191 protein-coding genes, 5 pseudogenes and 2 CRISPR repeat arrays (1 of these 198 only partly in view) are annotated in these 203,907 nt (G+C 73.0%); of the genes and pseudogenes, 99 read left to right on the top strand and 97 right to left on the bottom strand.

Translation table 11 applies throughout. From position 1 onward, the window contains the following. The 6 genes from BJP25_RS15975 to BJP25_RS15995 form a co-directional block, all read right to left on the bottom strand. Positions 1 to 864, bottom strand: the beginning of a protein-coding gene (locus BJP25_RS15975) for a CHAT domain-containing protein (protein ID WP_143219104.1). 1,419 nt of this gene lie to the left of the window's left edge; the window shows 864 of its 2,283 coding nt (coding positions 1–864); its start codon is at positions 862 to 864; the stop codon falls past the left edge of the window. A gap of 155 nt (positions 865 to 1,019) precedes the next feature. Further along, entirely contained in the window at positions 1,020 to 1,742 is a 723-nt protein-coding gene (locus BJP25_RS15980; RefSeq protein ID WP_075975703.1) for a WbqC family protein, read from the bottom strand. A 14-nt stretch (positions 1,743 to 1,756) separates the two neighbouring features. After that, positions 1,757 to 1,894, bottom strand: a complete 138-nt coding sequence (locus tag BJP25_RS36445) for a hypothetical protein (protein ID WP_332888638.1) — start codon at positions 1,892 to 1,894, stop codon at positions 1,757 to 1,759. A gap of 120 nt (positions 1,895 to 2,014) precedes the next feature. Further along, a complete protein-coding gene (locus tag BJP25_RS36450) occupies positions 2,015 to 2,419 on the bottom strand; it encodes a YdcF family protein (protein WP_332888639.1) in 405 nt (134 codons plus the stop codon). Then, positions 2,416 to 3,135, bottom strand: a complete 720-nt coding sequence (locus BJP25_RS15990; RefSeq protein WP_075975704.1) for a hypothetical protein — start codon at positions 3,133 to 3,135, stop codon at positions 2,416 to 2,418. The genes BJP25_RS36450 and BJP25_RS15990 overlap by 4 nt, the downstream gene beginning before the upstream one ends. A 234-nt stretch (positions 3,136 to 3,369) precedes the next feature. Further along, on the bottom strand, positions 3,370 to 4,218 hold the full coding sequence (locus BJP25_RS15995; protein WP_075975705.1) for a hypothetical protein: 849 nt from the start codon (positions 4,216 to 4,218) through the stop codon (positions 3,370 to 3,372). Between the two features lie 142 nt (positions 4,219 to 4,360). Between BJP25_RS15995 and BJP25_RS33445 the strand changes: the two are divergent. Next, positions 4,361 to 5,088 (top strand): annotated as a pseudogene (locus tag BJP25_RS33445) (transposase). Between the two features lie 383 nt (positions 5,089 to 5,471). Here the strand turns inward: BJP25_RS33445 and BJP25_RS36555 are convergent. Both BJP25_RS36555 and BJP25_RS16015 read right to left on the bottom strand, forming a co-directional pair. Further along, complete coding sequence (locus BJP25_RS36555) at positions 5,472 to 5,831, bottom strand: WhiB family transcriptional regulator (RefSeq protein WP_075975707.1); 360 nt, start codon at positions 5,829 to 5,831, stop codon at positions 5,472 to 5,474. Positions 5,832 to 5,849: 18 nt separating this feature from the next. Then, entirely contained in the window at positions 5,850 to 6,200 is a 351-nt protein-coding gene (locus BJP25_RS16015) for a helix-turn-helix domain-containing protein (RefSeq protein ID WP_075975708.1), read from the bottom strand. A 442-nt stretch (positions 6,201 to 6,642) separates the two neighbouring features. Between BJP25_RS16015 and BJP25_RS16020 the strand changes: the two genes are divergently transcribed. From BJP25_RS16020 to BJP25_RS16035, 4 genes are all read left to right on the top strand, one after another. Beyond that, the gene (locus tag BJP25_RS16020) at positions 6,643 to 6,942 is read left to right on the top strand and encodes a hypothetical protein (RefSeq protein ID WP_143219105.1); all 300 of its coding nucleotides are present in this window, start codon (positions 6,643 to 6,645) and stop codon (positions 6,940 to 6,942) included. A 107-nt stretch (positions 6,943 to 7,049) separates the two neighbouring features. Continuing rightward, positions 7,050 to 7,952, top strand: coding sequence for a helix-turn-helix domain-containing protein (locus tag BJP25_RS16025; RefSeq protein WP_158075658.1), 903 nt, complete (start codon positions 7,050 to 7,052; stop codon positions 7,950 to 7,952). After that, the gene (locus tag BJP25_RS16030) at positions 7,949 to 8,713 is read left to right on the top strand and encodes an ATP-binding protein (RefSeq protein WP_084794099.1); all 765 of its coding nucleotides are present in this window, start codon (positions 7,949 to 7,951) and stop codon (positions 8,711 to 8,713) included. The genes BJP25_RS16025 and BJP25_RS16030 overlap by 4 nt, the downstream gene beginning before the upstream one ends. Next, a complete protein-coding gene (locus tag BJP25_RS16035; protein ID WP_075975711.1) occupies positions 8,710 to 10,017 on the top strand; it encodes a replicative DNA helicase in 1,308 nt (435 codons plus the stop codon). The genes BJP25_RS16030 and BJP25_RS16035 overlap by 4 nt, the downstream gene beginning before the upstream one ends. A 231-nt stretch (positions 10,018 to 10,248) precedes the next feature. On the opposite strand, the pseudogene BJP25_RS36560 reads toward BJP25_RS16035, so the two are convergent. Then, positions 10,249 to 10,551: pseudogene (locus tag BJP25_RS36560) on the bottom strand (transposase); the annotation flags it as partial. A 40-nt stretch (positions 10,552 to 10,591) separates the two neighbouring features. After that, positions 10,592 to 11,989: direct repeats of the CRISPR family, unit length 37 nt; unit sequence GTTGCGATCCTCGCTGGCCCGTGAGGGCCAGCGCTGC. A 643-nt stretch (positions 11,990 to 12,632) separates the two neighbouring features. Between BJP25_RS36560 and cas3 the strand changes: the two are divergent. The 7 genes and pseudogenes from cas3 (at position 12,633) to cas2 (ending at position 20,076) form a co-directional block, all read left to right on the top strand. Continuing rightward, positions 12,633 to 14,819: a CRISPR-associated helicase Cas3' gene (gene cas3 / locus BJP25_RS16045; RefSeq protein WP_198943516.1), complete on the top strand. Its 2,187-nt coding sequence runs from the start codon at positions 12,633 to 12,635 to the stop codon at positions 14,817 to 14,819. Further along, positions 14,813 to 15,478: a type I-C CRISPR-associated protein Cas5c gene (cas5c, locus tag BJP25_RS16050; protein ID WP_233158096.1), complete on the top strand. Its 666-nt coding sequence runs from the start codon at positions 14,813 to 14,815 to the stop codon at positions 15,476 to 15,478. Before cas3 ends, cas5c begins: the two co-directional genes overlap by 7 nt. Then, the gene (gene cas8c / locus BJP25_RS16055) at positions 15,478 to 17,265 is read left to right on the top strand and encodes a type I-C CRISPR-associated protein Cas8c/Csd1 (protein ID WP_075975713.1); all 1,788 of its coding nucleotides are present in this window, start codon (positions 15,478 to 15,480) and stop codon (positions 17,263 to 17,265) included. Before cas5c ends, cas8c begins: the two co-directional genes overlap by 1 nt. Further along, positions 17,262 to 18,146, top strand: coding sequence for a type I-C CRISPR-associated protein Cas7/Csd2 (gene cas7c, locus BJP25_RS16060; protein ID WP_075975714.1), 885 nt, complete (start codon positions 17,262 to 17,264; stop codon positions 18,144 to 18,146). Before cas8c ends, cas7c begins: the two co-directional genes overlap by 4 nt. Positions 18,147 to 18,154: 8 nt before the next feature. Then, positions 18,155 to 18,778: a CRISPR-associated protein Cas4 gene (gene cas4 / locus BJP25_RS16065; protein ID WP_233158097.1), complete on the top strand. Its 624-nt coding sequence runs from the start codon at positions 18,155 to 18,157 to the stop codon at positions 18,776 to 18,778. Next, a pseudogene (gene cas1 / locus BJP25_RS16070) lies at positions 18,771 to 19,786 on the top strand (CRISPR-associated endonuclease Cas1). The gene cas4 and the pseudogene cas1 overlap by 8 nt, the downstream one beginning before the upstream one ends. After that, positions 19,786 to 20,076 (top strand): CRISPR-associated endonuclease Cas2, encoded by a 291-nt coding sequence (cas2, locus tag BJP25_RS16075; protein WP_084794057.1) that lies wholly within the window; start codon positions 19,786 to 19,788, stop codon positions 20,074 to 20,076. Before cas1 ends, cas2 begins: the two are co-directional and overlap by 1 nt. 129 nt (positions 20,077 to 20,205) lie before the next feature. After that, positions 20,206 to 20,821: a CRISPR direct-repeat array (repeat unit 37 nt; unit sequence GTTGCGATCCTCGCTGGCCCCGGAGGGCCAGCGCTGC). 369 nt (positions 20,822 to 21,190) lie between these two features. Here the strand turns inward: cas2 and BJP25_RS16080 are convergent. The 8 genes from BJP25_RS16080 to BJP25_RS34210 all read right to left on the bottom strand — a co-directional run bounded on the left by BJP25_RS16080 (position 21,191) and on the right by BJP25_RS34210 (position 27,797). Further along, complete coding sequence (locus BJP25_RS16080) at positions 21,191 to 22,372, bottom strand: MFS transporter (RefSeq protein WP_075975715.1); 1,182 nt, start codon at positions 22,370 to 22,372, stop codon at positions 21,191 to 21,193. Further along, the gene (locus tag BJP25_RS36235; RefSeq protein WP_075975716.1) at positions 22,369 to 23,091 is read right to left on the bottom strand and encodes a hypothetical protein; all 723 of its coding nucleotides are present in this window, start codon (positions 23,089 to 23,091) and stop codon (positions 22,369 to 22,371) included. The genes BJP25_RS16080 and BJP25_RS36235 overlap by 4 nt, the downstream gene beginning before the upstream one ends. Before the next feature lie 35 nt (positions 23,092 to 23,126). Further along, positions 23,127 to 23,855: a hypothetical protein gene (locus BJP25_RS16090; protein WP_075975717.1), complete on the bottom strand. Its 729-nt coding sequence runs from the start codon at positions 23,853 to 23,855 to the stop codon at positions 23,127 to 23,129. A gap of 31 nt (positions 23,856 to 23,886) precedes the next feature. Beyond that, positions 23,887 to 25,035 carry a hypothetical protein gene (locus BJP25_RS16095; RefSeq protein WP_075975718.1) on the bottom strand — a complete coding sequence of 383 codons (1,149 nt, stop codon included), beginning with the start codon at positions 25,033 to 25,035 and terminating at the stop codon, positions 23,887 to 23,889. A gap of 31 nt (positions 25,036 to 25,066) precedes the next feature. Then, entirely contained in the window at positions 25,067 to 25,744 is a 678-nt protein-coding gene (locus BJP25_RS16100; protein ID WP_075975719.1) for a L,D-transpeptidase, read from the bottom strand. Beyond that, positions 25,741 to 26,613: a hypothetical protein gene (locus BJP25_RS16105; protein ID WP_075975720.1), complete on the bottom strand. Its 873-nt coding sequence runs from the start codon at positions 26,611 to 26,613 to the stop codon at positions 25,741 to 25,743. Before BJP25_RS16105 ends, BJP25_RS16100 begins: the two co-directional genes overlap by 4 nt. Positions 26,614 to 26,759: 146 nt before the next feature. Continuing rightward, a complete protein-coding gene (locus BJP25_RS16110) occupies positions 26,760 to 27,095 on the bottom strand; it encodes a DUF6355 family natural product biosynthesis protein (RefSeq protein ID WP_075975721.1) in 336 nt (111 codons plus the stop codon). Positions 27,096 to 27,311: 216 nt separating this feature from the next. Next, on the bottom strand, positions 27,312 to 27,797 hold the full coding sequence (locus BJP25_RS34210; protein ID WP_158075659.1) for a hypothetical protein: 486 nt from the start codon (positions 27,795 to 27,797) through the stop codon (positions 27,312 to 27,314). A gap of 597 nt (positions 27,798 to 28,394) precedes the next feature. Between BJP25_RS34210 and BJP25_RS34215 the strand changes: the two genes are divergently transcribed. Beyond that, the gene (locus BJP25_RS34215) at positions 28,395 to 29,606 is read left to right on the top strand and encodes a cytochrome P450 (protein WP_075975723.1); all 1,212 of its coding nucleotides are present in this window, start codon (positions 28,395 to 28,397) and stop codon (positions 29,604 to 29,606) included. On the opposite strand, the gene BJP25_RS16125 is transcribed toward BJP25_RS34215, so the two are convergent. Next, positions 29,563 to 31,887, bottom strand: a complete 2,325-nt coding sequence (locus tag BJP25_RS16125; protein WP_075975724.1) for an ATP-binding protein — start codon at positions 31,885 to 31,887, stop codon at positions 29,563 to 29,565. The genes BJP25_RS34215 and BJP25_RS16125 overlap by 44 nt on opposite strands. A gap of 775 nt (positions 31,888 to 32,662) precedes the next feature. Between BJP25_RS16125 and BJP25_RS16130 the strand changes: the two genes are divergently transcribed. Genes BJP25_RS16130 through BJP25_RS16170 form a run of 9 tightly spaced genes read left to right on the top strand, consistent with a single transcriptional unit; the run spans position 32,663 to position 42,901 of the window. Next, the gene (locus BJP25_RS16130) at positions 32,663 to 33,802 is read left to right on the top strand and encodes a hypothetical protein (protein WP_233158098.1); all 1,140 of its coding nucleotides are present in this window, start codon (positions 32,663 to 32,665) and stop codon (positions 33,800 to 33,802) included. Beyond that, the gene (locus tag BJP25_RS16135) at positions 33,799 to 34,095 is read left to right on the top strand and encodes a hypothetical protein (protein WP_084794060.1); all 297 of its coding nucleotides are present in this window, start codon (positions 33,799 to 33,801) and stop codon (positions 34,093 to 34,095) included. Before BJP25_RS16130 ends, BJP25_RS16135 begins: the two co-directional genes overlap by 4 nt. After that, positions 34,092 to 34,892: a hypothetical protein gene (locus tag BJP25_RS16140; protein WP_075975725.1), complete on the top strand. Its 801-nt coding sequence runs from the start codon at positions 34,092 to 34,094 to the stop codon at positions 34,890 to 34,892. The genes BJP25_RS16135 and BJP25_RS16140 overlap by 4 nt, the downstream gene beginning before the upstream one ends. Continuing rightward, the gene (locus tag BJP25_RS16145; protein WP_075975726.1) at positions 34,892 to 36,304 is read left to right on the top strand and encodes a hypothetical protein; all 1,413 of its coding nucleotides are present in this window, start codon (positions 34,892 to 34,894) and stop codon (positions 36,302 to 36,304) included. The genes BJP25_RS16140 and BJP25_RS16145 overlap by 1 nt, the downstream gene beginning before the upstream one ends. Next, positions 36,301 to 37,797, top strand: coding sequence for an SCO6880 family protein (locus BJP25_RS16150; RefSeq protein ID WP_075975727.1), 1,497 nt, complete (start codon positions 36,301 to 36,303; stop codon positions 37,795 to 37,797). Before BJP25_RS16145 ends, BJP25_RS16150 begins: the two co-directional genes overlap by 4 nt. After that, positions 37,794 to 39,311 carry an ATP-binding protein gene (locus BJP25_RS16155; protein WP_233158099.1) on the top strand — a complete coding sequence of 506 codons (1,518 nt, stop codon included), beginning with the start codon at positions 37,794 to 37,796 and terminating at the stop codon, positions 39,309 to 39,311. Before BJP25_RS16150 ends, BJP25_RS16155 begins: the two co-directional genes overlap by 4 nt. Beyond that, positions 39,308 to 40,465 carry a C40 family peptidase gene (locus tag BJP25_RS16160; RefSeq protein WP_075975728.1) on the top strand — a complete coding sequence of 386 codons (1,158 nt, stop codon included), beginning with the start codon at positions 39,308 to 39,310 and terminating at the stop codon, positions 40,463 to 40,465. The genes BJP25_RS16155 and BJP25_RS16160 overlap by 4 nt, the downstream gene beginning before the upstream one ends. After that, positions 40,462 to 42,318, top strand: a complete 1,857-nt coding sequence (locus BJP25_RS16165; protein WP_075975729.1) for a type IV secretory system conjugative DNA transfer family protein — start codon at positions 40,462 to 40,464, stop codon at positions 42,316 to 42,318. The genes BJP25_RS16160 and BJP25_RS16165 overlap by 4 nt, the downstream gene beginning before the upstream one ends. After that, on the top strand, positions 42,311 to 42,901 hold the full coding sequence (locus BJP25_RS16170) for a hypothetical protein (protein ID WP_075975730.1): 591 nt from the start codon (positions 42,311 to 42,313) through the stop codon (positions 42,899 to 42,901). Before BJP25_RS16165 ends, BJP25_RS16170 begins: the two co-directional genes overlap by 8 nt. A 22-nt stretch (positions 42,902 to 42,923) precedes the next feature. On the opposite strand, the gene BJP25_RS36240 is transcribed toward BJP25_RS16170, so the two are convergent. Both BJP25_RS36240 and BJP25_RS16180 read right to left on the bottom strand, forming a co-directional pair. Next, positions 42,924 to 45,209 (bottom strand): tetratricopeptide repeat protein, encoded by a 2,286-nt coding sequence (locus BJP25_RS36240; RefSeq protein WP_198943517.1) that lies wholly within the window; start codon positions 45,207 to 45,209, stop codon positions 42,924 to 42,926. After that, the gene (locus BJP25_RS16180; RefSeq protein WP_143219107.1) at positions 45,206 to 45,520 is read right to left on the bottom strand and encodes a hypothetical protein; all 315 of its coding nucleotides are present in this window, start codon (positions 45,518 to 45,520) and stop codon (positions 45,206 to 45,208) included. Before BJP25_RS16180 ends, BJP25_RS36240 begins: the two co-directional genes overlap by 4 nt. 298 nt (positions 45,521 to 45,818) lie before the next feature. Here BJP25_RS16180 and BJP25_RS16185 point away from each other — a divergent pair, with 298 nt between their 5' ends. Together BJP25_RS16185 and BJP25_RS16190 are read left to right on the top strand one after the other, a co-directional pair. Then, positions 45,819 to 46,511: a DddA-like double-stranded DNA deaminase toxin gene (locus BJP25_RS16185; RefSeq protein WP_158075660.1), complete on the top strand. Its 693-nt coding sequence runs from the start codon at positions 45,819 to 45,821 to the stop codon at positions 46,509 to 46,511. Further along, complete coding sequence (locus BJP25_RS16190; RefSeq protein ID WP_075975733.1) at positions 46,508 to 46,972, top strand: Imm1 family immunity protein; 465 nt, start codon at positions 46,508 to 46,510, stop codon at positions 46,970 to 46,972. The genes BJP25_RS16185 and BJP25_RS16190 overlap by 4 nt, the downstream gene beginning before the upstream one ends. Positions 46,973 to 47,088: 116 nt before the next feature. Here BJP25_RS16190 and BJP25_RS33460 read toward each other — a convergent pair whose 3' ends face one another. Then, positions 47,089 to 48,177 carry a hypothetical protein gene (locus BJP25_RS33460; RefSeq protein WP_143219108.1) on the bottom strand — a complete coding sequence of 363 codons (1,089 nt, stop codon included), beginning with the start codon at positions 48,175 to 48,177 and terminating at the stop codon, positions 47,089 to 47,091. 39 nt (positions 48,178 to 48,216) lie between these two features. Between BJP25_RS33460 and BJP25_RS16200 the strand changes: the two genes are divergently transcribed. Further along, entirely contained in the window at positions 48,217 to 49,893 is a 1,677-nt protein-coding gene (locus tag BJP25_RS16200) for a hypothetical protein (RefSeq protein WP_143219109.1), read from the top strand. Between the two features lie 134 nt (positions 49,894 to 50,027). Here BJP25_RS16200 and BJP25_RS33465 read toward each other — a convergent pair whose 3' ends face one another. The 4 genes from BJP25_RS33465 to BJP25_RS16215 all read right to left on the bottom strand — a co-directional run bounded on the left by BJP25_RS33465 (position 50,028) and on the right by BJP25_RS16215 (position 56,407). Beyond that, positions 50,028 to 50,579: a hypothetical protein gene (locus BJP25_RS33465; protein ID WP_143219110.1), complete on the bottom strand. Its 552-nt coding sequence runs from the start codon at positions 50,577 to 50,579 to the stop codon at positions 50,028 to 50,030. A 669-nt stretch (positions 50,580 to 51,248) separates the two neighbouring features. Next, positions 51,249 to 52,811, bottom strand: a complete 1,563-nt coding sequence (locus BJP25_RS16205) for a hypothetical protein (protein WP_158075661.1) — start codon at positions 52,809 to 52,811, stop codon at positions 51,249 to 51,251. 577 nt (positions 52,812 to 53,388) lie between these two features. Further along, on the bottom strand, positions 53,389 to 54,357 hold the full coding sequence (locus BJP25_RS36245) for a pentapeptide repeat-containing protein (protein WP_075975736.1): 969 nt from the start codon (positions 54,355 to 54,357) through the stop codon (positions 53,389 to 53,391). A gap of 631 nt (positions 54,358 to 54,988) precedes the next feature. Beyond that, on the bottom strand, positions 54,989 to 56,407 hold the full coding sequence (locus BJP25_RS16215; protein ID WP_143219111.1) for a pentapeptide repeat-containing protein: 1,419 nt from the start codon (positions 56,405 to 56,407) through the stop codon (positions 54,989 to 54,991). Positions 56,408 to 57,037: 630 nt separating this feature from the next. Here BJP25_RS16215 and BJP25_RS33470 point away from each other — a divergent pair. The 3 genes from BJP25_RS33470 (at position 57,038) to BJP25_RS16225 (ending at position 59,584) form a co-directional block, all read left to right on the top strand. After that, complete coding sequence (locus BJP25_RS33470) at positions 57,038 to 57,280, top strand: hypothetical protein (protein WP_143219112.1); 243 nt, start codon at positions 57,038 to 57,040, stop codon at positions 57,278 to 57,280. After that, the gene (locus tag BJP25_RS16220) at positions 57,277 to 58,158 is read left to right on the top strand and encodes a hypothetical protein (RefSeq protein ID WP_075975738.1); all 882 of its coding nucleotides are present in this window, start codon (positions 57,277 to 57,279) and stop codon (positions 58,156 to 58,158) included. The genes BJP25_RS33470 and BJP25_RS16220 overlap by 4 nt, the downstream gene beginning before the upstream one ends. Positions 58,159 to 58,627: 469 nt before the next feature. Continuing rightward, positions 58,628 to 59,584, top strand: coding sequence for a hypothetical protein (locus tag BJP25_RS16225; protein ID WP_075975739.1), 957 nt, complete (start codon positions 58,628 to 58,630; stop codon positions 59,582 to 59,584). A 456-nt stretch (positions 59,585 to 60,040) separates the two neighbouring features. Here the strand turns inward: BJP25_RS16225 and BJP25_RS16230 are convergent, their stop codons facing one another. The 8 genes and pseudogenes from BJP25_RS16230 to BJP25_RS16260 form a co-directional block, all read right to left on the bottom strand. Beyond that, a complete protein-coding gene (locus BJP25_RS16230) occupies positions 60,041 to 60,571 on the bottom strand; it encodes a helix-turn-helix domain-containing protein (RefSeq protein WP_075975740.1) in 531 nt (176 codons plus the stop codon). Then, entirely contained in the window at positions 60,568 to 61,131 is a 564-nt protein-coding gene (locus BJP25_RS16235) for a hypothetical protein (protein WP_075975741.1), read from the bottom strand. The genes BJP25_RS16230 and BJP25_RS16235 overlap by 4 nt, the downstream gene beginning before the upstream one ends. A gap of 193 nt (positions 61,132 to 61,324) precedes the next feature. Beyond that, positions 61,325 to 61,657, bottom strand: a complete 333-nt coding sequence (locus BJP25_RS35610) for a hypothetical protein (RefSeq protein ID WP_233158122.1) — start codon at positions 61,655 to 61,657, stop codon at positions 61,325 to 61,327. A 742-nt stretch (positions 61,658 to 62,399) separates the two neighbouring features. Then, positions 62,400 to 62,549: pseudogene (locus BJP25_RS36455) on the bottom strand (helix-turn-helix domain-containing protein); the annotation flags it as partial. Between the two features lie 195 nt (positions 62,550 to 62,744). After that, a complete protein-coding gene (locus BJP25_RS16245; RefSeq protein WP_075975742.1) occupies positions 62,745 to 63,191 on the bottom strand; it encodes a hypothetical protein in 447 nt (148 codons plus the stop codon). A 284-nt stretch (positions 63,192 to 63,475) separates the two neighbouring features. Then, complete coding sequence (locus BJP25_RS35040) at positions 63,476 to 63,829, bottom strand: DNA methyltransferase (protein WP_198943518.1); 354 nt, start codon at positions 63,827 to 63,829, stop codon at positions 63,476 to 63,478. A gap of 89 nt (positions 63,830 to 63,918) precedes the next feature. Then, the gene (locus BJP25_RS35045) at positions 63,919 to 64,299 is read right to left on the bottom strand and encodes a site-specific DNA-methyltransferase (RefSeq protein ID WP_198943519.1); all 381 of its coding nucleotides are present in this window, start codon (positions 64,297 to 64,299) and stop codon (positions 63,919 to 63,921) included. Between the two features lie 225 nt (positions 64,300 to 64,524). Beyond that, complete coding sequence (locus BJP25_RS16260) at positions 64,525 to 65,826, bottom strand: pentapeptide repeat-containing protein (RefSeq protein ID WP_158075662.1); 1,302 nt, start codon at positions 65,824 to 65,826, stop codon at positions 64,525 to 64,527. Between the two features lie 201 nt (positions 65,827 to 66,027). Between BJP25_RS16260 and BJP25_RS16265 the strand changes: the two genes are divergently transcribed. Further along, entirely contained in the window at positions 66,028 to 66,402 is a 375-nt protein-coding gene (locus BJP25_RS16265; protein WP_084794063.1) for an STAS domain-containing protein, read from the top strand. Positions 66,403 to 66,878: 476 nt separating this feature from the next. Here BJP25_RS16265 and BJP25_RS16270 read toward each other — a convergent pair whose 3' ends face one another. After that, positions 66,879 to 68,216, bottom strand: coding sequence for a pentapeptide repeat-containing protein (locus BJP25_RS16270; RefSeq protein ID WP_143219114.1), 1,338 nt, complete (start codon positions 68,214 to 68,216; stop codon positions 66,879 to 66,881). Positions 68,217 to 68,469: 253 nt separating this feature from the next. On the opposite strand from BJP25_RS16270, the gene BJP25_RS16275 reads away from it, so the two are divergent. From BJP25_RS16275 to BJP25_RS16285, 3 genes and pseudogenes are all read left to right on the top strand, one after another. Then, entirely contained in the window at positions 68,470 to 69,177 is a 708-nt protein-coding gene (locus tag BJP25_RS16275) for a DNA methyltransferase (protein ID WP_143219115.1), read from the top strand. A 284-nt stretch (positions 69,178 to 69,461) separates the two neighbouring features. Beyond that, a pseudogene (locus BJP25_RS36565) lies at positions 69,462 to 69,853 on the top strand (RapZ C-terminal domain-containing protein). Between the two features lie 556 nt (positions 69,854 to 70,409). Next, entirely contained in the window at positions 70,410 to 70,772 is a 363-nt protein-coding gene (locus tag BJP25_RS16285; protein ID WP_075975749.1) for a hypothetical protein, read from the top strand. An 807-nt stretch (positions 70,773 to 71,579) separates the two neighbouring features. Here BJP25_RS16285 and BJP25_RS16290 read toward each other — a convergent pair. Together BJP25_RS16290 and BJP25_RS16295 are read right to left on the bottom strand one after the other, a co-directional pair. Continuing rightward, a complete protein-coding gene (locus BJP25_RS16290) occupies positions 71,580 to 71,975 on the bottom strand; it encodes a contact-dependent growth inhibition system immunity protein (RefSeq protein WP_075975750.1) in 396 nt (131 codons plus the stop codon). 97 nt (positions 71,976 to 72,072) lie between these two features. Continuing rightward, complete coding sequence (locus tag BJP25_RS16295) at positions 72,073 to 72,603, bottom strand: hypothetical protein (RefSeq protein ID WP_143219116.1); 531 nt, start codon at positions 72,601 to 72,603, stop codon at positions 72,073 to 72,075. Between the two features lie 356 nt (positions 72,604 to 72,959). On the opposite strand from BJP25_RS16295, the gene BJP25_RS16300 reads away from it, so the two are divergent. The 5 genes from BJP25_RS16300 (at position 72,960) to BJP25_RS16320 (ending at position 75,844) form a co-directional block, all read left to right on the top strand. After that, complete coding sequence (locus BJP25_RS16300; RefSeq protein ID WP_075975752.1) at positions 72,960 to 73,208, top strand: hypothetical protein; 249 nt, start codon at positions 72,960 to 72,962, stop codon at positions 73,206 to 73,208. Then, the gene (locus BJP25_RS16305; RefSeq protein WP_075975753.1) at positions 73,205 to 73,870 is read left to right on the top strand and encodes a GAP family protein; all 666 of its coding nucleotides are present in this window, start codon (positions 73,205 to 73,207) and stop codon (positions 73,868 to 73,870) included. The genes BJP25_RS16300 and BJP25_RS16305 overlap by 4 nt, the downstream gene beginning before the upstream one ends. A 92-nt stretch (positions 73,871 to 73,962) precedes the next feature. Beyond that, a complete protein-coding gene (locus BJP25_RS16310; RefSeq protein ID WP_084794064.1) occupies positions 73,963 to 74,520 on the top strand; it encodes a YdeI/OmpD-associated family protein in 558 nt (185 codons plus the stop codon). A 159-nt stretch (positions 74,521 to 74,679) separates the two neighbouring features. Next, the gene (locus BJP25_RS16315) at positions 74,680 to 75,303 is read left to right on the top strand and encodes a hypothetical protein (RefSeq protein ID WP_075975755.1); all 624 of its coding nucleotides are present in this window, start codon (positions 74,680 to 74,682) and stop codon (positions 75,301 to 75,303) included. A 34-nt stretch (positions 75,304 to 75,337) separates the two neighbouring features. Next, positions 75,338 to 75,844: a hypothetical protein gene (locus BJP25_RS16320; RefSeq protein WP_143219118.1), complete on the top strand. Its 507-nt coding sequence runs from the start codon at positions 75,338 to 75,340 to the stop codon at positions 75,842 to 75,844. 27 nt (positions 75,845 to 75,871) lie between these two features. Here the strand turns inward: BJP25_RS16320 and BJP25_RS16325 are convergent, their stop codons facing one another. Next, on the bottom strand, positions 75,872 to 76,474 hold the full coding sequence (locus BJP25_RS16325; protein ID WP_084794065.1) for a TetR/AcrR family transcriptional regulator: 603 nt from the start codon (positions 76,472 to 76,474) through the stop codon (positions 75,872 to 75,874). A gap of 124 nt (positions 76,475 to 76,598) precedes the next feature. Between BJP25_RS16325 and BJP25_RS36250 the strand changes: the two genes are divergently transcribed. Continuing rightward, on the top strand, positions 76,599 to 77,852 hold the full coding sequence (locus BJP25_RS36250) for a glycosyltransferase (RefSeq protein WP_158075664.1): 1,254 nt from the start codon (positions 76,599 to 76,601) through the stop codon (positions 77,850 to 77,852). Positions 77,853 to 77,890: 38 nt separating this feature from the next. Here BJP25_RS36250 and BJP25_RS16335 read toward each other — a convergent pair whose 3' ends face one another. Next, complete coding sequence (locus BJP25_RS16335; RefSeq protein ID WP_075975758.1) at positions 77,891 to 78,922, bottom strand: helix-turn-helix domain-containing protein; 1,032 nt, start codon at positions 78,920 to 78,922, stop codon at positions 77,891 to 77,893. 379 nt (positions 78,923 to 79,301) lie between these two features. Between BJP25_RS16335 and BJP25_RS16340 the strand changes: the two genes are divergently transcribed. Both BJP25_RS16340 and BJP25_RS16345 read left to right on the top strand, forming a co-directional pair. Next, the gene (locus BJP25_RS16340; protein ID WP_075975759.1) at positions 79,302 to 80,561 is read left to right on the top strand and encodes an acyl-CoA dehydrogenase family protein; all 1,260 of its coding nucleotides are present in this window, start codon (positions 79,302 to 79,304) and stop codon (positions 80,559 to 80,561) included. Between the two features lie 185 nt (positions 80,562 to 80,746). Then, positions 80,747 to 81,598 (top strand): hypothetical protein, encoded by an 852-nt coding sequence (locus BJP25_RS16345; RefSeq protein ID WP_075975760.1) that lies wholly within the window; start codon positions 80,747 to 80,749, stop codon positions 81,596 to 81,598. Between the two features lie 80 nt (positions 81,599 to 81,678). Here the strand turns inward: BJP25_RS16345 and BJP25_RS16350 are convergent, their stop codons facing one another. Continuing rightward, positions 81,679 to 82,155, bottom strand: a complete 477-nt coding sequence (locus tag BJP25_RS16350; protein ID WP_075975761.1) for an ArsI/CadI family heavy metal resistance metalloenzyme — start codon at positions 82,153 to 82,155, stop codon at positions 81,679 to 81,681. 84 nt (positions 82,156 to 82,239) lie between these two features. Here BJP25_RS16350 and BJP25_RS16355 point away from each other — a divergent pair, with 84 nt between their 5' ends. Genes BJP25_RS16355 through BJP25_RS16370 form a run of 4 tightly spaced genes read left to right on the top strand, consistent with a single transcriptional unit; the run spans position 82,240 to position 84,576 of the window. Then, entirely contained in the window at positions 82,240 to 82,605 is a 366-nt protein-coding gene (locus BJP25_RS16355) for an ArsR/SmtB family transcription factor (protein ID WP_075975762.1), read from the top strand. Further along, positions 82,602 to 83,672: an ACR3 family arsenite efflux transporter gene (arsB, locus tag BJP25_RS16360; RefSeq protein WP_075975763.1), complete on the top strand. Its 1,071-nt coding sequence runs from the start codon at positions 82,602 to 82,604 to the stop codon at positions 83,670 to 83,672. The genes BJP25_RS16355 and arsB overlap by 4 nt, the downstream gene beginning before the upstream one ends. Further along, complete coding sequence (locus tag BJP25_RS16365) at positions 83,669 to 84,085, top strand: arsenate reductase ArsC (protein WP_075975764.1); 417 nt, start codon at positions 83,669 to 83,671, stop codon at positions 84,083 to 84,085. Before arsB ends, BJP25_RS16365 begins: the two co-directional genes overlap by 4 nt. Then, the gene (locus BJP25_RS16370; RefSeq protein ID WP_233158100.1) at positions 84,082 to 84,576 is read left to right on the top strand and encodes a GNAT family N-acetyltransferase; all 495 of its coding nucleotides are present in this window, start codon (positions 84,082 to 84,084) and stop codon (positions 84,574 to 84,576) included. Before BJP25_RS16365 ends, BJP25_RS16370 begins: the two co-directional genes overlap by 4 nt. Positions 84,577 to 84,826: 250 nt before the next feature. Here the strand turns inward: BJP25_RS16370 and BJP25_RS16375 are convergent, their stop codons facing one another. Together BJP25_RS16375 and BJP25_RS16380 are read right to left on the bottom strand one after the other, a co-directional pair. Continuing rightward, positions 84,827 to 85,888, bottom strand: coding sequence for an aldo/keto reductase (locus BJP25_RS16375; protein WP_075975765.1), 1,062 nt, complete (start codon positions 85,886 to 85,888; stop codon positions 84,827 to 84,829). Between the two features lie 108 nt (positions 85,889 to 85,996). Next, positions 85,997 to 86,875, bottom strand: coding sequence for a Rossmann-fold NAD(P)-binding domain-containing protein (locus tag BJP25_RS16380; protein WP_408607153.1), 879 nt, complete (start codon positions 86,873 to 86,875; stop codon positions 85,997 to 85,999). 22 nt (positions 86,876 to 86,897) lie between these two features. Between BJP25_RS16380 and BJP25_RS16385 the strand changes: the two genes are divergently transcribed. After that, on the top strand, positions 86,898 to 87,227 hold the full coding sequence (locus tag BJP25_RS16385) for a TetR-like C-terminal domain-containing protein (RefSeq protein WP_075975766.1): 330 nt from the start codon (positions 86,898 to 86,900) through the stop codon (positions 87,225 to 87,227). A 94-nt stretch (positions 87,228 to 87,321) separates the two neighbouring features. Here the strand turns inward: BJP25_RS16385 and BJP25_RS16390 are convergent, their stop codons facing one another. Next, positions 87,322 to 87,912 (bottom strand): TetR/AcrR family transcriptional regulator, encoded by a 591-nt coding sequence (locus tag BJP25_RS16390; RefSeq protein ID WP_075975767.1) that lies wholly within the window; start codon positions 87,910 to 87,912, stop codon positions 87,322 to 87,324. Between the two features lie 119 nt (positions 87,913 to 88,031). On the opposite strand from BJP25_RS16390, the gene BJP25_RS16395 reads away from it, so the two are divergent. Continuing rightward, on the top strand, positions 88,032 to 88,946 hold the full coding sequence (locus tag BJP25_RS16395) for an alpha/beta fold hydrolase (protein WP_075975768.1): 915 nt from the start codon (positions 88,032 to 88,034) through the stop codon (positions 88,944 to 88,946). A gap of 35 nt (positions 88,947 to 88,981) precedes the next feature. On the opposite strand, the gene BJP25_RS16400 is transcribed toward BJP25_RS16395, so the two are convergent. After that, entirely contained in the window at positions 88,982 to 89,755 is a 774-nt protein-coding gene (locus tag BJP25_RS16400) for an SDR family NAD(P)-dependent oxidoreductase (protein ID WP_075975900.1), read from the bottom strand. A gap of 54 nt (positions 89,756 to 89,809) precedes the next feature. Here BJP25_RS16400 and BJP25_RS16405 point away from each other — a divergent pair, with 54 nt between their 5' ends. Then, positions 89,810 to 90,274 carry a MerR family transcriptional regulator gene (locus tag BJP25_RS16405; RefSeq protein ID WP_084794067.1) on the top strand — a complete coding sequence of 155 codons (465 nt, stop codon included), beginning with the start codon at positions 89,810 to 89,812 and terminating at the stop codon, positions 90,272 to 90,274. On the opposite strand, the gene BJP25_RS16410 is transcribed toward BJP25_RS16405, so the two are convergent. Beyond that, entirely contained in the window at positions 90,188 to 90,754 is a 567-nt protein-coding gene (locus BJP25_RS16410) for a TetR family transcriptional regulator (RefSeq protein WP_075975769.1), read from the bottom strand. The two genes, BJP25_RS16405 and BJP25_RS16410, sit on opposite strands and share 87 nt — an antisense overlap. 170 nt (positions 90,755 to 90,924) lie before the next feature. Here BJP25_RS16410 and BJP25_RS16415 point away from each other — a divergent pair, with 170 nt between their 5' ends. From BJP25_RS16415 to BJP25_RS16430, 4 genes are all read left to right on the top strand, one after another. Continuing rightward, positions 90,925 to 91,887, top strand: a complete 963-nt coding sequence (locus BJP25_RS16415; protein WP_075975770.1) for an aldo/keto reductase — start codon at positions 90,925 to 90,927, stop codon at positions 91,885 to 91,887. A gap of 93 nt (positions 91,888 to 91,980) precedes the next feature. Further along, positions 91,981 to 92,799 (top strand): alpha/beta fold hydrolase, encoded by an 819-nt coding sequence (locus BJP25_RS16420; protein ID WP_075975771.1) that lies wholly within the window; start codon positions 91,981 to 91,983, stop codon positions 92,797 to 92,799. A 34-nt stretch (positions 92,800 to 92,833) separates the two neighbouring features. Next, entirely contained in the window at positions 92,834 to 93,676 is an 843-nt protein-coding gene (locus BJP25_RS16425; RefSeq protein ID WP_198943521.1) for a helix-turn-helix domain-containing protein, read from the top strand. A 55-nt stretch (positions 93,677 to 93,731) separates the two neighbouring features. Next, entirely contained in the window at positions 93,732 to 94,676 is a 945-nt protein-coding gene (locus BJP25_RS16430) for an alcohol dehydrogenase catalytic domain-containing protein (protein ID WP_075975773.1), read from the top strand. 65 nt (positions 94,677 to 94,741) lie between these two features. On the opposite strand, the gene BJP25_RS16435 is transcribed toward BJP25_RS16430, so the two are convergent. Further along, positions 94,742 to 95,089: a hypothetical protein gene (locus BJP25_RS16435; RefSeq protein ID WP_084794068.1), complete on the bottom strand. Its 348-nt coding sequence runs from the start codon at positions 95,087 to 95,089 to the stop codon at positions 94,742 to 94,744. 253 nt (positions 95,090 to 95,342) lie between these two features. Here BJP25_RS16435 and BJP25_RS16440 point away from each other — a divergent pair, with 253 nt between their 5' ends. After that, the gene (locus BJP25_RS16440) at positions 95,343 to 96,551 is read left to right on the top strand and encodes an FAD-dependent monooxygenase (RefSeq protein ID WP_084794069.1); all 1,209 of its coding nucleotides are present in this window, start codon (positions 95,343 to 95,345) and stop codon (positions 96,549 to 96,551) included. A gap of 7 nt (positions 96,552 to 96,558) precedes the next feature. On the opposite strand, the gene BJP25_RS16445 is transcribed toward BJP25_RS16440, so the two are convergent. Together BJP25_RS16445 and BJP25_RS16450 are read right to left on the bottom strand one after the other, a co-directional pair. After that, positions 96,559 to 97,776 carry a cytochrome P450 gene (locus BJP25_RS16445; protein ID WP_233158102.1) on the bottom strand — a complete coding sequence of 406 codons (1,218 nt, stop codon included), beginning with the start codon at positions 97,774 to 97,776 and terminating at the stop codon, positions 96,559 to 96,561. A gap of 118 nt (positions 97,777 to 97,894) precedes the next feature. Beyond that, positions 97,895 to 99,358, bottom strand: coding sequence for an Rv3212 family protein (locus BJP25_RS16450; RefSeq protein ID WP_084794070.1), 1,464 nt, complete (start codon positions 99,356 to 99,358; stop codon positions 97,895 to 97,897). A gap of 216 nt (positions 99,359 to 99,574) precedes the next feature. Here BJP25_RS16450 and BJP25_RS16455 point away from each other — a divergent pair, with 216 nt between their 5' ends. Continuing rightward, complete coding sequence (locus BJP25_RS16455) at positions 99,575 to 100,192, top strand: TetR/AcrR family transcriptional regulator (protein WP_075975774.1); 618 nt, start codon at positions 99,575 to 99,577, stop codon at positions 100,190 to 100,192. Positions 100,193 to 100,574: 382 nt separating this feature from the next. On the opposite strand, the gene BJP25_RS16460 is transcribed toward BJP25_RS16455, so the two are convergent. After that, entirely contained in the window at positions 100,575 to 101,012 is a 438-nt protein-coding gene (locus BJP25_RS16460) for a MarR family winged helix-turn-helix transcriptional regulator (RefSeq protein WP_198943522.1), read from the bottom strand. A 73-nt stretch (positions 101,013 to 101,085) separates the two neighbouring features. Here BJP25_RS16460 and BJP25_RS16465 point away from each other — a divergent pair, with 73 nt between their 5' ends. From BJP25_RS16465 to BJP25_RS16475, 3 genes are all read left to right on the top strand, one after another. Continuing rightward, positions 101,086 to 102,540 carry an MFS transporter gene (locus BJP25_RS16465; RefSeq protein WP_269844552.1) on the top strand — a complete coding sequence of 485 codons (1,455 nt, stop codon included), beginning with the start codon at positions 101,086 to 101,088 and terminating at the stop codon, positions 102,538 to 102,540. A 181-nt stretch (positions 102,541 to 102,721) separates the two neighbouring features. Further along, the gene (locus BJP25_RS16470; RefSeq protein ID WP_075975776.1) at positions 102,722 to 104,278 is read left to right on the top strand and encodes a S8 family serine peptidase; all 1,557 of its coding nucleotides are present in this window, start codon (positions 102,722 to 102,724) and stop codon (positions 104,276 to 104,278) included. Positions 104,279 to 104,664: 386 nt separating this feature from the next. Continuing rightward, on the top strand, positions 104,665 to 105,096 hold the full coding sequence (locus tag BJP25_RS16475; protein WP_075975777.1) for an ATP-binding protein: 432 nt from the start codon (positions 104,665 to 104,667) through the stop codon (positions 105,094 to 105,096). A gap of 51 nt (positions 105,097 to 105,147) precedes the next feature. Here BJP25_RS16475 and BJP25_RS16480 read toward each other — a convergent pair whose 3' ends face one another. The 3 genes from BJP25_RS16480 to BJP25_RS16490 all read right to left on the bottom strand — a co-directional run bounded on the left by BJP25_RS16480 (position 105,148) and on the right by BJP25_RS16490 (position 108,934). Further along, positions 105,148 to 106,827, bottom strand: a complete 1,680-nt coding sequence (locus BJP25_RS16480; RefSeq protein WP_233158103.1) for a sensor histidine kinase — start codon at positions 106,825 to 106,827, stop codon at positions 105,148 to 105,150. A gap of 454 nt (positions 106,828 to 107,281) precedes the next feature. Next, entirely contained in the window at positions 107,282 to 108,115 is an 834-nt protein-coding gene (locus tag BJP25_RS16485; protein ID WP_143219121.1) for an alpha/beta hydrolase family protein, read from the bottom strand. A 408-nt stretch (positions 108,116 to 108,523) separates the two neighbouring features. Continuing rightward, positions 108,524 to 108,934, bottom strand: coding sequence for a hypothetical protein (locus BJP25_RS16490; protein ID WP_075975779.1), 411 nt, complete (start codon positions 108,932 to 108,934; stop codon positions 108,524 to 108,526). 129 nt (positions 108,935 to 109,063) lie between these two features. Between BJP25_RS16490 and BJP25_RS16495 the strand changes: the two genes are divergently transcribed. Together BJP25_RS16495 and BJP25_RS16500 are read left to right on the top strand one after the other, a co-directional pair. After that, positions 109,064 to 110,629 (top strand): class I adenylate-forming enzyme family protein, encoded by a 1,566-nt coding sequence (locus tag BJP25_RS16495; RefSeq protein ID WP_075975780.1) that lies wholly within the window; start codon positions 109,064 to 109,066, stop codon positions 110,627 to 110,629. Between the two features lie 58 nt (positions 110,630 to 110,687). Then, the gene (locus BJP25_RS16500; protein WP_075975781.1) at positions 110,688 to 111,680 is read left to right on the top strand and encodes a 5'-nucleotidase; all 993 of its coding nucleotides are present in this window, start codon (positions 110,688 to 110,690) and stop codon (positions 111,678 to 111,680) included. On the opposite strand, the gene BJP25_RS16505 is transcribed toward BJP25_RS16500, so the two are convergent. The 16 genes from BJP25_RS16505 to BJP25_RS16580 all read right to left on the bottom strand — a co-directional run bounded on the left by BJP25_RS16505 (position 111,645) and on the right by BJP25_RS16580 (position 126,402). Then, positions 111,645 to 112,145, bottom strand: coding sequence for an MOSC domain-containing protein (locus BJP25_RS16505; RefSeq protein ID WP_233158104.1), 501 nt, complete (start codon positions 112,143 to 112,145; stop codon positions 111,645 to 111,647). The genes BJP25_RS16500 and BJP25_RS16505 overlap by 36 nt on opposite strands. A gap of 14 nt (positions 112,146 to 112,159) precedes the next feature. Beyond that, a complete protein-coding gene (locus BJP25_RS16510) occupies positions 112,160 to 112,576 on the bottom strand; it encodes a cold-shock protein (RefSeq protein WP_075975782.1) in 417 nt (138 codons plus the stop codon). A gap of 59 nt (positions 112,577 to 112,635) precedes the next feature. Further along, entirely contained in the window at positions 112,636 to 113,160 is a 525-nt protein-coding gene (locus tag BJP25_RS16515) for a hypothetical protein (RefSeq protein WP_075975783.1), read from the bottom strand. A 3-nt stretch (positions 113,161 to 113,163) separates the two neighbouring features. Continuing rightward, entirely contained in the window at positions 113,164 to 114,327 is a 1,164-nt protein-coding gene (locus BJP25_RS16520; protein ID WP_233158105.1) for a hypothetical protein, read from the bottom strand. A gap of 12 nt (positions 114,328 to 114,339) precedes the next feature. Next, positions 114,340 to 114,765, bottom strand: coding sequence for a FixH family protein (locus BJP25_RS16525; RefSeq protein WP_158075665.1), 426 nt, complete (start codon positions 114,763 to 114,765; stop codon positions 114,340 to 114,342). Next, complete coding sequence (locus BJP25_RS16530; protein ID WP_233158106.1) at positions 114,762 to 116,129, bottom strand: hypothetical protein; 1,368 nt, start codon at positions 116,127 to 116,129, stop codon at positions 114,762 to 114,764. The genes BJP25_RS16525 and BJP25_RS16530 overlap by 4 nt, the downstream gene beginning before the upstream one ends. Positions 116,130 to 116,222: 93 nt before the next feature. Then, positions 116,223 to 116,879 carry a response regulator gene (locus tag BJP25_RS16535; RefSeq protein ID WP_075975785.1) on the bottom strand — a complete coding sequence of 219 codons (657 nt, stop codon included), beginning with the start codon at positions 116,877 to 116,879 and terminating at the stop codon, positions 116,223 to 116,225. Beyond that, entirely contained in the window at positions 116,876 to 118,039 is a 1,164-nt protein-coding gene (locus BJP25_RS16540; RefSeq protein ID WP_075975786.1) for a sensor histidine kinase, read from the bottom strand. Before BJP25_RS16540 ends, BJP25_RS16535 begins: the two co-directional genes overlap by 4 nt. A gap of 44 nt (positions 118,040 to 118,083) precedes the next feature. Beyond that, positions 118,084 to 119,652 (bottom strand): amidohydrolase, encoded by a 1,569-nt coding sequence (locus BJP25_RS16545; protein ID WP_075975787.1) that lies wholly within the window; start codon positions 119,650 to 119,652, stop codon positions 118,084 to 118,086. Positions 119,653 to 120,065: 413 nt separating this feature from the next. After that, positions 120,066 to 120,437, bottom strand: coding sequence for a histone-like nucleoid-structuring protein Lsr2 (locus tag BJP25_RS16550; RefSeq protein ID WP_075975788.1), 372 nt, complete (start codon positions 120,435 to 120,437; stop codon positions 120,066 to 120,068). Between the two features lie 161 nt (positions 120,438 to 120,598). Next, entirely contained in the window at positions 120,599 to 121,099 is a 501-nt protein-coding gene (locus tag BJP25_RS16555; RefSeq protein WP_075975789.1) for a LeuD/DmdB family oxidoreductase small subunit, read from the bottom strand. Then, on the bottom strand, positions 121,096 to 122,388 hold the full coding sequence (locus tag BJP25_RS16560) for a 3-isopropylmalate dehydratase large subunit (RefSeq protein ID WP_075975790.1): 1,293 nt from the start codon (positions 122,386 to 122,388) through the stop codon (positions 121,096 to 121,098). Before BJP25_RS16560 ends, BJP25_RS16555 begins: the two co-directional genes overlap by 4 nt. Beyond that, positions 122,385 to 123,719: a LeuA family protein gene (locus BJP25_RS16565; protein ID WP_075975791.1), complete on the bottom strand. Its 1,335-nt coding sequence runs from the start codon at positions 123,717 to 123,719 to the stop codon at positions 122,385 to 122,387. Before BJP25_RS16565 ends, BJP25_RS16560 begins: the two co-directional genes overlap by 4 nt. 43 nt (positions 123,720 to 123,762) lie before the next feature. After that, on the bottom strand, positions 123,763 to 124,581 hold the full coding sequence (locus BJP25_RS16570) for an ABC transporter permease (protein ID WP_233158107.1): 819 nt from the start codon (positions 124,579 to 124,581) through the stop codon (positions 123,763 to 123,765). Beyond that, positions 124,578 to 125,345 carry an ABC transporter permease gene (locus BJP25_RS16575; RefSeq protein WP_075975792.1) on the bottom strand — a complete coding sequence of 256 codons (768 nt, stop codon included), beginning with the start codon at positions 125,343 to 125,345 and terminating at the stop codon, positions 124,578 to 124,580. Before BJP25_RS16575 ends, BJP25_RS16570 begins: the two co-directional genes overlap by 4 nt. A gap of 4 nt (positions 125,346 to 125,349) precedes the next feature. Next, the gene (locus tag BJP25_RS16580; protein ID WP_233158108.1) at positions 125,350 to 126,402 is read right to left on the bottom strand and encodes an ABC transporter substrate-binding protein; all 1,053 of its coding nucleotides are present in this window, start codon (positions 126,400 to 126,402) and stop codon (positions 125,350 to 125,352) included. Positions 126,403 to 127,051: 649 nt separating this feature from the next. Between BJP25_RS16580 and BJP25_RS16585 the strand changes: the two genes are divergently transcribed. The 4 genes from BJP25_RS16585 to BJP25_RS16600 all read left to right on the top strand — a co-directional run bounded on the left by BJP25_RS16585 (position 127,052) and on the right by BJP25_RS16600 (position 133,342). Then, a complete protein-coding gene (locus BJP25_RS16585; RefSeq protein WP_084794074.1) occupies positions 127,052 to 129,889 on the top strand; it encodes a sensor histidine kinase in 2,838 nt (945 codons plus the stop codon). Positions 129,890 to 129,930: 41 nt separating this feature from the next. Next, positions 129,931 to 130,374: a roadblock/LC7 domain-containing protein gene (locus tag BJP25_RS16590; RefSeq protein ID WP_075975912.1), complete on the top strand. Its 444-nt coding sequence runs from the start codon at positions 129,931 to 129,933 to the stop codon at positions 130,372 to 130,374. Positions 130,375 to 130,506: 132 nt separating this feature from the next. Further along, positions 130,507 to 131,511, top strand: coding sequence for a TauD/TfdA family dioxygenase (locus BJP25_RS16595; protein ID WP_075975794.1), 1,005 nt, complete (start codon positions 130,507 to 130,509; stop codon positions 131,509 to 131,511). A gap of 4 nt (positions 131,512 to 131,515) precedes the next feature. After that, the gene (locus BJP25_RS16600) at positions 131,516 to 133,342 is read left to right on the top strand and encodes an FAD/NAD(P)-binding protein (protein ID WP_075975795.1); all 1,827 of its coding nucleotides are present in this window, start codon (positions 131,516 to 131,518) and stop codon (positions 133,340 to 133,342) included. Here the strand turns inward: BJP25_RS16600 and BJP25_RS16605 are convergent, their stop codons facing one another. Beyond that, the gene (locus BJP25_RS16605) at positions 133,343 to 133,930 is read right to left on the bottom strand and encodes a cysteine hydrolase family protein (RefSeq protein WP_075975796.1); all 588 of its coding nucleotides are present in this window, start codon (positions 133,928 to 133,930) and stop codon (positions 133,343 to 133,345) included. A 103-nt stretch (positions 133,931 to 134,033) separates the two neighbouring features. Between BJP25_RS16605 and BJP25_RS16610 the strand changes: the two genes are divergently transcribed. Then, positions 134,034 to 135,284 (top strand): FAD-binding protein, encoded by a 1,251-nt coding sequence (locus BJP25_RS16610; protein ID WP_158075666.1) that lies wholly within the window; start codon positions 134,034 to 134,036, stop codon positions 135,282 to 135,284. A gap of 23 nt (positions 135,285 to 135,307) precedes the next feature. On the opposite strand, the gene BJP25_RS16615 is transcribed toward BJP25_RS16610, so the two are convergent. Further along, positions 135,308 to 137,545 (bottom strand): terpene synthase family protein, encoded by a 2,238-nt coding sequence (locus BJP25_RS16615; protein ID WP_075975798.1) that lies wholly within the window; start codon positions 137,543 to 137,545, stop codon positions 135,308 to 135,310. A 281-nt stretch (positions 137,546 to 137,826) separates the two neighbouring features. Here BJP25_RS16615 and BJP25_RS16620 point away from each other — a divergent pair, with 281 nt between their 5' ends. Beyond that, a complete protein-coding gene (locus tag BJP25_RS16620) occupies positions 137,827 to 139,005 on the top strand; it encodes an MFS transporter (RefSeq protein WP_075975799.1) in 1,179 nt (392 codons plus the stop codon). A gap of 58 nt (positions 139,006 to 139,063) precedes the next feature. Continuing rightward, entirely contained in the window at positions 139,064 to 139,972 is a 909-nt protein-coding gene (locus BJP25_RS16625) for a class I SAM-dependent methyltransferase (RefSeq protein ID WP_075975800.1), read from the top strand. A gap of 107 nt (positions 139,973 to 140,079) precedes the next feature. Here the strand turns inward: BJP25_RS16625 and BJP25_RS16630 are convergent, their stop codons facing one another. From BJP25_RS16630 to BJP25_RS16640, 3 genes are all read right to left on the bottom strand, one after another. Then, positions 140,080 to 140,676 carry a hypothetical protein gene (locus BJP25_RS16630; RefSeq protein WP_075975801.1) on the bottom strand — a complete coding sequence of 199 codons (597 nt, stop codon included), beginning with the start codon at positions 140,674 to 140,676 and terminating at the stop codon, positions 140,080 to 140,082. 126 nt (positions 140,677 to 140,802) lie between these two features. Then, positions 140,803 to 141,480: a YoaK family protein gene (locus tag BJP25_RS16635; protein WP_075975802.1), complete on the bottom strand. Its 678-nt coding sequence runs from the start codon at positions 141,478 to 141,480 to the stop codon at positions 140,803 to 140,805. Between the two features lie 25 nt (positions 141,481 to 141,505). Next, positions 141,506 to 142,498 (bottom strand): zinc-binding alcohol dehydrogenase family protein, encoded by a 993-nt coding sequence (locus BJP25_RS16640; protein ID WP_075975803.1) that lies wholly within the window; start codon positions 142,496 to 142,498, stop codon positions 141,506 to 141,508. 65 nt (positions 142,499 to 142,563) lie between these two features. Here BJP25_RS16640 and BJP25_RS16645 point away from each other — a divergent pair, with 65 nt between their 5' ends. The 3 genes from BJP25_RS16645 to zwf all read left to right on the top strand — a co-directional run bounded on the left by BJP25_RS16645 (position 142,564) and on the right by zwf (position 145,812). Beyond that, positions 142,564 to 142,929 (top strand): winged helix-turn-helix transcriptional regulator, encoded by a 366-nt coding sequence (locus tag BJP25_RS16645; RefSeq protein ID WP_233158109.1) that lies wholly within the window; start codon positions 142,564 to 142,566, stop codon positions 142,927 to 142,929. Positions 142,930 to 143,084: 155 nt separating this feature from the next. Beyond that, complete coding sequence (locus BJP25_RS16650) at positions 143,085 to 144,290, top strand: L,D-transpeptidase (RefSeq protein ID WP_075975804.1); 1,206 nt, start codon at positions 143,085 to 143,087, stop codon at positions 144,288 to 144,290. Between the two features lie 115 nt (positions 144,291 to 144,405). Then, positions 144,406 to 145,812 (top strand): glucose-6-phosphate dehydrogenase, encoded by a 1,407-nt coding sequence (gene zwf / locus BJP25_RS16655; RefSeq protein ID WP_075975805.1) that lies wholly within the window; start codon positions 144,406 to 144,408, stop codon positions 145,810 to 145,812. Between the two features lie 59 nt (positions 145,813 to 145,871). Here zwf and BJP25_RS16660 read toward each other — a convergent pair whose 3' ends face one another. Then, positions 145,872 to 146,258: an ATP-binding protein gene (locus tag BJP25_RS16660; RefSeq protein ID WP_158075667.1), complete on the bottom strand. Its 387-nt coding sequence runs from the start codon at positions 146,256 to 146,258 to the stop codon at positions 145,872 to 145,874. 392 nt (positions 146,259 to 146,650) lie between these two features. Here BJP25_RS16660 and BJP25_RS16665 point away from each other — a divergent pair, with 392 nt between their 5' ends. Further along, positions 146,651 to 147,088, top strand: coding sequence for a DUF6292 family protein (locus BJP25_RS16665; protein WP_075975806.1), 438 nt, complete (start codon positions 146,651 to 146,653; stop codon positions 147,086 to 147,088). 71 nt (positions 147,089 to 147,159) lie between these two features. After that, on the top strand, positions 147,160 to 148,149 hold the full coding sequence (locus BJP25_RS16670) for a Ppx/GppA phosphatase family protein (RefSeq protein WP_075975915.1): 990 nt from the start codon (positions 147,160 to 147,162) through the stop codon (positions 148,147 to 148,149). A 42-nt stretch (positions 148,150 to 148,191) separates the two neighbouring features. On the opposite strand, the gene BJP25_RS16675 is transcribed toward BJP25_RS16670, so the two are convergent. Further along, positions 148,192 to 148,533 (bottom strand): STAS domain-containing protein, encoded by a 342-nt coding sequence (locus BJP25_RS16675; protein ID WP_158075668.1) that lies wholly within the window; start codon positions 148,531 to 148,533, stop codon positions 148,192 to 148,194. 446 nt (positions 148,534 to 148,979) lie between these two features. On the opposite strand from BJP25_RS16675, the gene hisG reads away from it, so the two are divergent. Together hisG and BJP25_RS16685 are read left to right on the top strand one after the other, a co-directional pair. Beyond that, positions 148,980 to 149,837 carry an ATP phosphoribosyltransferase gene (gene hisG, locus BJP25_RS16680; protein ID WP_075975808.1) on the top strand — a complete coding sequence of 286 codons (858 nt, stop codon included), beginning with the start codon at positions 148,980 to 148,982 and terminating at the stop codon, positions 149,835 to 149,837. 1 nt (position 149,838) lies between these two features. Further along, entirely contained in the window at positions 149,839 to 150,501 is a 663-nt protein-coding gene (locus tag BJP25_RS16685; protein WP_075975809.1) for an alpha/beta hydrolase family protein, read from the top strand. Positions 150,502 to 150,543: 42 nt separating this feature from the next. On the opposite strand, the gene BJP25_RS16690 is transcribed toward BJP25_RS16685, so the two are convergent. Together BJP25_RS16690 and BJP25_RS16695 are read right to left on the bottom strand one after the other, a co-directional pair. After that, entirely contained in the window at positions 150,544 to 152,469 is a 1,926-nt protein-coding gene (locus BJP25_RS16690) for an ATP-binding SpoIIE family protein phosphatase (RefSeq protein ID WP_084794080.1), read from the bottom strand. Continuing rightward, the gene (locus BJP25_RS16695) at positions 152,466 to 152,804 is read right to left on the bottom strand and encodes an STAS domain-containing protein (protein ID WP_233158110.1); all 339 of its coding nucleotides are present in this window, start codon (positions 152,802 to 152,804) and stop codon (positions 152,466 to 152,468) included. The genes BJP25_RS16690 and BJP25_RS16695 overlap by 4 nt, the downstream gene beginning before the upstream one ends. 215 nt (positions 152,805 to 153,019) lie before the next feature. Here BJP25_RS16695 and BJP25_RS16700 point away from each other — a divergent pair, with 215 nt between their 5' ends. After that, a complete protein-coding gene (locus tag BJP25_RS16700) occupies positions 153,020 to 153,622 on the top strand; it encodes a DUF7711 family protein (RefSeq protein ID WP_143219123.1) in 603 nt (200 codons plus the stop codon). Between the two features lie 213 nt (positions 153,623 to 153,835). Here the strand turns inward: BJP25_RS16700 and malQ are convergent, their stop codons facing one another. Both malQ and BJP25_RS16710 read right to left on the bottom strand, forming a co-directional pair. Continuing rightward, complete coding sequence (gene malQ, locus BJP25_RS16705; protein ID WP_075975812.1) at positions 153,836 to 155,737, bottom strand: 4-alpha-glucanotransferase; 1,902 nt, start codon at positions 155,735 to 155,737, stop codon at positions 153,836 to 153,838. Between the two features lie 14 nt (positions 155,738 to 155,751). Further along, positions 155,752 to 157,122 (bottom strand): DUF2867 domain-containing protein, encoded by a 1,371-nt coding sequence (locus BJP25_RS16710; protein ID WP_075975813.1) that lies wholly within the window; start codon positions 157,120 to 157,122, stop codon positions 155,752 to 155,754. 234 nt (positions 157,123 to 157,356) lie between these two features. Between BJP25_RS16710 and BJP25_RS33475 the strand changes: the two genes are divergently transcribed. Then, positions 157,357 to 157,773 (top strand): STAS domain-containing protein, encoded by a 417-nt coding sequence (locus BJP25_RS33475; protein ID WP_143219125.1) that lies wholly within the window; start codon positions 157,357 to 157,359, stop codon positions 157,771 to 157,773. Here BJP25_RS33475 and BJP25_RS16720 read toward each other — a convergent pair. From BJP25_RS16720 to BJP25_RS16745, 6 genes are all read right to left on the bottom strand, one after another. Then, a complete protein-coding gene (locus tag BJP25_RS16720; RefSeq protein WP_233158111.1) occupies positions 157,749 to 159,014 on the bottom strand; it encodes a sodium:proton exchanger in 1,266 nt (421 codons plus the stop codon). The genes BJP25_RS33475 and BJP25_RS16720 overlap by 25 nt on opposite strands. Positions 159,015 to 159,028: 14 nt before the next feature. Continuing rightward, complete coding sequence (locus tag BJP25_RS16725; RefSeq protein ID WP_075975815.1) at positions 159,029 to 159,616, bottom strand: hypothetical protein; 588 nt, start codon at positions 159,614 to 159,616, stop codon at positions 159,029 to 159,031. Between the two features lie 115 nt (positions 159,617 to 159,731). Next, a complete protein-coding gene (locus tag BJP25_RS16730; protein ID WP_084794082.1) occupies positions 159,732 to 161,291 on the bottom strand; it encodes a CYTH and CHAD domain-containing protein in 1,560 nt (519 codons plus the stop codon). A 227-nt stretch (positions 161,292 to 161,518) separates the two neighbouring features. After that, on the bottom strand, positions 161,519 to 162,679 hold the full coding sequence (locus BJP25_RS16735; RefSeq protein WP_084794083.1) for a carboxylate-amine ligase: 1,161 nt from the start codon (positions 162,677 to 162,679) through the stop codon (positions 161,519 to 161,521). A gap of 177 nt (positions 162,680 to 162,856) precedes the next feature. Continuing rightward, positions 162,857 to 163,048, bottom strand: a complete 192-nt coding sequence (locus BJP25_RS16740; RefSeq protein WP_075975816.1) for a hypothetical protein — start codon at positions 163,046 to 163,048, stop codon at positions 162,857 to 162,859. A 383-nt stretch (positions 163,049 to 163,431) separates the two neighbouring features. Continuing rightward, positions 163,432 to 164,826, bottom strand: a complete 1,395-nt coding sequence (locus tag BJP25_RS16745) for an MFS transporter (protein ID WP_075975817.1) — start codon at positions 164,824 to 164,826, stop codon at positions 163,432 to 163,434. Positions 164,827 to 165,050: 224 nt separating this feature from the next. Here BJP25_RS16745 and BJP25_RS16750 point away from each other — a divergent pair, with 224 nt between their 5' ends. Next, positions 165,051 to 165,923 carry a helix-turn-helix transcriptional regulator gene (locus BJP25_RS16750; protein WP_075975818.1) on the top strand — a complete coding sequence of 291 codons (873 nt, stop codon included), beginning with the start codon at positions 165,051 to 165,053 and terminating at the stop codon, positions 165,921 to 165,923. Positions 165,924 to 165,988: 65 nt separating this feature from the next. Here the strand turns inward: BJP25_RS16750 and BJP25_RS16755 are convergent, their stop codons facing one another. Further along, entirely contained in the window at positions 165,989 to 166,438 is a 450-nt protein-coding gene (locus BJP25_RS16755; protein WP_143219126.1) for an allene oxide cyclase barrel-like domain-containing protein, read from the bottom strand. 142 nt (positions 166,439 to 166,580) lie between these two features. Here BJP25_RS16755 and BJP25_RS16760 point away from each other — a divergent pair, with 142 nt between their 5' ends. Genes BJP25_RS16760 through BJP25_RS16800 form a run of 9 tightly spaced genes read left to right on the top strand, consistent with a single transcriptional unit; the run spans position 166,581 to position 176,112 of the window. Then, entirely contained in the window at positions 166,581 to 167,966 is a 1,386-nt protein-coding gene (locus BJP25_RS16760) for an aldehyde dehydrogenase family protein (RefSeq protein ID WP_084794084.1), read from the top strand. Beyond that, positions 167,963 to 169,273, top strand: coding sequence for a phenylacetate--CoA ligase family protein (locus BJP25_RS16765; protein ID WP_075975820.1), 1,311 nt, complete (start codon positions 167,963 to 167,965; stop codon positions 169,271 to 169,273). Before BJP25_RS16760 ends, BJP25_RS16765 begins: the two co-directional genes overlap by 4 nt. Continuing rightward, positions 169,270 to 170,991: a prenyltransferase/squalene oxidase repeat-containing protein gene (locus BJP25_RS16770; RefSeq protein ID WP_075975821.1), complete on the top strand. Its 1,722-nt coding sequence runs from the start codon at positions 169,270 to 169,272 to the stop codon at positions 170,989 to 170,991. The genes BJP25_RS16765 and BJP25_RS16770 overlap by 4 nt, the downstream gene beginning before the upstream one ends. A 22-nt stretch (positions 170,992 to 171,013) precedes the next feature. Beyond that, on the top strand, positions 171,014 to 171,427 hold the full coding sequence (locus BJP25_RS16775) for a hypothetical protein (RefSeq protein ID WP_143219128.1): 414 nt from the start codon (positions 171,014 to 171,016) through the stop codon (positions 171,425 to 171,427). Positions 171,428 to 171,430: 3 nt separating this feature from the next. Continuing rightward, positions 171,431 to 171,709 (top strand): acyl carrier protein, encoded by a 279-nt coding sequence (locus BJP25_RS16780; RefSeq protein WP_075975823.1) that lies wholly within the window; start codon positions 171,431 to 171,433, stop codon positions 171,707 to 171,709. Continuing rightward, on the top strand, positions 171,706 to 172,722 hold the full coding sequence (locus BJP25_RS16785) for a class I adenylate-forming enzyme family protein (protein WP_084794085.1): 1,017 nt from the start codon (positions 171,706 to 171,708) through the stop codon (positions 172,720 to 172,722). The genes BJP25_RS16780 and BJP25_RS16785 overlap by 4 nt, the downstream gene beginning before the upstream one ends. Further along, on the top strand, positions 172,719 to 173,465 hold the full coding sequence (locus BJP25_RS16790) for an SDR family NAD(P)-dependent oxidoreductase (protein WP_075975824.1): 747 nt from the start codon (positions 172,719 to 172,721) through the stop codon (positions 173,463 to 173,465). Before BJP25_RS16785 ends, BJP25_RS16790 begins: the two co-directional genes overlap by 4 nt. A 25-nt stretch (positions 173,466 to 173,490) precedes the next feature. Continuing rightward, positions 173,491 to 174,537, top strand: a complete 1,047-nt coding sequence (locus BJP25_RS16795; RefSeq protein WP_075975825.1) for a phenylacetate--CoA ligase family protein — start codon at positions 173,491 to 173,493, stop codon at positions 174,535 to 174,537. 3 nt (positions 174,538 to 174,540) lie between these two features. Continuing rightward, a complete protein-coding gene (locus BJP25_RS16800) occupies positions 174,541 to 176,112 on the top strand; it encodes an HAL/PAL/TAL family ammonia-lyase (protein ID WP_075975826.1) in 1,572 nt (523 codons plus the stop codon). Between the two features lie 73 nt (positions 176,113 to 176,185). On the opposite strand, the gene BJP25_RS16805 is transcribed toward BJP25_RS16800, so the two are convergent. Beyond that, a complete protein-coding gene (locus BJP25_RS16805) occupies positions 176,186 to 177,778 on the bottom strand; it encodes an FAD-dependent monooxygenase (protein WP_075975827.1) in 1,593 nt (530 codons plus the stop codon). A 68-nt stretch (positions 177,779 to 177,846) separates the two neighbouring features. After that, positions 177,847 to 178,932 (bottom strand): 3-deoxy-7-phosphoheptulonate synthase, encoded by a 1,086-nt coding sequence (locus tag BJP25_RS16810; protein ID WP_075975922.1) that lies wholly within the window; start codon positions 178,930 to 178,932, stop codon positions 177,847 to 177,849. Positions 178,933 to 179,294: 362 nt separating this feature from the next. Here BJP25_RS16810 and BJP25_RS16815 point away from each other — a divergent pair, with 362 nt between their 5' ends. Beyond that, entirely contained in the window at positions 179,295 to 179,963 is a 669-nt protein-coding gene (locus tag BJP25_RS16815; protein ID WP_075975828.1) for a ScbR family autoregulator-binding transcription factor, read from the top strand. Here BJP25_RS16815 and BJP25_RS16820 read toward each other — a convergent pair. Continuing rightward, positions 179,944 to 180,897 (bottom strand): ScbA/BarX family gamma-butyrolactone biosynthesis protein, encoded by a 954-nt coding sequence (locus BJP25_RS16820; RefSeq protein WP_158075669.1) that lies wholly within the window; start codon positions 180,895 to 180,897, stop codon positions 179,944 to 179,946. The genes BJP25_RS16815 and BJP25_RS16820 overlap by 20 nt on opposite strands. A 136-nt stretch (positions 180,898 to 181,033) precedes the next feature. Then, entirely contained in the window at positions 181,034 to 181,486 is a 453-nt protein-coding gene (locus tag BJP25_RS33480; RefSeq protein WP_143219129.1) for a hypothetical protein, read from the bottom strand. A gap of 20 nt (positions 181,487 to 181,506) precedes the next feature. On the opposite strand from BJP25_RS33480, the gene BJP25_RS16825 reads away from it, so the two are divergent. From BJP25_RS16825 to BJP25_RS16835, 3 genes are all read left to right on the top strand, one after another. Further along, positions 181,507 to 182,658, top strand: a complete 1,152-nt coding sequence (locus BJP25_RS16825; protein WP_158075670.1) for a helix-turn-helix transcriptional regulator — start codon at positions 181,507 to 181,509, stop codon at positions 182,656 to 182,658. Between the two features lie 277 nt (positions 182,659 to 182,935). Continuing rightward, on the top strand, positions 182,936 to 183,664 hold the full coding sequence (locus tag BJP25_RS34220; RefSeq protein ID WP_158075671.1) for a hypothetical protein: 729 nt from the start codon (positions 182,936 to 182,938) through the stop codon (positions 183,662 to 183,664). A gap of 406 nt (positions 183,665 to 184,070) precedes the next feature. Next, positions 184,071 to 185,240: a Fic family protein gene (locus BJP25_RS16835; protein WP_143219131.1), complete on the top strand. Its 1,170-nt coding sequence runs from the start codon at positions 184,071 to 184,073 to the stop codon at positions 185,238 to 185,240. Positions 185,241 to 185,251: 11 nt separating this feature from the next. Here BJP25_RS16835 and BJP25_RS16840 read toward each other — a convergent pair whose 3' ends face one another. Together BJP25_RS16840 and BJP25_RS16845 are read right to left on the bottom strand one after the other, a co-directional pair. Continuing rightward, on the bottom strand, positions 185,252 to 186,301 hold the full coding sequence (locus BJP25_RS16840; RefSeq protein ID WP_143219132.1) for a tetratricopeptide repeat protein: 1,050 nt from the start codon (positions 186,299 to 186,301) through the stop codon (positions 185,252 to 185,254). A 258-nt stretch (positions 186,302 to 186,559) separates the two neighbouring features. Beyond that, on the bottom strand, positions 186,560 to 187,123 hold the full coding sequence (locus BJP25_RS16845; RefSeq protein ID WP_075975833.1) for a CGNR zinc finger domain-containing protein: 564 nt from the start codon (positions 187,121 to 187,123) through the stop codon (positions 186,560 to 186,562). A 144-nt stretch (positions 187,124 to 187,267) separates the two neighbouring features. On the opposite strand from BJP25_RS16845, the gene BJP25_RS16850 reads away from it, so the two are divergent. Beyond that, positions 187,268 to 188,389, top strand: a complete 1,122-nt coding sequence (locus BJP25_RS16850) for an epoxide hydrolase family protein (RefSeq protein WP_075975834.1) — start codon at positions 187,268 to 187,270, stop codon at positions 188,387 to 188,389. An 89-nt stretch (positions 188,390 to 188,478) separates the two neighbouring features. Here the strand turns inward: BJP25_RS16850 and BJP25_RS16855 are convergent, their stop codons facing one another. After that, positions 188,479 to 189,546, bottom strand: a complete 1,068-nt coding sequence (locus BJP25_RS16855; RefSeq protein WP_233158121.1) for an alkene reductase — start codon at positions 189,544 to 189,546, stop codon at positions 188,479 to 188,481. A 106-nt stretch (positions 189,547 to 189,652) separates the two neighbouring features. Here BJP25_RS16855 and BJP25_RS16860 point away from each other — a divergent pair, with 106 nt between their 5' ends. Then, entirely contained in the window at positions 189,653 to 190,096 is a 444-nt protein-coding gene (locus BJP25_RS16860; RefSeq protein ID WP_075975836.1) for a MerR family transcriptional regulator, read from the top strand. Positions 190,097 to 190,490: 394 nt separating this feature from the next. On the opposite strand, the gene BJP25_RS16870 is transcribed toward BJP25_RS16860, so the two are convergent. Continuing rightward, positions 190,491 to 191,900: an aminotransferase-like domain-containing protein gene (locus BJP25_RS16870; protein ID WP_084794088.1), complete on the bottom strand. Its 1,410-nt coding sequence runs from the start codon at positions 191,898 to 191,900 to the stop codon at positions 190,491 to 190,493. On the opposite strand from BJP25_RS16870, the gene BJP25_RS16875 reads away from it, so the two are divergent. Next, complete coding sequence (locus BJP25_RS16875) at positions 191,899 to 192,801, top strand: DMT family transporter (RefSeq protein WP_075975838.1); 903 nt, start codon at positions 191,899 to 191,901, stop codon at positions 192,799 to 192,801. The two genes, BJP25_RS16870 and BJP25_RS16875, sit on opposite strands and share 2 nt — an antisense overlap. Before the next feature lie 42 nt (positions 192,802 to 192,843). Here BJP25_RS16875 and BJP25_RS16880 read toward each other — a convergent pair whose 3' ends face one another. Further along, positions 192,844 to 194,049 (bottom strand): PucR family transcriptional regulator, encoded by a 1,206-nt coding sequence (locus BJP25_RS16880; RefSeq protein ID WP_075975925.1) that lies wholly within the window; start codon positions 194,047 to 194,049, stop codon positions 192,844 to 192,846. Positions 194,050 to 194,161: 112 nt separating this feature from the next. On the opposite strand from BJP25_RS16880, the gene BJP25_RS16885 reads away from it, so the two are divergent. The 5 genes from BJP25_RS16885 (at position 194,162) to BJP25_RS16905 (ending at position 198,628) form a co-directional block, all read left to right on the top strand. Beyond that, positions 194,162 to 195,688 (top strand): flavin-containing monooxygenase, encoded by a 1,527-nt coding sequence (locus tag BJP25_RS16885; RefSeq protein WP_075975839.1) that lies wholly within the window; start codon positions 194,162 to 194,164, stop codon positions 195,686 to 195,688. Positions 195,689 to 196,280: 592 nt separating this feature from the next. Continuing rightward, complete coding sequence (locus BJP25_RS16890; RefSeq protein ID WP_075975840.1) at positions 196,281 to 196,880, top strand: DUF6801 domain-containing protein; 600 nt, start codon at positions 196,281 to 196,283, stop codon at positions 196,878 to 196,880. 127 nt (positions 196,881 to 197,007) lie between these two features. Then, on the top strand, positions 197,008 to 197,454 hold the full coding sequence (locus BJP25_RS16895; protein WP_075975841.1) for a hypothetical protein: 447 nt from the start codon (positions 197,008 to 197,010) through the stop codon (positions 197,452 to 197,454). Next, positions 197,451 to 198,443: a TIGR03557 family F420-dependent LLM class oxidoreductase gene (locus BJP25_RS16900; RefSeq protein ID WP_075975842.1), complete on the top strand. Its 993-nt coding sequence runs from the start codon at positions 197,451 to 197,453 to the stop codon at positions 198,441 to 198,443. Before BJP25_RS16895 ends, BJP25_RS16900 begins: the two co-directional genes overlap by 4 nt. After that, entirely contained in the window at positions 198,440 to 198,628 is a 189-nt protein-coding gene (locus BJP25_RS16905; RefSeq protein WP_075975843.1) for a hypothetical protein, read from the top strand. Before BJP25_RS16900 ends, BJP25_RS16905 begins: the two co-directional genes overlap by 4 nt. 88 nt (positions 198,629 to 198,716) lie before the next feature. Here BJP25_RS16905 and BJP25_RS16910 read toward each other — a convergent pair whose 3' ends face one another. Genes BJP25_RS16910 through BJP25_RS16920 form a run of 3 tightly spaced genes read right to left on the bottom strand, consistent with a single transcriptional unit; the run spans position 198,717 to position 199,988 of the window. Further along, positions 198,717 to 198,977, bottom strand: coding sequence for a DUF4235 domain-containing protein (locus BJP25_RS16910; protein WP_143219133.1), 261 nt, complete (start codon positions 198,975 to 198,977; stop codon positions 198,717 to 198,719). A 10-nt stretch (positions 198,978 to 198,987) separates the two neighbouring features. Further along, complete coding sequence (locus tag BJP25_RS16915; RefSeq protein ID WP_075975844.1) at positions 198,988 to 199,563, bottom strand: DUF3618 domain-containing protein; 576 nt, start codon at positions 199,561 to 199,563, stop codon at positions 198,988 to 198,990. Continuing rightward, positions 199,560 to 199,988, bottom strand: a complete 429-nt coding sequence (locus BJP25_RS16920) for a phage holin family protein (RefSeq protein ID WP_075975845.1) — start codon at positions 199,986 to 199,988, stop codon at positions 199,560 to 199,562. Before BJP25_RS16920 ends, BJP25_RS16915 begins: the two co-directional genes overlap by 4 nt. Before the next feature lie 67 nt (positions 199,989 to 200,055). Between BJP25_RS16920 and BJP25_RS35645 the strand changes: the two genes are divergently transcribed. The 3 genes from BJP25_RS35645 to BJP25_RS16935 all read left to right on the top strand — a co-directional run bounded on the left by BJP25_RS35645 (position 200,056) and on the right by BJP25_RS16935 (position 203,813). Further along, positions 200,056 to 200,367, top strand: a complete 312-nt coding sequence (locus tag BJP25_RS35645; protein ID WP_233158112.1) for a DUF6480 family protein — start codon at positions 200,056 to 200,058, stop codon at positions 200,365 to 200,367. A 375-nt stretch (positions 200,368 to 200,742) separates the two neighbouring features. After that, positions 200,743 to 201,477, top strand: coding sequence for an HAD family hydrolase (locus BJP25_RS16930; protein ID WP_075975928.1), 735 nt, complete (start codon positions 200,743 to 200,745; stop codon positions 201,475 to 201,477). Then, positions 201,474 to 203,813: a glycoside hydrolase family 65 protein gene (locus BJP25_RS16935; protein ID WP_075975846.1), complete on the top strand. Its 2,340-nt coding sequence runs from the start codon at positions 201,474 to 201,476 to the stop codon at positions 203,811 to 203,813. Before BJP25_RS16930 ends, BJP25_RS16935 begins: the two co-directional genes overlap by 4 nt. Positions 203,814 to 203,907: the final 94 nt, after the last annotated feature.

Raw genomic sequence — 203,907 nt, forward strand, 5'->3', positions numbered from 1 at the left:
CCTGTCAGGCAACCGCAAGGCCCCCGTGCCACCGACCTCAGGGTCGCGGTCGACCCGGAGGCCGACTTCCACGTCGAACTCGGCGCCCTCGGCCACCGTCGCCGGAGCGCTCAGCAGCGGCCACGCTGTCCGCTCTTGGACGTCAGGACCATCGCCCAACCGTGAGGGCGGCTTCTCAGCGGGGTCCTCCTCGGTGGCCGGATCGGTCACCGGGGAAGGTTTCGGATTGTTGAGCGGGTAGTGCCAATCGAGCGGTCCGGCCGAACGCGGCGGGAATGCCCTCCCGAGGCGCCCCGCGCTCCCAAATCTCCCAGCCTGCCTGTCATCCAGCTGTGCGTAGACGAGAAGCTCCGCCAGCAAGTCCGCAACGACAGCGCCAGCGCGCCCACCAGTCAACAGCGGCGCCAACTCAGCGCACAACACCCCTTGCGGCGCCCTGCGCACCATCGTGAAGACGTTCATCCGATCGACAAGTCTCGTTGGCGGAACCGATGTGGCCATCCGGTCGAGCAGACACGCACGAACCACTGTGGCCACCGGGATCGACGAAGGGTGCAAGCCACCGACCAAGGCCACCACATTGGGCACGGTCCACGACCGGACCACAGATTTCACCAGATCGTCGGCCTCGCGCGGCCAGAGCGTCCCCAGCAACCGCCAGTCGACGATGTAGCGCCAACGATGACCATTCGCGACCAATTCTTCGCGGAGCTTGCGCCCTTCGCGTTCGTCTTGCTCCGAACGCGAGGGCGGCGCTTCGCGCCTAGCGCCGATCCTCGCTGCGGCGGCACGCGCCTCAGCACGGGATCGCGGGTCACGCAGCAGCGCGATCAGGCTTTCCACAGGTGTCGCTTCGGCCGACATGTCCACCCCTCTCGCACGGTGAATCGCTCACCGTCAGTCGGATGTAACACCAACGGGCGAGTAAGACGACGACATCTCATCATGATTGCGCACGCCAAAGAGCTTTATGGGCCGACAGTAACGGCCGAACACGCGAAATTGAATGGGCGTAGATCCTACTGGGGACAGGTGATCGTCGCCTTCGGTTGATTCCAGAGGAGGTCGTTGAGTTCTTGGCAGGTGAGGGCTGCGAGCCACCAGAGGCTGGTGGCGCGGCGTCGTGTGCGGAGGATTCCGATGTCGGGTGGGTGGGTGTAGCGGATGGTGAGTCCGGCGTCGGTGAAGGGTTGTGGGTTGAGGTAGGTGGCTCCGCCGGTGCCGCAGAGGTAGTGGGTGGCGTTGACGTGGGTGGTCAGGTCCGCCAGTCGTTCGGATCGGTGTGAGCGGGTGGGGATGGTGGTGGCGTGGATGATCTCGCCGGTCCAGCCTGTATGGCGCAGGAGCAGGTTGGTGGACAGGGTGGTGAGTTCGGTCAGGTTGGTGGTGTGTGCTGCGGCTGCCGCTGTGGCCTCGATGAGGGGTTGCAGCTGTGTCCAGCGGGGTGAGGTGCGGTAGTAGTGGTGGAGCAGGCTGGCGATGCGGTGGGCGGTGAGGGCGGGGTCGGCGAGACGGACCTGGTCGAGGGTGGTGTCGCGGCCGCGGGGGCGGTGCACCGGCGCGGTCAGCCATTGCCCGTGAGTGGAGTCGGTGCTCTCCAGCCAGGCGCGGTGTTGGTAGTCGCGGGCGGTGAATTGGACGGAGTCGAGGACGATCCAGATGTCGGCGGCGTGGAGTTTGGCGAGGGTGGACAGGCGGGGGAAGAGGTTGGGTTGGTGGATGGCGCAGACGCGGGTGGTCATGGGGGTGGGGGTGGTCAGGTGATCAGGCGGCTGTCGAACCCGGCGTCGACGAGGCGCGTGTAGGCGGCTTCGACGTCGTGCGGGAGGGGTTGGCGGGCGGCGAAACCGAGTTTGGGGTACTCGATAACGCGTTGCAGGTCGCCGACGAGCATGTCGATGACAAGTTTGTCGTCGCCGATGGTGTGGGCGTAGTCGGTGAGGTCGAGTGGTTCGGAGGCGCAGACGACGGTGAGGTCGGGCCAGGTCTTCTGGCAGGTGGCCAGGGCGCGGCGTTACATGTAGGGCTTGCAGATGATCAGGGCTGAGCGTGGGGTGTGGCCGTGCTCGGCCAGCAGTGCGCGGGTGAGGGTGATGTTCTGTCCCGTGTTGGTGGCCTGTGGCTCGACGAGGATGGCGTGTTCGGGGACGCCCGCGGTGATGGCGTGGTCGCGGTAGTGCACGGCCTCCCCGCGGGGGAACACGGTGCGGGTGGTGGGGCTGTTGCCGCCGCTGAAGACGATCAGCGGTGCCAGGCCGGCGTGGTAGAGGGCGGCGGTGTGGGTGGCCACCCCGAGGTCGTGGCTGCCGAGTCCGATGGCCACGTCGCAGGGGCGCAGTGGGTGGCCGACCTGGTGGTACTGCCAGATCAGGGCCGCGTCCGCCCAGTGCTGCTCGGTGATCGTCGCGTGCGCGGTCACAGGGTGCCTCTCCCGTGGTCGTCGTTGTCGAAGGCGGTGCGGATGCCGAGGATGCCGGCGTGCTGGTGGGTCAGGTCGAACTCCAGCGCCAGCGTGGCGGTGTGGTCGAGCAGGCGCAGGCCTTCCTCAGCGGTGGCCCGGTCGGACAGCAGCAGGTGGCCGTGGGCGGTGTCGAGCCTGACCCGTTGCAGGGGTGAGTTGCCGACCCGTTCGGCCAGGGCGATGTCGATGTGGCGCTGGGCGCGGGTCAGATCCCCCAGGTCGCGGTGGGCGAGGGCGAGTTTCTGGTGGGCCACCGACCAGTCGGCGGGTTCGTTGAGGTCCTGGAACAGGGTCGTGGCCCGGTCGAGGTAGTCCAGGGCGTCGGCGGCGGCACCGGCTTTGCTCAGCGCGGTCCCGACCCAGAGCAGCGCGCGGGCCCGGTCGCGGGCGCTGAGCCGCACATCGGCCGCCAGCCGCCGGTAGCGCAGCGCGGCGCCGGGCAGGTCCCCGTCCATCTCGTCGACGACGACGCGGGCGAGCTGGACCTGGGCGACCCGGCGGGTGTTGCCCAGGTCGGTGAACAGGGCGTGGGCCTCGGAGTAGGCCTGTCGGGCCGAGCCGGGGCCGTGCAGGCGCCCGCGGTCGCGCTGGACGTCACCGAGCAGCACCAGCGACCGTGCCCGCAGGTGCAGGCCGTTGGCGTCGAGCCGGGCCGGGCGGCGCGCCGCAGCCACCGGTCCACCAGGGTGGTGGCGAAGGTGAAGCTCTGCTGGGCGAAGGCCGCGGCGGCCCGTTCCAGGTCGTCGGACCAATCGTCATGCACCACCGCGCCGCGTGCGGTGACCTCGTCGTGGGTGGGGTCGGTGCCGTGGAGCAGTCGTCGAAAGCGCACCCAGCCCTCGCCGTCAGCCTAGATCGAGCCAGCGGCCGCCAACCAGGCCGGCCGGTTGACCTCGGGATCCCGATCATCACGAGCCCATGAGCGAACGGCGCCGCTCGTCGAACAACCGCCACGCCTCGGCCAGCATCAAGACCGCGATGTTGACCATGATCGCCAACCGCTCCTCATCAGCACTGACCTTGAGATGGTGCAGGTCTGCCGTCGGACCTGGCGTCACCTCGTACTTGAGAAAGCCGATCACCGCCCACCTGCGGGAATGCGCCAAGCCGCTGCAGATCATCCAGGCCCACTTCGCGCGATCCCCGGTCAATTCGCGGGCGGCGTCACCGGCACCCTTGAGGATGTCCGCCCACTTCACAGGCCGCGCGCACACTTGGCTGACCTGGTTCTGCGACAGATGCCGGTCCTGGGCCAGTTTCTGCAGAGACTGCTTGCGCTTGTCGCGCTGGTCGGCGGCGTTCTGGCGGACCTCGGCCGAACGGGTTGGATCGGTTGCCATCTCAGCCATCAGCAGCAGCGCGCTGTCTGAGTCCTCGGCGTCAGCCCATTCCCACCTGAGCAGACGAAAGACACGCTCGTCGCGGCTGGCCGGAGCCAGCAGCCACACCGCCACGGCAGCGTTCTCCAGCACGGCTCGCACCAGAGTGAACCCGCCGCGGGCAGGAAGCGTTTGCTGCTCCTGCACGACCAGGCGCAAGGTCTCAAGGTGGTCAACCGCGCTGAGTAGCACCTCGACGACCGCATGCGACAGGTTATAAGGATCGGTCGCCTTGTCGTCTCCGGCCAGCGAACTGCCGGGTTCCGGCGGGGGCTGCTGCGCATGAATGCGCTTCTGCCATGCCTCGACCAGGGCGAACGACTTGGACAGCCTCGCCAACGCCACGTCGCGGGCGTCCTGAGCAGCATCATGAGCCATCGAGAGCCACCTCCCAGGGGAACGTTACGGCGCGGCGCTCCCGCAGGCACGCGGTTTCCGCCACGGCGAGCGGCACTCCACCGAGCCGCTTAGAGGGTGTCTCACGTGGCCGCGTTCGAGGTTGATGGCATGATCTTGGGCCGTGGTTGATCGTTTGTCGTCGCGGTTGGTGCCAGACGAGTTGTGGGCGTTGGTGCAGCCATTGATCCCGGGGTTCGTGCCGCGTCCGCAGGGTGGTGGGACGGCGCCGGTGGATGACCGGGCGGTGTTCACTGCGATCGTGTACGTGCTGACCAGTGGCTGTGCCTGGCGGGATCTGCCGCCGAGTTTCGGGGTGAGCGTGCCGACCGCGCATCGCCGGTTCGCCACCTGGACCAAGGCGGGCCTGTGGCGCAAGCTTCATCACGCGGTGCTGGACGAGCTCGGTTCGCAAGGTCTGATCGACTGGTCCCGGGCGATCCTGGACGGCGCGGCCGTCCGGGCGAAAAAGGGGGACCCATGACCGGTCCGAACCCCGATAACAGCCACGCCCTCAAGCCGTTGGTCATGGCTGTCCCGCCGATCCGATCCTGACGTGGGCCACGTCGCTTTCGCCCGGTCAAGCTGCACGCCGACAAGGCCTACGACATCGACCACCTTCGCGCCTGGCTCCGCAGCCGCAAGATCGTCCCGCGCATCGCCCGCAAAGGCATCGAATCCAGCGAGAAACTCGGCCGCCACCGCTGGGTCATCGAACGAACGATCTCCTGGCTGTTCGGCTACCGCCGCCTAACCATCCGCTACGAACGCCACGCCAAGCACTTTTGCGGCTTCCTCATTCTCGCCGCAGCACTGACCTGCTTCAAGAAACTCTCGAAACCAGCCACGTGAGACATGCTCTAAGTTGACCAGACGCTTAGCGATAGTCCGGTAGCGCCCATGTAATCCGTTACCGGCGAACCAGCGGACGCCGACCTCAGCGCGGCAACCGGCTCATTGCCTGACCTGACCTGACCTGACCGCGACCGCTGCGCTGCTACGCGGACGCTAAAAGCTCGACAGCGGCCTTGTGGCGCGCCTGGTGTGCACATTGGAGACCAAGGGGCCATTGCGGTAACTACCGTGCTCTTGCCGGAGTGCAGGCCTCAGGACCGACGCGTTCTCCACCTCGCACCTGCCTACCCCTTGGTCGTGCTCATTCCCGACCGTGCACACGAGGCCTCTGGCACCACTTCACCGCCGTCCAAGAGCTGGCGCGTGATGCACGCGATTGCTTACGCGGCTGTGCGGCGGCGTTGTCGCCTGCGCCGGTTGTAGGTGTTGTGGGCTTCGCGGCACAGGTCGCATCGGCAGCCGTGTTTGGCGTAGCGCCGGTGTGTACCGTGACCTGGTTTGATGGCCGGGGCTGGGCGACCGAGTTCGTGGGCGAGTTGTTCGCGTTGGTCGGTGTCGAGGCCGCCCCAGATGCCCCACACCTCGCCGTTGTCCAGGGCTTCGGTGAGGCATAGCCGCGCGACGGGGCACGTAGCGCAGAGTGCCAGGCACTCGGGGACGTGGTCGCCTGGGTCGATGAAGTCGAGGTCTGGGCGGTCGGCGCAGGCGGCTCGCTTCCGCCACTGCGGTAGGCGCAACATGGTTGGCTGGTCCCTGCGCTACACCTGAACCCCGCTGCCGTCGGCCGGTGGGCATGAGCCCCGCGGGTCTCGCTGGTGGTCGTCGGCCCCGTGTGCCGGGGCACGGGGTGCCAGCACCGTGAGGCCGCTGGCGATCTGAGGCATCTGGGGGGTGTCCAGGGTCATGTCGAGCAGGAGTTCCTCCGGGCGGCGTTCGAGGACGTGGGCGAAGCGCAGGAGCATTTCGGGGCTGATGCCGCGATGGCCGTTCTCGATGGCGGACACGGTTCCCTTGTGGCAGCCGACTTTGCGGGCGAAGGCGGTGACGGACAGGCCCTTGCAGACGCGCAGGCGGCGTAGCAGGGCGCGGTTGAGGGTGGGGGTGGTCATGTGTCGAAAGTAGCCAAACGAGCGGCGACGTGCAGCAACGTTTGCCGACGTTTGCCCAGTTCACCGCACCCCTATGGCCGTCAGGACCCGGGGGCGTCGTCGGTGTCCGGTCGTCTGCGTGGCGGAGTGGACAGTCCAGGGTGCGAGCGGTATACAAGCTGTGGGGGTCTACTTCTGTAGACAAGGGATTGCTGTATGCCACTCGTCGAGGCCATCGGCGGTGTTTCGCCTTCGCACGTGGGGATGTGCGCCTTGCGGCGTGTGCCCGCGGGCTGATCGCCTGGGCCGCGTCTCACACCATGTTCGCGTGAGTGGACACGCGTGTCCGAACCACGGTGCTCCCGCACCTGTCGTCGTGTGCGGGGGCTGTTCGGCGCGCCTTCAAAGACGTCGTCGATGCCGGGTGCCGCTGCTTCTCGGTGCCCGCCCAAAAGGGGGAGTCATGAGGGGTGTTGTGCGTTCCGTTTCGGGGCCGGTGTTCGTGCCGGTGGACTTCACCGATCGGGAGATGAGCTACTGGGCCGCGGAGAACGCAGCGATCTCGGCTCGTCTGGAAGAGATTATCACTGCTTGTGCCGGGGGGAGGGGGACACCGGCGCTGGTAGAGGAGTGGGTTGAGCTGACAGCCCGGTTGAAGGCGGTCGGGTACCGGGTGGAGGGTCTGGCGGCGCGGCGGCAGCGCGCGTTCCTGTGCCGGTGGCGGGATGGTGTGGGCGAGGACCGTGGTGGTGAGCTGTCGTGAGTGCCCAGCGCAGGGCGCGCTTGGCCGGTCGGTGGGCGTTGTCGGTGCCGACCATGATGACGGCGGCGCCGCGACCGCGGGTGGACGAGCGGGCCCATCATGCGCTGGTGGCGCTGGCCACCTACGCCGACAACGACGGTCGCAACATCCTCGTCAGCGTCGAGACCCTCGCACGGAACTTGCGGATCTCCGCCAGGGAGTGCCGGTCGGTGCTCGACCGACTCGAAGCCGCTGGGCTGATCATCCCCGAGGCCGGGCGTCGGGGGATGCCGGGCTGGCGCCTGTCGATGCGGGACTTCGGCGGTGAATCCGACCCGCTGGAGGAGCGTGCCCGCCGCGATCGAGCGGCGCACGCGGCACGCAACCGGGCCTACCGCGAGCGTCAGCGCGAGGCGATCGCCCGCGCACGCGTGATGGCCGAGGACGCCATCCCGCGTGACGGGGCGCAGCAGCGTCCCGGGACGGCGGATCGAGGCGCACGCGATGGTCTGGCAGGGCATCACGTGACGGCACTTCCTCCCGTCCGAGACGGTGGAGCGACCATCATTTCCGCTGGTAGCGGTGCTGCACCTTCATCTACCTCCATGACTTACCTCCAGAACACCTACTCGGCGCGAGCCGGTGGCGGGTCTTTCGGGCAGTCGGACGCGCTGTTCGAGATGCCCGAACAGGCCGATGCGGCGACTGACAAGTCCAAGATCCTCTACACCGAGGAGTTCGAGATGTTCTGGGCGGTGTACCCGCGCAGGGTCGGCAAAGCCCGTGCGGCTGCCGCGTGGCACAAGGCCCGCACTGCGGGGGTGGCGGCGGAGGTGATCCGCGCGGGCGCGGTCCGCTACGCGCAACTGGTCGCGGCCGAGGCCCGCGAGCCGCGGTTCGTCAAGCAGGCCGAGGGCTGGTTGCACGGCCGCCGGTGGGAGGACGAGGTCCAACCACTGGTCGGAGCGGCGACGCGCGGCCCGTATCGGGATCCGGACCCGGCCGAGTACGCGAGTGTGTGGACCCGATGAGCGAGCAGCCGACAACCTGTCAGCTGCCCGTGGTGCGGGTGGAGGACCTCGTCCTGCCGGGTCCGGACGACTTCGCCGCCGCCGGTGTGCCGCGGCGGCACGCGGAGTTCGCCGCGCAGGACTACCAGCGGCGCACCGCCGCCCGCGCCCGGGAGAACCGGAGGGCCGCGGTCCGGGCGTGCCGGGTGATCCCGCACCGGCACCGGGGCGCCCTGCCCGAGCATCCCGAGGTGCGACGGTGGGTCGTCGACGTCGTCGGTGCCAGCTTCACACCGGGTGCGGAGCGGGGCGGTGACCTGGAGTATCACCGGTGGGCCGGGCCGTCCCTGCTGATCGGGGGCCGGGTCGGCGTCGGTAAGACCCACCTGGCCTACGGTGCGCTGCGCGCGCTGGCGGCGTCGGGTCTGCGGATGCCCGACTTCGCCGCCGTCAGTGCCCCGGATCTGCACGCGGCCCTGCGGCCGCGGCCGGGCATGGACGGCGAGGGCGAGTTCCAGCGGTACGCCCGCGCGCGGGTGCTGCTGCTCGATGACCTGGGGGTGCGCAGGACCGGCACCGACTGGACCGAGGAGGTCGACTACCGACTGGTCAACACCCGATACGACGGGTTCCTGCCGACGATCTTCACCACGAACATGACCCTGGACCAGCTCCAGGCCACCATGTCCGACCGGGTCGTCTCGCGGCTGGTCGAGATGTGCCGGGTCGTGATCATCGACGGCGAGGACCGGCGCTGGGCCGGGCTGGGTGGCCGGTCGTGAGCGGCCCGGATGAGGTGGACCTGCTCAACCCGGTCGCGGAGGAACGCTACCTGGGGTCGTTGCTGCTCACCGCCTCCCACACCGGGCTGCGAGACGACGCGCTCAGCGCGCTGGACCCGGGCGACTTCGCCGACCGGGGCATCGGCGCGCTGTGGTCACTGGCCCGCCGACTCGCTGAGGAGCGTCGCAGGATCAGCGCACGGGCCCTCCGGGAAGCCGCCGCGACGGGGAAGCATGGGTTCGTGCCGGGGGTGCTCGACCGCAAGATCGCGCAACTGGAGGCCGTGCTCGAAGCCCCCCGCACGGTCGAGGGGGACGTGGCGACCGTGCGGGAGTGCGCCCGCAGGCGCCGCTTGGTGGCGGTGTGCGACGCCATCCGCCAGCGCGCCATCGTCGGCGAGCCAGGCGACGCGCTGCGGTACGCCTACGACGCCCTCGCGGCGCTGGAACAGGGCGAGACGACCCGCCCGATGCGCTTCGACGAGATGCTCGACGGGTTGTGGGAGGCGATCGACAGCCCCGAGGCCCGCCCCGTCCACCCCACACCGTGGGCGGAGCTGAACCGGCGGCTCAACGGTGGGCTGCGCGGTGGCCGCTACTACGTGGTGGGCGCGAGGCCGGGTGAGGGCAAGTCGATCCTGCTGCACAACATCGCCCTCCACCACGCCCAGCAGGGCGGCTCGGTGTTGGTGTTCAGCGCTGAGATGGGCGCCATCGAGGTCGCCGGGCGCATGGCCGCGTCGGGCACCGGGGTGGAGCTCAACGACATCGTGGCAGGCGACCTGGCATCCCACCCCCGCGCTGTCCTGGCGCAGTGGGGTGAGCAGCACTGCCCGATCCCGCTCGTCGTGGACGACCGTGAGCGGGTCACGATGGGCTACATCCGGTCTCAATGCCGCCGCCACAAGGCGGTGCGCGGACTCGACCTGGTGGCCATCGACTACCTGCAGCTCGTGGGCTCGACCGACACCCGCGTACCCCGGCACGAACAGGTCGCGCGGATCTCCCGGGAGTGCAAGCTGCTGAGCCGGGAACTCGACGTCGCCGTGGTGGTGGCCAGCCAGCTCAACCGGGAGGTAACCCGACGCGGTAGCGGGCGACCCACCATGGCTGACCTGCGCGAGTCCGGCGGCATCGAAGCCGACGCCGACGCCGTCCTGCTCCTCGCCCGCGGCACCATTGACGACGGCCACACCACCCTGCCCACCGACGAGCTCCATGTCTACCTCGACAAGAACCGCCAAGGCCCCACCGGCGAGCTCACCCTGCGCTGGGAGGCCTACTACGCCCGCCTCGGCGACTGATCCACCCCCACACGTAAGCCTCAGCTGGTCCACGCCCATGGTGCAACGCCGCTGTTGTCCACGGATCCATCCATCACGTGACAGCCACACGCAACTGTCCATTGCAGGAGCCGGCTTAGACCTGTTCTCACGTGGTGAACTTCTTGAAGCAGGTGAGTGCTGCGGCGAGGGTGAGGAAGCCGAAGTAGTTGCGCCGTGGTGTTCCCACCGGGTGCCGACACGGCGTTGGTGACCGGTGAGCCAGGACAGGGTTCGCTCGACGACCCACCGGTGGCGGCCAAGTCTGGTGGAGGTGTCGATGTTCTTGCGGCTGATGCGGACCATGATGCCCCGGTTGATCAACCATCCGCGGATTTCGTGTACGTCATAGGCTTTGTCGGCGTGGAGATTGTCGGGTCGGAACCTGCGTGCTCGTCCCGACGTGCGCACGGACGGGATGGCGTGGACGAGGACGGGCAGGGCGAGGTGGTCGTTGACGTTTGGCCACGGACATTTCGACGACCAGGGGCAGCCACGCCTGCCCGGGAGAGCCAGCGCGGCTCAGGCGGATCTTGCGGTGCAGCTGCTCGCTGAAGTTGCGATCCTCGCTGGCCCGTGAGGGCCAGCGCTGCCCGAGCGGACTCCCCCCAGGGGGCAAATCGTGTGTTGTTGCGATCCTCGCTGGCCCGTGAGGGCCAGCGCTGCGGGGGCTGCTCCACACCCCGCACGCCCAGGTTGACGTTGCGATCCTCGCTGGCCCGTGAGGGCCAGCGCTGCGACTGCGCCCGGATCCACGCCGCGTTCTGGAAGGGGTTGCGATCCTCGCTGGCCCGTGAGGGCCAGCGCTGCGGGGATGACCGGGTGGGCGTCCTACGCCCAAGAGGTTGCGATCCTCGCTGGCCCGTGAGGGCCAGCGCTGCCCGTTGGCGGCCTGGACGATCCGGACCGTGTTGGTGTTGCGATCCTCGCTGGCCCGTGAGGGCCAGCGCTGCTGGTGGACCGCCTTGTGTTGACGGTTCTGTCGCTGTTGCGATCCTCGCTGGCCCGTGAGGGCCAGCGCTGCACGGGGTAGCCCCGATCTGGTGGACCGCCAACCGGGTTGCGATCCTCGCTGGCCCGTGAGGGCCAGCGCTGCCGCGGTGCCGTCGTAGGCCTCCACCCAGTCGACGTCGTTGCGATCCTCGCTGGCCCGTGAGGGCCAGCGCTGCTCGGCCGCCTGGATGCTGGTCTCGGTGACCACCTCGGGGTTGCGATCCTCGCTGGCCCGTGAGGGCCAGCGCTGCTTGTGGTGGCCCTGCTGTGGATCGCCCTGACCTATTGCGATCCTCGCTGGCCCGTGAGGGCCAGCGCTGCTACAGCGGCCGGGCGATGGCGTCCAGCACCTGCGTTGCGATCCTCGCTGGCCCGTGAGGGCCAGCGCTGCCGAGACCACCTACCAAGCCCGACGACGCGCGCTCGTTGCGATCCTCGCTGGCCCGTGAGGGCCAGCGCTGCCTGTCCTGACAAACCGTGGACCGTCACTCTCCGGTTGCGATCCTCGCTGGCCCGTGAGGGCCAGCGCTGCACCGGCGTCAGCGACTCCACCGCCGACTGGGACCCGTTGCGATCCTCGCTGGCCCGTGAGGGCCAGCGCTGCCGCCATGGGGTTGTCTCCCTGCTCGGGGGGCTCCGTTGCGATCCTCGCTGGCCCGTGAGGGCCAGCGCTGCAGGTGACCCGGTGGGCCGCGACCCGGCGCAGGGCGTTGCGATCCTCGCTGGCCCGTGAGGGCCAGCGCTGCCGGGGGCGAGGCGGTGGCGACGCAGCATGTCCGCGTTGCGATCCTCGCTGGCCCGTGAGGGCCAGCGCTGCGTGGTGGCGGCGAGCAGCCACGCCTGCTTGACGTGGTTGCGATCCTCGCTGGCCCGTGAGGGCCAGCGCTGCGTGGTGGCGGCGAGCAGCCACGCCTGCTTGACGTGGTTGCGATCCTCGCTGGCCCGTGAGGGCCAGCGCTGCCCCGGATGAGCTGGGGGTCTTTCCTGAGCTTCTGTTGTATCGCACGGGTAGTCCCAGAAGTTGGGACGACACGCCGGGGTCGGCCTGGGAACCTGTCGGTGTTTCGTGCCGCGATGGGGGTTCCGAGGGGAGGGGAGCCGGAACAGCTTCTACCTCCAGTAAGGGTGTCGAGTTTTTGGCATGTTCGGTTGGCTGTCGTGCGCCCGTCCTGTGGGTATGGTTCGACGGTGCTGCGCGGGGTGATGAGCTTGGTCCTCCTGTCGGGTGATGTGGTGTTCTTGTCTCTGAGATTGCTGCGGCGAACCGTAAGGTGATCGTATGGATGTGTAACGTTGGCGGTTGCCTCACGACGGGTAGTGCAGTGAAAGTCAGGTGTGGTGCCGACTGTTGGGCTATCCCTGGCCTTCATGGCAGTGCGGACGTGCCGAGTTGAGGAGACTTGGAGTGAATCGATTTCGTGAATACGGGGAGAGTTGATTCGAGGGGTGACGTGGCGGGATCGCCGTCGACTGGTCATGTCGAACGACAATGTCTTGTGTGGCGTGGAAGCCACGGTGGTGTCGAGACGGTCTGCCGTTGGCGTTGTGGTTGATGGTCGAGGAATGGGAGCTGATGGGTGATGTGGGCGCACAGTCCGAGTGAGGTGTCCGGTGCGCTGCATGGGCTTGCTGATCACGTGCGTTCGACCGCTCGGTGGGCGCGGGTGTTCGCCGAGCCTTTCGGCGCGGGGGACCTGGCGTGGGAGTTGGGGCTGGTGCATGACGCGGGTAAGGCGCGTTGTGCGTGGCAGGAGGGGTTGCTCGCCGCGGGGACGTCGGGTGGCAGGGTGGGTGTACCGCACAAGGAGGTCGGGGCGTCGTTCATCGCGCCGCGGGCGGGGGTGGCGGCGATGGCGGTTCTGGGTCACCATGGCGGGTTGCATTCGCGGAGTTGGCTGCTTCGGTTGTTGCGGGATTCGGATTCCGAGGATGTGGGTGAGGTGATGGCCCGGTTCTTCGAGGTGGTTCCGGAGGCCGCTTGTCTTGATTCGGGGGTGTCGCCTGTGCCGTCGGGGTGGGGGAAGGACCCTTTGGTGTGGGAGATGGGGGTGCGGATGGTGTTCTCGGCGTTGGTGGATGCCGACCATCTCGACACCGCGGCGCATTTCGAGGGTTTGGACACCGTCCGGGTGGCGGCGCAGGTGGACATGGGTGTGTTGCGTGACCGGTTCGAGGGCGCGCGTTCCGAGCGGTTCTCCGGTGTGGTCCCGTCGCTGGTCAACGAGATCAGGTCGTCTCTGTACGCGCGGGTTGTGGGGGCTGCTGGCGGTGGGCGTGGCATTTACCGGCTGCCGGCGCCGACGGGGTCGGGGAAGACTGTTTCCTCGGCGGGGTTCGCCTTGCACCATGCTGCGCGCCACAGGATGTCGCGGGTGGTGGTCGCGGTCCCGTTCACGACGATCACCTCACAGAACGCCCAGGTATACCGTGACTTGTTGGGCCCGGAGGTGGTGTTGGAGCACCACTCGAACGCTGAGTTCGACGGCCGAGATCTGCGGTTGGCGGCGGAGAACTGGGACGCGCCGTTCGTGGTCACCACTACCGTGCAGTTGTTCGACTCGTTGTTCGGTCGCAAGCCTGCTCGCTCGCGGAAGCTGCACAGGTTGGCCAATGCGGTGATCGTGCTTGATGAGGTGCAGGCGTTGCCGTTGTCGCTGCTGGGGCCGATCCTCGATGGTCTCCGGCTGCTGTGCCGCCACTTCGGGGCGACGGTGCTGTTGGCCTCGGCAACCCAACCACCGTTCGAGCGGCTTGCGGTGTGGAAGTCCCTGGACGTGGTCGAACTGGGGGGTGACGCGGTCGCGCTGTCGACGGGTCTGCGGCGCGCGGCGTATGAGTGGAGGCTCGATCCGAGGCCGACCACGGACCAGATCGCCGCCGAGGCCGCCGAGGTGGGGCAGGCGCTGGTGGTGGTCAACACGGTGCCCCAGGCGCGGGCGATGGTCCGCGCGGTGGCTGCGGTGGCGGCGGCGTCGGCGACGGTGCTGCACCTGTCGACAAGGATGGTTCCCGTCCACCGGGACAGGGTGTTGGCCCAGGCATGTGACCTGGTGAAGTCGGGGGACCCGGTGCTGTTGGTGTCGACCCAACTCGTCGAGGCCGGGGTCGATGTGGACTTCCCTGTCGTGTTCCGGGCCTTGGCGCCTGCGGAGTCGTTGCAGCAGGCGGCAGGACGGGCCAACCGTGAAGGCAGGCGTTCCGGGTTGGGCAGGGTTGTGGTGTTCGATGCCGAGGGCACCACGATCCCCGCGTTCTACCGGGCCGGTGTCGCCAAGACCCTGGCGTTCTTCGGGCCCGGCAAGGCCGATCCCGGCGACCCGCAGGTGTTGGCCCGCTACTACGCGAGCCTCTACTCCGCCCTCAACGTCGATGCCGATCCCCGGGCTGTGGAGATTCAGCGCAATCGCGGTGCGCTGGACTACCTGGCTGTCGCCGAGGGCCCGGTCACCGGGTTGGGTGACGCGGACCGCCCTCTGCGCGACTCCCGATTGGCGTTCCGCATGATCGACGAGGACCAGGTCACGGTGGTGGTCACCGACTACGACAACAACGACGAGGTCCGGGAGTGCCTGCGCCGGGTCCGTGCGGGCGACGGCCCGCTGGGGGCGCTGGTGCGGCGCATGCGCCCGTACATGCTCTCCCTGCCCCGTTCTGTCGCCTCCAGACCGGAGGTGGCCAGTCTGCTCCGCCCGGTCGTCGCAGGGCAGAGGGACCTGTGGGAGTGGGTCGGTCACTACGACCAGTTAGTGGGACTCGACGACGGTGACACGAGCGAGGAGACAGTGTGGTGACCACGAGTCTGCCGACATCACCCTCCGGGGCACCTCCGGTGGTGGTGCAGGTGTGGGGTGACGGGGCGCTGTTCACCCGACCGGAACTGAAGGTGGAGCGGGTGACCTACCCGGTGATGACCCCCTCCGCCGCCGTGGGGGTGCTGGAGTCGATCTTCTGGAAGCCGGAGTTAGACTGGCGGGTGGTCGCCATCGAGGTCCTCAATGAGATCAAGCAGTTCACCCAGCGTCGCAACGAGACCACGGACCTCGCCTCGCTCGCGGACGCCGCGACCGGGCGGCGCACGATCGACACCGCCGCGCACCGGGTGCAGCGCAACGCGGTGTGCCTGCGTGATGTCGCCTACCGCATCCACGCCCACGTCGACCTGCGCTCGCACGCGACCAAGCCAGAGGCCGCCTACCGCGATCAGTTCCGTAGACGGGTGACCCGGGGCAGTTGCTTCTCCCAGCCCTACCTGGGCACTCGGGAGTTCAGCGCCTTCTTCGGCGACCCCGACGACCGGGCACCCCTGCCCCGCAGCGAGGACCTGGGAATCATGCTGCACAGCGTGGACCACAGCCACACTCCCGCACGGTTCTCCTGGTTCACGGCCCGCCTGCAGGACGGTGTGCTGCACGTCCCCGCCCAGGGGATCCCCGGGAACCAGGTGGTCTGATGCTGCTGCAACGACTGGCCGAACACGCCCGCCAGGACACCACTACCCGGCCGTTCCACCGGCCCCGAGCGTTTCAGTGGCAGCTGCGCATCCGGCTCGACGGCACACTCGCCGGCGACCGGGTCGAGTCGATCCAGACCCTCGACGCCAAGGGCAGACTCCAGGGCATTCCGCACACCGTCCCCGCCATCGTCCGCACGGTCGGGGTGGCGGCCAACCTTGCCGCCGACGACGCCCAGTACGTCCTGGGTTGGGGTGATGACACCACCCGACCGGAGCGGGTCGCCCGCTGCCACACCGCGTTCGTCGACCTCACCCGGCGGTGGGCGGCCAGTCCCGAGGGCCGGGACGACCCGATCGCCGCCGCGGTGGACGCGTTCTACCGCTCCGGCGCCCTCGCCACCGTGCCCCGCGACCCGGACGTCGCCGCCAAGCACGGAGTCCTGCTCACCGTCGAGGACGGGGCGGGGGTCACCCACGCCTACGACGCCCCCTCGATAAGCAGGTTCTGGGAGGGCGAGGTCGCTCGGCGCAAGGCTGGCAAGGACACAGCGGGTACGGGGCTGTGCCTGGTCTGCGGCACGGTGCGGCCGCTGCTGGACACCTTGCCCAGCAAGGTGCCCTCCAAGCTCGTGCCCGGAGCCAGCAATGACGCGGCGTTGGTCAGCGTCAACGAGCGGGTGTTCGGCTACGACCTGGGCATCCGACTGGCCAGCACACCGATCTGCATCCCCTGTGGTGAAGCGGTCTCCGCTGGCCTGGTCCGGGTGTTGTCCTCTCCGCACAGTGTCCGCCATAGTGGGCAGGACAGCTGCCTGGCCTGGTGGACGACCGAGCCCAGCGAGTTCGATCCGCTGAGCCTGGTCCTCGACGCCGATCCCGACGCGGTGACCACCCACCTTGAGACCGTCCACCGCGGCCATCCCACTCGTGCAGGCATCGAGCACGCCCAGTTCTGCGCGGTGACCGTCGGGGGCAACATCGCGCGGATCATGGTGAGGGACTGGTTGCAGATGCCGTTGCCGCAACTCGACGCCCGCATCAGCAGCTGGTTCGACGACCAGCGCGTGACCCCCGCCCGCGCCAGCGAACACGAGTACCAACCGCTGCAGCGGTTGGTACTGGTCTGCGGCAGGTGGTTGCGCCGCGAGAAGCGGTACGTCTTCCTCGAGGCCAAGGGCGCCGACCGGCCAGCCGGTGTCGAGCGTGACCTGCTGCGGGCGGCCATCCGTGGGACCCCGCCACCGGCGTCGCTGCTGGTCCACGTGATCAACCGGGTCCGCAGCGACGGCCACCTGGACACCGCGCGAGCAGGGCTGATCCGCCTGTGCCTCGTCCGATCCCCCCTCACCTCGGAGACACCGTTGCCTGGCCTGGATCCCACCAACACCGACCCCTTCTACGTCGCAGGACGCGTATTCGCGGTGTTGGAGGCCATCCAGCACGCGGCCTCCGACGGCAAGCTCAACACCACCTACGGCGACCGGTACTTCGCCGGGGCCATCACCACCCCGCGCGCAGCAATCGTCAACGGCCGCAAAGACGCCAACGCCTGGCTGCGAAAACTCCGCAGGAGCAACCCCGGGGCCGCGGTGAACAACGAGAAGGCCCTCGACGAACTCTTCGGCCTGCTCGACAGCACAGCCATCCCCGGCCACGCCTCCCTGCCCCAGCAGGGCCAGTTCCTGCTCGGCTACCACCACCAACGCGCCCACCGCTTCCAGACCATTCGCGGGGCCACCGCCACCGACACCCCGAGCACCGACAACCAGGAGCACCACGCATGAACGCCCCCCACCTGGACCCGACCGTCCGCCACGACATCGTGTTCCTCTTCGACGTCACCGACGGCAACCCCAACGGCGACCCCGACGCGGGGAACCGGCCCCGCACCGACGACGAGTCCGGACAAGGCCTGGTCACTGACGTCGCCCTCAAACGCAAGATCCGCGACACCCTCGCCCTCGCCGCTCCCGGGGAACCCCGCTACGGGATCTTCGTCGAGGCCGGGCACGCCCTCAACCCGCGCCTGGAAGCCTCCTACACCGCCACCGGCCTGACCCTCGGCGACAAGAAGATCACCGAGGACAAGGCCGCCCAGGCCCGCGCCTGGCTCTGCGACCGCTACGTCGACCTGCGCCTCTTCGGTGGCGTGCTCTCGGTCGGCAACACCGGCCGCCTGGGCCAGATCCGCGGCCCGCTGCAGGTCGGCATGGCCCGCAGCATCGACCCCGTCCTGCCCACCGACCACACCATCACCCGGGTCACCCAGACCAAGCAGGCCGACATCGACAAGGGCGAGACCACCGAGATCGGCAGCAAGTGGACCGTCCCCTACGGTCTCTACCGCACCGAGCTGTACTACTCCGCCACCCGCGGCAGCCAAACCGGTGTCGACACCCGAGACCTCGAACTGCTGCACCGCTGCCTGGAGATGATGTTCGACCACGACCGCTCCGCCACCCGCGGCCGCCTCGCCCCCCGTGGCCTCTACGTCTTCAGCCACTCCGACGCCTTCGGCGCAGCACCCGCCCACCGACTCCTCGAACGCGTCCACGTCACCCGCCCCGACACCACCACCCCCGCTCGTGCGTTCACCGACTACACCGTGTCCATCGACGACGATGGACTGCCCACCGGGGTGACCCTGACCAAACTCATCGCCTGACTCCGATCGTGCAAGAAGACAGCACTCCCAGCATCCCCCTCTCGGCGCTGGAACACCACGCCTACTGCCCACGCCAAGCCGTCCTGATCCACCTTGATGGCTACTTCGACGCCAACGTCGACACCATCCGTGGGGATCTCGCCCACGCCGCGGTCGACTCCGGTGGGCCAGGCAAGGACCGCGACGGCACGCGGGTGTGGCGGTCGCTGCCTGTGGTGAGCCACACCCTGCGGGTGCACGGTGTGTGCGACGTGGTTCGGTTCGAGTCGACCGGGCACGTCCCGGTCGAGCACAAGTCCGGTGCGTATCGACCTGGGGGACCGGCCGACGTCCAAGTCGCTGCTCAAGCGCTCTGCCTCAAAGAGATGTTCGGGACCCCGGTCCCGACCGGCGTCATCTTCGCCGGCGCGGACCGCAGGCGCCACGTCGTCGACATCGACGCCCCGCTCCGGGCGCGGGTGGTCGAAACCACCCGCGCCCTGCGCGCCCTTTTGGCTGGCGTTTTCCTACCGGCCCCGGTCAACGATCGCCGCTGCCGCCGTTGTTCCCTGCGCGAAGGGTGCATGCCCGACGTTCCCGTCGACCCCGGAACGTTGTTCACTGCGCGACCGGAAGCGAGTTGGGATGACTGAGCTTCTGCGGACTCTCTTCGCGACCACCGCGGGCACCCACCTGCAACTCGACGGTGACACGATCAGGATCATCCACCCAGAGCGGCCCGGCCGTCACCTGCTCCCCCTGGTCCGTTTGGACCACGTCGTCGCCTGGAACGGGGTGACCATCACCGACGACCTCCTGCATCGCTGTGCCGCGGATAGCCGATCGGTCACCTGGGTGACGCGCAACGGCCGTTTCCTCGCACGCACGAGTGGCCCCATCACAGGCAATCCCCACCTGCGCCTGGCCCAGTACCGGGCCCACGATGACCCGTCCCACCGATTGCATCTGGCCCGCACCTTCGTCGCAGGCAAGTTGCATAACTACCGCCAACTGCTCCTGCGCGCGGCCCGCGACAGCACTGGCGCTCATCAGACCCGGCTGCGCGCCATCGCCGAGCACCATGCCGCCGCCCTCACCCGTCTCGCCGAAACTCGTAGCCTCGACGAGGTGCTCGGCATCGAGGGCAACGCCGCGCGCAGATACTTCCAGAACCTGGCCTTGCTCGCCCCAGGCGCTTTCCCCGGCCGGTCTCGACAACCGCCAACAGACCCGATCAACTGTCTGCTTTCCTTCGGGTACGGCATGCTCCGCGTCGCCGTTCACGGTGCGCTCGAACAAGTCGGTCTCGATCCCTATCTCGGCTACCTGCACGGCATTAGACCCGCGAAACCCGCTCTCGCACTCGACCTCATGGAGGAACATCGACACTGCTTGTCGACCGCTTCGTCCTCACCCTGCACAACCGAGGCCAACTCCACCGCCGCCACACCGAGGAACTACCAGGAGGCGCAGTCCAACTCACCGACCAAGGCCGCACCTTCTTCCTCGAACAATGGTCGAAGGCCAGAGCTCGGACGTGGCACCACGCCCCGCTCAACCGCGAGATCCCCGCCGCACTGCTCCCCCTGATCCAAGCCCGTCTCCTCGCTCGACACCTCCGCGGCGACACCCACACCTACCAACCCTGGACGTTGACCTGATGGAACTGCTCATCACCTACGACGTCGACACCACCACCCCCGCAGGCCAACGTCGTCTGCGCCAGGTGGCCAAAGCGTGCGAAGGAGCCGGTCACCGCGTGCAGAAGTCCGTTTTCGAGGTCGTCTGCGACCCCGCACAACGACTGCGGCTCGAGGCAACCCTCACAGAGCTGATCAACCCCCGAACCGACTCCATTCGCATATACCAGCTCACCAAGGGAACCCTCGCCACCGCACGACACCTCGGCGCGGCAACCAACCCCGGCCATCACGACCCACTGGTCTTCTAGATCGCGAAGGCGTGAGCGCACTCCCGCACGCACGCATCACCAAGCGCTCTCCGGCACCGCCGGAATCATCTCGCTGCTTCAAACGGCCAGCGCCACCCGCGACCCGATAGGTCTCAGCGTCCAGAACACGTTGCGATCCTCGCTGGCCCCGGAGGGCCAGCGCTGCGTCCACACGTACAGGTCGGGGGCGGCGGAGCCGCGGCTGTTGCGATCCTCGCTGGCCCCGGGGGGGCGCTGCTGCCTGCTGCCCGTCCCGGACCAGCCAGGCGCGGGAGTTGCGATCCTCGCTGGCCCCGGAGGGCCAGCGCTGCGCCCGGTCTTCGGGTTGACCCCGCCATCGACAACCTGTTGCGATCCTCGCTGGCCCCGGAGGGCCAGCGCTGCCGGATCACCAGGTGGCACCCCATGTCGGCGCCGACGTTGCGATCCTCGCTGGCCCCGGAGGGCCAGCGCTGCCGCGGGTGTCGCCCGCGTGGAAGTCGAGGACGGTGTTGCGATCCTCGCTGGCCCCGGAGGGCCAGCGCTGCCCGTGGTGGCGGCGAGCAGCCACGCCTGCTTGACGTGGTTGCGATCCTCGCTGGCCCCGGAGGGCCAGCGCTGCGCGAACACCGACAGGTACACGGTGCACCTGCACCAGTTGCGATCCTCGCTGGCCCCGGAGGGCCAGCGCTGCTACGCGGTCACCGACACGGTCAACGTCGTGTTGTCGTTGCGATCCTCGCTGGCCCCGGAGGGCCAGCGCTGCCCTGCGTGATCAGCGGGTTTCCATTCGATTCGGCAGGTTTCCGTGGCATCGTCCCAGCAAGTGGAACGACACGCCGTGGTCAGCTTCGGAACCTACAGGAAAGTTGCGGTGCATTGGTGGTTCCGAGCAGGGGCGGATGACCTTACGAAGCTCGCGGCAGCTTGGGTGTGATCAAGACATGCGAGGTCCGTCTGTCTTCGGTGCCCAACCGATGTCCTGGGTCTTTTTCGCCTCATGTCCCGCTTGCCAACACGACATGCCAGATCGGGTAGTCGGTGGAGGACGTTGTGGTCGCGGGCTTGGCGAGCCGGAGTGGCCTGTGTCTCACTTGCCGGGGTGCTGACGCGCCGGGTTCAGTCACGAAGCCGGTCAAGAAGGGTTAGTTCCGGTGGCGGAGAACACCGCGGTGGCCAGGGCGGTGAGGGCAGCTGCGACGGCGAGGACTGTCGGGGGGCCGCCGAGGGTGAGCAGGGTGCCGCCGAGGAGGCTGCCGAGTCCGAGGCCGAGGTAGATGGCGGATCCGGCGGTGGCGAGGAGTAGAGGGTGGCGGGTGTGGTCGAGCCAGGTGTTGGTGGCGGGGGTGGTGGACCAGCAGGCGCCGCCCCACAGGGCGGTGAGGGCGAGGGTGGGGGCGGGGTGGTCGGTGGTGGGGGCGAGCAGGATGAGCACGAGGGCGGCCAGGGCGGTGGCGGTGGCCGACCAGGTGCGGGGTGTGGTGTGGGGTAGGGCCCAGCCGGCGGTGAGGGTGCCGGTGGCGGCGCCGATGCCGTAGGCGGTGAGGTAGGCGGCGTCGGGGCCGTGGGGTGCGTGGGGGCCGCCGATGACCACGGCGAGGTAGGGGTAGACCGCGCCGGTGGCGGTCCAGGTCAGCAGTGCGCCGATGAGGATGCCGCGGGCGCCGGGGGTGGCCAGGGCGGCCAGGCGGTGGCGGAGCGGGATGGGCGGGGGTGGGGGTGTGGTGGGGGCCAGGGTGGCCACGAGGGTGGCGGCGAGCAGGCAGAGGGCGACCACCGACCACAGGGCGGGGGCGTGTCCGGCGTGGTAGGAGATCGCGGCGACGACGGGGACTCCGGCGAGCAGGGCGAGGGTGACCCCGGTCAGGACCAGGGCCACCGCCTTCGCGCGGTGCGGTGGTGCTGTGGTGGCGGCGGCGAGGGTGACGGCGGAGGCGGTGGCCAGGGCGGCGCCGAGGGCGGTGATGACCCGTCCGGCGAGCAGGGCGGGGTAGGTGGTGGCCAGGGCGGCGGTCGTGTTGCCGGTGGCGGTGACCAGCAGGCACCCGGTGAGCAGGGTGCGCCGGTCGAGTCGGGTGGTGGCCACGGCGAGGACGGGGGCGGCGAGCCCGCACACGAGGCCGAAGACGGTGGCGAGTTGGCCGATGGCGGCGGCGGTGGTGTGCAGGCTGGTGGCCAGGGTGGGCAGCAGTCCGGCGACGGCGTGGCCGGAGGTGCCGGTGGCGGCGGTGGCCACGACCAGCGCCCACAGCCCGGGACGGGGCCGACCGCGGCCCTGGTGGGGGCCGCGGTCGGGGTGGTGGTCGCTGGCGGTCACGGCAGGCGGGAGGTCGCGACGGTCAGGGCGGTGTCGGTGACCGCGCAGGCGTCGAGCCCGGGCAGGGTGCTGATCACCGTGACCCCGACGACGCCGCCCGCGGCGGGGACGAGGCCGACGCAGCCGGGCAGGGTCGCGCTGGCCACGGGGTCGATCAGCCCGGCCCGCCCGTTCCAGGTGCGGCCCTGGGCGCCGGCGCGCTTGGTCGGGTCGGTGTTGAGGTGCGGGCCCCACCCGACGACGAGGGTGAACAGCCTCGCCCCGGGCGGGGGCGGCCCGCCGACGGGGCCCTTGGCGTCGATCTTGACGTCGCCGTGGCTGAGGATGCACATGGTCTGCACCTCGGCGTCCCCGGTGTCGCCGGGGCGCTGCGGCGCGGCGGGGGTGGTGGTGGGTCGGGCGGCGGGCGGCAGGTCGTCCCACCCCACGACCGTGCACGGGTCGAACCCACCCGGCCCACCCCCGGCGGTGGAGGTGGCGGTGCCGCCGGCCACCGACCGGGTCGCCGCGCCGGTGGTGGTGGGGCGGGTCCCGGTGGGGGCGACGGCCTGGGTGGTGGGGGCGTTGAGGGCGCTGGAGAGGGCGGCGCCGATCGGGGCGGCGGCGGGGGTGGCGGGGTGGTCGGTACCGCACCCGGCCGCGGTGAGCGCGGCGGTGAGGGCGAGCACGAGGACGGCGGCCGGACGGACCGGGCGGGGGCCGGTGGCGGGGGTGGGCATGCGGGGGCCTTCCTGAGGGTTGTGGGGGTGGGCGCTCATCGGGTCTTGGTGACGATGACGGCGGCCAAGGCCTCGACGACCTCGCACGGCGGGGTCTGGGGGAAGCGGTTGTTGGCTGTGGTGATCCCGGCGGCGCCGTCGGCGAGGGTGATCACCGCCGAGCACTGGGGGCCGGTCTTGTCGTTGGCGGTGGTGACGATCCACCCGGGGTGCCCGCCCCAGGTCTTGGTGGTGGAGCCGGGGACCTTGGCCGGGTCGGTCTGCAGGTTGCGGTCCCAGACCACGGTGGTGGAGAAGACCCCGCCCTCGGGGCCGGTGGGCGGGCCGTCGGGGTTGATGGTGACCTTGCCGCTGTTGGAGTAGACGCAGCGCAGCCCGACCCCGTTCGTGCCGCCCGCGGGGCGCAGTTGCGGGGCGTGCTCGGCGCCGTCGGTGGGGCGCACCGGGGCCGGGAAGTCGCCCCAGGCGAGCCCGCAGGGGTCGAACGGGGCACCGACCTGCTCGGCGTTCTTGGGCGGGTCGAGGTCACCGAGGGCGACCGAGCCGGTCGCTCGACCGGCTCGGCGCTGCTCGGCGTCCCCGTCACCACCTGGCTCCCCACCGCTCCCGGTGGCCTGTGTGGACGGTGTAGGGGTGTCGGGGTCGGTGGTGGTGCAGGCGGTGGTGGTGATGAACGCCAGCATCGCGGTGGCGGCGGTGGCCGCGCGCACGTAGCGCCGGTCGATGCTCATGCCGTCCCTGCTCATGCTGTCCTGCTTGGTCATGCTGTCCTCCCGGGGCATCTCGGCTGTGTGGTCAGAGTTGGTCGAGGGCGCTGGTGAGCGCGGTGGTGGACAGGTCGCAGTCGCCGCTGGTGGCGGTGAGGGTCTGCACCTTGGGGCCCAGCGCGGCGAGCTCGACGTCCTCGACCAGGGCGACGGTGTCGGTGTCGAGCTGCACGGTGATCTCGCAGCGGGTCGCGCCGGTCAGGTCGGTGTACTGGCGGCGTCGGCCCTCGCGGCCGGCCACGGTGGTCGGGGAGACGGTGTCGCCGGGCAGGGCGGACTTGGGGTCCAGCAGCGAGTCGAGGCCGACGGTCAGCGCGACCAGGCCGCCGATCGCGGTCTTGTCCCCCGGTGCGCGTTGGGTGGGGTTGAGCGAGCAGGAGAACGGGTCGGTCATCATCGGGAACACCGCGCGCCCCAGCGCGGCCGCGGCCCTCGACAGCGCGGCGCACGGGTCGACGGCGGCCGCGGGCAGGGCGGGGGTGGTGATGGCGTCGGCGCGCAGGGCCGGGGTGCGCCAGAGCGCGCCCACCGCGTCGAGGTAGGCGGCGGCGATCTCGCAGGCGGGTCGCCCGCCCCCGCCCTTGCCGGGTGTGTCGTGGTTGTGCACCGACAGGTCGATGCCGGTGCGCTCGTCGAGCGGGTGCACCAGCAGGCAGGAGCGGCCCGGGGCGCCGCTGGGGTCACCGAGTTCGTGGAACACCAGCCCGGCGTGCTCGCGGGACGGCTTCGTGGTGACCGCCGGGGTGAGGATCGACCCGACCGAGATGTTGAGCGCCACCCCGGCGGTGGGGTCGCCGGGCGGGGTCATGCTCAGCGAGCAGTCACCCAGGTGCGGGGTGGGCATGAGCGACGAGGCGCGCAGGCCGGTGACCTTCGCCGCGGCGGCGGTGTCGTGCAGGGCGCACGGGTCGATCCGGCGCAGTTCGGCGTTGCGGCGCATCGTCTGCGCCTGGGCGTCGTTGGCGGTGATGCCCGGCACCGGCTGCGCCCCGCCGGACGTTCCCGGGGTGCCGGTCGGGGGTTGCCCGCTCGCTGCGGGCGGCGCGGCGACGGGGCGGGGGTTGCCGGTGACGGTGGTGGTGCACGCGGCGAGCGCCGCCCCGACGGCCAGGCTCGCCAGCAGGGCGGTGGTCGCCGGTCGTCTGCGGGTCCGGGGTGTGCGGTGGGTGGTGGTCATGGGCCCCTTCTCGGGTGGTGTGGCGGGGTGGTCAGTGGATGAGGACGGCGGTGCCGGGTGGGGCGATGCGGGTGAGCACGGGCATGGCCTCCGGGGGGACGAGCACGGACCCGTCGGACCCGGCCAGGCCCCAGGAGGCGGTGGGCCAGGTGTGCAGGCCGACCGCGGACAGCCCGGCGCCGTGGTCGAGGTGGGTGGATTGGTGGCTGGCCAGCACGAGGGCGTGGCGCACCAGTCCGGTGTCGGGGCGGACCTCCCCGAGGACGTAGGTGCGCCCGCGCGGGGTGGGGGTGGTGGCCTTGCCGACCCCGCACGGCCAGGACAGGCGGTTGGGGCCGTGGTGGGCGGTCAGGGTGCGGGTGCGCCGGTCCGCGACGAGGAAGCCGTGGTGGGGCACGGCCGCGACCTGCCCGCACAGCTCGACCCACCCGCTCGCCCCGTCGGGCAGGGAGGGCAGCAGGACCCGCACCCACCCCGGGTGCGCGTCGACGACCGGGACCCAGGTGCGCAGCCCCGGCCAGGACTCCGGGGGCAGCCGTGCCACCGCCGGGCCCTTCGGGGCCGTGTGCACGGTCACCGGTGCCTGCACCAGAAGTCGCAGCGGGTGCGGGGGCCGGTGCAGTCCGGGGTCACGGGGCAGGGCGGGCAGGTGCGCGTCCCACCGCACCTGCGGCAGCATCACCACCGTGGGGCGCGGGTCGGCGGTCATGACCGGGCCCTGGCGGTGGCGTCGGCGATGGTGTGGGCGGCCAGGACCAGGGAGTTCGGGTCACGCATGCGGTCGGTGAGCGGGTCCAGCAGCGACCGGGCCGATTCCCGGGTGCGCAGCAGGGTGCCCAGCAACCACACCAGGCGGGTCAGGTGCGGGGCGCGGCGCACCGCGTAGAGGTCGCCGGTGGGGGCGCAGTAGCCCAGGCTCCAGTACCCGCCCCGGTCCGGGCCCTCCAGCGGCAGGGCGGCGGGGTCGTCGTCATCGCCGTCGCGGCGCCACCCGTGCCCCCACGCCTCGATCCCGGCGACGCGCAGCCCCCCGTGCTGGTCGGGTTCGGCCCTGCGGGGGTCGGCGGCGAGGAAGGCGTCCTCGTCGACGAACACCGTCGTCGCCGCCGGTGGCCGGGGTCCCCGCGCCCAGCCCTCGGCGGCCTCGCCGAGCACACCGGTGCTGGGGGCCAGGTCGATGACCCAGTCCCGCAACCCGGTCAGCAGGCGCAGGGTGGCCTGGTGGCGGCGGGTGGTGTCGGCGTGTGCGGTGATCGCCGCGGCCAGCGGGTTCGGGCCGGGGCGGGTCGGCGGTGTGGTCGCGGCGCGGGCGGTGGCGACCCGGGCGGAGGCGGCGCGCAGTTCGGCGCCGAGGATGGCGACCAACCGGCGCAGGCTGGTCTCCACCCCCAGCAGGTCATCGACCGGTGAGTCGGTCAGCGCGGGCGCCCCGTCACCGAGCAGCAGCGCCGCCAGCGACCGCGGCACCGCCGCCGGGGCCCCGCGGATCCACAGCACCAGCCCGTCGGGCCGGTGCTCCCATTCCGCCGACGGCCACGCCGTCGTGGTGGTGGAGGACCGCGCGTGCGACGTGGACAACCCCTTTCTCATGTGCTGGAGGTGCGGTGACAGCGGTGACCCGGTGCCGCCGTGGTGATGCGGGGGTGCGCCGCCCCGGACGCTTCGGGGGGCTGTCCGGGGCGGCGCGGGAGGCGACCGCGAACGGTCGCCTGGTCACGAGGTGGTCAGACCCGGGGCTGGTAGAGCGAGCAGTAGGTCCGCCCGTCCGGGCCGACGACGAGGTTCGGGCGGACCGGCACGTAGTACATCTGGGTCACCCGCAGCCCCCCGCCCGGTCCGAACGACCCGGACTGCCAGGGCTCGAAGCAGCGGGTGAAGGTGGCCCCGTTGGACCAGTGGCCCTTGACCAGGACGAAGGTGTTGGCGCAGTGGGTGTAGATCCCCCTCCCGCCCGCACCGACCTGGAACCCGCAGACCGCCGCCTGGGCGGTGGTGGGGGTGGTGACCGCGGCCGCGCCCAGGGCGAGCAGGGCGGCGGCGGTGGCGAGTGCTTTCCTCACAAGGGAACTCCTGACGAGCGGTGTGAGACCCCAAAGCCTCTGTTGCCCCGCCCCTAGGCGGGCGGCCGGTCCACTCCCCGGAGATCGGGGAGTCTCCTGTGGACCGACCGCCCTTTCCTTGGGGGTCCCGACCGCGGGTGCGGCCGGCTTGGTCGCGGCCGGGGGCATCGGCCGCGAGTCCGTTCTCCCGCCTCGGACGGCGGGAGCGGTGGTGTGTCAGTGGCAGACCGGTGCGGCGGCGACCCAGGCGATCAGGTCGGTGCGCACCCACCCGGTGCTCCTGGTCCCGGTGCGCCGCACCGCGGCCCACCGGTGCCCGTCGCGGTGGGGTGTGGCGTCCACGCACCGCACGTCGATCGCCTCACCCGTGGGCATCAGGCCCCGCACGGTGCCGCCGACGGGTGTCGAGCGCACCCGCACCCCGGCGCCGATCGCGTGTCCGGGGGCCGGGGACCGCACCTGCTCGTCGAGGTTGTCGCCGGCCGCCACCCGCGCGGCCAGCGCGGCCGCCGCCGCGGCGACCTTCTCCACCGCGACCCGCAGCGGGATCGCGAAGATCAGCCCGCCGTCCCCTAGGGGGGACGCGGCGATCGCCTGGGTGCGCACGCTCTCGGCGGAGGCCGCGGTCGCGGGAGCGGCTGCGGACAGGGCGGCACCGGCGGCCATTACGGCCACGACAGCGGTGCGCAGGTTCGGCTTCACTGGTCAACCCCCTGGTTGTCGTTTGAGGTGCCCGGGTCCGACGCACCGGTGCGCGCCGGACCCGACCCCTCGGGTGCTGGGCCCGGTACGCCGCCTCCCCGCGTCGCCCCGGACCCCGAATCCCCGAGCTTTCCGGGGCGAGGGCAACGCTATTGACCGGACCGCGCCGCCGACCATCGGCAATACGCGGGTTCTTTTCGTCGCGCCTACTCACCGCACTGTCCCGGGTACGACCCGATTCCCCTCAGATGCCGACGGAAAGCCACCCACCCCGGGTCACCCTCACACCATTCACACGCGATCGACGCGCGGGGGCGGAGACGATCGAGCGCCCGACACGGCGGGTGACCGAAAGGGGTCGGAAGGTCGATCATTCACAGTTGTTCCGGTCACTGTGAACCACAGGATTAGGTATGCCGGGGATTGCGAGTAGGTATGCGGGGGTGTCGGAGTAGGTATGCCAGGATGAGGGGACGGTGGTTCACCGTAGACCGTTTGCTGGAATTCGCGGGTCGCTCCCGTTTGGCGGATGTCGATGGTTTCACGGTTTGGAACCATCACCGGTGCAGCAAAGGCGGATCGGACGGGGAGGGTGTTGTGACCGGGATCGCTGGGGGCACGTTCAGCGCGGAGTATTGGCGGTGCCCGCACGAGGTGGGCGCGGCGGTGCGGGAGCGCACGGCGGTGGAGCGGGCGGTGCTGCCCGACGGCCGGGAGATGTGGGTGATCACCCGGCACCGGGACGCGGTGGCGGCGTTGGCCGACCCGCGGTTGTCCAAGGACGCGGCGGCGTTGCGGGCGGCGATCGGCGCCCAGTTGCGGGAGTTGGGTCACGACGGCGAGGCGGTCACCGGGCTGATCGGGGAGAACCTGTTGTTCAGCGACGGCACGGGTCACGCGAGGCTGCGTCGGATCGCGAACCGGGTGTTCGGCGGGCGCCGCATGAGGTCCGCGCGGCCGTTGGTCCGGGAGATCACCTCCCGGTTGATCGACCAGGCGGCGGCGGTGGAGGGCCCGGTGGACCTGCGGGAGCGGGTGGGGCTACCGCTGCCGTTGGAGGTGATCAGCGACCTGCTGGGGGTGCCCGCCGGTCATCGGGCGATGTTGCGCCCGTGGGTGGAGGACTTGGTCGAGGAAGACCCTGAGCGCGCCCCCGCGGCTGGTGTCGCGCTGGGCGGGTACCTGGGTGGGCTGCTGGCCCAGCGGGCGCGGGACCCCGGTGATGACCTGATCTCGGAGCTGGTGGGTTGCGAGGTCGACGGTGACCGGTTGGACCCGCAGGAGGTGGTGATGATGGCGGTGTTGTTGGTGGTCGGGGGGTATGAGACCACCGCCAACGCGGTCACCAACGCCGTGCGGACCCTGCTGGTCGACCCCGGGCGGTGGGCGGCGTTGCACGAGGACCCGTCCCTGGTGCCCGCGGCGGTGGAGGAGGCGCTGCGAATCGAGGGGGGCCTGCGCCACGCCACCTACCGCATCGCCACCACCCCGGTCACCTACGGCGGGGTGACCATCCCGGAGGGGGCGGTGGTGGCGGTGTCGCTGCTGGGCGCCAATCGTGACCCGGCGGCGTTCCCCGATCCGGACGAGTTCCGCCTCGACCGGCGCCCGGACGCGCCGAACCTGGCCTTCGGGTACGGGGTGCACTACTGCGTGGGCGCGCAGTTGGGTCGCATGGAGTTGGCCGAGGCGGTGGGTCAGCTGACCGCCCGGTTCCCCCGGGCCCGGCTGCTCGAGCGGGAGCAGCGGTTCAGCGCGAGTCCGGTCACCCTCGCCAGGCTGGGGGTTCGGGTGCTGCTGTCCCCATGAGCACGACGAGTTCGGTGCGGTTGGCCGCGCCGGTCTTGCGCAGGATCGCCCCGACGTGGCTGTCGACCGTGCGCTGGGAGATGCCCAGCTGTCGGGCGATGGCCCGGTTGGTCAACCCGCGGGTGACCAACTGGGCGACCTCCAGTTCGCGGGGGCGCAGCCCGTGCCCGGGGGCCGGGGCGGGTTCGAGGTCGGCGATGACCTCCAGGGCGAGATCGACGGTGGCGTCGCGGGACAGCCGCTGCCCCTCGCTGACCAGGGCCCGGGTCCGGTCACCGCCGAGCTCGGTCAGGCACAGCGCGGTCGCGGCCTGGTGGATCCGCGACCACGGGGGAAGCCCGTTGAGGTCGGTGCCGATCGCGCGCAGCATCGAGGCCATCGCCCCCTGCAGGCGCGCGGCCTGCTCCACCTGCCCCCGCGTGGCGGCCATGGCCGCCGCTAGGTACACCGACCAGGTCAACCCCCACGCGTCGGACATGGCGTGCTGGGTGCGCAGGGCCAACCGCAGGGCCTCGGCGGCGTGCGCCGGGCGGCGGTCCTGGTGCTCGGCCAACGCCACCACGAACGCCGCCCAGGACATCGCCCACTGCGCCCCGGCCTCCTCGGTCGCGGCCAGGTACGCCCTGGCCTGCCCCGCGGCACCGGGCAGCTTGGAGAACGCCGCCGACAAGCACGCGAACAAGCGCAACATCGCCGCGTCGCCGCCCGCGCCGGGGCGGGCGACACCAGCCGCGATCTCGGCATCGGCGTCGTCGGCCGCCGCCGCCAACGCCGCTGCCGCCTCACGCTCGGTGACCCGGTCGCCGGTGAGCCACCGGCCCACCCCCGCGGCCAGCGCCAGCTCTCTGGGCACCGGCCCGCCTACGTGTTCGTGCAGGTCGTAGGCTTGGGCCAGCAGCTCGTGGCCGCGCTGCAACCTGCCCTGGCAGTAGGAGATCCACGCCCCCATCGCGACAGTGGCCAGGTGCGTGCCGCCCAGGTTGTCCGGGCGCAGCGCGGCGTTGGCCGAGAGGGCGCGACCGGTCAGCTCGCTCATCTCCCACAGCCTGCCTCGGAAGACGTGGGCGCGGGTGCGGGCCAGGTTCAGCACCAGGTCCACTGCGGCGCCCACCGTCACCGGTGACCGGGTGAGGTGGGCGACGGCGGCGGCGTGGTCGTCGCCGTGCTCGATGACCCGCAGCAGGTGTGACACCTCGTCCGGGCCGTACCACCGGGCGGCGTGCCCGGCGGCGGCCTCGGTGAAGTGCGCGGCGTGGGCGTCGCGGATGGCGTCGCGGTCCAGGTCGTCGAACACGAGCCCCTGCCCGTAGAGGCTCAGGGTCGGCAGCTGGTCGAACAGCGGCCGGTCACCAGGCACGCGCCGCACGATGGCGGTCTGCACCAGGTCGTGCAGGGCGGCGATCACCTGCGGGGCGGAAAACCCCAGACGGCGGCCCAGCCCCACGGCGGTGTCGCGGCTCCACCGCCCACGGCACTCGGCCAGGATCGCCCACAGCTTGCGCTGCTCGACGGTCAACATCCCCGCGGAGCGCTCCATCAGCTCGGTCAGCGACCGGTGACTGTCCTGCTCGACGCCCGGCACCCGCCCCAACAACGCCACATGCCCGTCCGGACCGAGCAGCTCATCAACGGTGTAGAGCACCAGCAGCCGGGCGGCGTGCTCCACCCCGAGGGCGAGCCCCCCGACGCGCGCGCACAGCTGAGCCAGCCGCGGGTCGTGGGGGTCGTGGTCCTGGCCCCGGGCGGCGAGCCGGTCGACCAGCAACCGCACCGCGTCCGGCACCTGCCCCGGCGGGGCGACCGTCGACAGCGGGTCGACGTGCAGCACGTGTTCACCGACATCGAGGAGCGCCTGGCTGGTCACCAGGACCCGCACCTCGGGTGAGGCGCGCCGCAGCGTCTCAAGCACCTCCCGCACGGGGACCAGCACGTGCTCGACGTTGTCGAGCACCACCAGCACCCGGCGCTGACCCAACCGAGCTGCGAGGCTGGTGTCGATGTTGTCGTCCAGGTTGTGCGGCACCCCCAGTGCCTGCAACACCCGGGTCCGCACCAGGGCGGCCTCCACCCCGTGCAACAGCACTTCGACGACCTCGTCGACCAGCTCGCGTACCCCGGGCCTGCGCACCAACTCGGCGGCCAACCTCGTCTTGCCGACCCCGCCCGGCCCGACCAACGCCACGACCGGGTGCTCGGCCACCAGCACCGCCCCCTGGGCCAAGTCCTCCTCGCGGCCGATCAGCCGAGCCCACGACGCCGGAAGCCGGTCACCGTCGCTCATCCACCACCCCCGCGCACGCGCACGGTGGGCGCCCCGCGCCACACCCCTGCCACCACACCCCCCGGTGTTGAAACGAACCTAACCTCCGCCGATTCTCCTGACCTGCGGATACGCCGGAGTATAGGCAGCAATCCGACTCTTGGGTCATCGTCTCCGCAAAGACCGACGCCGGACGTGTCCCTCACGTGCACCGCGCAGAGTCGGGATGGCCTTCCCACCCGGCGATTCGGGAGGGTCAGCGCGGCGCCATCCCGGATCGCACACAAGCAAGGTTCACCGGATCGGATCAACGGTTGCGCGTGTTGTCCGAGATTGTCTCGATTTGCGCTGGTGTCGCACTCCGCCACTCCGCAGCGGCAGGCCATAGTTGACACCACCGGCAGAAGGAATAGTCTGAGTGGGCGCGACGTGAAACCACATTCATTGAAAAGATCACTGTGGTTGTCGTCGTCAGATCGGCGGGACTCCTGATCCGACCGATCCGGGAATGCACCGGCCGTGGGGGTCTGGGGATCGACGACTGTTGTCCCGGTGCGCAGTAGAGGGAGAGCACACACTCCGGTCGACACCTCGCGGTGTGCCCGGCGTCCTCGCGCGGGCACACCGTCGCGCCGTCCGGGCTGAGGCCTGCCCGGTCGCGGCGCTCGCCTGATGTCACCAGACGACCGAACCCCCTCGCCCACGCCGACAGCATCACAGCCCGGATCGGACCGTGCTGTGCTGACGGAGGTGGGCCGGCGAGGTGGTGCCGTCGTCGATCCCCAAGGGACACACCATGCACCCGAACGCTTCCGACCACCGTGAACCCACCACCGGCTTCCCGACGCCGATCGTGCCCACCCTGCCCCCGGGTGGGCCGTCGGTGCCGCTCGCCGGGCATGCCACCGCTGATGCCGTGTCGCAGGGCTGGTGCACCCTCGGCGCCGAGCTCGCGGTGGCTGCCCGGCGGGTCCGGCCGACCCTGCCCGACTCCGACGTGGACGCCGCCGTCGAGGCCGGGATGCTCGCCACCGCACCAGAGCACGACGGCTCCGCCGCCCACCACCGCGGTGTCGACATCGACGACGCTGTCGCGGCCACTGTGGACGTCGCGCGGGCCGCCGCGGCGACGGCGCCGGAGTTGGCCGCGTGCACGCGCGGTGCGGCGGACTGGTCGCGGTTCGGGACGGTGATCCCGGTGCTCGGCGCGTCGTGCGGGGTCGGGGCCTCGGTGCTGGCCGCCACCCTCGCCGACGCCCTCCAGCTCGCCCACCACAGCGTGCTGCTGGTCGACCCGAGCGACCCGGGCCGCTCCGGGTTGGGCTTCGCGGCACGCTCACGCGGCCCGTGGCACGTCCGCCCCCACCCCAGGGTCGGCATCCGCTTCTCCTGGCGGGCGCAGGCGTTGTTGGCCCAGGTCGAGACCGACCTGGGTGTGCTGGCGCCGGGCATGGTGCCCGCGCCGCGGTGGTGGTGCCCGCCGCGGCACCGGGTGGCGGTCACCGTGGTCGACCTCGGCCATGACCCGTGGCGGCTGGCCGCGCACCCGGTGGCGGGGGCGGCGGCGTGGCTGCGCGCCGGGGCACCGGTCCCCCGCCCGGTGCTGGTCGTGTGCCCGAGCCACCCGTCGCTGCGCTACGCCGAGCAGGTGCTCGCCCGCATGCAGCCGTGGGTCGCCACCGGCGCCGCGGCCGCCCCCACGCAGCTGGTCGTGATGGGGGCCCGACGCTGGCCCCGGGGTGTGGCCGGGGCGGCCGGCCGGCGGGTCGCGGAGCTGCTGCCGGGCGCTGTGTTCGTCCCGCACCACCCGGCCACCGCCGCCGCCGGGGTCACCCCCGACCCGACCCCGCCCGCGTTGCGGCGGGCGATCTCCCCGCTGCTGCGCCGGTGGGGGCTGGCCCCCGATCCCACCCGACGACCCAGGAGGAACAGGTGAGCGTGTACCTCGACGCCGGCATGGCGCTGCTGGCGCAGATCCCCGACCCGGCACCGGTCGAGCCGCCGGGGTCCTCGCAGATCCTCAGCGTGGTCGGCAACGTGCGCTGGGCGGCGGGGGTCAGCCTCATCCTGGGCTTCTTCGGTGGCCTGCTGACCTGGGCCGGCGGGCGCCTGGTCGATCACCACCGGGCGGGGCGGATCGGGCTGATCATGATGCTGTGCGCGGTGGGCGGCGGGCTGCTCTACGGCGTCGGCTGGCAGATCATCAACAGCTTCGCTGGCCTGAAATGAGCGCCCCCCACACCGACACCGCGGCCCGCAGGCGGGCCTGGGTGACCCTGGGCTCGGTCCTGGTCGCCGGGCTCGTGCTGCTCGGCGCTGTGGTCGCGGTCCTGGTCGCACGCCACTCCACACCACCACCCCCGCCCGGCACCGCGGTCCCGGAGCCGACCTCCGCACCGGTTCCCGGTGACAGCGAGGAGCAGGCGTTGGCGGCCCGGCCGATGCCGCTGCTGCCGCCCGCCGCGGCGCAACCGCAACCGCTTGCCCCGACCGGTGGCGGCGCTGCCCTGCGCGTGCCCGCCCCGGCCGGGGACACCGGGGCGTGGATCCCGTCCGGTTTCCCCGCCACACCGGAGGGGGCGCTGGGGCAGTTGCGGGCGCTGGACGAGGCGGCGGTGAGCGGGGCGGACCCGGAGGTGTTCGCCCGCGGGTATCGGGAGAACGCCGAGCCCGGTGCCCCCGACCCGGCGGCGACGGGTCTGGCGGCGGTGCTGCGCAGCCTGCGGTCCCGGGCGTCCCTGCCCGGCACCGGCCCGGTCCCTGGGCTGGTGGCCCGCTTCCAGGTCACCCACGGGCTGATCAAGGGCACCGGGTCGGCGGGGCGGTTCGTGGTCGTGTGCGTGCTCGGGCAGCTCTCCGTCGGCGTCGGCGGCCGCGTGGTCAGCGCGGGGGTGGGCGACTGCCAGGCGATGCGGTGGTCCGGGACCCGGTGGCGTGTGGCCTCCGGCCCTCTGGCGGCCCCGGCGCCGAGCGCGTGGCCGGGCAGCGCGGACGCGGTCCGCGCCGGATACCGGGAGCTGAGCTGATGTGGCCCTTCGATGACATCGGCGGCGCGATGGGCGAGGCGGTCAAGAACATGGTCGCCTCCGCGTTCGAGATCGCGATGCGCGCGATCTGGGACGCGAGCCTGGCGGTGCTGCGCGGGTCGTTCACCCTCGCCGACCGGTTCGCCACCTTCACCGTCGACACCCGCTCCGGGCCCGTGTCGGTGCTGTGGCCGATGATGGTGTGGATCAGCGCGGTCCTGGCGCTCGGGTTGTTCTTCTGGCAGATGATCGTGACCACCCTGCGCGGCGGCCGCGGGTTCCTGCGCCTGATCACCGGCCCCGCCCAGTACGGGGTCGCCCTGGCGGTGACCGTGGGCATGGTCGCGGCGTTCCTGACCGGGGCCGAGGGACTGACCCAGGCCATCCTGCAGACCGGGCTGCGCAGCAAGAACTTCTCCGAAGCCCTCAACCACACCAGCTTCAGCGACGCCGCCATCGACGGCATCAAGGCCGCCGTGCTGGGCATCTGCGCGTTCATCGGCGTCATCCCCGCTGCGATCGGCTACATCCTGGAGATGCTGTTCCGCGAGGCCGCGGTGTACGTGCTCGTCGGGGCCATCCCGGTGACCGCCGCGGGTCTGCTCGCCCGGGTCACCGCCTCGTGGTTCTGGCGCACCGTGCGGTGGCTGCTGGCCTGCATCGCCATGCAGCCGGTGCTGGCGATGACCCTCGTCCTCGGCGTCGCGATCGCCGGCGGCTCGCAGGGCCTGTCGGGGCTGCTGGCCGGGGTCGGCGTCCTGCTCATCTCCCTGTTCTGCCCGTTCGTGCTGTTTCGCCTGTTCGCGTTCGTCGACCCCAACACCGACGTCGGGGGCGCGTTCCGCGACACCCTCTCCGGGCTCGGGATCAACTCCTACGGCGCGTCCAACCCGGCGGTGGCCGCCTCCGCCGCCCTGGGCGCAGGCGGGTCCGCGGGCCTCGACGGGGGCGGCGCCGGCGCCGGGGAGGCGGCCAACGTCGGCCGGTTCGACCAAGCGGTCGCCGAGCACGCCCGGGACACGATGGACGACACCGGCATCGGCCACCCCGCGGGCGGTGACCACAGGGACGCCGACGACACCACCGACACCACAGACACCGAGGGGTCCCCGGACCAGGCCGACTCCGACCCGCCCGAGGGCCCGGGAGCGGGCGAGGGCGCGGACCCGCAGCCCGACGACCCGGGCCCCGGCGAGGCGTCCCCACCCGGGGCCGACACCGACCCGCCCCACCCCGGCCAGGACGACGGGGACGACGAGGGCGGCAGCCCACCGGGTCCCGGCGGCGGCCCGACCGGCCCGGACACCGACAACGACGGCCCCGGCCCCACCGGTAGCGGCGGTGGCGGTGGGGGCGGTGCTGGTGAAGGCGGCGATGTGGCCGAAGCGGAGGAAGCGGCGGTGGTCCTGTGACGACGCGCATCTACCGGGGGCTCGCCCGACGTGAGCGCGCCGGGTGGCTCCTGGGCCTGACCCCGGGGCAGGCGGTGGTGTGCGTGGTGCTGTTGGCCCCGGTGCTGTGGGCGTTGGCTGGTGGCCGGTTCGCCGCGGCGGGCGTGGCCCTGGTGGTCGGCGGTGTCGGTGTCGCCTTGGTGGTGGTGCCCGTGCGTGGTCGCCCCGCGGCGCGGTGGCTGGGGCACCTGGTGCTGTTCCAGGTCGGTGTGCTCACCGGGTGGTCGCGGTGGCAGTCCAGGGCCGCCGCCGGTGCGGCGGTGGACCCCGACGAGCCGGACCTGCCCGGGGTGCTGGCCCGGGTCGGGTTCCCCGACGGTCCCCCGTTCCGCGACGTCGGGCGGCTGTGCCTGATCCACGACACCGGCGACGGCCGCTGGGGTGCCACCGCCCGCCTGACCCACTCCGGGACCGGGATGCTCTCCGACGAGCAGTGCGAACGCCTGGCGCACCGCCTGGGCACCCTGCTGCTGTCCTTGGGGCACCGGGAGGTCGTCGACCGGCTGAGCCTGCTCGTGCGCACCGTGCCCGACGACGGCAGCGAGTACGAGGTCTGGCGGGGCGACCACGAGGTCCTCGACGCGCCCCGCCTCGCCCGCCAGGCCACCGACGAGCTCGACCGGACCATCGGCGGGGTCAGCGTGCGCCACGAGGTGTTCGTGACCGTCTCCGGCCCCGAGGACCGGCTGCGCAGACCCGCCGCCGCCGCGGGCGGCGGGGTGAGCGGGCGGGCGGTGGCGTTGTACCGGGTGCTCGACGGGCTGGAGGACCCGCTCAAGGCCCTCGGCGCCCGCACCGTGCAGTGGCTCGACGGCCCCGCCATGGCCGAAGCGCTGCGCACCGGGTTCAACCCCGCCGCCCGCGCCGTGCTGGCCACCGCCCACGAACGCGGGCGACGCGGGTTGGAGAAGGCCGCCGCCGGGCCGACCTCCGCGCCCTCACCCGCCGCCCGCTCCTACACCCACGACGGGTTCACCACCGTCTCCTACACCGCCCTGATGCCCACCGCGGGCACCGTGTTCGGGTCCCTGGGTCCGCTGCTGGCCGTGCACACCGCCGGGGAGCGGCGGACCCTGGCCATCCACTACGAGGTCCTCGACCCCCGCCGCGCGAACCAGGCGGTGCGCGGCACCCGGTTCCGCACCACCGTGGTCACCGATCTCAAACGGGGCAAGGGGTTCGCCACCACCGCGGGCGACGAACGCCAGGCCCACGGTGCCCGCGCCCAGGAGCGCGCCGTGGCCGCCGGGCACGCGGTGGTGCGCTTCACCGTCGCCGCCGCGGTCACCGTGCCCGCCGGGTGGCGGGTGGAGGACCACGCCGCGCGCATGGAAGCCGACGCCGCGGGCCGGTTCCGGCTGCTGCGGCTCGACCTGGCCCAGGACTCGGCTTTCGTCGCCGCGGTCCTGCCGGTCGGGATCGGGTTGCCCCGCCACCGGGGAGGACTGCTGTGACCAGGCGCAAGACAGGTGAGCGCAGCGCCGCGGCGCTGCTGGCCGACTTCGGCGCCCCGCCCACCCCGACCAGCCCGGTGATCAGCCCGTCGGGGCCGCGGTGGGAGGACCGCGACCGGGTCAACCGGGCACGCGCACCCCGGCGCGGCCGGGCACGCCCGGGGCACGGGTGGGCGCCGGTGGCGCCCCCGGTGGCGGTCTACCAGGCCGCCACCAGCGAGATCGGCGGGCTGTTCCCGCTGATCTCCGCCGCGGGCACCCCGGCGATCGGGGCGCGCATCGGCTACGACACCCTCTCCGGCGGCGCGTTTTACGCCCACCCGATTGAGTGGGTGCTGCGCGGGCTGGCGACCAACCCGAACATGGTCGTGTTCGGCGAACCCGGGCGCGGCAAGAGCAGCACCGTCGTGGCGTTCCTGCTGCGGATGATGCTGTTCGGGGTCAAGACCCTCATCTCCGGTGACGTCAAGGGCGAGTACACCCCGCTGCTGCGCGGGCTGGGCATCACCCCGATCACCCTGGGCAGCGGCAGCCCCGCCCGGCTCAACGCGTTGGACTTGGGCCCGTTGCGGACCCGGTGGGCCGGGTGGCCGCTGGCCCGCCAACGCGAGGAACTGGCCGGGGTGCTGGGGCGGTGGGTCACCCTGCTGGTCGCCTTGGCCGAGGCGCAGGGCTACCGGGCCACCGTGACCGACGAGGCGGTGCTCTCCGCGGTCCTGCGCCGCCTGGTCGGGGTCGACGACGGCTACACCCACCTGCTGCCGGTCACCATCCCCCACGTCCAACGGCAACTCGCCGACCCCGACGACGCCCTCGTGGCCGCCACCCGGTTCGCCGACCGCCGCCAGTTCCTCGACACCCTGCGCCCGATCACCGACGCCCTGGGCAACCTCATCACCGGGCCCCTGGCCGGGCTGTTCGACCAGGAGACCACCATCGCCCTGGACTGGGACGCCCCCGCCCAATCCATGGACCTGTCCCGGCTGCGCCCACGCGGGGACCAAGCCGTCGCCGTCGCCCTGACCTGCCTGGGCTCGTGGTCGAGCATGGTCACCGACCTGCAGGACGACGGCGAGATCCGCCTCGTCGTGCGCGACGAGGTCTGGCGGCAGATGCGCCTGGGACTGCGCGCCGTGCACGCCGTCGACTCCGACCTGCGCCTGTCCCGCGCCGACCGCAAGATCCAGGTCCTGGTCATGCACAAACCCTCCGACCCGCTCTCGGTCGGCGCCGCCGGGTCCCAGGAAGTCGCCATCGCCAAAGACCTGCTCGCCCTGTGCTCCACCCGCATCCTGTTCGGCCAGTCCACCCGCGTCGCCGACGACCTCGCCGAAGACCTCGCCCTGTCCGAGCGCGAACAGGACAGCATCACCGGGTGGGCCATGGACCGCACCGGCCGCGCCCTGTGGAAGATCGAGAACACCACCGGCCACCGCGTCCAGATCGTCCTGTCCCCCACCGAACGGCGCCTGTTCGACACCAACGCGGCCCTGCGCGCGCGAAAGCCCCGATGAGCACGCCCACGAACCCGGGCCCGGCCGTCGCCGGGGCCACCGCCGCCGTGTACACCCTGCTGGTGATCCCGGTCCTGCTCGTCGGGGTCATCCTCACCGCCACCCACACCGCCGCGACCACCACCGCCGCGGCCATCGTCGAGTGCGCCACGGCCCGCTTCGCCGACCACGGCCCCGGCGGGGTGTCCCAGCCCATCGCAGGCGAGGACTTCACCGCCGAGCAGCTCGCCAACGCCCAGACCATCACCGCCGTCGCCGTGCAGCGGCGCCTGCCCCGGCGCGCCGCCGTGCTCGCGGTGGCCACCGCGATGGTCGAGTCCGGGCTGGTCAACGTCGGCTACGGCGACCGCGACTCCCTCGGCCTGTTCCAGCAACGCCCCAGCCAAGGGTGGGGGACACCGGAGCAGGTGCTCAACCCCGCCTACGCCGCCGCCACCTTCTACGATCACCTGCTCGCGCTGCCCGGCTGGCAGACGATGCCCCCCGGACAGGCCGAGCAGGCCGTGCAACGCTCGGCGTTCCCCGACCGCTACGCCCCGCGTGAACCCGCCGCCGCTGAACTGGTCGACCGCTACTGGCAGGGCCCGGACAACCCCGTCCCGCCGCCGCCCGGCGCCACTCCGGCCCAGTACACCCCTGCCGCGGCCGGGTGCCCGGACAAGGGCAGGGGGAACTTGAACCCGCGGGACCTCGACCCGAAGCAGCTCCCGCCCGGCTTCACCCTGCCCCCCGACCGGGCGCAGTCGGCCGCGGTCACCTACGCGCTGGTCCAGCTCGGCAAGCCCTACCGGTGGGGCGCCGAAGGCCCCGACGCCTTCGACTGCTCCGGGCTCATGCAGGCCGCCTGGGCGCACGCCGGGGTCGCCATCTCCCGCACCACCGCCACCCAGGTCCACGACGGCGTCCCGGTCGCCTCGATCGCCGCAGTCGCACCCGGGGACCTGGTGTTCATCCCCGGAGCCGACGGCACACCCGCAGCACCCGGGCACGTCGGGATGTACGTCGGCAACGGGTACATGGTCGACGCCTACGACGAGACCCGCGGCGTCATCCTCACCACCCTCGACTCCTGGAAGCCCAAGATCGTGGCCATCCGCAGAGTCGCCGCCAGCGACGGCGACGGACCTCCGGCGGGTGGTGACCCGCGGCTGTGAGGACCACGTCCCTCTCCTTCGTCCACCGCGAGGTCGCGGTGCTGCTGACCGCGCTGGCGGGCCTGTGTCTTCTGGTGCTGACCGCCGCCCTGCTGATGACGGGCGCCGCCGTCTCCACCGCCCTGCTCGGCGGACCCTGGTCGATGCCCACCCCCGGACGGTGGGGCGAGAAGGTGCTCGCCGTCCTGACCCACCCCTCCCACCCCGGCACCGACCTCGGCCCACCCTGGTCAGACGCCCTGACCGGGCACGCGGGCACGTACTGGGTGGTCACCGGCGCGCTGGCCGCTGCCGCCATGGCCACGGCCCTCGCCGCGGCGAAGGTGGTGATGCGGTTGTTCGGCCGGGCCTCGGCCGGGCACGCCAGCCGAGACGACATCCGCGCCGAGCTGTCACTGGCAGCCGCCCGACGCACAGCGCAGTGGACCCGCCCGACGATGCCCGCCGCAGCACGCGAGCGGGCGCCACTGGAGCAGGTGGCGGCCCCGCTGCACCTATCCCCCTGGAAGCGGCCGATGGGCACCCCCTTCGAGAACCCAACCGGCACGCTGGCACCCACACAGAGCGGCAAATCCCGCCGCGACCTCGTGCACAAGGTCATCGGCGCCCCCGGTGCCGTGCTGTGCAGCACAACCAAGCCGGATCTGCTCGAGTTCAGCGGCATCCTGCGCGCGCGACGGCAAGGCGCCGGGCCGGTGCTGGTCGCCGACGCCACCGGCGCCGTCGACTGGCCCGCCCGCCTGCTGTGGTCACCGATGCAGGGCTGCCACGACCCCACGGTCGCGTTCCGCCGCGCACACACCATGGTCGAGGCATCCTCGGTCGGCCTGTCCGACATCGGCGGCAACGACCGCGTCTTCCGCGGCCGCGCCACCATCGTGCTCCAGTGCTACTTCCTCGCCGCCGCCTGCCACGAGCGCACCGTCGACGACCTCGTGCGCTGGGCCATGAGCAAGCCCGTAGACCAGGAACCGGTACGGCTGCTGCAACAGGCCGGGTTCGACGAGCACGCCCGCAACCTCCGCACCGAGATCGGCATGGTCGCCGAGACCTCCGACGCCGTCTGGCTCAGCGTCCGCCGGGTGATCGAGCCCTTCATGGACCCGAACATCCGCACCCTGGCCTCCCCAGAGCCCGGCCACGAGTTCGACGCGGCGGACTTCATCGCCCGCCGCGGCTCGCTCTACCTCGTCGCGGGCCAGCACCAGGCAGCCCAAGCCGCGCCGGTGCTGACCGCGCTGGTCGAGCACTGGCTGACCACCGCCCAGGACGCCGCCCTGCGCACCCCGCACCGCCGCCTCGACCCGCCCGCGACCGCCATCCTCGACGAGCTCACCAACGCCACCCCCGTCCCGCAGCTCCCCGACATCGTCTCCGACTCCGCAGGCCGCGGCGTCCCGATCCACTGGGGCGCACAGTCGCTGGCCGCGCTGGAGGATGTCTTCACCCCGGAACGCACCCGCCAACTGCTGGACAACACCACGACATTGAGTGTGTGGGGTGGCATCAAGGACCCCACGACCTTGGAATGGGTGTCGACCCTGACCGGCCACCACGAACGCATTCGCCGCCAAGAGCAGAGCGCGGGGATGCTGGGCACGTCCCATACCTCCTACGGCACGGAGACCGTCCCGACCTACCGCCCTGGCGACGTGCGCGGCATCCGCCGCGGACGGGTGCTGGTCCTGCACCGCCACCTCGACCCCATCCTCGCCCGCACCCGCGATGTCTCCCAACGCCCCGACTGGAAGACCATCCGCGACCACGTCCACGCTGTTCGCAACGGCGAGGTCCCCCTCGACGCGCACGGCACCGCCCATCCCCTCGACCATCCGAGGTCACAACATGGGTGACCAGCCAACACCCGGCGACGGCGAACCCGATCGCGACGACCAGATCACAGCGCTGGCGGAACTCCTGAGCCACATCGAACAACGCCTGCACGGCCTCGAAACGGCGGTCGACGCGCTCATCAACCAAGACCCCACCGAACGTAAACCCGCCGAGCCCGCCCCCTGGGTCTGGTACAGCCCACCCGCCGCCGCCGAGGACGACCCCGACACGGACCTGGACCCACGCTTCACCGTCGACAACTTCATCGGCTGGTACAACACCACCCTCGTCGGCATCGACGGCAGCTCCGCCCGCCCCATCCCCGACTGCTGGCACCAACACACCGGCCTAGCCCTCGAAGTCGCCGCACTCGCCTACAGCTGGCGAGAAGCCAACATCGGGCCAGGTGCCACCGCGCGGGACGCGCAGTATTGGCTGCATCAGTGGCGGCCCGCTTTCACCGACCGCATGGTCCGCCACTGGGTACACCCCGACTGCCTCGACGGCACACACCGCCGTACCACGGAACACGAACGGGCCAACCGGTTCACACTGCCGCACGACCACGTAACTACCCGACGCGGCCCAGGTTCCACGACATAGCCGCCGCTCCTACCTGGTCAGTTTACTCCTGCCAGTAGGCAAGGTTGTTGCGGGTGGAGAGGGTGTGGGGGTGATCGGGTCCCAGCACCCGCACCATGTCGGCGAGCAGGCTCTCGAACGCTGCTGCCGCACCAGCCGCGTCACCCGCCTCGCCACGCCAGCGGGCGAGGTTGTGGCGGGTGACGAGGGTTTGGGGGTAGTCGTCCCCCAGTACCCGCACCTGCTCGGCGAGCAAGCTCTCCAATGCTGTTGCCGCGTCTGCCGGGTTACCCGCCTTGCCACGCCAGTAGATAAGGTTGTGGCGGGTAGCGAGGGTGTGGGGGTGGTCGGCCCCCAATACCCGCACCTGCTCGGCGAGCAGGCCCTCGAAAGCCGCTGCCGCACCAGCAGCGTCACCCGCCTCGCCACGCCAGCGGGCGAGGTTGTGGCGGGCGGCGAGGCTGTCGAGGTGATCGGCCCCCAGTATCCGAACTTGGTCGGTGACCAGGCCGTCGAATTCTGCTGCCGCACCAGCAGCGTCACCCGCCTCGCCACGCCAGTTAGCAAGGCTGTGACGGGTAGCGAGGGTGCGGGGGTGGTCAGGTCCCAGCACCCGCACCATGTCGGCGAGCAGGCTCTCGAACGCTGCTGCCGCACCAGCCGCGTCACCCGCCTCGCCACGCCAGTGGGCAAGGCTGTGACGTGTGGCGAGGCTGTCGAGGTGATCGGCCCCCAGTACCCGCACTTGGCCGGTGAGCAGGCCCTCGAACGCTGCTGCCGCACCAGCCGCGTCACCCGCCTCGCCACGCCAGTGGGCAAGGTTGTTGCGGGTGGTGAGGGTGTCGTAGTGGTCGGGGCCGTGTGCGACGGCTGCTTGTTCGTGCAGAAGGTGGAAGTAGTCGCGTGCCGCGGTGACGAATCCTTCTTCGCCCAGGCTACGGCCCGCCCTGAACAACACGTTGTGGACGTCGGGGTGGAGCAGGGCGTGCCGGGCGTGGGTGTGCAGGGCGGCGGTGTTGGCCCGCAACACCGGCCCGACTCCGGCCAGGGTGTCGACTCGGGGCCATGCATCGTGAAGGGCGTTGGCGGCGAGACGACCGAGCCGAGCGGCGGTGTCGGGGTCGATGGTCTCGCGGATGACGCGTTGGACGAGGGCGTGCACGCGCACGGTGCCCGCGATCGGATCGTGGGTGATCAGGTTGAGGCGGTGCAGGACTCGCAGGCCGTGGTGGGTGGTGTGGGTGTCGGTGTGCAGGTGGTCGGCGATGACGGGGTTGGTGAGGGTGGTGTCGGGGATGCCGTTGGGGTCGAGCAGGCTGGCCAGGCGTAGCAAGGCGTGCGCGGTGCGGGGGGCGAGTTGTTCGGCGAGGGGGAGGGAGAGGGAGAGGGTGGCGGCGGTGGTGCGGGTGTGGGGGTCGGCGAGTTCGGCGGGGTGGGGGAACAGGGTGGGCAGGGTGCGGTTGGTGTCGGCCAGTAGTGCCCTGTAGTCGGTGACGGGGGTTTCTTGGTCGCGGATGTAGGCGGCGGCGTGGGCCAGGGCGAGGGGGAGGTGGCCCAGGTCGTGGGCGAGGGCGGGCAGGTCGGTGGCGAGGTGGGGGTGTTCTGCGAGTTCGGCGGTGAGGTGGGCGTGGGCTTCGGTGGGGGTGAAGACGTCGACGTCGAGGGTGCGGGCGCGGGTGGTGAGGGCGGTGCCGCGGTAGCGGGTGGTGACCAGGGTGCGGCCGGTGCGGGTACGCGGGGGCCACAGGCCGGTCAGGTCGGCGGGGAGTTGGAGGTCGTCGAGGACAATGAGCCAGGTGCGGGTGGTGGTGGCCAACCAGTTCAGGAGTGTGTCGGCGGCCGCCTGGCCTTCGACACCACCGTTGCTCAGGTGCAGGTGGGTGGCGGTGTCGGCGTAGGCGGTGATGACCGCGTCGCGGGTGGTGGCGGTGATCCAGAGCAGCAGGTCGACCCCGTGGTCGGGGTGGGCGGCGGTGTGGGCGTGATGGGCGGCGAGTTGGGTCTTGCCGACCCCGCCCATCCCGGAGACCACCACCGCCCCGTCCCGGGCGTTGCCGGTGAGCACGACGGCTTGGTCGTCGGCGAAGACGGTGTCCAGGTCAGGCAGGGCGGACCGATGCTGGAAGTGCTCGACCACCACCGGGACCTGCCCGCGGCGCACCGGCCACGTCATCTGCGGCCCGGTGTGGTGGTGCTGGTCGCCGTGCACGACGGTGATGTGGGCGTCCCCGGCGATCTGGGTCAGGTCACCTTTGACGGTGGTCTTGTCCACCTGTTGGCTGACAGTTGCTTCGGCCGCCTCGGCGGCGGCTTTGTCCCACCAGCTCACCGTGTGTCGTCCCCGGGGCCGGCGGGGCGGGTGCCCGAGGATGGGGGCAGCGACCCTGACCAGTCGCCGCCGACCTGGATGACGCTGCCGCCGACGCGGGACCCGCGGACCGTCTGCCGCACGCCTGGCGCGGGCAGCGGAGGGTCGTGGCGGGCGGCGTTGGCGCGGACGGCGCCGACGACCGTGACCAGCAGGCCGACAACCCCCGCTGCGGCCCCGACGACGCTGGCGACCTGATCGGAGCGCTCCAGCCCGACCTGGATCACCAGCACCACCGCGCCCGCAGCCACCGCGACACCGACCGCGGCCACCACTGACCAAGCAAGCACCCGTCCCCGCACCGACCCCCCTCTGCCCGAACCGACACCGCCCAGTATCAACGACCAGGATCACAAGAGGAAGCCGAACACGAGGCCGGTCCGGGATGCGCCGTGATCACAGTCCGCCCGGTCACTGGACGAGGCTTCGCGCCCTGTCCGGTCACCCGGTGCTGCTGACGCGGGGTCCGCTACCCCCTCGCGAGATCAGGCCGCAGCAGCCGTGAGCCCGGCCGCGCAGTCCAGGGGCCAGGATGAGCGAGTGTCCTTGGCAAGCGACTACGCGGCTGTCGTGCGATCGGTCATCGACCACATCGAGGACCAGTGGGGCGCGCTCACCGGCGCGCTCGTCCAGATCGACGACGGCGGCCGGACCGTCGTCGAGTTGGTCGAGGACTTCCGCACCGTGAATGCCGAGTTGGCGAAGGCCGTGGCGCACATCGAACACGCTTACGACGACATCGAGAGGGTTCAGGCGCGGCTGCACTCGGTCGTGCGGGCGCTTGCCTCCTACCTCTCGGCCATCGGGTTCCCCACCAGCAGCGGCCTGACCGGTGATCGCCCGGCACCGCACCGGCTGGACGTCGACGGCGTCGTGCGTCGACAACAGCGGCTGCCCCCGCCCGTCACCCCGAACACCGGGGCCAAGACACACGGGGTGTGGGTCAAGTCGGACGGCACTTCCGGAACGGCGATCAGCGGGGAGGACGACGGCGTCGCGGTGGTCGCCCACTACCTCAAGCAGGTCTTCTCGGGGCAGTTGTCCATCGAGACCCACGTCGAGATGAAGGTGGCGGCCGGCCTTCGTGCGACGTTCGACGAGACCGGCCGTACCGAGCACGTCACGATCCTGCTCAACCACCGACCGTGCCCCGGACGACGAGGGTGTGCTGTGTACCTGCCGAAGATACTTCCGGTCGGCTGCACCGTTACCGTCTACGGCACGAACGGCTACTACCGACGTTTCCGAGGTGAGCACCGTTGAAGCAGCTCGCGCTGTGGTACTTCGTCGAGCAGGAGGACGACCACCTGGCCGCCACCGAGCAGGAACTGGACGCCGCGCTGAACGCCGTTCTCGCCCGCGGTGACGAGCGGTGGTGGCCTGTCGCCGAGGTGACCCTCGCCGACGAACCGGACACCAGCCCAACCCTCTACGTCGGGCTTCGCGGAGAAGTCGGCGTCGTCCGGTACAGCCCAGCCGACGAGTACCGCAGCTACTACAGCCGCAACCCGCAGAGTTCGGACGTCTCCCCGATCATGTACATGTACCACGAGAACGAGTTCGAGGTTCCCATCAACGCGCAGGTGCCCATCGCGGACGTGCGGCGGGCTGTCGCCGAGTTCGCCACAACCGGGCAACGTCCCGACTGTCTGCACTGGCAGGAGTGGAAGGCACCGGCCACAACAGGCTCGGAGTACCCGGGCACACTTCCTCAGGAAAAATGACACGACCTTGCCCGGGGCGTCGGCAATCGACCATCGCTGGGTAAGCGCACGCACCCTGAGTTGGCCCGCCGTGGTGCGGAGGTCTGCGTACCGTCGTCGCCCAGGTTCAGTCGGTGTCAGTGGGTGAGGCCGGAACCGAGGTCTCGGTGCTCTTCGATCGGGTCGAGGGCGTCGTCCAAGTGTGCGTCTCGGAAGCTGAGGTCGCCTCGCAGCCCGTCGGCTTCGGCTTGGTAGTGGGCCGCCGTTGCCTCTGCGTCCTGCGCGCGGTCTTCGGTTGAGGCGTGGACCCGTTCGCGGAGGCGGTTGATGCGGTCCTGGTTGGCGGCGTATTTGTCGTCGGGTGTGGTCACGATGGGTCTCCATTGTTCGGTGATGGTGTGCCAGGCGCGGGCGCGCGGCCCGTCGCCTGGGGGGCGGACTCCGAGTGGTGCGTCCGGTGAGTCGGTGGTGATGTTGAAGCTGGCGCGGTAGGCGGCGGCGGTTGCGGCGAGGTCGGTCCAGCGGGCTGCGGCGACGGCGTTGGTGGGGCGGGGGCCGAGGCCCGCGGCCCATGCCGGGGGCGAGGTGACGACCTCGTCCCGTAGTTCGGCGGCCTGTTCGGTCATGGTGTGGGCGAGGTCGGCGAGGTGCTGGGCCAGGCCTGCCTGGTCGTCGAGGGCGCCGGGCAGCGTGGCGGGCAACCACGGCAGGGGGCCGTCGAGGTTTTCGGGTGCGTGCGGTGGCGGGGCGCGGTGGACGCGGTCTTCGACCCGCCGGTAGAGCACGGCGGCCGGGTCGCGGGCGCCGGCGATCCCGGCCAGGCTGTCCCGGTCGGGGACCGCGTACTCGATGGGCCACCCCTGGTCGTGATCGGTTGCGACGACTGCGGCAACGGTGCCGTAACCGCGTATGCCTCGTGGCCGGAGGGTGCCCGTGCGCGGTTGACGTCGGTGTTCTCCGATGTGGTGTCGTCGTTGTGGGGGTGTCTGGACTCGTTGGTGGAGGAGTCGGTGGCGATGTTCGAGCACCGCCGACGTCGTTCCGAACCGGATCGTGAGCGGTTCTTCCCGGTCGCAGACTCCGAGGAGGGTCTTGAGGGGTTGTTGGAGGAGTTCTGTCTCGATGGCATTCCCGAACCGCTCTACCGGTTCGTTCGGACGTGTCAGCCGCACTTGGGAGAACATCCTGATCCTCGTGTTCAGCACTTGCGCGACGCGCTGCGTCACCTGGTTGGGTGGTCTGGTGCTCTCCGCGATGGTGCGAACGTGACTGCCTGGCTGGGTGTCGAGGCTCCGGTTGTCGAGGTGGCGGAACCCGCGCTGGTGACCGACGTGGTCTCGGAGTCTTCTGGCGAGCTGGATGATGAGCGGGTCGTGGTTCGATTCAACGTCGTGGGCCTGCAGCCTGATACCGACCTTGGAGGTCAGCCAGGGTGCTATGTCGAGCTGTCTCTTGCTGGTGATGGTGAGTCTCTGCACCCGAAGGACACGTTCCACAGGCGTCTGGTCTTGGTGCTCGATGCTGTTACCCGGGTGCTGCGGGTGTTCGAGTCTGTGGCCGCCCAGGTTCCTGGTTCTCGCGCGTTACAGGGCCGCGTCGGCGCCCAGTCCGGTTGGTTTGCGGCTGCGGAGTCGGAGCGTCTGTGGTCCGAGGAAGACCTGGCCGGGTTGGACGCATCGGATATCGGTGTGGGTGTGCTGCGAGGCAGCGGGCACACAGTCCTGCTGGTCCGTACCGAGCACGGGGTATTCGAGCGGCGTATCCGCACCGCGGCGGCGCTCAACCCTCGCGCCGACCATGGACCGGAGGCCGAACGCGCGGCGCAGAGCGCGGCCGCTACCTGGGGATTGCCGGACTTCGTCGTCTCCCCGGCAGTGGAGCGCAAGGGAACTGGTGTCCGCGAGATCAGCGATGGTCTTGTCGTGGTCGGCGGCCGGGGACTCGTGATCCAGGTCAAGAGCAGGAATGGCGAGCTCGGCGACACGACCAAGGAGACCACCTGGATCACCAGCAAGGCCGGGGCAGGCGGGCGGCAGGTCGACGGCACGGCACGCCGCCTCGCTGACCGCTCCAGCACGATGATCAACGGCAGGGGCCGGACGATCGAGATCAACGGACCCGCCGTGAGCTGGCTCGGTGTCGTCATCCTCGACCACCCAGACCCTCCGGAGGACCTCTCGATCCAGCGCCTGCCCACCCGGGTTCCGACCACGGTGCTGCTGCGCCGCGACTGGGAGTTTCTCTTCGACCAACTCAAGTCGTCCCACGCCGTGCTCGACTACATCGCCCGCGTGGCCGGTGATGCGCACATCCCGCTGGGCCGCGAGCCCGTTCGCTACTACGAACTCGCCGCCGCGGACGCGGAGGCGGTCACCCCTCCCCTCGACCCGGCTCGGCTCGGTCCGGGAACACCGGCATCCCTGCCCTTGCTGCCCATGGCCCCGGCAGGCGCGGACGACCCCGACGCACACGACATGATCCGCATCATCTGCGAGGAGATCGCACTCACCGACCATGACAACCCGGCCGACATCGCCCGGATACTCGCCACCATCGACCAGTTGCCCATCGGATACCGAACCGACCTGGGTCGCCTGCTCCTCACGACGCTCAGCGGCTTCCGCGCCTCCACCCGGCCCGGCAGTGTCGGGTGGCGCTCACGCGTCTACCGGGCCGAGCCGCCGCAACCCCAGCTCGGATTCATCGCCTGCACAACACTCGACGAGTCCACTCAGAACGCGTTCAGGTCCTGGGTCCTGCTTCGCCATCACGAGCACGGAACAGCCCGAGGAGACCTCAATACCCTCACCACCGTCGCGATTCTGCTGACCCCACGCACCGACGGCGTGCGTGAATGGGACACCAGCACCATGGCCATCACCGGCGACCCTGGTCTGACCGATGACGACGTCACCACCTACCGCCGGTTCTGGAGCTCCTGAACCGTCTCCCGCAGCGATCTCACTCCTTCTTGGGTCAGCCGCTGTCCAGTCCGCCGGAACTTGCCGGAAAATCAGGCCGCTGACCTGCGGTCCGCCAACTAGGTCTGGACGCCTGCTGGCCTCGCTGTCCAGACCTAGTTGGCGGAATCGATGTTCTTTACGCACCGTTTCCCGGACGGCGTGGTGCGGTGCAGTGTGGACTCATTCCTGCCATATACCCCGGGGCTTGCCAATTTTGAACGGAAAGGACAGAAACTGTTCTGGTCGACTGAACTTTCGTTGTCGATCCAACCGCTGTAGTCGATCATGGCTGGGTTGATGAAGGTGTCGTACTCACTGCCAGTGAGAGCGCGGACCATCGCGTCGATCACCTGGTTCTTCTCGGCGGCGGTTCGACTGGCTCGTGCCAGGTGGAGCGCGATACCTAGCGCTTCTGCGATGCGGTTCAGCGCGTCGGGCACTTGCTCGTGGTCGTCGGCCTGCGGTGGTCTGCCCGTCAGCGTCCGGTCGACAATCGGCCCGACTGGTTGTGGCTGGGTCGTCGAGGCCGGACGTAGTTCCTTGACGGTGAGTTGGAACTGACGGGCCTCGACGCTGTCGTTTGCTCCAACCGTCAGCGTGATGGTATTCGTCTGAGAATCTGCGGAGTGGACGATGGTCTTTTGATCCGTTGTTCCGTTGATCATCGCGGCAATGGTGTTATAGCTTTCGGGTCGGCGGTGCCGCGCGTGCGTTCTCGTATGCTACTCAGCCTTAGTGGGCTGATCTGAAGGGCCAGCTGAGGTGAGTTGGTGAGGCCGCGGTTGTAGCTGCGGTGCTTGTGGGCAAGTCGTGTCCAAGCGCTTGGGGGCGTTTGTGGGCTGGATCGTGTCGGCCAGCCGACGGGTTCGACAGCGGTATCGAGGTAGAGCGATGGAGCAGGTTCAGCGTCTTGGAATGTCTCCGGACACCGACACCACGACCGACAACCGGGTCTGAACACCGATAAGTTCAGTCGGACGAGACAGTTGTTGTCCCTCCCGGTCGAACCTGTCGGGGGTCGGTGCGTTGAGCTGGGGGACGACAAGTAGGTGCGAACGGTCAATGGCGTGGTTGTTCGGGCTTAGTTGTCGGTTTGCGGGTGGCGCGTGTGCTGCCGGGTTCGCGGCGTCGGCGAGGTTGAACGCGGTTGCGGCGTTGCATTGCTGGTTCGGTCCACCTGCGTATCCGCCGTGTTCGCCCCATCGGGTGCGGTTCCACTGGGACTTCATCGCCCGCGACCGCCCCGCACACCCTCCTCCCGCACGCACCGGCTCCGCCGGGATCGAGGTCGACGAGTCAGTCCCTGGCAGCAAAAGGCAGTGGTGTCCGCCTGCTCAGGGGGCAGGGGGTGGTTCCGAGGTTCTCGAGCCGATGGATGTGGCGGCTCGGAGCAGGTCGGCGGCCAAGTCCCGGAGGTCCTTGATGTCCCTACTGACGTTGTCGTGCTGTGTGGGTTTGAGGTCGGGGAACTGGCGGTGGATCTCGGTGACCACAATGTCGACCGGTAGCCATGGTGGCAGGTCACGGATGCCCCGGACGTAGTCCCGAAGGGCCCAGGTGTGGCTGTCGCGCTGTTCTGTCCAGGCGGCGATGCCGATCAGGAGCGGGCCGAGGAGGTCCGCAGTGTCGGTCAGGCCCGCCGCGAGGGCGTCGCGGACGGTTTCCTCGCCGTGGATCGAGGAGGTCCAGTCCAGCAGGGACCGGGAGTGGTACTCGTTGTCCTGCCAGGGTGCCACCTCCCGCCACTGCTCCACATCCATCAGGGCGACGAGCGTGGTGCGGGCGTGATCGTGGAGTTCGAGCCGTTCGGCCTTCTCAGCGGTGGACATCAGGTTCCGCAGCAGGGCGACGGCGACTGCGAGGGGCTGGAGTGCGGCGGCTTGGGTAATCAGGGACCGGTACGTGTCGGGGTCGGCGTTGCGGGCCACGGACGCGGCCAGGCGCGTGGTCGCGAAAAGGCCGATGGCCATCAACGAGGGCAGGACGGGGAACATGACCGCGTGCTCGGTGGCCGCCAGCAGCCGCTGGTAGAGATCGGGGTCATACGCCAGTCCCGTGACGCGGGCCCAGGGGCGCGCCGAGTCCAGCAGCTCCTCGTGTTCGCGTGCCGCGCGCTGTGCCTCGGACTCCGGTTCGGCAACCACCGGGGGTGGTGGGGGTGGCGGGTCTTCGGCCGCCTGGCCGTTCCACCGCGCACTCAACGCAGTGAAAGCACGTTCCAGCTCCGCGAGCGCGTTGGACAGATCCCCGTTGTCGGCCAACGGGTGGACCGGGTTGGAGGAACTGCCCGGCCACCGTCCGGAGGCCGCGACGACGACGGCAGCCGCCCCCTGCACCCAGGCGCACCACGGAACCAGGTCAGGATCCGCGGCCTCGATCGCGCGCAATTCACCGATCAGGATGGTCGTCGGAGACTGCGTGGCCGCGATGGCGGCCGCCAAGGCTTCCGACACCGCGACCTGGTGGGGCCGGGTTTCCATTAGGGACGGCTCGACCCTCAAGACTTGCCCAGTGGTCGCGTCCCAGGCCGGGGGCATGGACCGGTTCACCTGGTTGCGCAACGCCTGCCAGGCGCCGACCGCCCTGGCCACCACGGTGCGCTGCTGACCGGCGACGACACCGAGCTGCCCGACGATGCGGGCGGCGGCTAGGACTGCGCTGGACCCGGCGGTCTGGGTGCCGATCCGCCGGTGGTCGAGGGTGTCCATCACGTCTTGGACCTGCCGGGAGTTCAGCTGCCAGGACTGCTCCAGGCCCCGGCATTCCTGGAGTTGCTGGGCTTTCCATTCCCGCAGCAGGTCAGCCGGGAAATTTTGCCAGAGGTCGTCGATCTCCTTGGAGTGCTCCAGGCACATGGGCATCAGGTTGTCCGGCGCCCGGTTGTCCTCGGCGCTCATGCCCTTCTTCCACCGGGGACCGCCCTCGCTGCGGGCGTGGATGTGCGCGATCGTACTGTTGAGAACCTGCTGGCCAGTATCGGTGACCCGGTACAACGGCCGGAGGCAACCGGCGAAACCACAGCGCCACGCGGTCCCGTAGAGCTGCTTGACGACCGCGGGCGTGGGACCGGGGTGCACGATCGGCGGGGGACCGTCCGACTTGAGGCGAGCTGGCGACATCCGAACAGTCTGCTCCCTGCTGTCCGCGCCGTCGAGTGTGCCCGCCCCGGGAGTTCGGGTGAAGGCGACCTAGGCCCAGGCACGGGCGCATTCTCCCGGACGCCGGCCAGCTGGTCTCACCGCGTCCCGCCATGTTTCCCGGACACCCGCCAACCGACCCGCCAACCAGTCCGGACTCCGCCATCTTCGCCCGGACACGACAGTTGTTGCCCGTTCCGCTCGAAGGCGGCGGAGGACCAGGTCGTTGACCTGCGGTCCGCCAACTAGGTCCGAACAGGTCGCCAGTCCGGTGCCGGACCTAGTTGGCGGAATTGGGAGTGGGTGGGCGTGTTGGGGGGACGACACCGTCGTGGTCTCAATCCAGGTATGGCTTGATCGTTTCCGGGACGCCGCCGTTGAACTGCGTCTCGTGGAACCTGGCGTCTCCGCTGAACTGCGTCTCGTGGAACCTGGCGTCTCCGCTGAACTGCGCCCCGTGGAACCTGGCGTCCCCGCTGAACTGCGCCCCGCCGAACCAGGCGTCCCCGCTGAACTGCGCCCCGCCGAACCAGGCGTCCCCGCTGAACTGCGCCCCGCCGAACTGGGCGGCCCCCTCGAACTGAGCCCCGCCGAACTGGGTCTGGCGCGTGACGGTGTAGCTGAGGTCGAGGTCGATGAGGGTGGCGCCGGTGAGGTCGAGGTCGATGTCGGCCCAGAAGGTCGCCACCGGGTTCTCGTGGTCGGTGCCCGGGCGGAGGTGTTGAGCAAGGATGCGTTGTGCGGTGACCCTGACCTCGCGTTCCTGGACCCGTTCCCGGTGTTGGTCGATGACCTCGGTGTCGGCGTCGTCGGGTGGGTTGTCGGGGAGGGTGTAGGGCATGCGCAGGTAGGCGCACAGGACGTTGGCGATGGTTTGTCGTTGGTCGGGGTGGTCTTGAGCGAGGCGTTCGAGGGCGTAGAGGCCGCCGAGCCGGACGGGGGCGTTGGTGTTGCCCAGCTGCTCGACGGCTTTGGTGTAGAGGTCGGTGATGCGCCGGGCGGCGGCGTCGAATTCGGTGGCGGTGGCGACGCGTTCCTGGTGGGCCTCGGTGCGGGCCGCGACCTGTTGTTGGTGGGCCAGGGCCCGTTCGCGGTTGTCCAGGTCCGCCTCGGTGGAGCGTTGCCGCCGCCACGCCAGGTACAGGCCGAACAGCCCGCCGCCGCCGATGCCGATGCCGAGCCCGGTCTTGAGCGCGTCGAGCCGGGCGGTGACCAGCTCCTTGCCCTCCAAGCCCCGGGTGCCCGCCCACCACAACGCCACCACCACCCCCGCGGTGAGCACCGCGACCGCGGCGACCCCGGTCACGATCTTCCACCGGGGGATTGCCGGCAGCACCGGCCGAGGCGTAGGGGAGAGCAGGGACGAGTCGACGGCGGGTGGAGGAGGCGGGGTGGTCACCCCCTGATCATCACCACGAGCGGCCCAGGTGCTACATGCCCCCTCATCGGCCCGACCCTGCGGCGCGACCCGCAAGGTAGACCCGAACTCCGCAAGCAGCCCCGCAACCTAGTGGTAGAGCATGCACCGCCGAGCCGGGAAGCACCCTGCGCGACCGGATCCGCGCCCACCGATCCTGACCAGGTGCACCCTTGAGCGCGTCTCCTCACACCCGCCATCGGCCCAGGTGGCGACTTCGGCACGTTCGGGGTCTGCGACACGTCCGCGCTCCCGCGTCGGGGGTCCTGGGGGCGTGGGCGTGCTGGCACCGGAACCGCGGTGGGCCGGGCCGCGCTGCGGCGCCTCCTGGCCGCCCAGGCCCGCGACCGGCCCCTGTCGCTGGCCACCACCCCGGACGGGGCGGCGCAGCTCACCGACGCGGTCCGCTAGGTCCACCAAGCGCTCGGGACGCCCCCAGCGCGTGACGCCGGGCAGCCCGACGAGCCCAGCCACGGGCTCCCCCGCAGACAGCGGCGAGAGGTCCAACGCCGTCGTGGTCTCAATCCAGGTATGGCTTGATCGTCTCCGGGACGTCGCCGTTGAACCGCGCCTTGGCGAAAACGGCTTTCCCGCCGAATTGCGCCTCGCTGAACCTGGCGTTCCCGCTGAACTGCGCCTCGATGAACCCGGCGTTCCCGCTGAACCGCGCCCTCTCGAACCCGACGTTCCCGCTGAACCGCACCTCGATGAACCCGGCGTTCCCGCTGAATCGCGCCTCGCTGAACCCGACGTTCCCGCTGAATCGCGTCCAACTGAACCAGGCAGTGTCGCTGAATTGCGCCTTGCTGAACGTGGCGTTCTCGCTGAATCGCGCCTCCTCGAACCAGGCGCCCCCGCTGAACCGCGCCTCCTCGAACCTGGCGTCCCCGCTGAACCGCACCTCGTTGAACCAGGCGCCCCCGCTGAACCGCGCCTCGATGAACCAGGCGCCCCCGCCGAACCGCGCCTCGTCGAACCAGGCGCCCCCGCTGAACTGCGCCTCGTTGAACCAGGCGCCCCCGCTGAACCGCGCCTCGATGAACCAGGCGGACCCGCTGAACCGCGCCCTGCTGAGCCTGGCGTCGCCGCCGAACCGCGCCTCGTCGAACCAGGCGGACTTGCTGAACTGCGCCTCGTTGAACCAGGCGTCCCCGCTGAACTGTGCCTTGCTGAACCTGGCGTCGCCGCTGAACTGCGCCCCACCGAACTCGGTGTTCCCCTCGAACCGGGCTCCGCTGAACTGGGTGTGGCGCGTGGTGGTGTGGCTGAGGTCGAGGTCGATGAGGGTGGCGCCGGTGAGGTCGAGGTCGATGTCGGCCCAGAAGGTGTGGCGGGGGCGGGGGAACCGCCGGTACCAGGTGCGGGCGCGGGTTCGGGGTTGGAGGTGGTCGCGCAGGATGCGTTGGGCGGTGAGGCGGACCTCGCGTTCCTGGAGGGCGTCCTCGTCCTTGGCCGGTGGGGGTGTGGCGTTGGGGCGGGCGGCCGGTCCGGCGCGGCCGGGGCGGCCGGGGCGGCCGGGGCGGCCGGGGGCGCGCAGGCCGCCGAGCCTGCGCGCGCCCGCGGCGCCTGGGGTGGCTGGGGTGGGTGGTGGGGTGAAGGGGCCTCGCAGGTAGGCGCAGATGACGTCGACGATGGTCTGGCGGTGGCCGGGGTTGTCCTGGGCGACGCGTTCGAGGGCGTAGAGCCCGCCGTGGCGCACGGCGGGCTTGTCCGAGCCGAGCTGGTCGACGGCCTTGACATAGAGCTCGGTCAGCCTGCGCTCGGTGGCGTCGTGCTCGGTGGCCTGCTGGCGGCGCAGGGCCAGTGCCAGGGTGATCAGGGCCCCGATCCCGGCACCCACGGCCAGTCCGGTGCGCACGGCGTCGAGCCGGTCCTGCGCGCTGCCGGGCTTGAGCACGAGCAGCAGCACCGTCACCGCCGCCGCCGTGCTGACCAACACCGGGACCACGATCACCAGGACCGGCCGCCACCAACTTGTCCCGCTACGTCGCCTGCTCACCCGACGATCATCGCGCGCCACGGGCGGCCCAGGAGGTCGAACACCGATCAGGCCCGGTGAAGCCGAGAGAGTTCGTGGCGTTCGCACCCCTGCGAACGCCGCGAACCCTCTGGCGAGACGTGCCGGGGCCTGGGCTGCAACCCCGGGCTCCGGCGGTGTTTGCGCTTTGACAAGCGTTCCGAACGCGTCGGCGGCGAGTGCGGGGCCGCTGGCGCGCGTGTCCGATGGTAGGCGCCCGTCGGGGGCCGGTGGCCCTCGCCGGGGATTTTGGGACGGGCAGTGGGACGGTGTTGAGCTGCGGATACCGGGCAGCGCGGGGGGTTGAGCTGGACCGATCGCGCATCGCCAGGGGTGGGGGCGTGGGACGGGTCGCTGGAAAGTGGGACGGGGCGCGGTGGGCTTGGGACGCGTGGGATACCCCCGGGTGTCGGTGGTGGCGGGCACGATGGCTGGTGAGCAGGCCCCATCCCGGCTAGGTGACTGCAACCCACCCAGCTGCTCTTGGGACGGGCGCTCCTGCCGCTGACAAGAGTTCCGAGGCGGAAGCCCTGACGAAAGAGTGTGATCCCAGTGCAGTTGCTCCATCCCCGCGCACTGCGGGAGCTGACCCCTGGGTGCCCGCCGTGGCAGTCCCTGGCGTCGTTGATCGTGCTCGCGGCCACCACGGTGGCGCTGGTCGTGCTGGGCGTGGCCGCCCAGGACACGGTGCTGCTGCTGGCAGTCCTGGGCGGGCTCACCCTGGCCGACCGCGGGGTGTTGTCCACCCTGGCGCGCGGGGCCATGCGCGCCCTGGCCACCGGGAGCGCGTCATGACCGCCCTCGCCGCTCAGCTCGACGCGCTCGCCAGCAGCCCAGTGCAGCGCCAGCTCGACGTCCTCGCCAGCAGCCCAGTGCAGCGCCAGCTCGACGCGCTCGCCACGAGCCCGGCCCTGCGGCTGCTCGACGCATTCACCAAGCCTTCGCCGGATGGACTGACACCGTTCCAGCGCCAGTTCGACCAGGCCGTGAGCACGCTGCCCGGGCGCCTGCTCGCCGCGGCCGCGACGGCTCCCTCCCCCGCCGGGCAGGGCCGCAGGGTGGCGAACCCGGTCTCGCCGGCGCTGATGCTCGCCCGGCAGGCCCGCGACGCGGACGGGTTCGCCGCCGCCCTGCGCCTGCTGATGCAGCACTCCGGCAAGAGCCAGGGCGACATCCGCAGGTGGGACGACGACCACGAGCGCGAGTTGTCGAAGTCGACGATCAGCCGCATGGTCAGGAAGGTCAACCCGGTGCTGGTCGGCCGCGCCGAGGCGATGCGGGCGTTCGTGCTCGCCTGCGGCGCGGCGGCGGAGGCCGCCGAGTGGGTCGCCATCTGGGAGCGCCTGCGCACCGCCGTCAAGTCCGCCCCGCACCCGGCGGGCACCGGGGTCGAGCAGACCCCGGTGGAGCTGGCGACCACCGCCGACGGGCGCGTGGTGGTCACCCTCGACGTGTCGGCCGCGGGGGCCGGCGCCGTCGCCGCCGCCGGGGTGGCCGCCGGGGTCGCCCTCTACGCGCTCGGCACGACCTCGGCGCCGGCGGCGACGCTGACCAGCGTCGCCCTGATCGGACTCGGCCTCATGGCCCTGCACCACCTCGCCCAGGCACCGGACCACCCGAACGCCGCCCTGCCCGCGCCCGGAGACGACTCCGACCCGCGCGACGAGGGGTAGAGCGGACCGCAGGGCGCGTTCCTGCCCGATCGCAAGGCGTGGTCCTCGATGGCGGGCGGGTGGCCATCACCGCGCGAGCACGGCGGCAGCGGACCCCGTGGCGGGGGCGGGGGTGGCGGTGGGTGGAAGCTGGAGTAGAGCGGCCAGCCAGCCGGGCAGTTCCGCGATAGCGGCGGCGACGACCACCCGGTACCGACGCCACCCACGAGCGAGTCGGGGCCGACCATGCGCCCGCCGCGCCCGCCGCGACCACCGCGCCCTGGGCGTGGACATCGACGCCAGGCCCGTGGGGGATAGCGCCGAGCCGTCGGCGGTGGAGGATTCGGCGGGACAGGTAGCCGCGGCAGGCGTCGTCCCGCCGCTTCGGGTTAGCCCCCGAGGTTGTCGTAGGCGCGCTTTACGCTTCAGCCTCACCTCCCGCCGCGTATGGCCATCGCAGCGCGGCGCGACATCGGAAGGGAGGCCTGCAATGGGCGGGTTTCAAGAGCAGTGCGAGGCGCTGCTGATGCACTTGGCGGAGACCGACTTCGCCGACCGGGACGTCACGGGATTCCTGGACGGACTCGGCGTCGCCACGCCGGGGCAGCACGACATGGTCGATTACCTGGCCAAGAGCGGGCTCGTCGAGAACATCAGGTCCTTGGGAGCGGCGGACTGCCGGCTGACCGGCGAGGGAAGGGCCGCTGCGGACGCGCTGATCCGTCAGCGCCCGGTACGCCGGGTCGCCGAGCTGCAGGCGCGGATGCTGCGCTGGGTGGACCAGGACGACGACGTGGCGGACTGGTCTGGCTTCTGCGCCAGCGACCAGGTCGTCTGCCTCGGCCACCGGTTCACTGCCCGCGACGTCGAGCACCAGGCCGAGTTCCTCTACGACGCGGGCTTGATCCGGGCTGTGCCCTCCTGGGGGGTCGCCAAGGGCACGCTGCGCCCCGAGCTGACCGCGAATGGCCGCGACTGCCTCCTCCATGGCGGTGACGTCGCCGCCTACCTCGGCACCCGAGGCCAGACCACGACCACCACTTACAACAACACCACCAGCCGGGACACCCACATCGGTACCGTCAACAACAGCCAACTGGCGGTCAACTCCAGCCACTTCTCCCAGACCCAGAACAACGAGGTCGCCCCCGGGTACGAGGACCTCGCCGCCGCCGTGCGGCGGCTGCTCACCCAGCTCCCCGCGCACGCCGAGCTCACCGACGAGGCGCGGGAGGAGATCCAGGAGGCCGCCGAGGAGACCCTGGAGACCATCACCGCCGCCGACCCGAAGCCCCGCAAGGTCCGTCGCATGGTTGACGGCATCGTCGGCGCCCTTAGCCGCGCCGCCACCGCCCTCGGCCAGCAAGCGCTGGAGGGGGCGGGCGTCGCCACCCACCAGTGGACCGAGGAACACACCCAACTGCTGCTCAACGCGCTGCCCATGTGACGACGAAAGGCTGAACACCGACAGGGGAACCAACAGGGCGCCTGCGGAGGGATGGGGCGGCGCCGGGTCGACCGCCGGCCCTGATCGACTCCGCACGCCCACCAGCCGAACGTCGGACCTGCACGCTCACCGCCGCGCCGGGCCCGGGCCCCATCGCGGCGCATACGGCCGCGTCCAGTGCGGGATGGGCGCGCCGCTGTCGAGATGGGCGGCGGGGTGGCAGCGGATGCCTCGCCACGGCCTATTCCTGCGATCCCTGGTGGGCTTGCCCTGTGGCGGCGCGGTGTGCGCGGAGGCCGTCGCGCGTGCGGCGCAGGGTGTCGAAGCTGGGGGCGTGGCGGGCGTGGTCGGCTCGGCGCGCGTCGCGTTCGGCCTGGCGCAGGTCGGCTTCGCCGGGCCAGGAACGCAGTCCGGCGCCCGGCACCCGCCGGTCGTGGGGTCCGGGCGCGGGCCGGGTCATCGCGGCGCCCGCTCGATGTCGGTCGATGGCACGGGGCTGTAGCGGGCGAGGATGCGGGCCATCTGCGTGGGGGTGCGGTCGCAGAACGCGGCGATCTCCTCGACGGCGGCGGGGGTGAGGGTGACGATCCTGATGCCGTCGCCGCGGCGGATCCGGTTGAGGGCCCAGCCGCTGAGAAGGTCGAGGCCGTCGGGTGGGCCGGCCTGGATGGCGCCGAGGTCGACCCGCAGGACGAGCAGATGCAGGTCGATCCCGCCGAGCTGCATGGCCCCGGCGAGTACGTCCGGCGCGGACGCCCCGCAGCCGCGGCCCAGGTCGATGAACCGGAACACGGTCAATGCCCGGTGCCCGCCCTCGTAGGCGCCGAGGGACTGGGGGTGCAGGGGGTAGGGCAGGGTTGCGGCCAGCTGTTCACGGCTGAGCCCCGCCGCTTCCCGCGTGCGGCGCAACTGCTCGCCCACGGCCCGGTTGATCATGTGGGTCGACGGGGCGGCGGTGTCGTGCCCGGGGTGTGCGGGGTGGTTCACCGGGCACCGTCCGCGCCGGCGTCCTCGCAGATGACCGGCGGCGCGTCGGGAAGACAGCGGTGCACCTGGTCCATCGCGGCCGCCAGGTCCGTCCAGGTCGCCGGGTCGGGCACCCGGTCGAGGGTGATGTCCCGGACCGTGTGGCGGCTGATCTCCAGCAAGGCGCGCAGGGCGTGGGTGAGGTCGTCGGCGGGTACGAGGCGCAGGCGGTGCCGGGCCTCGTCGGCGATCGCGCGGAGCGCGTCGACGGCGGTGTCGTCGGTGGCATCGGCCAACCGCTGCCCGGCGAAGTCCAGGAAGCTCGCCAGGGTCGTGGGCAGGGCCGCGCGTTGCCGGTCGGCCAGTGCCCGTTCGAGGCGCCTGATCAGCGCGGCCAGGGCTTGGACCAGGCCGTCGTGGGCGATGTGCGGTCGATCGGCCACGGCGGGGTCGGTGGGCACCGGCGCGAGCGAGTGGGGTGCCTGGGAGGCGATGAGGGCGTAGGCGCCGACGAGGGCCGGGTCGAGCTCGGCGGGACCGCCGCCCGCCCGGTCCGCCGGCGACGGGGACGGGCCGGTCACAGTGCCCGCCTCGATGCCCTGGGGCGGGCCGGGCCCTGGGTTCCGGGTGTGGTGGGCACCGGGGGTCGCGGTGGGGTGGGCGGCCAGGTGGCGCGGTGCTGCACTGCGTCGTCTCCTTGCATCCGGGGGGTGGTCCGGACGGTAGAGGCGATGTGCGCGGGGGTGAGTACCAAATGTACTTCACCCGGATGGGCTAGGCGGCGAGTCCCAGGGCCGCGGCCAGGTCCCGGACCTCGGCGCGGGCACCGGCGGGTGGGCGGCGCAGCAGGGTGCGGGCCATGTCGCGGGCGTATCCGTTGTACAGGGCGGTTTCGGGGGCGGTGTCGTAGCTGGTGCGCAGCAGGGCCAGCACGGCGGCGGTGTCACCGCGGCCGTGGTGGGCGCGGGCGACCTCGATCAGGTGACGGGCGCGGCGCGGTACCGAGACGATGTCGGTCGGGTCGATGGTGTCGGCGGCGGTCAGGGCCTCGCCGTCGCGGCCGAGTTCGGTGGCGAGGGTGGTGGCGTGGGCGGCCAGCACGGGCATGGAGAAGCTGGTCTGGATGTGCCGGTAGCCCGGCCCGAGGGTGGTGGCGATGCGGTGGGCTTGGTCGAGGTGGTGGAAGGCCTGTCCGGCGTGGCCGCGGCGGGCGTGGACGTGGCCGATCTCGGCGCATGGCCCCGCACATCCCGGCCCAGTCCCGCGGTGCGGTCTCCAGGTGCGGTCGCAGGGTGGTGATGGTGTCGGTGGCCAGGGCGATCGCGTCGTCCCACTGCCCGGACTCGCGCAAGGCCTGCACGAGCGCCCAGGCCCCGGCCGCCGCGGTGAGGGGGTCGTCGGACTGGCGCCCGGTCTCGACCGCGCGTTCGGCCACCATCCACACCAGGTGCGAGTCGGCCTGGAAGGCGACGTAGAAGTCGGTCAGGGCGTAGATCCCGGCGAGCACCGCGTCGGCCTGTGACCGGGTGCCCGCCGCGGCGCGGCGCGCGGCGACCTGCCCGTCACGGATCAGCCCGGGCAGCAGGTGCCCGAGCTGGGTGCGGTGGTCCGGGGAAGCGTGCCGCACCGCCCACGCCCGGCGCAGCCGTTCCCGCAGGTGCGGCAACGGCTGGACGGGACCGGCGGGTGGGGTCAGGTGGTAGTCGTTGAGCGCCGAGCGCACCCCGGCCAGGGCCGTGTGGACCGGTCCGGCGTACATCGCGGCCGCCGCCGCGGCCTGCCCCCCGAGCAGGTCGGCCAGGTCCACCTCGAGGGCCTGGGCCAGCAACAGCAACTTGTTCAGCCGCGGGGTCAACAACCTGCCCCGCTCCACCTGCCCGACCCACCCCGGGCCTGTCCCGACCAGGTCCCCCAACGTCCGCTGGGACATCCCGCGGGCCAACCGCAACGCCCTGATCCGCTGCCCGACACCGGGACCGGTGTCCTCCGGCTCGCTCATGAACACCCCGCGTCGCCTCGTCGAACGGCTCCACCCCCGTGGGCCCACACACGGCGCCCGCGCGGGTGGAGGTGACCAGTCCGAGGGTAGCGCCGCCCGCACCCCGCGGACGAGGCCGCGAACACGGTGAGGTGCCAGGCGCCGCACGTCATCCACCGCACGGTCGCCGGTGGGTCAGCCGAGGCGCCGGCACCCTCACGGGCGGTGCAGTCGTACGGGTTCCCCGTCCCAGAGCGCCTCCGCCAGTGACCCCCGCCACGGAGCGTCGAGCCGCAGATTGTTGGCCCGCAGGAGGTCGACGAGTCGCGCGACCACGGAGTCCCTGTCGTCCACGACCTCCCGGGGGTCGACGACCAGCATGACGCAGACCTCGCGGGCGCCCCTGCCGGTCTCGCCGGTGATCTCCGCACCGAACAAGCCGTCCAGCCCCGCCGAGCGCAGCATCCGGCGCACGTCCGCGGCCACCCGCTTGGCAGTGAGGTAGGCCAGCACGACGGGTCTGCTCACGGTGCCCTGGGCCATGCGGGCGATCTCGTTGGCGCTGCGCCCCTGTCTCAGGTCGTGGTCGAACGCGCGGAACAGGGCCTCCCGCGCGGCGCGGAATTCGGCCAACGCCTGGGGTGTCGCCGGATCGGTGTCCACCGACCAAGCCTATGGTCAACGATTTGACCGGTCAAATCATTGACCGGCCCGGGTGGGGACAGGCGGCGTGTGCCGGACGGTGGTGATCGCGCCCTGGAACCTCGGTCGCGGCGGCGAGCAGGTCCGGCTCGGCCTTCGACCGCGCGGCACGGCCCGGTGGCCTCGCGGGCCCACCGGGCCGTGCGCGCGCTGGCCGCGGTGCTGGGAGCAGACGTGGCGACCAGCCGGTGCCCACTCCCCCGCCGGAGGGCCGGGGGCTGGGCTCCGCCGCGGCGGGCGGCAGGTCATCGTGGGTGGTCGGTGTGGTGGTCGAGTCGGTCGCGCAGCGCGTCGAGGTGGGCGGGCGTGCGGGGGTCGCCGGGGTCGATGCCCGCCTGCAGGGCGCGGGCGGTCAGTCGCAGGCGTTGTTGGGCGATCCGGTGGTGCTCGGCCATGCACTCGATGCCGAGGAAGCGCCGCTGCTCCAGCAGCGCGGCCACCCCGGTGGACCCGCTGCCGGTGAACGGGTCGAGCACCAGCCCGCCGGGGCGGGCGATGCGCACCAGTTGGCGCATCAGGCTCACCGGCTTCTCCGCGTTGTGCCAGCGCACCGGCGGGGTACTGGCCTCGCGCCAACCGGGCAGCGGCTCCCCGCGCATCGGCCGGGGCCCGTTGGTGCCCCACAGCACGTATTCGGTCGCCGCGGAAAACCTCCCCGGCTGCGGCCGAGAGACCGGCTTGACCCAGCTCACCACCCCCGCCACACCCACCCACCCGCTTGCAGGGCGTCGGTGGCGGCGGGCAACTGCCGCCAGTCGCAGGTCATGGCCAGCACCCCGCCGGGCTCGGTGGCCCGCAGCGCCTGCCCCAGCCACAGCGCGCACCAGTGCGCCCACGAGCGCTGGTCGCGGTTGTCGCCGGTGTAGTCGACCCGGGTGTCGGGCCCAGGGGCGTCGGTGGCGTGGTACTTCAGCCGCGGCGGCGCCTTACGGGTGGTGGAGTGGGTACCCCCGGAGCTGTAGGGGGGATCAGTGATCACCGCCGACACCGACCCCTCGGGCACCCGGCGCAGCAGGTCCAAGGCGTCGCCGCTCCACAGGGTCCAACTGTCCTCATCGCTGACGGTCATGTAGTCGCACACGGGAGTCCCCTTGCTGTCGACCACACCGTCCGGGCCGCCACCGTGGCGGCCCGGGGTCGTCACGCACCCTGCGGGTGCGGGAGATGTGCGACCACCTCCAGCATGCGCGCCAGCGCACACCGGCAGCCTGAGTAGAACCCCGTGACGCGTCCCCCGAGGGACTCGCCCCCACCGGCCCTGTCAGATGTGGGCACAGGGGACCTGACGGTGCTGTCACGGCGATTGCAGGTAGGGCTTGACCTCCTCCGGAATTCCGCCGTTGAACTGCGCCCTGTCGAACCGGGCGGCGCCGTGGAACTGCGCCCCGTCGAACCGGGCGGCGCCGCGAAACTGCGCCCCGTCGAACCAGGCAGCGTTGCCGAACTGCGCCCCGTCGAACCAGGCAGCGTTGCCGAACTGCGCCCCGGTGAACCGGGCGGCGGTTCTGAACTGCGCCCCGTTGAACCAGGCGGCGTCACTGAACTGCGCCCCGTTGAACCAGGCGGCGTTACTGAACTGCGCCTCGTCGAACCGGGCGGCGCCGCGAAACTGTGCCCTGTCGAACTGGGCGGAGCCGCGAAACTGCGCCTCGTCGAATCGGGCGGCGTTATGGAACCGCGCCCTGTCGAACCGGGCGGCGTCGTGGAACTGCGCCCCGTCGAACGAGGCGGCGGCGTCGAAATGCGCCTCGCCGAACCGGGCGTTGTCGTGGAACTGCGCCCCGTCGAACGAGGCGGCGGCGTCGAAATGCGCCCCGTCAAACCGGGCGACATCGTGGAACTGCGCCCTGTCGAACGAGGCGGCGTCGTGGAACTGCGCCCCGTCAAACCAGGCGAGGTCGTGGAACTGCGCCCCGGTGAACCGGGCAAGGTCGTGGAACTGTGTTCCCCTGAACCGGGCGGTGCGGATCGTGGTGCTAGCGAGGTCGAGGTCGATGAGGGTGGCGCCGGTGAGGTCGAGGTCGATGTCGGCCCAGAAGGTCGTCGCCGGGGTGTCGGGGTCGTCGCCGGGGCGGAGGTGGTGGGTGAGGATGCGTTGTGCGGTGAGGCGGACTTCGCGTTCTTGGACGCGTTCGCGGTGGCGTGCGGTGAGGTCGTTGTCGGCGTCGTCGGGGGGTGGTTCGCCGGGCAGGGTGTAGGGCATGCGCAGGTAGGCGCACAGGACGTTCACGACGGTTTGCCGCTGTTCGGGGTGGTCCTGGGCGAGGCGTTCGAGGGCGTAGAGGCCGGCAAGGCGGACCGGGGCCTTGTCGGAGCCGAGTTGCTCGGCGGCCTTGGTGTAGAGCTCGGTGATGCGCTTGGCCAGGGAGTCTTCGCGTTGCAGGTCGTAGGCGCGGGCGACGTCGGCTTGGTCCCGCTGCTTCTGCACCAGGGCGATCTCGGTCGAGCGTTGTCTCCGCCAGGCCAGCCACAGCCCGAACAGGCCGCCGGAGCCCAGCAGCACCGTGAGCCCGATCCGGACCAGCTCCAGCTGCGTCCCCGCGTCCGGTGTGCCCGGGTCGACCAGCAGCCACATCCCCACCAGCAGCCCGGCCACCAACACTGCACCTGCGGCCACCACCACGGCGACCGTGCGGGTCGACAGCGGGGACATCACGGGGGGCGCCTGCTCAGGGGGAGGCAGTGGTGAGTTCGTCACCCGCTGATCATCCCCGCGCGGCCGGGTTCTGCACTTCACCGGCAGGCCCCGGCCACGCCGGTAACGTCACGCCCACCACCCACACCACCTGGAGCGCAGATGGGCCGCCGTCACCGTTTCAACGTCCTGGTGGCAGACGGGCGCGGTGTGCTGGTGCGGATCGACGGCGTCCTCGACGTCGCGTACGAGGCGGTGAGCGAGGAGATCGACGACGCTGTGGCCGAGGTGGTGGAGGCCGATCGCGACTTCGTGCTGATCGACCTCGGTGAGGTCACCAGGCTGGGGACCGCGGGGATCGCCATGCTGCTGCGCGTACGGGAAGCCCTGGGCGAGATCGGGGTGGGATTCGGCGTGATCGCCCCCCTCGACGCGCCTGCGGCGGGGGAGCTGAACCGGGGCGGGTTCACCGCGGCCGTGGGGCTGGTGCCCACCCTCACGCAGGCCGTGGTCACGCTGTCGACCGACACGGCCTGACCACGGCACCACCCCCCGCGCGGGTTCTCCCCGCTGCGCGAGCACGACGACGTGCTCCGGTGGCTGGCGTAGAAGGCGGTCAAGCTCGACGACCTGGTCCCTGTCGGCAAGGCCTACGCCCTGGTCCCCACCGATCCGCCCGTCCTGGTCCAGGCGGCGTTGGAGGCCCGACGGGCTGCCGCCGCGCGGTCGCGCGCTGGAGCACCCTGCGCCACCTGGGTCTGGCCCTCGGCGTCGCAGCGTTCGTTGACGCCCAGCGCGGCGGCCGCATGCCCAAGCCCGCCGAGCGCACCGACGACGGGCCCCGCTGGTCCAAGGTCGCCCTCATCTGCGGCGCCTTGGACGACGCCACCGCCAAGTGAGCACCCCGGTCCCCGGTCCGCCCGCCGAGCACGACCGGGGACCGGCGCCGCGTCACGCTGCCGCCGGTACTGCCCGCTGACGTGCTACTGGGCGGTAAACCGTTCCGCCTGGAGTTAGTTGGCGGACCCGGGATCGGCGGGTGCGTCGGGAGGGCGAGCGCTGTCGCGGTACGACTGGACTATCGCTGGCACGCCGCAGGCGAACCTCGTCCCGTCGAACTGGGCGCCGCCCCTGAACCGCGCCCCGTGGAGCTGGGCGTCGCCCCTGAACCGCGTCATGTTGAACTGGGCCTCGCCGCCGAACTCCGCCTCGTCAAACTGGGCGTCGCCATCGACCTGCACCCAAAAGAACTGGGTGTCGCCGCCGAACCGTGCCCCGCCGAACCGGGCGTCGCCCCCGAACTGGGCGTGCTGAAAGGCGCCGCCACCGCCAACCTGCGACCCGACGAAGCAGGCGTCGTTGCTGAACAACGCCCATTCGAATCCGGCGCCGCCGCCGCACCGCACCCCGTCGAACTGGGCGTTGCCCCTGAACCGTGCCCCACCGAACTGGGCGTCGCCGCCGACCCGCGCATTGATGAAGGCAGCGTTGCCGCCGAACCGCGCCCCGCCGAACCAGGCGTTGCCGCTGAACTCCGCCCCACCGAACTGGGCGTCGCCGCTGAACCGCGTCACCTGAAACAAGGCGTTGCCGCTGAACCGCGCGTCGCTAAACTGGGTGTGGCGCATGACGGTGTGGTCAAAGTCGAGGTCGATGAGGGTGGCGCCGGTGAGGTCGAGGTCGATGTCGGCCCAGAAGGTCGTCGCCGGGGTGTCGGGGTCGTCGCCGGGGCGGAGGTGGTGGGTGAGGATGCGTTGTGCGGTGAGGCGGACTTCGCGTTCTTGGACGCGTTCGCGGTGGCGTGCGGTGAGGTCGTTGTCGGCGTCGTCGGGGGGTGGTTCGCCGGGCAGGGTGTAGGGCATGCGCAGGTAGGCGCACAGGACGTTGACGATGGTCTGTCGTTGGTCGGTGTGGTTTTGGGCGAGGCGTTCGAGGGCGTAGAGGCCAGCCAGGCGGACCGGGGCGTTGGTGTTGCCCAACTGCTCGGCGGCTTTGGTGTAGAGCTCGGTGACCCTGCGTTCGGTCGCGTCGTGCTCGGTGATCGTGGTGGCGCGTGCTTTCTCCGCCAGGTCTTGTCCGGCGGTGCGTTGTCGCAGCGCGGCGAGCAGGAGGGCGGCGGCTCCGCCGCCGCCGACCACGAGGGTTCCGGCGGTGCGGATCGCGTCGAGCTGGACGCTGTTGGCGGCGGTGTCGCCGCCGGTGAACCCGAGTAGCAGCCAGGTCACCGCGCCGACGGCCAGAACGATCAGGACGACGGCGCCGAGGACGATCGCGCGGATGGACAGCACCCCGGGTTGTCTCACCACGGTGTTGCGGGATCGGCGGGCGGCCTCGGGTGTCGAGTCAGGCATCGCACCATGATCGCCGGTCCCGCCCCGAAGCGGGGCAGCTTCGCTGCGGAACGATTAGTACCGCCGGATACCGGTACTGCCACCGGCAACCAGGCCCGAACATCGACACCTCCAGCCGGACGAGACAGCGGCGTTCAAGATCGTTAGCCGGCATGATGGACGTTGAGGCTCCTCCCCCGGTCCCGGTGACCGGCCCATCCGGCCGCACCTCGACGGCCGGGACGGCGGCGTGGTCGACCGCAGGGAGCGCGCGATGGACCAGGCGTACAAGGCGGCGGGGCTGACCCCGTACTACGAGACCGAGCACGTCGTGCTCTACCACGGCGACGCCGTCGACATCCTGCCCCTGTTCGCAACCGGGGCGATGGCCGCGGTGGTAACCGACCCGCCCTACGTGACCGGGACGTCGAGCAGCCAGCGGCGGATCGGACACGTCGACCTTCTCAACGCAGCACGGTTCTACTCCGCCTGGTACCGGCTGGCCGCCGCCGCGATCGACGACGCCGGGGCGCTGTGGACGTGCGCGTCCTGGCGCACCCTGCCGGTGGTGCTCTACGCCGCGGCCGAGGCCGGGCTCCCGGTCACCGCCGCGGCGGTGTGGGACAAGCTGTGGATCGGCCCCGGCAGCAACCGCGGGCTGCGCTCCCGCTACGAGATGTGCCTGCTCCTGCCCCGGCCCGGGTTCCGGGTGCGCGATCGTGGCGCAGGCGACGTGTGGCGCATCCAGGCGTCGAGCCGCAAGCCGCACGGGCACCCCGCGCAGAAGCCGGAGACCCTGATGCGGCACATCCTCGACATCACCGAGCCCCCACCGGGCGGGGTGATCCTGGACCCGTTCGCCGGGTCCGGCACCACCCTGGCCGCCGCCCGCGCCGCCGGGTACGGCGCGGTGGGCATCGAGGCCAGCGAGCGGTGGTGCGAGGTGATCGCCACCCGCCTCGACGCCGCCGACGCCGGGTGACCGCTGTGGTGGTGCGACGGGGCGGTACGACAGGCGGACCCCCGGCTCGACCGGCGGGCGACAGGACCGGGCCCTGGCCGGTCTCGCCGGTCGGCCCCGTCCTGGCCGCTCGGCGCGCGGGCGGCGGTGCCAGAACCAGGGGCGCCGCTGGCCCCATGCCGGTACCCGCGGTGGTGAGCAGGGCCCGGGGACGCCGTGGCGCTGCCCACGTTTCGCGTGTCGACTGCACCTGGGGGACACGAAACCCCTGTTAGGGAGGCTGTGCCCGGGCCAGGCTCGGTGGCGTGATCAGCTTCCTCAGCTTCGGATTTCTCCACGCCCCCGCGCCGCGGGCCGACATCGTCCTGGACGTCCGGGCCCTGCTGCGTGACCCCCACCATGACCCGGCGATGCGGCAGCTGACCGGGCGGGACTTGGCTGTGCGCGACCGCGTGATCGCCACCCCCGGCGCGGCCGCGCTGTTGGCCACCGCGACGACGATGGTGCGCCAGCTCGCCGGGTGCCTGGACCCGCGATTGACCGTCGCCGTGGGCTGCGCGGGGGCAGGCACCGGTCGGTGGTGCTGGCCAACCTGCTGGCGGCCTCGGTGCGGCGGCTGGGGCTCGACGTGGCCGTCGAGCACCGCGACCTGGGCAAGCCCGTCGTGTCCCTGGGTGACGGCTCGTCAACGCCGTGACCGCGGGGTTCCGATTACAGGGGCTGCCGCCGGACGGGATCTGATACCCCGAGGGAACAACACCCCTGGTGTACGTGGGTTTTGAATGTGTTCGAGGGGGTCACTCGGACCCATTGCGCAGGCCAATGGGGTTCCAGAACCGATGTACCCCCTTTGCACAGGGGGCACATTGCTACACTCGTACTCGAGTAGCCGAGCGGAATTGGCTAATCAATCACTGAGAGGCAACACGCGGGCTCTGGGTCTGGCAGCTCATCCCTCACCCACAACCAGGGGTAGCGAACCACCACCAAGCCCGCCCCGAACACCACCTGGCCGCCGAAGCCCACCCCCACAAAGACGCCCCCGTCGGGCCCGGGTTCTGCGCCTACGCCGCCCGCGCCGCCGGAACCCGGCGAACGGCCCTGCCCCACTCGGGGCCGGCGACGAGCACCGGCCTGCCGAACCACCTAAGCCAGCGCCACCCGGACGAGTGATCACCTCAGAAGGTGGAGTATCCGGGTGCCCTACCGCGTTGTGGCTGGCGTCACAAACCCACCGCACCGAGGAGGCCTGCATGGCTCTGAGCCGCCTGGCCCGCGAGTTCGCCGCCGAGATCAAACACCACGACTGGTCCGACGCCCCCTTCCGCTTCGACAGGGCAGGACACGACCGGGCCACCGACACCAACCGCGGCAACCAGGTCCTGACGCCCGACGAGACCCGCGGGGTGCAGACCAACGTCATGTGGGTCGTCGCCCAAGTCCTCAGACACGCCGACCCCAACCTCGACGTGTACGAGTTCGCCGAGGCGTGCGGCATCCCCACGCACACCAACAGCGGCGCGCGGAACCGCGGTATCGAATACGGCCTCCGCTGGGCCTCGCACGCGGACGGCACCGTCACGCGCCCAGGCACCCACGAGCCGCCCTTCGAGTAGCCCCCGGCTCACGCCAGCCGCGCTGCGCCACGTGCTGGTCCGGGCGCCGCGTTCCCCAAACCCTCGACCTGCTTGCGGTCACCGCCCCGGCCTTGGCCTGGTCCTCGACGTCGACGACCTCGACGACCAGTCCGCCGCGGTCTGGTGCGCGCTGCTGGTCGACACCATCTACCACCGGGTCCGCATCGAGGTCGTCGACGACCACGACGCGGGCCGAAGTCGTCGACGACCACCCGCAGCTCCCTTGTCCTGTCCCCCACTCCGCCGCGACACCAGGCGTGACAGGGCGACCGCTGCAACAGCCGCGCCACCGCGGCCGAGGCACACAGGACCCGACGACGGTCAACCCCGACCAGCTCCGAGGCCTCACGAGCTCACCACCCACCTACGGAACTGCTGCCGCACGAGCCGGGGCACCTGCGCACTCGACGGGCACCTCACCACGCACCTCGAGCACGGCGTCGTCGCCCACGACATCCTCGTCGACCACTTGGCCCTGCACCCCGACCCGTCCCCCGACGACATCGTGGTCGACACCGCCGCCCCACCCCCGCCAGCGCCGTCGACCAGCTCGACGCTCTCCAGCGCGAGCTGGACGACCCGCGGGCCGACCCCGCGCAGATGCCCCCGACCCAGCTCAACGCCGCCGCGCGGGGTCCGCGACCTACCTCGGCCCTGTCCTCGGCGGGCTGCTCGGCGGCACCGTGACCCTGGCCGCCGCCCGCGCCGCCGGGGTTCCGCGCCGTGGGCATCGAGGCCAGCCAGCGATGGTGCGAAGCCGCCGCCACCCGACTCGGCGATGGCGAACTACAGAGCCAAGAACCCCTCGACCTGGCGCTTCAGGGCGGGCGGCACCTCGGCCAACTCCGAGACGATCAGGCGGACCTCACGCCTGAGCTCGGGAGACTCGCCCCAGACCTCCGCGCTCCTGGTGAGCACGGCGGACAGCAGATCGCCCTCGTACATGTCGCCTTTCGCCAGCGGGTCGCTCCGGAGGACCTCCACCGCCAAGGGCAGGAGATGGGCAAGGCCCACGTCTTGCCCGATCAGCAGCCGCATGTCTTCGACCGTCAGGCCACCGAGCGGCTTGCGCCGAAGCTCGCGCGCGGTCGCCATCAGCCGGGTTTCGACGCCCAACGGGGCCGGCCAGCAGTCGCGCTCAAGCTCCTCAAGAGAGCGGTCACGGTCACCGAATCGAGTCACCGACCGATCCTCCCAGCTCAGATCTCAAACGCGGTCTCAGAGGCGCCCGCAGAAACCTGTCGGTGCGGGGAACGCTCCCCGCACCGACAAGCCCGGGTCAGGAGATCCGGAAGGAGTTCGCGCGGTCGTTCAAGGCGCCCACGTTGGCGTTGTCGAGCCAGGCGCTGGCCTCGCCGGTGAGGTTGTCGCCATCGAAGAGCTTGACGTCGCAGGAGTTGTAGGTCCGCACCGAGCTGATCTGGTTGACGGCCGCCCCGAGGTTCGCCCCGCCCTCGTTGTCGGCGGTGCCGCCAGAGCAGCCCACCTGGTAGGCCGGGTTGAAGACCACGACCTGCGAACCGGTGGCACCCGCGCCGTAGTACAGGCGGGCGACCACCAGGCCGTCGCCGGGGGTGCCTTGCTGGCACCCGAAGGTGTTGTCCCGGACCGCGCAGTACAGCGTCGCGGCGGCGCCCACGTGGCCGAGGCGAGCCAAGTCGGACACCCTCACCAGCGTGGAACTCGCGAACCGCTCGACCCGCACCGTCGACGCCCCGGACACCTCCGGGCTCGCCGAGGCGTACGGGCCCGCCAGCCCCGCCGCGGCCGCCGCCAGCGCCACAGCCGCCAACCGTCGTCTCATGATCATGCGCACTCCCCTCAAGTCGGACCTACCTCGCTACCGAATCACGGGAAGCTCACTTTTCGGGCGTAAAACCCAGGGAAGCAGGAGGCGTTTTTCAAGAGATCGCCGTCCTCCAATGGGCTAAGGAAAGCAGCGGCCCCAGGCCTTCTTTCTCACCACATACGGCGGCCCGGGATGCGTCGTGTACCTCGGACCGCTCACCCGCGACAATCTCTGACCCCACCCGGGGCGGCACAAAGCCACATCCTCAAGCTCGACCCCAGGCCGAGGAGACCAACTAAAAGGGTGGAGACCCGCCGCTGATGCGCCAACCCGGCAAGAGTGCCAAATATTGGCGAACTGCGCCTCGTCGAACGATCATGTCGATGATGCGGTTGACCGCCACCGGCGAGCTGGACCTGCCGGACGAGGTGGGCGAGGCCGAGCGGCGCTGGCAGCGACTGCTGACCGCGGAGCTGGGCGACCCTGTTCGAGCACGGCTGGTGCGGCTGGCCGGTGACGGGCTGTTCTTGGCCGCCCTGACCGGGGCGCCCCCGACCGCCGCCGAGGTGGAACAACTGCTGGACCACCTCGGTCTGCGCCCGGGAGATGAGCGGGTCGGGTCGTGACCGCTACCCTGCTGGCCGGGATCGCGGGTCTGGCCCTGCTCGACGCGCTGAACCCCGCGACGATCGCCGGGGTGGCGTTGTTGCTGCTGGCCCCGATGGCCCACCCGGTCAGGGCGGCCGCTGGGTTCGTCGCGGGCGCCTACCTGACCGTCCTCGGGCTCGGGGCAGCGGTGTACACCGGCGCCGATGCCGCGGCCGACGCCGTCGGCGACGGCCTGGTGTGGCTGCGCAGGATCGCGTTCACGGTGGCGGCGATCGGGCTCGCCGTCGCCGGGCTGCGCAGGCTGCGGGCGCGGACCCGCCCGGCGGTCACCGTGCCCGGCTGGGTCAACCCCCTCAGCGCCGCCCTGCTCGGCCTGCTCATGACCGGCGCCGACCTGCCCAACGCCTTCCCCTACTTCATCGCCATCGAGCGGATCGTCAACGCCGACCTGGGCACCACCGGGTCGCTGACGATCATCGCCGGGTACGCGCTGGTCTACTGCCTGCCGTGCCTGCTCCTGCTCATCGCAGGCGCCGCCAGCGGCGACAAGGTCCGCCGCCGCCTCGCGACCCTCTACCAACGGCTCGGCGGCGAGAAGCGGCAAGCGCGCAGCGTGCCCATCGCGGCCGGGTACCTCCTCGCCGCCGCCGGCGTCTTCACCATCGCCGTACTAGCGTGACACCCCGGACTCACAACAGCGCACACCCGCGACCGAGCAGATGGATCCGGGTGTTCCACACGAGACTGTCATGACCGGACTCGCGGAAGCTGGTGAACGAGCAGATGGGCGAACACGAACCCCGACCCCCTGAACGCCCGCCGTCCCGCCACCCCAGCGCGGCGGACGACGTGGGCCGGTGGATCGAGTTCGACGGGCTGCTCGACCTGTTCCCGTGGGGCCGCAACATCTACACCATCGTGTACCTCGACGACACGCTCCACGAGGCCGTCGCCGCGGCGGCCACCAGGCGCGTCGAAGGCCATCTGGACGCGGTGGCGGTCAACCTCGGGGTCAACAAGGCCGACGTCGCACCGCGCCCGTTCCTGTACGTCGGCGCCGCACTGCAACGCAAGCTCGACGCAGGGACAGGTGACATCGTGACATGCAGGTTGCGACCGGCCGACCCCGATCACGTTCCAGTCCCCGCGGATGTCGAGGCAGCCCTCAACGCAGCAGGCCAGTACGACACCTTCACCCGCCGCCGCCCCGCTCAACGCCGACAGCTCCTGCAACCCATCGAGGACGCCGCTCTCGACGCGACGCGCCTCCGTCGCATCCAGGCGCTGGTGCGCGCCCTCCAGTCCACTCCCCCAACCGATCCCCGCTGAGCGCAGTACACCGCTTCCCCGATTCGGCCAGCCGCGCACGAACCGTTCGCCCGGGGAGCCCCGGGCGGGCGGAGACGCGTCGTGGAAAGGGCTCGTGCGGACAAGCCTGGGTATGCTGCGCGAAGCAGGATGAGCCTTCGGCGGCAAGCGGGTGCACTGGTGGGCGCGAGAGAGCAGTTCACGGTGGTCGTTCGCGATCACGTGACGCCCTGGCTGGTGGGGCGCGGGTACACCGTGTCCAAGAAGCGGCTGTTCACCAAGAAGGGGGGACTTCTCCGCACCATCCGGGTGGATCCCGGCAAGTACGTCGATCGGCGCAGCTACGACTTCGCGCTGATGCTCAACCTCGGTGTTCCGGGGCTCACCTGGGTGACGTTGACCCAGTGGGACTGGGGGCTGAACCTGGCGGTGCACGGTCAGTTTCCCTGGAAGCAGGCGCGCAGGTTCGAGCTCGTCGAAGGTGCCGACCCGGGGCCCGTGGCCGAGGCCGCGCTGTCCGCGTTGGACGAAGCCTTTCAGGAGTTCTGGGACGAGCCCGTGACGCCGGAGGACCTGATCGGCATCCTCATCGGGGACCAGGACCGCCTGGACCACTTGCAGGTGTTTCCGCCGAACGCCTTCGGGCGAGCCGTGCTGGCTGCCGGGATCGCCCGCCACCTGGGCCGGTCGGCGCAAGTGGAGGAACTGAAGGCCCGGGTGGCGGACTGCGCCACCATCGGGCACGTGGAGCACCTGCTGCCGGGCGCCCTGGCCAGGATCGATGCGGTCGAGGCCTTCGCATGACCGGAACGAGGAGAGGTCACATGGGGTGCTGCCCGTGTCGGTGGAGCTGCGGCATCTTGATAGCGAGGGCATCGCGCTCGAACTGTTCGACGAGTCGTTCATGAAGCGCGCGGACGTGGAATCCGTCCTGCGTGAGTACATCAGCACGTTCCAGGACGCCGGGTTCACCGGTAGTCGCGGCAACTACCGGACAGCGGCCGGACTCCAGGTCAAGTTCGTGCTGGACAGGTGGGGGTGGGACGAGCGGCTCGGATGGGGCTTCGTGCTCCACGTCCAGGACAACAACCACGTCGACGAACTGGGCAACCCGCTTGAGGGGTTCCTGACGCAGATAGGGGCGCACACGCTCACGAAGAGGCTGGGAAAGAAGACACTCGGCGGCCTGTACGAGGACAATCCCGTCCTGCGCAGCCAACTGAGGAATTCCTGGTTCCCCTTCGACACCCCGGCTCGCCTGCGCGCGGTCCTGGACCTCGTCCTGGTCCCCGCGCTCGAACATGCGCGCGCGTGGTTCGACCAAGTGAACGCAGAGGGTCAGTAGGGGCTGACAAGCCCGCCAGTGGCCTGGTCAGCGCGCTGATGCGCCGCGGTGCACGAGGTCGACCAGGGAGTCCAGCCACGTGCCGGTGGGGTCGGCGTGTTCGAGGAGCACCCGGTGCAGGATCGCGCCGACCAGTGTGAAGATCACTTGCTGGGGGTCGGCGCCTTCGCGCCACTCGCCGCGTTCGCGGGCTCGTTCCGCGATGGCGAAGACCCCTGACGCCTGCTCGGACATCCGCTCCGCGGCGAGGGCTGCCATGTCTTGGGCGGAACCGGCGTGGAGTGCGGCCCGCGCCAGTGCGGCGCCTTCGGGGCGGGACAGGAACTCGGCGAGGGGTGCTGCCAGCGCGTGCAGGTCGCCGCGCAGGTCGCCGGTGTCGGGGCTGTCGGCGAGGTCGGTGCGCAGGCCGTCCATCGCCGCGGCCACCAGCGCCTCCTTGGTGGGCCAGCGCCGGTAGACGGTGGTCTTGTTCACCTCGGCGCGGCGGGCCACGCGGTCGACGCTCAACCCCTCGAACCCGGTCTCGGCCAGTTCCGCCCGCACGGCCGCGAGGACCGCCGCCACGACGGCCGCGCCTCGGGGGCGTCCCGCGTCCCGCCGCTGCGACCCGGCGGGGTTGCCGCTGGTCATGTCGCACCCTCCTGCTCGACGTCGATCGGTGAGTATCCCGTGCCCGCCCGTGCGGCGACTCGCCGTCCCGGGCGGGGTGTCGGACCTCGCGGCGTCTCGGCTACTATTGCAACACGGAGTTGCAATGGAGGTTGCTGTGCGGATCTGCGTCGTCGCCGTGGACACCCGTGGTGGGGTCCAGCCCTACGCGGCCCTCGCCTTGGGGCTGGTGCGGGCGGGGCACGAGGTGCGCCTCGTGGCTCCGGAGGACTTCACCGACTGGTTGACCGGGATGGGCCTGGACGCCAGGCCGCTGAGCGGGCGGATGGACGAGGCCGCGCGGGCCGCGGCCGAAGCGGGCTACTCCGGCGGGGTGGTGCCCAGGGGGATGCGGGCGCGGCTGGTCGAGCAGTCGCTGGTGCAGGCCCGTGAGCTGCTCGGCCACGCCGAGGGCAGCGACGTGCTGCTGGGCGGCGTCGGTGGCTCCGTCCTGGGGCGAAAGGTGGCCGAGCGGCTCGGCGTGCCGTTCGTCCACGCGCACGTGCACCCGGTGGGGATGGTGTCCTCCGAGCTGCCCGGGGTGCTGACGCCGTGGATGCCCGCCTGGACGGGCAAGGCGGGCAACCTGGTCGGCTCGGCGATCACCGAGGCCGCGCTCACCCTGCCGTTCGGCGCCGTCTCCCGCGCCGTGCGCACGCGCGTCCTGGGTCTCCCCCGCCGCAGGCCCCGCGCACGGGTCGACGCGCCCTCGCTGTACGGGTTCAGCAGGCACCTGGTGTCGGCGCCCGCGCGGTGGGACGTCACCGGCCACTGGTTCCTGCCCGAGGACCCCGGCTGGGCTCCGCCCGACGGGCTCCAGCGGTTCCTGGCCGGGGGTGGGCCCGCGGTGTGCGTCGGGTTCGGCAGCATGGTGGGCGCGGACCCCGCGGCGACCGCCCGGCTGGTGACCGCCGCGGTCCGCCAGGTCGGCGTGCGGGCGGTCCTGCTCACCGGGTGGGGCGGCCTGCGCGACATCGCCGGGGGCGATGACGTGCTCGTCGTCGACCAGGTCCCGCACTCGTGGCTGTTCCCCCGGGTCGCGACGGTGGTGCACCACGGGGGCGCGGGCACCACGGCGGCCGCCGCCCGCGCGGGGGTGCCCGCTGTCGTGGTCCCGCACGGGGTGGACCAGCCGTTCTGGGGCGGGAGGGTCGCCGCGCTCGGCGTGGGTCCGAGCCCCCTCCCGCGATCGACCCTGTCCGTGGGGTCGTTGGCGGCGGCCTTGCGGACCACCCTCGAAGACGAGGGCATGCGCGCACGTGCGGCGGTCCTCGGCGAACGGATCAGCGGCGAGGACGGCGTCACGCGGGCTGTCGAGGTCCTGGACCGAGGTGTCGCAGGAGCGACGAGGCACCGGTGACCCGCGCCGCCGCTGCTCCGGTCGGCTCGTGCGGTCGGTCAGGCGATGGGCGTGCGCGATTCGGCGGGTTCGCGGTGGGCGTTGTCCCGGAACTCCGAGGGGGAGCAGCCGTAGCGGGCTCGGAAGCAGCGGCTCAGGTGCGACTGGTCGGCGAACCCCCATCGGCTGGCGAGGTCGGCGAGCGGGCGGGTGGCCGCGGTGGCGGTCAACTCGCGGGCGCACCCCTCGACGCGCAGGGCGGTGACGGTCTTGCCGAAGCTGCGACCGCCCTCGTGGAAGAGCCGGTGGAGCTTGCGCACCGAGATGCCGAAGCGGGCGGTCACCTTCTCGGCGGTCAGCTTGGCGCCGGTGACGTTGGCGGCCAGGTAGCGGACGATGGCGGCCCGCAGCGCGGCGTCGAGGGTCGCGCGGGAGGTGTCGCGCAGCGCGTCGCTGCCGCCCGTGGCCGCGGCCAGGACCGAGCTGAAGGCGACGTCCGCGGCGTCCTTGGCGTGCGGGTCGAGCCCGTCGAGGTTCTGCCAGATGGACGTCATCGTCGAGGCGACGAGGTTCGCGGGGCCCGCCCGGCCCGCGTCGTGGGCGACGGCGGTGAAGCGGTGGGGGTCCGACAGCAGGGGGAGCAGTTGTGCCCGCGGCACGCGGAAGGAGAGCACGTGCCACTCCCGGGTCGCCTTGTCCGCGACGAAGTCGAGCCGGTACTCGCTCGTGGTGTCGAACAGCGCGAAGCCGCCCGGCGCGACCACGCACGTGCGGCCCCCTTGGCTGCCGACGCAGTGGCCGCTGAGCTGGAGGTTGACGAAGACCTGGTCGGAGGCGGTCCGGCGGACCTCGGCCGGGCCGTGGCTGATCAGCTGCGTCGTGGAGGTGACCTCGGCGCAGTTGGTCGCGGTCAGCGCGGACGAGCGGACCCAGCTGGCCATGCCCGGCTCGTCCGGGACCCGCCCGCGGCGGCCGCCCGCCTGCTCGGCGGCCAGCGGGGTGAACGCCTCGCAGATGACCTCGCGCCAGTAGCTGAACTGCTCGCCCACGGGCCGGTCCAGCGTGGTCCAGAACGGCAACGGGACCTCCATCTCGCCTCGGCCCTGGTGCAACCTCGGGTGCGGTGGGGGCGGCATCGGTGGATCGTCGCGACGACAGCGACGCGCACCCCGCGATGGCAGGCTGCTTCTCCTTGCGGGGAAGGTTTGCAGGCGGGGGTTGCGTGAGGATTACACGCAGGTCACGCGCGCAGCCCGGGAACCGCTCATCGCGCCGCAGTGCCACAACGGGGACTTCCCGGGGCGGCATGGCGGGTACCGAATCCCCTTGCACAGCTGGACATCCGGGTGTCGTGCGCATTCGTCCAACCCGTGGTGCAGTCCTGTCCAAGCCACCGGCGTCGGCACGGGCGAGCATTCCCCCGTCCCGGCGCACCACAGCGCACGGGTGTCGACCCGGAAGGTGGCACCGATGACCCTCGACTTCACGCTGGACGCGGATCAGCTGGCGCTCCGCATGCAGGCCAGGGAGTTCGCCAGCACCGTGCTGAGCGGTGTGGAGGAGGCGATCGCGCCGCTGTCCAAGCCCGAAGAGCGCTTCTACGCGCTGCGGCCGTTCTTCCAGCAGATGGTGGACGCAGGCTTCGTCAAGGCGCTCGTCCCCGGGGAGTACGGCGGCGCGCCGTTCACCTCGTTGCAGTTCGTCCTCGCGGTCGAGGAGATCGCGCGCGTCGACGTCAACGTCGCCTCGGCGGTGCTGGGCACCGGGCTGGGGCTGCACCCGATCGTGCACTTCGGGACCGAGGAGCAGAAGCGCCGCTTCCTGCCGCCGTTCTGCGGTTCTGACCCGAAGCTGGCCGCCATCGCCTACACGGAGGTCACCGGGGGCGCCAACTACGACTCGCCGGACCCGAAGGTGGGCGTGCAGACCTTCGCCAGGGTCGAGGGCGACGAGATCGTGCTGAACGGCTCGAAGCACTACACCACCAACGCCTCCGGCTGGGAGGGCGAGGGCGCCGACCTGATCAGCGTGGTCTGCCGCACCGACCCGGCCAAGCCGCCGCAGGAGTCGCTGGCGATCGTCGTGGTCGAGCGGGGCACCCCGGGCGTGGAGATCACCGGGATGATCGACACGATCGGGCACCGCGCCACCAACTCGCCCCGCGTCGAGTTCCGCGACGTGCGCGTCCCGATCGGCAACATGATCGGCCGGCCGGGCGACGGCATCGACATCGTCAAGAGCGCGTTCTCCTGGACGTGCGCACCGATCGGAGCCGCCTGCGTCGGCCGCATGCGGGCCGCGTTCGAGTACGCCTACGAGTTCGCCAGGACGGACAACCGCTCGGGCCCGCACCCGGTCATCGAGTACCAGAACGCGGGCTACATGCTGGCCGACATCAAGATGCGCATCGAGGCCGCCCGGTACCTGTCGTGGAAGGCCGCCGACCACTTCGACAAGACCGGCGGGAAGGACCGCGAGGCCGCCAACATGACCAAGGTCTACGCTTCGGAGCTGTCGGTCCAGACCGTCTACGACGCGATGCGGCTGGTCGGGGTCGACGGCTACGGCGACAAGACGCCGATCGCCGCGATCATGCAGGACGTCCTGTGCTTCCCGGTCTACGACGGCGGCAACATGGGCGTGCGGCGGCGCGCGCTGCACGAGATGTTCATGGAGCCCAGCTACGACCACCTCGCCGTGGCCGAGAACCGCCTCTCGACGGGGAGCTGAGCGGCCCGCGCGGCGGGCTTCCCGGGGGATGAGCCGGAAAGCCCGCCGTCGCGCCCGAGCCCGTCCCGCCTGCGGCCCGGTGGCGTTCCGCCGGGCAGGAGGCGCGGTTCGTGAACCATTTCCGTGCCTGCTTCGTTGGCAGAAGTGGTTCGCCGGCCGCCTACTCCCGCGTAGCCTCTGGTGCCGTGTCCCCTGAGCACCCCGTCTTCGACGAACCCGCTCTCCACTCCGGAGTCGCCGCGCACGCACCTCTCGCGCCCGCCGAGGACGCGGCCGTCGCTGCGTGGCGGGCGACGCTCCTGCGGCGCGCCAAGGTCCAGTTCTTCCTCCTCGTCCTGCTCGGCTCGGTCGCGGTGCTGGTCGGTGCCGGTTTCCTGCCCGCGGACACGCCGCCGGTCGTCACCCTGGGCGCGCGGGTCCTCGGCCTGGTCGTCGTCCTGGCCGGCGCCGTGGTCTTCCTCGTCCGGCAGAACAAGCGCGCGCTGCTGGTCGGGGACCACCAGCTCAGCGTGCTGGACCCGCTGAAGTGCCCGGTCACCCAGGACCAGTGGGACCTCGCGGTGGGCAGGGCGCGGTTCTGGCCGGTGGTCGCCCTGACGTGGGCGGTGGTCTTCGCGGGCTATGCGTACGGCTTGTGGCTGATGGACCCGTCCTGGGACCTGGTGCGGGGGTTGGGCGTCGCCGCGCTCCTCGGCGTCGGGGTTGGGCTCCTGGTCCGCGCCGCGCCTGCGCGGCTCGCCAAGAGCCACCAGGTCGTCCCCTACCCGGCCGTTCAGGCTGAGCGCCGCTGGATGGTCCCCTCCGACGCGGTGAAGTACACCCGCGTGGCCCGCAGGGGGATCGTCAACGCGGTGGTCCTGCTGCTCTTCTTCGCGGCGCTGGTGGCTGTTGTCGCGGTCGGCGACTCGCCTGCCACCGCCCCGTGGACCTTCCTGGCCTTCCCCCTGGTGGTCCTCTACTACTCCGTCCGGCGCTTCACCGCCACCCGCCGCTACTTCGGCACCGTCAGCTTCGCCCCGCCGGGCTACCCGGTCTGACGCCCGACCACGCCGAGCGCCGCGCCACCGCCGCGTGGAGGCGGTGAGGCGGCGTCAGCTCGGGTGGGCGGCGGAGGCGGTCAGGGGCAGCAGCCCTCGGGCTGGGCGGACTTGTCCACCTCGCCGGTCGTGTCGGGTTGGCAGCAGGTGGCCGGGGTGGCGAGCGCGGCGCTGTCGCTGCCGTAGGTCGCGGAGTCGGCCTTGACCGTGTAGACCTCCCACGGTTCCTGCCCGGGGCCGTGCACCCACACCTTGTCCTGGACGGCGTAGCAGCAGGTGGTGTCGTCCTCGGTGAGGGTGTCCAACCCCTCGCCGGTCAGGCGCTGGGTGGCCGCGTTGACCTGGTCGGTGGTCTCCACCTCGACGCCGAGGTGGTCCAGGGCGGTGGCCTGGCCGGGCTCACCTTCGAGCAGGACGAGCTTGAGCGGGGGCTCGGCGATGGCGAAGTTGGCGTACCCGGCGCGCAGCTTGGCGGGTTCGACGCCGAAGAGCTTGCTGTAGAAGTCGATCGAGGCGCGCAGGTCGCCCACGCGCAGCGCGAGCTGGACTCGGGACATGGCCACTCCCTCTGGATAGACGTTCGTCGATATGGTGACGCCGCCACCTTGCCCGGTTGCATCGAAGTCTGTCAACATAGACGCGTGTCGAAACAGATCCCGCTGAGCGCGGCGGACGCCTGCTGCTCGCCGCTGGCCCGCGCGCCGCTGACCGCCGAGCAGGCGGTGGACCTGGCGAAGCTGTTCAAGGCCCTGTCCGACCCGGTCCGCCTGCGCCTGCTGTCGTTGATCGCCTCGCACGAGGGGGGCGAGGCGTGCGTGTGCGACCTGGTCGAGGTGTTCGACCTGTCCCAACCCACGATCTCCCACCACCTGAAGGTGCTGCGCGAGTCCGGGCTGATCACGGGCGAGCGGCGGGGGACGTGGGTGTACTACCGGGTCCACCCGGAGGTGCTGTCGCGGCTGTCGGCGGTCCTGGTGCCGGGCGAGACCCCGGTGGTGACCGCGTGAGCACGGTCGGCGCGCGGGTCCCGGGCCGGTTGTCGACCCTGGACCGGCTGCTGCCGGTGTGGATCGGCGCGGCGATGCTCGCAGGGCTGGCGGCGGGCAGGGTGGTCCCCGGGTTGGCCGGTGCGCTGGACGCGGTGTCGGTGTCCGGGGTGTCGCTGCCGATCGCCCTGGGGCTGCTGGTCATGATGTACCCGGTGCTGGCCAAGGTCCGCTACGACCGGCTCGGCGCCGTCACCGGCGACCGGCGCCTGCTGTGGACCTCGCTGGTCGCCAACTGGGTGGTCGGCCCCGCGCTGATGTTCGCCCTGGCTTGGCTGCTGCTGCCCGACCTGCCCGAGTACCGCACCGGGCTGGTCATCGTCGGCCTGGCCCGCTGCATCGCGATGGTCGTCATCTGGAACGACCTCGCCTGCGGCGACCGCGAGGCCGCCGCCGTCCTGGTCGCCCTCAACTCGGTGTTCCAGGTCATCGCCTTCGGCGCCCTGGGCTGGTTCTACCTGTCCGCGCTGCCCGGCCTGCTCGGCCTGCCGCAGGCGGAACTGGCCGTGTCCGGTTGGCACGTCGCGGGCAGCGTCCTGGTCTTCCTGGGCATCCCCCTCGTCGCGGGCTACCTCACCCGCCGGCTGGGCGAACGCGCCCGCGGGCGGGAGTGGTACGAGGACCGGTTCCTGCCCCGCGTCGGCCCCATCGCCCTGTACGGGTTGCTGTTCACCATCGTGGTCCTGTTCGCCCTGCAAGGCGAGCAGATCACCAGCCGCCCCCTCGACGTCGTCCGCATCGCGCTGCCGCTGCTGGCCTACTTCGCGATCATGTGGGCCGGGTCCTACGCCCTCGGCCGCGCCGTCGGGCTGCCCTACGAGCGCACCACCACGTTGGCGTTCACGGCCGCGGGCAACAACTTCGAGCTCGCCATCGCCGTCGCCATCGCGACCTTCGGCGCCACCAGCGGCCAAGCGCTCGCCGGGGTCGTCGGCCCCCTCATCGAGGTCCCCGTCCTCGTCGGCCTCGTCCACGTCTCCCTCGCCCTGCGCGACCGCCACACCGCCCGTCAGGAGAACCGCTCGTGACCGCCGTCCCCGAGGTGCTGTTCGTCTGCGTCCACAACGCCGGGCGCTCCCAGATGGCCGCCGCGCTCCTGCACCACCACGCCGCGGGCGCCGTCACCGTCCGCTCCGCCGGGTCCGCCCCCGCCGACACCGTCAACCCCGCCGTCGTCGAGGTCATGGCCGAACTGGGGCTCGACCTCTCCCACGAGTTCCCCAAACCCCTGACCACCGACGCCGTGCGGGCCGCGGACGTGGTCATCACGATGGGCTGCGGTGACGCCTGCCCCTACTTCCCCGGCAAGCGCTACCTGGACTGGCAGCTCGACGACCCCGCCGGGCAGGGCGTCGACGCCGTGCGCCCCATCCGCGACGAGATCGACCGCCGCGTCCGCGCCCTGCTCACCGAACTCGCCCCCACCCGGAGCACCCGGTGACCCGCACCGCGCCGATGCTCCCCGAGCACGCCGATCAGGTGCTCGCGATCTACCAGGCGGGTCTCGACACCGGCAACGCCAGCTTCGAGACCACCGCGCCCGAGTGGGCCACGTGGGACGCCAACCACCTCGCGGACCACCGCCACGTCGCCCTCGACCGCGACGGGCACGTCCTCGGCTGGGTCGCCGCGGGCGCGGTGTCCTCCCGCTGCGTCTATGCCGGGGTCGTCGAGCACAGCGTCTACGTCGCCCACGCGGCCCGCGGCCGAGGGGTGGGCGGCCTCCTGCTGGACGCGCTCATCGCCTCCACCGAGGCGGCCGGGATCTGGACGCTGCAAAGCGGCGTGTTCCCGGAGAACCGCACCAGTCTGGCCCTGCACCGCCGCCACGGCTTCCGCGAGCAAGGCACCCGCGAGCGGATCGGTCAGCACCACGGCCGGTGGCGCGACGTCATCATGCTGGAGCGCCGCAGCGCCGTGGTGGGCGTCTGACCACCGCCCCTGGCTTGCTGGATCACGCCGCCGGGTTCCCCGGCCCAGGCGAAGGCCGCGATGGGATCGGTGAGGAAGGCGAGCAGAACCCTGGCCTTCAACCGTCGAGCTGGGCACTCGGCTGACTGTGGGCTGCCCCGGGAGCGGGCGCACCACGCGTCGCCAGGGGGCGAGCACCATCGCCGGGGTGCAGCCGCGCACGGGCGGGGAAGAGTCCTGCGCCTTCCCCGCCCGTGCGCGCTTCGGCTGATCAGGACACCGCGGGCATGCGGTCCTTCCACAGGTCCACCGGTCCCCAGCGGTCCGCGCCCTGGGTGCCGAGCATCCAGCCCGGGTACTCCGGCGGCAGTTCGCTGACCGCGTCGAGCCGCTGGACCTCGTCCTCGGTCAACTCGACGTCGACCGCGGCGAGGTTGTCCTCCAGTTGGGACAGGCGTCGGGCGCCGACGAGCACCGAGGTGACCGCGGGGCGGGTGAGGAGCCAGGCCAGGGCGATGCGGGCGGGGCTGCACCCGTGGGCCTCGGCGATGGGCCCCAGGACGTCCAGCACGTCCCACGCGCGGTCCTTGTCGACCACGGGGAAGTCGAACCCCGAACGCCGCGCACCCTCGGGGGACTGGTTGTCGCGGCTGAACTTGCCCGACAGCAGGCCGCCCGCGAGGGGGCTCCACACCAGCATGCCCAGGCCCTCCTCGCGCAGCAGCGGGAGGATCTCGCGCTCGACGTCACGGCCCGCGACGGAGTAGTAGGCCTGCACGGTGTTCAGCGGGGCGAGGCCGAGGCGCTGGGTGATGCCGAGCGCCTTCGCGATCCGCCAGGCCTGCCAGTTGGAGACGCCGACGTAGCGGACCTTGCCCTGGCGGACGAGGTCGTCGAGGGCGCGCAGCGTCTCCTCCAGCGGGGTCACCGCGTCGTGCGCGTGGACCTGGTAGAGGTCGATGTGGTCGGTCCCCAACCGGCGCAGGCTGGCCTCGACGGCGTCCATGACGTGCCCCCGCGAGGCGCCGACGTCGTTGCGGCCGGGGCCGGTGCGGCTGTACACCTTGGTCGCGAGGACGTACTCGTGGCGCGGGACCCCCAGTTCGCGCAACGCCCGCCCGAGCGTCGCCTCGCTCTCCCCGGCGGAGTAGACGTCGGCGGTGTCGAAGAAGTTGACCCCACCGTCCACAGCGGCCTTGACGAGCTCGTTGGCGCCCGCCTGGTCGACGTTGCCGATGTGCTCGTACACGCCGCTCGCGCCGCCGAAGGTCATCGTCCCCAGGCAGAGCTGCGAGACGATCAACCCGGTGTTCCCCAACGTCCCGTACTTCATCGCACTTCCTCTCTCACCGTGGTCTTCCGGCTGCCTGACGACCACGGTAGGGAGGCGGCGACCTCCCAGGGAGGGTGCGGAACACCCACCCTGGGACGCCTGCCCCGGTCAAGCGTCCGCGCTCGTGCGGAGGTGTTCGAGGTGGTCCCAGAGGTCCCGCTCCCGCTCGGGGTCGTAGGACTCCGCGGACGACGGGACGACCCTGGTGCGGTCGACGTAGGCACCGGACGGCGCGACAACGCGGCCGAGGACGGCGTCCGCGAGCTTGCGGCCCGCAGCGGCCGGGGTGTCGGCGAGCGGGGTGAGCGCGAGAGGGGCGCTCAACCACCTCATCATGAACCGGCCCACGGCCCCTGCGTCGCGGGACAGGCCGGTGCGCGGGACGAGGCCGGGGTTGTAGGAGGCGATGGTGGTGCCCGGTGGGAGCCGCCTGGCCCACTCGTGGACCAGGTGGATCGCGGCGAGCTTGCTGGTGGTGTAGGCGGTCCTGCCCGCGGTGGCCGAGCCGGGGTCGGGGAACGCTCCGGGCCGCGCCAGCACCGCGGGCGCCGCCCACCGGGGAGGCGGCATGGTGCCGCCGCTGTGCCGGAAGTCCCCGAAGTGGGTGTCGCTGACGGTGACCAGCACTCGGGCGGGCGCCCTCATCAGCGGGACCAAGCCCGCGATCAGCAGGTGATTGGCGAGGACGTTGACGGCGAACGTCGTCTCGTGGCCGTCCGCGGTGGTGTGCAGGGCGTCGTCGAGCGAGACGCCCGCGTTGCCCGCGAACCCGGCGAGCGGTGGCAGCTCCCCACCCGCGACGAAGGTGCGGATCGCGTCGACGGCCGACGCGGTGCTCGCCCGGCTCGCCAGGTCCGCCTCGACCAGCGTGACCCGCGGCCCGCGCAGCCCCTTCCCCGGCTCCCCGCGGGCGAGCACCACCAGGTGCAGGCGCGGTTCCCGGCGCAGCAGCTCGCTCGGCGCGTGGGAAGACCTCACGCGGCGCATCCACGACATCGCCGCCCGGTCCGTGGAGAGCCCGGCGGCGGCCCTGCGCGCGGCGATCGACGAGTTCGTCGGCATCGCCCGCACCAGGCCCAGCCTCTACCGCCTGATGCTGGACCGCGCCCCGTTCGGGGACAACGCCTCCGACGTCGGCGCGCGCTCGCAGGACGTCTTCCACACCCTCGTCGCCCGCGTGGTCCCGGCGGAGCGGGCCCGGCCGTTCGCCGGTCTGGTCTTGGCGGCCGCCCACGGCATCGCCGACCTCGAAGCGGGCGGCCGGCTCGACCCGCGCAAGTGCGACGCGGACGGCGACGCGCTCATCGACCTGCTGATCGCGACCCTGCCCACCCGCTGACCCGCACCGCGCGCGGCATCACCGAGTCCTCTGTGGAGGACTGCACCCCGATGCCGTCGAACTCAGCAGATCCTCCGCCGCCTCGGCCCGAACGCTAGGTGTGGGTGGGCAACGCGTGGGAGAGCGCCTCGACGGTCACGCCCACAATGGCCCGCAGTTGCGCCGGGCTGGCCCCGCCCCTGCTCATCACGGCGAGGGACTGGTTCACCGCTGCCGCGTGCTCCGCGAAGTCCTCGGCGTGCTGGTCGGCCAACCGGCTCGCCTTCAGCGCCGCGCGCAGACGCTTGCGCTGGGCGCCGAGCGCGTCCTTCGCGCGCGCGGCGACATCCTCGGTGAGCACGGGGATGGCCAGTGCCGATTGGGCGATCAGACACCCATCGGGCAGTGCGGGGTCTGCGATGCGGTCGAGGGTGACCTGGAAGAACGCGCGGACAGCGGCGAGGGGGTCCGAGGCCGCGCACGACAGGGCGGCGTCGTACTTCTCGCCGTAGCGCGTGGCGTAGCGGTCCAGGCAGCGCAGGAAGAGCGCGTCCTTGCCGCCGAACGTGGAGTAGAGGGAGCTGCGGTTCAGGCCGGTCACGCGGCACAGGTCGTCCACCGAGGTGGCGGCGTGGCCTGCGCGCCAGAACCGCGTCATCGCCGCGTCGAGCGCCGCGTCCACGTCGAACTGCTTCCTGCCTGCCACGGGGCACTCCTCGTCGGTGCGTCGCCCTCGCGGGCCGAGTCGTGCGCCATCCTATCTTGAACTGATCGTTCCAAGATGTGTTAGCGTCTCCCGGCACCCGAGCGCCGTGGAGGACCACCGTGACCAGCGCCCCGCCCGTCCGCGACCTGCCCGACCTGCTTCTGCACGACCTGGAGGGGTTCACCCACCGCTGGGTCGACGCGGACGGCGTCCGCCTGCACGCCGTCGAGGGCGGCAGGCCGGACGGCCCGGTGGTGGTGCTGCTCGCGGGGTTCCCGCAGACCTGGTGGGCTTGGCGGGGCGTGATGACCCGCCTGGCAGGCCGGTGCCGCGTCATCGCGCTCGACCTGCCGGGGCAGGGCCACTCCGAGCGCCCGGAGGGCAGCTACGACACGCACACCGTCGCCGCGCGCGTCGACGCGGCGGTGCGGGCCCTCGACGTGTCGGACTACTGGCTGGCGGGCCACGACGTCGGCGCGTGGGTGGCGTTCTCCCTGGCGCTCGGCTTCGCGGACCGGCTGCACGGGGTCGCGCTCCTGGACGCCGGGATCCCCGGCATCACCCTCCCGGACGCGGTCCCCACGGACCCGGACCGGGCGTGGAAGACCTGGCACTTCGCGTTCCACCTCGTCCCCGACCTGCCCGAGGTGCTCCTCGCGGGCCGCGAGCGGGAGTACGTCGGCTGGTTCCTGGAGGCGAAGTCCCACTCCCCCGGCACCTTCGACGACGCCGAGCTGGACCACTACGCGGCGGCCGTCGCCGCCGAGGGCGGCCTGCGCGCCTCCCTCGCCTACTACCGGCACGCCGCGGAGTCGGCGCGCAGGAACCACGAGGCGCTGGACCGGCGGCACGTGCGGGTGCCCGTCCTCGGGATCTCCAGCAGCCACGGGTCCATCCCGGACATGGCGGCGTCCCTGCGCCCCTGGGCCGACGACGTCACCGGGGTGGTCGTGCCCGACGCCGGGCACTTCATCCCCGACGAGCAGCCCGACGCCGTCGCCGCTGCCCTGGCCCGCTTCGTCCTCGGCGGGTGACACCGGCAGCGGGCGCGGGACACCAACCGGTCCGCTCAGAACTTGCCGCTGGCCATCACGCGCCGTGCGATGGAGAGGCCGAGGCGCCTGGGCAGCAGCCTGCCGAACAGGAACGCGACCAGCGCGTTGGCCCTGCCGTCGATGACCGCCGGGCTGGTGCCGGACAGGGCGCGCAGGACGGTGGCGGCGACGGCGTCGGCGCTGCGCGACCCGCGGGGGTTCATCGGCGTCTCGGTGGGACCGGGGCTGACCGCCACCACCCGGACCCCGGTGTCGCGGATCTCGGCCCACAGCGCCTGGGTGAACGAGAGGACGTAGGCCTTCGTCGCCGCGTACACCGCCAGGTACGGCGCGGGCAGGTACCCCCCGGTGCTGGCGACGTTGACGACGGCCCCGTGGCCGCGGGCGACCATCGCGGGCACCAGGAGCGCGGTGAGCTCGGTCAACGCGGTGACGTTGAGGTCGATCATGGACCGGAACCGGGCCGGGTCGCCGTCGAGCACCGGGCCGCCGTCGCTGACACCGGCGTTGTTGACCAGCACCTCCACCTCGACCCCCGCGTCGGCCAACTCCTTGACCAGCCGCGTGGGCGCGGCGGCGGCGGCGAGGTCGAGCGGGAAGGTGCGCACGGTCACCCCGTGGTCGCGGGTCAGCCGGGCGGCCAGGTCGTCGAGCTTGTCGGCGCTGCGGGCGACCAGGGCGAGGTGCGCGCCGGAGGCGGCCAGGCGCTCGGCGGTGGCCGCCCCGATGCCCGTGGAGGCGCCGGTGACGAGGGCGAACGTGTCGCGCAAGCGAGCTTTCGTGGTCATGATCCCCACGCTAAACCTTGACGTCAGTGTCAAGGTCAAGGTGAACTGGGGCCCATGCGGATCGGGGAGTTGAGCAGGGCGACCGGGGTCAGCACCCGGGCGCTGCGCTACTACGAGCAGCAGGGCCTGCTGCGCAGCGAGCGCCAGCCCAACGGGTACCGCGAGTACGCCCCCGAGTCGGCCGAGGTGGTCGCGTTCGTCCAGGACATGTTCCACGCCGGGCTGTCCTCCGACGTGATCCGCGACATCCTGCCCTGCGCCGGGGGTGAGCGCCCACGTGGCGACTGCGCGGCGCTGCTGACGCGCGTCCGGCAGGTCCGCGACGAACTCGTGCAGCAGGAGCACCGCATCGCTGAGCGCCGCAAGCGGTTGGACACCTACCTCGCCGAGGGCTACGAGGGGCTTGCGACCTTCCCGTCCAGCCTGGACGCCTCAGCGGGCGGGGTGGACCAGGCGGTCGACGGCGGCGACGATCGCGGCGCGGTGGTCAGCGACCCGCTGGGGGTCGGCGGGGTCTGAGCCGTCCGCGCGCAGCAGCCCGGTCGGGGTCAGGTACCAGGCCTGGGCGAGGGCGTAGACGAAGACCAGCAGGTCGACCGCCGTCAGCGGGGCGCTGTCGACGCCTGACACCGCCGTGGTCTTGGCGACGTAGCTCTCCACCGGCTCCGCGGCGGCCTCCGGGCGTTCGAGGTGCGCCCACATGGTGATGCGCAGGGTCGTGGGCTCGCGGCGGTGGTAGTCGAACAGCTCGCCCGCCCACGCGGGCAGGTCGTCGACCCGGGGCGGGACGGCGGCCGCCATCGACTCGACCGCGCCCGCGACGGCGGCGTCGAAGAGGCCGTCCTTGCCGCTGAAGTAGGCGTAGATCATCCGCACGTTGGTCCCGGCCTCGCGCACGATGCGGTCGACGCGCCCCCCGGCGTAGCCGTGCTCGGCGAACTCGGCCGTCGCGGCGCGCAGGATGCGCGCCTTGGTCGCGTGGGCGTCGCGCGGGGACATGCGGCCTCCAGGTGGTGCGGGGTCCTTTGACACGGGATCGAACCCTGCCCTAGTCTAAAGTAAGTAACGACTTACTTACTTGCGGGGCGAGGACGCCCCCGCGCGGCTCCCCCCGCCGAGGGCGAAGGGCCCCGCTCCCGCACTCACCCGACCTGTCGGAGGACGAACCCATGCACCAGCGCATCCTCGGCTCACAAGGGCTCACCAGCTCCGCTCTCGGCTACGGGGCCATGGGCATCTCCACGGCCTACGGCACCGGCAGCGGGTCCGACGGCGCCGCCGCCATCCGCGCCGCCGTCGACGCGGGCATCACCCACTTCGACACCGCCGAGCTCTACGGGTTCGGGGACAACGAGCGGGTCGTGGGGGCCGCCCTCGCCCCCGTCCGCGACCAGGTGGTGATCGCCACCAAGTTCGGGTTCACCCGCGACTTCGGGTTCGACAGCCGCCCCGAGCACATCCGCGAGGTCGTGCGCAACAGCCTGCGCTTCCTGGGCACCGACCGGATCGACCTGCTCTACCAGCACCGGGTGGACCCGACCGTGCCGATCGAGGACGTCGCGGGGACGGTGGGCGAACTCGTCCAGGCGGGCGACGTGGCCTACTTCGGCCTCAGCGAGGCGGGCGAGGGCACCCTGCGGCGCGCCCACGCCGTCCACCCCGTCTCGGTGATGCAGATGGAGTTCTCCCTGTTCGAGCGGGACGTGGAGCGGCTGCGCGGCGCCATGGCCGACCTGGGCGTCGGCCTCGTCGCCTACTCGCCGCTCGGGCGCGGGTTCCTCACCGGCACGGCCAAGCCCGCGGCGCAGTACGAGCCGGAGGACATGCGCACCTCCGACCCGCGCTGGCAGCCGGGGAACTTCGAGAAGAACGTCGCCGCCGTCGCCCAGCTCGCCGACCTCGCCCGGTCCCTGGGCGTCACGATCAGCCAGCTCGCCCTGGCCTGGGTGCTCGCGCAGGGCGAGCAGGTCGTGCCCATCCCCGGCAGCCGCAACCCGGAGCGGGTGGTGGAGAACGCGCGCGCGGCCGACCTGCGGCTGGAACCCGACGTCCTCCAGCGCATCGCCGAGATCCTGCCCACCGGCGGGTACGGCGCGCGCTACGTCGACGAGCACATGCCGACCTGGCAGTGACCCGGCACGGCGGGAGTGACGACGTCGAGCACTGCGCGCGGGCGTGAGCCTCGGAGGAACCGGGTAGGGGTCGCGACTGGATAGGCTGCGGGGATGGAGCTTTCCCGGGAGTTCGCCTGGCGGGGCAGGACGGTCGCGTGGGAGCGCGTCGGGACGGGGCCCGCGGTCGTGCTGTGCCACGGCACCCCCTGGTCGTCGTGGTTGTGGTCGCGCTTCGCCGAGGCGCTGGGCAGGGAGCACGCGGTGTACGTCTGGGACATGCCCGGCTACGGGAAGTCCTCCAAGGACCCCGATCACCCGGTGGACCTGGGCGTGCAGGGAGAGCTCTTCGCGGATCTCCTCCAGCACTGGGGACTCGACGCCCCGCACGTCATCGCCCATGACTACGGCGGCGCCGTGTCGCTGCGCGCGGCGTTGCTGCACGGTGCCGCCTACTCCTCGCTGGCCTTGGTGGACGTCGTCGCGCTCCGCCCCTGGGGTTCGGAGTTCTTCCGCCTGGTCGCCGCCAACGCCGAGGTGTTCGCCGCGCTCCCGCCCGCGGTGCACCGGGGTGCGCTGGAGGCCTACATCGGCACCGCCAGCCACCGCGGCCTGCGCCCCGACGACTTGGCCGAGCTGACCGGCCCCTGGCTCACCGACGAGGGGCAGCAGGCCTTCTACCGGCAGATCGCCCAAGCCGACGAGCGCTTCACCGCCGACCTGGAGGACCACCTCCACGACCTGCGGATCCCGGTCCACATCATCTGGGGCGATCAGGACACCTGGATCCCCCCGGACCGCGCCCACCGCCTCGCCGGCGCCATCCCCGGCGCCACCGTGGAGGTCATCGGGGGCGCGGGCCACCTGATCCACCTGGACGCACCGGTGGAGTTGGCGACCGCTCTCACCCGCTGGCTGACCCGCAACACCTGACCTCGGCGCGGGCGGGATGGGGAAGGACGGATCTGTGGGGCGTGAGCGGTGGCCGGGTGAGTTGGGCGCGTTCCTCCGGGCCCGCAGGGAGTCGCTGGACCCCTCGGCGGTCGGTGTCGTCGTCGAGCGGGGGCGGCGGGTGGCGGGTCTTCGGCGGAGCGAGGTCGCCGCACGGGCGGCGATCAGCCTGGACTACTACACGCGGATCGAGCAGGGTCGGATCGCCGTGTCGGAGCCGGTCCTGGAGGCCGTGGCCAAGGCACTGCGCCTCACCGACGGGGAACGGCACTACGCGGCGACACTCGCGGGCCACAGCGGTCCGCGTGCGCCGGGGCGCGTGCCGCCGGTGGCGTCGGCTGCGCTCGTGCGGCTGCTCGACGACCTGGGCCTGTTCCCCGCGGTGGTCCTCGGCCCCGGCACCGAGGTCATTGCCTGGAACGCCCAGGCCGCTGCGCTGTTCACCGACTTCGGCGCCCTGCCGCCGCACGAGCGGTCCCTCGTGCGGCTGGTGTTCCTCGACCCCGACATCCGCGCGCGGCACCTCGACTGGCCGCAGGCGGCACGGCAGCAGGTCGCCGCCCTGCGCTACGACAGCGCCTGCCGGCCCGATGACCCCGCGCTGCTCGCCACCATCGCGGAGCTGCGTGAGCGCGACGTCGACTTCCGCCGCTGGTGGGACGAACACCGCGTCGAGGGTCGCCCTGGCGGACCCACCGGATACCGCCACGACCACGCGGGCGAGCTGTGGCTCGACCGGGACGTCCTGGTGCGCCCCGACGACCCGACCCAGAAGTTGCTGACCTTGACCGCCCCTCCCGGCAGCCCGTCCGCGGCCGGGCTCCGCCGTCTCCAGCGGGTTTCCGCTGAGGGGGGATGATTCTCTCCCCCTCTCGACCGGAATGGTCGCTCGGCGCCACCGGGTTGTGCAGGGCGTGAAAGCGATCGGATTGCATGAATTCGGCGGGCCGGACGTCCTGCGGGTCCTGGAACTCCCCGAGCCCCGAGCAGGCCGCGGCGAGGTGCGCATCCGGGTGCACGCGGCCGCGGTCAACGCCACCGATGCGTTGCTGCGCATCGGCGGCCACGCGGTGCGCATGCCGGGGGTGGAACCGCCGTTCATCCCCGGCATGGACGCCGCGGGCGTCATCGACGACCTCGGCCCGGACGTCGCGCCCCGGCTCAGCGCGGGGCAGGAGGTCATCGCGATCGTGCCGTTCACCGGGCGCCACGGCGGCGCGTACGCCGAACAGGTCGTGGTGCCTGCGGCGAGCGTCGTGGCCGCACCCAGCGGGATCCCGCTCACCGCGGCGTCCACGGTTCCGATGAACGCGCTGACCGCGCGGCTGGCCTTGGACACGCTCGCACTGCCCCGAGGCGCCCACCTCGCCATCACCGGGGCCGCGGGCGCTGTCGGCGGTTACGCGGTGCAGCTCGCGCGGGCGGACGGGCTCACCGTCCTCGCGGACGCCGCACCGCACGACCGGGACTTCGTGGCCGGTCTCGGCGCCCACCACGTCGTCGAGCGCGGCCCGGGTGTCGCCGCGCGACTGCGGGACCTCGCGCCTGAGGGCGTCCCGGGCCTCATCGACGGTTCGGTGCAGACCAGCGAACTGCTGCCCGCCCTCGCTGACGGCGGGACGCTGGTCGAACTCCGCGGCTGGGGCGGCCCGGCCGAGCGCGGCATCCGGGTGCGCCCGATCATGACCTCTGATGTCTGGACCGACACCGGCGCCCTCGACACCCTCGCCCGCCAGGTCGAAGCCGGGGTGCTGACCCCGCGCGTCCACGCCGTGCTCCGACCGGAACAGGCCGCGCACGCCCACCGCCTCCTCGCCGCGGGCGGGTTGCGCGGACGCGTGGTCCTGGACTTCTCCTGACGCACGACGGGTGCTCGGCCGGGGCGACTGCGCCGAGGCAGGGGCTCCGAGCGCCCTGCTCGCCGTCAGTCCTCGTCCAGCTCCAGGAGTGCCTCGGCGGCGGTGGAGTTGCCCTGGTCGGCCAGCGCGCGCAGCTCGTCGAGGTCCTCGCGCTCCACCGCCGCCTCCACGACCAGGTCCGCGGCGTCCCGGTTGCCCTGCGCGGCCAACCGGCGCAGCTCGTCCACCTCACCCAACTCCGCGGCGAGCGCCACGAGCTGATCGGTCGCCGTGGGATGCCCCCGGTCGGCGAAGCGACGCACCTCGGCGAGGTCCTGCCGTTCAGCGGCCAACTCGACCCACTCGTCCACGGCGTCGCTGTCGCCCTGCTCCGCCCGCGCCCGCAACTCCGACCCCTCGTCCGGATCAGCCACTGACATCTCCCGTCCCCAGCAGGTCACTCCGCCACCGAGCCTAGCGACGTCCCGGTGCCTGGCGCTGGAAGCGGGCAACGCCGGAGCAGTCGAGTCCGGGGTGGTCACACCTTCGACTATCTCTGTTGGACACAGGACAACCACCCACCTGCGCGATGGGTCGGACATTTCAGACGGCGCAATCCCCCTGCTGCAACAAATCGTCGTTCGGGGGTGTGGTGGGTTGTACGATCCGGGCCGACGACGAGGGGGCATGGTGAGCGGTACCAGGGTTTTGGTGACAGGGGCGAGCATCGCCGGGCCGGCGTTGGCGCATTGGTTGCGCAGGCGGGGGGCCGAAGTGACGGTGGTGGAGCGGGCTCCTGGGTTGCGGCCCGGGGGGCAGGCCGTGGACGCGCGCGGGGTGGCGAAGGAGGCCATCAAGCGCATGGGGTTGGACGAGGCGGTGCGGGCGGCGTGCACCGATACCGCTGGGGCGCACTCCGTGGACGCCGACGGGCGGGTGTTGGAGACCTACCGGGCCGATGACGACGGTGGGGACGGGTTCATCGCGGACATCGAGATCCTGCGGGGGGACCTGTCGCGGGTGCTCTACGACGACACCCGGGACGGGGTCGAGTACGTGTTCGGTGACCGGGTCGTCGAGGTCGCGCAGGACGCGGACGGGGTGGACGTGGGGTTCGCGGGGGGTGGGCGGCGGCGGTTCGACCTGGTGGTCGGGGCGGACGGGTTGCACTCGGCGTTGCGGGGGATGGTGTTCGGGCCGCACGAGCGGTTCGTGCGGCACCTGGGGCACGTGCTGGCCTTCTACAGCGTGCCCAACGAGTTCGGGCTGGACCGGTGGCTGCTGGAGCACCAGGACCAGGCGTCCGGGCGGTCGGCGCTGCTGCGGCCCATCCAGGACGCCACCCGGGCGATGGCGATGTTCTCCTTCACCTCCGACGACTTCGACGTGGACCACCGCGACGTCGACGGGCAGAAGGCGTTGCTGCGGGAGCGGGTGGCCGGGCTGGGGTGGCTGACCGAGGACATCCTCGCGCACCTGGACGACACCCCGGACTTCTACCTCGACCAGGTCGCCCAGGTGGTGATGGACCGGTGGTCGACCGGGCGGGTGGGGTTGATCGGGGACGCGGCGTTCAGCTCGTCGCCGCTGTCCGGGCAGGGCACGGGGTTGGCGCTGGTCGGGGCGTACCTGCTGGCCGGTGAGCTGGCGGGCGCCGGGTGGGACCCCGAGGTCGGGTTCGCCCGCTACGAGGCGCTGATGCGCCCGTTCGTCGAGGCCAACCAGGAGATCGGCAGGCTCAACGCCCGCAGCCGCGCCATCCCCGGCCCCGACGCCGAGCCCGCCCCCGACTTCGAGGGCGAGTGGTTCGTGGAGCTGATCGGGCGCGTCCTCCACGGCGTCGAGCTGCCCGACTACGCGGACCTGCCGGACGCGGGTGTCCCGGCCAGGTCGTAGCGGCGGTTCAGCCCCAGGTGACCGGTAGTTCGCGGACGCCGTAGACGAGGGTGTTGTCCTTGTAGCGCACCGATTCGCGCGGGACGGCCAGGCGCAGGTCGGGGATGCGGCGGAACAGCCGGGTCAGGGATTCCTGCAGCTCGACCCTGGCCAGCTGCTGGCCGAGGCACTGGTGGGCGCCGAAGCCGAAGGCGATGTGGCGGCGCGGGGTCTCCCGGTCGAAGTCGAGCGCGTCGGCCGCGGCGAAGACCTGCTCGTCGCGGTTGGCCGAGCTGAGGGCGGCGACCAGCCACTCCCCCGCCTTGACCTCCCGGTCGCCCACCCTGGTGTCCTCGGTGGCGTGGCGCAGGACGCCGAACTGCACCACCGACAGGTAGCGCAGCAGTTCCTCGACCGCGCGCTCGGCGTCGGCGAGCACGACCTCGCGGCCGCCGGGGTGGTCGAGCAGGGCCAGGGTGCTCAGCGCGATCATGTTCGCGGTCGTCTCGTGCCCGGCGACCAGCAGGCTCAGGCCGAGCATGACCAGCTCGGGCATGGTCAGCTCGTCGCCGGTGGCCGCGCCGCGGGCGATGAGCCTGCTGATCAGGTCGTCCTGCGGGTGCTCCCGCTTGCCCGCGAACAGGGCGGCGAGGTAGCCCGACAGCTCGCCGAAGGCCGCCTGGCCCTGCTCGGCGGTGGTGTCGGTGCTGACCAGGACCGTGCTCTGCCGCTGGAAGCGCTCGCGGTCGGCGTAGGGGACGCCCAGCAGCTCGCAGATGACCAGCGACGGGATGGGCAGCGCGAAGCCCTCGACCAGGTCGACCGGGCCCGGCGTGGCCAGCAGCGCGTCGAGGTGCTCCTCGACCAGCCGCTGGACGTAACCGCGCATCGCCTCCACCCGGCGCACGGTGAACTCCGCGACGACCATCCGGCGCAGCCGGGCGTGGTCGTCGCCGTCGAGCTGGATGATCGACCCGGGCGGGACCGGCGCGTCGAGGTCGCTCTGGTTGACGTGCGCGGAGTTGGCCCCGCGCGAGCTCATCGCCCGGTCGGCCAGCACGGCGCGGACGTCGCCGAACCGGGTGACCAGCCAGGCGTCCATGCCGCCCGGGCAGCGCACCCGCGCCAGCGGCTCGTCGGCGCGCAGCGCGGTGTAGGCGGCGGGCGGGTCGAACGGGCACCCGTCCGGCCGGGCCACCGGCAGCTCGGGCACCTCGGTCTCGGCCACCTCGGTCTCGGCCGCCACGGCCACCACCCCGTCCTCGTCGGATTCGATCTTCCTTCCTACCGGAACCGGTGGCCGCTCCGACAGCTGCGAACGAGGGGTGTGCGCGGGCCCCCGGGTGACGGGTGGGCGCGCGGGGTCAGCGCAGGGCGACCAGGGTCGGGCCGCGCTGCTCCAGGACGATCGGGCCCGTGGTCGACATGGTGATCGGGCCCCGGTAGCCGCCCCGGTCGACGGGGATCAGGCCCGCGTCGGCGCCGGTGACCGGGTCCTTGACGGCCAGGCCCGCCTCGACGGGCAGCAGCAGCTTGCCCGCGAACACCACGCCGGACCCGGAGGTCGACGGCACCAGCCAGGTCGGCCGGAGGTCGGACTTGGCCAGGGCGACGGTCCGGGAGCCGGTGAACCAGTAGACCGCGTCCTGCCCGGTCGTGGTGGCCGCGGTGGCGCCCGGGGGGTCGGTGTTGGCGAGGTCCTGCTCGGGGATGTCGACCGGGGTGTCGGGCAGGGCGACGCCCGCCGCGGTGTAGGTGCGGACGCGGGGCGGGTCGGCGAGGGCGACCGCGGTGGTGGTGTCGGTGACGGCGATGACCCGGCCGCGGGCGCCGAGCAGCGTCGAGGAGGTGATCTCGACGTCGTCGTTGTCCTTGCCGGAGGGGGTCTGGGTCTTGTAGACGGTGAGGCGGTCGGCGCCGTTGTCCTCGGGGCAGCGCTCGATGACGGCGATGCGGTCGGCGGTGACGGCGACGGAGCCGAAGAAGCAGTCCTTGCGCAGGTTCGGGCGGGGCTGGACCGGGGTGGGGCGGGTGCCGTACTGGGAGGTCATCACCAGGTCGGAGCGCCAGCTGGTGATGAGGCGGCGGCCGGTGGTGGTGACGGTGGTGCCGTCGGAGAGCAGGCGGGTGCCGTACTCGGCGTCGGAGTTGCGGGTGGCCTCGACGTCGCCGGAGCCGCCGTCGATGGCCGAGACCTCGCTGCAGTTGCCGTCGGCGTAGGGGCCGTCCTCGGGCAGGTCGCCGCCCTTGGTGCCGTAGAGGGCCAGGACGGTGCCGCTGTCGGTGCGCTGCGGGGGGACGGTGTCGAACGGGGCGACCGTGCACAGCTGGAGGTCGCGCTGGTAGCGCCAGACGACCTCGCCGGTGAGCGGGTCCAGGCCGCTGACGGTGCCGCCGTTCCCGGTGGCGACCACGGGGCCCGCCACGACGGGCACCGGGGTGGAGGGGCTGTCGGCGCGCCAGGTCTCGGCCAGCGACGGGGGGAACTCCAGCGGCGGCACCTGCGCCGCCAGGGTGGTGGTCGCGGGCTGGCGGGTGGTGGCGGCGATCTCGCTGGTCTGCCAGCGCACGACGGGGGCGACCAGCACGACGGCCAGCAGCACCCCGGCCACGGCCCAGTCGCGGCGGCGGGTGAAGCGGGTGCGCGACCCGCGCGGCGCCGAAGTGTGGTCAGGGCCACCCGCGGCCCCGGCGGGCGCGCGTCCCGGACCAGCCGGGACGGCCTCGCCCGCACCGCTGCCGCGATCTTGCCCGGCCGCACCGCCGACCGCGTCGTCGCCCACCGCGTCTCCCTCGTCCACCCAGGTCAGCACCGCTTCGCCGGTCACCGTGGCACACCGGCCCCGGTACCTCAACGGCGACCCACGCTAGCGCGGGGAATGTGTCATCCCCGTTCGGATCGGGGTGGCCGGGATTGCGCGCGGCGCACACCCGCGCGGCCCGTGGACCATGGAAGTGGCCGGACCGTACACCATACAGGGGGTACCACACCACCGATGTCCCTCGAATGGAGGTAGCCTCCCCCTCGAGTCCCAGGAGGTTCGGTGAGTCCGGCAGCAGAGGCAGAGGCCCCGTGGGCCCGCCGCCCGAAGAGGGCGGACGGGCGACGAAACTACGACGCGATCCTCGACGCGGCCCGCGTCGCGTTCGCAGAGCGCGGGACGGGGGCCTCGCTCGAGGACATAGCCAAGTCCGCGGGGGTGGCCATCGGCACCCTGTACGGCCACTTCCCGACCAGGGAGACCCTGGTCGAGGCCACGATCCGCGAGCAGCTCGACCAACTCGACCAGGCCGCGGCGGCCCAGGCCGACGGCGACGGCGACCCGCTGGGGTCGCTCACCACCTGGATGCGCCTGGCCGTCGAGCACTGCAGCACCTACCGGGGCCTGGCGAGCTTCCTGGCGGGCAGCACCTACACCGCGGGCGCGCCGCTGCACCACACCAGCGTCACCGTGCACAAGGCGGCGGCCCCGCTGCTGGCCCGCGCCAAGCAGGCGGACCGCATCCGCGAGGACGTCACCGCCGAGGAGCTGTACGCGGTGATCACCGCCGCGGCGTGGGCACGGGAGAACTCGCCCGCGTCCACCGACCACAGCGTCCGGCTGATGGCGTTCATGGTCGCGGGCATGTCCCCCTCGGCGGAGGTCCCCGCCCGGGCGTGACGCGCACGAACCACGACGACCCCCGGTGGCCCGCGCCACCGGGGGTCTTTCGTCGTCGTCCGGGGGCACCGGCCGGATCCGCAGGTCAGACGTGGTGCGCCGGCTCAACCGCGCCAGCGGTGGAGTCCTGGTCACACCCGGGGGCGTGTGACCAGCGGCGGGGGCGGGTAACTACTGGGCAGACCCGACCGGAGCCGGAGGTAACCGTCCTATGTGGATCGCGCTGGCAACGCCCCTCGTCCTGATGCTCGGTGCGGTCGGCATGCAGCAGCTGGAACCGAAGGTGCTCCAGTCCGTGCCGCCCACCACCGACGACCCGCTCCAGCTGCCCGGCACCGCCGCCGTCGAGGACCTCGCCGTCCACTGAGGAAGAGCGCGCCGGTCAACGCGGCCAGGACCGGCCCTCGGACCCCTCGACGGCCTCGTTGTAGCCGATGAGCACGTCCGCGAGCACCGCGACCCGCTCAGCGGGCCACTCGCCCAGGATGTCGCGCAGGCAGCCGAGGATCCGCCCGCGCTCCGCCACCAGCTTCCGCTGCCCCTCCGCGGTGACCCGCAGCAACCGGGCCACGCCACCGCCGGGGTCGAGCACCCGCTCGACCAGCCCGGCTTTGAGCACCACCGCGACCTGCCGGTGCACCGTCGACACGTCCAGCCCGAACGCCTCCGCCAGGGCGGCGATGGTCATCGGGCCCCCGGCGGCCAGCCTGCTGAGCAGCAGGTAGGCCGAGCGCTCCAGTTCCCCCTTCGCGGGCACGAGCACCGCGTGCCGCGCGGCGAGCATGAGCTCGCGCTCCAGCACCGCCCAGTGGTCAGCCACACACGTCTCCGGTAACCGGTGGGAAAAGTTCCACTTGTAGGGTGCAAACCATGTGCACTCTACGAGTCGCCCGGTGAGCCAGCGGCGACGGGGCAGCGCCGCCTTGATCACCGCCTTGGCCGCCACCGGGATCGTGGTCTCGGTCATGCAGACCGTCATCATCCCGATCAACCCCGAACTCCCCCACCTGCTTGGCACCACCCCCGGCGCCGCGGCGTGGGCCATCACGGTCACCCTGCTGGTCGGGGCCGTGTCCACCCCCGTCGCCGGGCGCCTGGGCGACATGTTCGGCAAGCGCAGGATGGTCGTGGTGAGCCTGCTGCTGCTCATCGCGGGCTCGGTGGTGGTCGCGCTCAGCTCGACGCTGCCGCCGGTCCTGGTCGGGCGGGCGTTGCAGGGCTGCGCGGTGGGCGTCATCCCGCTGGGCATCAGCATCATGCGCGACGAGGTGCCCGCGGGCAGGCTCGCCTCGGCGATGGGCCTGATGAGCTCGTCGCTAGGCGTCGGCGGCGCGCTGGGCATCCCGGTGGCGGCGCTGATCGCCGAGCACTTGGACTGGCACGCGCTGTTCTGGCTGTCCGCCGCGCTCGGCGCCGCCGCGCTGCTGGCGGTGCTGGCGCTGGTGCCGGAGTCCCCGCAGCGCTCGGGCGGGCGGTTCGACGTGCCCGGCGCGATCGGGCTCACCACCGGCCTGGTGTGCCTGCTGCTGGCGGTGTCGCAGGGCGGGGTGTGGGGCTGGGGCTCGCCGGTGACCCTGGGCCTGTTCGGCGCCGCCGCCGCGGTGCTGCTGGTGTGGGGGTGGTTCGAGCTGCGCACCCGCGACCCGCTGGTGGACCTGCGCTCCACCGCGCGGCGGCCGGTGCTGCTGACCAACCTGGTCTCGATCGTGGCGGGCTTCGCCATGTACGCGCAGGTCCTGGCGCTGCCGCAACTGCTGCAACTGCCCGAGGCCACCGGCTACGGGCTGGGGCTGGGCATGCTGGCCGCCGGGCTGTGCACGATGCCCGGCGGGCTGATGATGCTGCTCGTCTCGCCGGTCACCGCGCGGATCACCGACCGGTGGGGGCCGAAGGTGTCGCTGCTGCTGGGCATCGCGGTCATGCCGGTGGGCTACCTGTTCGGGGTGTTCTTCCTGACCGAGGTGTGGCACCTGGTGCTGATCAGCGTGGTGGTCGGGATCGGCACGGCGCTGGCCTACTCGGCGCTGCCCGCGATCATCATGTCGGCGGTGCCGTCGGCGGAGACGGCGGCGGCCAACGGGCTCAACGCGCTGATGCGCTCGATCGGCACGTCGTCGGCCGCGGCGGTGATCGGGGTGGTGCTGGCGGGCATGACCGTGCCGCTGGGCGAGCGGCTGGTGCCCGCCCTGGAGGGGTTCCGGCTGACCTTCGGCATCGGCGCGGCCGCCGCGGTCGCGGGGGCGCTGGTGACCCTGTTCATCCCCCGGCGCGCGGCGCTGGACCTGCACCACACCCCGCCGGGCGAGCCGCTGCCCGCCGCGGAACCGGTGGTCGCCGCCGCGCGCTGAGGCGGGTTTTGGGAGCCGCGCACAACCGGGTGCGCGGCTCCTGCGCGCACGCACCACAGCCGTCCGTCCACAAGGGTCCAACGATGGCTGGCAACGGGGCCCTCGGCGGGATATCCAGGTGGACGCCCGACGACCGGGGCGTGCGCGGGGGCAGCACGCCCGCAGCACCGAGGAGATCCCGATGACGCGTCCTCCCCTCCCCCGCGCGGCGAAGCTGTTCGGCCTCGGCCTCGCCGCGGCGACCGCGGTGGGGGTCGCCCTCGCCGTGACGCCGACCGCCTCGGCCGTCGGGGACGTGGTGGGGGTGGGCAGGGCGGGGGCCATCAAGGACAGCTACCTGGTGGTGTTCAAGGAGGGTGCGGTCCGGCAGCGGCCCGTGCGCGACCTGGTCGGGTCGCTGGCGGGCAAGCACCGGGCCCGGGTGCAGTTCACCTACCAGAGCGCGGTGCGCGGCTTCGCGGGTGAGATGACCGAGGCCGAGGCGCGCAAGCTCGCGGCGGACCCGGCCGTGGAGCGGGTCGAGCAGAACAGCCGCGTGCACACCCAGGACACCCAGCAGGGCGCCACCTGGGGCCTGGACCGCCTCGACCAGGCGGCGCTGCCGCTGAGCCGCACCTACACCTACCCCGGCACCGGGGCGGGCGTGCGGGCGTACGTGATCGACACCGGCATCCGCACCACGCACGCGGACTTCGGCGGGCGCGCGAGCTGGGGCACCAACACCACCGGCGACGGCAACAACTCCGACTGCAACGGGCACGGCACGCACGTGGCGGGCACGGTCGGCGGCACCACCCACGGCGTGGCCAAGGGCGTGTCGCTGACGGCGGTCAAGGTGCTCGACTGCAATGGCGACGGCAGCTTCGCGCAGGTCGTGGCCGGGGTGGACTGGGTGACCCAGAACCACGTGTCCGGGCCCGCGGTGGCCAACCTCAGCGTCGGCGGCGACGGCAGCAACGCCACCCTGGAGAACGCGATCCGCAACTCCATCGCCGACGGGGTCGTCTACGCCGTGGCGGCGGGCAACTCCAGCAAGGACGCCTGCCTGCAAACCCCCGCGCGCACACCCGAGGCGATCACGGTGGGCGCGACCACCAGCACCGACGCGCGGGCCTACTACTCCAACTACGGCACCTGCGTCGACCTGTTCGCCCCCGGCTCGGACATCACCTCGCTGTCGAACGCCAGCGACACCGGCACGGCGCTGATGTCGGGCACCTCGATGGCGACCCCGCACGTCACCGGCGCCGCCGCGCTGGTGCTGGGCTCGGCACCCGCCTCGACCCCGGCGCAGGTCGCCTCGGCGCTGGTGGGGTCCGCGACCACGGGCAAGGTGACCAACGCGGGTACCGGGTCCCCGAACAAGCTGCTCTACACCGGCTCCATCGGCGCCCCCGCCGCGGGCGACACCCTGCTCCGGGGCCAGCGGCTCAACGCCGGGCAGTCGCTGCGTTCCCCGAGCGGGCAGTACCGGCTGGACATGCAGGCCGACGGGAACCTGGTGCTCTACACCGCGGCGGGTGCGCCGCTGTGGCACAGCGGCACCTACGGCAACCCGGGCTCGTACACGACGTTCCAGAGCGACGGCAACGTCGTGCTCTACACGGCCGCGGGCAGGCCGCTCTGGGCGACGAACAGCTGGGGCTCGGTGGCGAGCCGGTTCGTGGTCCAGAACGACTCCAACCTCGTCCTGTACGGGCCGGTGAACCAGGTGTTCTGGGCGCGTTACGGGCGCTGACCAGATCATGGGATGAACGGCCCACCTTCCCCGCGACGGGGGAAGGTGGGCCGTTCGCGATCATCTGCTGTTGATGTTGCTGAAACGTTGTAGGGCGCGGATCACATCCCGATTACGTGCACCCCGAACTGCGGATATGCCCGTCGACACCGGTCACGGGGTCGCGAATCGGGCGCGGGCGATGAATGATGGGTGAACGAGGCGGTCCCGTTCGCGGGAAACGGACGGGAACGTTCAAGTAACCTCCGGCGATGCACCGGGTGTACCGGACATCACAGTCCGAGAGAGGGGGACGCGTGCCCGCGTCTGAGCCTGCCCTACCGAACGGCCGCCTGATCGCGCCCGGCAGTTCCCGGCCGAAGCGCCCGGCACCCCGCGAGACCGGGGTGCTCACCTTCATCGTCCCCGCCGCGGGCGAGCAGCTGCCCCTGGTGCGCCACCGGGTCAGCTCCTGGCTCGCCTCGCACCGGGTGTCGGGGGAGCTGCGCCGCGACGTCGTCACCGTCGTCGACGAGGCGGTCTCCAACTCGATCCAGCACGGCTACGCCGACGCCGACGGCCTGGTCGCCGTCACGGTGCAGGCGGGGCCCGCCGAGGTGCTGGCGCTGGTCGCCGACCACGGCTCCTGGTCCGGCGCGGCGGCCGGAGGCCTCGGGTTGGCCGTCATGCGCGGCCTGGCCCAGGAGGTCGAGCTGCTGCACGAGGACGGCCGCACCACGCTCAGCGCGCGCTTCGAGCGCCGCCGCGCGGGCGACCGCAAGGCGTGGGCGCCACCCGCCCAGCGCGCGACGACCGATCGGGCGTCCGCGAGCCGCTGACACCACTGGAGCCCCTCCCCGGCGACCCGCCGCGGGAGGGGCTCCGGCGCGTCAGGCCCCGGCGGGCTCCACCACCTCGGGCTGCTCCGCCACTGCGGGCTGCTCGGCCACCACCGGCAGGGTGAAGTGGATCGTCGTGCCCCGGCTGTCGGCCTGGTCGCGGTCGGTGTCCAGCCAGATCCGCCCGCCGTGGAACTCCACGATCTTGCGGCACATGGCCAGCCCGATCCCGGTGCCCGGGTAGGCGTCCTTGCCGTGCAGCCGCTGGAAGATCACGAACACCCGCTCGGCGAACTGCGGCTCCACCCCGATGCCGTTGTCGGCGACGGTGAACACCCAGTCCTCGCCGTCGCGCTCCACGGTGACCCGCACGTGCGGCGGCTCGTCGGCGCGGAACTTCACCGCGTTGCCGATGAGGTTCTGGAACACCGCGGTCAGCAGCGGCACCTCCCCGCGCACCAGCGGCATCTCCGCCGGGGCGTCGACCACCGCGCCGGTCTCCTCCACCACGGCGGCGAGGTTGCGCACCGCTTGGTCGACCAGCTGCCGGGAGTCGACGTCGACGTGCTTGCCGGTGTGCCGCCCGACCCGGCTGAAGGCGAGCAGGTCGTTGATGAGCACCTGCATGCGCCGGGCGCCGTCGACGGCGAAGCCGATGTACTGGGTGGCGTTGTCGTCGAGCTTGTCCCCGTAGCGGCGTTCGAGCAGCTGGCAGAAGCTGGCCACCTTGCGCAGCGGCTCCTGCAGGTCGTGCGAGGCGACGTAGGCGAACTGCTCCAGCTCGGCGTTGGAGCGCTTGAGGTCGGCCGAGAGCACGTCCAGCTCGGCGTTGGTGCTGCGCAGCACGCTGAGCTCGTGCAGGATCCGCGAGCGCATGACGTCGACGTCGGCGGCCAGGTCGGTGATCTCCTCCGGGCCCGCGACCTCCACCCGGTGCTCGAACTCCCCGCCCGCCACCTGCCGCACCTGGGCGGTGAGCCGCGACAGCGGGGCCACCACGGCCGAGCGCAGCAGCACGGCGGCCAGCACCACGAGCAGCAGCAGCGCGCCCAGGGTCACCACGCAGGTGGCGACGAGCGCGGAGGCGGCGCTGTTGAGCTCGGCGCGGCTGGCGGCCCGCTCCTCCTCGGCGTCGACGCCCAGCGCGTTCAGCGCCGCGCGGGCCCGGTCGAAGAGCACCTTGCCGTCCCTGACGTCCGTGCTGAGGTCGCCCCGGCGGACGCTGCTGATGGTGGGCTCGGCGTAGCGCACCCGCCAGTCGTCGACCGCGCGCACCACCTCGTCGAGGTCGGCGCGGGCCTTGGCGGACTGCCCGGCGAGCAGGTCGCGCAGCTGCGCCACCGCGGCCCGCTCGCGGCCCTGCGCGTCCTGGTAGGGCTGCAGGAACTCCGGCCGCACGGTGATGGCGAACCCCCGCACGCCGGTCTCCTGGTCGACCAGGGCGGTGGTGAGCTGCTCGGCGGCGATGACGGTGGGGCCCGCCTGGTCGAGCAGCCGCGCGCGGGCGCTGTTGAGGTTCGAGATGGCCAGGGCCACCGCGATGATGGCGGCCCCGAAGATGGCGACCACGGCCACCGACGCCACCGCCGAGCGCCGCCGCAGCGACCACCGGCTGATCCCCCGCCGCGGCCCCGGCCCACCCGCCGCAGACCCGCCCGCGGGCTCGGGCGCGCCCTGCTCGACCGCCCCCGGCTCGACCTCGTCCCGCCCACCGACCTGCTCGCTCACCACGACCCCGTCCTCGCCGACAGCCCACTCCGCGCGGCAGCCTACGGCCAGGGTGGGGCGGGCGCCGGGCACCTCCCGCCGGGTGCGCCCGGGTGGCGGCTCGGCGGGCGGCGCGGTGCCCTGGCGAGCCGCCGCCCGGGGGCTGGGACGGCACGACCGGGTGGGGGCATCACGCCGGTCACCGTCCGCAGGGGAAAAGGCTTTCGGATTAATCGCCGGGGGTCGGAGCACCACGCTACCCCGGCGCACAAGGGCGGGTCCGGTCGTCGGTCGCGGCGGCCACCGTCCGACGGCGACTACGGTGGAGTAACCCGCGCGCGGTTCACCCGAACGTGCGATGCGGCGCCGCGTAACGGCCCACGGCGGGCCGACGCGGCGGTGCCGGGTGAGGCCATTCGGGGGAAATTCCGGGCAATTCCGGTTCCGTCCCGGGTGGACAGTGGTGGATCACCACAGGTCAGGACACCCGGCAACCGCCCGCGGACCGGGCGTAACCGGGCACCGCGGCGTCCGGGCACAGGAAGCGGGTGTACCGGGTGTCGCCGTCGACGTAGCGCTTGAGCCAGGCGACCACCGGGCCCACCACCGGGTCGGGGGTGTTGACGAAGTTGTGGTCGGCGCCCGCGCGCAGCAGGTAGGACCGCGCGACGGCGGTGAGGGAGTCGTAGGAGGGGCGGGCGTAGCGGGCGGCGGGGGCGATGGTGTCGCCCTCGGCGCCGACGACGAGGGTCGGCACCCGCACGGCGGAGAAGTCGGCCGTCACGTCCCAGGGCGTCATCGGCACCGCGGCGCGCAGCCAGGGCCGGGCCAGCGCCGCCTCCAGCGCCCCTCCCCCGCCCATGGAGTGCCCCAGCACGGCGGTGCGGTCCGGGTCGGCGAGCCCGCGCACGGGGCTGTCCCCGACGACCCAGTCCAGCGCCGCCAGCAGCTCGGTGGCGCGGGCATCCGGGAAGTCGGTGGGCAGCAGGGTGTCGATCAGCACCACGACGAAGCCCTGGGAGGCGAGCGCGGGCCCCCACCAGGCGAGGGTGGCCGAGTTCTCCCCGTACCCGGGCGCGACCGCGAGCACCCCGAACGGGCCGTCCGCGGCGCCTGCCGGGTAGTAGACGACTCCCCCGCCGAACCCCGCCACCTCGGCCCGGTCGACCGAGAGCACGTCGACGGCGTGGGGCCCGGTGCCGGTCGGCAGGGCCACCGGGTCCGGCCCCCGCCGCACCTCGGGCGGCGGCGCCGGGAACGCCCCGCCTGCCGCGAGCGCGAACAGCAGCACGACCACCACCAGCGCGCGCACCCGACCTCCCTCACCCGGACGGACCAACGCCCCGAGTCTAGGCACCCACCCTGTGAACCCCCGCCCCCCGAACTCCCCCACCCCAGCGACCCCCACCCGCCTCCCACGCCCTCGCCGCTCCACCCGTCCACGCACTCCCACCGACCACCCGATCGCGCCCACAGGACCACCACCAGCAGCGCCAACCCGTCCCACCCAGCCACCACCAGCAGTGCCCGCTCACCTCACCCAACCACCACGGCAGGCCATCTCACCCAACCCGCCCTCCACCAGCCGAACCAACCCACCCCACCAGGCCACCACCGCCGAGCGAACCCACCCAACCCAACCCCCGCCAGCCGAACCCGCCCCCTCAAGCCGGGCACGATGCCGGGCGGGGCGAGGGGGCGGGTGGCGGGAGGAAATGCCTCAGTAGTTGTCGCCGCCGAAGAACATCTCCTCGATCTGGTCGGCGGTGCCCGCGAGCAGGGCCAGCGGGTCGTCGAACTCGTGCACGTCGAGGTCGCGCAGGGGCAGGGAGTGGCGCAGGACGACGTGCTCGCCCATGATGGCCGCGCCGCAGGCGATGGAGGCCTGCCCCACCTCGCGCAGCAGGGCGGCGAGGTCGACCTCGGCGGCCAGGCCGACGGGGCTGGCGATCTGCACCCACTCGTGGACGTTGTCGAGCACCTCGCGCACCAGCACGACGACCTGGGTGCGCTCGTCCTCCTCGTCGTACTTGTCGAAGCCGAACTCGATGCGGATCTCGTCCTCGCGCTCGTCGATGACCTCGTACTCCTCGCGGATGTACTGGGCCAGGTCGCCCCACGTCGATACCATGCCGCCCAGCCTACGGGAGTGGATCACCGCGCGGGTGGGCCGTTCGCGCCCTTGTGCGCCCCTGCCCGGTCGTGTTAAGTCGAACGGGTGGCCGACGCGGGCCCCGGGACCGTCCACTCAGGAGGCTCCATGCCGAACCGGATCGTGCCGCCGGGGTTGCCGGAGCACCTGGAGTACCCGCGGGTGCCGGTGGGGGCGGTGGTGCTGGGCGCGGCCCGGCGCTGGGGCGAGCGGGTGGCGTTCCGCCGCGGCGCCGAGTCGATCACCTTCGCGGAGCTGGGCCGGGCGGCCGCGCGCACCGCGAACGGGTTGCGCGCCCGCGGCGTGGAGCCCGGCGACCGGGTGGCGCTGCGGATGCCGAACCGGATCGCCTTCCCGGTGGCCTACTACGGGGTGCTGCTGGCCGGTGCCGCGTTCGTGCCGGTGAACCCGCTGCTGCCGGAGGCCGCCGCGCGGGCGCAGATCGCCGACTCGGGCGCGGTGCTGGTGCTCGGCGAGGGCGACGTGGCGCCGCTGGCCGAGGGGATGCCGGACGTGCCGCCGCGGGTCGAGGTCGACGTGGACGAGCACCTGGCGCACCTGGCCTACACCGGCGGCACCACCGGGGTGTCGAAGGGCGTGCTGCTGCCGCACTCGAACGTGGTGACGAACCTGCTCCAGTACTGCTGCTGGGGGACGGGGTCGGTGCCCGCGCTCGACGACGAGGGCGGGTTGCGGCTGGAGCAGGTGGGCAGCGCCGAGGAGTGGCCCGCCCGGCTGGGCACCGGCGTGGTGGTGAACCTGACGCCGTGGTTCCACGTCATGGGCACGATCGCGGGCATGAACGCCCCGGTGCTCACCGGCGCCACCGTGGTGCTGCACGACCGGCTCGACCCGGCCGCCTACCTCGCGGCGGTGGAGGAGCACCGGGCCACGACCATGGGCGGCGCGCCCGCGCTGTTCGCCGCGCTGGCCGCGCACCCGGACTTCGACACCCGCGACCTGTCGTCGGTGCTCACCATCAGCTCCGGCGCCTCCCCGATGCCGCACGACACCGCCGAGCGCCTGCGCGCGCGGGTGCCGAACGCGGTGGTCGTGGAGGGCTACGGCCTGACCGAGGTGACCATGGGCGCCACCGGCGGGCCGACCTGGCGGTCGGGTGTGCGCAAGCTGGGGTCGGTGGGCCTGCCGACCTTCGACACCGAGGTCCGCGTGGTGCCGGTCGACGGCGGGGACCCGCTGCCCCCCGGCGAGCCGGGCGAGGTCTGCCTGCGCGGCCCCCAGGTGATGCGCGGCTACCACAACCACCCCGAGGCCACCGCGGAGGTCCTGGTAGACGGCTGGCTGCACACCGGCGACATCGGCGTGCTCGACGAGGACGGCTACCTGTTCATCGTCGACCGCAAGAAGGACATGCTGCTCTACAAGGGCTACAACGTCTACCCGCGCGAGCTGGAGGAACTGCTCGTCGCCCACCCCGCCGTCCACGGCGCCGCCGTCGTCGGCCGCCCGCACCCCACCGCGGGCGAACTCCCCGTCGCCTTCGTCGTCCCCGCGCAGGCTTCCCTGACCCCCCAACAACTCCAGGACGACATCAACGCCAACCTGGTCCCCTACAAGCGCCTCCGCGAAGTCCACTTCGTCGACGCCATCCCCTACTCCGCCGCGGGCAAGATCCTCAAGCGCGAACTCCGCAACCGCCTCACCGCGGGCTGACGCGGCAGACCAGGCGCATCGACTGGACGCGACCTCGTGGCAGAAGGCGAGGAATGCAATGGGCTACAGCCTGGAAGACCGGCTGGTGATCGGGGTGGCGTCCAGCGCACTGTTCGACTTGTCCGAGTCGGACGCCGTCTTCCGCAACCGCGGGGAGGAGGCGTACCGCAGCTACCAGGAGCAGCGCTTGGACGAACACCTGCAACCAGGTGTCGCCTTCTCCTTCGTCAGGCGCCTGCTCTCCCTCAACGACCTCGCGCAACCGGACGACCCGCTGGTGGAGGTCATAGTCCTGTCGAAGAACGACCCGGACACCGGGCTGCGGGTGATGCGCTCGATCGAACACCACGGGTTGGACATCACCCGTGCAATCTTCCAGCAGGGGCGCTCGCCCTACGAGTACATCTCGGTGCTGAACATCGCCCTCTTCCTGTCCGCCGACGACGGGGATGTGGCGAAGGCGGCGGAGATGGGGCTCCCAGCGGGCAGGGTTCTGACCGCCTCGCTGGCGGACACCGAAGACGACGACCTCCGCATCGCCTTCGACTTCGACGGGGTGCTGGCGGACGACAGTTCGGAGAAGATCGCGCAAGCGGACCTGACGGCATTCCGGGAGCACGAGGTCCAGAACGTCAGGACGGCCCACAACGCGGGCCCGCTGAAGGACCTGCTGGCGGGCATCAACCGGATCCAGCAGCGGGAGGTGGAGCGCAAGGAGGCGGATGACGACTACCAGATCCGCGTCCGGGTCTCCATCGTGACCGCGCGGAACGCGCCGGCGCACGAGCGGGCGATCCTGAGCCTGAAGCAGTGGGGGGTGCGGGTCAACGACGCGTTCTTCCTGGGCGGCATCGACAAGGGTCCGGTGCTGGAGGTGCTGAAGCCGCACATCTTCTTCGACGACCAGTTGAAGAACCTGCAAAGCAGTTCGAGCAGGGTACCCAGCGTGCACATCCCCTTCGGGATCGCGAACCTGCCCGCGCGGGTGGACGACGCCCGACGCGAGGTGGACGCGTCAGGTGAGGACTTCGAGGGTGGCGGGTCCTGTTGAGAGGGTGCCGGAGTCCAGGGGGGTGCAGCGGACGCCCGCTCGGCCGCGGAGGGCCCTGAAGGCGCCGTCGGCCAGTTGGGTGTCCATCCAGCGGCAGGGGGAGGCGGGGCGGTGGGCCCGGAAGCGGAGGGGGCCGGTGCCGGTGTCGAGGGTGAACAGGGCGCCGGGGGTGGTGCGGGTGGCGGCGAGGGTGTCGACGGGGAAGCCGCGGAGGAGGAGGTTGCGGCGGGTCCGGAAGGGGTCGAGCGGGGTGGCGAGGGCGCGGGCGACCTCGTCGAGGGCGTCGAGGGAGAGCAGGGTGACCGCGGCGGTGCGGTGGGCGGGGTGGTTGTAGTAGCGGTCGCCGAGGAGGCCGAGGTCGGCGTGGACCTCGACCTGGTCGAGCGGGGTGGGGGGCGGGCCAGGGGGGTCGGTGGGCCTGCCCTCGTAGGCGTGCACCGGGGAGACCAGGATGGCCTCCAGCACGACCGGGGTGGGCGTCAGTCGCCCAGCCAGCCGTGGCCCTCGGCGAGCTTGACCATGGCGCGCCGGACGCCGACGATCTGCTCGCCGGTCAGCGAGCCGACCGAGGTGAGCAGGGCCTCGGTGACCTCGGCGCTGAACTCGCCCGCCGGGATGAAGTCGCACAGCACGTCGTCATCGCCCGAGCCGCCCGAGCCGCCGACCGCGGTGCGGGTGGGCGCGGCCTCGGAGCGGCGCACGAGGGTGACCCCGAACGCCTTGGGGCCCCGGGGGCTGTCCTCCACCTCGAACTCCACGAGCGAGCCCGCCGTCAGCAGGTGCTTGTCGAACTCCAGGTCGTTGACGTGCAGGAAGATGTCCTCCCCACCCGCGTCGTTGGCCACGAACCCGTACCCGCGGACCTGGTCGAACTTCACCACTGTCCCTGTCGCCACAGCAACCACCACATCACTTCAACTACGGCGCACCACTGCGCCACCACGGAAACCTCCGCTCATTGTGCCACCACCCGCGTCCGGCGCCACGCCACGACCAGGAAACCGGCGAGCCCGACCAGCGGCAGGGTGCTCGCCGACCAGCTCAGCGCCAGCGGCGGGCCGGGCTGCTCCAGCACGTTCAGCGAGGTCAGCGCCCCGTCACCGGTTCCGAGCGGACCGTCGAGGTGGAACCGCAGCGCCCACTGCCCGGCCGCGTCCACGGACTTGATGTCGAGCCCCCAGACCTCCAGCTTGCGGGGGTGGCGCGCCAACGGCCGCTGCCGCGGTTGGCCGGTGGCGCCGGGGGCGACCATGGCGAGGGTGCCGGACTTGTCCCCGATCCCCCCATCGGGCGCGAAGGTCCAGTCCAGTGACTGGTACGCGCGCACGGGCCAGGTGCTGAACCCGACGGTCACGCCGTAGGGGCCGACTTGCACCCGTTCGGTGTGCACGACGTTCACGGGCTCGTAGGCGTTCGCGGCGGGCGCGGAGGCGACCACGAGGCAGGCGGTGAAGGCGAGGGCGGTCAGCGTGCGGCGCACGGCTCAGGCCTCCTTGACGGCAGCGGGGACAGCAGGAGCGGGGATGGCGGTGTCGGACCGGGTGGGCGCCCCGGGGTTGGCCGCGCGCAGCATGCGGCCGAAGCGCCACCCCAGGAACCCGGCCAGCAACCCGACGACCAGACCGGCGACGGCGTTCGGCAGCAGTTGCGCGACCTGCACCCGGTAGCCGTACACGAGCGAGTCCTGCACGCCCTGCACCCCGGCGAGGACCGCGCCCGCCACCCCGCCGCCGACCACGGGCGCCCAGCCCGCGCCGCGGCGGGCGCGGGCGGCGAACAGCTCCAGCAGCAGCGCGACGGGGATCAGCAGCATCGGCATCAGCGCGGGCATCACCGGCACACCGCGGACGTAGTCGCGCACCGGCAGCCCCACCGACTCCGCGTACACCCGCGCCGCCCACGGCGAGAACCACCAGCCGACGAGCTGCACCACCCCGAGGGCCGCGGCCACCCACACCATCAGCCCGGCCTTGCGCGCGAACCCGCCCGCGGTGACCACGAGCATGACCACGAGCCAGGCCATCGCGGTGTAGACCGCCTCGAACGGACCGTCCACGCTGGTGAGCCCGAGCACCACGATGGTGCTGAACGCCGCGAGCGCGCCCAGCGACACCACGAGCCCCACCTTGCCCCAGCGGTGCTCGAACGCGGCGGCGAACACGACCGCGGTGCCCACCATGGTGGCCATGACCGACAGCAGCAGCCCGATGTGCGGCGGGGACTCGATCACCGCGTCGAAGCCGTAGAGGCTGTGCCACCACAGGTCCCACAGCCCGTAGACGAGGAAGGACGCCGCGCCGCACCCGGCGACGAGGTGGCCGACCGGCGCCTTGAACACGCCCAGCACGGCGACCGGCACCCCGCCCGCGACGGGGTCGGGGTCGCGGCCCGCGCGCTGGGCCGCGGTGGCGGCGAGCACGGCGGTGAGGCTCGCCAGCCCGGCGATGGCGCTGCCCGCGTAGAGGAACAGGTGCGGCAGGGTGAAGAAGGTGTCCGGGCCGACGTCGGTGTGCCACTGCACGTCCCAGGTCAGGCCCACCAGCGTGATCAGCGACCCGAGCAGCAGCGCGGCCGCGGTCGGCAGGCCGCCGCTGAGCGCGGCACCGCCCACCCGGGCGCGCGGCAGGGTCCCCGCGGTCATGTCCATGCCCATCCCCTCCTAGTTCCCCACCCGCAGCGGGAGCACGGTCGACTCGGCGGCTCCCGCCCGGCGGACGGTCACGGTGATCTCCCAGGTGCCCGCCATCGACAGGTGCGCGGCCGGGACCCGGTAGCGGCCGGGGGCCTCGGCGGTGGCGGTGGCGGGCGGCTCGGCGTGCCCCATGCCGGGCATCACCGGTTCGACGGTCACCTCGTCGGCGGTGACCGGGGCGCCCGCGTGGTCGGTGACCTCGACGAGCAGGGCGTTGTCGCCGACCGACGCGGGCCCGTCGAGGACGACCCGCACCGCGTAGGTGTCGGACCCGCCGGTCAGCTCCTGGGGCTCGTCCTCGGGCCACAGCCACACGACGAGCAGCACGACGACCACGGCGGCGGCGACGGCGGCCAGCAGTCGGGTCCGGGGCAGGGCCCTGGTCTCGGTCACGGTGTCCCCCCGGGGGTCGCGGCGATGTCGAGCAGGGCGGGCGCGGTGAGGACCTGGTAGCCCCGCTCGGCCTGGAACCACAGCCGGTACTGGCCGGGGCGCGGGAAGGTGAAGGTCCAGTCGACGTGCGGGTCGTAGGCGGCGACGGTCTCGTCCGGTTCACCGCCGACCGCGCCGGGGGTGGTGGGCACCATGGCGTGCGCGTGCGCCCACACCGGCGCGGCCAGCGCGGCCTCCCCGACCGGGGCGCCCGGCGGCAGCGGGCCGATGACGACGAGGTGCCCGCGCATGCCCAGCCACGGCTGGAGGTCGGCGGGCCCGCCGAAGTCGGCGGTGAGGGTGGTGGGGCGCCCGGCGACGAGCCGGTCGGCGGTCACCTCGACCTGGGCGGTGCCCGCCGCGCGCTTGCCCGGTCCACTGGGGACGGTGGAGGCGCGCGGTTTCCCCGCAACGTCGAACGACCCGCGCACCTGCGCCACGCCCGCGCCCGCGCGCGACAGCTCGGCGGACACGGCGAAGCGCCCGCCCTCGCCGGGGGTGAACGCGGCCCGGTACTCCCCCGCCGCCGCGCGCACCGGGTGCAGGTGGCTGAGCACGCCGGACGGGCTCACCACGACCAGGTGCACGAACGCGGCGTGCTGGGCGCGCAGGTCGTCGACGGGGCGGCCGGTGGCGGCGTCGGTGAGGTCCAGCACCACCGCCGTCGGGCTCCCGGCCCGCGCGGGTTCGGCGCGCACGGCCATGTTGGCGGGCGGCCTGCTGCCGTCGAGGGCGGGGGCGGCGACCGGGGTGGACGCCGACAGCAGGGCGGCGGTGGCCGCCACGGTGATCGAGACGAGCACCCCGGCGCCCGCGGTGACGGCGCCCGCGCCGACCCCCCGGCGCAGCGCGAAGCCCAGCGCCAGCACCAGGAACACCCCGGCGGCGACGAAACCGCCGTAGGTCGCGCGCTCCCAGGTCTGGGTGACCCGCTCCAGCACGGTGAACGGGATGCGCGCGGTGTTGCCCGCGCCGTCGTCGAGTTCGAGGTCCCAGGGGCCGAAGCGGTCGATGGTCAGCGTCGTGGAGGTCGCGCCGGGCGGACCGACCCGCACCACCGACTCGGACACGGCGCTGCCGCCCGGGGGCACCGCCCGCAGCCTCAGCTCACCGGGAGCGGTGCCGACGTGCGAGACGACGTCCACCGACACCGGCGCGGGTGCCCCCTCGACGCGGCGCACCACCACGGTCAGCTCGCGCTCCCCCAGCGTCTGCGCGACGTGCAGGTCGGCCCCCAGCGGAGCGCCGTCGGCCCACGCGGGCGGCGCGAAGACCACCAGCAGCACGCCCACCAGGGCCACCAGCGCCCGCACCCGTCCCCGCACGCCGGTGACGGTACCGAGCCGGGCGGGCACGGCTCGTCACGGCGGAAGGGGACCCGGGCTCCCCCGGGGGAGGGATGCGACCCCCGTCCGCCCTCAGGGGCGGCGCACCAGGCCGTGCCGGTGGGCGTAGACGACGGCGTGCACGCGGTCGCGCAGCCCGAGCTTGGCGAGCACCCGGGACACGTGCGTCTTCACCGTCTCCTCCCCGATGTGCAGCGCGGCGGCGATCTCGGCGTTGCTCAGCGCGTCCGCGACCAGCAGCAGCACCTCCTGCTCGCGGCTGGTGAGCCGGTCGGGCTCGGCCAGCGCCGGGGCGGGGGCGAGGCTGGCGGTGAACCGGCTGACCAGCCGCTTGGTGACCGAGGGGTCGATGAGCGCGTCGCCGCGCGCGGCCACCCGCACCGCCGAGACCAGCTCCTCCGGCGGCAGGCTCTTGAGCAGGAAGCCGCTCGCGCCGAGGGACAGCGCGCGGTGGACGTGCTCGTCGAGGTCGTAGGTGGTGAGCACCAGGACCCGGGTGCGGTTGCCGGGGGTGGACAGGATCGCCTCGGTGGCGGCGAGGCCGTCGAGGCGGGGCATGCGGATGTCCAGGACGGCGACGTCCGGGCGGGTGGCGGCCACCTCGCGCACGGCCGCGGCGCCGTCGGCGACCTCGCCGACGCACTCCAGGTCGGGTTGGGTGTCGAGGACCGCGCGCATGCCCGAGCGGAACATGGCGTGGTCGTCGGCCAGCAGCACGCGCAGGGTCACCGGGCCTCCAGGGGGACGCGGACGCGGACGACCCAGCGGCCGCCGTCGGGCCCGCAGGTCACCTCGGCCCCGAACAGCGCCGCCCGCCTGCGGATGCCGCTGAGGCCGCGCCGGGTCGGGCCGCGGGTCGCCCCCGGTGCCGCGGGCAGGTCGTTGTCGACGGTGAGCACGACGTCGGCGGGCGTGCGCGCCAGGGCGACCGCCGCGCCGCGGCCGCCGCCGTGGCGCAGGGCGTTGGTCAGCGCCTCCTGGGCGATCCGGTACAGCGCGACGTCCACCGAGGGCGGCAGCGCCACGTCCGGCCCGGCGGTGGTCAGGGTCGTCGGCAGCCCGGCGGCCCTGGTGCCCCGCACCAGCTCGTCGAGGTCGTCGAGCCCGGGTTGGCGCGCGGCGCCGTCGCCGTGGTGGAGCAGGTCGAGCAGGCGGCGCAGGTCCACCATCGCGGACCGGCTCGCGGTCTCCACCGCCGACAGCGACGGGCCCACCCGGTCGGGGGCACCCGCCAGCGACAGCCGCGCGGCGCCCGCGTGCACGCCGATCGCGCTGACGTGGTGGGAGATGACGTCGTGCAGGTCACGGGCGATCGCCGTGCGCTCCTCGGCGACAGCGCGGCGCACCGCGTCCTGCGCCTCCTGCTGCCGGTCGGCCTCGCGCCGCTCCAGCTCGGCCAGCAGCCCGCGCCGGGCGGTGGTGGTGCGGCCCACCAGCCACGGCAGCAGCACGGTGGTGAGGGTGTGCGCGGTGACCAGCCGCCAGTCCCCGGCCAGCGGCGACGGCGGGAACAGCGCGCGCCCCAGCAGCGCGCACACCAGCAGCACCCCGAGGACGACCCCCGCCTCCCGCAGGCCGAGCCACGCCCCCGCCCGGTACCCGGCCACGAGCAGCCCGGTCTCGTTGGCCCCCGGGTACCCGCCCACCCCGGTCAGCAGCACCGGCCCGACCACCTGGAGCGCGGCGTGCCCGGCGGCCACGGGCCCGCAGAAGCGGGCGGGCGTGGCCAGCGCGAGGTCGGCCGCCAGGATCAGGAGCACGACCAGGTACCCGGCGGCCGACGACGTGGCCCGGGGGCAGAGCACGAGCAGGATCACCACGTCGGCCACCGCGCACAGCACGGCGACGACCAGCTCCTGCCCGCGGAGGCCCGCTGCGGTGTCCCACACGCCCCCAGCTTGGCACCTCGCCCGCGGGCCGGGGAGCGGTCGGGTCAGAACAGCTCCTCACCCCACACGACCTCGCCCGCGACGACGGTGGCGCGGACGCCGACCGAGGCCGGGGGGACCACGTGCGGGTCGGCGGTCAGCACGGCCAGGTCGGCGTGCGAGCCGGGGGTGAGCGAGCCCAGCTCGTCCTCCCAGTGGCAGGACCAGGCGGCCTCGGTGGTGTAGGCGTGCACCGCGGTGGCCGGGCTGACGGCCTCGGCGGGGGCGATGCGGGTGCCGCGGTGGGAGGTGCGGTCGAGCATGAACTGCATCGCGCGCAGCGGGGCGCCGACGGTGACCGGGCGGTCGGAGCTGCCCACCAGGCGGACGCCCTCGTCCACGAAGGACTGTCCCCTGTAGAGCCACTGGGCGCGCTCGGGGCCCATCACCTCGGCGTAGTCGTCGCCGAAGGACCACAGGAACGTCGGTTGCACGACCGGGGTGACGCCCAGGGTGGCGAAGCGCGGGAGCTGGTCGGGGCGCACCAGCCCGGCGTGCTCGACGCGGTGGCGGGCGCGCGGGCGGGGGTGGGCGGTCTGGGCGGCCTCGATGGCGTCGAGGGCCACGTCGACGGCCCGGTCACCGATGGCGTGCACCGCCAGCTGCCAGCCCGCGCGGTGCCCGTCGACGATGACCGAGCGCAGCTCGTCGGGGTCGGCGTAGAGCTCGCCCGCCGAGTCCGACCCGGCGTAGGGCTCGGTGAGCGCGGCGGTGCGGGCCATCATGCCGCCGTCGGTGAAGACCTTCAGCGCGCCCAGCGACAGCCGGTCGCCGCCGAAGCCGGTGCGCAGGCCCAGGTCCATCGCGCGGGGGGTGTCGTCGGTGCCGTGCGCGGCGACCGGGCGCAGCAGCGCGCCCGCGACCATCAGCCGCACCCGCAGGGGCAGCCTGCCCTGCTCCTGGGCGCGCTGGTAGGCCGCCAGCTCCACCGGGCTGTGCCGGATGAGCCCGCCGCCGATGCCCGCCTCCGCGACCGCGGTGACCCCCTCGGCCAGGCACTGCCGCCCGGCGCGCTCGACGGCGGCCACCAACTCGGCCAGCGGGTAGGGCTGGCGCAGCTCGCGCACCAGCGCCGCGCCCGCCTCCACCAGCAGCCCGTCGCGGTGCGGCACGTCGGCGGGCAGCGCGGCCAGCACCCCGGAGTCGACCACGCAGGCGTGCCCGGAGTCGTGCACCAGGTTCACCCGGCGGCCCGCGGCGACGGTGTCGAGGTCGGCGGCGGTGACGTGCCGCCCGAGCCTGCGCTGGTCGTAGCCCACCACGTCGACCCACTCGCCGACCGGGCGCTGCCGGGCCGCGGCCGCCACCGCGGCGAGCACCCCGGCCACGGAGTCCTCGGCGGCCACCGACGCGGTGTCGGCGGCCAGACCGGCCCAGGCCAGGTGCACGTGCGGGTCGACGAAGCCGGGGAGCACCACCGCGCCGCGCAGGTCGACCACGCGGCGCGCGGGAAGCCCGGCGACCGCCTCGTCCAACCCCACCACCCGGCCGCGCCAGACGCCCAGCGCCGACGCCGTCGGCCGGGCCGGGTCCAGGGTGGTGAACCGGCCACCGACGAGCAGGAGATCCAGCATGGGCCCAGCCTAGGGCGGCGGATTCCCGACAGGAATTGCCGGTCGGCGCAACGCGGCGGGGGTGGGCGAATGGGTGACCGCAAACACCCGGCTAATGTCCGGTGCGGACCGGGGGTGCGCACGCGCGTACCCGGGGCGACACCACCGCGCGCGGGCGGGCGACCCGGCCGATCGGGCAGTGCGATTGCCCGACCCGCCCCTGCGGATTCACGTTCGGCGCGATCGCGCCAGTGCCCCGGCGGCCCGGCGGGGCGCACCGAATCCGGACAACCCACCGCGGGGAATAGCAGGCGGGATTGCCAGGGGTGCGCCGCCGGGGGCGGTGTGGGTGACGCGGCGCCGGACCGCGGCCTGCCGGACGGGCCCGCGCGGGTCACGCGGTTGCGCAGTTACAGGGTCACGCGGTCACGCAGCTACACGCTGGAGAGCCTGCGCTTGCCCGCGTGGGCCTCCTCGAACGCCTCCACGACCGCCGAGGGGATGCGCCCCCGCTCGGAGATGTCGTGGCCGTTCTGCCTGGCCCAGTCGCGGATGGCCCTGGTCTGCTCCTTGCTGCGGACCTCCCCGACGGCCTTGGCGGGCGCCCCGCCGCGGCGCACGCGGCCCCCGGTGCGGCGGGCGGCGTTGACGAACTCCGCGAGCTCGTCGCGCAACCGGGAGGCGTTGCGCTCGTTCAGGTCGATTTCGTAATGCACCCCGTCGAGACTGAACTCGATCGAGCGAATGTCATCGCCCGGCGAACCGTCCAGGTCGTCGAACAGCTGCACGATCGTCTTCTGAGCCATGGCACACCTTATTGCAGAAACGGGCAGATCCTATCCATTATTGGATCACATCCGCGTCCGCGACGCCATGCGCGCGCCCACATCACCGGTTGCCGATCCGGTGGGTGGGACAATCGAGCCGCCTTTGGCACGGCCGGGGCAGGAGAATGCGGGTGGGCAATTCAGCCGCCCGCGGACCCCGGCAGCAGGTTCAGCAGCCCGCCCGCGGCCCAGATCCGGCGCACGAACTCCCCCGGCGGCACCAGGTCGACCACCGTGCCGTCCGCGCAGGTCAAGGTGGCCGCGACCGGGTCGAGGGTGACCCGGGAACCGGCCTCGACCAGGTCCAGGTCGGCGGGCCGGGCGGGGGTCAGGCAGGGCAGCCCGTTGTTGGTCGCGTTGCGGAAGAAGATCCGCGCGAAGTCGACGGCGACCACCGCCCCGACCTGGTTGAGCTTGATCGCCCGGATGGAGGTCTCCCGGCTCGACCCGCAGCCGAAGTTGCGGCCCGCGACGAACACGTCACCCGGGCGCACGTCCCTGGCGATGGCGGGGTCGTAGCCGTGGAACAGGCCGCGGCGCACCTTGTCCGGGTCCAGGCTGTAGAACGCGGGCGGGTGGATGACGTCGGTGTTGACGTCGTCGCCGAAGCGCCACACCCTGCCGGTGGTCGGGGCGGTCACGACGCCTCCTCGGTGCCGCCGGGCAGGGCCGCGCCCGCCCGGTAGAGGTCGGGGGTCAGCGCGCCGCGCAGCGCGGCCCTGGCCACGGTGCGCGGCGAGGCCAGGTAGGTGCGGCTGTCCCAGTGCCCCATCCGGCCGCGGAAGTTGCGGTTGGAGCTGGAGACGCACACGTCGGCCGAGCCGAGCACGCCCTTGTCGATGCCGCCGCAGGCCCCGCAGCTGGAGTGGTTGAACTGGGCCCCGGCCTCGGTCAGGGTCTCCACGTAGCCCGCGCGCAGGGCCTGCTTGAACACCTCCACCGACGCCGGGATCACCACGAACCGCACGTCGGGGTGCACCCGCTTGCCCTCGACCTCGGCCGCCGCCGCGGCGATGTCGGCGAGCCTGCCGCTGGCGCACGAGCCGAGGAACGCCGAGGTGATCGGGATCTCCTCCAGCTCGGTGATCGGCACCACGTTGCCCGGCGACCACGGCTTCGCGACCCGGGCGGTGAGGTCGGTCACGTCCAGCTCGACCACCCGCTCGTAGACCGCGTCGGCGTCGGGCCGCACGGGGTTGCCCAGGAACCGGCCGTCGCGGGCGGTGCAGTAGGCCTCGGTGACCTCGTCGGGGGCGAACACACCGAACTTGGCGCCGATCTCCACGGCCATGTTGGCGATGGCGAACCGGTCGTCCTGCGGCAGCCGGGTGGTGGTCTCGTCGTGGAACTCCAGGCTGCGGTACTGCGCGCCCGCCTCGCCGAGCAGGCGCAGCAGCTCCAGCACGACGTCGCGACCGCCGGACTCCTCGGGCAGCTCGCCGCGCAGCCGCACGGCGATGCTCGCGGGCTTGCGCATCCAGGTCTCACCGGTGGCGAGGGTGAACAGGATGTCGGTGGCGCCCATGCCGGTCGCGCAGGCGCCCACCGCCCCGGCCATGATGGTGTGGCTGTCGGCGCCGACGATGAGCCCGCCGGGCTGGCACAGCTCGTGCTCGACCAGCAGCTGGTGGCAGATGCCCTTGTCCAGCATGAGGTTCGGCATCCCCTGCCCGCGCGCCCAGCCGAGGAACTTGTTGGAGATGTCGGCGCGCTCGGCGGTGGCGGGCGGGGCGAAGTGGTCGTTGGTCAGCAGCACCTTCGACTTGTCCCAGATGGACAGCCCGCGCCGCTCGAAGTCGTCGATGAGCAGCGCGGTGGTGGCGTCGTGGCCGAGCACCGCGTCCACCCGCACCCGCCGGTACTGCGCCGACCGGTCGTCGTCGAGGGTGTGCTCGTCGATGACCTTGTCGGAGATCGTCCTGCCGCTCACCGCTGCCCCTCCGCCCGCTCACCCGGCGCCGGGACGCCCCGGGCCGCGCCGTCGCCGTCCGCGCGGCCCTCGTGCCGCAGCTTGCGGTGGCGCGCCACGACGAACTCCGGCGGCACCCCCGCCAGCGCCCGCGCGGTGAACTGCTCCTTGGCCGCGAAACCCACGTCGTGCAACGCCTTGTCCCGTCCCTCGACGGCCGTCTTCACCGCCTCCAGCAGCGCGCGGGCGGTGTCGTCGTCGACCTCCTCGGCCGTCCCGGTGCGCCGCAGCACCTCGCGCACCAGCGCGGTGCCGGAGTGCTTGCCCAGCACGTACTCCCGGTCCAGGCCGACCCAGGACGGCGGCAGCACCTCGTAGCTGCGCACGTCCTTGAGCATGCTGTCGACGTGCAGGCCGGACTCGTGCCGGTAGACGTTGACGCCGGTGACCGGCTTGGTGGCGCCCATGTGGATGCCGCTGATCCGCTCGACGAACCGCGACAGCCCGGGCAGCGCCGCGGGGTCGACGCCGTGCGCCACGCCGTGCAGGTGGGTCAGCGAGGCCAGGCACTCGGCCAGGTCGGCGTTGCCCGCGCGCTCACCGATGCCGTTGACGGTGCAGGTGATGGCGCGCGCGCCCGCCTCCACCGCCGCGAGGGTGTTGGCGGTGGCCAGCCCGAAGTCGTTGTGGGCGTGGGTGCACAGCGCGATGCTCGGGTCGAGCCTGCCGACCAGCTCGCGCACCAGGCGCTGGGTGGAGCCCGGGTGGGCGCAGCCGACGGAGTCGGCCAGGATCAGCCGGGAGACCTCGCCGGGCAGGCAGACCTCGTCGATGAGGCGGGCCATGTGGTCGGGGTGGGCGCGGGTGGCGTCCTCGAAGACGACGTTGAGGCCCATGCCGTGCCCGAGCACCTCGTCCACGCCCGCGCGCATGATCGCCGCGGCCTGGTCGCGGGTGATGCCCAGGGTCTCGCGCAGCCGCAGGTCGGAGGTGGGCATGAAGAGGAAGACCTCGTCGGCGCCCGCCTTGCGGGCCGCGGCGATGTCCTGCTGCACCGGGCGGGCGGTGGCGCCGAGGGAGGCGGTGACGCCCGCCTCGCGCATCCCCTGCATGGCCTCGACGTCGGCGCCGGAGGCGGCGGGGAAGCCCGCGTCGAGCACCCGCACACCCGCCTCGGACAGCAGCTGGGCCAGCCGCACCTTCTCCTCGACGGTGAACCAGACGCCGGGGGTCTGCTCGCCGTCGCGCAGCGTGCAGTCGATCACGTCCACCGAGGTGGGCATGCCCGGGGTGGGCGCGGTGCCGGGCGGCACGGGGTGGGTGGGTGCGTCGGCGCGGTCGTGGGCGTCCACGGGCAGCGGTCCCCTCTCTCGGTTGGGCCGGGACTTCGATCGGTCATCGGGCCCCCGCCCGGGCAGCGCCCACCCGTTCCCCCCAGCCGCCGGACCGCGCGCGGTGCCACCCGAGGGCGCGCCGCTCCACGGCCAGCAGCGCGGTGTTGAGGGCGTAGCCGAACACCCCCAGCACCACCAGCACCGCCCAGGAGGCGGCGAAGTCGAACTTGTTCTGCGCGTCGCGCAGCTGCGCGCCCAGCCCGCCGTTGGCCGCGAACAGCTCCGCGACCACCACGAGCACCAGCGCCTGCGACAGGCTGACCCGCAGCCCGGCGAACACCTTGGGCAGCGCGGCGGGCAGCACGACCCGCAGCAGCGCCGCCCCCGGCGACAACCGGAAGGCGCGCGCGGTGTCCAGCTGCACCGGGTCCACCGAGCGCACACCATCCACAGTGGACATCAGCACCGCCCACACCGCGCCGAACACCGCGACGGTGAGCACCATCTGCGCGCCCAGGGTGGTCAGCAGCACGAACACCGGCACCAGGGCGGGCAGCGGCAGCGAGCGGAAGAACGCGAACACCGGCCCGGCGGCGACCGAGGCCGAGCGCGAGGAGCCGAGCAGCACGCCCAGCGCCACGCCGAGCACCGAGGCCAGCGCCCACCCGCCGACCACGCGGCCCAGGCTGGTGAGCGGGCCGTCCCAGGCCGCGGTGGTGAGGAACCCCGCGGTGGCGGGGGCGGACAGCCACAGGCGGCCCGCCGCGCCCAGGATCTCCAGCGGCGCGGGGAAGAACGGGTGGTAGGCGGCCGCGGCGACGACCTGCCACACCAGCACGACGGCGGCGAAGGTGCCCCAGCGCAGCGCGAAGCCCCTCACCGCGGCCGCACCTCGCGCGCGCCCCAGCCGAGCCAGCGCCGCTGGGCGCGCTCCAGGCCCTCGTTGATCAGGTAGCCGAGCAGGCCCGCGACGACCACGCCCGCGAGCACCTGGTCCATCCTGGTCACCCCGCTCGCCGCGACGAGGATGAACTCCCCGATGCCGCCGCTGGTCCCGGTCAGCATCTCCACGCCGATGAGCACCGACAGCCCGATCGCGGCGGAGAGCCGCAACCCGGTGAGCACGAACGGCGCCACGCTGGGCAGGGCCACCCGCGCCAGCACCGCGGCCCGGCCCAGGCCGAACGAGCGCGCGGTCTCCACCAGCAGCGGCTCGACCTCCTCGAAGGCGTAGGTGGTGGCGAACAGCACCGGCCACAGCGCGGCGAAGGCGGTGAGCCCGATCTTGGTGCCGGGTCCGCCGCCGACGGCGACCACGGCCAGCGGCACCATCGCCACGGTGGGGATGGGCCGCAGGAACTCCACCACCGAGCGGCTGGCCGCCCTGGCGGTGGCCGAACTGCCCAGCAGCAGCCCGAGCGGCACGCCGATGGCCACGGCGATCAGCAGCCCGATGGCCCAGGACAGCACGGTCGCCACGACCCCGAGCAGGAACCCGCCGTCGCCGAGCAGCGCGACGACCCGCGGCAGCACCTCGCTGGGCGGGGGCAGGTACCCGTCCAGGAACACCCCGGAGCGGCCCGCGGCCTCCCACACCAGGAGGACGCAGGCCGCGCCGAGGAGCCGCAGCAGGCCGTCGCGCACGCGCTCAGCCCGCGGGGGTGCCCAGCACCATGGGCTTGATGTCGAACCGCTCGGAGATCAGGCCGAACTCCTGCATCAGGTCCGGCACCCGCTGCAACCGGGTGGCGTCGGTGGTGATCGGGTAGTCCGGCAGGTGCAGCACCGGGGCGATCTCGGCCTTGACGCCCGCGTTCTGCACCAGCGCTTGGCGCACGGCGTCGTCGCCGGTGCGGGTGGCCGCCTCTCGGTGGGCCTTCTCCACCGCGCGCTGGAAGGCCGCGACGGTCCTGGGGTTCTGCTGGGTGGTCTTCTCCAGCGCGGCGTAGCCGTTGAGCGCGATGCCCTCCAGCCTGCCGGTCATCGGCTGGAAGACGGTGAACACGCCGAGCTGGGCCTGGGCGACCGAGAGGAACGGCTCGACCAGGAACGCCGCGTCGACCTCACCGGAGGCCAGCTTGGGCAGCATGTCGGGGAACTTCATCTGCTGCCACTGGATGCCGGAGGTGTCGGCCTTGGCCGCCTTCATGCCCGCCATCACCGCCAGGTCGGCCATCGAGCCGGTCGAGGTGACCGCGATCCGCTTGCCCTGCAGGTCCGCGGGGCTGCGCAGCGGGGAGTCCTTGGCCACCACGACCGCGGTGGTGTCCGGCTTGGCCGCCGAGGCGTCGGCGACGACCTTGATGTTGGTCGCGCCGCGGCCCTTCTGCTGCGCCTGCACCAGCAGCGGGTAGCTGGCGAAGGCGAAGTCGACGTCGCCGCCGAGCAGCGAGGTGATGACGTCACCGCCGCCGCCCTTGACGACCAGCTCGACGTCGAGGCCCTGCTCGGTGAAGTAGCCCTGGGACTTGGCCACCCACAGCGGGGCCATGTCGGTCGAGGGGATGACCGCCACCCGCACCTTGGGCTTCTCCGGGCCACCGCCCTGGGCCGCCGCCGGGGCGGCGTCGTCGGACCCGCCGAGCAGGCCGCACCCGGACGCGGCCAGGGCCACCGCGGTCGCCGCGGCGGCCAGCCGCACCGCCCGCATCAGGCCCCGGGTCCGGGCCACCGGTCGGCCGCAGCCGCCGCTTCGCACCACCGCTTGCTCCTGTCTCGCAGATGAGTCTTCGACTGCCGAATCGTGGGCGCACTCCTCCACGCGGCGAGCCGACTTTAACCCCCCGATCGCGCATCCTGGATCACACGTCGGCAACGGTGTACCGCCCTACGGCGCAAGCCCCCTGCACCCAGTCACCACGATTATCACGACATTACCGGCGGGTAGTAACGGCGTACGTACGGCCTGAGCACCTGAAACACCGTCACGGCCAGCGGGTAACCGACTCGCGAATGCCAGTGCGAGGAGTCACCGTACGGCCGAAAGTTAACTCCTGGTGGCATTTGGACCCCCACTCCGCCCAATGGGGCCGGACGTTGACAGGATTGCCCAGCGTGCCAGTATCCCCGCATGCGCGAGCGGCGAATCGGCGTCACCAGACATTTCCCGGAAACGGCGGTGACCCCGGGCTGACGTCGCTCGTTGGCTGGTTGCAGCACCCCCGAACCCTGCCGATCACCAGGAGGCCCCACCGGTGAGCGCGGACGACAGCACCCCGGCACCGCCGTCCACCCCGGACGCGCGACCGGACCACGACCGCGCCATCCTGGCGCCCAAACCGTACCGTCCCAAGCGGACGACTGCGTCGAACAGCCCATGGCGTCCCGCCAATTGGCGGCTGCGCACCAAGATGACGGTCGTGCTCGTGGTGCCCGCGCTGACCGCCGCGGTGTTCGGCTGGCTGCGGGTGCAGGCCGAGCTGGACAACGCCGAGGGCTACCAGCGCATCGTCGACCAGGTGGACGTGGCGCAGGCGGTGACCGGGCTGGTGCACCAGCTCCAGGCCGAGCGCGCGATCGTGGTGACCCACGTCGCCGCCGGGGACGCGGGCCTGGCCGAGGACCCCGAGGTGCGCGGGCAGTTCACCGACACCAACGGCGCGGTCTTCGAGTTCCGCAGGGCGCTGGAGGGCCTGGAGCTGGCCGACACCGACAAGCGCGACCGCTACCAGTTGGCCTACGACCAGTTGCGCCAACTGGACGCGCTGCGCAACCTGGCCTCCGGCGCGGTGTACCCGGACCTGGCGGTGCTCAGCAGCTACACCGGGCTGATCGACCCGCTGGTGCAGCTGGGCCGGGAGATCTCCTCCGACACCGGGCCGTCGCGGGTGAGCACGGCCGTGCAGACCCTGGGGCAGGCCAAGGAGCGCGGCGCGCAGCTCGACGCGCTGCTGCTGATCGCCTCGGTGCGCAACTCCTTCGGCGCGGCCAGCGTGCAGAACCGGGCTCGCTCGGCCGAAGCCGGGTTCGAGGCCTCGATCGCGGACTTCGTGGCGGTGGCCACCCCCGACGAGCGGCAGGCCTACAACGACGGTTACTCCGGGCCAGAGGTCGACCGGCGGCGGGCTATCGCGCAGACCGCGCTGTCCAGCGTCGACCCGAACGCCCCGCTGGACACCGACGTCACCGCGCTGCGGTCCACCTCCACCGCGGCCAACGACAAGCTGCGCGGGGTGGAGACCGACCTGGTGTCGCGGCTGCGGGGGCAGGCCGCGACCGCCGCGGACGCCGCGCTGGCCGCCGCCACCCGCGACGCGGTGATCGTGCTGGCGCTGCTGGTGGTGGCCCTGGCGCTGATGTTCTACGTGGCCAGGACCATCCTGACCCCGATCCGCACGCTGCGCCGCGAGGCGCTGGACGTGGCCAGGGTGCGGCTGCCGGAGACGGTCAAGCGGATCCTGGCCGACCCGAACCCGGTGGAGGCGGCCAAGAGCGCGGTGGACCCGGTGCGGGTCTCCGGCGGCGAGGAGATCGGCCAGCTGGCCCGGTCGTTCGACGCGGTGCACGAGCAGGCGGTGCGGATGGCCACCGAGCAGGCGGTGCTGCGCGACAGCGTCAACTCCATCTTCGTCAACCTGTCCCGCCGCAGCCAGGCGCTCATCGAGCGGCAGCTGGCCGAGCTCGACCAGCTCGAGCGCGACGAGCAGGACCCCGACCGGCTGGGCCGGTTCTTCGTCCTGGACCACCTGGCCGCGCGGATGCGGCGCAACTCCGAGAACCTGCTGATCCTCTCCGGCAGCGGCCTGGCCAAGCGGATGGCCCGGCCGGTGCCGGTGGGCGAGGTCGTGGAATCGGCGCTCTCGGAGGTCGAGCACTACACCAGGGTGCGGGTCAAGCAGGTGCCCGAGCTGGTGGTGCAGGGCCGGGTGGTCAAGGACCTGGTGCACCTGATCGCGGAGCTGCTGGACAACGCCGCGACGTTCTCCGCCCCGCAGACGCAGGTCGTGGTCGCCTCGGCCAGGGTGCGCTCGGGCGAGCTGGCCATCCAGATCTCCGACGAGGGCATGGGCATGTCCGACGACGAGCTGGCCGACGCCAACGAGCGGCTGGCCGACCCGCCGGACTTCGACGTCTCGCTCTCCCGCCGGATGGGCCTGTACGTGGTGGCCCGGTTGGCCCAGCGGCACGACATCCGGGTGCGCCTGCACGGCGGGGTGGACGCGGGCACCACGGCGGTCATCACCATCCCGGCCGAGCTGGTGGCCGAACCGCGCCGCGGCGGCCCGGCGACCGACCCCGGCCCGCTGACCGGCGCGCCCGCCCCGCGCCGCCCGTCCTTCGCCGGGAACCTGCCGGTGGCCAACCCGAACACCCCGTGGTTCGCGGGCGGCGGCGACGAGGCCCCCGGCCGCGCCGCGCAGGACACCGACGTGGAGGCGGCGCCGGGCGCGCTGCCCAAGCGCACCCCCACCGCGGGCGGCGAGACCACCCGCCGCACCGCCACCCCGGCGGGCGGTCTCCCCACGGCCACGCGCAACGGCACGGCCACCCCGCCCGGGGGCACCCCCCGCCCCCAGCGCGGCACCGCCACTCCCCCCGGCGGCGTCCCGCGGGCAGGCAAGGCGGGCGCGGCCACCCCGGCGGGCGGCGTCCCCCACGCGCCCGCCCAGCCCAAGCAGGGCGCCTCGGCGACCTCGTCCCACGGCGTCGCGCAGGCCACCGGGGCCAAGCAGGCCACCCGGCCCGCGACCGGCACGCCCGCGGGCGGCGTCCCCCGCGTCCAGCGGCAGGCCACGAACGGTACCGCCACCCCGCCGGGCGGCACCCCGCAGGCGACCCGCACGACCACCCCGGCGGGCGGGATCCCGCAGGCCGGGCGCCCGGCCACCCCGCCCAGCGGCGTCCCGCAGGCCGGGCGCACCAGCACGCCTCCCGGGGGCATCCCGCAGGCGGGGCGCACCGCCACTCCCCCGGCGGGCGTGCCGCGGGCGGGCACCGGCGGCACCGCGGGCCGCGCGGGCGGGACGGGCACCCCGCCGCCCGGCAGGCACACGATCCCCGGCGCGGGGCAGCCGCCCCAGGCCGACCAGGGCACCGAGGAGGCGACGACGGTGAACGGCTTCGAGGCGCCGCAGCGCTCACCGGAGGAGATCCGGGCCCGGCTCTCGGGCTTCCAGCAGGGGCTGCGCCGCGCGCGGCGACCCGAACCGGCCGAGGACGACCGGTCCGGCGCCCGGGGCGAGCGGTGACCCGGGCGGCCCGGCGCAGGCCGGAGCTGGCGGCGCGGATCGTGGCGCAGGTGCCCAGCAGACCCGGGGACCTGGGCTGGTTCCTGGCCGACTTCGTCACCCGGGTGCCCGGGGCGGCGCACGCGCTGGTCGTCTCCGCCGACGGCCTGGTGCTCGCCAGCTCGGCCACCCTGCCCAAGGGCCACACCCAGCAGCTCGCGGCGATCGTGTCCGGCCTGGTCGGGCTGACCGAGGCCGCGGCCCGCGCGCTGGACGCGGGCGGGGTGGTGCAGACCAGCGTGGACATGCAGCTGGGGTCGCTGTTCCTGATGGGGATGGGGCAGGGCGCGCACCTGGCCGTGCTCGCCGCCGCCGACTCCGACCTCGGCGTCCTCGCCTACGAGATGGGGACCCTCGTCGAGCGCGTCGGCGCCCGGCTGACCCCCGAGCTGCGCGCGGCGCTCACCGCCACCGCGCAGGAGGAGAACGACGGCACCAGCACGTAGGCGACCCCACCGACCCGGACCCCACCCGCCCCAGACCCCCACCAGGAGCCAGGGACGTCGGCACGACCACGGACGCGCCCGCGGCGCCTCCGTCGAGCACGGCCCAGTTGAACCGGAAGAAGCTGATCGACCATGCAGCCCCTGCACACCTTCACCGAGGCTGAGAAGAGCGCGCTGGCCGCGGTGCTGGCGTCCGTCACCGCGAACCCCTACTCCGACCGGCCCGCCTTCGCCGCGCAGGTGGCCGGGCTGCGCGAGCGCGGCGAGGTGCCCGCGGCCCTGCTGCGCGCGACCGAGCGGCTCAAGGCCGAGCGCGCCGCCGGGGTGCACGCGCACGCGCTGCGCAACTGCCCGCTGGACGAGGTGATCCCGGTCCTGGACCAGGACGACCCGCTGGCGGACAAGTACGCCAAGAAGGAGACCTTCGTCGGCGAGGCGCTGCTGGAGCTGGTCGGGCAGCTGCTGGGCACCCCGCTGCTGTCCTACGCCACCCGGTTCAACGGCGACTTCTACATCGACGTCATCGCCATCACCCGGTACCGGGGCAAGCAGACCGGCTACAGCGACGGCGAGCTGGCGTTCCACAACGACCGCACCGCCCACCCCGTGCGCGCCGACTACATCACCCTGCTCGGCATGCGCTGCCCGGAGTCGGAGGTCACCTACACCGGGTTCGTCGGCGGTGACGCGCTGCTGGCGCACGTCGGCCCCGAGCACGAGGCCCTGCTGCGGGAGCCGCACTTCGTGACGCCGTTCGACGTGGTCTCCAAGGACAACAACGCGGCGCTGACGGTGTCGGAGAAGCACCCGGTCTTCTACGGCGAGCACAGCGTCCGCTACGTCGACACGCACACCACCGTCGCCCCCGACGCGCCGCCCGCGGCCAAGGACGCGCTGCTGGCGCTCAAGGACGCGCTGGTGCGGGTGCCCAAGAGCAAGCACCGCATCCTGGAGGGCGACCTGTTCACCTTCGCCAACCAGGACGGCCTGCACAGCCGCGAGCACCTGGAGATCACCGACCCGGAGCTGGCCGCGACCCGCTGGCTGCTCAAGACCTACGCCTTCCGCGACGAGGCCGCCTCGGCGGCGCACGCGGACCGGTGGCTGGGCGGCGTGCCCGGCCGGGTCGGGGACTGACGCCGTGGCCCCCCAGGTGATCGCGGTGGTGGGCAGCGGCCCGCGCGGGCTGATGGCGGTCGAGCGGATGGCCGCCCGGCTCGCCGAGGAGGGCAGCGCCCGCGAGGTCGACCTGCACCTGATCGACGCCGTGGAGGTCGGCGCGGGCCGGGTGTACCGGACCGACCAGCCGGGGTGGTTCCTGATGAACACCGTGGCGGGCATGGTGTCGGCGTTCTCCGGGGTGCCCGACGGCGGCCCGGTGCGCGCGGGCGCGGGCCCGTCGCTGTACGAGTGGTGGGCCGAGCGCGACCCGGCGGCGAGCCCGGACGGCTACGCCAGCCGCGCCGACTTCGGCCGCTACACCCGGTTCGTGCTGGACTCCGTGGCCGCGACGCTGCCGCCGGGGGTCCGGCTGCACCGGGTGCGCGCCGAGGTGGCCGACCTCGAACCGCACGGCGCCGGGCACCTGCTGCGCTTCGCCGACGGCCGCGAGCTGCGCGCCGACCAGGTGGTGCTCACCACCGGGCACTCGGTGCCGGAGCTGACGGGGGTGGAGAAGGCGCTGGCCGACTTCGCCGCCGAGCGCCCCGGCCTGCGCTACCTGCGCGGCGACTCGGCCGCGGACATGCCGCTCGACGACATCCCGGCGGGCAGCCCGGTCGGGGTGATCGGCATGGGCCTGTCGTTCTACGACGTGCTGGCCGCGCTCACCCTGGGCCGCGGCGGGGTGTTCGACGAGCGCCCCGACGGCAGCCTGCGCTACACCCCGTCCGGGCGCGAGCCGCTGGTGCTGGCGGGCTCGCGCAGCGGGATGCCGCTGCCCGCGCGCGGGCGCAACCAGAAGCCGCCGCGCTTCGCCTACCGGCCGGTGCTGTTCACCCAGGACAACTTCCGCACCCACGGCGGCCAGCTCGACTTCCGCCGCGAGGTGCTGCCGTGGCTGCTGGCCGAGGTCGACCTGGTGCGCTGCGCCACCCAGCTGCGGCTGCGCTCGGGCGAGGAGGCCGCGGCCGGGTTCACCGCCGCGGTGGCGCGCGCGGCGGAGTCGGGCGCGGTGCCGGACGTGTGCGCGATGGCGGCGGTGCACGGCGTGGTGTGCGCCCCCGCCGACCTCGACGCGCTGGCGCGCCCGTTCGCCGGGCGCCGCTTCGCCGACCGGGCGGAGTTCGACGCCGCGCTGGTGGCCGAGGTGGCCGCGGACCTGGCCGAGGCCGACCGGGGCAACGTCGACTCCCCGCTCAAGGCGGCGCTGGACGTGCTGCGCGACTGCCGCGGCGCGATCATGCGGCTGGCCGACTTCGCGGGCCTGACCCCCGACTCCCACCGCGACGACCTCATCGGCTGGTACGGCCCGCGCAGCGCGTTCCTGGCCGCCGGGCCGCCCGCCGAGCGCCTGCGGCAGGTGCTGGCCCTGCTGGCGGCGGGGGTGCTGCGGGTGATCGGCCCGCACGCGGTGTTCGACCCCGACCCCGCCGCGGGCCGGTTCGCGGTGTCCTCCCCGGTGGTGGGCGGGGCGCGGGAGCTGGTGGACACCGTGGTCGACGCCCGCATCCCCAGCCCGGACCTCGACCGCGACCTCAACCCGCTGGTGGTGCGGCTGCGCGAGCGCGGCACCTGGACCACCTACGCCAACGGCCACTTCCGCACCGGCGGCGTGGCGGTGACCACCAGCCCGTTCCACCCCGTCGACGCCACCGGGCGGCCGGTGCGGTCGCTGCACGTGGTCGGCATCCCCACCGAGCACACCCGGTGGTTCATGCAGGTCGGCAGCAACCGCCCCGGCCTGTGGGGCGACCTGGTGCACGACGCGGACGCCATCGCCGCGCACGTGCTCAAGGCCGGGACCTGATCAGGCGTGCACGCCGACCGGCAGCGCCGCGTCCACCGAGGTCACCTCGGCGGTGCGCGCGGCGAGGCGCAGCGCCCAGGCGTGCACCTGCTCGTCGCCGGTGGCGGTCGCGTCGGCCAGCACCCGCACCCGGTAGTCGCGGTCGTGGGCGTCGCGGGCGGTGGACAGCACCACCAGCTCGGTGGCCACCCCGGTGAGCAGCACGGTGTCGACGCCCAGCCCGCGCAGCAGCAGGTCGAGGTGGGTGCCGTGGAAGGGGCTCACCCGCCGCTTGACCACCACCGGCTCCCCCGGCAGCGGGGCCACCGCCTCGTGCACGCGGGTGCCCCAGGTGCCCAGGGCGGGCTTGTCGTCGTCGGACTCCGCCCGGAACAGCGGCGAGTCGGCGGGCCAGTCGAGGAAGCCGGGGTCGAACCCGATGACCACGTACACCACCGGGATGCCCGCCGCCCTGGCCCTGGCCACCGCGGTGGCGGCCCGGTCGAGGACGCCGTGCTCGGTGGCGAACCGGTGGTAGCCCTCACCGGCGCGCTTGCCGTCGGCGTGCACCAGGTCGTTGATCAGGTCGAGGACGAGCAGTGCCTGCATGGGGACCTCCGCGGGTTCGACTGCCCCCCGATGCTCGCACACCACCCCTCACCAGGCCACTGTGTACAGTGGAGTGTGGACTGTCAGTCACCTTGGAGGCACTGTGCGCACTGAGGACTTCGGCCACCTGGTGTCCCGCACCCCGCACTCGGTGCGCCGCGCGGAGCACCCCGCGCAGGTCGTCGAGGCGATCGCGTTCGCCCGGGCGGCGGGTCTGCCGCTGGCCCCGAGGGGCGCGGCCCACTCGGTCTACGGCCGCTCCCAGGCCGAGGGCGGGGTGGTGCTCGACGTCACCGGCATCGCCGCGGTGGGCGAGGTCACCCCGGACCGGGTCACCGTCGGCGCCGGGGCGAGCTGGCGGGCGGTGGTCGAGGCCACCCTGCCCGCGGGCCTGGCCCCCCCGGTGCTCCCGGACTACCTCGACCTCACCGTCGGCGGCACGGTCGTGGTCGGCGGCGTGGGCGGCACGACCCACCGCCACGGCCTCGTCAGCGACAACGTGCTGGAGCTGGAGGTGGTGACCGGGACCGGTGACGTGGTCGTCTGCGGCCCCGGCCACCCGCTGTTCGACGCGGCCCGCGGCGGCCTGGGCCAGGTGGGGGTGGTGACGTCGGTGACGCTGGCCCTGGCGCCCGCCCCGCCGCAGGCCCGCCGGTACGTGGTGGAGTACCGCACCCTGGAGGACATGGTCGCGGACTCCCGGGCGCTGCTCGCGGAGAACCGCTGGGACTACCTGCAGGGCGCCGTCCTGCCCACCCCCGACGGCTGGCGCCCCGTCCTCGAAGGCGCCGCCCTGGTGACCGGCACCCACCAGGACGTCATCGAGGGGCTCAACGGCGTCGTCGAGATCACGACGATGAGCCACCGGGAGCTGCTGTCCCGCCTGGAGCCCCTGGAGGCCGCGCTGCGCGAGCTGGGCCAGTGGGACAACCCGCACCCCTGGCTGACCACCTTCGTCCCCGACGCGGCGGTGGAGGACGTGGTGGGCAAGATCCTGGACCGCACGCCACCCGAGGACCTGGGGAAGTTCGGGCGCGTGGTGGTGTCCCCCATCGCCGAGGGCGCGGTGCGCACCCCGCTGGTGCGGGTCCCCGAGGGCCACCACCACGCCGTGAACGTGCTGCGGTTCCCCGGTGCCGACCCGGACGAGGCCGAGCGGCTGGTGGCGGTCAACCGCGAGCTGTACGAGGTCGTGGTGCGGGCCGGGGGGACGCTGTACCCGGTGAGCGCGCTGCCGCTGAGCGCGGCGGAGTGGGCCGCGCACTACGGCGACGCGATGGCCGGGTTCGCCGCCGCCCGGGCGGAGTTCGACCCGGACGGCATCCTGACGCCCGGGTACGAGGTCTTCCGCTGAGCGCGGGGCCGGGGTAGGGCCCCTCACCCCACCGGCCGCAGCCGGGCGGCCGAGGTCCCGATGCCCGTGGGCCCCCGCAGCGAGAACGCCGCGGCCACCGCCCCGGGGCTCGCGGCCCCGAACTGCCGCAGCAGGTCCTCCTCCCGGTACCGGCGGCAGTCCTCGTGCCAGATGAGGATCCCCGCGATCCAGTGCTTCAACTCCTGCGCGTACTGGTCCAGGGCGGCCCGCGCGTCGGCGTCGAGCTTGAAGTCGTCGTAGAGCGCGGGCAGCTCGATCTCGACCACGTGCAGGAACTGGTCCAGGCGGGTGGCGAGCAGGTCGCCCACCACCTCCACCGCGCGCTCCAGCGGGGCGTCGAGGAAGTGCTCGGCGACCCGGATGAGGTTGTGCACCTCGCCCTCGAACTGGACCTCCTTCTGGTAGGAGTAGATGTCGTTGATCATGCAGGCGACGTCGGCGGCGGAGTTCTCCAGCGCCTGGACCGGGCGGGTGCGGTAGACGTCCTGCGGGACGCGCCGGCCGTGGCCGATGCGGGACAGCGCCATCGTCAGGTCGGAGCCGAAGGTGCGGCGGCGCATCTCGACGTAGTCGACCGGGTCGGGGATGCGGTTGAGGTGCATGTTCTCCAGCTCCCACAGCCAGCTGTCGACCATGACCGCCACCGCCCGCCGGAACGCGACCCGGTCGTCCCGGCTCATCGGGCCCGCGGTGCGGACCCACAGCTCGGCCAGCGAGCGCTCCAGCGGGGAGGCGGGCACGACCGGGGCCGGGCCGTCGACCGGCATGAGCTGCTTGAGGCGGGCCGTGGCGGCCTTCGCGGCGGCCATGTCCGGGGTGCGGCCGAACACGACCGGGTACAGGTCGTCGCCGTAGGTGCCCCAGGCGAGCCAGCGGGAGGTGGTGTCCAGCTGGTCGGCGGAGGCGTCCGGGTGGATGCCCGCCGCGCACAGCGGCAGGTCGTAGTCGCGCATCTTCGCCTCGGTCCACACGCCCTCGTGCGGCGGGCCGCCGGGGACGGGCTCGAAGAAGCCGACCGAGCGGCCCCACTCGACGACGTCCTCCCTGGCGTGCGCCAGGTGCGGGCTCAGCGTGGTGCCGAACGGCAGGTCGATCGGGGGCTTGGTGATCGCCCCCACCGGCCGGAACGGGACGTTGGCGTGCCTGCGGGCGCGCTCGGCCAGCGACCCCAGCAGGGCGGGCACCAGCCGGGCCGCGGAGGTGCCCAGGCCGACCGGGCCCGCGGCGAACCCCGACGGCACGGCGCCGGTGTTCATGTACCGGCTCGACCGCAGGTGCCACTCGTGGCCGCCGGACTGCCAGTCCTGCAAGCCCTTGACGTAGGCGAGCACCTTCACCCGGCCCTCGGGGTCCACGGCGTGCTCGTCGAACAGCGGTTCCAGCTCGGTGAGCGCGGTGTGCTCGAACTGGTGCAGGCGCGAGGTGAGCAGGTCGTTCACCCGGTCGGCGGCCTCCTGGGTGGGGATGTCGAGGAACTTCTCGAACACCAGCACCCCGTTGCTCAGCTCGCCCTCGTCGAGCACCTCGCGCTCGTAGGAGAACAGGTCGTTGCGCAGGTGCACCGCGTCGGAGAAGGTGTCGCGCAGCACGTGCAGCGGCCGGGAGGCGGCGATGGCGTGCGGCACCTCGGCACCGGCCGCGTGCTCGACCAGGTTCGCCGACCAGGGCGCGCCGCCGACCTTGCGGCGCATCTCGATGTACTCGATCGGGTTGGCCAGCCTGCCCTCGTTGATGTTGGCCAGCTCCCACAGCGACTCGTCGAGCAGCGCCTTGGTGCTGTCGATGAACCGGTGCCGCCAGTCGGCGGTCATCGACGGCACGGTGCGCGCCCACAGGTCGGCCAGGCCCGCCTCGACGGGGTTGGTCGGTGTCTCGGTGACCGGGCCCTCCGCGGGCATGAACAGCGGGAGCCGGTCGAGGTAGGCGCGCGCGTTGTCCCAGTCGTTGGTGCGCTTGTACAGCTCCAGGAAGTGGTCGTCGAAGTAGAAGACCCACACGTACCAGTCGGTGATGAGGTCGAGCTCCGGGCCGTCGCAGTCGGGGTGGGTGTAGGCGCACAGCAGCGCGTAGTCGTGCGAGTCGAGGTCGTGCTCGTCCCAGATCACCGTGCCGCCCTGCGGCACGTCGATCATCTCCATCGCCCGCGCCCACTCCTTGCTGTGGGCGCGGGCGCCCTCCAGGTTCGGGTTCAGGCGGGCGGGGTACGGCATGTAGAACTCGGGCAGCTCGAACGGCTGCATGGGCACCCGACCCCTCTCGACGGCTGTGCTCGGTCTCCCCTGGTCCGGGGTTCGCGCTGGGCTGGTCCGCTCTGTGCTCGCCCCGGCCGCGCTGCCGGTCGGGCCCCGGCCCGGTGGCAGCGGTCAGACAACCAACTCGCCGGGGGCCTTTCCAAGGGGCGCACCGGGTTTCCACTCGAACGGGCAGTGCGCGGAACGCTCAGTGATCATCGGTGGGCGATCTTGGACGCGCGGTGCCCGGTAGGGTGATTGCGGTCCGGACGCCCACGGGGGGAGTGACCATGGCCGACGCGCGGGCCCGGCGCGCCCGGGCCGCGGTGGCCGCGGTCTTCCTCACCAACGGCTCCCTCTACGCCAACGCCGTCCCGCGCTTCCCCCAGGTGAAGGCGGACCTGGGGCTGTCGAACGCCGAACTGGGCGCGGCCGTCGCGGCGCTGCCCGCCGGGTCGCTGGTGGGCGGGCTGTTCGCCTCGGCGCTGATCGTGCGGCTGCGCTCGGGGCCGGTCGCCGCGCACGGCATCGTCGCGCTGGCCGCGGCGGTGGCGCTCGTGGGCTTCGCGCCGTCGGGGCCGCTGTTCGCCGCGGCCCTGTTCGCCGCGGGGGCGGTGGACGCGGTGGTCGACGTCGCCCAGAACACCCACGGCCTGCGGGTGCAGCGGGTCTACGGCCGGTCGATCGTGAACTCCTTCCACGGGCTGTGGTCGATCGGCGCCGTCCTCGGCGGGCTGATGGGGTCCGCGGCGGCGGGCCTGGCGGTGCCGCTGGCGGTGCACCTGACCGCCTCGGGCGCGCTGTTCGCCCTGGTGGCGCTCATCGCCGGGCGGTTCACGCTGCGCGGCGCCGACACGGTGGAGAAGGCGGGGGCGGCCGGGGAGGGCCGGTGGACCTGGCCCGCGTTGCGCCTGGTGGCGCTGCTGGGCGTGCTGGCCTGCTGCGGGGCGGTGACCGAGGACGCCGGGGCGTCCTGGGGCGCGCTCTTCCTGACCCAGGAGGCGGCCGCCGCCCCGGCGACCGCGGGCCTGGCCTTCGTGGCGCTCCAGGTGGCGATGACGGTGGGCCGGTTGCTCGGGGACCGGGTGGTCGACCGGTTCGGGCCGCGGCGGGTGGCCCGCGCGGGCGGGCTGCTGGCGGCGGCGGGCATGGGCCTGGCGCTGGCGCTGCCCTCGGTGCCGACCGCCCTGCTCGGGTTCGCGCTGGCGGGGCTGGGCACGGCGACGGTGATCCCGGCGGCGATGCACGCCGCCGACGAGGTGCCGGGGTTGGCGGCGGGGGCGGGGCTGACGGGGGTCAGCTGGTTCCTGCGGATCGGGTTCCTGGCGTCGTCGCCGGTGGTGGGCCTGGTCGCGGACGCCACGTCCCTGCGCGTCGGGCTGCTCGGGGTCGTGCTCGCCGGGCTCGCGGTGCTGGCGCTGGGGCGCGTGCTGGCCCCGTCCGCCCGCGCGGGCGCCCCGCCCGGCTGAGCTTGCCGTCTCAGCAACAAACTTTGCGCTCAGGGCGTCCAGGGCACAGGGTGGTGCCATGCATGGACACGCGCAGCAGCAGGGTCACGGTCACGGGGATGGGCACAGCGACGAGCACGAGCACGGGCACGACCGGTCGTTCGCGGACATGGGCGAGTTCCTGGAGCGGGAGGCCGGGCTGCACCGGCAGTTCGTCGACGACGTCGCCGCCTGGTTGGGCGGGCTCGTCAGCACCCCGGTGACCCGGGTGGTGGACGCCGGCAGCGGGCCGGGGGTGGGCGCGGTGCAGTTGGCGAGGGCGTTCCCCGACGCGCGCGTCGTGGCGCTCGACCCCGAGCGCGTCCTGCTCGACCGGGCGGTGGAACTGGCCGCGGCGGCCGGGGTGGGCGACCGGTTCGAGGTGGTGGAGGCGGCGCTGCCGCACGGCGTCGACGGGCTGGCGGCGGCCGACCTGGTGTGGTCGAAGCTGGCCCTGCACCACGTCGGTGACCAGCAGGCGGCGGTGGCCGCGCTGGCCGGGCTGGTGCGCCGGGGCGGGGTCGTGGCCGTGATCGAGGGCGGGCTGCCGATGCGGACGCTGCCGCGCGACATCGGCGTCGGCCGCCCCGGGCTGGAGGCCCGCCTCGACGGGCTGGCCGCGGAGTGGTTCGAGCACATGCGCGCGCAGACCCCCGGCTCGACCACCGCCGTCGAGGACTGGGGCGGCATGCTGCGCGCCGCCGGGCTCACCCCGAGCGGCACCAAGACCTTCGTGGCGGACCTGCCCGCGCCCCTGGCGCAGGCCGACCGGGAGGTCCTGTTCGACCGGTGGCGGCGCACCCGCGAGCGCCTGGGTGACAAGGCCTCCGCCGAGGACCGCGAGGCCCTCGACGTCCTGCTCGACCGCGACGACCCCCGCGGCTTCCCGAACCGCGAGGACGTCTACTTCCTGCACGCCATGACCGTCCACACGGCACGGCGGGACTAGGGCCTGTCCTCGGGCCGGGTTCCACCCCACCGACCCACCCCTGCTCCACCAGCCCACCGAGTTCGGCGAACGCGTCGAGTCCCGCCCCGCCGCGTGCGGCGGGGCGGTCAGAACCAGTACCGGATCCAGCTCGCCCCGAGGAACAGGCACACCACGGAGGTGACGACGATCGTCCAGCCGCGCAGCGCCGGGGTCAGCTCCTTTTTCCGCGCGAACGGGTAGCGCGCGAGGAACACCAGGAACCACGCGGGCAGCCACAGCACGACGGCGAGGAAGCCCGCCCGCAGGCCCGCGATGAACCCGATGTTGAGCGGGTCGGTGTCGAAGGTCGGCAGGGTGACCGCGGCGATGGCCCCGAGCACCACGCACACGGCGAGCCAGCGCGCCTTGCCCTCGGCGGTCATCTCCGGCTGGTAGGCGGCGTAGAGGCCGATGGCGACCATGGGCAACCCGCCGGGCAGCCAGCCGACGATGGTGTTCACCGCCGCGACGTCGCCGACCGCGCGGTCGAGCGCGGGCACGATCACGTACCAGAAGATCGGGAACAGCGCGATCCACGCGATGATCCCGACGACGACGAGCGCCGCCTGCCACCCGGACGCCTGCTTGGCCGGGGTGGGCGCGGCGGCCGCCCGCGCCGCGGCAGTGCGCTGGTTGCGCTCACGCTTCGCGCGCTCGGCCGCGCGCCCTTTGGTCTTCGCCACGCGGGGACTCTACAAAACGGACAGCCGCCGCGGTGGCGGTACGCGCACTCCGCCCGGCGCCCGTTCCCAAGGGGGTGGCGCACGCGCGCCCGTCGTGGTGGCGGCGGGACGAGGGCTAGACGAGGGCTAAGCGTGGTGCCACGCCGCCGTTCCCCGCGCGGCCAGCGCCGCCGCGACCGCCACGACGAGGACGAGGAGCAGGGCCAGCAGCAGCGCCCAGGCGAGGGCGGCGTGCAGGACGACCAGCGCCCCCACCACCGCTCCGCCGAACATCGACAGCACGGCCAGCAGCCGCCGCACGGCCTGCGCCCGGTCGCCGCCGCGCACGTCGGCGGCGATGCCGGTGAGCGTCATGGTGAGGACGGTCGTGGTCAGGTCCGGCACGCCCAGCGCCCGCACCACCGCGTTCTGCCCGCCCATCGCGCAGGCCAGCAGCGCCGCCGCGCCGACGAGCACGGGTGTGCCCGACGACAGCGACACCAGCAGCAGCGCGACCGCGAGCAGCACCACCTCCGCCGCCGCGCACCCCGCGAGCAGCCTGCCGCGGTGGCCGCCCGCCAGGCCCACCGCGCGCCCAGCGAGGAACGAGCCGACCAGGAAGCCGAGCAGCGCGGCGGCCGAGGCGGCCAGCGAGAAGCCGGGGACCCCGGCGATGGCGAAGCCGACGAACACGACGTTGCCGGTCATGTTGGCGACGAAGACCCGGCCGAGGCCGAGGATGCTGACCGCGTCCACCACGCCGGTGGCCGCGGTCAGCACGAGCAGCAGGTGCGGCAGGGGTCCGTGCCCGCGTGTGGTGGTCACCCCGCCATCCTGCCCGCTCGGCGGCTCACCAGCCCTCGACGACCACCTTGCCGACCATCCCGGAGCCCTCCACGGCCCGGTGCGCGGCCCGCAGGGTGTCCGGGGAGATGGGGCCGAGCCGCTGGGTCAGCGTGGTGCGCAGGGTGCCCGCGTCCACCAGGCGGGCCACCTCGTCGAGCAGCTCGCGCTGCGCGGTGCTCTCCGGGTCGTGCAGCGGGCGGGTGAACATCAGCTCCCAGGTCCAGGTCTGGCTCTTGGCCTTCAGCGGCAGCGTGTCGAGCCCCTCGGGCTCGTCGATGGCCACGACCTGCCCGCCGACGCCCATGATCTGCGCGAACGTCTCGACGTTGCCCGCGGAGAACGGCGAGAACACCCAGTCCACGCCGGAGACCGCCGAGCGCAGCTCGCGGTGGTCGACCACGGAGTGCGCGCCGAGGTCGAGCGCCCACCGCCGGGACTCCGGGCGCGAGGCGGTGGCCACCACGGTGACCCCGGTCAGCGCCCTGGCCAGCTGGATGACCATGGACCCGACGCCGCCCGCGCCCGCGACCACGAGCAGGGTGCCGGTGCTGTCGGCGGTGAGGCGCATGCGGTCGAACAGGGTCTCCCAGGCGGTGATCGCGGTCAGCGGCAGCGCCGCGGCCTCCGCGAAGTCCAGGGTGGCTGGCTTGTGGCCGACGATGCGCTCGTCGACCAGGTGGAGGCGGGCGTTGGTGCCGGGGCGGGCGATCGAACCCGCGTAGTAGACCTCGTCGCCGACGGCGAACGCCCCGACCCGCTCGCCCGCGGCGACCACCACCCCGGCCGCGTCGTAGCCGAGCACCTTCGGGGCGTCGCCGTCGAAGGAGGAGCGGACCTTGTGGTCGGCGGGGTTCACCGACACCGCGCGCACCTCGACCAGCAGGTCGTGCGGGCCCGGGGCGGGCAGGTCCAGGTCGACCTCGACGAAGGAGTCGGGGTCGTCGACGGTGCCCGGGCGCAGGGCGGCGACGGCGCGGGTGGTGTTCGGTGTGCTCATGCCGGCACCGTATGCCGGGGGTACTGGTTACCCGCAACGGATGTTAGTTACCGAAGGGAACTGTCGTGGTCAGCACCCATCCCCGCCACTCGCTGTGCACCCCGGGCGACGTCTACCGCGCCGACTGCCCGTGCCGGGGCCTGCTCGACCTGCTCGCCGACAAGTGGAGCGCGCTGGTGCTCGGCGCGCTGGAGACCGGCCCGCTGCGCTTCGGCGCGCTGAAAGCGCGGTTGCAGGGGATCAGCCCCAAGGTGCTCACCGCCGTGCTGCGGCGGCTGGAGGACGCCGAACTGCTCTCCCGCACCGTTTACCCGGCCGTGCCGCTGCACGTGGAATACGAATTGACCGAATTGGGGTATGACGCGTGCGTGCCGCTCGCCGCGCTGCGCCGCTGGGTGGAGGCCAACGTGGAACGCTTCCCCGCCCGGTGATCGACGACACCGCGCCCTGGTGGGAACGCCCGCGACGGCGAGCCGTATAAAGGGAGGTGCGTCCCCCACCGGTGCTCGGAATGGCCCAGGGGAACGCTTTGTCGTCAGGTCGAACGAATGCCTTTCACCGGTCATTCGAGAATCGCGGGGATCAGATGCGCAAACCGGACAGGTTCGGCGTGCTCGGGGTGGCGCTCGCGGGCGCCCTGCTGCTGGCTGGCTGCTCGTCCGACGACGGCGGCGGTGCCCCCGCGGCCGCGGGCGGCCAGCAGGCGAACCCCTCGGCCTCGGCGGCCGCCGCCGCGGCCGAGGTGGCCGTGACGCCCGGTGACGGCGAGCAGGCCAACCCGACCACCCCCATCGTGGTGACCGCGAAGGAGGGCACGCTCGACTCGGTGACGGTCACCAACGCCAAGAAGGGCAGCGCGGTCAAGGGCGAGCTCTCGGCGGACAAGAAGACCTGGACCTCCGCGGAGGTGCTCGGCTACGCGGCGTCCTACCAGGTCAAGGCCACCGCCGTGAACACCGACGGGCAGCGGGTCGACCGCACCGCCACCGTCACCACCCTGTCCCCCAAGGCCCAGGCGTACCCGTCGTTCATCCCCGCCCCGAGCATCACCGACGTCGGCGTCGGCCAGCCGCTGGTGGTCAAGTTCGACCAGGACGTCACCGACAAGGCCGCCGCGGAGAAGGCGCTGAAGGTCACCTCGACCCCCGCGCAGACCGGCGGCTGGTACTGGCTGTCCAAGCGCGAGGTGCACTACCGCCCGCAGCAGTACTGGAAGGCGGGCACCACCATCGCCCTGCACGCGGCCATCTACGGCGTCGACCTCGGCGGCGGGGTCTACGGCCAGACCGACCGCGACCTGACGCTGAAGGTGCACGACGCGTGGGTGGCCAAGGCCGACGGCAACACCGAGCAGATGCAGGTCTTCCAGAACGGCTCGCTGGTCAAGACCATGCCGATCAGCATGGGCAAGGACGCCACCCCCACCCACCTGGGCGCGCACGTCATCTCCGACAAGAAGCAGAAGTACACGATGGACTCCTGCACCTACGGGGTCTGCCCGCCGGACCCCAAGGCCTACCGGTCGGACGAGAACTTCGCGCTGCGCATCTCCAACGACGGCGAGTTCGTCCACGAGAACCCCAACAGCGTCGGCGCGCAGGGCAGCGCGAACGTCAGCCACGGCTGCATCAACCTCAACGCCGCCAACGCCTCCTGGTTCTTCGACCACTTCAACCTCGGTGACGTCGTCGAGGTCGCCAACTCCGGTGGTCCGCAGCTGCCCATCTACGACACCTACGGCGACTGGGCGGTCTCCTGGGACGCCTGGCAGGCGGGGTCCGCGCTCAAGTAGCCCGGGGGCGGGGGTAGGTCTTCTCCTGGACCGGGGCCGCCGAGGGCACCCCTGTGGTCGGGGTCACCGCACACTGGACGGCGCGGTGACCCCGACGAGCACAGGAGCAAGCGCGATGACCCGAACAGCCGTCCCCACCCTGTTCGTCCTGTTCGGTGGCACGGGCGACCTCGCCAAGCGCAAGCTGTTCCCCGGCCTCTACCGCCTCTACCGGCGCGGCCTGGTCCCCGGCGAGTTCCGCGTCATCGGCACCGGCCGCACCTCCCCCGGCGGGGACGAGGCCTACCGGGCGCTGCTGGAGGAGTGGGTCCGCAAGTTCGCGGGCGACGACTTCGACGACGCCGCCTGGGCCCGCTTCGCCGCCCGGATCACCTTCACCGCGTCCTCGGCGCAGGACGGGTGGGCGCTCGCCGCCCGCGTCCGCGCCGCGCAGGCCCAGCTCGGGCCCGGCGCGGAGACGGTGCTCTACCTGTCGGTGCCGCCGACCACGATGGAGCCGGTGGTGTCCATGCTGGGCCGCACCGGGCTGGCCGCGGGCGCCCGGCTGGTGCTGGAGAAGCCGTTCGGCAGCGACCTGGCCTCGGCCCGCTCGCTCAACGCCGCGCTGCACGGGGTGTTCGACGAGGACCGGCTGTTCCGCATCGATCACTTCCTGGGCAAGGAGGCGGTGCAGAACATCCTCGCGTTCCGCTTCGCCAACGGCATGTTCGAGCCGCTGTGGAACCGCGACCGGATCGCCTACGTGCAGATCGACGTCCCCGAGGTCATCGGCATCGAGGGCCGAGCGGCGTTCATGGAGTCCACCGGCACCTTCCGCGACATGGTGTGCACCCACCTGTTCCAGATGCTCGGGTTCCTCGCCCTGGAGCCGCCCGCGTCGCTGACCGCCGACGCGCTGCGCGAGGAGAAGCGCAAGGTGTTCGCCGCCGTGCGCGACATCGCCCCGCGCGACGTGGTGTTCGGCCAGTACGACGGCTACCGCGCCGAGGACGGCGTGGACCCGGCCTCGACGGTGGAGACCTTCGCCGCGGTGCGGGTGTGGGTGGACAACTGGCGCTGGCAGGGCGTGCCGTTCCTGCTGCGCACCGGCAAGGCGATGGCCGAGTCGCGGCGCACCATCACCCTGGGCCTGCACGAGCCCCCGACCCGGCTGTTCCCCTCGGCCGAGGGCACGCCGAACGAGCTGGTGTTCGACCTGTCCGACGACGCCAGGGTGCGGGTGGAGTTCCGGGTGAAGCGCCCGGGGCCGCGGCTGGAGGTGGGGCACGCGCAGCTGTCGCTGGACGTGTCGGAGGCCTTCCCCGGCGAGCAGGCGCTGGAGGCCTACGAGCGGCTGCTGCTCGACGTGCTCAACGACGATCGCACGCTGTTCACCTCCGCCGACGAGGTGGAGCGGTTGTGGGAGCTGAGCGACCCGGTGCTCGAAGGCGCGCCGAAGGTGCTGCCCTACCCGCGCGGTTCGTGGGGCCCGGACGCGGTGCGCGAGCTGGCCGGGGAGCGGGGCTGGCGCCTGCCCGAATGACCGCGCACGCGGAAGGGGGGTGGCGCCGGGCTCCGGCGCCACCCCCCTTCCGCGCGTCGTCAGGCCGCGGCGTCGCCGCAGGGCACGACCGCCCACACCGTCTTGCCCGTGCCGTTCGGCGTGCACCCCCAGGCCAGGGCGAGGTTGTCCACCAGGAACATGCCGCGGCCGGTGATGGCGTCGACGTCCTTGGGCTTGACCACCGGCTCGGCGGGGTTGCTGTCGTCGACCTCGACGCGCAGCGTGCCGGGGCGGGCGGTGCGCCCCACGCGGATGCCCTGCAACCCGCCGCCGTGCTCCTTGGCGTTGGCCAGGAACTCCCCGCACACCAGGTGCAGCACGTCCAGGTCGGCCGCGGCGCCCGGGAGCCGGGCGGCCAGCTCCCTGCGCAGCGCGGCCGCGGCGGGCACCGAGGGCGCCTTCTCCTCCAGCACCAGCTCCGTCATCGCCAGTTCCCCCCTCATCTGCTGACCAGGTCGTCGGTCGGGGTGTCCTGCCCCGGCGGCGCCTTCCGGCATGCCTCCTCCTCCGGGCTTGCGCGGAGCCCGTCCCCCCGGGCGGGCCGCCGCTCCCGGGTGCCCCGCCGCGCCGCTCGCGGGCCACCGGCACCCGCACTGTTACTACCCCCGCGCCAGACGGGTGTCACACCGGCCGCGGCGAAAACCGTTTCACGTCCGGGTGTTCCGTTGTCCCGCGGCGCGCAGCGCGGCGCCCGGCGTTGTCCGCCGCTGAGCGTTCCCGACCCCGCGGAGCGCCGTTGACCAGGCCGGGGGCAACGCTTAGCACATCGTTGGTGACACACCGCGTGATCGCCCACGATCGGGGGTATTCACCAGTCATGACTTCGCCCCACGGGGATCGTCGCCCCTCGCACGACGACCTCGCCGCCGGGTTGCGCGGCTACCTCCAGCTGGTCGCCGACCTGGTCGGGGCCGACCACCGGGCGGGCATCACCGACGTCGGGTCGGTGGCCTCCGCCGTGCTGCCGCTGCCGCAGCGGCTGACCTGGTTCCCCGAGCGCGGGCTGGTGCTCGGCTGGGACGAGGAGCACGGCTGGTCGGCCCAGCTCGACGCCGCCGACGGCGTGGAGCTGCTGCCGGTGTCCTACCTGGGGGTGGACGCGCTGCCCACGCCCCGGGTGGTGGCCTGGTTCCTCAAGGACCTGCTCGCGGGCGGCGACCCCGGCTCGCCCTACCCGCCCGCCATGCGCGACCGGGGTGAGGGCGACGACTTCGAGGAGCGGTTGATCGCCTACGCCACCCACTCCGACCGCTGAGGCCACCGCGGGTGCCGCGCCCGCTGCCGCCGCTGACGACTGGCGGCGGCGCGAGCGGGTACAACGGCGGCATGAGGTTGGGTGTCATCGACGTCGGGTCCAACGCCGCGCAACTTCTCGTGGTGGACGCCCACCCCGGCTCGGCGCCGCTGGCGTCCTACGCGTTCAAGCGGCCCACGGTGCTGGCCGAGGAGATCGACGCCGACGGCGCCCTCTCGGCCGAGGGCATCCGCCGGGTGGTGCGGGCGATGGCCTCGGTGGTCGGCCGGGCGCGCTCGCTGGACGTCGGGGAGCTGTTCGTCTTCGCCACCTCCGCGGTGCGCGACGCGGCCAACCGCGACGAGGTGGTCGCCGCGGTGCGCGAGGCGACCGGCCTGCGCCCGCAGTTCCTCACCGGCGAGGACGAGGCGCGCCTGACCTACCACGCCGCGCACCGCTGGTACGGCTGGTCGGCCGGGCGCCTGCTGCTGCTCGACATCGGCGGCGGCACGCTGGAGGTGGTGCTCGGCCGCGACGCCGAGCCGGAGCTGGCGATGTCGCTGCCGCTGGGGGCGGGCCGGATGACCCGGCGCTTCCTGCACTCCGACCCGCCCACCGGCAAGCAGCTGCGCAAGCTCGGCAAGCACGTGCGCACCGGGCTGCGCGAGGCGGTGGAGCGGCTGCGCTGGGAGGGCGCCTTCGACCGGGCGGTCGCCACGTCGAAGACGTTCAAGCAGCTGGCCAGGCTGGCGGGGGCGGCCCCGCAGAGCGCGGGCCCGCTCGCCCGCCGCTCGCTCACCGTCGAGGCGCTCGACCACTGGATCCCGGAGCTGGCCAAGCGCACCAGGGCGCAGCGGGCGGCGCTGCGCGGGGTGTCCCCGTCGCGCGCCGGCCAGGTCGTGGCCGGGGCCGCGGTGGCGCGCGAGCTGATGGTGGCGCTGGACGTGCGCGAGGTGGACATCTGCCCGTGGGCGCTCCGCGAGGGCATCATGCTGCACCAATTGCAGCACACCCTCTCCCCCACCGACCCGCTGGCGCTGCGCACGGTCCGCCCCATGGGCTCGTCCTGGGAGCGCGCGTAGGGCGCGCTCACCACAGGCGCGGCGTCAGCCCGTTCCCGGCGCCTACCCGACCACGTCTTCGAGGCGGTCGGCGACGGTGAGGGTGGAGTCGAGCATCGTCAGCGCGAGCGCCCGGCGGGCGGCGCCCTCGGCCACCACGGTGAACGGCAGCGCCGCCTTCTGCGCCTCGTTGCGGGCCACCACCAGCGCCGACAGCCCGGCCGAGCCGAGGAAGCCGACCCCGCTCAGGTTCGCCACGACCCCCTCCACCCCCGGGGCGAGGGTCGCCTCGGACAGCGCCTCGGACAACTGCCCGACGGTGGCCAGGTCGACGTCGCCGACGGCGTGCACGACGACGGTCGGACCGATCTGCTCGCGGTGCACGGTCAGCAAGGGGCTCGCCACTCGTCCGTCCTCTCCCAGCATCGTTCGCCCGGCGCCCGCGCGCCGAGCCTGGCGCCGGTTACCCCCGGCTACCCCGGTTGAAACCTCCGCGTGCCGGTGATCCGGGCGGCGCCCATAAGCGGCGGCTATGGGCGGTTGGGATGAGCGCCTGCCCGCCGGGCGCGGCATCCTCGGTTCATCGCCGAGCGGAGCCGAGGCTCCGGGCGCCGGCCCCCACCGAGGGGGTGCCGGTTCAGGGTCGGTCGCGCCCCCACGCCCTGGCGCGCCCGACCCGGCCCGGACCCGGTGCCGCTCCCCCGCCCCGGGGGGCGCCCCGGCCGGGGCCGGGCGGTCACCAGCGGCGTTGCCGCCGGGTGTGACGCAGGACGCTGACCAGCACCGATGCCTCACCGGCTGTTCACCGGCCACGGGGGAACCGGGCGCGGCGGGTGCCCTATGGTGGGCGGGTGACCACGCTACGGATCGCCGTGCCCAACAAGGGGTCGCTCAGCGTCCCCTCGGAACAGCTGCTCTCCGACGCGGGTTACCGGGTCCATCGCTCCAACCGCGAGCTGATGATCGACGACTCCCGCAACGACGTGCAGTTCTACTTCCTGCGCCCGCGCGACATCGCCGTCTACGTCGGCTCCGGCACCCTCGACGCAGGCTTCACCGGCCGCGACCTGCTCATCGACGCCGACGCGGGCGCCCTGGAGGTCATGGCGCTGGGCTACTCCGGGTCGACCTTCCGCTTCGCCGCCCGCCCGGGCACCCTGACCGGGGTGCGCGACCTGGAGGGCAAGCGGGTCGCCACCAGCTACCCGACCCTGGTGCAGAAGTACCTGGCCGAGCACGGGGTGACGGTGCGGCTGGTCAAGCTCGACGGCGCGGTGGAGACCAGCGTCCGGCTCGGCATCGCCGACGCGGTGGCCGATGTGGTGGAGACCGGCACCAGCCTGCGCAACTCCGGGCTGGAGGTGTTCGGGGACCCGATCCTGACCTCCGAGGCGGTGCTCGTCGAGCGCCCCGACCTCGACGCGGAGTCCCGGGCGGCCTTCGAGCGGCTGTGCCGCAGGCTCAAGGGCGTGCTGATCGCGCGCCAGTACGTGCTGGTCGACTTCGACTGCCCGGTCGAGGCCCAGGAGGCGGCGTGCGCGCTGACCCCGGGCATCGAGGCGCCGACGATCTCCCCGCTGGCCCGCGCGGGCTGGGTGGCGATCCGCTCGATGGTGCCGCGCGACCGGGCCCCGTTCGTGATGGACGAGCTGTGGGAGGTCGGCGCCAGGGCGATCCTGGTGACCGCGCTCGAGTCCAGCCGGATCTGACGTGCGCTACGGCCCGCACCGCAGCCAGGTCGTCGAGCTGGACGAGCCGGTGGGCGCGGCGCGGGCCACGGTGCTGCTGCTGCACGGCGGCTACTGGCGCGCCCGGCACGGCCTGGAGCTGATGCGGCCGCTGGTGCCGTCGCTGGTCGACGCCGGGCTGCGGGTGGCCAACGTGGAGTACCGCAGGGTGGGCGACGGCGGCGGCTGGCCGCGGACGCTGGAGGACGTGGTGGCCGCCCGCGACGCCGTGGGCGGCGACCCGGTGGTGGTCGTCGGGCACTCCGCGGGCGCCCAGCTGGGCATCTGCCTGGCCAAGCGGGGCGGCGTGCGCGGGGTGCTGTCGCTGTCCGGCGTGCTCGACCTGCGCGCCACCGCCGAGCAGGGCCTGGGCGAGGGCGCGGCGGAGCCGTTCCTGGGCGGGTCGCCCGAGCAGGTGCCGGAGGTGTACGCGGCGGCGTCGCCGGTGGAGCTGGTCCCGGTGGGGGTGCCGGTCACCTGCCTGCACGGCGACGCCGACCAGCGGGTGCCGCTGGAGCAGGCCGAGCGGTTCGCCGCGCTGGGCGGCGGCAGGCTCGTGGTGGTGCCCGGCGACCACTTCGCGGTGGTCGACCCGGCGTCGGCGGCGTGGCGGGTGGCGCTGGCCGAGCTGGCCGCGCTGCTCTGAACCGGGCTGGGCTGCTCTGAACCGGGCTGGGCTGGCCCGGTCTCAGCGCAGGGGCCAGCGCATCGCCACGGTGGTGCCGTCCGGGCGGCGGGTGGTCTTGCTGGAGCCGGAGAGCATGGTGATCAGCGGCAGGCCCCGGCCCCGGGTGGTGTCGGAGGGGTCGGGCTGCTTCCAGGTGCCCCAGTCGGTGACGGTGACGGTGAGGACGTCGTCGTCGTTCTCGGCCACCACGTCGAGCTCGCCGGGCTTGTCCCGGTACCCGTGCTCCACCGAGTTCGCCATCGCCTCGTACACCGCGAGCACGATGTCCTCGGTCAGCGCCTCGGTGGCGCCCTGCTCGCGCGCCCAGGCCGCGATGCCGTCGCGCAGCGCCACCAGCTCCACCGCGGTCGCGGGTGCCCGGCGGTGGTGGCGGGGCAGGCCGGTGCGGCGGGCGAGGATGAGGGCGATGTCGTCGTCGTGCGTGCCGCCGGTGAGGGTGCGGATCAGCTCGTCGCAGGCGGTGTGCGGGTCGGCCGGGCCGCGCAGCGCGGGCAGCGCCGCGAGCAGCCAATCCATGCTGACGGTCAGGTCGCGGGTGCGGCTCTCCAGCAGCCCGTCGGTGAACAGCACCAGGCTGGTGCCGCGCGGGAAGGTGGTGCTGGCCGAGGGGAACGTCCGGCCCACCCCCAGCGGCTGCGCCATCGCCTCCCCGAACGGGCGCGGCGGCCCGTCCGGGGGCAGCAGGACCGCGGGCAGGTGCCCGGCGTTGGCGTAGGTGAGGGTGTCGGTGTCCGGGTCGTGCACGGCGTAGAAGCAGGTCACGAAGGACGGGTCGACCAGGCGGGAGACGGTGGCCAGCAGCTGCGACGGCGGCATCTCCAGCAGCGCGTAGGAGCGGATCGCGGCGCGGACCTGGGCCATCACCGCCGCGGCGGTGATGCCGTGGCCCACCACGTCGCCGATGACGAAGGCGGTGGCGCCCGAGGGCAGGCGCAGCACGTCGTACCAGTCGCCGCCGATCTTCTGCCCGGTCGCGGCGGGCAGGTACCGGGTGACCACGTCGACGCCCGCGACCGCGGGGGTGTCCGGCAGCAGGGCCCGGGACAGCTCGCGGGCCAGGTTCGCCTGCCGGTCGTAGAGGCGGGCGTTGTCCAGCGCGATCGCGGAGTAGCCCGCGATGCCCTCCGCGACGTAGGCGTGCCGGGCGGTGAACCGGCCGGGCTCGGGGTGGCCGAAGAAGAACCCGCCCAGCACCTCGCCCGTGGTCGGGCTGACCACCGGGACGGCCAGGTAGCTGCACACCGGCAGGTGGCCCTCGGGCATGCCGGAGTAGGGCTCGTTGCGGCCGAAGCGGGGGTCGACGGTGATGTCGTCGCTGCGCACCGTGCCGTCGCCGCGGAAGGTCGGCGCGAACACCTCGGTGTTGCGCGGCATGGGGAAGCGGGAGAACACCTCGCGGGGGACGCCGGAGAGGGTGTAGAGGGTGTACGACTCGCCGTAGTCGTTGATCAGGTTGTAGAAGAACGCGCCGAAGGCCGCGCCGGTGGAGGTGGTCGCCGCGTCGGTGGCGTCCTGGACCAGGGTGTCGATGTCGAGCTGGGCGGTCAGCCGCTTGCCCACCGAGTGCAGGGCGTCGAGGACGGCGGCCTCGGCGCGCACCGCCCGCACCGCCTGGGCCGAGCCCGCGGTGGCGGCGGCCACGGCGGCGCCGAGCGCCCGGTGCCCGCCGCCGACCGGGTCGGCCGTCCAGAGCAGCACCGCGCGGTCGCCGTCGGCGACGACCAGCGCGCCGGTCGTCGGCTCGCCCAGCTCGGCCAGCAGGTCCGCGGGCGGTTCGGCCACCAGCGGGCCGACCGGCTCGGCGGGCAGCACCCGCCGCGGGTCGACCTCGTGGGCGCGCACCGGCACCGGACGCCCGTCGGGGGCGGTGAAGCCCGCGCGCACGGCGTCGAGCAGGTCGTCGAAGCCCGGCACGCGCGTGGTCACCGGCCCGCCACGGCCTCGGCGACCGTGGGGTAGACGTCCAGCTCGTCGACCAGGCGGGTGATCTCCAGCGGGCGCAGCACCACCCGGCCGGTGGCCACCACCCGCAGCGCCTGCCGCTCGCGGTGCGCCCGGACCAGCGCGGACATCCCCGCCGAGGCCAGGAAGTCGACGTCGGTGAGGTCCACCACCAGCCGCTCGCCCGGGGTCCTGGCGACCAGCCGCTCCAGCTCCGGCGCCAGCACCAGGTCCAGCGCGCCGCTGACCCGGATCACGGCGGGGTCGCCCGCCACCAGCTCCACCGAGCCCTGCGCGCGCCCGCGCTCCTCGTCGTCCATGGTCCCCATCCTGCCCCGGCTGCCGCGGACCGCCCCCACCGTGGCGGCCTCGCCGCCGAGGTGGGTCGGCGCGGGCCGCCCGCGCGTGTCACCGGATCGCGCCCGGCGGGTGTCCTCCGGGAAGATCTTCGCCCACGGCGGCCCGGAGCGCCTGCCCGGGCCACCCCGGCGGGCCCCGGCCGGGCCCGCGCGCCGCGGTGCGGTGAGATGGGGCGGTGAAGTGGAACCGCGCTGTGCAGCACGTGGCGGACCTGGCCGGGGCCTGCGCCGACATGGACACCCGGCCCGCGGCGATCTTCCCGCTGCGGGTGGTGGGCCTGTGGGTGGCGGGCGAGCTGCTCGGCCCGCCGCGCGACGTGGAGACCGCGCTGGTGGCCCTGGAGGTGGACGTCCCCGAGGTGCCGTGGCTGACCGAGCCGAAGGGGGCGGCGCACTGGGGGCAGGCGGTGCGGCTGCCGCAGCTGCCGCTGACCGTCCGCTGGCGCTCGGCGCACGCGCCGGTGTGGAACCACGTCCTCGACCGCCCGGTGCCGGTGTGGACGCGGGCCGGGGGCGTCGACGAGGGGGCGCTGGCCGCGCTGCGCGACGGCGAGGGCGAGCGGGTGCGCCCGGCGGAGCGGGGGGACGTGGCGCAGCGGGTCGCCGAGGAGCTGGGGATCAGCCACCGGGCCCTGTCGGCCAGCACCGACGAGTACCGGGAGCGCCGCTACAAGCCCGGGAAGCTGGAGCCGGTGGCCGACGCGCTGTGGCGCGCCGCCGAGGGCTACCTCGACCTCGTGTCGGCCCAGGCGGAAAGATCTTGGTCTGATCAGGTGTAGAACTGCCCCGTTCGGGTTACCCGGGCGTGTCACGACGACAGGAGGCACGCCGTGCTGGAGATCGACCCGAACCCGATCTACACCGAGCTGATCCAGGAGAAGGGGCTCACCCCCGTCCCGGAGCAGCAGGACGCGAAGGTCGAGGCGGCCTCCCCGGTCGCCAGGTGAGCCACCGCGGGTGGCCCCACCGGGGCCGGGCCACCCGCCGCGCCCTCAGCGCTTCCTGAGCACCTCCACCGCCCGCCGCACGGCCGGGTGGGTGAACACCTCGCGCACCGCCACCGGCAGCGGGATGCGCCAGTTCGGGTACTGGTCGATCGTGCCGGGCAGGTTCGGCTGCCGCTGCTCCCCGACGAGGTCGGTGGGGGCGGCGAAGGCCAGCGCGCAGGGCGTGCGGGCCAGCAGCGCGTGCAGGGCGTCCACGACGTCCTCGGCCGGGGCACCCGGCGCCACCAGGCCCTCCGACTCCAGCAGCCCGACCACCTCGTCGCGCTCGCGCCGCGCGCGCACCGCCTCGCCCTCGGGGTCCGAGAGCAGCCCCAGTTCCGCGCGCACGCGCACGTGCGAGCCGGTGAGGAAGCCCAGGGCGGTGGGCAGGTCGTGGGTGGAGATGCTGGCCGCGGCCTGGGCGGGCCACTGGGCGGGCGGGCGCGGGTCGCCGTCGTCGTCGCGCTCGAAGTAGGCCACCGAGCAGCTGAGCACCCCGCGCTCGCGCAGGGTGTCGGTGACGACCTCGGGCACGGTGCCCAGGTCCTCCCCGATCACCACCGCCCCGGCGCGGTGGGCCTCCAGCAGCAGCACGCCGAGCATGGCCTCGGCGTCGTAGTGCACGTAGGTGCCCTCGGCGGCGCCGCGGCCCGGCGGGATCCACCACAGCCGCCACAGGCCCGCCACGTGGTCGACCCGGATGCCGTCGCCGTGGGCGAGCACCGAGCGGATCATGTCCCGGAACGGCAGGTAGCCCGCCGCGGCGAGCCGGTCGGGCCGGAACGGCGGCAGCGCCCAGTCCTGGCCGAGCGGGCTGAACGCGTCCGGCGGGGCGCCGACGGTGACGTCGGAGGCCAGCACGCCCTGCAGGGCCCAGCCGTCCGCGCCGGACGGGGACACCCCCACCGGCAGGTCGTGCACCACGCCGACGGCCATGCCCGCGGCGGCGGCGTGCACCTCGGCCAGCTGCTCGGCGCAGAGCCGCTGCAACCAGGCGTGGAAGCCGACCCGGTCGGCCAGCCGCGCGCGCTCGGCGGCCACCTCCGCGGAGTCGGGCGAGCGCAGCGCCTCGGGCCACAGCCGCCAGTCCGCGCCGTGCGCCTCGGCCAGCGCGCAGTACGTGGCGAAGCGCAGCAGGCCGGGCTCGACGGCGTCCTGGTCGGCGCCCTCGACCGGGCGCAGCAGCTCCAGCGCGGCGGACTTGGCCCGCCACACCGCGTCGTGGTCGACCAGCTCGGTGGCGTCCGGGCGCAGCTCCAGCACCGCGGCCCGCACGTCCTCGGGGGCGTCGCGGAAGGCCGCGGTGGCGGTGATCGACAGGTGCAGGGGGTTGAGGAAGCGGCGCGAGGACGGCGAGTACGGCGAGCGCTGCACCGGGTGCACCAGGCTGGGCGCGGCGACCGGGCTCACCAGCACCGCGCCCGCGTCGTCCGCGGCGGCCAGCGAGACGAACTCGCGCAGGTCGGCGTAGTCCCCGATGCCCCAGGACCCGGGGCTGTGCAGGGAGTACAGCTGCGCCATCCAGCCGTAGGTGCGCGGCGCGGGCGGCAGCGCGGCGGGTGCCACGGCCAGCGGGGTCTCCCGGCCGCCGACGCGCAGCACGTGCCAGCCCAGCGGCAGGTCCGCGGGCAGCTCGCCCGCGACGGCCACGGTGCCGCCGCCCTCCAGCAGCACCTCCCCCTCGCCCACGGCCACCCGCGCGCCCTGGCGCACGACGGTGGGCACGGCGGTGGCGGGCGGCTCGGCCAGCGCGGCCTCGACCGCCTCCGGCGTGGCGGCGTCCACGCCCAGCTCCGCCAGCACGGCGATCACCACGTCGTCGGCGACGCGCACCTGCTCGCGGTCGCCGTTCTCGTACGCCACGGCCACGCCGCGCGCGGACGCCAGCGCGGCCAACCTCTCGTCCACAGTGGACCCCTCCGTCACGGTCGGCGGGCGGCGGCCCGCGCGATGCCCCGGGCCATCATGCCGAACACCACGTCGTGCGCCGGGCGCTGGGCGGTCCAGTAGAGCGCGCCCGCGAGGCCGTCGGGCACCCAGGTCACCACCTGCTCCAGCACCGCGCGGTCGCCGTCGGCGCGGGCGCGCAGCTCCAGCCACGCCGTGCCGGGCAGGCGCATGTCCGCGCGCAGCAGCAGCGAGCGCTCGGCGTCGTCGCGGGAGACCACGGTCCAGAAGTCCACCGCGTCCCCGGTGGCCAGCTCGGCCGGGCGGCCGCGGTGCAGGCCGGGGCCGCCGAGGAGGTGGTCGAGCGCGCCGCGCAGGGTCCACGCGCCGGGGATGCCGTGCCAGCCCGCGTCCCCGCCGATGCCGGTGATGACCTCCCACAGCGCCTGCCGGGGCGCGCGCACGCCGTGGACCTTGCGGTCGGTGCGCATGCCGGGGGCGGTGGCGGGCGGCGGCTGCGGGGCGGGCAGGCCCAGCGCCTCCCGCAGCGCCTGGTCGACGCTGGTCGCACCGCCGGGCGGCGGCGGGGCCACGTCGGCGGGGTCGGGCACGAGGTCGTGGTGCAGCGACTCCATCAGCGCGCGCACCAGAGGTTCGGGCTGCGAGCCGAGCGCCGCCGCGGCGATGGCGGCGGGCCGGGTGGGCAGGTCGGGCACCGGGACCGGCAGCCTGCGCCGCAGCCCGGCGACGCGGGCGTAGCGCTGCACCAGCTCCAGGTAGCTGAGCACCTGCGGGCCCGCCAGCTCCACCACCAGGTCCCGCGGCTCGGCGGAGGCGGCGGCGACGAGGTGGTGCAGCACGTCGGCCAGCGCGATCGGCCTGCTGCGGTTGGCCATCCACGGCGGGCTGAGCACCACCGGGGCGAACTGCGCGGCCTGGGCCAGCAGGTCCAGGCTGGCCGACCCGGCGCCGATGATCATCGAGGCCTGGAGCACCAGCGCGGGCACCGGGGCGTCGAGGAAGACGTCGCCCACCCCGGCGCGCGAGGCGAGGTGGTCGGAGACGCGGTCGTCGGTCGGGCGCGGCCCGCCCAGGTACACCAGCTGCCGCACGCCCGCGCGGGCCGCCGCGGCGGCGACCTGCCGGGCGATCGCGTCGTCGGCGGCCACGAAGCCGTCGCCGTCCATGGAGTGCACGAGGTGGTAGGCGACGTCGACCCCCGCCAGCGCCGCGTCCAGGACCTCGGCGTCCCCGGCGTCCCCGCGCACCCCGACGACACCGCCGGGGAGCTGGTCCGGGTCCAGCGAGCGGGCCATCGCCCGCACCTCGTGCCCCGCGGAGCGCAGCGCGGCCACGAGCGGCCGCCCCACATAACCCCCCGCGCCGATGACCAGACAGGTGCTCACCCACCCACTATCGCAGCGGTCGGCCGGCAGCGCTGGGCGCGCGCGGGAGACGCCGAACACCAATCGGGGCAAGGCGATCGGCGCACGGGATGCGGCGGGTGGGCGCGACCGGCACCACCGGGCGGCCCCGCGCGGGGGCGGCCCAACGGGGGAATCGCCGGGGCGGTTCGTTGCCTTGCGGCAAACGTGCCCTATGCTGCCGGAGCCCGCTGACCCCCAGGAACCGAGGCGACCATGGCAGCACCCGCACGCCACGTCGCCCTCCCCGGTCCACGCGGGTCGGCCAGCGAGCCGGTCACCGTCACCATCGGTCCCGCGGGCCGCTGGGCGGTGCTGGTGGCCGTCAGCGGCGAGGTCGACCTGTCCTCGGCGGGGCAGCTGACCGTGCACCTGGCCGAGGCCGTGGCCACCCCGGACGTGCTGGCCGTGGTGCTCGACCTGACCGGGGTGCGCTTCCTGGCCGCCTCCGGGCTCACCGCGCTGGTGCGCACCCTGGAGGCCGCCGAGGCCGCCGCCGTCGAGCTGCACCTGGTCGCCGACCAGCGGGCCGTACTGCGCCCGCTCCAGGTCACGGGGTTGCGCGAGCGCTTCTGCGTGCACCCGGACGCGGACGCGGCACTGGCCCGCTACGCGTCGGCCAACTCCCGGTAGGGCGTGCGGTAGCCGTCGACCGCCAGGCGCACCGCGTCCTTGCGGTGCCGGACGATGTTGACCACCGCCAGCACCAGGTAGACCCCGGACAGCGCCACCAGCTCGATCCCCTTCACCGACTCCGGCAGCACGCCCGCCAGCACGAACTGGCCCACGAACAGCCCGAGCAGGCACAGCGCCGCGCGCACGGTGATGGTCAGCCGCAGCAGCAGCGACACCGCGAACAGCGACTGCGCGGCGGTGAGCAGCAGCTCCTCGCGCTGCGGGGCGTCGATGGGCAGCCCCACCAGGTCACCCGCGGCGAAGGCGAACACCACCGGCAGCGTGCCCACCAGCAGCGTCCACTGGTTGACCTTGGACGACACCAGCGCCGCCAGCGCGTCGGTGGTCTTGAGCCGCCACGCGTACAGGCCCGCCACGATCAGCTCCGGGGCCTCCGAGGCCAGCGGGGCCACCCACTGCACCAGCAGGAACTGGCTCACCCCCAGCTGCGTGCCGGTCTCCACCAGCGCGTGCGCGAAGTTCTCCGCCACCAGCAGGATCACCGCGCCCGCGAAGGCGAACAGCGCCAGGCACCACACCCGGCGGGCGACCTTGGGCTTCTCCCCCAGAAGCTTGGACACCCCGTCGAGGTCGGGGTCGCCCGCGGGTGCCCTGGCCACGCGCACGGCGTAGGCGATGAAGATCGCCACCAGCACGACCGCGTCGATGAGCGAGATCGTGTGCCGCAGCGGCAGGGTCAGCGAGTACAGGGTGGCCAGCGCGAGGAAGGCCAGCGGCACCGAGTCGGTGCGCTCCAGGCGGACCTGGCGGCGCTCCGCGGGCTTGCCGCGCAGCCGCCACGCCGCGATCAGCACGACCGCCGCCCAGCCCACGCCGACGAGGATCCGGTTGGCGCCGGTCATGTTCGCCAGCGCCAGGCCGCAGGGCGACTGGGTGCCGGGGGCGGCGTCCGGGGGCAGGCAGGCGGGCCCGTGCTCGGCGAAGGCGGCCCCACCCTCGGCGGTGAAGACGAAGTCCACGGCGTACTCGGGCAGCACGGCGATCAGCGCCAGCAGGGTGATCGCCAGCCCCGGCGAGATGTCCACCTGGATCGCCTCGGCCACCCAGGACAGCACGAACGCCGCACCGATGACGGCGATCCCGAACAGGAGCGCGTCCAGCGGTGCGGCGGTGTGCGCGCCGAGCGCCCCCAGGACCGCGCCCGGGAGCGTCAGCGCGACGGCGATGCCCAGCGGCACCGCCGCCCGGGTGTTCAGCGCTTCTCCGGCATCATCGGGCGCTCGACGGCACCGCGCTTCTCCTGCACCGGCACCGGGATCTCCGGGTCACCGGGCTGCACGGCCTTGAACCGCGCGGGGGTGGTGGGGTCGTTGGTGACCACCGGCTCGTGCCGCACCGGCACGTCCGGGTTCGGCGCGACGACCTGGTCCTGCGCGGCGACCTGCTGACCGGCGGGCGGGGTGGCGGTGCCCACGTCGGCGTAGCGCTTCTTGGTCAGGTTCTCGGCGTCGATGCGGTCGCGCATCCGGTTGAGCACCTTGATGGTCACCCCGTGCGCGATCGCCAGCACCACCAGCACGATGCCCAGCTTGAGCACCACGGCCTGCACGGCGCTGAGGCCGTCGCCGCCCACGTCGATGATCGAGATGAGCGCGAGCAGGCCGAGCACCGCGAAGTGGAACAGCACCGACACCAGCCGCGCCATCGAGCCCGCGGAGGCCTGGTCGTCGCCGTAGGAATCACCCAGGTACCGCAACCCGCTGCGGTAGATGATCTGCCCGTCCACCAGCACGAGCGCGATCCCCAGGACCAAGAACGAGATGTACGCGCCGTCGTCCACGATTGCCCCTTCCCGAGCGCATCCGGTCTTCCCCAGACCTACCCCTGGTGACAACCGGTAAAACCGCGCTCACCCGACGACCGCGGCCCCACCCGTCCGGTGCAGGTGGGTCCGCTCAGCGCAACCACTTCGGTCGCTCGACCCGCCGGAGCCGCTCCCACGCCTGGGCGAAGTCGGCCTCGGCGGCGTGCGCGCGGGCGTCCTCGCGCGCCCACAGCACCCCGTAGGTGAACGCGCTCGCGCCCTCGCCGTGCACGCGCGGCCCCAGCTCGCGCAGCGCCGTGCGGGCCACCACCGCGTCCTGGTGCACCCCGAGCGCGGTCTGCACGCCCTTGCCCGCCTTGCGCCAGTCCTTGAGCTGCTTGCCGAACACCGGTTCCACGGCCTCGGCGGTGTAGCGGGCCTTCTTGGCGTCCTTGCGGGCTTGGTGCAGCGCGAGGTCGCGCTCGGCCGGGTCGGTGGTGGCGTCGGCGGCGGCCACGGAGGCGGCGAGCCGGTCGGCGGCCTTGCGGACGGCCTTGCGCAGCTCCTGCGCCGCGGGCCGCCCCGCCTTGCCGGTGGTGGGCGGCGCGGCCAGGAACCCCAGCGCGTCGTCGAGGAAGTCCCGGTAGCGCGCGCTGTCCAGGGTGGACAGCGCGGCACCGCGCGCGTCGGCCTCCACCCTGGCGAACTCGGCGGTGAACCGGGCGGCGACCCCGCCCATCACCACCTCCACGGGCAGCGCGGCGACCTCGCCGCGCAGGTGCTCGGACAGCACCTCGGCGTCGCGGGCGGGGGACATCCCCTGGCCCAGCCAGCGCAGCTCCTCGCGCAGCCGGGCGACCCGGTCCGCCTCGAACAGCGACCGGAAGGCGCGCAGCGCGCTGCGCAGCGACCGGCAGGTGACGCGGAACTGGTGCACCGAGTCGGCCACGTCGAGCCGCACACCGGTGTCGTGGGCGCGCAGCTGGTCGACGTGGCGCCCGAGGTAGTCCAGCGCCACCTCCCCCGCAGTGGGGTGCGCGGGCAGCGCCGGGCGGGAGGTCTTGCGGGCCTTCTTGCCCAGCGTGCGGGCCAGCTTCGACGCCGACGACGACGGTTGGGCGCCCAGCGCCGCGCCCACGGCGTCCACCGCGGACAGGTCCTCGGCCTCCACCTCCAGCTCGCGCCAGGTGGCGGGCTTGCCGGAGGCGGGGACGGCGGTGACGTGGTCGTCGGCGATGAGGGCGATGGTGGCCCCGTCGGCGGCGGTGAGCGTCCACTCGTCGCGGCGGGTGACGATGCGCGCGACCTCGACCAGCGGCGCGTCGAGGGTGTAGGAGCGCACCAGCCCGGCCAGCTCGGCGGGCACGGTCTTGCGCTCCTCGCCCAGCGGCCTGCGCACCTCGTCGCGCACCCCGGGGGCCACCGGCAGCTTGGCGTGCCACCCCGCGTCCTCGCCCCCGGTGCGCCTGCGCAGGGTGATCCCCGCGGCGGCGAGCCGCAGGTCCGCGGTGTCGAAGTAGGTGGCGTCGAGGTCGCTGCGCCGGGGACCCGCGGCGGCCGCCGCTCCCGCCACCCCGACCAGCTCCGGCAGGTGGTAGTCCGCCCCGGCCTCGAACTTGCGCTCGACCTCGCGGACCGTGCTCAGCCCGCCGGCAGCCTTGCCGCCACCGGCCTTCGTGGACCCGTTCTCCCGGCTCGACTTCACGCCCACCGGACCACCTCCCGTCAGACGTCCTGTCCCCCGACCCGTCCCCCAACTATGACACCGAACCCGACAACGCGCGGGAACGCGACGCCCACCCCGACCGGGACGCGCGGGCGACGAGCCGCGGGCTGGTCCTCCCCCCGCACTCGCTGTTCCTGTTCTGGGGCAAGGGAGACCGGGCGCCGCGCGGGAGCGCGACGCCCGGTCCGGGGTCCGGCGGGACGGGCCCGCCGCTACCGCGGGAGCGAGTTCAAGGAGCTGGGGTCCGCGGTCTGCGCCGCGAGCATCGCCACCACGCCGTCGAGCCCGGCGGCCCGCTGCCGGGTGGCGCCGTCGCCGTGCTCGTCCAGCCAGGACAGCGTGGACTGGACGAACTCCAGCTCATCGCTGCGGCGCAGCGCGGGCGCGTGCCGGGCCACCAGGTCGGCGAAGACCGCCGGGGCCGGGCGGTGCCCACCGCCCCACGGGTCCGGCACGTCCGCGCCCCACCCGTCCTTGGCCGCCCGCCACTGCGCCGCCCGCACCACCTGCGTCGGCACCCGGGGGAACTCGCGGTCGCCGTCGAGGGCCTCGGCCACGATCGTGCGCACCAGCACCGCCAGCAGCGCCGCCTCGCGCGGGGTGGGGGCGACGTCGCTGATCCGCGTCTCCACCGTCGAGTGCGCGTCGGAGGGCCGCACGTCGAAGTACACCATCTTGCGGTCGAGGATCGCCCCGGTCGCGAGCAGGTCGGCCACCAGCTCCTCGTACTGGTCCACCGAGTCCAGGTACGGCGGCGGCCCCGCGGACGGCCACCGCTCCCACAGCAGGTGCCGCGTGCTGGCGTACCCGGTGTCGCGCCCGTCGTAAAACGGCGAGTTGGCGCATAGCGTGATCAGCGCGGGCAGCCACAACCGCAGGTGGTTCGCCGCCCGCAGCGCCGCGGCGGTGTCCTCCACCCCCACGTGCACGTGGCACCCGCAGGTCATCCCCGCGAACAGGAACTCCCCCACGTGCGAGGTGATCCGCCGGTACCGCGCCCCGGGCCCCACCGGCGCGAACCCCGGCTGCTGGTGCGGCAGCGTCCCCGTCGCCACCAGCAGCGCCCCCTGCTCGCGCGCCGCCCCCGCCAACGCCCCCCGCAGCTCCGTCAACTCCTCGACGACCTGCTGCGCACTCCCGCAGATCCCCGTCGCCGACTCCACCATGGCCCTGAGCAGCTCCGGCTTGAGGTCCGGCTCCCCCTCCACCGCCTGCGCCCCGCGCTCCGCGGTCTCCGGCCCCTGGTCCACCAGCCTCCCCGCCGCGTCGACGAGGAAGAACTCCTCCTCGACCCCGACGGTGAGGGAAGTGCCCCCACCCCGAGCGTCACGCTTCGTGATGGTTTCGTCCTGCTCATCACTACAGTCGACCATGTCGGGAGTCTAGTGAAGAGCCGTACACCCGGCTCGCTATGACTCACAGTGACAAATCTGGCGTTTAGCAGGCTCGGTTCGTCTGTACGGTGCACCGCGTTCCACCCAACAGCGCCACCACCACGCACCCGCCCCACAGGCGCCTGGTCTTCGATGTCGACGAACTCGATTCTCGCCTCACCTCTTGTTACGAGAAAAGGCGCCTATGACCAACATCGACAGGACAAGCAAGAGTCCGCCCGCGATGGAACCCACGATCGCATACACGAACGGTGCATACCAAACCAGTGAAACGAAAGAGCAGCCCGCAGAGATGATGAAGATCAGCAAGAAGGCTCGCCGGTTGCCGACCTTGTCATCGTCCGACATGCCACATGTCCATCCTCCTGCTCAAGACGGCACCGGCTCCCACTCCCACGCATCCTCAGAGCCCGGCGCCGAGTCCGAACTTGCGACCGGCGCCCATCAACCGCGACGTCCGACAACCCTATCGCCCTGCGAACTGCCCCATTGGTCCCGTGAACACGCCGCCCGGGCGTCCACAACACCAACTTGCCCTGAGTGACGCGTTCGCCCATAGCCCTGACGGCGCCGTGTTGGGCGAGGCCGTCGGAAACGGCTCCGGCGCACCACCAGCTATCGCGAGGCACGCCAAACCACCGGCCGCACCGCACAACCCCGGGGACGCCCATCTCCGGGTTGTGCGAAGCGGCCGGTGGTGTGCGCCCGAGTGCCGGGCGAACCCGGGTGGGTCAGGTGGTCGCCTTGCCCCGGGGGAGCACCGTCACGGCCATGAGCGCCATGACCACGAGCAGGCCGCCCGCGAGGGCCAGGCTCGTCCGCATGCCGGTGGCGAAGTCGCCCGCGAGCAGGACGCCGAACACCGCGATGCTGATGGCACCGCCCGCCTGCCTGCTCGTGTTGAGCATGGCCGCCGCCGTGCCCGCGCGCTCGTTGGCGACGGTGTCGAGCATCAGGGTGGTCAGGGCGGGCATGGCCAGCGATCCGCCGATGCCCAGCGGCACCATCAGGGCGGCGGTGATCCACCAGGGGGTGTCGACCCGCACCAGCATCAGACCGCCGCAGCCCACCGCGCCGACCAGCAGGCCCGCCACGATGACCGCCCGGGGGCCGAACCGCTGCACGAACTTCGGGGAGAGGTAGTTGAAGTTGGCGGTGATCAGGGCCATCGGGGCGAACATGAGGCCTGCGGACAGCGCCGACTGGCCGCGCTGCTCCTGGAAGAACAGGCTCAGGATGAACACCCCGCCGTAGAACGCGGCATTGCAGGCGAATCCCGAGATGACCGGGACGGACACCCCCTTCTGGCGGAACATCCCCAGCGGCAGCATCGGGTCGCGGCGACGCGACTCCACCAGGACGAACGCCGCCCCGGACAGCACGGCCACGGCCACGGCGGCGATGACCGTGGGGGTGAAGCCGCCGTGCCCGCCCTGGATGACCGCGAAGGTCAGCGCGGCCAGCGCAAGCACCGCGGTGACCTGGCCCGGCACGTCGAAGGTGGTCTCGTGGCGCGGGGACCGCTCGGCGCGCAGCAAGAACAGGAACCCGGCGACGCCCGCGGGCACGTTCAGCGCGAACACCACCCGCCAGTCCCACTCGGTCGTCAGCAGCCCGCCCAGGACCGGGCCCGCGGCGACGGCGACCGCGCCGCCGACCGTCCAGAGCGCGATGCCCCTGGCGCGTGCCACCGGGTCCGGGAACGCCTGTCGGATCAGCGCCAGCGAGGACGGCACCATGATCGCCGCCGCGCACCCCTGCACCACCCGGGCGCCGACGAGGAAGCCGAGGTCGGGGGCGATGCCGCAGGCCACGGAGGCGAGGGTGAACGCCGCCAGGCCCCACCCGTAGGCGCGCTTGGCGCCGACGCGGTCGGACAGCACGCCCGCGGAGAGCATCAGCGCGGCGAACATCAGGGTGTAGGCGTCGGCGACCCACTGGAGCCCGGACAGGGTGCCGTTGAGGTCGTCCCGGATCGAGGGCAGGGCGACGTTCACCCCGGACACGTCCAGGGTGATCACGAAGAAGCCCAGGACGGCGGCGGTCAGCGCGGCCCGCGGCGAACCGTGCCCCGGTGCGCGGGCCGCCTCGACCGGTGCGGCGGGTTCGGAACGCACTGCGGTCATCGTGTCGCACTCCTTGTCGTCTCGGTCATCGTCGTCTCAGTCGTCTTGGTCGTCTCGCGGTTGGTCGTTCCGCGATTGGCCGTCTCGCGGTTGGTCATCCCGCGGTCCAGCGACCACGGTGGCGCGGTGGGCGCGCGGCAGGGAGACCGGGTCGTGCGGGGGAGCGCTGTGCCTGGCCCTGTCACGGCCCCCCACGCGGCGCGCGGATCTGGGACACTGGGGCGATGAGCGATGGCACGGAACTGGGGCGGTTCCTGCGCGCGCGTCGGGCTCAGGTGCGCCCCGAGGACGTCGGTCTCCCCGCGGGGCGGGGCACTCGCCGCACACCCGGTCTGCGCCGGGAGGAGCTGGCCACCCTCGCGGGGGTCAGCGTCGACTACTACACCCGCCTGGAGCGCGGCCGGGAGACGCGCCCGTCCCCCGCCGTCGTGGAGGCCCTCGGGGAAGCCCTGCGCCTGTCGGCCGACGCCCTCAAGCGCCTGGACGAGCTCGTCGCCCTCGCCGGGGGCCTGGGTCCCCGCCCCTCCCCCGGGCCGACACGCACCGTCCGCGACTCCGTCCTGGCGATGTTGGAGACCCTGCGCCCCTCCCCCGCCTACGTGGTGAGCAGGACCAACGACGTCCTGGCGGCCAACCGCCCCGGTCTGCGGCTGTTCCCCGGTCTGGCCGACTGGCCCCCGGAGCGCAGGAACACCACGCGGTACATGTTCCTGCACCCGTCGGCGCGCGCCCTGTACCCGCAGTGGGAGACGATGGCGGCCCACACCGCCGCCCACCTGCGGGCGATCGCCGGTGCCGACCCCGACCTGTCGGACCTGGCCCAGCTGGTCGGGGAGCTGGTCGTCAAGAGCCCCGAGTTCGCCACCCTCTGGGAGCGCTACGACGTCGAGGAGGCCCGCGGCGGGGGGCGCAAGCAGTTCCAGCACCCGGAGGTGGGCACCATGACCCTCACGTTCGAGGTCATGACCATCTTCCACACCGACGGCCAGCGCCTGGTCAGCTACCAGGCGCCCGCGGGCACCCCTGACCACGACGCCATGCTCCTGCTCGACATGGCTTCCCCGGTGGACGCGGAACTGGCCCACCGCCCCCGGTAGCGGGGAAGGACCGCGTCGACCAGGCGCCCGCTCCTCCGCACGGGCCGGGGCGGGCGCGCGACGCCTCACCGCCCGTCCAGCTCCACCAGGTAGGTCTCCGCGGGCGTCAACACATCCCGGCAGGTCAGGGTTCCCGAGGCACCCCGGTACGCCCCCGTCCCCCCGGTGACGGCCATCTCCACGACGCCTTCTCCGGTGCTCCACAGCGATTGCGCCGTGAGCTGCCCCTCGGGCAACTTCACCGACAGGACGCAACTGGTGGTCACCTTCCCCTGGTCGACCGCCGTCACCAGGCACGAGCTGCCGTCGGTCCCCACCGCCCTGCCGTCCCTGCCCAGCACGTTGGCGTACACGTAGTAGTCCCCCACGCCGACACCCGGCGCCCCGACGTCGACCAGGGTGTTCTTGTCCTGCAACACCTGCAGCACGAACTGCTTCCCGGAAGCGGCCGATGCCGACGGGACGCAGCAGATGAGGGCGCCCGCGGCGACCAGGCCGAGCAACGTCTTCTCCATGCCCCCCACCATGCCCGCCCGCAGGCGCGGCGAGGCGTGCAACAAGCTGCTGTGCACCCTCTTGCACCCGGCGGAACCTGGTCGCGGCACCCCCCTCGGGCAAGACTCGACACCAGCGAACGCACCCGATCGACAGGACGGGATGATGCTGGAAGTTGCCGCGCTGGGACCGAACGGGCCCTACCGCAGCCGCAGGCGCCTGACCGTGCCCGACGCCACGGGCACGGCGGCGGTCGACCTGAGCTGCGTCCCGGGGCTGGTGCTCGCGGACTGGGTCCGCACGCTGCGCAGCGCCGAACCGGTGCCCCCGGACGAGGCGCGGGCGGTGCTGGCCAAGGCCGCCGACGTCTTCGAGGCCCAGGACGTGCTCGGGGACAGCCTCCCGGCGCACGAGCTGCGGGTGGCGACCCTCACCGGGACACCGCTGCCCGTGGTGCGCGAGTGCGACGCGATGATCACCGCGAAGCTGCGCGACGTGGGCCGGGTGCTCGACCTGGCCACCCCGGCGGGGGCGGGCACCGACGTCGGCGGGCTGCGGCGGGGCGCCGTGTGGTGCAGGCGCGGGGAGGTGTTCGGCGTCAACGCGGCGGGCAACAGCCCCGGCGTGCACGCGCTGTGGCTGGAGGCGCTGGCCCTGGGCTACCGGGTGGTCGTCCGACCGTCCACCCGGGACCCGTTGACCGCGCACCGGTTGGTGACCGCGCTCCTCTCGGCGGGCCTGCCGCAGGACCGGCTGGTCCTGGCGCCCGGCGACCACGTGACCGCCGACGCCGTCGTCGAGCAGGCCGACCGGGTGCTGCTCTACGGGGGCCAAGCCGTGGTGGACCGGTACCGCGACCGCGCCGACGTCCTCACCCAGGGCCCCGGGCGCTCCAAGCTCGTCGTCGACGGCGATCACCGCACCGGCCTGGACCTGGCCGCGGCGGGCGTGCTCTACCACGCGGGCACCGCGTGCACCGCCACCACCGGCGTCCTGGTCACCCGGGAGCACCGCCGGTTCGCCGCGGACCTCGCCGACGCCCTGCGCGGGACCAGCACCGCCGCGCCCTGGCAGGACGACGCCACCCTGCCCGCGATGCCCGTGGAGCAGGCCGAGGCGCTCGTCGCGGACGTGCTCGCCCGGGTGGAGCCGCGGCAGGTGCGGCTGGCGCCGCGGGTCGAGCGGGTCGGCGGCACCGGGGCCGCGGTGCTCACCCCGGCTGTGGTCGAGCTCGACGACCCGCGCGACCCCCTGCTGGGCCACGAGGTCCCCTTCCCGTGCGCGTTCGTGGCGCCGTTCGACCGGTCCGAACCGGACCCGCTGTCGGGCTCGCTGGTGGTCTCCTTCGACACCGACGACCACGACCTGGTGCGGTGGGCCGTGGACCACCCGCTGGTGTCCAACGCCTACGTCGGGCACCCGACCTCCTGGCTGCACGCGGACGTGCCCCACGACGGCTTCCTCAGCGAGTTCCTCATGCGCTGCAAGGGCTTCGCCCGCACCGACCGCCAAGACCCCGCCGCCGAGACCTCTAGGAGTGGCAGATGAGAATCAGCTCCCGGCACGACCTGGAGTTCATGGAGCGGATCCAGCGGGAGGTGACCCGCGCCGACCACGACGACCACTACTACGGCACCAAGCTCGCCGCGGTGTGGGAACGCGCGCGGGAGACCACCGCCTACGCCCACCTCGGCGCGTACGGCGCGCAGGCGTTCCACGCGCTGCCGCCCACGTCCAAGGACCGGCTCAAGGCGCGGCCCCTGGAGTTCGCCCGCGTCAGCGTCGGTGACGCGCTGAAGTACTACCAGACCACCGGCACCACCGGCGTCCCCACACCGACCCCGCGCACGACCCTGGACACCATCGCGAACACCGTCTCGGTGGCCGAGGCCTGGCGGCCGCTGCTCGGCGGGACCGGGGAGCGCGCGCTCATCCTGCTGCCCTCGGACATCGTCCCCGTGGCGGACCTGATCGTCGGGGTGTGCGAGTTCCTCGACGTCCCGCACGTGAAGGCCTACCCCTACACCACCGGCATCTCGGACTGGGACCGCATCGAGTCGGTGTGGGAGGTCTTCCAGCCGACCGTGCTGTTCCTCGCACCCGGTGTGCTGCTCCAGCTCTCCCAGGTCCTCAAGCGCCGCGGGGTGCTGGACCGGATGCGGGCGCCCGTGCGCAAGATCATGCTGCTGGGCGAGGTGAGCACGCCGGAGCTGCGGGAGATGGTGGGCCGGTGGTGGGGCGCGCGGACCTACGACGCCAGCTACGGCAGCACCGAGAGCGGGACGCTGGCCGCCGCGTGCCCGCACGACCGGTTGCACCTGCTCAGCGCGTCCAACCACTTCGAGGTCGTCAGCGACGGGGCGGTCGTGCCCGCGCGTGCCGGGGCGAGCGGCAGGCTCGTCGTCACGCCGCTGAACAACGACGCCCGCCCGCTGCTGCGCCTGGACATGGGGGACGAGGTCAGCCTGGGCGAGGGCTGCCCCTGCGGGTCGGCGGGCCTGGTGGTGACCGTGCACGGCAGGGGCAGCGACGGCACCCCGGTCAAGGGCGTGCGGGTGCGGACCCGGGACCTGGAGGGGGTCGTCTACGGGTCCGGGGACGTCCTGGGCTACCTGGTCGAGGTCGACGGCGCGGGCACCTGGGCCCGGCTCGTGCTCGAACGCGACCCCGCGGCCGACCGGGCCACCGAGGACCAGCGGGTCGAGCAGGTCGGGCTGCGCACCGCCGAGCGGCTCGGCTTCGCCTGGGACGAGGTCCGCTTCGCCAACCGGCTGCCGGTCACGACCAAGAGCGGCGGATCGCAGAAGAGCTGGAAGCGCTCGAACTTCCGCGTGCTGGAGGAGGTCCCCGCATGACCAGCGACGCGCTGCTCGACCCCGTGCCCGTCGTCTCCGGTGAGTCCGACCTGTGGTGCACCTACGCCGCCGTGCGCACCCTGCGCTGGCTGGACCGCACCGCGGACCTGCCCGACCCGGGCGCGGTCGCGGGCTTCCTGGCGTCCCGGCGCAACGCCGACGGCGGGTACGCGTGGTCGGCGGGCATGAACTCCGACGCCTGGGCCACCTACTACTGCACCCAGGCCGTGCGCGACCTCGGCGGCTCGGTGCCGTCGGAGGCCACCCACCCCAGCTCGGGGTGGGTGCTGGGCACGCACAACCCCGACGGCGGGTTCGCCATGACGCCCGGCCAGGCCTCCGACGTGTGGGCCACCTACTACGCCGTGCGGACCCTCGTCGAGGTGCACGGCGAGACCCCGCCGGAGTCCGTGCTGGGCTGGCTCGGCGGCCTGCAGGCCGCCGACGGCGGGTTGACCTGGAGCCCGGCGCACGCGGTCGGCGGCACCTCCGACGTGCGGGCCTGCTACTACGCCATCACCGCCTGGTCGACGATGACCGGCGGCACCGGCCCGCTGCCCTGGGACCGCGAGCGGCTGCTCGGCTGGTTGCGCGGCAAGCAGGGCGCGTCCGGCGGGTTCACCTTCCAGGACGGCGACGGCACCGACTGCCTGTGGGCCACCTTCCGCGCGACCAGCGCCCTGCGCAGGCTCGGCGCCGACCCGCGCGACCGCGACGGCTGCGTCGCCTGGATCCGCGGCAGGCTCGCCGCGGACGGGTCCTTCACCCGCTGGCCGGGCTACCCGGTGCAGGACGTCTGGGCGGCGTTCTGCGGCGTCGGGTCGCTGCGCGAACTCGGTGACGACACCCGCGACCTCGCCGACCGCGTGGTCCGGGCGGTGCTGTCGTTCCGGGTCGGTTCCGGCGGCTTCACCTACCGCGACCCGCGGCGCGCCGCCGACGTGCTGACCACGTCGGCGCACCTGCTGTCGGGCCGGCTCGGGGAGGCGGACCGGCACCGGGCGCTGCGGTGGATGGGCTCCTGCGTGCTGCCCAACGAGGACGGCGTGATGTACATGCCCGGCCGGGGCAGCGAGGTCCGCTGCACCCTGTGGGCGCTCAGCGCGGGCGCGCTGGCCGAGGACGGCGCGGCGCTCGCCCGGGTCGGCGATTGGTTGGTCACCAGCATCCAGAACCCCGACGGCGGTTTCGGCTACTGGGAAGGCCGCGCTTCGGACGTCGTGTCGACCTGCGCCGCCGCCGAGGTGCTGCACCTGGTCGGTGAGGAACCCGGCACGCCGGTGATGAAGGCGCTCGCGGGGTTCGCGGCGTCCTGCGAGGTCGCCCCCGGCGAGTTCGCGAACGTGCCGGGCGGCAGCCCCGCGCTGCGCCCGACGCTGCAAGCCCTGCGCGCCCTGCGCCGGGCGGGTGCGGCCGACGCCGGGGCCGCCGCGGCCGCGCTGGAGCGCCACCGGGTGCGCGGCGGCGGGTTCGCCAACGAGGGCAGGCGGCTGCCCGACCTGCTCAGCACCTACGAGGCCGTGCTGACCGCCGACGCGTTCGGCCTGGAGGTCGACCTCGACCACCTGCGCCGGTTCGTCGACCGCGTGCGGGTGGGCGCCGGGTCCGCGTGGACGCCGCTGGTGCGCGTCAGCGGCGGTCCGCTGGCCGACTGCCTGGGCGCGCGCCTGGACCTGCGCCTGGCGGGTGAGCCGCTGCCCGCCCTGACCATCTCCTGAGAGGGGTACGACCGTGCCGACCGTGGAAGTGACCAGCCCGCCGCTGACCCCGTCCGCCCGGCTGCGGGCCGCCGTGCGGCTGACCCGGTGGTTCGCCGCCCGGGGCTCGGACCCCGCGCACGTGGTCGTGCAGTTCCGCCCGGCGGAGCCGATGGCCTGCTTCGCGGGCGGGGTGCCGCTGAGCCGGTTCGAGGACGCGGCGGGTGAGCAGCGCGCGGCGGCGTGGGCGTTGGCGGTGTGCCACGTGCACCGCGACCGGGGCCCCGACTACCTGGCCGGCCTGGCCGAGGAGGTCCGCGCGGCGCTCGGGGTGGTCGACGGCCACTGCGTGGTGCGCTGCGAGCCCACCGACCCCGAGCGCGTGTTCTCCCTGCAAGACGGACAGATGACCGACAGCAGCCCCGCACTCGTGGGCGCCGCACAGGAAGGCCGTTGAGCCATGAGCACCACGACCACCGACCTGACCGAGACCACCGCCCGGGTGCGGGCCGTGCTGGAGCGGCGCTTCGGCGACGCGGGCCGCACCGTCGGGGCCACGGCCGACCTGGCCACCGCCCTGCCCAACTTCGACAGCCTGGCGGCGCTGGAGTTCGTCACCGCCGTCGAGGACGAGTTCGGCGTGGAGGTCGACTTCGTCGGCGACGACGTGCGCTACAGCTTCAGCACCGTGGACCGGGTCGTGGAGTACGTGGTCGAGCGCCTGGAGGACGCGGGGTGACCGACGTGGACGCGCAGGTGGTGTTCGAGACCTCCGGCAGCACCGGCCCCTCGCGCCGGTGGGTGCGCACCGGCGCCCAGATGCGGGCGGAGGTCGAGGTGGTGTCCGGGCGCACCACCGGCGAGGTCGACCTCGTCATCAACTACTCCCCGCCGCGGCACCTGTTCGGGGCGCTGTTCGGCGAATGGCTGCCGCGCCTGCGCGGTGTGCCCGCGGTGCAGGCGTGGGAGAGGCCCTTCGAGTTCCCCGACGTGCCCGCGGGCGCCCGCCTGCTGGTGGTGTGCGTGCCGATCGCGTGGGACCTGCTGCGCCGCAACCGGCGCACGCTGGAGCGCGCGCGGTCGGTGGTCGCGCTGCACAGCTCGGCGGCCCCGCCCCCGGCAGCGCGCCAACTCGTGGCGGACACCGGGATGGTCGCGCACGAGATCCTCGGCTCGACCGAGACCGGGGGGATCGCGCACCGCCCCCTCGACCCGTCGGCGCCGTGGCAGGTCCTCCCGGACGTGACCGTCGCGCACGACCGCGGCGACGACGCGGGCCCGCACCGGCTGGTGGTGCGCGGCCCGAGGTTGGCCCGCCGGGAGCAGGACCCGGCACCGCCCGCCAGCTGGGCCACCGGCGACCTCGTGGAGTTCACCGGGCCGGGACGGTTCCGGCTGCTGGGCAGGGAGTCCGACCTGGTGAAGGTCAACGGGGTCAAGGTGCACCTGGCCCAGGTCGAGCGGCAGCTCGGCGCGCGGCTGCCGGGCGCGCGGTGCGTCCCGGTGCCCGCTCCGCGCGATCCGCTGGCGGGCGAGGGCTACGCGGTGTTCTGGGCGAGCCGGGGACCGCGGCTGGGGGCCGCGGACATCCGGCGCGCGCTGCACGGGCTGCCCAGCCCGGTCCGCGTGGTCGAGCTGCCGAGCATCCCCACGACGCCGAGCGGGAAGCCGGACCGGCAGGCGCTCGGTCGCGCCCTGGCCGCGCGACCCGCCGCCCCGGCGGGCACCCGGGGAGGTGACCAGCACCGGTGAGCAGGTTGATCGTGATCACCGGCGCGAGCGCCGGGATCGGCAAGGCGACCGCGCACCGCTTCGCCGCCAACGGCGACGCGGTCCTGATGGTCGGCAGGCGCGAGACCGCCCTCGCCGCCGCGGGCGACGAACTGCGCGCGGCGGTGGGCGGTGCCGACGTCCGCCACGTCGCCCTCGACATGGGCGAGGTGGACTCGGTGCCCGCGCTCCAGGACGCGGTCGCGGCCACCGGGCTGCCCGTCCACGGGCTGCTCTGCTGCGCCGGGGGCACCGCGGGCACCGGCGAGGGCGTCAAGGCCGTCCTGTCGGAGTGGGACGAGGCCTACCGGACGAACGTGCTCACCGCCGTGCTGGCCACCGAGGGCTTGGTGGACCAGCTGGCCGATGGTGCGAGCGTCGTGCTCTACAGCTCCATCGCCGCCTACCGCGGCTCCGGCGGCACCGGCGCCTACGGGGCCGCGAAGGCGGCGCTGCACTCCTACGTCCACACCCTCGCCAACCGGCTGGGACCGCGGCGGATCACCGCCAACGCGATCGCCCCCGGGTACGTCGCCGAGACCGACTTCTTCGACGGGGCCATCGACCCCGACCGCGAGGCCGCGCTGGTCCGCCAGTCCGTGGTGGGTCGCGCGGGCGTCCCCGGCGACGTCGCGGGACTGGCGTTCTACCTGTGCTCGCCCGAGGCGGCTTACGTGACGTCCCAGATCATCCAAGTCAACGGCGGTCAGCGCCACGGCGTGTGAGCCGACGAACCAGGAAGGGGAACCGATGCCCTCCCGCGAACAGGCGGACCGGCACATCCAGGACATGATGCGCTGGCACTTCACCCCGGAGACCGGGTCGCGCTTCTGGCTGGACCGCAAGGACCGGCTCGGCTTCGACCCCGTCGCGGACATCCGGACGGTCGACGACGTCCTGCGCTTCCCCAACCTGGTCGACGAACTGCGCGACGTGCCCGTGGCCGACCTCATCCCGCGCGGGCTCGGCCCGGACGAGAAGGTGTTCGCCGTCTACGACAGCGGCGGCACCTCCGGCGCCCCGAAGCGCTTCGTGATGTTCGAGAGCTGGTTCGACGAGTACATGGCCTGGGAGAACTCGCACTACACCCAGGACGTCCGGGGCAACGCCCTGTCGCTGGGACCGACCGGCCCGCACATGCTCGGCGACTACTCCAAGCGCATCGCCGAGGCGCGCGGGGGCATCCGGTTCGCGATCGACCTGGACCCGAGGTGGGTCAAGCACCTGATCGCCGCCGGGGACACCGCGGGCGCCAAGGCCTACGTGGAGCACCTGGTGGACCAGGCGGAACTGGTGCTGGCCTCGCAGGACATCGCCATCCTGGTCGCCACCCCGCCGCTGCTGGCCAAGCTGGCCGAGCGCGGGTCGACCAGGGCGCTGGTGGCCGACAAGGTGCGCCTGGTCATCTGGACCGGCGCGCACATGGACCCGGACACCCTGGACCACCTGGCGTCCTCGGTCTTCCCCAAGGCCCAGTTCCGCGGTTCCTACGGCAGCACCACGGTCCTGAGCGGGACGGTCCAGCGGGAGGACCCGACCGGGGAGGTCACGTTCGACTCGTACGCCCCGCAGGTGTTCTACCGGGTCGTCGACCCGCGGACCCGGCAGCCGGTGGAGTACGGCGAGGAGGGCGCGGTGGTGATGAACTACATCACCAGGTACGGCCTGGTGCCCAACAGCCTGGAGCGCGACCTCGCCACGCGCGTGCCGAGCGCGTCGGGCGTCGGTGACTCCCTGCGCGACATCCACCCCGTCCAGGAGATGAACGGCCAGCGGATGATCGAGGGCGTGTACTGACCCATGCCCCAGCCGCTGACGCTGGACGGGCGGGAGCTCAGCCCGAGCGCGGTGGCCGACGTCGCCCGGCAGGACCACCCCCTGGTCCTGCTGGGCGACTCGGCTGTCGAGCGGATGGCGGCCTCCGTCGCGTCCAGGGACGAACTGCTCGCGCGCGCCATCCCCATCTACGGGGTCACCACGGGCTTCGGGGACAGCTGCGACCGCCAGATCTCCCCGGCCAAGGCCGCGGCCCTGCAGCGCAACATGGTCCTCTACCACCTCAACGGCGTCGGTCCCCCGGCCACCCCGGAGGTGGCGCGGGCGACGATGGTCATCCGGGCCAACTCCCTGGCCCGGGGCACCTCCGGCATCCGACCGGAGGTGGTGCGGACGCTGCTGGCCATGCTCGCGGCCGACGTGCTGCCCCTCATCCCCGAACGCGGCTCGGTCGGCGCCAGTGGTGACCTCGTGCCGCTGAGCTACCTGGCGGCGGCCCTCATCGGCGAGGGCGAGGTCCGCCACCGCGGCACCACCCGGCCCGCGGCGGACGCGCTCGCCGCGGAGGGCATCACCCCGGTCGTCCTGCAGCCGAAGGAGGGGCTGGCGCTGGTCAACGGCACCTCGTTCGCCGCCGCCTACGCCGTGCTGGCCCTGCGGGACGCCCAGCACGCCGTCCACGCCGCCGAGCTGGCCAGCGCGATGGTGCTGGAGGCGCTGCTGGGCAACGCCTCGGCCATGCACCCGTTCATCCACGAGAACAAGCCGCACCCCGGGCAGGTCGAGTCCGCCGCGGCGATCCGCGGGCTGCTGGCGGGCTCCGGGCTGGCGGTGTCCTCCGACGACATCTTCCTGCGCCGCGAGCGCCTGGGCGACCGGAGCTACCTGCACCTGGGCGACCGCGTGCAGGACCCGTACTCGATCCGCTGCGCGCCGCAGGTCATCGGCATCGCCAGGGACACCCTGCGGTGGGCCGGGCGGTGGCTGACCACGGAGATCAACTCCTCGACCGACAACCCCCTCTTCGACGGCGACGACCTGCACCTGGGCGGCAACTTCTACGCGGGCCACGTCGCACAGGCCATGGACGCCCTCAAGGTCGCCGCGGCCAACCTGGCGGGCCTGCTGGACCGCCAGCTGGCCGTCGTGGTCGACGAGAAGGTCAACCGCGGCCTGCCGCCCAACCTCATCACCCCCACCGGCCCCGGTGACCCGGAGTCGGGCCTGCACCACGGGTTCAAGGGGATGCAGATCGCGGCCTCGGCGGTGACCGCCGAGGCGCTCAAGGCGACCGCCCCCGCGTCGGTGTTCTCCCGGTCCACCGAGGCCCACAACCAGGACATCGTCAGCATGGGCACCATCGCCGCCCGGGACGCCAGGACGGTACTGGGCCTGGTCCGCGAGGTCACCGCCATCCACCTGCTGGCGCTGACCCGGGCGGTGGAGCTGCGCGGCGCCGCCGCGGCGAGCCCGGCGACCCGCCGCGCCATCGCCGCCATCCGGGCCCGGACCGCCCCGCACACCCGGGACCGGCGGATGGACGCCGACGTCGCGGCGGTCATGCGCCTGCTCGACCAGGGCGCGCTCTCCCCCTGATCCCCGCGCCTGGGCGGCGAGAAGCCGGGGTCGCGTGCGCGACCCCGGCTTCTCGCGTTCGGGAGCCCGCCGCCTAACGAGCCAGGGCGGTGGTCAGGGCGCTCGACAGCTCACCCGCGGGGTCCTCGGGGAGCCCGGTGCCCCGCCACACCACCACGGAGTCCGGTCGGACCAGCGACGCCCCGGACGCCGACACCCCGTACCGCGTCGCCCACTCCCCCGACTCGTCGCGGAGCAGGTCGCCGATGCGGTGGGCGTCCAGCTCGACACCCAGGTCCGAGGCGACCTCGCGCGCCGCGCCGACCCAGGTGTCGTCACCGGTGAGCAGCACGAACCCGCGCCCGAACAGGTCGTGGGTGGACAGCGTCCTGGTCCCGTCCGTCAGCTCGACGTGCGGCGCGCGCCCACCGGGGCTGCCGGTGGCCTCCCAGGGGTCCTCCTGCAGGGCCCCGTCGTCGTCGGGCTCGGTCAGCACGACCTCCGACCGGTAGCGGAAGCCCAGGAACTCCTTCGGCGTCGGGATCGGCGCGTCCGGGTCGGACGGGTTGTAGGAAGCCGGGATGCGCCCCTCGGACACCGCGGCGAGCCGCACCTCCCGCTCCAGCGTCACGTTCACGACCGGCTTGCGCTCGACCTCGTAGGTCGACAGCAACCGCTCACCCGCCTGCCCGCCCAGCACCAGCGCGAGCCGCCAGGACAGGTCGTAGGCGTCCTGGATGGCCAGGTTCCCACCCTGACCGCCGTTGGGCGGGCAGCTGTGCGCGGAGTCGCCCGCGAGGAACACGCGGCCCTCCCGGAAGCGGGCGGCGCGCTTGTGGCTGATGGCGAAGGAGCGGGCGTTGATGAAGGTGGGCTCGATCGAGGGGTCGCCGATGGCCGCGCGGATCCGCTCCAGGCACCGCGGCTCGGTGAAGTCGTCGGGCGTCTGGCCGCGCTCGGGGAAGTACTCCACCCACAGGGTGTGGCGGTCGGTGCCGTCGAGGATGAAGCTGGAGCCGGTCCCCGCGACGCCGATGACCTCCACCGCGCCCTTGTCCACGTAGGAGCTCAGGTCGGCGGTGAAGGTGATGACGTACATGTGGCCGAGCCTGCCGCGGCCCTCCACCGGGATGCCGAGGTCCTCGCGGATGCGGCTGTTCACCCCGTCCGCGGCGACCAGGTAGTCCGCCTCCACCTCGTATTCCCGCCCGGTGGCGACCTCGCGGACCCGGGCGGTCACCCCGGCCTCGTCCTGGGTGAACGAGACCAGCTCCACGCCGAAGCGCAGGGCGGCGCCCGCTTCCTCGGCGCACTGCCGCAGGATGGCCTCCACCTGCGCCTGCGAGACCCAGGCCAGGGGCGGGACCGGGGACAGCGGCGCCGGGTCCCGGTCGTCGACGGGCGGGTCGAGGAAGGCGCGGTCGGGGTCGGCCAGCGAGGCGCCGATGCTCATCCTGGGCCACCGCACGTCCTCGACGGCCGCGTCGAGGCGGGCGCCGACCCCGGGCAGGGTGCGCAGGAGCTCCTGCGTGCGCGCGTTCAACCCCCACGCCTTGGGCAGGGTCGAGGTGCCGGGGCGGCGCTCGACCAGGAGCGGGGGGACTCCGCGAGCCGCCAGGCTCAACGCGGTGGTGAGGCCGGTGTAGGCGCCGCCCACGACCAGCACGGGGACCTTGTGCTTCGTCACTGCTGCTCTCACTCCTCGGTGTCCGCTCGGTGCGCTCGACGCGCTGTGGTGCCTGCTGCCGCCGGGCCTCAGGCGGCGACGGTGGCCTTGCGACGGCCGCGCACGGCGGTGGCCAGGTCGTGCAGCGAGCGCACGGTGGCGTCCCAGCCCATGCACGCGTCCGTGACGCTCTGCCCGAAGACCGGTTCGGCCTGCCCGTCGAGGTCCTGGCGGCCCGGGACCAGGAAGCTCTCCAGCATCACGCCCCGGATGTCGGTGCAGCCCCCGGCCACCTGGTCGGCGATCTCGGCGGCGACCCGCGCCTGGCGCACGTGGTCCTTGCCGCAGTTGCCGTGGCTGGCATCGATGACGACCCCGGTGGGCAGGCCCGCCGCCGCCAGCTGCTCGACGGTGGACTCCACGTGCTCCGGGTGGTAGTTGGGGCGGTCCGCACCGCCGCGCAGGACGACGTGGCAGTCCGGGTTCCCGCTGGTGCGCAGCGCGACCACCCTGCCGTCCTGGCCCGGGGTCAGGTACGCCTGCGGCCTCGACGCGAACCGCATGGCGTCCAGGGCGACCTTCACCGAGCCGGTGCTGCCGTTCTTCATCCCCACCGGCATCGGCAGGCCACTGGCCAGCTGCCGGTGCACCTGGCTCTCCACCGTGCGGGCCCCGATCGCGCCCCACGACACCACGTCGGCCAGGTACGCCGGGGCCGACGGGCTGAGCCACTCCGTCGCCACCGGCAGCCCGCGCCCGGCGACCTGGAGCATGAGCGAGCGAGCGGCCCGCACCCCGCGGTCGAGGTCGAAGCCGCCGTCGAGGCCCGGGTCGGGCAGCAGCCCGGTCCACCCGGCCGAGGTGCGCGGCTTCTCCACGTACACCCGCATGACGACCACCAGGTCGTCGGCGAGGGCGGCGGCCACCCCGGCCAGCGACTCGGCGTAGGACAACCCCGCCTCCACGTCGTGGATGGAGCACGGGCCCACGACCGCGAGCAGGCGGTCGTCCCGGCCCGCGAGGACCGCGCGGGCGGCGGTCCTGCCCGCCCGCACCACCCGAGCCGTCGAGGCGGTCAGCGGCAGCTCCGAGCGGACCTCCGCGGGGCTGCTCACCGGGTGGGCCCTCCCGGCGCCGCCGGAGCCGGCGGTGGTGGGGTGGTTCTGCTTGGTCAAGACGTTGACGTTGCGCACCGTTCCCTCATCCCTCCTGCTGTCGCGCCGTTCGTGGCGGGCGACACGGTTTCCGGCTTCGAGCGTGGCCCACCGGGGTGGACGACCGGTAGCGCGGCGGCTCGCAACAAGGTGTCGTGCACCTAGCTGCGCAGGGTGCGCCCGCTGGGGCGGCAGGACGCCCACGGCCGTCCTCAGTGGTCTGACGCCTGGTGGTGGTGGGCCGTCGGGCGCGGCGCGCGCGGTCGAGGCCCGCGCTGGGGAGGACTAGAATAATCCGAGGTGGCGACCGCCGAGCCCCGAAGACTGCGGACAAACCGGGCCAACCGGTATGTTCAGGCGCGCACGGTCGAGGAAGGGAACCCATGCCGAAGCAGGCCAGGTCGGCGTTGACCCGGGCGGCGATCATCCGCGGGGCCGCGGAGGTGTTCGACCGCTTCGGCTACGGCGGCACCAGCCTCACCGACGTCATCACCCAGGCCGGGGTCACCAAGGGCGCGCTGCACTTCCACTTCGGCACCAAGGAGGAGCTGGCGATGGCGGTGGTCGAGGAGCAGCACGCGATCGCCATGGCCTCGGCGGGCCGGATGGCCGAGCAGGGCCACCCCGCCCTGGAGTCGGTCATCCGGCTCTCGCACGAACTCGCGGGCCAGCTCATCTCCGAGCCCGTGGTGCGCGCGGGCATCCGCCTCACGCTGGAGAACGGCACGTTCCGCGCCCCCGCGCCCGAGCCCTACCAGGAGTGGACGGCGGTGGTCGAGCAGCTGTTGGAGAAGGCGGTCGAGGAGAAGGACGTCCGGGCCGTGATGCCCGCCGCCGACATCGCCCGGTTCGTGGTCTCGGCGTTCACCGGGGTGCAGGTGGTGTCCCAGGTCCTCACCGAGCGGGTCGACCTGCACTGGCGGGTGCGGCAGATGTGGGACCTGCTGCTGCCCACGCTCACCCCGCCCAAGAAGGTGCCCTACTTCCGCGGGGTCGCCGCCGCGGGCCACTTGGCGCGCGGCGGGGACAACCTCAGCGGACCCCCAGCATGATCGTCCCCCGCGCCCGGACCTCGCCCGCCTGCACCAGGCGCACCGACACCTGCGCGGCGGACGGCGAGGGCCGCGCGGACACCTCCGCCTCCACCAGGCACCGCTGGTCCAGCTCGACGAACCGGGGGAAGTCCGCCGAGCAGCCGAAGACCGGGGCGTCCGGTCCGCCCAGCACCACCCGCCCGGCTTGGCGCATCGCCTCGAACACGAGCATGCCGGGCACGTGGTCCAGCGGGTGGTCGAACAGCACCGGGTGGGCGGTGTCGACCCGCAGCGGGAACCGCCCCGCCCGGTCCGGCTCGCCCAGCACCACGTCCTCGACCGCGGCGCGGCCCACGACGCGCGGGTCCACCGGTGGCGGGACCACCGCCGGACCCCCCTCCGCCCGCTCCCCGCTCCACCGCACGCGCTGGTAGAGCGAGGGGGGTAAGCAGCGCATCCACCCCGAGCCCGCGGCGAAGCGCAGCCCGTCGCGCCGGAACACGACGTCGACGCGCAGGTCAGCGACCCGACCGCGACGCCCGCGGACTTCGGTGATGTCGACCACCAGCCGGACGTCGGCGGGACCGCCCGCCCCCGCGAGACCGCTCGGGTCCTCCACCGCGCAGGTGAGCCGGTCCATCAGGAAGCTGTGCCCGACGGGCACCCCGCAGCCGACGTGCGCGGCGAGCAACCCCGCCTGCCGCAGGGTCTCGACCACCAGCAGCGCGTCGTGCCTGCCCCCGCTGGGGGTGTAGAACCGGTGGGCGCGCGGCCAGTCGGCGCGGCAGCGCAACCGGTGCTCGCCGTCGTGCTCCCAGTCCGCGAGCAGCACCTCCGCAGGGTTGCGCCGGTGCACGAACTCGCGCACCAGGTCACGGCCCGCCGTCTCCGGCGCGCGGTCGCCCGCGCGCACGGCCTGCCGCGCCAACACGACCTGATCGGACAGCACCACCTGATCGGACAATGCAACCTGATCAGACAGAGCGTCCTGATCGAACAAAAAAACCTCATCGAACAAAGCGACCTGATCGGACAGAACCACCTGATTGACCCCTTTTCCGACTCTGGACACTGGACGCTTCTCCTCGTCAAAACAGGTCGAGTGACCTGTTTTTGTTGTTCACCATGTCGTCCTCGACGCGCTCCGAGCCCCGGGCCCACACCCGAACAGCGCTGGTCACCGCCGCGCGGAGAGCAGAGAAGGCACGGTCCACCAGCGCTTTCCTCGTCACCAAGCCCCCCGGCGGTGCGCTCCTGATCTTGAGCGGAAAGTCGCCATGTCGGACTTCCACCAGATGCCTCGCGTTGACGAAACAGGACGACCGGACTAAATTCTTCCCTAGGGAATGGCCCGCGGCACGACGGCGGGCGCACTGCCCCAGCCGGTGCGAGCCGTACAACGGGGTCAGGTACCACCGGCGGGATCGGTTGAGACACAGGCGGTTGACGGCGCTGCGGACATCGAGGTCCGGCGGAAACCCGCGCAGCACGCCCCAGCCCGAACACCGATCTCGGGCAACCGCGGGAACGACAGCGACCACGGACGATTCTTGGGGAGAGTATGTCCGACTTATCGCAGATCGTCTCATTGGTGGGCGAAGAGGAGATGATCGCCTACAAGTACCTCCTGTCGATCGGGGGGGTCACCCTGGATCGCCTGGCGACCGACCTCGGCTGGGGCAGGGGCCGGGCGGAGCGGGTGCTGGGGGCCCTGCGGCGGATGCGGTTGGCCATCACCGGCCGCACCGACGGCGACTGGGTGGCCCTGCGCCCCGACGCGCTGGAGCGGAACTCCACCGACAGCCCGAGCCCCGCAGGCGGGCCGAACCCCACCACCAGACCGAGCACCACCAGCCTGAGCACCACCAGCCTGAGCACCACCGGAAAGCCGCGCACCACCGCGAACCCGAACCCCGCCGAGGAGCCCGGCCCCGCCACGAGGCCGAGTCCGGCCAAACCCCTGTCGAGCGCCATCGTCGCCTGGCAGGACCAGCTCGATGAGCTGCGCGACCAGCTCGACACCCTGGCCGTCCTGTGCGACGACACCACCGGGGACCACCACACCCCCACGACCACCGTCGAAGGCCACGTCGAGGTCGCCGCGGCGCTCGACGCCGCCGCCGCGCGCTGCCGGACCGACGCCATCGCCGTCGGCGGCCTCACCACCGGCGTCGCCGATTCGCTGCCCACGCACGTCAACCTGCGGGTGCTGCTCCCGCACCTGTCGCGCTACGACGCCGGGACCCGGGACTGCGTCGACCGGGTCACCCGGGCGGGCGCGCAGGTCAGGACCACGGCGTCGGCCATCCCGGCCCTGGTCCTGTTCGACCGGGCCGAGGCCTTCCTGCTCGACCTCGACGGGCAGGGGTGCCGGGCGCACCGGGTGCGCCACCCCGCCATCGTCGACTTCATCACCCACACCGCCGAGAACGCCTGGGCCACCAGCGAGGTCTTCGAGGCGGCGGGCGGCGGCAACCGCCTGCCCGAGCACCTGAGCCGGGAGGTGAAGGGCTCGATCGTCCAACTCCTCGCCGCGGGCTACAAGGACGAGGTCGTGGCGAAGAAGCTGGGCATCGCGGTCCGCACCTGCCGCAAGTACATCGCCGAGGTCTTCGACGACCTCGGTGCCCGCAGCCGCTTCCAGGCGGGCTGGATGATGAGGGACCGCCTCACCTCGGGTGGGCACCTGACCGCCACCGCGGGCATCGGCTGACCCAACCCCCTCCCCGGCACCACCCCCCTGCGGTCTCCGCCCGCGACCCGCAGAGGAGCCGCTCTCGGGTTCGCGACAGGCGGAGTATCCACAAAGGATGGTCAGCAGAGGCTACAGGGGTAGCGCGCAGGGCGCGGTGGCGATCGGGAAGGCGGACGAAGACAGTCCAGCGACGGTCGTCGGGCTTGCCCCACTCAGCGCAACCTGTTCGCGCCGCACTCCGTCAGAGAGGCAAGGGGGTTTCCGGCGGGGGGAGTAGGCGGTGTCGCATCGGTTCGTGGCTGGGTTCTCGGTGCCGTTCGCGGTCGTGCAGTGGTACTTCGCCGTGTTGGGGGTGGCGGGGGCCGTCGGGCGGCACGCGGGTGGGCCATTGCTGCTGTACGCATCGCTGCTCCTGATGTTGGCGGCGGTGACAGTGGTGGGGGTGGTGCAGGCATTCAGGGGGCGGACATCGGTGCTGGCGTTCTCGGCCGCGGCGACGGCGGTCGTGTGGGCGACCGTGGCTGTGTGGGCGGTGTCGCAGGACGAGCGGGCGTGGCTGCTCCTCGTGCTGCCGGTGGCGGTGCCGGTCCTGGTCGGGCTGGGGGCGGTCTTCGCGCGCGTCGGTGGGCGGGCGCGGGACGTCGGGGCGGGGATGGCGGTGGGGATCGGGGTGACGACCTACGTGCAGCCCGCCGTATTCGGGGTGGCGGCGGCGAGCGGGTGCCGGGGGTGCGCGTTCGGCGGCTCCACCGCGGCCTGGGTGGCGCAGGCGACCGCGTACGGCGCCACCGCCGTGCTGCTGGTGGTCGGCGGGGTGTTGCTGCTGCGAGCGCGACCCGCCGGGGGCGCGCTGGTCGTCGTGGGGTGCGCGCTGACGGTGGTGATCCCCTTGGCGAGCCTGTTCTTCGTGCTCGCCATCCCGCTGGAGCCGCTGATCTTCTACACGCTGTTCGCGGTGCCGTTCCTGGGTGTGGCGACGGCGGTGGCGGCGGTCAGGCGACCGGTGGTCGCGCAGCCCGCGTGATCGCCCCCTCCGTCGTGCGGCGGAGCGGGCGGGAGGTGCTCGACGGCAGGCTCGCGGCGGGGTGCGGCGGCAGGCTGGGGTTCACCGCTGGGCGTCAGGTGCCGCCGAATCAGGAATTGCGCTACCCGCGGAATGGCGCTCGACGCAATCGCGCGTCTTCACCGTCGAGTAGGCGGTGCTGCACCGTTGGGGTGAGGGAACCAACCGAAAGGGTGAATTGCGGTCGCGCCATCCCCCCATCGCACTGCGCGAGGGGTCTTCGCACCATGGCGGTACTCTCCTGGCAAGCCCCTGAACTGCGACGACCTGCGCCTCCCGCGGGCGCGGACGCGCACCCCCCGTTGATCTAGGGAGCGGCAAATTCCGAGTTTGTGGTGATCGCGTCGTGTCCTAGAGGGTTTCGCCCATGGAAGAGACAGAGTCCTCGGCCGCGGGGACCCACGTCCGCGTGGCGGCGGCGGTGCCGGGCGTGCCGCCGGACGTGCTGGCTCGGGGGGCGTTCGTGCCGCGGCCCGCGCCGGTCCCCTGGCTGGGGGCGGCGACGACCGTCGAGGTGGCCAGGGCGCAGGAGGTGCTGGGGCGGTTGGACCAGGACGCGCGGCGGTTGGGCGGCGACCGGTCGAGCTGGCCGCTGGTGCGCTCGACCCAGGTGCGGGAGGTGCAGCACTCGGCGTCGCTGGACGGGGTGCAGGCCGCGCTGCAGGAGGTGCTGCTGTCGCAGCTGCCGCACACCAGGTCCGGTCACCGGGTGCCCGAGCAGCTGGCGGGGTACCTGCGCGCCAGCGCCACCGGGTTCGCCGCGGTCGCCGCCGGGGAGCCGGTCGACTCGCGGCTGATGTGCCGGGTGGCCGCGCAGTTCGCCGGGGCCGACGTCGAGCCGGACCAGGTGTGGCGGGAGGGCTACGCCTGGCTGGGCGGGCCGGACCCGCGGGAGGCCTACCTGCTCGCCTCCCCGCCGGGCCCGCTGCTGCGGGCCGCCGCGGCGCAGTTCGACGAGTGGTCGGCCGCCGAGCCGATGCTGGTGGTCGAGCGCGTGGCGCTGGGGCTCTACCAGTGGGAGACCTGGCGGCCGTTCCAGTTCGGCAACGGCCACATCGCCCGCCTCTACGTCGGGCTGCAACTGGCGGCCTCCGGGGTGCTCAGCGCCCAGGTGCTGCCGATCTCGGCGTGGATCGACCGCAACAGCGACCAGTACGCCGAGCAGATCCGGCGGGTGGTCGCCACCGGCGAGTACGAGCCGTGGATCGCCTTCGTCGCCCGGGGCGTCCAGCAGCTGTGCCGCCAGGAGCTGCGCCTGATCCGCAGGCTCGAACAGGCCCGCGACGACATGCTGCGCAGGCTCTCGGACAAGGACACCGGGATGATCCGCCGGATCGTGGCGGACCTGGTGCTGACCCCGGTGACCAACAACCGCCAGATCGCCGAGCTGCACGGCATCGATCCCAAGTACGCCAACGACCTGTGCAGGCGGATCAGCGACCGCGGCCTGCTGGAGGTGGTGGGCAAGTACGGCAAGACCTACTACAGCCCGGAGCTGCTGAAGCTGATGAGCCTCACCGACCCCGCCGACCCCTGACGCCGCGCGGGTCAGCCGGGCGGCAGCGCCGCGCCGGGGTCCAACCGCAGCTGCGCGCGGACGCGGTCGGCGTGGTCGGCGTCGGCGTCGACGAGCAGGGCCAACGCCCGGTGCCACAGGTCCTGCGCCGGGCGGTACCGCTGCGCCCGCCACCCGGCCCGGCCCGCGTCGTCGAGCATCCTGGCGAGGTCGAGCGGTGCCACCTCGCAGCCGCTGAGCGCGTCGAGCGCCTGGTCCCAGTAGTCCACCGCCGACTCGGTGCGCCCGGCCCGCGACATCAGCCCGGCGATGTCCGCCAGCGCCCGAGCCACCGCCGCCCGCTGGTCGCGCCTGCGCCGCGCGCCGAGCAGGACGAAGGCCGCGTCCAGCGCCCGCGCCCACCGCCCGCTCCGGCTGAACACCCGCACCAGGTCTTCGAGCACCGCGTCCACCCGGCCCTCGTCGTGCACCGATTCCCAGGTGTCGACCGCCCGCACGAGCAGGGACTCGGCCAGCTGGGGGTCGCCGAGGGCGGCGCACGCCCGGCCCGCGTGCTCCAGCGCCGCCGCGACCCGCACCGGGTTGCCGGTGGCCCGCGCCGCCCGCTCACCCGCCGCGGCCAACCGCCGCCGCCACCGCCGGTCCGCTCCGAGGACCGGGTGGTCGAGCGTGACCGCCCACCAGTCCTTCGCCAGCTCGCCCTGGGCGACAGCCCACGCGGCGGCCGGTTCCCAGGACAGCAGCTCCTCCGCCAGCGCGCGCCCCGCCCCGGTGTCCTGCCACCCCGCCAGTCCCCCGTCCGCCGCGAAGCGGACCAACCGCGCGCGGAACCCCTCGACCGCCTCGTCCTCCACCGCGGGCCGGGGCGCCGGGGCCGAGGCGAACCACCCCGGTCCCACCTGCTCGAACGCGCCGGACCGCTCCCCCTGGGCCACGACCTCCGCCACCTCCGAGCGCGCCAATCCGGTCATCGCCGACACCGCCGCCGCCGTCAGCGGCGCCCCCACGGCACCGCAGCACCCGATGACCAGCTCGTCACGCCCGACCCGCCCCCCGCCGGGCAGCGAACGACCCTCATCCACCGGCAACCACCCCTCGGTCCAGACCCGCCTCGACCACCCAGCACCCGCGCGGTCTGCCCCGCCCACCACCTCCGTTCGCCGGTCGCCCCCCATCATGCAGCGAGTGCGGGTGGGCTGAGAACCCGTCTGCACCGTGTTCATCCGGACTATCCCCCACCAGCACCGTCATGCCCGCACCTCGGGAACTCGCGGTGCTGCGCGTGGGCTGCGTGGTCGAACCGTCGTCCCGGCAGGCGAATCGCTCCCGGGAGCAGGCGCTCACCGCGGACTGCGCCTGCTCCGGTAGGCGGCGACGCTGGCCCGGTGCGCGCAGGCACGGGTGCAGAACTGCTTGGAGCCGTTGCGGGAGAGGTCCACGAAGGTGCCCCGGCAGTTCTGGCCCGCGCACACCCCGAGCCTGGCAGGCCCGAGCGTGGCGATCACCGAGGCCAGCGCGCTGAGCGTGGTCACGGCCAGGTGCGCCGCGCAGCGGTCGGTGTCGGCGGTGACCTCGGTCCACCAGCGCTCGCGGTCGTGGCGCAGCGCCGGGGTGGCACGGGCGCGGCGCAGGCCGTCGTTGATCAGGGCCGCCGTCCCCGCGGCGTCGGTGCTCGCCCGTTCGAGCACGGCGCGCACCGCCGCGCGCAGCGCGCGGACCTCCGCCAGGTCGGTGCGGGTGAGCCGCGGCGCGGGGCGGGCGGGCCAGGCCGGGGGGTGGTCGTCGAGGAAGTCCCGGAGCTGCTCCACGGTCTCCAGCGAGTCCTCGCCCTTGACCGGTTTGAGGGTGTTGGCGAGGTCGACGGCCACCTGCACCCCCGACTCGGTGTAACACGCATCGAGCATTTGACGTGTATCCTCCAGCTTCCTAGGGTGACACCCATCTTAGGATTGACGTGTCACCATAGCTGGGTAAGGGACCGCCGAGCCGTCCTCAGCCTGACCCGGCGCCCACCCGTCCTGGATCACCCACTGGGAGAGGAGCCTGCTGTGGCCGCCGAGCCGTTCGAGGTCACCGTCACCGAGGCCGAGATCGCGGACCTGCGCGAACGCCTGCGGCGGACGCGGTGGCCCGAGCCGGAGCCGGTGGACGACTGGTCGCAGGGGGTGCCGCTGGCCTACGCGCGGGAGCTGTGCCGCAGCTGGGCCGAGGACTACGACTTCGGGTTCGCCGAGCGGGTGAACGCCTTCCCGCAGTACCGCGACGTGGTCGACGGGCTGGGCATCCACTTCCTGCACGTGCGGTCGCCGGAGCCGGGCGCGTTCCCGCTCGTGCTCACGCACGGGTGGCCGGGCTCGGTGCTGGAGTTCCTGGGCGTCCTGGGCCCGCTCACCGACCCCCGCGCGCACGGCGGTGACCCGGCGGACGCCTTCCACGTGGTCGCGCCGTCGCTGCCCGGGTACGGCTGGAGCGACAAGCCGTCGACGACCGGGTGGGGCGTCACCCGCACCGCCCGCGCCTGGGACGCGTTGATGGTCTCGCTGGGCTACCACCGCTACGGCGCCCAGGGCGGTGACTGGGGCTCGGCGGTGTCCGGCGCGCTGGGCACCGTCGCACCCGAGCGGGTCGCCGCCGTCCACGTGAACCTGGGGTCGGTGGCGGTGGGCACCTTCGCCGACCCCACCCCGGCCGAGCTGGCGAACCTCGCGGCCGCGCAGGAGTTCCAGCGCACCGGCCGCGGCTACTCGGCCATCCAGGCGACCCGGCCGCAGACCCTCGGCTACGCCCTCACCGACTCCCCGGCGGGCCAGGCCGCCTGGATCGCGGAGAAGTTCTGGGCCTGGACCGACAACGACGGCCACCCCGAGGACGCGGTGTCCCGGCAGACCATCCTCGACGAGGTCTCGGTCTACTGGTTCACCGCCTCGGCCACCTCCTCGGCCCGGCTGTACTGGGAGAGCTTCGCCGCCTTCCGCGACGAGGTGACCGCGCCGTCGGGGCTGTCGGTCTACCCGCGCGACATCACCCGCCCGTCGCGCCGGGAGGCCGAACAGCGGTTCACCGACCTGCGCTGGTTCGAGGAACTCCCCCGCGGCGGCCACTTCGCCGCGCTGGAGCAGCCGGAGTCCCTGGTCGAGCAGATCCGCGGCTTCTTCCGCCTCTTCCGCTGACAACCACGAGTCACCCTGACTGTGGGGACCCGGCCCGGTCCACATGGAACCCGAGTGGTGTTGTTTCACTGTGGACAGTGCCGCGAGGGTTATCGCGCTGGGTGGGCGTAGCTCGGGTAGTCGATGTAGCCGCGGTCGCCGCCCTGGTACCAGGTCTCCTTGGGGGCTTCGGCGAGGGGGAGGTTGGTGCGGAAGCGTTCGACGAGGTCGGGGTTGGCGAGGAAGGGCCTGCCGTAGCTGATGAGGTCGGCGCCTTGGGCGAGCCAGTGCTCGCCGCGCTCCTTGGTGCCGGGGGTGGGGGCGATCTGACCACCGGGGTTGAGGATGAAGGTGGTGGGCCAGGCCTTGCGCAGGGCGATGAGCACGTCCTCGTCGGCGGTTTCCAGGACGTGGACGTACGCCAGGCCCAACGGGGCCAGGGCCTCGAAGAGCGCGGTGTAGAGGGTGAGAACGTCCTCCTCGACCACGTTCCAGACCTGGCCGCCGGGCGAGAGGCGGATGCCGACGCGGTCGGGGCCGATGGCGTCGGCGGTGGCCTCGACGGCCTCGACGGCGAAGCGGATGCGGTTGGCGGTCGTGCCGCCGTAGCGGTCGGTGCGCAGGTTGGCGTTGGAGGACAGGAACTGCTGGATCAGGTAGCCGTTGGCGCCGTGCAGTTCCACGCCGTCGAAGCCCGCGGCCACGGCGCGGCGGGCGGCGTCGGCGTACGACCGGGCCTCGGCGGGCACCTCCGCCGTGGTCAGGGCGCGGGGCTCGGGGGCGGGTTGGAGGCCGGACGGGGTGAAGACCTCGGCGCCGAGGGCCACCGCGGACGGGGCGACCGGGTGCGCGCCCGCGGTGTCGGGGTGGGCGACCCGACCGCCGTGCATGATCTGGGCGAAGATGCGCCCGCCGTTGGCGTGCACGGCGGCGGTCACCGGCTTCCACGCCTCGACCTGGGCGTCGTCGTGGAGGCCGGGGCTCGACGGGTTGGACTGGCCCTGCTTGCTGGGCTGCACCCCCTCGCTGACGATCAGGCCCGCGGTGGCGCGCTGGGCGTAGTAGGTGGCGGTCGACGGCGTCGCCAGGCCCTCCGGGTTGGAGCGGATGCGCGACATCGGGGCCATCACGATGCGGTTGGGCAGGCGCAGCCCGGCCATCTGGTAGCTGTCGAACATGCTGGTCACAGCGGTTTCCTCCCGGTTGTGCGAACACCGGCTACGCTAAGACCTGACACTGACGTCAGGGGCAAAGGCTTGTGCCCGCGATCACAGGGAGGTCGACGTGCGGATCGGTGAGCTGGCGGCGAGGACCGGGGTCAGCGTGCGGTCGCTGCGCTACTACGAGGAGCAGCAGCTGCTCGCCCCGGTGCGCAGCGGCTCCGGCCAGCGCCACTACCCGGAGTCGGCGGTGGCCAGGGTGCGCTACATCCAGGAGCTCTACTCGGCGGGCCTGGGCAGCAAGGCCGTCCTGGAGATCATGCCGTGCGTGCTCGCGGGCCAGGCCGACCCCGCCCTGCTGGAGAAGCTGATCGCCCAGCGCGACCGCATCGCCGACCAGGTGGCCGAGCTGACCGCCACCCGCGACCGCCTCGACATGATCATCGAGACCACCCGGAAGTACACCGGCACCGGTGAGGTGTGCCGCAACCCCCTCAACACCCCCGGCCACCCCCACGAGTCCTGCTTCCCGCCGAAGGAGCCCGACACCGCCGCGCGGATGGCATGACGGGACGCGGCGTGAAACCGCCGCGCAGCAACGCGTCCGGCCGGAGTCGGTGGCTGCGTTCATACTGGGCAGCACCTGCGGAGTGAGGTGTTCCGCGCAGCACAGCGGTGGCGAGAGGACGGTGGGTGGCGGTGTCCGACGTCGTGGCGGAGATTGATGCCGTGATGGGGTGCCAGCAGTGCGGGGGTCCGTTGGGGGACAGTCCTTCTGGGGACTTCTGCGGGCAGGCGTGCGCGAGTCTGTGGGCTGCTCAGCGGACGGGGGCGCGGCCGGGGGACGTGGCGGCGGCCTTCCCCGCGTTGGCGCAGGCGGCGCGGGAGATCTCCGCGGCACTGCGAGGGGATGCGGCTGGAGGGCAGATCGTGTGGCGGGGGGACGACGAGTGAGGGGATCGTCAGCGTTGGTCCAGTAGCGGTGCCAGGCGGCGGATCGCGGTGTCGATGTCGGTCGTGGTGGGGGCGGCGGCATAGCTGAGGCGGATGTGGTGGGTGGGTGTGGGGGTGAGCTGGTAGTTCTCGCCGGGGGTGAGGGCCGTTCCGGTGGCGAGGGCCGCTGCGGCGAAGCCGGCGCCGTCGAGGTGTTCGGGGAGGGGAATCCACAGGTGGTAGCCGCCTTGGGGGGTGACGGGCAACGCGGTGGGACCGAAGACTGCTCGGACTGCCGCGGTGGCGGCGGTGCGGCGTTCGGTGAGGGAGGCGGACAGGGCGGTCCTGGTGCGGCGCCAGGCCGGGCCGGTGACGACCTCCAGGGCGGTGCGCTGGAGGGGCGCCGGGACGAACATGGTGTCGACGACGTGGGCGGCGCGGAGCCGGGCCAGCGCTGGGCCGCGGGCGGCGAGGGCGGCGACGCGGAGGTTGGGGGAGGTCGCCTTGGTGAGGGAGCGGATGTGGACGACGGTGCCGTCCGGGTCGTCGGCGATCAGCGGGGGCGGGGTGGGGGGTGCGCCCGCGTGGGCGAGGTGGCGGGCGAAGTCGTCCTCGACGAGGAAGGCGCCGTGCTTGCGGGCCGCCTCCCGCAGGTCGAGGCGGCGCTGGGGGGACAGGCTCACCGTCGTCGGGTTCTGGTGCAGGGGTTGGACGACGACCACGCGCGCGCCTGAGCCCGCCAGCGCTGCGTCGAGGTGGTCGGCGCGCAGGCCCTCCCCGTCGAGCGGCACCGGGATGACGCGCAGCCCGGCGGCGTGCGCGGCCGCGGTCGCGCCCGGGTAGGTCGGTGACTCCAGCACCACCGGCGCGCCCGGGGCGGCCAGGGCGCGCAGGGCGGTCGCCAGCGCGGCTTGGCCGCCGCCGCAGATCAGCACGTCGCGCCTGGTCAGACCGCCGCCGATGTCGGTGGCGAACCAGTCGCGCAGGTCGGGCAGGCCTGCCACGGGTGGCCGGTCCCAGGCCCCGGCGCCGCGGGCGGCCCTGGTCAGGGCGGCGCCGAGGGCGGCGAGGGGTTGCAGGTCCGGGTGCAGGTAGCCGCCGTTGAGGTCGACCACCTCCGGCCCGACCGGCTGGAGGGTGCCGAGCAGGCCCGCGGTGCCGAACCCGCCCGACGGCCGCGCCAGCGCCGCCTCCTGCCAGGACGTGTCGCCCTCGCGCGGGGTGGGCGCGCTCGCGGAGCGGAAGGTGCCCGCGCCGGGGCGGGAGTCCACCAACCCGCGCTGGCCGAGGATCGCGAGCGCGTGCGACACGGTGGTAGCGCTCACGGCGAAGCGCTTCACCAGCTCACGGTTCGTCGGCAGCCTGGTTCCCGCAGGCGACGAACGGATCTCCGCGTCGAGGAGGTCAGCCACGTGCACCGAACTGCTACTCTCGGACATGAAAGCCAAGAGTAGCGCTATCGTCGAGTCGCCAGTATCGGCACCGTCCAGCGGAGTCCTGCTGGCCGCGCTCGGCGTGGTGGCGTTCTCCTTCAGCTTCCCCGCGACGGTGTGGGCGCTCGACGGCTTCGGACCGTGGACGGCCACCGGGCTCCGGGGCGTCATCGCCGCGGTGATCGCGCTGGTCGCCCTCACCGCCACCCGCGCGCCCCTGCCCACCCGCGCCGACCGCCCGGCCCTCGCCGTCGTCGCCGCCGGGTGCGCGGTCGGCTTCCCCCTGCTCACCACCCTCGCCCTGCGAACCTCGTCCACCGCCCACTCCGCGGTCGTGATCGGCGCGCTCCCGATGGCCACCGCCGTGATCTCCACCCTGCGCACCGGCAGCCGCCCCTCTCGCGCGTTCTGGGCCGCCGCGGGCACGGGCGGCGCGGTGGTCATCGCCTTCGCGCTGGCGCAGAACCACGGCGCCCCGACGGTGGCGGACCTGTACCTGTTCGCCGCGCTGCTCGTCTGCGCCGCCGGGTACGCCGAGGGCGGCAGGCTCACCACCCGCATGCCCGGCTGGCGCGTCATCGCTTGGGGCGTCGTCCTCGCCGCCCCCGTCAACCTGGCCGTGTGCGCCATCGCCCTCGCCCGGGAACCGCTCGCGCCGACCACCACCGCGCTCGTCGGCCTGGCCTACCTCGCCGCGGTGTCCCAGCTGGGCGGCTTCATCCCCTGGTACCGGGGCATGGCGCTCATCGGCGTGGCGAAGGCGAGCCAGGTCCAGCTGGCCCAGCCGCTCCTGACGCTGCTCTGGGCGGTCGTCCTCCTGGGCGAACACCTCACCCCGGCCGTCCCCGTCGCCGCGGTCGCGACCCTCGCGTGCATCGTCGTCACCCAACGGGCGCGGAGCCGCTGAGGGGTCCGCCGAAACGTTGGCGCCAGCTCGGGGGGCGGGGCCTTAGGGGCTTTGCCAGGAGCAGAGCTCCAGGGCGGCGGCGATGTGCACGGGGTTGTCGGCGAGCGGCTGGGGAAGGAGCTGGTCGGCGCGGTGGAGCCTGCGCAGGACGGTGTTGCGGTGGGTGTAGAGGCGGTCGGCGGTCCGGCTGACGTTGCACAGCTCACGCAGGTAGGTCAGGGCGGTGGTGCGCAGCTCCGGGTCTGCCCGGCGCAGGGCGCCCAGGGTGGTCTCGACGAAGGCGTCGGCGGTGCGGCGGTCCTGGTCGAGCAGGGCGACGAGCAGGACGTCGTCGTAGGTGGCGGTGCGCCGGTGGGGGCTGGAGCGGTCCATGGTGCGCTGGGTGGTGGCCGCCTCCAGGTGGCTGGCGCGGAAGCCGTCGAGCCCGGTGGCGGCGCGGCCGACCGCGACGCGGACGCCCTCGGGCACGTGCAGGCGGGCGAGGTCGGGGCGGGTGGCGATGGGCAGCCAGACCCACAGCGTCGCGGTGTTGGCGATGACGGTCAGCCTGCGCGGCGCGGCCGCGGCCTCCACCAGGCCCTCGGCGGTGGTCTCCAGGTGCCGCGGGTCGACGCCCGGCGCGCCCCAGACCAGGGCCGCGGTGTGCGGGCCGGTGAGCGGGTAGCCGAGGCGGGCCTCCGCGCGGGCGGTGTCGACGGGGGCGCCCTCCAGCAGGAGGGTGACGGTGGCCATCCGCTCGGCGTGGGTGCCGGTGGTCAGCTCCTCGCGCTCGGCCTGCATGCGGGCGCGGACGGCCTCGACGGTGTCGTCGATGTAGGCGGTGATGGAGCGGGCGGTGGTCGACAGCAGTTCCCGGAGCTCGGCGGGGTCGTCGGTGAGGGTGAAGCACACCTGCATCCACCGCTGCCAGGCCGCCGACTGCCCCTTGCGGTAGGCGTCGAGCGCGCCGCCGTCCATGCCGCGGCGGACCAGCTCGCGGGCGTGGGTGAGCGGGTCCTGGGCGGTCGAGGGCGGGACGCGCTCGCCGGGGTGCTCGATGTTGTGGGCGATCCAGCCGAGCAGGATGGCCACGTTCGCCCGCCGGGTGGACTCGACCAGGACCGGGTCGGCGCCGATGCTCGCCATGGCGCCACCGCTGAGCGAGGCGTCGTGCAGCTCCTGGAGCCAGTCCGCCCCCGGGTCGGCCACCTCGCGGGCGCCGCGGCGGATCAGCTCGGCGATGCGGGGGCTGGGCCGGGGGGCGTTCATGCGCACATGATGCACCACCGGGAGCCGCGAGAAGGTGCACAGTGCTGTGGCCCGCCGCCTCGCTGGCGCTGCATGCTGGGAGCAGTCCACGGAAGGCAAGGGGAGGTCACCGATGAGCAGCGCAGCCCGTCCGGGCGCCGAGCGGCAGGTCGAGCACGTCGACGTCCTGGTGGTCGGCGCGGGGATCTCCGGCATCGGCGCGGCCCGCTACCTGGCCGTGGAGCACCCCGGCCGGTCCGTGGCCGTGCTGGAGGGCCGGGCGGACCCCGGGGGCACCTGGGACCTGTTCCGGTACCCGGGCATCCGCTCGGACTCCGACCTGCACACCTTCGGCTACGAGTTCAAGCCCTGGCGCGACGAGGAGTCCATCGCCGACGGCGAGCAGATCCTGCGCTACCTGCGGGAGGCGATCGACGAGAACGGGCTGGCCGACAAGGTGCGCTACCGGCACCGGGTGGTGGCGGCCGACTGGAGCGGCGAGCGCGCGCGCTGGGTGGTGACCGTGGAGCGCGGCGACACCGGTGAGCGGTTCGAGATGACCGCCGGGTGGATCTTCTGCGGCACCGGCTACTACCGGTACGACCAGGGCTACTCCCCCGACTTCCCCGGCCGCGAGCGCTTCCGCGGGCAGGTCGTGCACCCGCAGCACTGGCCGCGGGACCTGGACTACGCGGGCAAGCGGGTCGTGGTGATCGGCAGCGGCGCGACGGCGGTGACCCTGGTGCCCGCGATGGCGCGCACGGCCGCGCACGTGACGATGTTGCAGCGCACGCCCACCTACATCATGCCGGTGCTCAAGGTGGACAAGCTGGCCCAAGCGCTGCAACGGTTCTTCGGCCCCGAGCGCGGGTACGCCCTGGCGCGGCGCAAGAACATCCTCAAGCAGCGCGCGGTGTGGGGCTTCTGCAGGCGCTTCCCGCAGGCCGCCCGCAAGCTGATCCGGTCGGTCAACGCCAAGCAGCTGCCCGAGGGCTTCGACGTGGACCGGCACTTCAACCCGCCGTACGACCCGTGGGACCAGCGGCTGTGCGCGGTGCCCAACGGCGACCTGTTCCGGGCGATCCGGCGCGGCGCGGCGGACGTGGCCACCGACCGGATCGCGACCTTCACCGAGTCCGGTGTGGAGCTGGCGAGCGGGGCGCACCTCGACGCCGACGTCATCGTCACCGCCACCGGGCTCACCCTCCAGCTCTTCGGCGGCGTGGCGCTGTCGGTGGACGGGCGGCCGGTGCGGCCGGCCGACGCCGTGATCCACCGCGGGACGATGCTGTCGGGGGTGCCGAACTTCTCGGTGGCGATCGGTTACACCAACTCGTCCTGGACGCTGAAGATCGGCATCCTCTGCCAGTACCTGTGCGACCTGCTGCGGCACATGGACGAGCGCGGCCTGGACACCGCGTGGGTCGTGGCCGACCCGGACCTGCCGACCCGGCCGATGCTCGACTTCGCCGCGGGCTACGTGCAGCGGTCGCTGGCGGAACTGCCGAAGCAGGGCCCCCGGGCGCCGTGGCTGATGTCGATGAGCTACCACGAGGACCGCGCGCTGCTCGACGGGCCGCTGGTCTCCGAGGGCCTGCACTTCGCGGGCCCGGCGGACCGGGCGGGCCGCGCGGGCGCGGGAGCGGCGCACGCGGTGTGACCACTGGGCACCCGACGGGCCCGCCTCCGGCGCGGCCCGCCGGGTGCGCACCACCCGGGTCCGGGGCCGCGATGCGCCCGGAACACGCCGCCGCCCGACGCGGGTGAGGCCATGTGCCAATGCGGAAAACCGCCCGCATTCGATGTCGCGTCACGGATCGCTTTTCGCCTGCGCCGTCGCCTACGCCTGTCGAGTCGAGATCTACCCGTTCGGCGGCTCGCGCCCGGATCCCTTGCGGTGCACCGGTTCTCGCAATCGGTATCGAGACAGCGCGGCGACCAGCACATTTCCGTTGAATGACGACGAGAAAACGGAATAAGCGGGTCCGCGTGCGGGCCGGTTGGGTGAACACCACTCACTTCTGCTCATCGCCACTCAATCACCCACGGGGTCGAGTGGCACACCGTTGACAACTTTTCATGATCGCCAGGTTACGGTGGACATTCACCTTGTCACCCCGCGTAATGACGGCTTAACCTCAGCGAAGACCCGGCGCGCGGGGCTCCACCCGTTCCACCCTGTTCGGTCTGTTCCCCGTTCCACCCCTCGGTTCCACTCGTCTGCTCTGCTCGATGTCGAGGAGGACATCCCTGTGACGACCACCCTGCTGAAGGCGAAGCGGGCCGCGACCGGTGGCGGCATCGTCGCCGTCCTGACCGCGCTCGCCCTCACCCTGCTCGGCGGCAACGCCTTCGCCGTCGACAAGACCCTCACGTTCTCCGGCTCGTTCCCGCTGATCGGGACGCAGACCGTGACGACCGTGACCCACGTGAACATCCCCACCTCGACCAAGCGCGGCACCACCGTGACGGTGCCGTTCAGCATCGACGTCGACGCGGGCCAGACCGCCGCCGACGGCCTGCGCCTGGTGGGCGCCAAGAGCTTCTCGGGCACCATCACCGCCTCGACCTCGGTCAAGGCCAGCAACGGCACCGTCTACAAGGTCCCGGTGTCGCTGCCCATCGCCTCGACCGCCGTCCCGGCGACCGGTCCGCTGAAGTTCACCGCCTCGGGCTCGGTGGCCTTCGCCGTCCCGGCGACCGCCGCGACCGGCACCGCGACCGTCTCGGTCGACCCGACCGCGTCCTCGCGCATCGTCACCACCAGCGCCCTGGGCACCTTCGACGTGGCGCTGACGCTCAGCCCGGCCTCGCAGAACACGGTCCTGGGCACCAGCACCGTCACCGCGTGACCGCGGCCCCGGGCGCCTGACCCGGGGGCGTGCACCCGACCGGCGGCGGGCGTGGGCACCCCACGCCCGCCGTCGCCGCACGGGTGCACCGGGTTTGTCCGCGCGGGGCACCGGGTAGGACACGCGCATGAGCACCGACAGCGATGAGGTCAGCCAGCAAGAGGGCCTCGACGAGGACAACCTGCGGGTGGACCCCCTGGAGGCGGGTGTCGAGCCGCCCGAGCGGTGGGCCGAGAGCGACCGCTTCGGCACCACCCTGCGCGAGCAGCGCGAGGGCCAGGACATGGACGAGCGCCTGGCCGCCGAGGAACCCGACGTGCCGCTGTCGACCCGCCCCGGCGCGGAGACGCCGCTCTCGCAGCTGAGCGACCGCATCGACGAGCCCACCGACGACGTCGACCAGGTCGCCCCGCCGGAGCAGACCGACGAGGTGCTGAGCGAGGCCGCGGGACGCGGCCAGTCCGCCGACGAGGCGGGCGGTTCGGTGGCCGAGGTGGTCCGCGAGGAAGTGCCGCTGGACGAGGACGCTGGCGACCGCGCCGTCGACTCCGACGTGCGCGAGGAGCTGCGATGACCCGCTTCGGCTACACCCTGATGACCGAGCAGGCCGGGCCGCGCGAGCTGGTCGGGCACGCGGCGGCCGCGGAGGCGGCGGGGTTCGACTTCGAGGTCATCAGCGACCACTTCTCCCCGTGGCTGGCCAGCCAGGGCCACGCGCCCAACGCCTGGGCCACCCTGGGCGCGGTCAGCCAGGCCACCTCCGCGGTGGAGCTGATGACGTACGTGACCTGCCCGATCATGCGCTACCACCCCGCGGTGGTGGCCCAGCAGGCCGCGACCGTGGGCCTGCTCTCCGGCGGGCGGTTCACCCTCGGCCTCGGCGCCGGGGAGAACCTCAACGAGCACGTGGTCGGCCGCGGCTGGCCGCCGGTCAACGTCCGGCACGAGATGCTGGTGGAGGCGCTGGGGATCATCCGGGGCCTGTTCGACGGCGGCGACGTCAACACCGCGGGCAAGCACTTCCGGGTGGACTCGGCCAAGCTGTGGGACCTGCCCGAGCAGCGGGTGCCGATCGGCGTGGCGGTCTCGGGCAAGCAGTCCATCGAGGCGTTCGCCCCGCTGGCCGAGCACATGATCACCACGGAGCCGGAGGCGGACCTGGTGTCCGGGTGGGACGCGGCGAGCCCGCGCGCGGCCGGGGACACCCGCAAGATCGGCCAGATCCCGATCTGCTGGGACCCCTCCACCGACGCCGCGGTGGAGCGCGCGCACGACCAGTTCCGCTGGTTCGCGGGCGGGTGGAAGGTCAACGCCGAGCTGCCGGGGCCCGCGGGCTTCGCGGGCGCCACCCAGTTCGTGCGGCCGGAGGACGTGGCGAGCAGCATCCCGTGCGGCCCGGACGTCGAGGGGATCGTCAAGGCGGTGTCGGCGTTCTGGCAGGCCGGGTTCACCGACATCGCGCTGGTGCAGATCGGCGGCGACCACCAGGACGCGTTCTTCCCGTTCGCCGAGCGCGAACTGCTGCCCGCCCTGCGCGAGGCGTCGTCGAAGGCGGCACCGTGAGCGCGCGGGAGGACAAGGACAAGGGCGAGGACGAGCCGACGCTGGAGGAGCGCAGCACCGCGCCGATCGACGACTACGCCGACCGCGCGACCCGCGAGCGCACCCCCGTCACGGGCAAGGACGCCGACCCGGACTCGGTGCCGGAGGAACCCGGCGACGGCGAGGCACCTGAGCCGCCGTCCTGAGTGAACGAGCAGCCTGAGTGGACGAGCAACCAGGACGGCGAAGGCCCCCACCGCGCGCGGTGGGGGCCTTCGCCGTCGCAGAACCCCGTCAGTTGTCGAGGTTCTTGCCGGTGACCTTCTTGTAGCCCTTGGCCCCGGCGCGGTCCACACTGGCCTTGACGAGCCCGAAGATCGCGCCCTGCAACAGCGCGGCCAGCAGGACCTCCCGCGTGGAGTGGTCCGGCGAGGTGGCCTCGGGGGCCTCCTCGTCACCCGACACACCACGCCACACGCGCTTGAACAGCATCCCGGCGAGCATGCCGCCGAGCACGCTCATCAGCATGCTCAGCGGGCGGTAGAGCAGTTTCACCGCGGCCTCCTCACTTGCCCCGCTGGCGGATGACGATGGCGATGACCGCCGCCAGCACCGCCGCGATGACGGCCACGGGCAGCGGGTTGCGCTTGGCGGCCTCGCCCGCCTGGACCGCCGCGGCCTTGGCGTTCTCGGCGCCGTCGGCCAGCGCCGCCTTCGCGCTCTCGGCACCGTCGGCCAGCGCGGCCTTCGCCTGCCCACCCGCGTCCTGGGCCGAACCGGCCTTGTCCTTGACCGCGGCGGCACCGTCCTTCACCGCGGCGGCGCCGTCCTTGGCGGACGTGCCCGCCTTGTCCTTCACCGCTGCCGCGCCGTCCTTGACCGCCGCGGCACCGTCCTTCGCCGCCGCGGCCGTCTTCTCCTTGGCCTCGGCGGCCTTGGCGACCACCGCGTCCTTGGCGTGGCCCACCTTCTCCTTGACCTCGGCGGCCTTGGTCGCCGCGGCGGCCTTGACCTCCTCGACCTTCTCCCCCGCACGCCGCTTGACGTCGGTCTTGGCGACCAGGGCGTCGACCGTCTCCGCGAGTTCCTCGCGGGTCTGCTCGATGTCCTCGGTCAGCGCCTTCTTCGTGTTGTCGGTCATCGGTGCGCGCTCTCCTTCACGACCTCGACGTCCCGGCGAGTGCTGCCGATGGCCTGCTCGGGGATGGGCGGGACGGCGTGCTTGACCTTGTTCACCGCGGTCAGCGCGAGCACGCCCGCGACCGCGAACAGCACGCCCGCCACGATGAGGGCCGAGGCCCACAGCGGGACCACCAGCGCGAGCGCGGCGATGCCCGCGGCGACCAGCGCCCCGACGCCGAACCACGCCAGCACCCCGGCCGTCCCGCCCATGGCGGCGCCCTGGCCCGCCCGCTTGCCCTTCTCCTGCAGTTCCGCCTTGGCCAGCGACAGCTCGTCGCGGACCAGCCGGGAGACCTGCTCGCCCAGCCTGCTCACCAGCTCGCCCGTGGACAGCTCCCGCGCGTCCGCGCCGAGAGTGGATGTCGTCCGATTCGGCTCGTCCATACCTGATTGGTACCCACGTGACGCGCGCTTCATGCGTGGTCACCGCCGCACGGGGTACCCGGGGGTCATGCAGAGGCACACAGGCAGCCACCGGCGCGCGGGCACCGGCGAGGAGGGGACGGCACCCGAGGGGGCCGTCCCGGAGCAGTCCGCCCGCCCGCCGGACCCCGACCCCAGCGGCTCCGCCGAGGTGCCCGCCAACCTCGCCCCCGGCGAGACGCCGCCCGATTCCGGCAGCACCACCACCGGGTTGTCGGGCAAGCAGCGCTACCCGTCGCGGGCGCTGCCGATCGCGACGCTGGTGTTCGTGCTGCTGGTCGTGGTGGCGGTCGTCGGCTTCACCGTGGTCTCGCTGCTGGGCATCGTCAAGATCTTCTGAGGCGGACCCGGGCCGGACGACCCGGCCCGGGTTCCCCCGCGCGGAGGAGGCGCGCCCGAGGGCGCTCCGCGATCCGCCGAGAACCCGGTCGGACACGCAGGGTGATCAGATGGGCACCGCCGACCGGACCTGGGGTGGGGGTTGGTCCGGTCGGCGGCTTCACATCGCCACCCGGCGGGCGGGGACGCACTTCCCTGGGAGATGGGGGGTTCTCCGACGGGAGGGTCCGCACCGCCCGCACGGGGGGCGACACCCCTTCCAACGCGCCAACCCCCGTGGGCGTTCCCGGACGGCCGTGTCGTCGATCACCCTCCGCGACAGCGGGCGGTGGGGGACGGCGAGCCGCACCGCCCGGGCGGCGGTACCGTCGCGCACATGATCGGACTGCCGGACGCGGTGACCGCGTGCCTCTTCGACCTGGACGGGGTGCTGACCAGCACAGCGGCGCTGCACCAGGAGGCGTGGCGCAAGACCTTCGACGAGTTCCTCGCCACCCGCACCGACGGCGACCGCTCGCCGTTCACCCAGCGGGACTACGCCGCCCACGTCGACGGGCGCCCCCGCGCCGACGGCGTGCGGACCTTCCTGCGCTCGCGCGGGATCGAGCTGCCCGAGGGGTCGCCGGACGACCCGCCGACCGCGGACACGGTCAACGGGGTGGGCAACCGCAAGAACGAGGACCTGCTCAAGATCATCGACGAGCGCGGGGTGCAGCCCTACCCGGCGTCGGTGCGCTACCTGGAGGCCGCGCGCGACGCGGGCCTCAAGATCGGCGTGGTGACCTCCTCGGCCAACGGCGAGCACGTGCTGGAGGTGGCCGACCTGGCCCGCTTCGTCGAGGCCAGGGTGGACGGGGTGACCATCGGCGAGCGCGGGCTGCGCGGCAAGCCCGCCCCCGACTCGTTCCTGGAGGGGGCGCGCGAGCTGGGCGTGGCCCCCGAGCACGCCGCGGTGTTCGAGGACGCGCTGGCGGGCGTGCAGGCCGGGCGCGCGGGCGGGTTCGCCTACGTCGTCGGGGTCAACCGCGCCGAGCAGGCCGACGAGCTGCGCGCGCACGGCGCCGACGTGGTGGTCGACGAGCTCGACGAGCTGCTGGGGGAGCACCGGTGAGCGGGTTCCTCGTCGAACCGTGGCGGCTGCGCTGGGAGGACCTCGACGTCAGCCAGCTGGAGCGCACCGAGTCCACCTTCGCGCTGGCCAACGGGCACCTCGGGCTGCGCGGGTCGCTGGACGAGGGCGAGCCGGTGAGCCTGCCGGGCACCTACCTCAACGGCTTCTACGAGGCGCACTCGCTGCCCTACGCCGAGGCGGGCTACGGCTACCCCGAGGCCGGGCAGACCGTGGTGAACGTGACCGACGGCAAGGTCATCCGGCTGCTGGTCGAGGACGAGCCGCTGGACATGCGCTACGGCCGCGCGCACCGCCACCACCGCACCCTGGACTTCCGCACCGGCGTGCTCACCCGGGAGACCGAGTGGGAGTCCCCGACCGGGCGCCGGGTGCTGGTGCGCTCGCAGCGGCTGGTGTCGTTCACCCAGCGGTCGGTCGCGGCCATCCGCTACGAGGTGACCCCGCTGGCCGAGGCCACGCAGCTGGTGGTGCAGTCGGACCTGCTGGCCAACGAGCCGATCGAGTCCGACACCCGCGACCCCCGGGTGGCGCTGGCGCTCAAGGCGCCGCTGGCCGCGGAGTTTCACCGCGCAGAGGGCCACGCCGCGGTGCTGGTGCACCGGACCCGCGAGTCCGGGCTGCGGATGGCCGCGGCGATGGACCACGAGGTCGAGGCCAACGACGGGGTGCGCACCGAGATCACCGCCGAGGAGGACCTGGCCCGGCTCACCATCGCCGCCGACGTGGCCGCGGGCGAGACCCTGGTGGTCACCAAGTACCTGGCCTACGGGTGGTCGGGGCAGCGCTCGGCCCCGGCGCTGCGCTCGCAGGCCGAGGCCGCCCTCGCGGGCGCCATGCAGACCGGCTGGGACGGGCTGGTGGCCGAGCAGAAGGCGTTCCTGGACGACTACTGGGAGGTCGCCGACGTCGAGATCGATGGCGACCCGGCGTTGCAGCAGGCGCTGCGGATGGCGCTGTTCCACGTCATCCAGGCCGGGGCGCGCGGGGAGACCAGGGCGATCCCGGGCAAGGGGCTCACCGGCCCCGGCTACGACGGGCACGCGTTCTGGGACAGCGAGACGTTCGTGCTGCCGGTGCTCACCTACACGATGCCCGACGCCGCCCGCGACGCGCTGCTGTGGCGCCACGCCACCCTCGACGCCGCCCGCGAGCGGGCCAGGGTCCTCGGCAAGTCCGGCGCGGCGTTCCCGTGGCGGTCGATCAACGGCGCGGAGTGCTCGGCGTACTGGCCCGCGGGCACGGCGGCCTTCCACGTCTCGGCCGACATCGCCGACGCCGTGGCCCGCTACCTCGCCGCCACCGGCGACGAGGCCTTCGACCGCGAGGCCGCCACCGAACTGCTCGTCGAGACCGCCCGCCTGTGGGCGTCGCTGGGCCACCACGACCCGCACGACGGCTTCCGCATCGACGGCGTCACCGGCCCCGACGAGTACACCGCGGTGGTGGACAACAACGTCTACACCAACCTGATGGCCCAGAAGAACCTCCGCGAGGCCCTCGCCGCCTGCTCCCGCCACCCCGACGTGGCCGAGGAACTGGGCGTCACCGACGCGGAGAAGACCGTCTGGCGCCAGGCCGCCGACCGCATGCGCGTCCCCTACGACGACATGCTCGGCGTCCACCCCCAGGCCGAGGCCTTCACCCAGCACGACGAGTGGGACTTCGAGAACACCCCGGAGAAGGGCTACCCCCTCCTGCTCAACTACCCCTACTTCGACCTCTACCGCAAGCAGGTCGTCAAGCAGGCCGACCTCGTCCTCGCCCTCCACCTCCGCGGCGACGCCTTCACCCCCGAGGAGAAGGCCCGCAACTTCGCCTACTACGAAGCCCGCACCGTCCGCGACTCCTCCCTGTCCGCAGGCACCCAGGCCGTCATCGCCGCCGAGTGCAACCACCTCGACCTCGCCTACGACTACCTCGTCGAAGCAGCCCTCACCGACCTCGACGACCTCCACGGCAACGTCAAGAACGGCCTGCACATGGCCTCCCTGGCAGGCGCGTGGCAAGCCGTGGTGGCGGGCCTGGGCGGCATGCGCGACCACGGCGGGCAGCTGACGTTCGCCCCCCGCCTGCCCGCCGGGCTGGACCGGGTGTCGTTCCGGATGTCGTTCCGGGGCACGCGCTTCCGCGTGGAGATCGTGCCCGGCAAGGCCCGCTACCACCTGATCTCGGGTGACCCGGTGAAGACCGCCCACCACGGGCAGGCGATCGAGATCGGGGCCGAGGTGCTGGAGCTGGAGATCCCGGAGGGGGTGCGGTACCCGGCCCCCACGCAGCCTTACGGGCGGGAACCCCGGCGGGCTGCTGGGCGGTGAGGGTGTCACGCCTCGCCTTCGGCATCGGCGGGGTGAAGAGCCCGGTCGTTCGTAGGCTGGCTCGATGTGGTGGTTGCGCTTGACCGGGGCCCCT

This window comes from Actinokineospora bangkokensis (assembly GCF_001940455.1).
Classification (GTDB): Bacteria; Actinomycetota; Actinomycetes; order Mycobacteriales; family Pseudonocardiaceae; genus Actinokineospora; species Actinokineospora bangkokensis.

Bases quoted from the DNA above. Each gene is read 5' to 3' on its own strand.
- BJP25_RS16620 (WP_075975799.1), top strand. From the start codon at position 137,827: ATGGCCGACGCGCGGGCCCGGCGCGCCCGGGCCGCGGTGGCCGCGGTC.
- cas2 (WP_084794057.1), top strand. From the start codon at position 19,786: ATGGAACTGCTCATCACCTACGACGTCGACACCACCACCCCCGCAGGC.
- BJP25_RS16340 (WP_075975759.1), top strand. From the start codon at position 79,302: ATGACCCTCGACTTCACGCTGGACGCGGATCAGCTGGCGCTCCGCATG.
- BJP25_RS16745 (WP_075975817.1), bottom strand. From the start codon at position 164,826: ATGACCGCAGTGCGTTCCGAACCCGCCGCACCGGTCGAGGCGGCCCGC.
- BJP25_RS16550 (WP_075975788.1), bottom strand. From the start codon at position 120,437: ATGGCTCAGAAGACGATCGTGCAGCTGTTCGACGACCTGGACGGTTCG.
- BJP25_RS36235 (WP_075975716.1), bottom strand. From the start codon at position 23,091: ATGCCCACCCCCGCCACCGGCCCCCGCCCGGTCCGTCCGGCCGCCGTC.
- zwf (WP_075975805.1), top strand. From the start codon at position 144,406: ATGACCCGAACAGCCGTCCCCACCCTGTTCGTCCTGTTCGGTGGCACG.
- BJP25_RS16325 (WP_084794065.1), bottom strand. From the start codon at position 76,474: ATGACCAGCGGCAACCCCGCCGGGTCGCAGCGGCGGGACGCGGGACGC.
- BJP25_RS16625 (WP_075975800.1), top strand. From the start codon at position 139,064: ATGCATGGACACGCGCAGCAGCAGGGTCACGGTCACGGGGATGGGCAC.
- BJP25_RS16695 (WP_233158110.1), bottom strand. From the start codon at position 152,804: ATGGACGACGAGGAGCGCGGGCGCGCGCAGGGCTCGGTGGAGCTGGTG.
- BJP25_RS16500 (WP_075975781.1), top strand. From the start codon at position 110,688: ATGGGCTACAGCCTGGAAGACCGGCTGGTGATCGGGGTGGCGTCCAGC.
- BJP25_RS16595 (WP_075975794.1), top strand. From the start codon at position 130,507: ATGCAGCCCCTGCACACCTTCACCGAGGCTGAGAAGAGCGCGCTGGCC.
- BJP25_RS16780 (WP_075975823.1), top strand. From the start codon at position 171,431: ATGAGCACCACGACCACCGACCTGACCGAGACCACCGCCCGGGTGCGG.
- BJP25_RS33465 (WP_143219110.1), bottom strand. From the start codon at position 50,579: ATGATCAACGGAACAACGGATCAAAAGACCATCGTCCACTCCGCAGAT.
- BJP25_RS16900 (WP_075975842.1), top strand. From the start codon at position 197,451: ATGACCCGCTTCGGCTACACCCTGATGACCGAGCAGGCCGGGCCGCGC.
- BJP25_RS16350 (WP_075975761.1), bottom strand. From the start codon at position 82,155: ATGTCCCGAGTCCAGCTCGCGCTGCGCGTGGGCGACCTGCGCGCCTCG.
- BJP25_RS16220 (WP_075975738.1), top strand. From the start codon at position 57,277: ATGACCGCCCTCGCCGCTCAGCTCGACGCGCTCGCCAGCAGCCCAGTG.
- BJP25_RS16095 (WP_075975718.1), bottom strand. From the start codon at position 25,035: ATGACCACCACCCACCGCACACCCCGGACCCGCAGACGACCGGCGACC.
- BJP25_RS16415 (WP_075975770.1), top strand. From the start codon at position 90,925: ATGCACCAGCGCATCCTCGGCTCACAAGGGCTCACCAGCTCCGCTCTC.
- BJP25_RS16930 (WP_075975928.1), top strand. From the start codon at position 200,743: ATGATCGGACTGCCGGACGCGGTGACCGCGTGCCTCTTCGACCTGGAC.
- BJP25_RS16895 (WP_075975841.1), top strand. From the start codon at position 197,008: ATGAGCACCGACAGCGATGAGGTCAGCCAGCAAGAGGGCCTCGACGAG.
- BJP25_RS16800 (WP_075975826.1), top strand. From the start codon at position 174,541: ATGCCCCAGCCGCTGACGCTGGACGGGCGGGAGCTCAGCCCGAGCGCG.
- cas7c (WP_075975714.1), top strand. From the start codon at position 17,262: ATGAACGCCCCCCACCTGGACCCGACCGTCCGCCACGACATCGTGTTC.
- BJP25_RS16030 (WP_084794099.1), top strand. From the start codon at position 7,949: ATGAGCGAGCAGCCGACAACCTGTCAGCTGCCCGTGGTGCGGGTGGAG.
- BJP25_RS16420 (WP_075975771.1), top strand. From the start codon at position 91,981: ATGGAGCTTTCCCGGGAGTTCGCCTGGCGGGGCAGGACGGTCGCGTGG.
- BJP25_RS35040 (WP_198943518.1), bottom strand. From the start codon at position 63,829: ATGCGCGGGGAGCCGCTGCCCGGTTGGCGCGAGGCCAGTACCCCGCCG.
- BJP25_RS16605 (WP_075975796.1), bottom strand. From the start codon at position 133,930: ATGCAGGCACTGCTCGTCCTCGACCTGATCAACGACCTGGTGCACGCC.
- BJP25_RS16755 (WP_143219126.1), bottom strand. From the start codon at position 166,438: ATGGAGAAGACGTTGCTCGGCCTGGTCGCCGCGGGCGCCCTCATCTGC.
- BJP25_RS16665 (WP_075975806.1), top strand. From the start codon at position 146,651: ATGACTTCGCCCCACGGGGATCGTCGCCCCTCGCACGACGACCTCGCC.
- BJP25_RS16750 (WP_075975818.1), top strand. From the start codon at position 165,051: ATGAGCGATGGCACGGAACTGGGGCGGTTCCTGCGCGCGCGTCGGGCT.
- BJP25_RS16285 (WP_075975749.1), top strand. From the start codon at position 70,410: ATGGCTCTGAGCCGCCTGGCCCGCGAGTTCGCCGCCGAGATCAAACAC.
- BJP25_RS16765 (WP_075975820.1), top strand. From the start codon at position 167,963: ATGAGAATCAGCTCCCGGCACGACCTGGAGTTCATGGAGCGGATCCAG.
- BJP25_RS16795 (WP_075975825.1), top strand. From the start codon at position 173,491: ATGCCCTCCCGCGAACAGGCGGACCGGCACATCCAGGACATGATGCGC.
- BJP25_RS16100 (WP_075975719.1), bottom strand. From the start codon at position 25,744: ATGACCGCCGACCCGCGCCCCACGGTGGTGATGCTGCCGCAGGTGCGG.
- BJP25_RS16125 (WP_075975724.1), bottom strand. From the start codon at position 31,887: ATGAGCGACGGTGACCGGCTTCCGGCGTCGTGGGCTCGGCTGATCGGC.
- cas8c (WP_075975713.1), top strand. From the start codon at position 15,478: ATGCTGCTGCAACGACTGGCCGAACACGCCCGCCAGGACACCACTACC.
- BJP25_RS33475 (WP_143219125.1), top strand. From the start codon at position 157,357: ATGGCAGCACCCGCACGCCACGTCGCCCTCCCCGGTCCACGCGGGTCG.
- BJP25_RS16225 (WP_075975739.1), top strand. From the start codon at position 58,628: ATGGGCGGGTTTCAAGAGCAGTGCGAGGCGCTGCTGATGCACTTGGCG.
- BJP25_RS16440 (WP_084794069.1), top strand. From the start codon at position 95,343: ATGGTGAGCGGTACCAGGGTTTTGGTGACAGGGGCGAGCATCGCCGGG.
- BJP25_RS16545 (WP_075975787.1), bottom strand. From the start codon at position 119,652: ATGCTGGATCTCCTGCTCGTCGGTGGCCGGTTCACCACCCTGGACCCG.
- BJP25_RS16915 (WP_075975844.1), bottom strand. From the start codon at position 199,563: ATGACCGACAACACGAAGAAGGCGCTGACCGAGGACATCGAGCAGACC.
- BJP25_RS35645 (WP_233158112.1), top strand. From the start codon at position 200,056: ATGCAGAGGCACACAGGCAGCCACCGGCGCGCGGGCACCGGCGAGGAG.
- BJP25_RS16880 (WP_075975925.1), bottom strand. From the start codon at position 194,049: ATGAACGCCCCCCGGCCCAGCCCCCGCATCGCCGAGCTGATCCGCCGC.
- BJP25_RS16815 (WP_075975828.1), top strand. From the start codon at position 179,295: ATGCCGAAGCAGGCCAGGTCGGCGTTGACCCGGGCGGCGATCATCCGC.
- BJP25_RS16875 (WP_075975838.1), top strand. From the start codon at position 191,899: ATGAAAGCCAAGAGTAGCGCTATCGTCGAGTCGCCAGTATCGGCACCG.
- BJP25_RS16735 (WP_084794083.1), bottom strand. From the start codon at position 162,679: ATGGTCGACTGTAGTGATGAGCAGGACGAAACCATCACGAAGCGTGAC.
- BJP25_RS16640 (WP_075975803.1), bottom strand. From the start codon at position 142,498: ATGAGCACACCGAACACCACCCGCGCCGTCGCCGCCCTGCGCCCGGGC.
- BJP25_RS16295 (WP_143219116.1), bottom strand. From the start codon at position 72,603: ATGATCATGAGACGACGGTTGGCGGCTGTGGCGCTGGCGGCGGCCGCG.
- BJP25_RS16410 (WP_075975769.1), bottom strand. From the start codon at position 90,754: ATGTCCCCGCGCGACGCCCACGCGACCAAGGCGCGCATCCTGCGCGCC.
- BJP25_RS16825 (WP_158075670.1), top strand. From the start codon at position 181,507: ATGTCCGACTTATCGCAGATCGTCTCATTGGTGGGCGAAGAGGAGATG.
- BJP25_RS16160 (WP_075975728.1), top strand. From the start codon at position 39,308: ATGAGCACGCCCACGAACCCGGGCCCGGCCGTCGCCGGGGCCACCGCC.
- BJP25_RS16670 (WP_075975915.1), top strand. From the start codon at position 147,160: ATGAGGTTGGGTGTCATCGACGTCGGGTCCAACGCCGCGCAACTTCTC.
- BJP25_RS16270 (WP_143219114.1), bottom strand. From the start codon at position 68,216: ATGCCTGACTCGACACCCGAGGCCGCCCGCCGATCCCGCAACACCGTG.
- BJP25_RS16495 (WP_075975780.1), top strand. From the start codon at position 109,064: ATGCCGAACCGGATCGTGCCGCCGGGGTTGCCGGAGCACCTGGAGTAC.
- BJP25_RS16885 (WP_075975839.1), top strand. From the start codon at position 194,162: ATGAGCAGCGCAGCCCGTCCGGGCGCCGAGCGGCAGGTCGAGCACGTC.
- BJP25_RS16015 (WP_075975708.1), bottom strand. From the start codon at position 6,200: ATGACCACCCCCACCCTCAACCGCGCCCTGCTACGCCGCCTGCGCGTC.
- BJP25_RS16375 (WP_075975765.1), bottom strand. From the start codon at position 85,888: ATGAAGTACGGGACGTTGGGGAACACCGGGTTGATCGTCTCGCAGCTC.
- BJP25_RS16585 (WP_084794074.1), top strand. From the start codon at position 127,052: ATGACGGTCGTGCTCGTGGTGCCCGCGCTGACCGCCGCGGTGTTCGGC.
- BJP25_RS16615 (WP_075975798.1), bottom strand. From the start codon at position 137,545: ATGCAGCCGTTCGAGCTGCCCGAGTTCTACATGCCGTACCCCGCCCGC.
- BJP25_RS16265 (WP_084794063.1), top strand. From the start codon at position 66,028: ATGGGCCGCCGTCACCGTTTCAACGTCCTGGTGGCAGACGGGCGCGGT.
- BJP25_RS16855 (WP_233158121.1), bottom strand. From the start codon at position 189,546: ATGTTCGACAGCTACCAGATGGCCGGGCTGCGCCTGCCCAACCGCATC.
- BJP25_RS36250 (WP_158075664.1), top strand. From the start codon at position 76,599: ATGGAGGTTGCTGTGCGGATCTGCGTCGTCGCCGTGGACACCCGTGGT.
- BJP25_RS16205 (WP_158075661.1), bottom strand. From the start codon at position 52,811: ATGAGCGCCGAGGACAACCGGGCGCCGGACAACCTGATGCCCATGTGC.
- BJP25_RS16090 (WP_075975717.1), bottom strand. From the start codon at position 23,855: ATGACCAAGCAGGACAGCATGAGCAGGGACGGCATGAGCATCGACCGG.
- BJP25_RS16405 (WP_084794067.1), top strand. From the start codon at position 89,810: ATGCGGATCGGGGAGTTGAGCAGGGCGACCGGGGTCAGCACCCGGGCG.
- BJP25_RS16845 (WP_075975833.1), bottom strand. From the start codon at position 187,123: ATGCTCGATGCGTGTTACACCGAGTCGGGGGTGCAGGTGGCCGTCGAC.
- BJP25_RS16140 (WP_075975725.1), top strand. From the start codon at position 34,092: ATGAGCGCCCCCCACACCGACACCGCGGCCCGCAGGCGGGCCTGGGTG.
- BJP25_RS16650 (WP_075975804.1), top strand. From the start codon at position 143,085: ATGCGCAAACCGGACAGGTTCGGCGTGCTCGGGGTGGCGCTCGCGGGC.
- BJP25_RS36555 (WP_075975707.1), bottom strand. From the start codon at position 5,831: ATGTTGCGCCTACCGCAGTGGCGGAAGCGAGCCGCCTGCGCCGACCGC.
- BJP25_RS16275 (WP_143219115.1), top strand. From the start codon at position 68,470: ATGGACCAGGCGTACAAGGCGGCGGGGCTGACCCCGTACTACGAGACC.
- BJP25_RS35610 (WP_233158122.1), bottom strand. From the start codon at position 61,657: ATGCCCGTGCTGGCCGCCCACGCCACCACCCTCGCCACCGAACTCGGC.
- BJP25_RS16920 (WP_075975845.1), bottom strand. From the start codon at position 199,988: ATGGACGAGCCGAATCGGACGACATCCACTCTCGGCGCGGACGCGCGG.
- BJP25_RS16335 (WP_075975758.1), bottom strand. From the start codon at position 78,922: ATGGAGGTCCCGTTGCCGTTCTGGACCACGCTGGACCGGCCCGTGGGC.
- BJP25_RS16145 (WP_075975726.1), top strand. From the start codon at position 34,892: ATGTGGCCCTTCGATGACATCGGCGGCGCGATGGGCGAGGCGGTCAAG.
- BJP25_RS16760 (WP_084794084.1), top strand. From the start codon at position 166,581: ATGATGCTGGAAGTTGCCGCGCTGGGACCGAACGGGCCCTACCGCAGC.
- BJP25_RS16870 (WP_084794088.1), bottom strand. From the start codon at position 191,900: ATGTCCGAGAGTAGCAGTTCGGTGCACGTGGCTGACCTCCTCGACGCG.
- BJP25_RS15980 (WP_075975703.1), bottom strand. From the start codon at position 1,742: ATGACCACCCGCGTCTGCGCCATCCACCAACCCAACCTCTTCCCCCGC.
- BJP25_RS16300 (WP_075975752.1), top strand. From the start codon at position 72,960: ATGTCGATGATGCGGTTGACCGCCACCGGCGAGCTGGACCTGCCGGAC.
- BJP25_RS16470 (WP_075975776.1), top strand. From the start codon at position 102,722: ATGACGCGTCCTCCCCTCCCCCGCGCGGCGAAGCTGTTCGGCCTCGGC.
- BJP25_RS16660 (WP_158075667.1), bottom strand. From the start codon at position 146,258: ATGACGGAGCTGGTGCTGGAGGAGAAGGCGCCCTCGGTGCCCGCCGCG.
- BJP25_RS16490 (WP_075975779.1), bottom strand. From the start codon at position 108,934: ATGGTATCGACGTGGGGCGACCTGGCCCAGTACATCCGCGAGGAGTAC.
- BJP25_RS16170 (WP_075975730.1), top strand. From the start codon at position 42,311: ATGGGTGACCAGCCAACACCCGGCGACGGCGAACCCGATCGCGACGAC.
- BJP25_RS36445 (WP_332888638.1), bottom strand. From the start codon at position 1,894: ATGCTCGTCGGCGACCTGCAACGCGTTATCGAGTACCCCAAACTCGGT.
- BJP25_RS16400 (WP_075975900.1), bottom strand. From the start codon at position 89,755: ATGACCACGAAAGCTCGCTTGCGCGACACGTTCGCCCTCGTCACCGGC.
- BJP25_RS15995 (WP_075975705.1), bottom strand. From the start codon at position 4,218: ATGGCTCATGATGCTGCTCAGGACGCCCGCGACGTGGCGTTGGCGAGG.
- BJP25_RS16520 (WP_233158105.1), bottom strand. From the start codon at position 114,327: ATGGACATGACCGCGGGGACCCTGCCGCGCGCCCGGGTGGGCGGTGCC.
- BJP25_RS16740 (WP_075975816.1), bottom strand. From the start codon at position 163,048: ATGTCGGACGATGACAAGGTCGGCAACCGGCGAGCCTTCTTGCTGATC.
- BJP25_RS16770 (WP_075975821.1), top strand. From the start codon at position 169,270: ATGACCAGCGACGCGCTGCTCGACCCCGTGCCCGTCGTCTCCGGTGAG.
- BJP25_RS16835 (WP_143219131.1), top strand. From the start codon at position 184,071: ATGGAAGAGACAGAGTCCTCGGCCGCGGGGACCCACGTCCGCGTGGCG.
- BJP25_RS35045 (WP_198943519.1), bottom strand. From the start codon at position 64,299: ATGACCGTCAGCGATGAGGACAGTTGGACCCTGTGGAGCGGCGACGCC.
- BJP25_RS16020 (WP_143219105.1), top strand. From the start codon at position 6,643: ATGAGGGGTGTTGTGCGTTCCGTTTCGGGGCCGGTGTTCGTGCCGGTG.
- BJP25_RS16130 (WP_233158098.1), top strand. From the start codon at position 32,663: ATGCACCCGAACGCTTCCGACCACCGTGAACCCACCACCGGCTTCCCG.
- BJP25_RS16380 (WP_408607153.1), bottom strand. From the start codon at position 86,875: ATGCGCCGCGTGAGGTCTTCCCACGCGCCGAGCGAGCTGCTGCGCCGG.